Consider the following 230,686-nt stretch of genomic DNA (forward strand, 5'->3'; position numbering starts at 1 on the left):
GTCACGCTCGAACGCCTTCGGGCGGCAGATCAGGACCGCCAGCAGTCTCGCCGCGGTGTCATCCGTATCCCAGAGCCGGCACGCGAGCTCCTGCTGCGTCTTCAGCCGCTTCGCGAGCGCGCGCAGCTTGCTGAGGTTCACACCGTGATCGTCACCGTGTCTCTCGTTCACCGCGCGCGTCTTCGGGTCCTCGAGCTCGGCCAGCTCGGCCATCACCTCGGCCAACGCCGTCTCGGCCACCTCAGCCTCCTGTCCCTCGCGTGCGAAATTCAGCCTACGACGGGAGTCGTCCCCCTGTCGTAGCGAGATCCGCTGCACGGGCGGCACCCTGCCCCGTCCCGCGACGGAGGGCGTCACAGCCGGGCGGGGCTCTCGTCTGCGTACTCTGGCCGCATGACTGCCTTTGATGCGACGCCCGCCCCGGCAAATTCCGTAAGAGTCATGCTCGTCGACGACCAGGTGCTGCTGCGCACCGGTTTCCGGATGGTGCTCGCCGCCCAGCCGGACATGGAGGTCGTCGCCGAGGCCGGCGACGGCCTGGAGGCACTGGAGGTGCTGCGGGCCACGAAGGTGGACGTGGTGCTGATGGACGTCCGCATGCCCAGGCTGGACGGGGTCGAGGCGACCCGGCGCATCTGTGAGCCGGAGGAGCACCCGAAGGTAATCATCCTGACCACCTTCGACCTGGACGAGTACGCCTTCTCGGGCCTGAAGGCCGGCGCGAGCGGCTTCATGCTGAAGGACGTCCCGCCGGCCGAGCTGCTGGCCGCGATCCGCTCGGTGCACAGCGGCGACGCGGTGGTCGCCCCCTCCACGACCCGGCGGCTGCTGGACCGGTTCGCCCCGATGCTGCCGACGACCACGGCGGAGCCTCGTAACAAGGAGATCGAGCGGCTGACGGAGCGCGAGCGCGAGGTCATGCTGCTCGTCGCCCAGGGCCTCTCGAACGGCGAGATCGCGGCCCGGCTGGTCCTGTCGGAGGCCACCGTGAAGACCCACGTGGGCCGCATCCTGACGAAGCTGGCCCTGCGCGACCGCGTCCAGGTCGTGGTCCTGGCCTACGAGACGGGCCTGGTCCGCGCGGGCGGCGGAGCCGGCTGAGCCAGCTAGGCGACGGCTAAGCAGTTTTCGCGGGTCTCGCGCCACGTCGCCAGCACGCCCTCGACGTCGAACTCGACGAGGCCCAGAAGCGGTCCGGGCGGCGGCATGCGCAGTGCCGCCCGGATCTTCTCGTTGATCGCGAAGAGGATGTCGCGCGCCGCGCGCTCGGAGCGTGCCGTGCGGGCCGCCTCCAGCGCGTCCTCGGCCTCCTTGCGCAGCGCGAGCGTGGGCGGCAGCACCGCGAACCCCTCGCGGCGCATCTTCTCCTTGATCCACCACATCTCTTCGTACGGGGCGTCGAGCGAGGCCAGCGGCTTTCCCCAGCCCGGCAGGTTATCGAAGGCGCCGTGCTCGTAGGCCTCCCTGATCTGCCGGTCCACCCAGGACTCCACGCTGACGCCGGGCGGTTTGCGCTCGGTCACGGTGCCTCCTCGGTCACGGTGCCTGGTAGGTCACGGTGTCCTGCTCGGCCATCGCCTCGATCCCGTACGTTCGAGCGTAGCCCCGGGGCCTACGATTCCGGCCGGGCCGAGTGGCGCAGGTGGGTCAGGAGGGTGTCCAGGACCTCCCAGGTGCCGGGGTCCGTACCGTCGCCCAGCGGGTAGTGCAGCCCCGGGCGCTTCGACGGGCCGACCGGGACCGGCCGTACGGCCACCGAAAATCGCCCCCCGAGCCAAGACGGCGTCCTCGTCCACGAGTTGGGACGGGACGTCGAAGTAGTAGAAGTAGTCGAAGTGCCGGGCGGCCTCAGGTCATCCAGCGGTCCGGGCGGGCCGAGGCTCGGGATGTGCGGGATCGGGCCGCCTGGGCGTGCAGCAGTTCGGCGGCCTCGGCGGCCGGCCTGAGGCGGGCCGTGACCGTGCCGTTCGCGCCGGTGTCCACGCATACGTCGGCCACCCCGCGCGCCCGTTCCCAGGGGCCCTGGGTGAGGCGGACGCTCTGCATTTTTGCGTGCGGGACGATCTCCGTACGCCGGCACAGGCGGCCGTGCCGGGCGGCGAACACGTCCTCCGAGACGGCCAGGGCGTAGCCCTTCCACCACACCGGGACCACCCAGCGCGATCCGGCCCGGGGCGAGGGGCTGAAGTCCAGCGCTGTCAGGTCCACCCCCGGCAGCACCCGGGCGATCACGGCCCCGGCCGCCGCGCGCGGGGCCACCGGGACCAGGACCCCGTTCTTCGAGCCCGCCACCGCGAGCTCCACCCGCACCCAGCCGCGGCGCCGCCACAGCAGCGGCTCCACGAGCTTCACGCTCTGCACGCGCCCCGGCGGCACCGTCTCGTGCGCCCGGTCCAGCAGCCCGTGGTCCAGCCGGAGCCCGTCCGGGGAATCGGCGACGGTCCAGTCGTACTCGGTGAGGAACCGGCCGGCCGTGCCGGTCCAGACCCCGCCCACGAAGGGCAGCAGGGTGGCGATCGTCGCCCAGAGGTTTTCGCTGAACCACCACACCGCGACCGGGACGATCAGCCCGGCGGCCAGCGCGGCCCACGCGCCGAGGGTGAGCACCAGCGACATCGCCAGGTCCCGGGGGCCGACGCGGAGCAGCTCCCGCTCCGGGGCCTCGCCGACCGCGACCGCCTGCGCCGGGGCGAAGCCCGCCGCCCGGGCCAGCAGCTCGGCGCGCAGCGCCACGGCCTCCCGCTCGTCGAGGAAGGCCAGCTCGTCCTTGGCCTCCGTGCCGATCACGTCGAGCCGCAGTTTGGCGACCCCGGCCAGCCGGGCCAGCAGCGGCCGGGTCACGTCCACCGCCTGGATCCGGTCTAGCCGGATGTGCGCGGTGCGGCGGAACAGCAGCCCGGTGCGGATGCGCAGCTCGGTGTCGGTCACGGAGTAGTGCGTGAACCACCAGCTCAGGAACCCGTACAGGCCGAACACGACGACCAGGCCGGCCACGGTCAGCGCCCGCAGGCCACCGGGCAGCCCTCCCACCCATCGCGCGACCCTCTCGCCCTGCTGGGCGACGACGCCGACGGTCGCGGCGATCGGCACCCACGCCCGGCGCAGCGGGGTGAGGACGTGCAACCGTCGCTCGGCCGCCGCCGCCCCCGGGCCGGCACCGGTACGCACAGCCCCGTCGGCCCCGTCGCCGCTCACAGCCCCGCCGACCTTGCCTCGCCGAGCTCCGTCAGCCGGTCGCGCAGCCGCTCCGCCTCGGCCGGCACCAGCCCCGGAATCCTCGCGTCCGTGGCCGCGGCCGCCGTGTGCAGCTGTACGGAGGCCAGCCCGAACCGCCGCTCCAGCGGCCCCGAGGTCACCTCGACCAGCTGCATCCGCCCGTACGGGACCACGGTCTGCTCCCGCCACAGCACACCCCGGCTGATCAGCAGGTCGTCGGCGCGCTCGGCGTACCGCCAGGACCTCCAGTTCCGGCCGAGCAGCACCCAGCCCCAGGCCAGGACCACCAGCCAGAACGCCCCGAGGGCCGCCCACCCGGGGCCGGCCGTCAGACCCAGCACGAGGCCGGTCACCACCGTGAACAGCGTCATCCAGATCACCAGCAGCAGCCGCCGCAGCGTGAGCAGCCCGCCCGGCAGACCCACCCACCCCGCCCGGTCCGTCTCACCGTTCGTCCCCGTTTCCATCCCCCCACCCTAGGGCTGAGACAATGCCCACATGACGGAGAAGACGGTCGGCATCGGCGGAGCGGCGGAGAGCACCGACATGGTGCTCAACATCGGCCCCCAGCACCCTTCCACGCACGGCGTGCTGCGCCTGCGGCTCGTCCTGGACGGCGAGCGGATCGCCAGCGCCGAGCCGGTGGTGGGCTACATGCACCGCGGGGCCGAGAAGCTCTTCGAGGCCCGCGACTACCGCCAGATCGTGATGCTGGCGAACCGCCACGACTGGCTGTCCGCGTTCTCCAACGAACTCGGCGTGGTCATGGCGGTCGAGCGGATGCTCGGCATGGAGGTCCCCGAGCGGGCCGTGTGGATGCGGACCCTGCTCGCCGAGCTGAACCGGGTGCTGAACCACCTGATGTTCCTCGGTTCGTACCCCCTGGAGCTGGGCGGAATCACGCCGATCTTCCACGCGTTCCGCGAGCGCGAGGAGCTCCAGGCCGTCATGGAGGAGATCTCCGGCGGCCGGATGCACTACATGTTCAACCGCGTCGGCGGCCTCAAGGAGGACCTCCCGGCCGGCTGGCTCGGCCGGGCCCGCGCCGCGATCGCCGACGTCAACACCCGCATGGACGTCTACGACAAGCTGGTCCACGGGAACGAGATCTTCCGCGGCCGCACGCGCGGCGTGGGCGTGCTGTCCGCCGAGGCGGTGCACGCGTACGGGGTCTCCGGCCCGATCGCCCGCGCCTCCGGCGTCGACTTCGACCTGCGCCGCGACGAGCCGTACCTGGCCTACGGCGAGCTCCAGGACGTACTCAAGGTGGTCACCCGCACCGAGGGCGACTGCCTGGCCCGCTTCGAGTGCCTGCTGGACCAGACGCACAACGCCCTCGACCTGGCCGTGGCCTGCCTGGACCGGATGGCCGAGCTGCCGCCCGGCCCGATCAACCAGCGCCTGCCCAAGGTGCTGAAGGCGCCCGAGGGGGCCACGTACGCCTGGACCGAGAACCCCCTCGGCATCAACGGCTACTACCTGGTCTCGAAGGGCGAGAAGACCCCGTACCGGCTGAAGCTGCGCTCGGCCTCGTACAACAACATCCAGGCGCTGGCGGTGCTGCTGCCCGGGCAGCTGGTGGCGGACATGGTGGCCATCCTGGGCTCGCTGTTCTTCGTCGTCGGCGACATCGACAAGTAGCCGACATCGGGAGGTAGCCGACATCGGCGAGGGGCGCTGTCGGTGCGGCCGGGCAGACTGGGGGCATGTCCCACTCCCCCAGACGGGCCTGCCCCTCCTGCGGCCGCGACTGCGCCGTGACCGCCGGCCGGATCGCCCGCCACGACCCTCCCGCCGGCCGGGGGCGCGGCGACCTGGTCTCCTGTCCCGGATCACGGGCCCGGGTGATGCTCGGCGCCTCGGCGCCGACCTTGGACGGCTTCGTCCTGCCCGCGCTTCCCGGGCAGTTGCCGCTGTTCTGAGACGACACAGCCTGAGGCCGTAGCCGTATGAGTTGAGTACGTGGGGCAGGCGCGGCTGAGTACCCGCGCGGATCCCCGTGAGCCCGTGGCGGGCGAGGATGGCCGCATGTCCGTCAAGTACCCCGTGATCGCCGCCGTGCTGCTCCTGCCCGCCCTGGTCCTCGCGAAGATCGCGACCCTGGCCACTTATACGGGCTCCCGGTGCCTGACCTACGGGGGCTGCACACCCTTCCCGGGGGCCGCCTTCGGGGTGCTGCTCGGCGCCGCGCTGGTGTTCATGATCGCGGCGATCGCCGCCCCGGAGACGGTACGCAAGCCCGCGCTGGCCGTGCAGGTGCTGCTGGAGGTCGTGGCGACCGGCCTCGTGCTGGCCTACCCCTGAGCCCCGGAAGGGGCGCTACGAGATCGCGGTGCGGAGCCGGCCCACGTCGATCGGCTCGGTCTCGTCATGGGCCGTCAGGTCGATGACCTGGCCCACCGCGCGGTGTTCCGCCGTGGCCTGCTTGAACTTCGGCTCGGCCGGGCGCTGCGCGGACTCCGCCTTGTGGACGGCGAGGGCCTCCGCGCCCACCACGTCGGCCAGGTCCTCGTTCTGGACGGCCTCGATCACCGCGCGGGCCTGCGCCGCCGTCTTGGTACCGAAGAAGTCGAAGCCGCCCTCGACGCGCGAGGCCGTCCGGCGCTGGGCCGAGTAGGCCGAGTAGGGGGCCACCGCCGCCGCGGGCCGGCGCGCCGGAAGCGCCGCCGGAACCGCCGCAGCCGGAACCGCCGCGGCGGGGGTCGCCGCAGCCGGAACCGCCGCTGCCGGGCTCGCCGCAGCCGGGCTCGCGGGCGGCGCCGGGAGCTCCGCGCGGGCGTGCGCCTGCTCCGCCTTGCTGACCAGCGCCGCCATGGCCGCGCTGGCCCGGGCGTAGCCGACGGCGGTCGGCGCGCCGGCCGAGGTGCGCTCCTCGGTGACCGGCGGGAGTTCCTTGGGCGCGGCAGCGGCGGCGGCCGGGGCCGCGGAGGCCTCGATGGCCAGCAGCCGGCGGCCCTCCAGGGCGCTCGCGCGCTCCGTCTCGGCGGTCGCGTACCGGCGCAGCAGCGCGGCGTGTTCCCCGCGCAGCCCCGCCAGTTCGACCCGCTTGGCGCGCAGCTTGGCGTCGAGCTTGGCGCGCAGCACCCGGGCCTCTTCGAGGTCGGATTCGAGCTCGGCTATGCGCTCGTCGGTCTTCCACTCGTCCTTGACGCGCTCGCGGTCCAGCTCCGCCACCCGGCGGCCGGCCGCGCGGTCCCAGGACCGCATGACGACGGCACCGGCCACGCCCGCGGCCGCCGCGAGGGCCGCGAGCAGGCGCAGAGGCAGCGGTTCCGCCAGCAGCCAGGCCGCGCCGGCACTGGTGACGGAGACACCGGCGACGCTCGTCGGCGTGAGCAGCCGGTGCAGGGGTTCGGGATTGCGGTGGCGTCCACGGGGCATGGCCTGAAATTTACAGGGCCTGGCCCCGGAGTGGGGTAGCCGCCCGACAATCTGTTCCCAGGCAGTTACCGCTCATTTCTCCACCAAACGCATCACTGCTCCTTGGTCAGCAGCCCCTTGGACTCCAGAAACGCCTTCGCGACGTCCGCCGGCTTCGCGCGTTCCGCGTCGACCTTGCGGTTGAGGGCGATCAGATCGGCTGTCGTGAGCGTCTTGGTCAGCTTGTCGAGCGCGGCCGCGACCTCCGGGGCGCCCGCGTCCTTGGCGTTGACCACCGGCAGCACGTTGTCGGCGTTCTGGAGCTTCTTGTCGTCCTCCAGCAGGACCAGGCCGAAGCTGTCGAGGGTGGCGTCGGTGGTCGTGGTCAGCACCAGCTGGTCCACGCCGTCCTTGACCGCCTGCTTCGCCTGCGGGGTGCCGACTCCCTTGGGGTCAATACCGGAAACATCGATTCCGTATGTTGTCTTCAAACCCGGGGCGCAGAACGGCCGGACGGCGCATTCGTCGCCCGCCGCGATCTTCACTTTCAGCCCCGACTTACCAAGATCGGAAAGTGTCTTCAGGTTGTTCTTCCCGGCGAATTCCTTGGTCACCGCGAAGGCGTTCTGGTCGACCGCCGAACCCGCCGGTAGCGCCTTCAGGCCGAGCGGGGCCGCGAGCTTCTCCAGCGCCGCCACCGTCGCCGCCGCGTCGCTCGACGCCACCGGCTTCTCCTCCGGCGCCTTCGGGCCGTTCACCTTGGCGTTGAGGAACTCCGCGAGGGTGGCCGCGTACTCCGGGACGACATCGATCTCGCCCTTCTCCAGGGAGGGCTCGTACAGCTCGCGGTTGTTCACCGTGGTGATCGAGGTGCTGTAGCCGGCGTCCCGCAGCAGCTGCGCGTACAGCTCCGCCAGCACGTTGGACTCGGTGAAGCCGGCGGCACCGATCACGAGCTTGCCCTTGCCCCCGCCGGAGGAGGACCCCGAGGAAGCGGAGGACCCGCCCCCGTCCTTGGACTTCTCCAGGCTGTCGCCGCCGCACGCGGTGAGCGAGGCCGCGAGGGCCACCGCACCCAGTGCCGCGCCGAGGACGCGCGTGGACTTGCTCATGGTTACTCCATTCAAGCGACGAACAGGACGAATAGTTATGAATAGTTACGAATTCAGAGGCGGGCCGCCGCCGGGCGTCGCGGCAGCAGGCGGTCCGCCGCCACCAGCGCGCCCTCCACCACCAGGGCCAGCACCGCCACCAGCAGCGCGCCCGCGAAGACCTGCGCGGTGTTGTACGTGTTGAAACCGGCGGTGATGATCCGGCCCAGGCCGCCCTGGCCGACCATCGCCGCGATCGTGGCCGTGGCGATGACCTGGACGGCCCCCGAACGCAGGCCCGTCATCACCAGCCCCCGCGCGAGCGGCAGTTCCACCCGCAGGAACAGCTGGCCGCCGGACATGCCCATGCCCCGGGCCGCCTCGACCACCGAGCGGTCCACCTCCCGCACGCCCACGTACGCGTTGGTCAGCAGCGGCGGTACGGCGAACAGCACCAGCGCGGCGATGGTCGGCACACTGCCCGCGCCGCGCAGCGGCGAGACCATGAACAGCGCCAGCACCGCGAAGACGGGGACCGCCCGGCCGGCGTTGGAGACGTTCACCGCGAGGGCGCCGCCCTTGCCCAGGTGCCCGAGCCACAGTCCGACCGGCAGGGCCACCGCGCAGGCGATGGCCAGGGCCACCCCGCTCACGTAGACGTGCTCGGCGAGCCGGTGCCAGACACCGTTCTCCCCCGCCCAGTTGGCGCCGTCGGCCAGCCAGTCCCAGGCCCCGCCCAGTACGCCCACGGCTTCAGGCCCCCTTCGCCGACGTCAGGGCCGAGGCCGGGGCCGAGAGCGGACCCGCAGCCGCCCGCGTCGCCCGCCTCGTCCGGGTCGCCCGCGTCCACGGTGTGAGCAGCCGCTCCAGGCCGAGCAGGAGCAGGTCCGCCACCAGCGCGAGGAGGACGCACAGCACCGAGGCGGTGAGCACCTGGGCCTTGAAGGAGCTGTTGACGGCCGGGGCGATGAGGTTTCCCAGGCCGCCCTTGCCGACGATGGAGCCGACGGTGGTCAGCGCGACCGTGGAGACGGTCGCGATCCGGACCCCGGCGAGCACCGCGGGCAGGGCCAGCGGCAGTTCGACCTGCCACAGCAGCCGCCGGGGCCCGTATCCCATCCCGTGCGCGGCCTCCCGTACGTCCTCGGGGACCGCTTCCAGGCCGGCCAGCACGTTGCGGACGAGGATGGTCAGCGAGTAGAGCACCAGCCCGGTCACCACCAGCGCCGCCGACAGGCCGAAAACCGGCAGGAGCAGGGAGAACATGGCGAGCGAGGGGATCGTGTAGAGCAGGGTGGTGAGGCCCAGCACGGGGGCCGCCCAGTGGCGGCCGCGGCGGGCCAGCAGCGCGAGCGGGACGGCCACGGCGAGGCCGATCAGCACCGAGACGCCGGTGATCCAGACGTGTTCGACCGTCGCGTCGGTGAGCTCCTGGGAGCGGGAGGTGACGTACTCCCAGCAGATCCAGTCGTTCGCCACCAGGCAGTTCTGCCCGGCCATCGCCCTCACCCCCCCCTGTCACCGTGCCTGTCACCGTGCGTACGTCTTTGCGGAAAGACCCGCTCCAGGCCGACCCTAACCCGCGCCACCCTCCATGGCCGGAACCTTTCGGAGGGGGCAACGTTCCCTTCACAGAAGGGGCCTGGTGGTGGGTAAACAACAGTTCCCATTTCTTTCAGTGGATATCAGGTGTTCTCAGTGAATATCCTGATGTTGTGAAGCTTTCCGAGTGGGCAGCGCGTAACGGCGTGCACTACCAGACCGCGTGGACCTGGGCGAAAGAGGGCCGTATGCCGGTCCCGGTCGTCCAGACGCCGTCGGGTACGTGGCTCGTGACCGAGCCCGCTCCGCGGGCTGCCGGGCGGGTCGTGGTGTACTGCCGGGTCTCGTCCGGTGACCAGAAAGCGGACCTGGAGCGCCAGGTCGCCCGGACCGTGCAGGGCGCAACGGCCCAGGGTCTCGCGGTCGCTGAGGTGGTGACGGAGGTTGGCTCCGGCTTGAACGGGCGCCGCCGCAAGCTGCACCGCCTGCTCGCCGACCCGGGTGTGGGGACGATCGTGGTCGAGCACCGCGACCGCCTCGCCCGGTTCGGCGTCGAGCACCTCGAAGCCGCCTTCTCGGCCTCCGGACGGCGTCTGGTCGTCCTTGACCGGGCAGAGACCGCCGACGACCTCGTACGGGACATCACCGAGGTCCTCACCTCGATGTGCGCACGCCTGTACGGCCGCAGCTCCGCGAAGAATCGTGCCGCCCGGGCCGTCGCCGTCGCCACCGGCCCGGAGGTGGCCGGATGAAGAAGTTCACGCCGCAGCCCGGCTTCACCGTCCTGGCGCACAAGCTCGCGCTGGACCCGAACGCCACAGCCAACCGTCACCTGCACTCGCACGGAGGCGCCGCGCGTGCCGCGTACAACTGGGCGGTCGCATACATCACCGCCGCGTGGTGGCAGCGCAGGGCCGAGCAGTCGTACGGCATCCCCGAGGACCAGCTCACCCAGTGGCGGTCGTGGTCGCTGCCCTCGCTGCGGAAGGCGTTCAACGAGGACAAGCGCACCAACCCCCGTTTCGCCGGCTGGTGGGACGAGAACTCCAAGGAGGCATACAACACCGGCCTGGCCAACGCGTCGGCGGCGTTCGACAACTACGCGAAGTCGAAGAGCGGCAAGCGCAAAGGCCGCAAGATGGGCGTCCCCCGCTTCAAGTCGAAGCGGAAAGCAGGCCTGACCTGCCGGTTCACCACCGGCACGATCCGTATTGAGCCTGACGGACACCATGTCACCCTGCCCAGGATCGGCACGGTCCGCCTCCACGAGGACGCCTCCCGCCTAAGAGCCCTCTTCGACGCCGGGGACATGCGGATCCTGTCCGCGACCGCACGGCTGGACCGGGGCCGCTGGTTCGTGTCGTTCCAGGTTGAGGAGAAGCATCAGCTGGTGAGAGTTGCCCGCCCGGACGTGGTGGTCGGCATCGACCTCGGCATCAAGACGCTGGCCGTCCTCGCCGACAGCGACGGTGTGCTTGGTGAGGAACCCAACCCACGCCACCTCGACCGCGCGCAGAAGCAGCTGCGCCGCGCCAGCCGTGTCGTCTCCCGCCGTCAGGGCCCCGACCGGCGCACCGGGCAGCAGGCGTCGAAACGCTGGGAGAAGGCCAGCCAGGCGCGGAACAAGATCTATCACCGGGTGGCGAACCTCCGCGAGGACACCCTCCACAAGATGACGACCCGCCTCGCCCGCGAGTACGGCACGATCGTCGTCGAAGACCTCAACGTCGCCGGAATGGGCCGCAATCGGCGCCTGTCCCGCCGCGTCGCGGATGCCGCGTTCGGTGAGATCCGACGCCAGCTCGCCTACAAGGCCCGCCGGCACGGCACGCGACTTGTCGTCGCCGATCGCTGGTACCCCTCCTCGAAGACCTGCTCCCGCTGCGGTGTGGCGAAAGCCAAGCTGCCCCTCAGCATGCGCGTCTTCGCGTGCGAAAACTGCGGCCTCGTCCTGGACCGGGACGCCAACGCCGGACACAACCTGGTCGCCCTCGCGGCCCGCACCACAGGTACCGGAGTGGCCGGAGACCTGGACCCCGCCAAGGCGGAGTCGAAGCCCCGTGGAGCCGACCGGAAGACCCGCACCACCCGCCCGCGCCGCAAGGCCGGGCCGGGGCGGGCAGGTGGCGCAATCCCCAGCCCCCGGGCCGGGAAGGAAACGGGAGACCGTCAACAGGACACCGGCGCGCAACTCGCGCTCTGGTGAGACCGTTACGGACCATTCCGATGGAAACACCGGGATTACTGAGATCACTTGATGATCAAAGCAACGGAAAGATGGCCCCTGTGATCCGATTCGAGCATGTGACCAAGCGCTACGCCGACGGGACGACGGCCGTCGAGGACCTGTCCTTCGAGGTGGCGGAGGGTGAGCTGGTCACGCTCGTGGGCCCCTCCGGCTGCGGCAAGACCACCACGATGAAGATGGTCAACCGGCTGATCGAGCCGACCTCCGGCCGGATCCTGCTCGGCGGCGAGGACATCGCGGCCGCCGATCCGGTCGAACTGCGCCGCCGGATCGGGTACGTCATCCAGCAGGTCGGGCTGTTCCCCCACAAGACGGTGCTGGAGAACACGGCGACCGTGCCGCTGCTGACCGGCACGCCCAAGGCCAAGGCCCGCGCCCGGGCGGGCGAGCTGCTCGAACTCGTCGGGCTGGACCCGGCGGTGTACGGCGGCAGGTACCCGGAACAGCTGTCCGGCGGGCAGCGCCAGCGCGTCGGCGTGGCCCGCGCGCTCGCGGCGGACCCGCCGGTCCTGCTGATGGACGAGCCGTTCGGCGCGGTGGACCCCGTGGTGCGCGAACGCCTGCAGAACGAGTTCCTGACGCTGCAGAAGACGGTCCGCAAGACCATCCTGCTGGTCACGCACGATCTGGAGGAGGCCGTCCGGCTCGGCGACCGGATCGCGGTCTACGGAGCGGGCACCATCGAGCAGTTCGCCCGCCCGGCGGAGGTGCTGGCCGCGCCGGCCACGGAGTACGTCGCGGGATTCGTCGGCGCGGACCGGGGGCTCAAGCGGCTCGCGGTCACCCCGGTCGGAACGGCCGACCTGGAGGCCGCCGACGGAAAAGCCCCCACCGCCGCGGTGGCGTTGGGGGCGACGTTGCGCGAGGCGCTGGCGCTGCTGCTGCAGGGGGACTCCGGCCGGATCGGGGTCACGGATCCGGAGACCGGCGCGCTGGTCGGCGTACTCACCCCGGAGGGGGTGCACCGGGCGCTGCGCCGGGCCCGGCTGCACAAGGCGTAGAAGACGTAGACGGCGTAGAAGGCGTACGAGGCGTAGCCGCGGAGACCGCGGCCGCGCGGGGTGGTCCGTCCGGGCTCAGCCCTGGATGCGGCCGCTCATCCACACCAGCATCGGCGGGATCTCACGGCGCCAGGTGTTGAAGTTGTGGCCGCCGCTGGGAAGGATGATCGAGGAGACCCGGTCCGGGGTCTTCACCTTCTTGATGAACTTCTTGGTGTCGCCGAAGTTCGGCTCGCCCTTCTTGCTGCTGGTGACGAGGAACGACGTACCGGCCGGCTTCTTGTGCTCCATGGTGTGCAGGACGTTCGCGCGCTTCTTCAGCTTCTCGTCCCCCTGGAACAGATTGCCGGTCGTCGGGTCGTTCGGGGCGTCGTAGTACGCGGACAGCGCGGCGGCGGCACCGAAGTTCTGCGGGTAGTGCGCGGCGATCTTCAGGGCGCAGTAGCCGCCCGTGGAGTTGCCGATGAAGCCCATGTTCTGGGGCTTCTTGCCGACCCGGAAGGTCTCGGTGATGGCGCGCGGCAGGTCCTCGCCGAAGAACGTCTCGGTCTGCGGGCCATCGGGTATGTCCACGCACTCGGTGTCACGCGGCGGCGCGACCGTCGGCCGCAGCATGACCAGGATCATCGGCTTCATCTTGCCCGTCTTGGCCTGCTTGAAGGCCGTCATCGGGTAGTTCAGCCCTTTGATCAGGTTCTCGGCGGTGCCCGGATAGCCCGTCAGCACGATGGCGGCCGGGAAGTTCTTGTCCTTGTGCTGCGGCTGGAAGTACTCCGGCGGCAGCCACACGTACCCGGGGCTCGTTATCTTCGACTTCTGCCCGGTTATGGCAACCTTCAGGATCTGCCCGCCGACCTGCGGCTTGCCGCCGCCGGGCACGTCCAGCTTCTGCTTGTCGACGACCTTGATGTCCTTGCTGCTCATCGAGTGGTCGACGACCTTGCCGATCGACGTCTCCTGACCGAACAGGTCGGCCCAGGAGCCGTAGAAGAGGAACGACTTGTTCGCCGCCAGACCGACGGCCGAGAAGAGCGCCAGCTGGGTCGCCAGCAGGAGGCCGATCCGGCCGGTGAAGGCACCCCAGGTGCGGCCGGAGAGCTTCGGCCAGAACCAGACCGTCGCCGCGAAGAGCAGCACACCGGCGATGATGGCCAGCGCCAGAACCGTATTACTGGTGAGACCCATGAGCAGTCAGTCGACTTTCTGATGGCAGGACGAGTTTTTCTCGACGGAAGAGTGAACCGCCTCCTCCTCGATGTCGTCCTAGTGGACGCACCACACTCCGGAGGCTGTCGCGGCCTTCGGCCACATGATCTCTCGCGGAGCAACGGGAAGCGATGTCTAGCAGGATAGATGGCGATAAGTCGGGACAGGTTCCGAGTGGGGTCCGGCGAATCTTCCGCGGACCGCGACCGGAGACCGTACCCGGCCTGGTAGGTACGGCCGTCACGATCGTCGGCCTTCTGGACGTCGCGGCCGGCGTGTTCCCCCGGTTCCGTCACAGCAGGATCCACGCGGTCACCGAGGTGCTGCCCGGCTCCCTCGGCCCCTTCGCCGCGGCCCTCGCGATCAGCGCGGGCGTCCTGCTGCTGCTGCTCGCCCACGGGCTCAAGCGCCGCAAGCGCCGCGCGTGGCGGGCCGCCGTGGTGCTGCTGCCGGCCGGGGCGGTGGCGCAGTTCACGTACCGGCACTCGGTCCTCGGTGTGATCATCGCGGCGGCGCTGCTGGCCCTGCTGCTGCGCCATCAGGGTGAGTTCAAGGCCCTGCCCGACCCGCGCAGCCGCTGGAAGGCGCTCGCGAACTTCGTCCTGATGAGCGCCGGTTCCATCGGCCTGGGCCTGGTCATCGTCAACTCCCACCCGGGCAGGGTCGTCGGCGACCCCGGCGTCTACGAGCAGATCAGCCACGTCGTCTACGGCCTGTTCGGCTTCGAGGGGCCCGTCGACTACGCGGGCCGGATCTCCTGGACCGTCGGTTACTCCCTCGGCGCCCTCGGCATGCTGACCGCGCTCACCACGATCTACCTGGCCTTCCGACCCGAGCACCCGGCCGCCCGGCTCACCTCCGACGACGAGCTCAAGCTGCGCGAGCTGCTCGCCAAGCACGGCGGCCGCGACTCGCTCGGCCACTTCGCGCTCCGCCGCGACAAGGCCGTCGTCTTCTCCCCCAGCGGCAAGGCCGCCGTCACCTACCGCGTCGTCTCCGGCGTGATGCTCGCCTCCGGCGACCCGATCGGCGACGTCGAGGCCTGGCCCGGCGCCATCGAGCGGTTCATGGAGGAGGCCAAGGCCCACTCCTGGACGCCGGCCGTCATGGGCTGCAGCGAGACCGGCGGCGAGGTCTGGACCCGCGAGACCGGTCTCGACGCCCTGGAGCTGGGTGACGAGGCGATTGTCGATGTCAAAGACTTCTCCCTCTCCGGCCGGGCCATGCGCAATGTCCGCCAAATGGTGAAGCGCATCGAGCGCAACGGCTACACCACCAAGGTCCGGCGGGTCAGCGAGCTGACCGAGGCCGAGCTGGAGCAGGTGCGCGGCGCCGCCGAGGCCTGGCGCGGCACCGACACCGAGCGCGGCTTCTCGATGGCCCTGGGCCGGGTCGGCGACCCGGGCGACGGCGACTGCTTCATCGCCACCGCGCACCGCGTGGAGGAGGGCGACACCTCCCCGTTCGGCGACCTCAAGGCCGTCCTGCACTTCGTCCCGTGGGGTGGGGACGGCATGTCGCTGGAGCTGATGCGCCGTGACCGGGCCGCCGACCCCGGCATGAACGAGCTGCTGATCGTCGCCTCCCTGGAGGCGTCCCCCTCGCTCGGCATCGAGAAGGTCTCCCTCAACTTCGCGATGTTCCGCTCGGCCCTCGCCCGCGGCGAGAAGATCGGCGCCGGCCCGGTGCTGCGGATGTGGCGCAGCCTGCTGGTCTTCCTGTCCCGCTGGTTCCAGATCGAGTCCCTGTACAAGTTCAACGCGAAGTTCCGGCCCCGCTGGGAGCCCCGCTTCGTGGTCTTCCGCACCACCCGCGACCTGCCGCGCATCGGCTTCGCCGCGATGCAGGCCGAGGGCTTCGTGACGCTGGCCCTGCCGCGCCTGTTCGCCGGCCGCCGCCGCCCCAAGCCGGTCCGTACCTGCGCCCACAGCCACGTCACCGCGGTCCCGCCCCAGCCCGACCGCGAGCCCGCCGCCGCCTGACCCCTGGCCGGGGCGGAACCCGGACCCCGGTATCCGCCGGCCCCGGAAACCCCGGCCCGGGCCCCCGGGAAGCCCCGGGCGGCCCCACCCAGCCTCGCCGGCGGTTGGGGCGGGGGGTGTTGGGGGGGGCCCCGGGGGGTGCCACCCAGCGGGCGCGGGGGGAGGGAACCCGCGCCGGCCGGCCCCGGGGGGCCCGCCGCCCCCCCCCCTCTCCCCCCCCCCCCCCCCCCGCCCGCGGGGGGCGGCGGCGGCCGCGGGGGCGCCGGGCCCCCCCCCCCCCGAAACCCGGCTCCCCCGGGCACCGGGCTCCGCCCGGACCCGCGCCTCAAACGCCGGCGAGGCTGGAAGTACGGGTGATCCAGGGCAGCCGCCCCGCGCGGTGCCCGTCGAGGCTGGGCCACCGGCCCGAGGCCCCGCCCAAAAGGCCGGCGCCCCGGCAGGGCCCGCGAAGTGCGGAACAACCGATGCCCCGGCCCCGTATGCCCGGCCAAGGCACCAACCCAGAGCGCCCGGCCCGAGCACCGGCGGCCCAGCGGGCCACGGGCGGCCGGAACGGCCGATGCCCCGGCCCCCGTACCGCCCGGCCAGGGCAGGGGCCGGGGACGATCGGGGTTCCCGTATCGCCCGGCCAGGGCAGGGGCAACGGACCCTGACATATCCAGGGCAGCTCTACCCTTGACCTATGAACACGAACCGCAGGGCCGCCGACAGGGGCCGGGTCACAGGTCTGCCGGAGTGGGATCGCTGCGGGGTCATGGGCGTCGTCAACGTCACCCCCGACTCCTTCTCCGACGGCGGCCGCTGGTTCGACACCACGGCGGCCGTCAAGCGCGGTCTCGACCTCGTCGTCCAGGGAGCCGACCTCGTCGACGTCGGCGGGGAGTCCACCCGGCCCGGCGCCCCCCGCGTCGACGAGGAGGAAGAGCTGCGCCGGGTCGTCCCCGTGGTGCGCGGCCTGGCCTCCGAAGGCGTGGTCGTCTCCGTCGACACCATGCGCGCGTCCGTCGCCGCGCGGGCCGTCGCCGCCGGCGCGGCCCTGGTCAACGACGTCAGCGGCGGACTCGCCGACCCCGGCATGATCCCGGCCGTCGCGGCCGCCGAGGTGCCGTTCGTGGTCATGCACTGGCGCGGCTTCAGCGACACCATGAACCGCCTCGCCGTCTACGAGGACGTGCTCGCCGAGGTCACCGCCGAGCTGCGCACCCGTATCGACGCCGTCGTCGCCGGCGGAATCGCCCCCGAGCGGCTCCTCGTCGACCCGGGCCTCGGCTTCGCCAAGAAGGCCGAGCACGACCTGGCCCTGGTCGCCCACCTCGCCGACCTGCGCGCGCTCGGCTTCCCGCTGCTGGTCGCCGCCTCGCGGAAGCGTTTCCTCGGCCGCATCCTGGCCGGGGCCGCCGACGCCGCCCCGCCGCCGGCCCGTGAGCGGGACGCCGCCACGGCCGCCGTCTCGGCCATCGCCGCCCACCAGGGCGCCTGGGCCGTACGGGTGCACGAGGTACGGGCCACCGCCGACGCGGTTCGCGTGGCTCGCGCCGTGGAAGGGGCTCTTTGATCCGGACACCCGTCCGGACATCGACCCACGGCAGCGGCCCGCGGCAGCGACCCGCAGCAGCGGCCCCGCGGCAGCACCCGTACAGGCAGGACAGGAAAGGGGCACGGTGAGCCGTACCGACATCGAAGCCGTCGAAGAGGCCAACACGGCCTTCTACGAGGCCATGGAGCGGGGGGACTTCGACGCGTTGTCGGCGCTCTGGCTGGAGGACGAGATCTCCTGCGTGCACCCGGGCTGGCCGGTGCTCTCGGGCCGCGGCGAGGTGCTGCGCTCCTACGCGCTGATCATGTCCCACACCGAGTACATCCAGTTCTTCCTCACCGACACCAAGGTGGCGGTCATAGCGGACACCGCCCTGGTCACGTGCACGGAGAACATCCTCAGCGGCGGCCCCGCCGAGGACGGCGGGGAGCTCGGCCCGCTGGTCGGCCAGCTGGTCGTCGCCACGAATGTGTTCCGACGCACACCGGAGGGCTGGAGACTCTGGTCCCACCACGGTTCACCCGTCCTTACGGACTCCGAAGATGAGGACGAAGAGGACACCGACTGACCCCTCGGGCGGGGTTCGAGGTTTATCGCAGGTAAATTCGAAGGTGGACGACGCCGACCGCACTCGGCGTAGGCCCATGGCCCCGGGGAGTCCCGGGACCGGAAGAACCTACGAAACAGGAGTGATTCGCGTGGATCGTGTCGCGCTGCGCGGCCTCAAGGCTCGCGGGCACCACGGCGTCTTCCCCCGGGAACGCGAGGAAGGCCAGACCTTCATCGTCGACCTGGTGCTGCACATCGACACCCGCCCCGCGGCGGCCGACGACGACCTGGCCAAGACCGTTCACTACGGGGTCGTCGCCGAGGAGGTCGTCGACGTGGTCCAGGGCGAGCCCGTCGACCTGATCGAAACCCTCGCCGAGCGGATCGCCCAGCAGTGCCTCAAGCACGACGCCGTGGCACAGGTGGAGGTCGTCGTCCACAAACCGGACGCGCCCATCACCGTCCCCTTCGACGACGTGACCATCACGATCACCCGGAGCCGCGCGTGAACAACGGACTGAACGCACAGAGCGACCCCACCGTCCAGCCGGTACCGGCGTCCGTCGTCGAGACGGTCGACGCGGCGGACGTCACCCTCTCCAACCCGAAATGGGCCGTGCTCGCGCTCGGCGCGAACCTCGGCAACCGCCTGGAGACCCTCCAGGGCGCCGTCGACGCCCTCGGCGACACGCCGGGCCTGCGGGTCAAGGCCGTGTCCCCCGTCTACGAGACCGAGCCGTGGGGCGTCGAGCCCGGCTCGCAGCCCTCGTACCTCAACGCGGTCGTGGCGCTGAAGACCACCCTGCCGCCGTCGTCCCTGCTGGAGCGCGGCCACGCCATCGAGGAGGCGTTCGACCGCGTCCGCGACGAGCGCTGGGGCCCCCGCACGATCGACGTGGACATCGTGACGTACGCCGACGTGGTCTCCGACGACCCCGTCCTCACCCTTCCGCACCCGCGGGCCCACGAGCGGGCCTTCGTACTGGCCCCGTGGCGGGACATCGACCCGGAGGCCACGATCCCCGGCCGCGGCCCGGTCTCCGCGCTCCTGGCCGAAGTCGGCCTGGCGGGCGTCACCCCCCGCCCCGACCTGGAACTCCACCTCCCCGAGTAGTCGTTACCCTGTGGACGGCTGACGGAATGGCGCGGGAACGGGGAACGGGCACGTGAAGCAACTGAGGCCGGCGGTCCTGGCGGGCATCTTCGTGGTCGCCGGCGTGCTGTCCTGGGCCGGCGCGCGCCTGTGGAACGCCTACGGGACCCTGCCGGGCGTCCCGCTGGCCGCGCCGATCGTGCTGGCCGTCATCGCGGTGGTGCTCTTCGCCACGGCCCTGTCCTTGCGGGGCCGCCTCAGGGCGCAGCGGGAGCGGCGTCCGGGAGCCAAGGGCGTGGAGCCGCTGATGGCGGCCCGCGCGGTGGTCTTCGGCCAGGCCAGCGCCCTGGTCGCGGCCCTCGTGGCGGGCATGTACGGCGGTGTGGGCGTCTTCCTGTTCACCGACGCCCTCGATGTCCCGGCCCGCCGCGACCAGACCTGGTACGCCGGTTTCTCGGTCCTCACGGGCGCGGCGGTCATCGCCGCCGCCCTCTTCCTGGAGCACGTCCTGAAGCTCCCCGAGGACGACGACGAAACCCCGGAATCCCCGGCGCGCGCGTAGTCAGGCGCGCACGCCGATGGCCGGCTAGCGCGCCATGATCAGGCTCATCGCCTCGGCGCGCGTGGCCGTGGCGCGGAGCTGGCCGCGTACCGCGGACGTGGTGGTCTTGGCGCCCGGCTTGCGGATGCCGCGGACCGACATGCACATGTGCTCGGCCTCGATCACGACGATGGCGCCGCGCGCGTCCAGGATCTCCATCAGGGAGTCGGCTATCTGCGTCGTGAGACGTTCCTGCACCTGCGGGCGGCGGGCGAACACGTCCACGAGGCGGGCCAGCTTCGACAGGCCGGTGATCTTGCCGCTCTCCGCCGGGATGTAGCCGACGTGGGCGACGCCGTGGAACGGCAGCAGGTGGTGCTCACACAAAGACACGATTTCGATGTCCTTCACCAGGACCAGCTCGTCGTGCCCCAGGTCGAACACCGTCGTCAGGACGTCCTCGGGCTGCTGCCGCAGGCCGGCCAGTATCTCCTTGTACGCCCGTGCCACGCGCGCGGGGGTCTCCAGGAGGCCCTCGCGGTCCGGGTCCTCGCCGACCGCGATCAGGAGTTCTCGGACGGCCGCCTCGGCGCGCTTCACGTCGAACTCGCCGATCGTGCCCTCGTCACCGGTCAAGGTCACTGGGTCGGTCATCTTTTCCTCGTTCCTGTGTGGTGCACTGAGCGCTCGCGCGCACGTGAAAGTGCCGCGCCCCCCAGGCTAGAACCCGGGGGGCGCGGCATCCATTCCGGAGGGGTCCGGGCCGACGACTACTCGGCGCGGTCCTCGGGGGAGGGCTCCGGGGCCTTCTCCACCGACTTCTCCACCGACACGATCGACGAGCTCGCCGCCGAGGTGCCGTTCGCCGAGTTCGTCAGCTGGAGCTCCTTGGGAGAGAGCACCGGCGGACGGGTCGACGGGGTGCGGCGGGCGGAGCCGGTCCACGCGGGGCGGGCCGGACGCTTCACGATCGTCGAGAAGATCTCGGCGATCTGCTCCTTGTTCAGCGTCTCCTTCTCCAGCAGCGCGAGGACCAGGTTGTCGAGGACGTCACGGTTCTCGACCAGGATCTCCCAGGCCTCGTTGTGCGCGGTCTCGATGAGCTTCTTGACCTCTTCGTCGACCAGCGCCGCGACCTCTTCCGAGTAGTCCCGCGGGTGCGACATCTCGCGGCCCAGGAACGGCTCGGTATTGTCGCCGCCGAACTTGATCGCACCGAGGCGCTCGGTCATGCCGTACTGCGTGACCATGGCCCGCGCCGTGGCGGTGGCCTTCTCGATGTCGTTCGCCGCGCCCGTCGTCGGGTCGTGGAAGACCAGCTCCTCGGCCGCGCGCCCGCCCAGCATGTACGCCAGCTGGTCGAGCATCTCGTTGCGCGTCGTGGAGTACTTGTCCTCGTCGGGCAGGACCATGGTGTAGCCCAGGGCCCGGCCGCGGGACAAGATCGTGATCTTGTGGACCGGGTCGGAGTTCGGGGAAGCCGCCGCGACCAGGGCGTGTCCGCCCTCGTGGTACGCGGTGATCTTCTTTTCCTTTTCCGACATGATCCGGGTCCGCTTCTGCGGGCCCGCCACGACGCGGTCGATCGCCTCGTCCAGGGCGTGGTTGTCGACCAGCTTCTTGTCCGAGCGGGCCGTGAGCAGCGCGGCCTCGTTCAGGACGTTGGAGAGATCGGCACCGGTGAAGCCGGGCGTACGGCGGGCGACAGCGCCCAGGTCGACGTCCGGGGCGACCGGCTTGCCCTTCTGGTGAACCTTGAGGATCTCCAGACGGCCCTGCATGTCGGGACGGTCGACCGCGATCTGCCGGTCGAAGCGGCCCGGGCGCAGGAGCGCCGGGTCGAGGATGTCCGGACGGTTCGTGGCGGCGATCAGGATGACGCCGCCCTTCACGTCGAAGCCGTCCATCTCGACCAGCAGCTGGTTGAGGGTCTGCTCGCGCTCGTCGTGACCGCCGCCGAGACCCGCACCGCGGTGCCGGCCGACGGCGTCGATCTCGTCGACGAAGACGATCGCCGGCGCGTTGGCCTTGGCCTGCTCGAACAGGTCACGGACACGCGAGGCACCGACACCGACGAACATCTCGACGAAGTCTGAACCGGAGATCGAGTAGAAGGGCACACCGGCCTCGCCCGCGACGGCACGCGCGAGCAGGGTCTTTCCGGTGCCGGGCGGGCCGTAGAGCAGCACACCCTTGGGGATCTTGGCGCCGACGGCCTGGAACTTCGCCGGCTCCTGGAGGAACTCCTTGATCTCGTGGAGCTCCTCGACGGCCTCGTCCGCGCCCGCGACGTCGGCGAACGTCGTCTTCGGGGTGTCCTTGGTGATGAGCTTGGCCTTGGACTTCCCGAAGTTCATGACCCGGGAGCCGCCGCCCTGCATCTGGTTCATCAGGAACAGGAAGACCACGACGATGAGGACGAAGGGCAGGAGCGAGAGCAGCACGCTGAGGAACGGGCTGGTCTTGTCCGGCGAGACGGTGTAGCCGTCCGGGATCTGACCCGCTTCGTACTTGGTCTGGAGGTCCCTGGCGAGGCCGACGCCCTGGTCCCCGATGTAGTTGGCCTGGAACTTCGTGCCGTCGTTGTCGCCGAGCTTCTGGCCCTTCTTCAGCTCGATCTTGATCATCTGGCTGTCACCGGTGGTCAGCTTGGCGCTTTCCACCTGGCCACTGTTGATCGCCTTGATGACCTCGCTGGTCTCCACCGACTTGTAGCCGCCGCCGGAGCCGACGACGTTCATCAACACGACCACGGCGAGGACGGCCAGCACGATCCACATGACCGGCCCACGGAAGTATCGCTTCACGTCCATCCATACGGGGCGCTGAGCACCCCGTCCCTCCTGCCCGTAGGTAAATGCTGCTGTGAGTAAAGACTGTTCTTCGGAATGTACCCCTGAATTGTCACCCGCGGCCGCGTGGGACGGCTGACAAACCCGCCTTCGCAAGCTCCAACGGCGGGCGACGCCCCCAGGTTCCCCACCGGGGACCCGAGGGCGCGGGAGTTTCTCAGCCGCCGTAGACGTGCGGAGCGAGCGTGCCGACGAACGGCAGGTTGCGGTACTTCTCCGCGTAGTCGAGGCCGTAGCCCACGACGAACTCGTTCGGGATGTCGAAGCCGACCCACTTCACGTCGATCGCGACCTTCGCGGCCTCGGGCTTGCGCAGCAGCGTGACGACCTCCAGGGAGGCCGGCTGGCGGGAGCCGAGGTTCGACAGCAGCCAGGACAGTGTCAGCCCGGAGTCGATGATGTCCTCGACGATCAGGACGTGCTTGTCCTTGATGTCGGTGTCCAGGTCCTTCAGGATCCGGACCACGCCCGAGGACTGGGTCCCGGCGCCGTACGAGGACACCGCCATCCAGTCCATCGTGAGGGGGGTGGACAAGGCGCGCGCCAGGTCCGCCATCACCATCACCGCGCCCTTGAGCACACCGACGATGAGCAGGTCCTTGCCCGCGTACTCCGCATCGATCTTCGCGGCCAGCTCGGCCAGCTTCGCGTCGATCTCTTCCTTGGTGATGAGCACCGACTGGAGGTCGTCGCCCATGTCCTTCTCGTCCACCCGCATCACTTTCGTCGACGGCCGGGGCTCCGGGGATGCCCCCGGAGGACTCAGCCGTGTTTCAGCACCAATCAGCCCTGCCGAATGACAAGTCTGCCACCCTGCCGCTGGGCCTCGACCCGGCCGGGCAGGTTGATGGCGCCCTGACCGCGCCATCCGGTGATGAGGCGGTCGACTTCTTCGATGTGGCGGGCGAAGAGGGAACCCGCGGGGGAACCGGCCGCGACGACGGCCCTGCGCAGCACGCGGCGCCGGACGGCCGGGGGCAGGGCGTAGAGCTTGGCGCATTCCAGCCGGCCGTCCTCGTCCCGTACGCCGGCCTCGGCCTCGGCGGCCCAGGAGTCCAGGGCGTCGGCGTCGTCGCGGGAGAGCTGGGCGGTACGGGCCAGCGCCTCGACGACCCCCTTGCCGAGGGCCTTCTCCAGGGCGGGCAGCCCCTCGTGGCGCAGCCGGGAGCGGGTGTAGGCGGGGTCGATGTTGTGCGGGTCGTCCCAGACGGGGAGGGACTGGACCATGCAGGCCTTGCGGGCGGTCTGCCGGTCGATCTGGAGGAAGGGCCGCCGGTAGCGGTGCGTACGGCCGGGACCGCCCGAGACTTCGGCCATGCCGGACAGCGAGCGGATGCCGGAGCCGCGGGCGAGTCCCAGCAGGACGGTTTCGGCTTGATCGTCCCGGGTGTGTCCGAGCAGCACGGCGGCGGCCCCGAGCCGGTCGGCGGCCTCGTCGAGGGCGCCGTAGCGGGCGTCGCGCGCGGCGGCCTCGGGTCCGCCGTCGCGGCCGACGCGCACGGCGACGGACTCCACCGGGTCGAGGCGGAGTGCGGTCATGCGGGTGACGACCTCGGCGGCGCGCAGGTCCGAGCCGGGCTGGAGGCCGTGGTCGACGGTGACGCCACCGGCCCGGATGCCGAGCTTGGGGGCCTCGAAGGCGAGGGCGGAGGCGAGCGCCATGGAGTCGGCGCCGCCGGAGCACGCGACGAGGACGAGTGGCGGGGGGCCGCCGGCGGTGCGACTGTCGGTGAGGTCGGTGAGGACGTCGTGGAGTACGCGGCGGACCGCCAGGCGTATCGCCGCGACCGCAGGATGGGGACCCATGTCCGGTGCCCTTCGGTGGAGTTCGGATGCCTCGGGGGCTTCCCCGGCTGCCGCCGGGAGGTGCCCCCATGGGGTGTGGTGCGTGCTGGCTGCCGGGCTGCCGCTGTGTGCCGCCCGGACGTCCCTGCGGGGAGTGCCCGCGGGGAGTGTGCGTTGTCACTCAGAGTGCGTCGATGGTGACAGAGCCGAGCCGTTCCCCGAGCATCGCACGCCCTTCCACGCCTCACGGTCCCTCGGAAGGGTGACGCTTCTTCCCCCAGTGAGACACGTTTACGCGTCCTGAGTCATCCTCGGTCGCCTGACTCGGTCGCCTGAGACGCCTCTACAGGGTGTCGTGGCCGCCCTGGCCCGCATCGCCGCCCTCGACGCCTCCCTGGCCCGCCTCGCCGCCCTGGCCGCCCTCGCCGCCGCTCTCGCCGCCCAGCCCGCCCTGCCCGCCCCGCTCGCCGCCCTTGCCGTGCACGCGGGTCACCCACTCCGCCGGGCTGGCGATCTCCGCCTTCGTCGGCAGCGTGTTGGGAGAGGTCCACACCCGGTTGAAGCCGTCCATCCCCACCTGGTCGACGACGGCCCGTACGAACCGCTCCCCGTCCCGGTACTGGCGCAGCTTCGCGTCGAGGCCCAGCAGCTTGCGCAGGGCCGCGTCGAGCCGGCCGGCCCCGCTGGCCCGGCGCTGCTGGAACTTCTCCCGGATCTCGGCGACCGAGGGCACCACGTCGGGTCCGACCCCGTCCATCACGAAGTCCGCGTGCCCCTCCAGCAGGGACATCACGGCCGTGAGCCGGGCGAGCACCTCCCGCTGCTCGGGCGTTTGCACGATCTCCACCAGGGAGTGGCCCTCGTCGCCCCGCTCGTCGGCGGGGCGGGCACCCGCGAAGGACTGGGCGGCCTCGCGGAGCCGCTCCAGCACGTTCATCGGGTCCATCTCGGTGGCTTCGAGGAACGTCTGGATTTCGCCCTCAAGGTGGTCGCGGAGCCACGGCACGGCCGTGAACTGCGTCCGGTGCGTCTCCTCGTGCAGGCACACCCACAGCCGGAAGTCGTGCGGGTTCACCGCCAGCTCCCGCTCCACGTGCACGATGTTCGGGGCCACGAGCAGCAGCCGGCCGCCGGTGGCCGAGGACGGCAGGTCCAGCGCCGCCGGCGCGAAGGTCTCGTACTGGCCGAGCACCCGGGAGGCCAGGAAGCTGAGCAGCATGCCCAGCTCGACGCCGGTGACCTTGCCTCCGACCGCGCCGAGCACGGCTCCGCCGGGGGCGTTGCCGCGGCGGTCCTGCATCTTGGCGAGCAGCGGGCCCAGCAGCTCCCGGAAACCGGCCACGTTGGCCTTGACCCAGCCGGCCCGGTCCACGACGAGGACGGGGGTGTCCGAGGCCGCCGCGCCCTCGGGGATCATCCGCGTGTACTCACGCACGTGCCGTTCCGAGGTTTTGGCATGCCTGCGCAGCTCCGCCACCACGGCCCGGGCCTCGTCGCGGCTGACCTCCGGACCCGGCCGGACCAGCCGGATCGCCGTCGCCACCGCGAGGTTCCAGTCGACCATCTCCGCACCACCGATGCTCGTCATGCGTCAACCGTACGTGGACCAGCGCCGCGGCGGACCCCCTCAGCGCGTGCTCGCGACGGCGGCCGCCAGCTTGTCGAGGGCCCTCTCGGCGCCTTCGGGGCCCGGGCTGTTGGCCGTGAGGAACGCGAAGGCGAGGAGCCGGCCGGAGGGGTCCACGACGGTCCCCGCGAGGGAGTTCACACCCGAGAGGGTGCCCGTCTTGGCGCGGATCAGGCCGGCGGCCGGGGAATCGCCGGCGTTGCGGCCCCGCAGGGTGCCGGTGAATCCGGCGACGGGCAGTCCGGTGAGGACGGGCCGCAGCTCGGGCCGCTGCGGGTCGGCGGCCTTCGCGAGGAGCTCGGTCAGCAGCGCCGCGCTGAGCTTGTCGGCGCGGTTCAGGCCGCTGCCGTCGGCGAACCGGGAGCCGGCGGTGTCGAGGCCGAGCCCGGCGAGCTTCGCGGCGACGGCCTTCTCGGCGCCCTCGAAGCTGCCGGGCTGCCCGGAGGCGAGGGCGGTCTGGCGGGCGAGGGACTCGGCGATGTCGTTGTCGCTGTTGGTCAGCATCCGCTCGACGAGACCGCCGAGCGGGGTGGAGAGGGTGGTGGCCAGCGGCTCGGCGTCGACGGCGGCCTTGGCCTTGGCGGGCGGGCCGGTGACCTCGATGCCGCGCTCCTTGAGCAGCGCGGCGAACGCCCGGGCGGTCTCCCCGGAGGGGTCCTTGACGCGCTCGACGGGGCCCGAGACGGACAGGTCGGGCCGGGCCTCGTCGGCCGTCAGGGCGGTGATCAGCGCGAGGTTGGGGTTGTCGCCGATCGGGTGGCGGGCGGGGCCGGTGTACAGGGAGTCGTCGTAGCCGAGGGTCACGCTCTCGGTCCCGGCCGCCTTGAGGGCCTGGGCGGTGTCGGCGGCGAGGGCGACGAGGCTGCCGCCGGAGCCGGCCGGGGGCTTCTTCTTCGCGGTGAGGGAGGGGTCGCCGCCGCCGACCAGGATGATCTGCCCGGGTCCGGCGCCGGGGGTCACGGTGGTGCGGAAGCGGTGCTCGGGGCCGAGGGCGGTCAGCACCGCCGCGGCGGTGGCGATCTTGACGGTGGAGGCGGGGGTCATCGCCTCCCGCGGCTTCGCCTCGTACAGCACCCGCCCGGTGGCGGCGTCCACGACCGAGGCGGTACGGAGGTTCCCGAGCGCGGGGTCGGCGAGCAGCGGCCGCAGCGCCTCGGCGAGGCCGTCGGAGCCCGCTCCGGCCTGCTTCCCGGCGCCGCCCGGCCCGGTCGCGGAGAGCCCGGAGAGCACTCCGGGGGCGCTGGGCGCGGGCTGCGGCAGTGGCCCGGCACCGTGATCTACGCCACCCATCCGGCTCCAGGAGGCGACCCTGTCCCGCTCGGCCTTACGCTGGCCGGAGTCCCAAGGGCCGGCGGCTGACACCGTCGCCCCCGACAGGACGAGGCCGGCGACGGCCGATGCCGTGATGAGCTGCCACGTCTTGACCCAGGGCACCTCGGACCAGCCCCTTTCGCGATCACCGATATGCGTGAGGGACACTTAACCACTGCGTCTTGCCCCGAGCACGGCACCCCACCCGGCTGGGGGCACCTCCCAGCGGTAGCTGGGGGAGGCTGGGCCGGACGCGCACGCATTTGAGTCAACATGGAGGAGCAGGACGTGGAGTTCGACGTCACCATCGAGATCCCCAAGGGTTCGCGGAACAAGTACGAGGTGGACCACGAGACCGGCCGGATCCGTCTGGACCGTCGCCTGTTCACCTCCACCAGCTACCCGGCGGACTACGGCTTCGTCGAGAACACCCTCGGCGAGGACGGCGACCCGCTGGACGCGCTGGTCATCCTGGACGAGCCGACCTTCCCGGGCTGCCTGATCAAGTGCCGCGCGATCGGCATGTTCCGCATGACGGACGAGGCGGGCGGCGACGACAAGCTGCTGTGCGTGCCGGCCTCCGACCCGCGTGTCGAGCACCTGCGCGACATCCACCACGTGTCCGAGTTCGACCGCCTGGAGATCCAGCACTTCTTCGAGGTCTACAAGGACCTGGAGCCGGGCAAGTCGGTCGAGGGCGCGAACTGGGTCGGCCGCGCCGAGGCCGAGGCCGAGATCGAGGCCTCGTACAAGCGCCTTGAGGCCTCCGGCGGCCACCACTAGGCTCCGCCGGTGGACGGGGCGGGCGGTGTTCCCCCCGGCCCCCTCTGACGCGGCAGCGGGCGGTACCCCTTGCGGGGTGCCGCCCGCTTTCGCGTTCCGGGCCGAGCCGGGCTGCGCCCGGACCTGGGGCTCCGCCCCAGACCCCGCGCCTCAAACGCCGGCGGGGCTGGATCTTTCAGCCCGTCCGGCGTTTGAGGACCGGGGTCTGGGGCGGAGCCCCAGGGAACGGTGGAAGGGTGGGTAGGGGACCAGCCCCGCAGGGCCTGCCTGCGTGTGCGCGGGGAGGAAACGGTTCCGCATACTGATACTCCGGTGATCACGGAGTGGAGGACGCGTGGCGGAGGCCGACGGGGCAGAGGACGGCAAGCCCACGTCCGACGAGGCGCACAGCGCCTTCACGCCGCCGCCCGGGATGGAGCCGGAGGCGGCGGCCGAGGAGGACCAGCCGACCTCGGAGTTCGCCCTTCCGCCGGGCGCCGAGCCGGCGCGGCCCGAGCCGGAGGGTTCCGCTTTCGCCGCCCCGCACACGTACGGCCCCCCGCACTCCCCCCACACCCCCGGGGAGTCCCCCTGGCAGGACCGCATGCGGACGATGCTCCGGATGCCGGTGGACGTCCGCCCCGTACCCGAGCCCGCGCACCGGCTCAGCGAGGCCGGTCCCGCGGTGGGCCGCGTACTCGACCTCACCCTCCGCATCGGCGAGCTGCTGCTCGCGGGCGGCGAGGGCGCCGAGGACGTCGAGGCGGCCATGTTCGCGGTGGCCCGCAGCTACGGCCTGGACCGCTGCGAGCCCACCGTCACCTTCACCATGCTGTCCATCACCCACCAGCCCTCGCTCGTCGACGACCCGATCTCGGCGAACCGGACCGTGCGCCGCCGCGGCACCGACTACAACCGGCTCGCGGCCGTGTACCGCCTGGTGGACGACATCAGCCACCCCGAGATCGCCATCTCGCTGGAGGAGGCCTACCGGCGCCTCGCCGAGATCCGCCGCAACCGGCACCCGTATCCCGGCTGGATGCTCACCGCCGCCGCCGGGCTGCTCGCCGGGGCGGCCTCCACCCTCGTCGGCGGTGGCGTCGTCGTCTTCCTCGCCGCCGCGCTCGGGGCGGTCCTCGGCGACCGCCTCGCCTGGCTGTGCGCCGGCCGCGGGCTGCCGGAGTTCTACCAGTTCGTGGTCGCCGCGATGCCGCCCGCCGCGATCGGCGTGGCCCTGACGCTGGCGGAGATCGACGTCCGGGCCTCCGCCGTGATCACCGGCGGGCTCTTCGCCCTGCTGCCGGGACGCGCCCTGGTCGCGGCCGTCCAGGACGGTCTGACCGGCTTCTACATCACCGCGTCCGCCCGGCTGCTGGAGGTCATGTACCTCTTCATCGGCATCATCATGGGCGTGCTCGTCGTGCTCTACCTCGGGGTCCAGCTGGGCGCCTCGCTCAATCCGGAGGAGGCCCTCCTGATCACGGAGCGCCCGCTGATCCAGATCGCGGCGTCGATGGTGCTGGTCTTCACCTTCGCGATCCTGCTCCAGCAGGAACGTTCCACCGTGTGGATCGTGACCCTGAACGGCGGGGTCGCCTGGGTGACGTACGGCGCCCTGCACTTCGCGGGCGGGATCGCGCCGGTCGCCTCCACGGCCATCGCGGCCGGCCTGGTCGGCCTCTTCGGGCAGCTCTTCTCCCGCTACCGGTACGCCTCCGCGCTCCCCTACGTGACGGCCGCCATCGGCCCGCTGCTGCCCGGCTCGGCGACGTACTACGGGCTGCTGCTGATCGCCGAGGACAAGCTGAACGAGGGTCTCGGCTCCCTGACGAACGCCGCGGCCATCGCCCTGGCCATCGCGATCGGGGTCAACCTCGGGTCGGAGACCTCCCGCCTGTTCATGAGGATCCCGGGGGCCGCGAGCGCCGCCAAGCGCCGCGCGGCAAAGCGGACCCGCGGGTTCTAAGGGCCGGTCCGGCGTCGAGCCGTCGCACACGTACACGTACGCCCCGGAGACTCTGGTGGGTCTCCGGGGCGTGCGGACGCGTACGGCGGGCGGTCAGCGCTTGGCGTGGCGCCCGCGCGGGCCCGGGGCCTGCGGTTCGGCCACGGCCCCGGCCAGGGCCGCGTCACCGGCCGCCCTGGCCTCCTTGCGGGCCTTGAGCACCTCGAAGGCCACCGGGATGAGCGAGAGGGCCACGATCAGGACGAGGATCGCCTCGATGTTGTTCTTGATGAGGTCGATCTGGCCGAGCCAGTAACCCGCGATCGTGATCCCCGCGCCCCAGCCGATGCCGCCGATGATGTTGTACGTCAGGAAGGTGCGGTACTTCATCGAGCCGGCGCCCGCGACCATCGGGGCGAACGTGCGGATGATCGGCACGAACCGGGCGAGCACGATGGCCTTCGGGCCGTGCTTGTCCATGAACTCGTGCGCCTTGTCCAGATTCTCCCGTTTGAAGACCTTGGACTTCGGGCGGTTGAAGAGCTTCGGGCCGAAGAACTTGCCGATCAGGTAGCCGACCTGGTCACCCACGATCGCGGCGGCCACGATCAGCGTGCAGACCAGCCACAGGGGCTGCTTGATGTACTCCCCGTTCGCGACCAGCAGGCCCGCCGTGAACAGCAGGGAGTCGCCGGGCAGGAAGGCGAAGAGCCCCGATTCGGCGAAGACGATGACCAGGATGCCGATCAGGCCGTAATGCGAGATCAGATAGTCCGGGGACAGCCACTCAGGGCCGAGCGCAAGCGTGTACACGAGTTCCGGGCTCTCCTGGATCGGGGGGTGTCTGCGGGTGTCGGCGGGTGTCGGCGGTGCGGCGAACGGTCTCAATTATCAACGCACACGGCCCCCGCCCGGTTCCAGGTACCGGATGGGGGCCGTCGAGCGAAGATTCGACTACACCGCGCGGGCGGCGTTGGCCAGGATCGCGTCCCGCAGGAACACCGCCAGGCCGGGCCGGACGGCGTCGTAGAAGGCCGTGAAGCGCTCGTCCGCGACGTACATCTCCCCGAGGCAGGTGTGCATCTCGTAACCGCACTCGTAGTGGTTGCGGCTCATCCAGCCGCGGTGTTCCTCGGCGAGGTCCATGGCCGGCGCCGAGTCCGGGGCCGCGCCGGAGTCCATCAGGGCGGTGAGCCGCCCGTGGATGTCGTCCGCCTCGGCCTGGATCCGCTGCCAGTCGTCCTTCCCGTAGGAGGCCGCCCGGCGGGCGGACTCCTTGTACGCGTCGGTGTCGCCCCAGCGCGCCTCCGCCTCGTCCGCGTACTGCTCGGGGTCGAAGTCCCCGAAGACCTCGAACTTCTCCTCGGGTGTGAGGTTGATGCCCATTCTCTTCGCCTCCATGGCGTGCTCAACGGCCTTGGCCATCTGCTGGAGCCGGGCGATCCGGTCGGACAGGAGGGCATGCTGCCGGCGCAGATGCTCCTTCGGGTCCGCGTCCGGGTCGTTCAGCAGGACCGCGACCTCGTCGAGCGGGAAGCCGAGCTCCCGGTAGAACAGGATCCGCTGCAACCGGTCCAAGTCGGCGTCGTCGTACCGCCGATGGCCCGCGTGACTGCGGCCGCTCGGGGAGAGCAGCCCGATCTCGTCGTAGTGGTGCAGGGTGCGCACCGTAACTCCGGCGAATCTCGCGACCTGGCCCACGGAGTAGCTCATGGCCTTCCGCTCCTCTGGTTGGGTACGCCCTTCACCCTGCTGCCTCACGCCACGTGAGGTGCAAGCGTAGCCAGCCGGCCGGGCCGCTACCCCATGGCCTTGGTGCCGTCCAGGGACTCCCGGACGATGTCGGCGTGGCCCGCGTGCCGGGCGAACTCCTCCACCAGGTGCAGCAGCATCCAGCGCATCGAGACCTTGGCGTCCTTCGGGAACCACGGGGCCTCGGGCAGCGGGAACGTCTCGTCCAGGCTCGGGAGGGCGGTGACGAAGGCCGTCAGCTCCGCCGTGACCCCGTCCCAGAAGGCCTGGACGGCCGGGACGGTCTCGTCGCCGACGAGGCTGAACATCTCGTTCCAGGTCTCCTGCGTGCGCTGCCGCTCGTTGCGCGTCTGCTGGGCCATCCGCAGCCAGGTGAGCTCGACCTCGGCCACGTGCTTGAGCAGCCCGGACAGGGACAGCTCGCTGGCGCTGGGGCGGCTCGCGGCCTGCTCCTCGGTCAGTCCGTCCAGCGCTTCACGGATCGCCGTGCGCTGGGCCTCCACGAAGAGCAGGAGCGTGCCGCGCTCGTCGCCCGGGACCTCTTCGGAGATGTGAGCCATGACCAACCGCCTTGTCCGTGTGGGTGTTTCCTGCTGACAAGAACCACGGTACGGAGGCTTGCGGTCAGCTTCTGTCCTCAATGAGGGGTGGCTGGTTTCAGAACGGGAAGTGGCTCCGGCCGTGCTGGACCGAGATCCACTTCTGGGTGGTGAAGGCCTCCACGGTCGCCTCGCCGTTCAGCCGGCCCAGCCCCGAGGCCTTCTCCCCGCCGAACGCGGCCAGCGGCTCGTCCCCGATGGTGGAGTCGTTGACGTGGATCATCCCGGTCTCGATGCGCTGCGCGAACCGGACCCCGCGTTCCACGTCCCGCGTGTGCACGGCCCCGCTCAGCCCGTACGGGGTGGCGTTGGTCAGCCGAACGGCCTCGTCCTCGCCGTCGAAGACCACGAGCAGCGCCACCGGGCCGAAGATCTCCTGGCCGAGCAGCGGGGAATCCTCGGGGAGTCCGGCCAGGACGGTCGGCTCCACGAGGTTGCCGCGCGTAGATCCCCGTACGAGCGCCTGGGCGCCCGCCTCCACCGCGCGGTCCACCAGCGCGGTCAGGGCGTCGGCCTGGAAGGAGTTGATCAGCGGGCCGATCTGGGTGTCGGCCTCGTGCGGGTCGCCGGTCTTCAGGCCCCGCACCCGCGCGATGAACTTCTCGGTGAACTCCTCGGCGATCGAGGCGTCCACCAGGATCCGGTTGGCGGCCATGCAGACCTGGCCCTGGTACACGAACCGGCTGAAGACGGCCGCGTCCACCGCGTAGTCGAGGTCGGCGTCGTCGAGGACGACCAGGGCGCTGTTGCCGCTGAGTTCCAGGACCGTCCGCTTGAAGTGCCGGGCGGCGACCTCGCCGACGTGCCGGCCGACCCGGTCGGATCCGGCGAAGGAGATGACCTTCGGGACGGGGTGCGTCAGGAGGGCGTCGCCGATCTCGGCGATGTCGGTGACCAGGACGTTGAGCAGCCCGGCCGGCAGCCCGGCGTCCTCGAAGATCTTGGCGATGAGCCCGCCGCCGACGACCGGCGCGTTCTGGTTCGGTTTGATCACGACCGCGTTGCCCAGCGCCAGCGCCGGGGCGACCGACTTCAGGGTGACCAGGAACGGGAAGTTGAAGGGGCTGATCACGGTGACGACGCCGACCGGGAGGCGCTGGACCCGGTTCTCCTTGCCCGCGACGGGCGAGGAGAGGATCCGTCCCTCGGGGCGGACGGCCAGCTGGATCGACTCGCGGATGAACTCCTTGGCGAGGTAGACCTCGTACTCGGCCTTGGGACGGGTCCCGCCGAGCTCGTCGATCATCGCCTCGACGATTTCCTTCTCGCGCTCCTCGGTGATCCGCAGGGCGCGTTCGAGGATCTCGCGTCTCGCGTACGGGCTGGTGGCGGCCCATTCTCTCTGGGCCCGCTCGGAGGCGCGGTAGGCCTGGTCCACCTGCTCGACGGTGGCCACGGTGATGGCCGCGAGTTTCTCCCCGTTGTACGGGTTGACGTCGATGATGTCCCACGACCCGGTGCCGGCCAGCCATTCGCCGTCTATGTACTGGTGAGCCACGTCGGTGAATATGGACATGCCATCCCTTACTGCGAGCGCGCACCCGTGCGCTGCACCGGAGACCGATCGGTCGTCATGCACTGATCAGACGTCATACTACGTGTGATTCAAGACAGTTGGAGCAGACCACGCAGGAGATCCCGGGTCCTGTCGGGGTCCGGGCAGTCGGCCTGGAGGCGCTCCATCGCCCTTCCGTACTGCGTCACTTCCTCTTCTTTGTCCAGGTAGAGGGCGCTGGTGAGCTGTTCCAGATAGACGATGTCCTGGAGGTCCGACTCGGGGAAGCGGAGCAGGGTGAAGGCTCCGCTCTCGCCCGCGTGGCCGCCGAAGGAGAACGGCATCACCTGGAGCTGGACGTTGGGGCGCTGGGAGACCTCGATGAGGTGCTCCAGCTGGCCCCGCATGACGTCCCGGTCGCCGTACGGGCGGCGCAGCGCGGCCTCGTCGAGGACGGCGTGGAAGACCGGGGCGTTCTCGGAGACGAGGACCTTCTGCCGCTCCAGGCGCAGCGCGACGCGCCGGTCGATCTCGGCGGCGGAGGCGCCGGGCATGCCGCGCTTGACGACGGCCTGGGCGTAGGCCTCCGTCTGCAACAGGCCGTGGATGAACTGGACTTCGTAGATGCGGATGAGCGAGGCCGCGCCTTCGAGACCGACGTACGTCTGGAACCAGCCGGGCAGCACGTCGCCGTAACTGTGCCACCAGCCCGCCGCGTTGGCCTCGCGGACCAGCCCCAGGAGGGACTCCCGCTCCGCGCCGTCCGTGACCCCGTAGAGCGTGAGGAGGTCCTCGACGTCCCTGGCCTTGAAGCTCACCCTTCCCAACTCCAAGCGGCTGATCTTCGATTCGGATGCGCGGATCGAGTAGCCGGCCGCCTCACGGGTGATGCCGCGGGATTCTCGGAGTCGCCTGAGTTGTGAGCCCAGGAGGATGCGGCGCACCACGGAACCGCTGGCTTCTGCGGTCACTAGTCCTGCCCTCCCCATCGCGATGGTTGCGCGTGGTCTGCGCATGAATGCGTCGCGGGGCCCCCGTACCCCTGGGGCCGCAGTCTGCCACCAAAACGCATCTGCCCGTACTCGTTCTGTAACGGAATCCGGCGTCCCGGAAAAGAAGTCCGTAAGTATGCGTAGGAAGAAATGAGCAAGAACCGTCACGGGAGTGGACAGGTCCGGCGCGTGCACGTGCATCTGCCCTTGCATCTGACTTCCGCATTCGGAACGATGGTCCCCGCGCACCTGCGTGCTCTTCGCGCCGGCGCCGGACCCACCCCGCAGTTCTTTTTGGACAGAGCCGCCCGCTCGGTCCGCGAATCCCGGGAGTGCCTCGCATGGGGACGAATGGATCGACCATGCTCGAGCCGTTACGGCAGGGGCTTCCCCCGGTTGACCCCACGGCCGTGTCCGGGTCCGCCTCCTGCGCTCTGCCCGCCCGTTACGAGGCCGTGCGGGGCGCGCGTACGTTCACCCGGTCCACGCTGTCCCAGTGGGGCCTGGACGACCGCTTCGACGACGTGGCCCTCGTCGTCTCCGAACTCGTCACCAACGCGCTGCGCCATGCCCTGCCCGACGACGCGCGCCCCGGTGCGGGCGGCGAACCCGAGGCGCCGGTGCGGCTGCACCTGATGCGGTGGAGCACCCGGCTGGTGTGCGCGGTGCGGGATCCCAGCGAGGACCGGCCGGGGGGCTCGTTCGTGCCCGAACGGACGGACGAGAACTGCGACCTGGAGTCCGGGCGCGGGCTGTTCCTGGTGGACTCGTACAGCGACAGCTGGGGCTGGCACCCGCTCGCGGGGCGGCTGACCGGCAAGGTGGTCTGGGCGCTGTTCATGATCCAGGACTGATCCGGGGGCAGGACAGGCAACTGGCCGGGGTTGATCTTTCGATCAGTCCCGGCCAGTGCACGTGCATGGCGCGATCAGAGCACCGTTCCTCGCGGCGGCGACCCGTCAGTCGTCGGACGCCAGACGTCAGGCGATCAGATGGTCGAACTCGCCGTCCTTGACGCCCAGCAGCAGCGCCTCGATCTCGGCCGGCGTGTACACGAGCGCCGGACCGTCCGGAAAGCGTGAATTGCGCACGGCGACGGCGCCGCCCGGCAGCTTGGCGAACTCCACGCAGGATCCCTGCGAGTTGCTGTGTCTGCTCTTCTGCCAGGTCACGCCGTCGAGTTCTGCAGCTGCCATCCCGTTGTACGCGTGGTCCACAGGAAGCCCCCGATAGTGCAGATGTCAACTCCACCGGATCATAGCTGTGTTCATAAGTGGATGCATGGGCAGATGCACGTGCACGCGCAGTGGTCCCTTGATCACAGTTCAGGGGCGCAGCGCCTCGGAGACCTCCTCCAGCGACTCCAGCAGTTGCTCGGCGGCTCCCCTCAGGACCCCCGACTCGGGGGCGTCCCAGCAGGTCAGAAGGGTGCGGACGCCGTCCCACTCCGGGACGCGGCGCTCCCGTACCGCCTTCGCCCCCGCCTCGGTCGCGGTCCGCAGGGCCTCCGCGAGGGCGGCCGCGCCCGGCACCGGGGTGTGGGCGCGGTCCGGGAGATGCGCCTCCAGCAGCATGGCGTTGCGGCCCATAGCGGCCAGGGCGTCGGCCGCGTCGTCGGCGGCCGCGCGGGACAGGCCCCGGTGACGCACCGGCTCCCCGGCGGCCCGGGCCAGGGCCTCCTGCCACGCGATCCGGGCGTCGCGCGCGGCCAGCAGCGCCTCCCGCACATCGGCGCGCCGGGCCCCGGCCGGGTCGGCGTACTGGCTGAGCACGGCGGCCGCGTACCGCCCGCCGGCGGCGAGCCAGTCGGCCAGCCTGGTCCGTAGCCGCGGGGTCTCCCAGGCCGGGTAGAGGGCGTACGCGATCATCGCGAGCAGTCCGCCGACCAGGGTGAGGGCGACCCGGTCGGGCACGGTCTGGTCCCAGCGCACCCCGCCCATGCCGAGCAGGAACACCACGTACGCGGAGACGAAGGCCTGGGCGACGGCGTACCCGGTGCGCAGCAGCACGTACATCAGGCCCGCGCTGACCACCGCGAGGAACCCCGACAGGTACATCCCGGGCCGGGCGAGCTGCACGATGCCGGTGGCGACCGCGACCCCGACGAGGGTGCCGCCGAAACGGGCGACGGCCCGCGCGTAGGTCTGGGTGAAGTCGGGCCGCATCACCATCACGGAGGCCATCGGCGCCCAGTACCCGTACCCGTGCCCGAACGGCAGCGCCTGGCCGATCGCGTAGCCCGCGCAGACGGCGGCGGTGACGCGCAGGGCGTGCCGCAGGATCGGTGACCCGGGGCGCAGTTCCGCCCGTATCGCCTTCAGGACCACGGGCGCCAGGGCGAGCAGGGTGGGCCGCAGCATCGAGGCGGCGGGATCCGCGGTGCGGCCGGACCCGGGCTCGGCCGTCTCCAGTACGTCGTCCAGCAGGGCGGCGAGCCGACGCGCGGCCCGCAGGGGCGGGCCGGTGAGGACGTCCGCCAGATCCGGGGACTTCAGCACGGCCAGCGCCGGCGCGGGGAGCCGTACCGGTTCCCCGTGCCGGATCGCCCGCGCGGCGGCGTCCAGGACCTCCGCCGCCGCGGCGAGCAGTGCGCGCACCCGGTCGCGGGCCGGGCCCTCGGCGGGCGCCCCGACCGCCGGATCGGCGAGGGAGGCCAGCACCGGACGGATTCGTTCCGCGAGCCCCCGCGCCCCGTGCAGCTCGGCGGGCCGCCGGCGGGCCTGACGCACGGTCACGGTGGCGGCGTCCCGCGCCTTCATCAGCGGCTCGGGATCGAAGTGCGCGAGGGGATCCCGGCGCAGCCGGCGGGCGTAGTCGGCCTCGTCGGCGAGCGCGTCGGCGAGGGCGTCGCGCTGGGCGCCCCAGCGGCGGATCGGGAACAGCACGATCAGCAGGGCCTGGACCACCCCGCCGGCGGCGATCATCGCGGTGTGCCCGGCCGCCTGGGCCACGGAGGTGGGCAGGGTGACGGTCACCAGCATGACCGCGACGTTGCCGGAGGCGATGATCCCGGCGGTGGGCCCGGCGGCCCACATCAGGCCGGTCAGGAAGGTCCAGACGGCGAGCAGCGCGAGGAACAGCCCGGTGTGCGAGGCCCCGACGAGGTAGCCGACGAAGGTGGAGACGGCCAGGGTCAGCCCGGAGGCGAGGGCGAGCACGGGGCGCGGGCGCCAGCTCTGCTGGAAGGTCGCGATGGCGGCCATGAACGCGCCGAAGGCGGAGCTGGCGGCGGAGCCGGGACCGAAGAGGGCCAGCCCGGCCCCGATGACGAGGGCGAGCCCGGCCGTTGCGCGCAGCGCGACGAGGGGTTCCAGTCGGATCCGCTCGACCGTCATGCCCGACCGGGCGGTGTCCTTCAGTGCCCGGAGCCAGCCCATGGCGCCGAGCGTATCCGTTTCGCCCCGGAATCCGGCCCGGTGCGGCGCCGTTGCGGGGCTCCGCCCCCGAACCCGGCCCGGTGCGGCGCCGCCGCGCGAGCGACCCCGGGCTGCGCCCGGGCTTCCTGGGGCTCCGCCCCAGACCCCGCGCCTCAAACGCCGGCGGGGCTGGATTCGGCGGAGCCCCGGTTACCGCGGTAGCGGTTTGGTTCGGGCGGACACGTGGGCGGCGTCGGCGGCGGCTGTGCCGTGTTCCCAGCCCGCGTGGTCGGTGGCGCCGCGCAGGCGGGTGGTGGTGGTTCGGGGGAACATCTCGTCCGCCCGGGAGGTGACGGCGACATCGCGGGCGATCAGGGCGGGCAGGTAGTCCGGGGCCTCGGCCGCCGTGTGCTCGGCGGTCTCGGCGAGCCGCTGGCCGAGCCGGCTGGCGTAGGCGAGCAGGAAGGACTGCCTGAAGGTCTTCGTCCGCTTGCGCCCGCCCGAGCGCTGGGCGGCCTCGGCCCGGGTCATGGCGGCCGTCCCCTGTACGAGCAGCGAGGTGTAGAGGAGCTCGACGGCCTCCAGGTCGCTCTCGAAGCCGACCACCGTGGAGAACTCGAACCCGCTGTTCCACACCGCCCGGCAGCGGTTGGCCGTGGCCACCGCGTCGAGCAGTACCGCCTTGGCCTCCTCGTACGGCGGCTCGACCCCGATCCGGCAGGCCGCGGGGACCTGGGCCGGTCCCTTGCCGCTCGCCGCGAGCAGGGCCTCGTCGACGGTGTGCCGCGCCATCAGCTCCTGGGCCTTGGCGCTGAGCGCCTCCGCCTCCTCCGGGAACGTGGTCGCCTCGGCCTTCGCGAGCAGGGCCCGGATCCGGCCCAGCATGCGCGGCTCGATGTGCGCATGCTCGGCGAGGGCGTCGACCGGGTCGCCGGGAAGCGGACCGACCGGTTCGATCGAGGGCAGCCGGATCAGCAGTCGCAGCACCTCCAGGAAGGTGGTGGCCAGGGTGAACCGGTCCGCCTTCTCGCGCCGCGCGAGCTGTTCGGCGTACGTGTCGTCGCTCGTCCACCAGACCTCGGCGTCGGTCCACCGCTCGGGCAGCCGGGCGTAGCGCCGCGCCTCGCCGGCGATCAGGTCGCCGGTGATCCGTATGTGCCGCTGGTCGAGGTCCCGCCGCACCAGCCGCAGCACGTCGGCCGGCCGCCACCCCCGCTCCCAGGCCTGCCGTACGTACGCCTCCCCGCGCGCCAGCAGCTCCCGCCCGACCCCGCCCCACCGGCCCGGCTCGGCGGCGAGCATCGAGGCTCCGATGTCCAGCCCGGTGTCGTCCTGGGCGTAGAGGGCAGCGGCGAAGGCGCGGTCGACGGTGTCTTTCACACCCCTCAGCTTGGCACGCCACCTCCGAACCCAGCCCGGCGGCAATCCAGCCCCGCCGGCGTTTGAGGCGCGGGGTCCGGGGCAGAGCCCCGCAACGGCGCCGCGCCCGGCAACACCGGCGAGGCCGGGTCACTGTCAGACCCCGGTGGGACACTCGCGCCCATGAGCGACCGCACGCCCCGCTGGGCCCTGGCCGAGGACGGCGACGGCCACTGGCACGCCGCCCCGGTGGGCCCCGCACCGGTGGGTCCCACCCCCGGCGTCCGCGACCCCGCGGAGGCGGTCCGGGCCGCGCCGCCCGGCACCCGCTGGATCTGGCGGTCCACCTCCGCCGTCTACCCCCGCCTCCTCGCCGCCGGCGTCACCGTGGACCGCTGCTACGACATCGAGAACGCGGAGCTCCTCCTGCTCCGCCACGAGGGCCGGTTCGGCGAACCCCGCTCCGCCGCCGCCGCGTGGGCCCGGCTGAGCGGCGCACCCGTACCGCCCGACCCCCCGCAGCGCGCCGCCGAGCCCGGCGCCCAGGACTCCCTGTTCGAGCCGCGGCCCACGCCCGTACCCCTCGACGCCCTGCTCGCCGTCTACGAGGACCAGGCCGCCCGGCACGACCGCACCGCCCACCCCGACCGCATGCGCCTGCTGACCGCCTCCGAGTCGGCCGCCTTCCTGGTGGCCGCCGAAATGCACCGCGCGGGCCTCCCCTGGCGGGCCGACGTCCACCGCGCGCTGCTCACCGAACTGCTCGGCGAGCGGTACGCCGGCGGCGGCGAGCCCCGCCGGCTCGCCGAGCTCGCCGACCGGGTCTCCGAGGCGTTCGGCCGCCGCGTACGCCCCGATCTGCCCGCAGACCTCATCAAGGCCTTCGCCGAAGCCGGCATCAAGCTCAAGTCCACCCGCCGCTGGGAGATCCAGGAGCTGGACCACCCGGCCGTGGAGCCCCTCGTCGAGTTCAAGAAGCTGTACCGGATCTACACCGCCCACGGCTGGTCCTGGCTCGCCGACTGGGTCCACGACGGCCGGTTCCGCCCCGAGTTCCTCCCCGGCGGCACCTTCACCGGCCGCTGGGTCACCAACGGCGGCGGGGCCCTGCAGATCCCCAAGGTGATCCGGCGGGCGGTGGTCGCCGACCCCGGCTGGCGGCTCGTCGTCGCCGACGCCGACCAGATGGAGCCCCGCGTACTGGCCGCGATTTCCCGCGACCCCGCCTTCATGGAGGTGGCCGGCCGCCCCGAGGACCTCTACACCTCCCTCTCCCGCCAGGGCTTCGCCGGCGACCGGGCCTCGGCCAAGCTCGCGGTCCTCGGCGCCGTCTACGGGCAGACCTCCGGGGACGGCCTGAAGAACCTGGCCGCGCTGCGCCGCCGCTTCCCCCGGGCCGTGGCCTACGTGGACGACGCCGCCAAGGCGGGCGAGGAGGGCCGGCTCGTACGGACCTGGCTGGGCCGCACCTGCCCACCGCCGGCCGGCGACCCCGAGGAGGGGGAGGCCGGGATCCCGCAGGACCGGGAGGACGGCGGCCGGACCCCGGGCCACTCCTCCGCCAGTACCCGGGCGCGCGGCCGGTTCACCCGTAACTTCGTCGTCCAGGGCAGCGCCGCCGACTGGGCGCTGCTTCTGCTCGCCGCCCTGCGCCAGTCGATCGCCGCCGCCGGGATGCGGGCCGAGCTGGTGTTCTTCCAGCACGACGAGGTGATCGTGCACTGCCCCGCCGAGGAGGCCGAGGCGGTCGCCGAGGCCATCCGCGCCGCGGGCGACCGGGCCGGCCGCATCGCCTTCGGCGACACCCCGGTCCGGTTCCCCTTCAGCACGGCGATCGTGGAGTGCTACGCCGACGCCAAGTAGCCGCGTCCGAGCCCCTCGGCCGCGCCCCCTCGGCCGCGCTCCCTCAGCCGCGCCCCCTCAGCCCAGCCACTTCGGGTCGAGTGCGATCGTCTTGAGCTGCTCCGTCGTCAGGATGGGCTCGGGTCGCGTCGCCGGCTTGTTCTGGTTGGCGGTGTTGAAGGCAGAGACCACCACCCGCCTGCCGTCCGGCCGGAGCGTGTCGGCGGTCCACCAGACCACGCCCGCGCCGCCCTTCTCGCCGGGCCTCTCCTCCAGCTTCACGAGGGTGCCGTCGGGCAGGGTGGTGGCGCCGGCGCCGGTGAAGTAGTCCTTGAGCGCCTCGCCCATGTGCTCCTGGACGTTGACCTGGACGAGCGACTTCCCCTTGCCGTCGTCGAGCACGCGGTAGCCGTAGTCCCCCGCGTCGCTCTTGGCGACGACCGTGATCCCGCTCTTCGGCAGCAGGGATTCCAGTACCGCCCCGGCGTCCGGCACCACGGGCCGCGGGACGGAGCCCGGCGGCAGCGGCTTGGCCGACGGCAGGTCGTTCAAGGCGGGATGCCACAGCGGCGACGCGGCGAACTCCTTCAACTGCGCGGGAGTCAGCGGCGGGTTGGGCCGGGAGACCTTCGCACCCTTCTCCGCCGGGGCGTTCCACTCCGATACGTCGATGTGGAAGCCCTGCGGGGTCACCAGGGTGGCCCGCCACATCTTGGTGGGCTCGCGGCGGTCGGGGTACTCGTAGCCCTGGTACAGCGAGAGCTTCGAGCCGTCGGCCAGCGTCTCTACCGCGCAGGCGTCGTAGTCCACCAGGTTCTTGTCCGGGCACTTCAGCATGTCCGCCGCGCCCGCGCCGTTCGGGTCGGTGCGCGAGAGGCCGACTCCGATCGCCGCCTTGCCCTTCCCGTCGTCGTAGACGCCGTGCACCATCGGGCCCGGCTCGTCGCCGGTGCCCCGCGCCTCGGTCCCGGACACCGTTCCGCCGGGCAGCAACTGCTTGAGTACGGCGATCAGCTGCTCCGCGGAGACCGCCCCGGTCCCGAGCCCCGGCCGCTTGCCCCGCCCGCTCCCCGATCCGTTCCCCGGCGCGGCGGTCGGCAGGGCCGGCGGTGCCTCGGCGACGTTCGCCGGCCCCGAGCCGCCCGAGCCCCCCGAGCCGCCGGAGCCGTCGAACAGGCCGCCCGTGTAGGCGCCCCCCGTGGCGATCACGGCCAGGGCCAGCACCGACCCGCCGACCACCGCGGCCCGGCGGCGGGCCACCAGCTGCCGTCCGCGCCGCTCACCGGCCTCCACGAGCGCGTGCCGGTCGGTGACGAATCCGTCCCCCGTGCGCCGGAGGGCATCGCCGAGCTCATCTTCAAAGGGCATGGGGAACCAGGCCTTCCAAGTAATCGGGTGAGTCGATGGTGAGAGAGGTGAGAGCCCGGGGCTCAGTGACCGGCGAACTCCGCCAGGCTGCCGCCCAGTTGCTCGCGCAGCCGGGCGAGGGCCCGGGTGCTGCGGGTCCGTACGGCCGCCGAGCTGACGTCCATGGCGCCGGCGGTCTCCTCGACGCTGCGGTCCTCCCAGTACCGCAGCACCAGCACCGCCCGGTCCTTGGGCGCCAGCCGCCCCAGGGCCGTGAGCAGGGTGATCCGCAGCGCGGGATCGGCGCCGCCGGGCAGCGCGCCCGCGTCGGGGAAGTCCCCGACCGGGCGCTCCCCCGTCGAGCGGCGGCGCTGGTGCGTGAGGAACACCCGTACCAGCACCGTCTGGGCGTAGGCCGCCGGATTGTCGATACGGGAGACCCGCCCCCAGAGCAGGTACATCCGCCCCAGGGTCTCCTGTACGAGGTCCTCCGCGAGATGGGTGTCACCGCTCGCCAGCAGGCAGGCCGACCGGTACAGAGGCCCCGACCGGCCCGCCGCGAACTCCCGGAACCCGTCTCTGCGACCCTGCCGCATGCTCTCCCCCTCGCGTCCGTCCCACCCCACTGACGCGGTGGCGGCGCGAGAATGTTTCATCCCTGCCGGGAGTGATCAGCCCAGGTCGTGGAAGTAGGCGTGGAACTCTTCGCGGACGAAGCCCTCGGCCTCGTACAGCCCCTGCGCGACCGTGTTGTCGTACGCGGTCTCCAGCTGCACCCCGGCCACCCCGGCCTCGCGGGCCCGGCGCAGCACTTCGCGCAGCAGCGCGCGGCCCGCGCCGGTGCGGCGGCCGCCCGGGGCGACGTACAGGTCGTTCAGCACCCAGGCCGGCTTCATGGTGAGCGACGAGAAGGTCCGGTAGACCTGCGCGAAACCGACCGTCCCGGCCCCCGGCACGTCGGCGAGCAGGACCAGCGACTCGTCCTTCGCGATCCGCTCCGCGAGGAACGCGCGCGGGCGGTCCGGATCCTCCACGTCCGTCTCGTAGAAGTCGAGGTAGCCGCGGAACAGCTCCGCCGCCGTGTCGATGTCCGCCTCGCCCGCGACGCGCAGCGCGATCCTCGAACCGTGCTGCGTGGTCTGCCCGTTCACAATCCGTCTCCTTCGTCCGTTCCCGCGCGCCGGACCCATTGTGCGGGCAGGGACGGACGACTGGGCAGGGAGGGACGACTGGGCAGTCCTTATTTGGCGGTGGTGTGGGCGGGCAGTGAGTAGACGTGGTCCGGTGTCACGATCTCCGTGATCGCCTCGCCGAACAGCGTGCTCGGCTCCTCGCCCTCGGCCATGATGTCGGTGTTGAGCAGGACGACCAGCGTGGCCTGCGCCTCGGGCAGGTACATGACCAGGGACTCGTATCCCGGCAGCGAGCCGTTGTGCCCGAGCCAGCCCTGGATGTTGAAGATGCCGAGGCCGTACCCGGCGCCCGGCAGGACGGGGATGACCTTCAGCCGCTCGGCCTGGGTGGCCGGCGTCAGCAGCGTCCCGGTGGCCAGGGTCTTCGCCCAGGACCGCAGATCGTCGAGGTCGGAGATCATCGCCCCGGCGGCCCAGGCCCAGGACGGATCCCAGTCGGTCGCGTCCTCGACCTTCCCGGATTCCGTCTGGTTCGTGTAGCCGTGGGCGTGCGGCTCGGGGAACTCCCCGCCCTTGGGGAAGAGCGTGTTCGTCAGCTTGGCCGGCTCGACGACCTTGTGGTTGATGTAGTCGGCGATGTTCTCCCCGCTGATCTTCTCCACCACCAGCCCGAGCAGGATGAGGTTGGTGTTGGAGTAGAAGAACTTCGCGCCGGGCTCGAACATCACCGGGTGTTTGAAGGAGTACGCGAGCAGTTCCTCCGGGGTGAACACCCGGTCCGGATCGGCGAACAGCGCCTGGTCGAACCCTGCGTCCTCGGAGTAGTTGAACAGGCCGCTGCGCATTTCGGCGAGCTGGCGCAGGGTGATCCGGTCGCCGTTCGGGACTCCGTCGATGTACTTCCCGATGGGGTCGTCCAAGCCGACCTTGCCCTCGTCCACGAGCTGGAGCAGCGCGGTCACGGTGAAGGTCTTGGTCGCGCTCCCGATCCTCATGTGCATGTCGGTTTCCATCGGCGCGCGCGTCGCCTTGTCGGCCACGCCGAAGGTACGGACGTACTCGCCCTTGCCGGGGGCCGACAGGGAGACCATCACCCCGGGCACCTTCGCCTGGGTCATGACCTTCTGGACGGCCTCGTCCAGCCGCGCCGCCACCGCGGGCGTGAGCCGCGGGAACGCGTCGTCGGTCGCGGGCGCCGAGGTGATCGAGGCCCCTGGTGTCGGCGCGTCCCCCGCGTAGCCCGATCCGGCCGCGAGCGGCACCACCACCAGCCCCACCGCGGCCACTCCCGCTGCCGCACCGCGCCACCGTGTCGCCATGCCCGGCCTCCTGTCACACGACGCCCGGGCCCCCGGTCCCTCCAACGTATCCCCGCCCCACCACCCCGGCGACCGCTGGCCTGCCGCGCCCCCGTGCCGCGACGCGGGCGGGAGGGGGGAGGGGGGAGGGAGGGGGGAATGCCGCGGGCGGCGGCGGCCCTCACGCGTACGCGCGAGGGCGGGCCGCCGCATCAGCGGCCTGCACCGGGGACGGGCGGGGCAGGCGGACAGCCGTGGCCGGGGCTTACAGCTCCCTGGCCATGCTCAGGACCGAATCCATGGCGCGGCTGTACAGGGTGCCGCCGAAGGTGACCCGGGCGGCTCCCAGGGTGCCCAGCACCTTCGGTTCCGTGCCGCCCGGCAGGTAGAGGGCGTTGACCGGTCGTGAGACGCACTCCGCGATGTCGGGCAGGAGTCCCACCGGAGCCAGGATCGGGAAGATCACGTCCGCACCCGCCTCGATGTAGAGGCGGGCCCTGCGAACCGCCGACTCCACCGACTTGTCCCCGTACAGGAACGTGTCGACGCGGGCGTTGAGAACGATCCGGTCGCCCGCGGCCACGCTGACCTCGGCGAGCCAGTTCGCGTGCTCCTCGGCGTCCTTGACCTCTCCGGTCAGAGGCTCGGAGTCCTCCAGGTTGCAGCCGACGGCGCCCGTTTCCAGCAGCCGCTCCACGATCTCCTGCGGGGCCAGCCCGTAGCCGGCCTCGATGTCGGCGGTCACCGGGACGTCGACCGACCGCACGATCCGTGCGATCGCGGCGAACATCTCGTCGGCGGGGGTGCCACCGCCGTCCTCGTACCCCAGCGACGCCGAGATCGCGGCGCTGGACGTGGCGAGGGCGGGAAACCCCGCCTCCGCGTAGGCGCGTGCGCTGCCCGCGTCCCACACATTGGGGATGACCAGCGGGCCATCGCGGTTCGTACGGTCGTGCATGGCCAGAAATGACTCGGCCGCCTTGAGCTGGGCCATGGGGTTACCTCCTGCTGGGTGGATGGTGGGCATACAGATCTGCCAGCGCCCGTGCCAGGTCGAGAGCCTGACGGCGGTTCAACCGCGGGTCGCAAGCGGTTTCGTACCGGCTGGGCAGATCTTCCGGGGTGACCGGCTTCGTACCACCCAAGCACTCGGTGACGGGCTCGCCCGTCAGTTCCGCGTGAATTCCTCCCGGATGCGTGCCGAGGTCGGCGTGCACCTCGAAGAACCCCCGGACCTCGTCCATGATCCGGTCGAAGTCCCGCGTCTTGTGGCCACTCGGCGCGACGAAGGTGTTGCCGTGCATCGGGTCGCACATCCACACCACTTGGGCGCCCGACGCCTCGACCTTCGACACCAGTTCGGGCAGCGCGTCCCGCACGGCATCCGCGCCCATCCGGGAGATGAACGTCAGCCGGCCCGGCGTGCGGTCCGGATCGAGCTGGTCGACGATCGCCAGGGCGTCGTCCGCGGTGGTGGTGGGACCGAGCTTGACCGCGACCGGATTGCGGATGCCGGCCACGAAGTCGAGGTGTGCGCCGTTCAGTTGACGGGTGCGCTCGCCGACCCACACCAGATGGGCGGACAGGTCGTAGACGCCCGACGGGGTGTCGCGGGTCAGCGCCCTCTCGTACTCCAGGACCAGCGCCTCGTGGCTGGTCCAGAACTCGGTGGTCCGCCGCGCCGCGAGGGCGCGCAGCAGATTGAGCGTGGTCGCCGAGATCCGGTAACCGCGCTGGAGCCGCCCGGGATCCGGCATGCGGGCCTCCGGGGTGAAGGCGAGGCCGTTGACCAGGTCGCCCCGGTAGGCGGGCAGGGTCTGCCCGTCCCGGGTCTCCAGCGGGCTGGAGCGCGGCTTGGCGTACTGGCCGGCGATCCGGCCCAGCTGCACCACGGGCAGCCCCGCGCCTTCGGCGATCAGGGCACTCATCTCGCCCAGCGTGCCGAAGGTGCCGCGCACGTGCTCCTCGGTCACCCCGTCGAAGGTCTCGGCGCAGTCGCCGCCCTGGAGCAGCACGGCCTCGCCGCGCGCCACGGCGGCCAGCCGGTCGCTCAGCCGGTCGCACTCCTCGGCGAGCACCAGGCCGGGAAGGGTGGCGAGTTCGTCGGCGACGGCGCGCAGCGCGGCGCGGTCGGGCCAGTCGGGCTGCTGCGCGGCCGGCGGAGCGTCGGGCGGAGCGGCTGGCCCGGGCTGCCCGGGCCCGTCGGCTCCGGTGCCGACGGTGCTGACGGTGTTCGTCACGCGGTCCTGCCTCTCCGCAGCGACCGGTCGACGAGCGGGCCCGCCGCTCCGGTGTATTGGGTGGGGTCGAGCAGTTCGGCCAGCTCCGGCGCGGTGAACACTCCGTTCAGCTCGGGCAGTCCGGCCAGTACGTCGCCCAGGGCGAGGCCGTCCCGGTCAGCGCGGGCGGAGGCCCGGGTGAGCAGCTGCTTGGCGGCCACCTTGCCCAGACGCGGCGCGAGGACCGCGGCGATCCGCTCGGAGACGATCCGGCTGCCGGTGAGGGCGAGGTTGGCCCGCATCCGCTCCGGGCTGATCTTCAGGCCTTCCGCCAGCTCGACCGCGGTATGGGCCGCTCCGCCGGTCAGCCGCAGGCATTCGCGCAGCGGAAGCCATTCGGCGTGCCACGCCCCGGCGGAGCGCTCGTCCTCGGTGGTCAGACTCTGGGTCAGCACGGTGGCCAGCAACGGCACCTGGAGTGCGGCGGACCGGATCAGGGTGGCCAGGACGGGGTTGCGCTTGTGCGGCATCGCGGACGAAGCGCCGCGCCCGGCGGGGCCCGGCTCGGCGGCCTCGGCGATCTCGGTGCGGGAGAGCACCTGCACGTCGAGGGCGATCTTGCCGAGCGCCGCGGCGGTGTGCGCGAGCGCGGCACCGAGGTCGGCGACCGGGGTACGCAGGGAGTGCCAGGGCAGTACGGGTGCGGCGAGCCCGGTCTCGCGGGCGTAGGCGGCGGTGAGCCGGTCCACGTAGTGATCGGACGCCGCGTTGCCGGACGCCGCGTTGTCGGACGCGGCGTTGTCGGACGCCGCGTTCGCGGATGCCGCGTTGTCGGATGCCGCGTTGTCCGGCGCCGCGTTCGCGGATGCCGCGTCTGCGGGCGCCGCCGGGGCCGTGCCGAGGGCGGCGTACTCCAGGTAGCCCGCGAGGGTGCCGGCCGCGCCGCCCAGTGAGACGGGCAGCCCGTCCCGGACCCGGGCCAGCCGGTCCGCGGAGTCGAGGACGAGGTGCCGCCAGCCGGCGGCCTTGAGCCCGAACGTGGTGGGCACGGCGTGCAGCGCGAGGGTGCGCCCGGTCTGCGGGGTGTCCCGGTGCTCCGCGGCGAGGCGCGCGAGGGCGTCGGCGGTGCGGTGCAGGTCGGCGATGATGCCTGTCAGGGTGCGGGAGGCCACCAGCATCGAACCGGTGTCGAGGATGTCCTGGCTGGTGGAGCCGCGGTGGACGTACTCGGCCGCCCCGGGGTCCGTGGCCGCGACCACCTCGGTGAACGCCGCGACCAGCCCCACGACGGGGTTGGCCGTCTCGCGGGAGGCCACGGCGAGGGCACGGATGTCGAGCCGGTCGGCCCGCGCCGCGGCGGTGATCGCGGCGGCGGCCTCGGCGGGCAGGGTGCCGAGCCCGGCCTGGGCGCGGGCGAGCGCCGCCTCGGCGTCGAGCATGGCCTGGAGCCAGGCCTGGTCACTGGTCGAGGCTTCGGCGGGGGTGCCGGCCCGGACGGGCGAGAGGATGCCGGAGTCGACCGGCGCTATGCCCCACTTCGCGGCGCCCTCCCGGCCCTCGCGCCCCTCGCGTGCCGGCGGCAGCGAAAGGGCGGCCGCCGCGATGGCATCGGAGTCCTCCAGCGTCACCGAGCCGACGCCCGGCCGGATCCCGGCAGCGGTGACCCAGTGCACGGACTCGGTGGGCACCCCGTAGGCGAAGCGCCTGGGGTGCGGGCGGCCCTCGGCGTCCAGCAGCCGGTAGGGCCGCTCGGTCACCGCGAGTCCCCCGGTCTCGTACCGCGTACCGCACTCACCGGATATCCGGTACGGGGCCGCCTGCCCGGTGTCGAGCAGGCGGCGCAGGAGCGGGTCCGCGGTGCGGCTCAGATCGGGCTCGGGCAGCCGTGCCTCGATGAGCGCCGTGGCCCGCGACCGGACCTCGGGGAACGCGGCGGACCCGACGACGAAGCCGGCCCCGTCCGCGTCCTCCACGGTCTCGACGCGCATCCCGGGCCCGGTCGGCTCGACGATCCCCGCCTCGATGAGCGCGATCAGCTCCTCGATGCGGGAGGCGGGCGGGCCGATGGACAGGAAGGCGTTGAGCGGTGTGTACCAGCCTTCGAGTTCGTCGCGGTGCGAGTTGCCTTCGAGCCCGCCGTGGTCCACGGCGAGCCGGATCTCGTTGCGGAGGTCCCGCAGCACGTCGAGCGCGGCCTTGACCGGTCCGGAGACGTTGCCGAGGCGCGCGTGGACCACGTCGGCGCGCAAGTACTCCAGGAGCCAGCCGCGATAGTCGGAGTGGTCGGTGAACTCCCGCTGCGCGTACGGTCGTTCCACCAGCTCCCAGGTCCACCGGTCGGCGGGGCCGACGCCGGCCTCAGCCAGGATCCGCTCCTCTTCCGGACCCGGCGCGACGTGCAGGTAGCGGTCGGCGAAGCCGGCCCCGTCCGCACCGCGCGCGGTGAGCAGCGCCGCGTAGTAGACGCTCTCCACTTCCTTGGTGATCAGCGGCCACAGGTCGGTGCCGAAGAACACCCGGTCGCCGGCGCGGACACGGTCGCGCAGCGCGCGCGCCCGTTCGGCGGTCAGCAGCCGCGGGAAGTAACGGCCGTGCGCGCCCTTCTCGTTCTCGCCGCGGGCGTGGTACGGGATACCGCGGCGCGAACCGGCGTACAGCCGTGGCTCTTTGCCGGAGGCCCGGTACACCAGGCGGCCCCCCTCGCGTACGAAGGAGCCGCCGCGGCCGAGCGTGAACAGCGCCATGTAGTCGAAGAAGTTGAGCCCCATGCCCCGCATCACGACGCCCTGGCCGGGCCGGATGGCCTCCAGATCGACGTCCGCCGGGTTGGCGGGCGGCAGGTAGGTCAGCCCGTGCCCGGCCGCGAAGCGGGCCAGTTCGGCCTCGGTACGGGTCGGCACGGCCGCTACGTGGCCCTGCGCGAGCACCACCGCGTCCAGCCCGGTCAGCCGGGTACCGTCGGCCAGCAGAACCTCCTGGGCTCCGCGCTGTCCGGCGCCGCGGCCGTCCGGCTCGTCCGGCTCCTCCAGTTCGTTCAGTTCGTCCTGGAGGGCGACGGCGCGCGAAGCGTGCACCCGGACGGTGATGTGCGCGGGCGCGGTGGCGACCAGACGCTGGAAGACCCATTCCAGATAGCGGCCGTAGAAGGCCCGGGTCGGGTACGAGTCGGGGCCCAGGGCGCGGGCTTCGGCCAGGGCGGTGTCGTCCGGCCCGCCGGTCAGGGCCTCGCTCCCCGAAAGCAGGCGCTGGGCCCACTCGTACAGGCTCGGCCCCTCCTCGATCGGGCCCGCCATGCTCACGCTGGCGTCGGTGAAGACGGTGACCTGGGAGGCCACCGTGTTCATCAGCAGGTGCCGGGACTGGCCGGTGCGCCAGACCGCGCCCGCGCCGGGCGCCGCGGGGTCGACGACGTGAACGGTCAGCCGTTCGCATGACGGTGACTTCCGCTCCTGGGCGCACAGCCGCTCCAGTACGGACACACCGCGGGGCCCGGCCCCGATGATGGAGAGTTCCGAATGTCTGCTGTTCACGTAGCGATCTCCGGGTGGCGTGGGACGGGTGTACGGATGCGTGCTAGACCTGGATCCCGTTCCACCCGATGTCATTGGTGGTTGACGCCTGAACCGAATTCCACCCGATGTCGTCGGCACCGGCCGTGACGGCGATGGAGCCGCCGACGGCAAGGGTGAGAGCGGCACCGAGTGCACCGTGCACCAAACGCGCACAGATCGACCGTATGAACATAGAAGCCCCCCAAGGCATAGGTTTACATTCCGTTCCGTTCACTCAGCCGCCCGCCGCAACGGGCGGAGAGTAAACGCGACGTGAATTACCAAAAGCGGAATTTGCAGTCCCGCTTTGCGGCAAGGCCAGGGCGACCAGTGGCAGAACAGGAAGAACCCGGGGGCAGCCCCCGTGAAGTCCCTTTCCAGCCACGCCGCCGCGGCCGTACGATCCCGCTGTCGACCCTGTCACCGTTGGAGCGTTCAGGAATGATCACGGATACTTCGGGTCAGTGCAATGCCACGAAACGGGGGATTCAAATGGGACCAAAAAGCCACACAAGAGCCCTGCCGACCGATGTCTCCGATGCCGCGGACTATCCGGTTCATGTATCCCCGAGCGAGCCCGGCGACACCCCGGCGTCCAGCCACGGGGAGACCATGCTCCGCCTGGCCGAGACGCTCACCGAGCTGTCCCGCACCCTCACCGCCGAGGCCATGTCCCGTCCCGAGTCGGCCTGGCAGCCCTCACCGTCCGGGGAGCGTCCCGACCCCGGATTCGCATACGTTCACGGGCTGCCGGAGATCGGCGAGGCCATCCAGCGCGTCGTGGACGGGGCCAAGAAGGAGATCCTGACGGCCCAGCCGGACGGGCCGCGCCCCAGCGCCGTCCTGGACAAGGCGCTGGCCGGGGTGCGCGAGCAGATCAACGCGGGGGTGTTCATGCGCACCCTCTACCAGCACAGCACCCGGTTCGACGAGCCGACCAAGGACTACGTACGGACCGTCGCCGGGTACGGCGGGCAGGTCCGGACGCTGGCGGAGTTCTTCGACCGCCTGATCATCGTCGATCGGCACACGGCCTTCATTCCGGCCAACGCCGACCGCACCGTGGTGGTGCTCGTCACCGAGCCGGCCGTCGTGAAGTTCCTGACCGACATGTTCGAGCGGGCCTGGGACCGGGCCGAGCCCTACCCCTTCCTCCCCGTGCGGGCCGCCGACGCCGCCGCGGAAGTGATCCCGGACATGCGGGACGCGATATGCAAATTGCTCATCGAGGGTCGTTCCGACCGGGAGATCGCCCGTCGGCTCGGGCTCAGCCTGCGCTCGCTGCAGTCGCATATCGCTCGGCTCAAGGACGAGTACTCCGCGCAGCACCGGCTCCAGCTCGGCTACCTGATGGGGCGTGCCGAAGCGACCGGGAGCACCGGGAACGCCCCCGGCCCGAGCCGTCAGCCCTGAATCCCGCCCGCCAGAGCTCGCGCCGCCCGACACCGGGCGCGGCGCTTCGACGGAAGGCGGAGGCGAAGGCGAAGGCGGAAGGATCTTGCGGGCCGCGGACGCACCTCGTAGGGTTGACGCAGCGACGCCCCCGAGCCGTCAATTCCTCGGATGCAGGCGCGCATTCCTCATACCCCCGCATGCGCCGCAGCGCGCGTCACCGGATTCCGGTTCCGCGCCCTTCGGTGTCGGAAGGTGCCGCATGCCGCCCTTTTCCCTCTCCGCCAATGAGAACCCTTATCCGCCGCTGCCCTCGGTCCGGGAACTGATCCGGAATGAAAGCGGCCGGATCAACCGTTACCCCGACCGGTTCGTCACGGAACTGACCGGTGCGCTTTCCGAGCGCTTCTCGGTGCCTGCCGAGCACCTCGCCATCGGCGCCGGCTCGGTGGGCGTCACCGCGCACCTCCTGCATGCCGTCCTGGGCGAGGCGGGGGGTGAAGTGGTCTACGCGTGGCCCTCGTTCGAGGCGTACCCGCACCTCACGCACCTCTACGGCGGCACCGCCGTGGAGGTGCCGCTGCGAGCGGACCACAGCCACGACCTGGACGCGATGGCCGGGGCGGTGACCGACCGGACCAGGCTGGTGATCGTCTGCAACCCCAACAACCCCACCAGTACCGTCGTCGATCACGCGGAACTGGAACGCTTCCTGGACCGGCTCCCCGGGCACGTGCTCGTCGTCCTGGACGAGGCGTACCGGGAGTTCGTCCGCGACGCACGGGCCGTCCCGGACGGCATCTCGCTCTACCGGGACCGCCCCCAGGTGATCGTGCTGCGCACCTTCTCCAAGGCGTACGGTCTGGCCGGCCTGCGGGTCGGCTTCGCGGTCTGCCACGAGGCGGTCGCGGCCCGCATACGGAAGTCGTCCGTCCCGTTCGGCGTCAGCTCCGTGGCGCAGAGCGCGGCCGTGGCCTCCCTGGAGGCGGAGGCCGAACTGCTGGAACGGGTCGAGGAACTGGTCAAGGAGCGCGAGCGCGTACAGGACGGGCTGCGCGGGGCCGGGCTCGGTGTCCCGTCCTCCCAGGCCAACTTCGTGTGGCTGCCGCTGGGCGCGGACACCGAGGACTTCGCGGCGGCCTGCGAGATCGCGGGAGTACGCGTCCGGGCCTTCCCCGGCGAGGGCGCCCGCGTCACCATAGGCGAGCCCGAGGCCAATGACATCGTGCTGCGCGTCGCCGCCCGCTTCGGCGGCGACGGGGCCTGACGCCGTTCCCGCTGAACCTCTCGGATTCTGGCCCCGGCTCGATGGAGCCGGGGCCAGTCCGTTGTCACACAGCCGGTCCGTGTCACACCGTGGGCTTCATGGCCATCAGAAGGTACTCGTGCGAGCGGTTCGACAGCATCGGGTCGTCGCCGCTCGCCGGCCGCTCGTAGAGGTGGATGCGCTCGTCGCCCAGCGTCAGATGACGGCCGAGCACGCGCGAGGCGTCCCAGGCGAGCGGCACGAAGGAATCCGCCACCCGGCGGTTCTGGACGGCGATCACCGCGTACGCGCCCGGCCGCATCACGTCGGCGATGGCCGCGAAGGTCTCGTCGAGAGCGGTCAGGTAGTCGTCGTAGTCGCGCAGCGCGTACATCTGGCCCGTCCCCGCGGCCTCGACGTCCAGATTGGTGCCGAAGTAGGGGAGGTCGCACAGGACCAGGTCCACCGAGCCGGGATCCAGCGGCGGCTTGCGGGCGTCCCCGCACAGCATCCGCTGCCCGGGGTAGGACTCGACCCGCTGACGGGCCTCCTCCGCGCGGGACTCGTTGATCTCCAGCCCGACCCCCCGCCGGCCCTCGGCCGCGCACGCCACCAGGGTCGTTCCCCATCCGGCGAAGGGGTCGAACACCAGGTCACCGGGCTTGCTCAGCTCGGCGATCAGCGGCCGCAACTGACTGACCAGACCGCTCTGCCCGGCCGCCTCGGCGAGGGCGTACTCCGGGTCCTCGTCCCCCAGCACCAGCCAACTGGAAACCCCCATCGGGATCACGCAACCTTTCTGCGATGCGCCGCCGCCGGCACGGTGCCGGGGCGGCCTTCGAACGGGACACATCTCAAGGGCCGTCGTCCGTTCAGGATCGGCATGTTTCAGGAACCGGCCCGTTCGGGCACCTCGGCCGGCTCGGCCTTCGGCCGCGGATGCACCGCCGCCTCCGGAAGGCGCTGCTCCAGGCGGAGCACGCCCAGCGCGGAACCGGCCACGCCGACCGCGAGCAGCAGCCACATGCCGATCGCGGACACGGACAGCAGGGCGGTCAGCACCGCCGGAGCGAGTGCGATCGGGACCGCCCAGGAGAGCTGGTAGACCGCCAGATGACGGCCGCGGGTCTCCTCCGGTGCCGCGTGCGCCACCAGGGCCGACGCCGTGGCTCCGTGGAGCAGCTCCCCCACGGTGAAGGCCAGCGTGGCGGCGAAGACTCCGACGATCACGGCGGTTCCGCCCGGGAAGGCGCCCAGCACCGCGAACGAGCCGAAGGAGGCGGCGAAGACCGCCGTGCCCAGCGCCATGGCCCGCGTCCTGCGGTACGCGGCGAGTTTCCGGGTGACCGGAATCTGCAGGAGCGCGATGCCCACCGTGTTCACCGCGTACAGGACACCCACCAGGGAGTTCGACGCGCCCAGTTCCTGGGTGAGGTACACCGGGAGGCTCACCGAAAGCACCATGTACCCGAAGGCGGTCGGCACGTTCAGCAGTGACAGGGTCAGGAACGGGCGGTTGCGCGCCACCAGCCGGTAGCCGCCCTTGCGGGAGACCCGGCCGCCGGCCGGCGGGGCCGCCCGGTCGGTGGGAATCGTCCGGATGAGCGCGGCGGCCACCACGTACCCGACGGCCACGGAGACCACGATCAGGTGGTAGGCGGAGTCGCTGCCCAGCGCCAGCGCCGCACCCGCGAGCAGTCCGCCCACGCCCATGCCGGCGTTGCGCAGGCTGCGCTGCGCGGCGAGCAGCTTGTCCCGGTCGGTGCCGTGCACGATCTCGGCCACGAAGGACTGGATGGCCGGCGGGAAGGACATGTCCCCCAGCGCGACGGGCAGCACCACGAGGAACATGATCACCCCGTTGTCCACGAACGGGTAGGCGCAGAACCCGGCGGCGCGCAGCACGTACCCCCCGACGACGACGGTGCGGGCGCCGAACCGGTCGATGAGCACCCCGGCGACCGGGTTGCTCACCAGGCCGACCACCGCGGCGGAGGTCATGATGACGCCGATCTGGGTGATCGGCAGCCCGGTGACGTAGTGGAAGTACAGCAGGGACAGCGGGAGGTACATGCCGCTGCCGGTGGCGTCGACCACCATCCCGGCCATGTACCTGACCTGGCTCGACGGCTTCTTCACGGTGCCCCCACGATCTCCGTCTGGGCCTGTACGCGCGCGCCGAGTTCGCGCAGCCTGCGCTCGCACTCGACCCGGGTGGGGGCCGAGGCCACCGCCGCGGTCAGGAAGTCCGACGATCCCGAGGCGGGGGCGATCACCTGGCCCGGCTCGGCGAAGACCCAGAAGCCCTCCACCCAGGAGTCCTCCGGCACCGCGGGCACCGCGCGCACCAGCCCCGGCCGCTTCATCGTCAGCACCTGGCCGGACATGCAGCGCGGCCGCAGCGGAGCCCCGTCGCCCGGAGCCCCGTCGCCCGCGCCGTCCTCGAATTCGGGAAGCGGCAGACCCGCTTGCACGCGGGTCGCGTACTCCCCGAGGTTGGTGCCGAACAGCGTCCCGAACACCTCGCGGATCTTCGCACCGCCCGGTCGGCAGGCGATCTCGCACAGGACGAGCCGCCCGTCCGGGGTGTGGAAGACCTCCGCGTGGAACGCGTGGTCGCGAAGCCGGGAGCCCTGCGGCTTCAGCGCCGCCAGCACCTGGTCGGCCAGCTCCAGCAGCCGAGGGGTCAGCGGGTCGTCCGTATCCAGCGTCAGGTCCACGCGCGGTCCCGGATCGGCCGCGAACGAGGACAGCTCGTACTGGTACTGGGAGGGCCAGGCCGCCACGGTCCGGCCGTCGACCACCAGCCCGTCGACGTGGCACATCCGGCCGGGAACGAACGCCTCCAGCAGTACGTCGTCACGCGGCGGTCCCGCGAACTCGCTCTCTACGCAGCGCTCCAGTTCGCCCTCGTCCCGGAGAATGCGCAGTCCGACGGAGTTGAACCCGGCCCGCTCCTTGAACACCAGCGGGAACCCGTGCCGGCCGGCGAACTCGCGCGCTTCGTCGGCGGTCCGCACCACGATGCCCGGGGCGACCTCGATGCCGGCCCGCCGCGCGAGCTCCTTCATCAGGGCCTTGTCCCGGAACGGCTGGACGTCCGCGGTCCATGCCCCGTCGAGGCCGAGGCGTTCACGGAGCTCGGCGGCCCGGGCCACGTCCGCCTCGTGATGGGCGACGACGTGGGTGGTGCCGAACTCCTTCGCCAGCTCCAGCGCCCGGGTGATGACCGCCTCGTCGTCGAAGTCGTCGAATATCTCCAGACGGGTGAACCCGAGCGCGCCCTCGCCGCCCTCGGGCACTTCCTCGCCGAACAGTTCGAGCTTGTCGCGGGCCGCGAGGACGACCACCTCGTCGCAGCCGCTCAGCCACTCCAGATAGGGGAACGGCTCGAACGGGTTGCGGTGCAGGATGAGGACGCTCATGCGGACTCCACCGTGTGCTCCGTCACCTGGGCGACGTCGGCCAGGCCGGCCCGGCCGTCGGCGCCCAGCACCCGCACCCTGATCGAGTCGCGGATGACCTCCGCCCCCCGCCGGACGGCCGCCGTGGTGTCGGGGCCGGCCACGGCCACCAGGCCGAGCCGGTCCCAGTTGTCCCGGACGGGGCGGACGGCGTCACCGGGCTTGGCGCTGATCCGTACGTCGATCACACCCTCCTGGCGCAGCGCCTCCGCCACGCCCTCGACCGACTCCACGGTTCCGGGCTCCCCCACCAGGACCCGCACACTGGCACCGGCGTGCGCCACCGGCCGGTCGGGCAGTTCCTCGACCAGCCGGAACGGCCACCCGAGGGCGAGGGTCATCATGTCGATGCCGTACGCGCTCCGGACGAGCTCCGGAATGGCGTCACCGGCGACCCGGTTGTGGCTCTCGATCACCTTCGGGCCTTCCTTGCCGATCCGGATCTCGGTGTGGGAGACGCCGTCCCGGTAGCCGATCTGATCGAGGAAGCGGGCCACGCTCTCCCGTACCTGCTCCTCCGCACCGGACGGCAGCCGGGCGGGCACCGCGTGACCCAGTTCGGCGCAGTGGGCGGGGTCGGTGAACTTCTCGGTGATCGCCGCGACGACATGGCGGCCCGCGAAGCTGAAGGACTCCACGCTGTACTCCGGGCCGTCCAGGTACTCCTCCATGAGGAAGTCCCGGAGGATGAAGAGCGTCGAGACCCGGTCGGTCCGCGTGCCGGACAGCCGCCGCACCTCGTCCCACACCCCCTCGATGTCCGAAGGGCCGTCGACCCGGCGCACCCCGATGCTCGCGGTGGCGTCGGTCGGCTTGACGATGAACGGGTAGCCGTGGCGGCTGCCGAACGCGTCCAGGTCCTCCCGGTCGCGCAGCGGCGCGGACCGGACCGCGTCGGGATCCAGCGCGGCGAAGTGACGGCGCATCACCCCCTTGTCGCGGAACCTGAGGGCGACCTCGTGGCCGGTGCCGCCGAGACCGAACAGGTCGTTGATGGACGCGGCCCCCTCCAGTCCCGGCTCGGTCAGCGAGAGCGCGGCGGCGAACCCGGGCGCTTCGTGCAGTTCGCGGGCGATGGGCTCCACCAGGTCCCACCGCGTGAAGTCCACGACCCGGACGAGATCGACGAGGCTCTCCTGCTCCGGGGTGATCTTGGTGGGGTGCTGGAGCAGCAGGACGTGCAGGCCAAGCGCCTTGGCCTTGATGAGGGTTTCGTCGGTGGCGCCGACGAGCAACAGTGTGCGCTCGGGGTTCATCGGTCCGTTCCATTCTCGGGGGAGGGTGTCGGGGGGTGCGTGACGGTGCCGGTCCGGGCCCCCGATACCCGTACGTGCGCGCCCTTGGGTACGTCGTCCAGGACGAGGGACATCGCACCGATCAGGGCGTCGTCGCCGACCGTGATCGGGCCCAGCAGGGTGGCTCCGGCGCCCACCGTCACACCGTTGCCGAGCCGCGGGTGACGCCTGCCGCCGCCCGCCGGGTCCCGCTCGCGGTCCTGCCACCAGCCGGTGGAGCCGAGCGTGACCTGGTGGAACAGGGATACGTCGTCGCCGATGACGGCGGTCTCCCCGATCACGACGCCACAGCCGTGATCGATGAAGAAGCGCCGCCCGATCTGCGCGCCCGGGTGGATCTCGATACCGCCGGTGAGCGCCTTGGTCACCATGCAGATCAGCCGTGCGGAACGGTAATGGCGGTGTCGGTAGAGGTAGTTGCCCGTACGGTGTCCGGCCAGCGACATCAGGGTGGGATGCAGCAGCGCCTCGCTCCGGGAGCGGATCGAGGGATCGCGGGCGACGACGACGTCCAGCGTCTCCCGCACCCGCCGGCGCAGTCCTCGCCGGCCGCTCATCCGGCCGGCTCGGCCTCGGTGGGCCACCAGCTGAGGTAGCGCTCGCCGGTGTCGGGGAAGACGGTCACGACGGTGGCGCCCGACAGGTCGTGGCGGCGGGCCAGTTCGACGCAGCCGTGTGCCGCGGCGCCCGAGGAGACGCCGACGAGCAGGCCGCTGGTGGCGGCGATGGCGCGGGTGGCGGCCGCGGCGTCCTTGTCGGAGACCGCGATCACCTCGTTGATCAGGGTGGTGTCGGTGACCGGGCTGATGAAGCCGCCGTTGAGGCCGGGGATGCGGTGCGGACCGGGCGGGCCGCCCGACAGCAGCGCGGAACCCTCCGGCTCGACGGCGACGACGTTGAGGTCCGGATTGCGCTCGCGCAGGAAGCGGGCGATGCCGGTGAGGGTGCCGCCGGTGCCCACGGTGCACACCAGGTGGTCGACGCGGCCGCCGGTGTCCCGCCAGATCTCGGGTCCGGTGGACTCGTAGTGGGCCCGCACGTTGTCGGGGTTCTCGTGCTGGCGTGCGTACCAGGATCCCGGCGTCTGCGCGTGCAGCTGCTCGGCCCGCTCCACACATCCGGCGAAGCCCAGGGTGTGGTCGGTGAACTCGACCTCGGCCCCCAGCATCCGCAGGGTCAGGACACGTTCGTGGGAGGCGTTGTCGGGCAGCACGATCCGGCACGGGTAGCCGCGCACGGTGGCCAGCGAGGCGAGCGCGATCCCGGTGTTGCCCGACGTCGACTCGATGACGGTCGCCCCGGGCCGCAGCGCGCCGGACTCCTCGGCGGCCCGCATCATGAAGAGGGCGGCCCGGTCCTTGATGCTGGAGAGCGGGTTGGCCGCCTCCAGCTTGGCCAGTACGTGGGTGTCGGCGGGCAGCCCGTCGAGGCGGAGCTTCAGCAGCGGGGTGTCGCCGATGAGATCCTCGGACGAGTGGGCGACGCTGACGGCGAATGAGTTCGCCACGGGATCCTCCGGATCAGTTCTGCGCGACGTGGATCAGCAGGGTGTCGTGTACGTGTGCCAGAGCGTCCTCACGCTCGTCCGGCGAGGAGGCGTTGATCAGGACGTGGCCCATCCGCTGGGACGAGGAGGTCAGCGGGCGCACGGTGTCGCCGACCCCCTTGCGCAGCCGGACCCGTACGACGGCCGGATGCGCGAGCACCTCCGGCACCCCGGAGATCTCGCTGATCGTGCCGGGCCCGGCCGTCGGGAAGACGGTGGCGGCCCAGGACACCGGCCGGCTGTTCACCAGGCCGTCCAGGGGCAGCCCCAGGGAGAGCCGGAGCACGGCTTCGTACAGGTCGAAGCCGTACGCCAGACCGATCGCGTCCGGCAGGTAGTCACCGGGGGTGCGCACCGCGATCTCGATCAGCACCGGCCCCCGCGCGCCCACCTTGAACTCCAGGTGGACCAGGCCCGTCCGCATGCCGATCGCGTCGAGCACGGACCGGGTGAGGGCGGTCACCCGCTGCGCGAGCTCCGGCTCGAAGACATGGCCGACGCGGTGGCACAGCTCCACGAAGTACGGCGGCGCGGTGGTCTCCTTCGCGGTGACGTTCTCGAAGAGCACCTCGCCGTCCCGGACCAGCGCCTCCCAGCTGTACTCCGGGCCCTCGACGGCCTCTTCGACGAGCACCGCGCCCTCGCCCGAGCGGCGCGCGATGACGTCCTCCACCGCCGCCTCGGTACGGACCAGCTCCACGCCCTCGCTGCCGGCGAGCGTCAGCGGCTTCACGACGACGGGCAGCCGCTCCAGCATCCACTCGCGCGCCTTCGCGACGGAGGGGACCTGGAGGTACTCCGGCTGCGGCACTCCGTACGCGCCGAAAGTCGCCCGCTGCAACGCCTTGTTGCGGGAGATCACCGCCGCGTGGAGGGAGGGGCCGCGCAGGCCCAGGCGGTCCTGGGCGAGCGCGGCGGAGATCACGTGGGGCTCGGCGAAGGCGACCAGGCCGTCCGGCCGGGACTCGGCGACCGCCTCGGACACGCCCAGGGCCCAGGATTCGTCCTGGCCGCCCTCGACCCGGTAGAAGCGCTCGGCGAGATCCACCGGGCGGTTCTCCCAGACGGCGGCCGACTCGACGGCGCGCACCCGCAGGCCGAGCCGGGCGGCGGCGTCGAGGTAGGGGCGGCCCATCGTGCCGATGCCGACGAGCAGCAGTTCCCTGGAGTCGTTCATCAGCTGAGCCCTTCCACAGGTACAGGGGTGGTGACCCGCAGCATGCGGGTCACGGGGGTGACCAGGACGGCGGCCAGGCCGAACAGGACCGCGAGGCCCAGCCAGCCCGCCGGGCCCGCCGCGATCACCACGGAGGTGACGAGGGCGGGCCCGACGATGCGCTGGCCGGTGCCGCCCAGGCTGAAGACCGAGAGGTAGACGCCCTTGCGGTCCTCGGGGGCAAAGGCGTAGGAGAGTTCCCAGCCGCCCGTGGCCTGCCACATCTCACCGAACGTCAGCAGCACACAAGCGGCGATCAGGACCGCTGCCGCCGCCCACGCGGAGGCGGGTCCGGCGGCGGCCGCGAGCGCGGCACAGCACAGGACCATCGCGAAGCCGCCCAGGCGCAGCGCGCGGGCCGCGCCGCCCTCGCGCTCGGCCGCCCGGGAGACGGGGACCTGGAGCACGATCGACATCAGGGTGTTGATCAGCACCAGGGCCGGCAGCAGACCCGCGGGCATCGAGGTCGACTCGATGACCCACAGCGGGATGCCCACCGCCAGGATCGTCACGTGCAGGTTGAGCACGCCGTTCAGCGCGGTCAGCAGCAGGTACCGCCAGTCCCGGAAGTCCTTGAGCGCCGCCAGCGGACCGACCTTGCGCTGGACCGCGTCGGCCCCGTCGACGCGCAGCCGGGTGAGCATCAGCGCGGAGACGACGAAGGCGGCGGCCGTGCCGAGGACGATGCCCCGGTACGCCCAGAGGCTGTCGGCCGCCAGCAGCGGCGCCGCGAGCAGCGCGCCCAGGGAGAAGCCGGCGTTGCGCACCGTACGGATGATCGCCATGGTGCGCGTGCGGTCGGTGCCGGCCACCGTCGCGGAGGCCACGGCCTGCGTCATCGGCTGGGTCGCGGCCTCCGCCGCGGCCAGGCAGGACGAGACGATCGTGAAGCCGACCGGACCGTGCACCAGGCACAGCGCGGCGAAGCCGCAGGCCCGCCACAGCTGGAGCGCGATCAGGGTGCGCCGGGCGCCGACACGGTCGGCGGCGGCGCCGATCGGCACCGTCGTCAGGAAGCCGACGATGCCGGAGACGGCCAGACCGGCGCCCACCTCGGTGGGCGTCAGGCCCACCGAGCGGACGAAGAACACCGCGGAGGCGGCGAGGAAGAGACCGGTGCCGACCGCGTTGATCAGGGAGATGACGGCGAAGGTGCGGCCCGCCGCGGTGGCGGGCACGTAGTCCCGCCAGGACACCCGCTTCACCGGGACTCCCCGTCCCCCGGCTCGGTCCGTACGGCGATCAGCGCGGCCGCCCGCTCCGCGTGCCGCCCGGCCGCCGCGCCGTCCGCGCCGGTGGCGATGACGAACCCGGCCCGCTCCCAGGAGCTGGTGGTGGGCAGGACGGTCGCACCGGGCGCCACCGCGAGGTGGACCATGTGCACGCCCTCGGCGGCGCCGGCCTCCGCCGCGCCGGTGACCTCCCGGACCTCGCCCGGAGCCGCGGCCAGGAACCGTACGGCCGCGCCCTGACGTGCGGGCAGCGCCCCTATCCGGCCCTCGCCCTCCAGGACGTACAGCAGGTTGTCCAGGATGTCGGTGTCGTAGGCGAGGTCGATCAGCACGGTGATGCCGCCGCCCGGGAGCCGGCCCGCGCACTCGACCAGGTGCGGGCGGCCTTCGTGGAGGATCCACTCGGAGTGCAGCACCCCGGAGCGGAAGTCCACGGCCCCGGCCAGGGAGACGAGCGCCTCGCGCAGCGCGTCCGCGGTCTCCTCGGGCAGGTCGGCGGGCACGGTGTGGCCCGTCTCGACCGGGTAGCGGGAGTCCTGGACGTTCTTGGCGGTGATGTTGGTGAAGCCGACGACGCCCTCGTGCACCACGGCCTCGACGCTGACCTCCGGCCCGGTCAGCAGCTGCTCCACCAGGAAGCGGTCGGTGTCCTGCCCCTTCGGGGCGCGCAGCGTCGGCTCGTCGGCGGTGGTGGTGTGCGCCCACGCCGCGCTCACGTCGTCGTCCGGACCGAGCAGTTGGACGCCCAGGCTGGCCTGCCGGTTGGCGGGCTTCAGCACGCACCGCCCGCCCCGGGCGGCCCGGAACGCGGCGACGTCCTCGGCGCTTTCGGCGATCTCCCAGACGGGCTGGGCGATCGAGGTGCCGGTCAGCGCGGCGCGCAGCAGGCCCTTGTCGCGCAGGACCCGGGCGGCCTTCGGGCCGGCTCCGGGCAGCCCCCACGCCTCGGCGAGCGCGGCGGCGACCACCACCGCGTACTCGACGACGGGGACGACGACGCGCACCCGCGGCGGCCGCGGGACGCTCGCGGCGATCCGGTCGGGGTGCTGCTCGTCCTGGCTCGGCGCGGGCAGCAGCGCGCCGACGCAGGCGTGCCGGTCGGCGAGGTCCGCGAGGTCCCGGGCGGCGATCACGGCCGGTTCCTCCAGGACGAGCACGGAGCCGGCGGGCAGCCGCTCGTCGAGCTTGCCGAGCATCACCGGGCTGTAGCCGACCAGGACGTGGGTGACGGTGTCCGGCACCGAAGGGGAGGTGCTGGAGGTGCTGGAGGTGCTGATGGTCAGCGCCGCGCGCACCCGCTCCTCCAGCGCGTCGAGGCCCTCGACGGTCGGCGCGTCGATGAAGAACGAGACCGCCCGATCCTCGGAGCTGTTCAGCGGGCCGAGCCGGGCGCCGCGGTCCTTGTGGACGAACACGGCGCGCAGCGTGGGCGCGTCGTCGTGCGCGCCCGGCTCGATGCGCGGCCACAGCCCGCCGTCGCCGACCCAGGCGGGCACGACGTCGAAGCCGTCCAGTGTGACGTCCTGAAGGACACCGGGGTCGTGCTCCAGGTACACCTGGCGGGCCACGCGCCGCGGGGCCGGATAGGCGGCCGGCTCACCGAGGGCGATCTTGACGATCTCGGGTTCGAGCGGGGCGCCGGTGGCCAGTTCGTACAGGACGCACAGGCCGTCTCCCGGCGTGCGGGCGGCGACCTCCATGAGGTAGGCGCGCCCGGTCGCGTCGATGCGCCATTCGGAGTGCGCGATGCCGTCCCGGAACCCCAGGCCCCGCAGCATCCGCGCGTTCGCGTCCAGGAGCGCCTCGTCGGCGTCCGGGCGGTCGCTGGGCACGGTGTGCGACAGCTCGACGAAGGTGTGCGCGTGCGAGTCGGTGGTGTCCTTGCGGGTGGCCGAGGCGAAGATGACGCGGCCGTCCTGGACCAGGCTCTCCACCGAGTACTCCTGGCCCGCGATCTTCTCCTCGACCAGCACGGTCTCGTACGGCGGGTACGTGGCGAGCATGGCCCGCAGCGCGTCGGGACCCTCGACGGTCGCCACGCCGGAGCTGGAGTGGCGGCCGGCGGGCTTGACGACGGCCGGGTACGTCACGGCCTCCGCGTCAACACCGTCGCGTTCCTCGCCCGCGAGGACCAGCGAGGCCGGGCTGAAGTCCGGGAGGTACCAGCGCTGGAGGTACTTGCTCCGGCAGGCGCGGGTGGCGCGCAGGCCGGGGCTGGGCAGGTCGAGTGCGTCGGCGAGCAGCCCGGTCGGCTCGACCTGGGTCTCGCCCACCGCGTAGGCGCCGACGATGTGGTACGCCTCGCGCCAGCGGCGGCCCGCCGATACGACGCCGGGCAGGTAGGAGTTCTCCCGGGCGACGTCGCCGTCGACGAAGGCGACCTCGTGGATGGCGGAGGCCGGATGGGACGGGTCCTTCATCGCGAGGTGTGCCTCGTCGCGCCACGCGGACGGCGTGATCAGCAGGATCTTCAGGCCCCGGCGGGACAGCTCCGACAGGTACTGGGGCGCCCGGCACACCACGAGGAACGAGCCGGTGAGCACGAATGCGTCCGGTCGTTCCGGGGAGGAGGCGGCCGCCGCGGCGGGAGGCGTTGTGTTCATGTCTTCCTTGGTCCCTCGTTGACGTCGGCGGGTAGCTTGTCCGGCCGTCTCCAGCCGTCCGTCCGGTGGCTGTGTGCGGCTGAGGCGTGGTGGCCGCTCCGGACCGCTCGCGCGGTCCGGAGCGGCCACCACGCCGTGGGGCTCAGCCGAAGTTGAGCTTCCCGGTCCGGGTCCTCTTCAGCTCGAAGAAATCGGGGTAGTTCGCGAGGACACGCGCACTGTCGAAGAGGCGCGCGGCCTCCTCACCCCGGGGAATCGAGTTGAGTACCGGCCCGAAGAAGGCGACTCCGTCGATGTGGATCGTGGGCGTGCCCACGTCCTCGCCGACCGGGTCCATGCCCTCGTGGTGGCTGCGGCGCAGCTGCTCGTCGTACTCCTCCGAGTCGGCCGCGGCCAGCAGCGCGGCCGGCAGGCCCACCGCGTCGAGCGCCTCGGCGGCGACGGCGAGGTAGTCCTTGTTCCCGCCGTTGTGGATCCTGCTGCCGAGTTCGGTGTAAAGGCCGCCCAGGATCTCCTCGCCGTGCTGCTGCGCGGCGGCGGTGCAGATCCGGTTCAGGGCCAGCGAGTTGTCCACCAGCGTGCGGTACCAGTCCGGCAGCTCGCGGTTCTCGTTGAGGACGTACAGGCTCATCAGGCGGAAGCGCAGGTCGAGTTCGCGGAGCTGCTGGACCTCCAGGATCCACCGCGAGGTGATCCAGGCGAACGGGCAGGTCGGGTCGAAGTAGAACTCGACCCGCGCGGGCCCGGCGAGCCCGTCCGTGGTGGCGCTGGTGGTGGCGGTGGTGCCGGTGGTGGTGGCGGCGGTGCTCATGCGCCGACCTCCGCCGTGGCGGCCAGGAACGCGGCGTCGGCCTGCTGGACGTAGGCGGGCAGGTCCACGTACTTCTCGCGCAGTTCGCGCTTGAGGACCTTGCCGGTGACGCCCACCGGGAAGTCCGCCTCGGTGCGGGCGATCTCCAGGACGGCGAGCTTCGGGTGACCGGCCGCCGCCAGCGCCTCGTTGGCACGCAGCAGCAGCTTCGCCGGGTCGCCCGCGCCTTCCGCGACGGTGACCACCGCGACCGGCAGCACGGACTCGCCGCGGCGGCCGGCTATCACGGCGACGTCGCCGACCTCGGGCACGTCGTTGAGGATGACCTCCTCCATGAACACCGTGTAGCCGGTGCCCGTCTCGGTCACGATGGCGTCCGCGGCCCGGTCGACCAGGTAGTGGTCGCCCTCCGAGTCCCGGTAGGCCATGTCGCCCGGCAGCCAGTAGCCGGCCAGCTTGTAGCGGTAGGTGGTGTCGGAGTCCGCCCAGTAGCCGGGGGTGATGGCCGGGCCCTTCGCGGCGAGGAAGCCCACCTCGTTGTCGTCGGCGAGGCTGCCGTCCTTGCGCAGGATGGCGACCTCGGCGACGCCGACCGGCTTGCCCGCGCAGCGGTCGTTGCGCTCGGTCTCCAGCGTGCGGACCTTGAGCAGCACGCCCCAGCCCAGCTCGGTGGTGCCGAGACGGTCGAAGAAGGCGGAGGGCTTCAGGTCCTTGCTGCGCAGGGCGAGGACCTTGGTGATGTGCGACTGGTGGACGGCGTCGCCGATGGAGGTCCACACCTGGACCGAGTCGAGCGAGCCGACCGGCAGGTCGAGGTTGGCGAGCTCGGCGTAGCCGTGCGCGAAGGACATCACCGCGGTCGGCTGGAACTTCTTGACGGCGGCGGCCAGCGCGGTGCCGCTGCTGTCGCTCAGGGCGACGACCGGAGTGCCGCCGAGGACCGCGTACACGGTGTACGCGACGCAGCCGAGGTGGGACTGCGGCAGCGCGGTCATCATCAGCGCGCCGGGCTGCTCGGTGTGGTCCACCAGCCGGAACTTCGGGCCGGCCACGATCGACTTGTGGGTGTGCAGGGTCGGCTTCGGGCGGCCGGTGGTGCCGGAGGAGTGCAGGATCACGACCGGGTCTTCGTCGTGGTGGTTCCAGTACGAGGACTCGGGCAGCGTGGCGGCGGGCGGGGCGGGCAGCTCCTCCAGGGACTGGACCCACTGCAGGCTCAGTTCGCCGGTGTCGCCCAGGATGTCCAGCCGCGCCTGGTCGGCGTAGAGGCCGACCGGGGTGGTCTGCTCCAGCAGGGACGTGGCGATCGCCTGCGGGGCGTTGGAGTTGATCAGCACCGCGACGGCGCCGATCTGGGCGAGCGCGTAGAAGTGCAGGGAGTAGGCGATCGAGTCCTCGAACCAGACCGCGACCCGGTCGCGGGTCTGCACGCCCTGCGCCAGGTACCAGGCCGACCACGCCTGGGCGAGCTCGTCGAACTCCATCAGGCTGAAGTCCTGGCGGGGCTCACCGGTGGCGGTGGCGATGGGGCGGGAGGAGTGGATGAACCGCTCGTCGGGAGCCGGGCTGGCGGCGATCGCGGAGCGGAGCAGGTTGCCGCCGCCCACGGTGGAGTCGGCGGCGAGAGCGGCCCGCTGCTGCGGCGTCAGGACGCTGGGGGCGAAACTGTTCACGGATACACCTTCCAAAGCACGCATGAGTAATGAAGCTGGTTCAAACGGAGGTGAAGAGCCGGGCGCAGGTGTCCCGGTGGTGGGCGAGGTCCTCGCCCAGGTAGTCGCGCAGCTCGGTCAGGACGGCGGCGAAGTCGGCCTCGGAGCCGGCCTCGACGACTCCGGCGAGCCGGTGGAGGCTGTCGGCGAGCGCCTTGCGCACCCCCGACGCCTCGGGGTTGGCGGCCTGTACGTCCCAGTAGACCTCCGGGGTTCCGGACGCGATCCGGGCGAGCAGGGCCAACAGGGTGTTCGCGGGCGGCGGGGCCACCTCGCGCAGGTCGGCGGCGGAGACGCCGAGCCCCGCGAGGGTGAGCCCGAAGCCGAGGACGGCGGCATGGGGCAGCACCTGTGCGGCGCCGGCCAGCCGGTCGTGCTCGGCCGCGCCGACGCGTACGACATGGGCGCCCCAGCCCTCGACGAGCGCGAGGAACTCCTCGGTGCGCGGTCCCTCGTTGACCGTGACGGCCGCGACCGGCCGGCCCGGGAAGCCGAGCGAGGGCGCGAACATGGGGTTCACGCCGACGGCCTGAACGCCCGGCGCGTGGGCGCGGATCGCGTCCGTGATGGGCTGTTTGACGGACAAGGTGTCCACCAGCAGGGCGTCGGGCCGCAGTGCGCCCGCGATCTGGGGGACCGCCGCGAGGGCCACCGCGTCGGGCAGCGCGAGGACGACGAGGTCCGCCCGGCCCAGCTCGGCGGCCAGGCCCGCGTCCACGGCCGTGACGTCCCCGCGGATCCGGCGGACCCGCTCGTCGGACGGCGCGGAGGCGGCGGAATCCACGACGGTGACCGCCGCACCCGTCTCCAGGAGCCGTTCGGTGAACAGGGCGCCGACCGCGCCCGCCCCGCCGACGACGACGGCGTGCCGGATCACCGGTCACCGCCCGGCCCGGCCGAGGCCGTGTCGGCCTGGACCGTGTCGGAGTCCAGCGCCGTCGCGAGGACCGCGGTGACCACCGCCCGGGACTTCACGACCGTCTCCTCGAACTCCTCCTCGGGGTCCGACAGGGCGATGATCGCGCCGCCGACGCCGAAGCTGACCCGGTCCTCGGTGGCGACCAGGGTGCGGATGACGATGCTCAGGTCCGCCGCACCACTGAGCGAGAACCAGCCGATCGATCCGGAGTAGACCCCGCGCGGCCCCTCTTCGAGCCGGTCGATGATCTCCGTGGTGCGCAGCTTCGGGGCACCGGTCATGGAGCCGCCGGGGAACGCCGCGCGGACGCAGGAGACTGCCGACTCGTCGGAGCGCAGCGTGCCGCGGATCGTGGAGACCAGCTGGTGCACGGGCGCGTACGTCTCGACGTGGAAGAGCCGCGGCACGTGCACCGAGCCGACCTCGCAGACCATGTTGAGGTCGTTGCGGATCAGGTCCACGATCATCAGGTTCTCGGCGCGGTCCTTCTCGTGGCCGAGGAGGTCCTGGCGCAGCGCCTCGTCCTCGGCGGGCGTCGCGCCGCGCGGCCGGGTGCCCTTGATCGGCTTGGACTCGGCGACCCCGTCCGTACCCACCGTGAGGAACCGCTCGGGCGAAGCGCTGAGTACCGCCACCCCCGGGTAGTCGAGCAGCGCACCGTAGGGGACGGGGCTGACGCGGCGCAGCTGGGCGTAGGTGCGCAGCGGGTTGATCCGGGCCTTGAGCGTGACCGTGTTGGTCAGGCACACCTCGTACGTCTCGCCCTGCCGGATCTCCTCCAGGCTCTCGGCGATCCGGGCCAGGTAGGCGTCCTTGCCGTGGCGCAGCACCGCGGTGCCCTCGGCGGCGGGGTCGGTCATGCCCACGCCCTCGAACGGCAGCCGCTCGGCTTCGGCGGCCGGCGGCAGGCGCAGCAGCCGGGCCTGGGTCTCCGTCAGCCAGCGCAGGGCCTCGGTGTCGTCACCCTTGGAGAGCGCGAGGAGGTAGCTGACGCCCTCGGCGTGGTCGACCGCGAGCATCCGGTCCGCGAACAGGAAGGCGGCGTCGGGGGTTTCGGACTTGTGCACGGCGCCGCCGCCGGTCTCGGCCTTCATCTCGTAGCCGAGGTAGCCGACGTAACCGAGGTTGAACTCGAAGGGCAGGCCCTCGGGGACGGGCACCTCGCGCGCCCTCAGCTGCTCGTCGAGGTAGTCGAAGAAGCCCTGCTCGATGATCTCCTCGCCCCGGCCGGCGAGGCCCGGGGTGCTGACGGTGACGACGCCGTCGCTGATCCGGTACGTGGCGTACTCGGCGAGCGGTCCGGAGCCGTCGCCGAGGAAGGAGAACCGGGACAGGCCCTCGATGACGTTGCCGCTGTCCAGCCAGAAGCTGTGGTCGTTGCCGGCGAAGAGCTCCCGGTAGGCGGCCTCGGTGTCGGGCTGCGACCAGACCTTGCGCACGTGCACGGTGTACCCGGGCTTCTGCTCACGGGTCTGCCCGTGGGCGAGCGCCAGGTCCCGGAAGTTGGCGAGCAGTTCGCGGCCGTACTCGCTGCTGATGGACTCGGGGTGGAACTGCACGCCCCAGATGGGACGGGACCTGTGCCGCACGCCCATGACCACACCGTCCTCGGTGCGGGCGGTGACCTCCAGGTCCTCGGGGACCTCGGTGGCGGTCAGCGAGTGGTAGCGCACGACGTCAAAGGGCGACGGCAGGCCCGCGAAGACGCCGGTGCCCGTGTGGTGCACCTGCGAGACCCTGCCGTGCATCGGCTCGGGGGCGAGACCGACCTGGCCCCCGAAGAGGTGGGTGATGCCCTGGTGGCCGAGGCACACGCCGAGCACCGGCAGCCCGCTGTCCAGGATCGCCCGCGCGCTGATGCCGAAGTCGCGCTCCCGGTCGGGCCGGCCGGGGCCGGGTGAGATGACGACCGCGTCGAATTCGTCGAGGCGGAGGTCCGACCAGTCGGTACCGTTGCGGACGACCACCGGCGGGCGGCCGTTCACCTCACCGAGAAGCTGGTAGAGGTTGTAGGTGAAGGAATCGTAGTTGTCGATCAGCAGGGTTCTCATACGGTTTCCCCTACGGCTTCCCCGATGACGAGATCCTCGACCCGGCAGGTCTCCTCGATGATCAGCTCGTACAGCCGGCGGAGGAATTCCTGATTGATTCCATGCTGCTCGCCGAACAGAGCTGCGCGTTCCTGGACAATGCCAATGCGATGCGGCTGCATCATGGGCACATCGTGCTTTCGCTTGAAGTGACCGATTTCCACACACTTTTCGATTCGAGCACGCAACTCTTGAAGGAAACGCTCATCGATCGCGTCGAGTTGTGCCCGCAGATCTTCAATGGTCAGTTCTGGTGCCGGGTCTTTTTCCAGCATGGATCGGCCCTCCCCCGGATATTCCACTCCCCGGATTCTGCCGGGCGCCCCGTGGGTCCGCCATGACTTCCATGGCTCGGGTCACCGCACTGCACATAATCCAGGGGTTGACATAGGACGACAAACCGGCATATACGGGCGTAGAGATCAGGCCGCGAAGGCCGAATGCGCGGCCTGTCGCAGGGGTCGGCCAAACACCGCCCACCACTGGAGTGCCCCGATCCGTCCGTACCTACCCACTTGCCAAGCACAGTGGCCTGATCGCATACTCTCCAGGATTCCGGCGACGGGAAGACGCATTACAATGGGGGGATACGATGGGAAATCCGGGTGTCGTCGATAAATGCCTGACAGACCTTCTGATCGAACAGGCGGAGACGCGTCCCGACGACATCGCCGTCCGGCACGGGGGCGACACCCTCACCTTCCGCGAACTGGTCGCCGACAGCCTTGACCTGGCCCATCACCTGCGGCACCTCGGGGTGTCGAGGGACAGTCCGGTAGGCGTCCTGGTCGATCCCTCGCTCGATCTCATGGTCGGCACATGGGGTGTGCTTTTCGCCGGCGGTGCCTATCTCCCGCTGTCACCCGATTATCCGGACGAGCGTCTCCGGTACATGCTGGAGGACGCCCGGGCCACGGTCGCCTTCTGTCAGGAATCATTGCGGAGCCGACTTGAGGAAATCGCCCCGCCACATATGGTGATCACGACGCTGGAAGACGCGGCGGAATACCGGAAGTCGAGCTCCGGCGAATCACAGAACGCCCCTGCCAAGAATCCCGATCCACAGAGCCTCGCGTACATCATCTACACCTCGGGAAGCACCGGAAAACCCAAGGGTGTGATGATCGAGCACCGCAGCATCGTGCATCAGATGAACTGGCTCCGGCAGGCGTACCAGCTCGACTCCACGAGGGTCGTGCTCCAGAAGACCCCGATGAGTTTCGACGCCGCACAGTGGGAGATCCTGGCCCCCGCCTGTGGCAGCGCGGTCGTCGTCGGAACACCTGGAATTCACCGTGACCCGAACCTGCTCGTCCAGACGGTAATCCGCGAGGACATCACCACACTCCAGTGCGTTCCCACGTTGCTGCAAGCGCTCGTCGACACCGATGAACTGCACCGGTGCACCTCGCTGACCCACATCTTCAGCGGCGGCGAAGCCCTTTCCCGTAATCTCGCACGGCAGTGCACGGAAATCCTGCCGAACTGTACCGTCGTCAATATCTACGGACCGACCGAGTGCACCATCAACACCTCGGCCCACACCGTCGACCCGGCAGCCCTCGGCGACGGTCCGCAGTCCGTCCCGATCGGCACCCCCGTGGACGGGCTGCGCTACTACGTCCTGGACGCCGGCAGCCGGCTGCTGGGACCCGGCGAGACGGGCGAGCTGCACATCAGCGGAATCCAGCTGGCCCGCGGATACCTGCACCGCCCGGAACTCACGGCCGAGCGCTTCGTGGAGAATCCCTTCGGGGCCCCCGCCCCCCACGACCGGCTCTACCGCACGGGTGACCTGGCGTACTGGAACCCGGACGGAACCCTGCAGTTCGCGGGCCGGGCGGACAACCAGGTCAAGCTGCGCGGCTTCCGCATCGAGCTGGACGAGATACGCCTGGCCATCGAGGCCCACGACTGGGTGAAGAACGCGGCGGTGCTGGTGCGCGACGACCCGCACACCGGTTTCCAGAACCTCATCGCCTGCATCGAACTCAGCGCCCGCGAGGCCGCGTTGATGGACCAGGGCAACCACGACGGGCACCACCTGTCGAAGGAGTCCAAGCTCCAGGTCAAGGCCCAGCTGTCGAGCCCCGGCGTCCGGGACGCCGAGGACCTGGCCCCCCGTACGACGGTCGGCCTGCCCGGTGCCACGGCGAGCCCGCGGCAGCGCCGCCGCGCCTTCGCGCGCAAGACGTACCGCTTCTACGACGGCGGGCGCGTCGACTCCCAGGACGTGGTGGCGGCCCTGGGACGACGGGTGGAGGGGGCCGCGCCGCGCTCCCCCGAAGAGATCACGCTCGCCGAACTCGGCGAACTGCTCCGCAACTTCGGCCAGTTCCAGAGCCAGGAGCGGCTGCTGCCGAAATACGCCTACGCCTCACCCGGATCGCTGTACGCGGCGCAGCTCTACCTGGAGGTGGCCGGGATCGGCAGCCTGCGTCCGGGGTGCTACTACTACCACCCGCTCCGCCATGAGCTGTACCTGATCCAGGAGGCCGAGGCCGGGTCCGGGTCCGGGATCCAGCTGCACTTCATCGGCCACAAGCGCGCCATCGAGCCCGTCTACAAGAACAACATCCGTGAAGTCCTGGAGATCGAGGCCGGCCACATGGTCGGCCTGTTCGACGAGCTCCTGCCGGCCTACGGATTCGCCATCGGCGACGCGCCGTACAAGCCCGGCATACAAGAGCGGCTGGAATGCGCGCCGGAGGACTACTACCTCGGCAGCTTCGCCCTGACCCCCTGGGACCCGGAGCCCGGACCGCAGGAGAGGGACGCGGCCGACGTCTACGTCCAGTTCCACCCGGGCAGCGGCTCCGACCTCCCCACCGGCCAGTACCTGTACCGGGACGGACGGCTGGAGAGGTTTTCCGACGAGTTGGTCCTCAAGCGCCACGTCATCGCCATCAACCAGGCGGTGTACGAGCGGGCCGGGTTCGGCATCACGATCGTCAGCCGGGCCGACCAGGAGCGGCGCGGCTATCTGGACCTGGGCCGCAGACTCCAGCACCTGATGCTGAACACGGGCAACCTCGGCTTCATGTCGGCCGGTTACAGCTCACGCACCGGCAACGACCTGCCCTCCGCCCGTCGGATGACCGGCATCCTCCGGGACGCCGGACGGGCCACCGGCCCGTCGTACTTCTTCGTCGGCGGCAAGGTGACCGACGAACAGCTCGCCCACGAGGGCATGAACGAGGACACCGTCCACATGAAGGGCCCGGCAGAGCTGATCAAGGAAGACCTGGTCGCCCTGCTGCCCGAATTCATGCTGCCCAACAGGATCCTGGTCATGGACCGCCTGCCGCATACGCCCAACGGCAAGATCGACTCCAAGGCCCTGGAGTCGCACGCCGACAGGACCGCGGCCTTCGGCGACCGCCCCGTCGTCCCGCCGCGCACGAAGACCGAATCAAGGATCTGCGACCTGTGGAAGGCGGCGATGAAGCGCGATGTCGTCTCCGTCCAGGACGACTTCTTCGAGTGCGGCGGCAACTCCCTCATCGCGGTCACCCTGGTCAACCGGATCAACCGCGAGTTCCCGTGCTCGCTCCCGCTCCAGGTGATCTTCGAGGCCCCGACGGTGGAGCAGCTGGCCGAACGCGTCGACGCCCCGGACACCACGACCTCGTCCCGGCTGATCCCGCTGAGCACCGGCGGCGCCGCCCTGCCGGTCTTCTGCTGGCCGGGCCTGGGCGGCTACACGATGAACCTCCGCCTGCTGGCGGCCCGTACCGCCGGGGACCGCCCGTTCTACGGCATCCAGTCCTACGGCATCAACGGCGGCGAGACTGCGTTCCCCAGCATCGAGGAGATGGCCCGGGCCGACATCGAGGCACTGCGCCGCGTCCAGCCGGACGGCCCCTACACCCTGTGGGGCTACTCCTTCGGCGCCCGCGTCGCCTTCGAGGCGGCCCGGCAGCTGGAGCGGTCGGGCGCCCGGGTGGACCACCTGTTCCTGCTGGCACCGGGCGCGCCGCACATACCCGGCAGGAACGCGCCGACCCGGGCCGCCGCGGACTTCACCGACCCGGCCTTCGTCACCATCCTCTTCTCCGTCTTCGGCGCCACGACCAGCGGCCCGCTCCTGGAGGCCTGCCTGAAGGCCACGCACGACGAGCAGAGCTTCACGGAGTTCGTGATCCGCCGCTTCCCGCAACTCGACGCGGAGCTCATCCGCCGGGTGATCGCGGTGGTGTGCCTCACCTACCGGTTCACGTACGACCTAACCGACCCGGACCGACGCCCCGTACAGGCACCGGTGACGATCTTCAAGGCCCGCGGCGACGCACTCTCCTTCATCGAACGCACCCCCGCCCTCGCGTCCACCACCCCCGAACTCGTCCGCCTGGACGCGGACCACTACGGGGTGCTCCGGGACCCGGGCATCGACGAACTCGCCAAGGCCATCCACCGCGAGACCACCCGCCAGACAAGGAATCGGACATGCCTCACCTGACCATCAAGCACTTCCCGAAGTCCCTCACACCCGACGAGCAGACCCAGCTGGTCGCCAAACTGACGGCAGCGGTCCAGGAAGCATTCGCCTGCGACGAGGGCGCCATCTCCATCGCCCTCCACCCCATCGACCCCGCCCTCTGGGACGCCCAGGTCTACCGCCCCGACATCACGGCCCGCCAAGACACCCTGATCAAGAAGCCGAACTACTGAAGCCGACCCGGCGGTTCCCCTCACACGCCCAGGGCGAGGTTGCCCATCCGCGCGACGGCCTGCGCCCCAAGGGCCCAGGCCGTCGCGCGGAGATGGGTTGCGCCAACAGGGCCCTGGGGAGTTCTGAGGGGAGTCAGACAGGGTCGCGCTGCTCGATCGGCCGACGCCACCACTCCGTCGATTTGAAGCACCCCATGAGCCAGTGTGCTTCCGCGATGTCGAGGACGACGTTGCCGATGAACGGGATCGGCTCGAAGCAGAGCATCCGCTCCTGGACGGGCACGGGTTCCCAATCCAGATCGTGGTGGAGCAGAACCGCGAACGGCTCCCCACGGCGCTGCCAGAAGACCATGGGCTCGGCGACCTCATTCTCGAAGGGCTTGACGATGTCGGTCGGGGCGAACTCGACGTCCGCCATGTCCGCCCATCTGCCAACGCCCTGGCGCTCCCGAGCCAGGTAGTGCCGCATGCCCCGTACGAACGCGTCGAGGTTCGCGTCGTCCAGCACAGACTCCCGCGAGACGACGATGGACTTCGCCGTCTTGCGCAGCGCGCCGGCCCGGCGGAGCTGCCGGGTCGCGTTGGCCCAGAAGAGGCCACCCCGCTCGGCATCGTGGACCACACAGAGCACGGGAAGGCTGCCATCGCGCCAATTGCCCCCGTGATCGCCGACCGGGACGCGGTGCCCCTTCCTAGTCCGCGTCGAGACACCGCCCTTTACCTGCATGGCGAGGGAATCTTCTGTCCGCTGCCCGTTCTGGACGAAGGTGACGTGCAGGTCCTCGCCGTGGTCGTTACCGCCGTCAATCTCCTGCACGATGTGGCCGTGTCGCTCCAGCAGCGCACGCACCTCATTCACCGCTATGCGTCCGATACGCCGACTTTCGGGCACCTTTGGCATCCATCCCCCTCATGACGTGCGGCGCCCCAGGCTATGCCAGGCACTGAACCGCAGCCTGATCAAGAAACCGCGTCCCGACGCCGTCGAGCAGTGGTGGTTACGGGTGGTCAGCATGCCAGTCTGCTGATCACTCTTCGTAGTGGACTGCCTCTCGGGGCAGCACCCCGAGCAGGCGAGCAGGAGTTCCGATCGGCAGACACGCTCCGCCAGAAGGGGGACAGGGGACACCGATGCGCAAGATCTTCGCGGCCCGGATCATCACCGCTCTCGCCATGACGGCCACGCTGGCCGTCTTACCAACCTCGCGGGCACTACATCATCCGTGGCGACGGCAAGAACATCACCTACCAGAACGCGGGCGTCGACTGCGGCTTCGTCGGAGCCCTCAACGCCGGCTTCTGCAACTGGCGCATCGACTTCACCTACGCGGACACCGGCAACAAGACCTACCGCACCTCCCGCGGCAAGACCCACACCGAGTGCGAGATCAACCCGATGCGCGACAACGCGCCCCAGAAACTCCCCCGCTACGGAAAAGCGTGCGCGTACATCAACGTCAACGGCGTTCGCCGGGCGGGCCAGTGCCACCACATCACGAAGTGAGCCGCACATGACCACCCAGCCCACTCCCGAAGACCCCGCCTGGGAAGCCAAACGCCGCCGGGCCGGCATCGCCGCCTTCCTCACCGGCGCCGCCGCGTCCTTCGCCTTCTTCGCCTTCTTCCCCGACCTCCCCCACGTCATCGACTGGGGCGCCATCATCGTCTCCCTCGCCGTCGGCGGACTCACCCACTGGGCATGGCAGTCCCACATGACCAGGAAGCACACCGCTCTCAGATAGGGCCCCGATCCACCGCTTGGGTTCTAGGAGTTGCTGCAACACTCCAGTTCAAGGGGGGCATGGACTTCGAGATCCGCGAGGACCGGCAGCCGCAGGGACGTATGAAGCTCACTCGTGAGCGGGCGGCACACTCCCGGCTCATGGAGCAGGGCGTAAGCAACACGGAAGCGTGCCGGATCGTCGGGATCAACCGGCAGACGGGAAACGCCGGCGACGGTACTCAGCCACATGGCGGCTGGCGGCGCCGTCTCGATCGTCCCCGAGCACGCGGAGCTGACCACGCAGCAGGCCGCTGACAGGCTGAACGTGTCCCGGCCGTTCCTGATCGGACTGCTGGAGGCAGGGGAGATCGACTACCGAAAGGCCGGCACGCACCGCCGGATCTACTGATCCGCGCGCCGTCCGGGAGTGCCTCGTCAAGGATTACGAGCCGCTGGAGGCGGCACTGGAACGATCTCGATCGCCAACGCGTATTCGTCGCCGCCGCAGCCCTCCGCCGCTCACGCGTCACCAGTCGAGCCGGACGACGTCAGAGCAGGAGAAGCGGGCAGCGTGGCAGGCATCGCAGTGTGTGTACCAGGGGGCGCAGGGTTCGCCACAGGAGGCGCAGCTGCCGTGCGTGGCCAGTGGTCTGGAGTCGGCCACCAGTTGGTTGATCCTTTCGGCGGCCACCTGCTCACCAGCCGCCACTTCCTCAGCGCTCAGGCCGCCACATTCACGGCCGAAGGCCAGGACGGCGGTACCCAGGTCCCGCATGGTCGCGGCGTACTCCTCGGCTTGGGGCAAAGTCATCCGCTCGATGCTTGTGTCAGGACGGATCAGGTGGTGCAGGGCCGCGCCACGCAGGACCGCCCGGCAAACGGCCGAGTAGGCCGGGCGGTCAGCGTCGATGGGCAGGGTGATCAGCCGCCAGACGGTGCGGCCGTCGCGTGGCCAGCGCCCGCCGACGTCCGGTGGTGCCCCGACGGCCTGGCGTGCCGCCAGCAGCTTGGTGTGAACCTCGTCCACGGACATCGGCCGCAGCCATGAGCGCTCCTGCGCAGCTGTACGAGCGGCAGCGGTCCAGCCGGCCAGAGCGTGCGGGATCTCTCCGGGCTCCTCCGGTTGTCCGAGGTCGGTCCAGGTGGGGCGCAGCTGGGCCGTCGTGACGCGCAGGTCACCGGGCCGCGCACCATTAGCGGCCTGAACGGCCTGGTCCAGAAGCCGCGCCCTGGCGGTGAGGCCGGGCAGTCGGCTGCGATAGGCACCCACCAGCCCTTCCCCCGCGTCAAGGCCCCGCCGGCCGGCCCGGCCGGCGATCTGGGCGGCCTCCCAGATCAGTAACTCCCGGCGGGATCCGGCGTCGTACTTGCCCGTCTCCGCGAACGCCACGGCACGCAGCGGAAGGTTGACACCGTGACCGATCACATCCGTGGTGACGATCACTTCGACCTCGCCCTCGGACAGGCGCCGGATCTGCTCGCGGCGGGCCGCTGGCGGCATCGCGCCGTAGAGGACCGTCGCCGACCGGCCCGCCTCGATCAGTTCGCGGTGCAGAGCGAGAACGGCTTTGCGGGAGAAGGCCACCACCGCGCTTGCCGGCGGAAGGGTCGCAGCCCGGAACTCCTCCGTCCGGCTCAGTGTGCCGTGCCGGGTGTGGCGAACCACCGTGATCTCCGTGCCGGGGGCGAAAAGCCTGCGCAGCAGGTCTTCGGCCTCCGGTACGGCACAGACGTGCACGTCGGTGTGGGCTCCGCTCAGCAGCAGCCGGGTCCAGGCATGGCCGCGGTCTTCGTCAGCCAGCCAGTGCGCTTCGTCGACGACCAGGAAATCGCCGGCGGTGGGCGCCGATTCTGCCGTGCAGCACAGCACCGGCGCATCCGGGTTGAGGTACTCCTCACCCGTGCGCAGACCAACCCGCTCCGCACCGAGCCGGGTGCGCAGCCGTTCGTAGATCTCGAAGGCAAGCATGCGCAGCGGCGCCGCGTACACCCCCGTCCCTCCGGCCTCGGCGCGGGCGACCAGCAGAGCGATGGCGTCGTGTGTCTTACCGGAGTTGGTGGGGCCCAGGTGGAGGGTCACTCTGGGGTCGGCCGCCCTCTCCGGAATATGGGCGCGGGCACGCGCGGCGGCTGTGCGCTCGCGCCGCTCGCGCAGCAGCTTCGCGGCCTGTTCAGCCTCCCGGGCCGCCTGCCGCTCGTCCTTCCGACGCTGCGCGGCCCGGCGTGCACGCCCCGCCACGACTCGCGCGGGGGTGGGCACCGTGGTCAAACCATCGGCCACGCTCTGCTCGAGTAGATCCGCGGGGACGCCTCGGTCGCGGTACTCGTCCGGGATCCGCTCCACGGCGCAGCCCAGCCGTGAGGCCGCGTCGGAAGGGGCGACCAGCTCGGGCGCCGGGCGGCTGCGCCGGGCCCTGCGCAGCGCGGCCGTGAACTCGCGGGCGGCTTCTCCCTGCTCCTCGTGGGTGACAGGGCTCGTGTGCGAGCCCAGCACGTCCGTCAGTCTCTCCTCGGCAGAGCGCCTCGCGAGACGGGCGGCCTCGGCCTGGCTGATCTTCGTCCGGTCGACGGACGGCTGCGCAGAACGCAACCAGTGTGACCACGCGGCAGCTCTCGTCCATGGGTCACGCAGCAGAGCAACGACTGGGCACGGAGACGGGAGCGGTGGCTCTCGGCCCGGCGGTCGACGCCGGAGGCCAGTCCGGCCAGGAAAGGGCCGGGCAGCCGGGTACCGACCAGCTCGGGACGGTGCTCAGGCAACTGACGGGCGTCGGCGGCCGAGTACTGCCAGACCTCGGCGTGATAGCGGTTGGTGTACGACCGGACCGGGCGGATGACCCCGGCGCGCGCCAACTGGTCGAAGCGGTGCCTGCTGATCCCCGCGAGCTCGGCGGCCTCTGCCGCGTGCACCATGCGCGTGAGCTCGGCGAGTTCACCGGGGCTCGCACGCCACCGGGCCACCTCGCCCGCTCTGACGCACAGCTCATCTCCGCTCCAGCACGTACGGATCAGGCCCTGTTCGATCCCCAGAGTGAACTCGTCCCTCCACAGCGCGAGTTCTCGGCGTGCCGCTTCAAGCGTGAGGTGTTTCGCTTTCGTACCGGCCATGATGCCCCTCCCCCGTGATCACCGTGCTTCACACTGTGACAGGAGGGTCTGACAATCAGTAACCACCCCGTCACAGGGACGGGCCGCCCCATACGGAGAACCGACACCTCAGCCCCCGGGCCGCCGCCGAGGCCACCGCCAAGCTGGCCCCCTCCGGCGCAAGTCCGAGGAGGACAAGGCCCGCAAGGGCTGACGGCCCCTCCGCTCACGCAACGGATCTCGGCCCCCGGCCGCGTCACGCGCCAGCCGACCCCGGAAATAGCAAAAGCCCCAGGTCACGGCGAGTGAGTCCTGGGCTTCTACAGAGCCGCCTTCGGGATTCGAACCCGAGACCTACGCATTACGAGGCCCCCACCAGATCATCCTGGCTGGTGCCGGGCCGTGCCACGGAATCCTGTTTCCCCAGGTCAGCGAGGTGCGGCCCGGTCCCCGCGTGCCGCCCAATCCACCCTGTGCCACCCCGTCCGCTCACGCACCGCTCACGGAGAGGCCCGGCCAACTCCCGCCGAACCCGCGCTACTCGCCTTCGGGGTACAGGGACAGGCGGATGCGGAAGGACGCACGCCCAGCTCCCCGTACGTGTCGGTCGGCAGGCCCCCCTCAACGACGAGCCGTGTACCGCGCACGCCACCGGTCGCGCCGGGGCGCCGCATTTCTACGATGTCACCGTCGACGACGCCCGGACCTGAATCCGAAAGCTCGAAACGCACATGCCCGCCATCAACTCAAGCAGAAATCAGGACCACCCGAAAACCCAAACAGCCGCCAGCCCCCCGCCAACGACCCACTCATTACATCCACAGCAACATTCCGACAGTCACGCCACGTCGAAATCGAACCGTCGACCGGAATTGAACCGGACCGAATATTCTTCCTTAAAGGGAAATTCGCCGCCTCTGGCTGGTGCGCACTCCGCCCGGCGCACCCCCGATCACCTCATTGAGATGAAGAACATCGACCCGGAACTTGCACACCCGGCACACTCCCTGGCCACGTTTTCCGCGCGACGACAAACCCATCAGAAATCCACCGCCCTCGCCATCAGCCTCGGCAGCCTCTAGCGTGACGCCGCAACAGCGCGGGGTCCGATGACTACGGGCCCCGGCACGCTCGGTGAACCGTCGAAACTCACGAGCCCGCCACACGTCGCAGACCTCGGAAAGACCGGCAGTCTACGCCTCGCCTCTGAGCTAGCATTCGAACGCGCGAACTAACGAGTTTCAGCCTGTGCGGCAAACTTATCGACCCAGAGACTGCGAGTCAACGAGTCGGACTTAGCGCCCATACAGACACCCCTGTACGTCATCTGCGGCATTTCTCGATAAACCACGCGGAATGTCAATGAATCGAACTTTCACTTGCGCTCAGCCGATCTTTCGCCCTAGCGTTTCTTTCACTGGATCTAAGGAGCGGGAAGCGGTATCGCTCGGGGTCCAGGCAACTCTTCTTTCGATCCAGGGGAGGCGTCTTCAGAATGGAAGACGTGATCGAGGCCTGCGTCGAGGCGCTGGTGGAGGACAGCGAGCGCCTGGGCCGGCTTGAGCGCGCCCACATCGTTCAAGTGGCGAGCCGTCGGGGCATCGACCCGCAGCAGCTGGGACGCGTCTTCGCCGTACTGCGCGAGTACGGGGTGCTGGGCGAGGAACCGGGCAGCAAGGGTGCGGCCCCGGGCGAGGCTGGGGATGCCAAACCGACAGCGCGCAATAGCCGCGACCAGTCCGAGGCTTATCCAGGTCGGATAGGCCGCCACCGCATCCTGACCGCCGAGGAGGAGGTGGCGCTGGGGCGACGCATCCAGATGGGGCTACAGGCGGCGGAGTCCGTAGCGGGCGGCGAGGTGTCGGGGGAACTGGCCGAGTTGGTGCGTGATGGTGAGGCGGCCCGCAGGTCGCTCGTCCGGCACAACGTCCGCCTGGCTATCGATATCGCGAGACGGTACCTGCCGAGCGCGGGCGACCTGGAGCTTGACGACTTGATCCAGGACGGGGTTCTGGGGATCAACCGCGCGGCGGAGAAGTTCAACCCGACGTTGGGCTACAAGTTCTCAACGTATGCAAGTTGGTGGGTCCGGCAATCGGTAACCCGGGCCATCGCAAACACCAGCTCCGCAGTGCGCCTGCCGGTGCACATCCGCGACGACCTGCGGCGCGTGGAGCAGTACGCACGCCGTTTCGAGGAGCGCAACGGGTGCTCGGCCACGGTGGCGGAGTTGGCCGAGGGGCTGGGCGAGAAGCCCGAGGAAATTCGGGCGCTGTTGGACTACTCCGCCCCCGTCATCCACCTGGACGTCCCCGTGAGCGAGGAGGGCGGTGCCACTCTCGGTGATCTGGTACTCGCCTCCAAGGCAGAACGGCCGGAGGACGAAACCATCCGACAGCTCCTGAGGGAGCAGATCCTCGGCACGATCAGCACCCTGCTCGCTGGCACTGATCCGCGTCTGGCGCGTCTGCTGGAGGGCCGCTTCGGCCTGGACGGCGAAGAGCCCATGACGCTGGACGCGCTGGGCAAGGAGTTCGGCTGTACCCGCGAGCGGGTGCGGCAACTGGAGAAGAGGCTGTTCGAGCGGCTGCGGGAAAACCGCGGTCTCAGGCAGTTGACCGTGGAGTTCCTCGCGATGGAGGCAGCGTGACGCAGGACGTGGTGGAGGCTCAGAGCCGGTTCGTCTCCTGGCTCGACGGCCAAGTGGCCGCTGAGGGACGAGGCGACGGGGAGAGCGTTCTGGACGCGGATCCATCCGGGGTGTACTGGCTGGGGCGCCTGGCCCCCGAAAGCGAAGTGGCTGCGGTGCGCCGGGAGCGACGTATGGACCCGTGCGCCGTCGGCCTGCGAGTGCGACCCGAGCACTCGGGGCCCTGGACGCTGCGTGTTCGGGTGCGGGCACTGGCCTGGAATCGTGCGCGCGGGTCGGAGGAACGGGGCGAGAAATGGGAGAAGACCGCTCCCATCGACACCGTGGTGTGCGTCGACGTCCCGGTTGGCGCTGCGGGGGCGGTGGCCTTCGGCGGACAGCAGATCGCCGACGCTCTGGACGCGGCGGGGGCAACGGGCTCGCGTGCGGAGGTGCGGGTGACCGACGAGTCCTGGCGCGGCGCCCCGGAGCTGGTGGTTGAGCTTGTCAACACCACACCTGAGGGCCCGCGCCAGCGCGGCGAGCGGCACCTGTTCGAGGTAGAACTACGGGTTCTTGACCTACAGACCGTGCCCTTCCTCCTGGAGTCTCTGCCCGACAGCTTCCGCTACGACCGTCGTATGCCGGCCATCGGCATCAACTGTGGTGTGGCGGTGCTGGGTCCATATGAGCTGGCTACCACCGACCGGGTGGTAGTCGACCGATGCCGGCCCGAATACGCCTTTGGGCTTACCGATGCGGCGGTGTTGCCCCTAACCTTCGAGCGCCTGGCCGAGGAGCCGGTGGTCACCTTGGCGCTGCTAGTGGAGGCTTACGAGGCTTGGGGGCGCGACCACTGGTCCTCGGAATCCTTGCGGCGTCGCTCCGTGGAGGGGCAGTGGAAGCCTGAGATGCTCAATCAGGCTCAAGAGGCCGCTGCGGAGCACACCGCCGAACTGCAACGGTTGCGCGCCGGGGTGGCGGCCTTGGAGAAGGACGCCGATCTGTGCACGGCTTTCCAGCTGATGAACCGGGCCATGCGCAGCACGGCCCGTGGGCGCTACGAAGGTTGGCGGCCCTTCCAGATCGGCTTCGTGCTCTCGGTTCTGCCCTCGCTGGGGCGCGAAGGCGCGGACTGGCGCACGGTGGAGACCGTCTGGTTCGCCACCGGCGGTGGCAAGACCGAGACGTACCTGGGTCTGCTTGTGCTGGCCGCGTTCTACGACCGGCTGCGCGGCAAGCTGGCAGGCATCACCGCCTGGAGCCGATTCCCACTGCGGATGCTGTCCTTGCAGCAGACCCAGCGCTTCGCCGATGCCCTGGCTGCCGCCGAGCTGGTGCGCCGCGAGCACGCGATCGCAGGAGAGCCGATCTCCCTGGGATACTTCATCGGAGCCGGCGCCACCCCCAACGAGATCCCCACTGCGCCGACCGACCACAACCCGATCGACGTGGATGAACCCGGCATGGCGGAGCGGTTCCAGGTGCTCACAGTCTGCCCGTTTTGCGGGTCGGAAGAGATCCGGATGAAGTTCCACCGCGGCGATTGGACCCTGCGTCACCTGTGCGCGGCACCCCAGTGCCCCAGTGATGGGAAGCCGCTACCGGTGTACGTCGTCGACCAGGAGATCTACCGGTTCCTGCCCACTGTTGTTATCGGCACCCTGGACAAGGCCGCGCTGATCGCCATGCAGGGCGGCATGCGCGGCTTCGTCGAGGGGCCGGCGGGATGCTGCTCGCGCCCCGGTCATGGCTTCACTTACGCTAAGCGCGCCAAGCGACCCACCGGCTGTCTGGTCCCGGATTGCCCTGGTGAGACGACCCCGTTGGCGGTCAAGGACCGTGCCCGTTTCGCCCCCTCCTTCCGGCTGCAAGATGAGCTACACCTTCTGCGTGACTCCCTGGGGGCGGTGGACTCCCACTACGAGTCGCTGCTCGATGCCCTGCAGCTAGAACTCACCGGCACCACGCCGAAGATCATCGCTTCGTCGGCGACCTTGACCGGCTTCGAACGTCAGGTGGACGTTCTGTACAACCGGCCCGGCAGGGTCTTCCCGGTCCCTGGCCCCTCCGCTCGCGAGTCCTTTTGGACCCGTGAGACCGACTGCCTCCTACGCAGGTTCGTCGCGGTGTGGCCGCGCGGGGTCACCCTGGAGTGGGTCTCGGACCGCACTACCACCATCCTGCAGCAGTCCGTACGCCGCCTGCTCGCGGAACCTGCAGTCGTGTGTACCCAGGCCGGCGTCGACCCCACCCACGTACCCATGCTGCTGGACCTGTACGGCACCCACGTCGTCTACGGCAACACTGTGCGCGATGTCGAGGCCGCACGGCGCTCCCTCGGTACCCAGGTACCTGTTACCCCGCTCAACGCCGCCCAGCTCACCGGGCAGACCCCATTCGATGAGGTACGGGAGACCCTCCGGCGCCTCCTGCGGCCAGAGACAGACTTCCTCGACCGGCTGCACGTCATCACCGCCTCATCGATGATCTCCCACGGTGTCGACGTCGATCGACTGAACGTCATGACCGTCCTCGGTGTACCGCTGACCACCGCCGAATTCATTCAGGCCACCGCTCGCGTCGGACGCGCCCACCCTGGCTTGGTCTACGTCATCCACAAGATCGGCCGTGAGCGGGATGCCGCCGTCTTCGCCCACTTCACGCCCTTCATCGAGCAGGGCGATCGTTTCGTGGAACCCATCCCCGTCACCCGATCAAGCCGGCGCGTGCTGGAGCTAACCACCAGTGCGGCAATCGAAGCCCGCCGCCTGTTCGTCCACGAGCCGCGCTCCGCTGGGGGACGACTGACCACCGTGGACCTGCTGCGCAAGTACGCCTCACAGACCGGTTTGTCCGCCGTAGAGGAAGCGAGCGCCTGCGCGGCGGCCCTGGGCGTGGACGAACAACACCACTTGGCCTTCGCTGACGTGACCAGGCAGCTCGAAACCTATTTCATGCGTCTGGAGAACCCCGGCGACGGCGCCAAGTGGCCCAACCAGCTGCTCGCGCGCGCTCCCATGCGCTCCCTACGCGATGTCGAAGCCCAGATCCCCGTCAGCGATGACTGACCGAACAGGGAGAGAGCACAACAATGAAGGACCAGCGCAGCGGATCCCAGATCCTCTACGGCTTCCTCCCCCAGCAGACCGCTGACCTCAAGGGCGGCATCTGGCGCACCACGGAGTGGAAAGACCCGCGCCCAGTCGATGTCGAAGACGCAATCATTCGTAGCCGTCTTATCGCCGAGCTTAAGGGCTGGGTCGACCGCGGCCTGGATGCCACTGCCGTGAACTTCCTACGCTCAGGCGGCCCCATTGAGGTCGTAGCGGTCAACCCCGAACGCGGCGTGCGCGTCGAGCGCTTCCCCCTGGTATGGGTATGCCGCACCTGCCGGCGCGTGGAGACCGGTGCAGCCAAGACCTGTCCATGCGGAAGCAGCCGCTGGCAACAGTTGCACTTCGTCGGCTTTCATGACTGCGGGCTACTCGAACAGCCCGTCATCCCCATGTGTCGCGAACACCATCAAGTCCGTATGCCTCACCAGTCGAGCATGGACGCCTCGCGCATCCGCTTCGAGTGCCCGGTGTGCCAGAAAGAGATCCAGAAGGGCTTCGGATGGCGCAAGTGCCCCTGCGGGCGCCGTTACTCCGACGCCAAGAATGGCGAATACCTGCGCTACAACGTCCACCGCTCAGCTAGCGTCTACACCCCCCAGACCTTCACCCAGATCAACCCCGCCAGCCGCGCGGCGATGCGCCGTATTACCGAGTCCGGCGGCCCACGTCGCGCCCTGACCTGGGCCCTCGGCGGCTTCGAGGACTCCGAACCTGGCACCGGCCGTCAGACAGAGACATCCCTGGTAGACCAGCTCGTCGCTTCCGGCCTGACTCGCTCGGTAGCCGAGAAGATGGCCGCTGTGGCTGGCGACGCGGGGGAACTGGGCACCGAGGAAGACCTTGGCGCGCTCGCCAATGCCGCCGACCCCCAGATCGAGGCCGCCGAACGTGAAGCCGTCGACGTCGCCTTGGCTGCCACCGAGAAGGGCTCTCGCCAGCGTGTGGCTGACCTCATCACACCCACCTCCCCACCTGCGGCCCTGACCCGCTACGAGGTCGACTATCCCGCCGCCCTACGGCGAGCAGGACTGGCTGGAGTCGATCTATTCACTGACTTCCCCGTCCTCAAGGCCGTCTATGGGTACACCCGAGGCGGCGGCGAACCCGGCAACTCCCGCCTTAGCCTGTTCACCGGCAAGATCGGACGCCGTGTCTACGCCGACCTGCGCTCCACCGAGGCTCTCTTCTTCCGCCTCGACCCCTTGCTGGTCCTCGCCGCCCTGCGCCAGCGCGGCCACGTGCTACCGCCCGCCGCCGACGCGCGGGCCGCCCGCGCCATCCTCGCCGCCCACGTCACCCCGCCCTCCCGCTTCAGCGACCCGGAGGACGCGGCGCCCCCCGGCCGCGATCTGCTCACTCTCATCCACTCCTACGCCCACCGTGCCGTCCGTCAACTCGCTGTCTTCGCCGGCGTCGACCGCGAAGGCCTGGGCGAATACCTCATCCCCCGGCACAGCGGCTTCTTCATCTTCGCCGCCAGCCGCGGCGACTTCGTCCTCGGCGGCTTGCAAGCCGTCTTCGAGAACGACCTCCACATCCTGCTCAACACCATCGCTGGCGCCGAGTCCCGGTGCGCCATGGACCCCGCCTGCGCGCGTAACGGGGGCGCCTGCCCCGCCTGTCTGCACTTGGGCGAACCCGCCTGCGATCACTTCAACCGCTACCTGGACCGCACTGCCCTTTTCGGTCCCGACGGCTTCCTCGCCGCCTCCGCCTGTCACGCGCCGTAAACCCGAACACCTACACCCGGCACGCTGCCGACGAGGCGCCACCGGATCACCCCGGCCGGTGCCGGGCCGTGCCAGCAAATCCTGCTTTCCAAGGTCAGCCAGGTACAGCCCGGCCCCGCATGCCACCCAATCCACCCTGTGCCACCCCGTCCGCTCACGCAAGACAGGCCAGCCAGCTGCCCACACCCCCGTCCCGGCCTTCTTGGCGCGACCACCTGTACGAGTCATTGCACCTGACCCGGTCCCGAGGTGAGCTGTTTTCATGCACCGCTGGTCTCCCTTGAACGAACGACAGCTCGCCCTGCTCGGCCGACTGGCCATCAGCGAGGAATCCAACGCCCGCCTGGGACTCAAGCGAGTGGCGCTCCGCCTTTGCGCTGCGGGACCGCGGGTTGGCCACCATCAAGCGAAGCGGTGGTGAGGTGCATGCGCAGGTCACCACGGCGGGGACCTTCTACATCCAAAACGGCCACCACCCGGACAACCCCGCGCACGCCGGGGAGAAGAAGATCGCCAAAGAAGGGGGAACGGGCGGCAGCCGATCCGTGTCCTACGGCGACAGGCCACTCGCCCGCGCCCGACGAGTGAAGGCGACCGACCTCGCCGAACGACTCGTTACCGAGAGGCGCGTCACCATCACCCAGCCCGACGAGCCCACAGTGACGGAATGGCGGCGTGTGATCGACTACGCAAAGCGTCACAGCCTCGTCCCGGAGGGCAAACGCATCGAGAGAGTCCGCATGTGGAATCGCGACCTACAGATTTCCCTGGTCGAGGGTCCACACCCCAACTCCCTGAGACAGGAACCGAATGGCGCGCCACCCGTCCCTGTCCCTGCTCAGTTGCGCTCTCCGCATCCGGCCGTGGCCACACTGAGGGATGACGAGGGCCGGCTCGTCATGCCTGCCGCACTCCGCCGTCGATCGCTGCTGTTGCTTCAGGGTCTGGCCGCCTAGGCGGTGAGTCGCGGCCACGAGGTGAAGGAACAGCGTGTCGCCGACCGCCACCGCGGCCGTGCCTACACCTACCTGGGCCGGCACTATCCCTCGGGCTATTCGCGCCGGGAGGGCGAACTACTCGTGGGGGTTGGCGGCTTCGACTACACCATCACAATCCAGCAGGAGTCCCCGCAGTCCACCGATCCAGAGCACTCCGGAAGACTCGTGATCGAACTCGGCTACAGCCGGTCCAAACGGCAGTCCCGCTGGGCCGACCGCAAACGCTGGGTGCTGGAGGACACGCTGGGTGCCGTCCTCCGAGAGATCGAGACGCGCGCTGTGGAGGACGCTCAACGGAAGGTAGACGAACAGCGGGTAAAGGATGATCGCGAGATCCGGTGGCGATCGGCTACGGAGGGGGCGAAGGAACACGCTGCCCAAGGCCAATTCGCCGAAATCCTCCGCGCGCAGGCCAGCCAATGGCAGGAGGCGACGGCGCTGAGCGCATACTGCGAAGCTTTGGAGCGCCGACTAGCGGCCGCTGATGGCGCGGACGAGATTGGAGGCAGCCGTCCGATGCGTACGAGGGTGAACCGCCTCCGCGAAGATCCAGGCTCCGCAAGATCATTCTAGGCGGCGTTAGCCAGCCCCCGCAGGACCCTGTTTCACCAGGTCAGACAACTACGCCTGTCAATCTACGTACACCTAGTCCGCCACCACTGCCCGGTAGCTCACGCACCGCCCACCACCGGACCAGGGCGACTCATAGCGTTCCGCGCTCCAGAAGGTCGCGAATCGCATCATCTCGACGGCGGACAACCATGCGTCCGTCCCCGTCGCTGTAGACGACAACGGCGGCCCCCGGAGATAGTCCAGCCTCTGCGAGTACCCCCAAGGGGATCTCCACGGCGCCGACTTCGGTCACGACCGTCTCGGCGGGTTCTCTGATCACGCTGCCAGTGTGCCATCCCTGACGAGACCACCACTCAGCTGCAGATCGAACAGCGCATCCATCACCACGGGAGAGCGTTCCCGTCACGGCTGGACGTCAGTGCCGGGCGAAGCGCCGCATGACCCCGTCGATCAGTCGTCCGCTCCAGGTTCATCCGCCTCGATATCCCCTGCTGGCTCCGCTTCCGGCATCGCGTCGATTGGCTGACCGTCTCGGTAGTAGCGCCAGGCGCTCCTGTAAGTCATCGGACTGTCGTCGTACATGATCACGTAGCCCATGAGCGCCGCGACCTGCCACTTGTCCGGTATCCCGGCGGAGATCAGCCGGAAGACCTGGTCAGCCGTTACCTCCCCTTCGGGGACGTAGACGCGATGGGTCTTGAACGCGGCCGACTTCCCGTACCGGAAGTTGTATGGGAGACCGGCCTTGGCCTTCTCCAGGAGGTCATGCAGCGTGATCTCACCCGACGTTAGGCCCTCGACCGGACGGTCAAGGTCGATGGGGAACTCGACGTCGAAGTGGTTCTGCTTGAGGACCGTGCTGTCCCGCTGACGCCCGGGATCCTTGTTACCGAAGCCGTTGTTGTTCCAAGGGATGTTGCCCATCTCCTTGTGGTGGCTGATGAGCAACCGCTCCGGGGCGAGAGCGGAGAAGTCTTCCGCTACGTACAGGCAAGAGAAGGTCACTTCGTCCAGTGAGATCCTTTGGCGCCCCGAGATCTTACCGAGGTGGTTGCGAAGGCGCGTTGGCAACGACTTGTCGGCCTTCCCGACGTAAACGAACTCGTCGTTCAGGTAGAGCTGGTAGACCCCGGGCTTCTCCTTGAGCCGCGCGATGCTCTCCTCGCGGAGAGGGGCCCTGCCCATCCCGTCGAGCGCGTCCGCCAGCTGGTCACCCAGCGCTTTGGTGATGCTCAGAGTGAAGTCCTTGTGGTACTGCGTCCCATCGTCGGACCCCACTACCGGCGTCATTCGCCCACTCCCTTGGTCACATGATCTCGGAAACCCTATCGGCGGCCTGTCCACGCGGACGAACCTTCGTCTCAAAATGGCTTGAAGATCGCCAGCTCCGCGGTATGCTTTTGGAATGGCTGAGCTGCAAGAAGGATCCAAGAAAGATCGCACGGGTGTCGAACTGTTCGCCGGCGCCGGCGGCCTAGCCATGGCCGTCCATCGCGCGGGTTTCCGCCCTCTGCTCTTCAACGAGGTCGCCAAGCGAGCCTGCGAGACCCTTGAGGCCAACGGGGCCAAGCGGCTCCCGGACGGCCAGAAGCCGACCCAAGCACCCGGACCCGACGAGAAGGTCCCCCTCGTCGCCGGGGATGTCCAAGAGCTCGACATGGACTACCTCGCTGGCAAGGTTGACGTGCTCGCTGGCGGCCCCCCGTGCCAGCCCTTCAGCCTCGGCGGTGTCGCCAAGGGCGACGAGGACAAGCGGAACATGTTTCCGCAGCTGTTCAAAGCCGTTCGTCAGATCCAGCCGAAGGCCGTGATCTGCGAAAACGTCCGCGGCTTGCTGAGGCCCTCCTTCAAGCCCTACTTCGAGTACATCCAGCGTGAGCTGGAGTTGCCCTTCGAGGAACGAGTCGAAGGCACCGACTGGCAACAGCACGACGCGTACCTGCTGGAGCGGCGAGAGCAGGAGCCAGACGACCCGACGAAGCGGTACAAGGTCGTCATGACGCCGGTGAACGCGGCGGACTACGGCGTGCCTCAGATCCGTAACCGTGTGATCGTCGTCGCCTTCCGCGGCGACCTGAACGTGGACATCGAGCTGTTCAAGAAGCTTGTGAAGCCGACACACTCTGAGACCGCACTCATCCGGTCCATGAAGGAAGAAAACGGCTACTGGAAGCGGCACTCGGACGTCCCCGAACATGTACGCGAGGGAGTCATGGATCGCCTCCCGAAAGCCATGCCGAAGGACGACGGGCTCCAGCCCTGGTACACCCTGCGTGACGCGATCACGGGCATCGGCGACAACAAGCCTCTGCCAGACGTGCCAGATGAGTGGCTGGACCGCACCGAGCATTTCCTGGGTGGGTTCACAGAGCACATTGGCTGGCCCGGTGCTCGCATCTACGACGGTCACACCCCCAATGAGCTCGACCGCCCGGCCAAAACCGTCAAGGCCGGAGTGCACGGCGTGCCCGGTGGCGAGTCGGTCATGTTGCTTGACGAGTTGGTCGCGGACGAGACTGCCCCGGGTGGCCTCAGGTACAAGCACCGATACATGACGGTGCGGGAGACCGCGCGTGTCATGACGTTCCCCGACACCTGGGACCTCAGGGGCCCGCGTGGAGAGAAGATGCGCCAGTTGGGCAACGCTGTGCCCGTTGTTCTCGGTGAGGTCTTCGCCAAGGCTGTCGCCGCGGTCCTAGACGAGGCGGAGGAGCGTCAGAAGTGACCGAGCCCGCCAGCAAGGCTCAGAGCGGCTGGAAGCATGACTGCCCGCCTGACCGGGCGTGGAGAGGGCGTCCCGGCAGAAGCCGGGAAGTGCTTGCGGCTGAGCAGGACCGTGCTGCTGGCGGTCGACACCGGCGCTCCGTCGATCTCGGCGATGGCCGATTCGCCAGAGCCTCGGTCGAACTGAAGGTTCTTCCGGCCACTCGGCGCATCCGCGCCTACCTACGATGGTCCGACGGTGGCAAATCCCCGGCGCGGTACCTCGGGCAGGTCGAGCATGGCACTCGGGGCGCGAACCTCGCTGCAGCGTGGAAGATGGCGTGGGAAAAGGGTCTCCTCGCTGAGGAACCGCTCGCGGCCGACTCCTGGGCTTCCTCTCCGGCTGTGCGGGCCGCTATGCGGGGCAATCGGAACAAGGACACGAAACCGGAGCTGCGGCTGCGATCGCTGCTGCACAAGCAAGGGCTCCGGTACCGCGTGGCGTCGAGGCCGGTTCCCGAGCTGCGGCGCACCGCTGATGTCGTCTTCACGAAGCCCAAGGTCGCCGTGTTCGTTGATGGCTGCTTCTGGCACGGCTGCCCGGAACACCTGCGTGCCTCCAGCAGGAACGCCGAGTTCTGGCGAACGAAGATCGAGGGCAACCAAGCCCGGGACGCGGACACGGACCGTCTCTTGCGAGAGGCCGGCTGGACAGTCGTACGCGTCTGGGAGCATGAAGACCCAACTGCAGCCGCGGCGCGAGTGATGCGTGTGGTGCGGGGCTCATCAACACAGCAAGCCGAGTCGGGGGACATGTCGCTCTAGCGGGCCACGCGAGGTGCCGCCACGCCCAGCACCGGTCCTGTTTGGATATCAGGGGCTCCCCTCCGGGCTTGGGATCACTCCGGGCAGCTCGTCAGCCGGGCTGAGTAAGATCCGCACATGGTCCCCAGCTCTGATGGCTCCACCGCGCCTTCGAACTTCAACCCCTTGAGCATCCACCTGCTCAGCAGCAATCTGCGTGCGCAACTCGACGGGTGCGAACGAGTTCCCCTTGACACGGTGAAGAAATTTCCCGGAGCAGGGTTGTACGCACTCTATTACAAGGGCGACCTTCCGCTCTATGGGCAGTTGAAGGGTAAGGATGCTCCGATCTACGTAGGCAAAGCCGAGGCCGGAAACAGCAGCTACGGCGAGCAACCGGACGAGACCGAGCCGAAACTGTTCAATCGAATAACCGACCACCGCAAGAGCATCAGTGAAGCCACTAATCTTGAGGCCTCACATTTCGATGTGCGATATCTCGTTCTCGACGACATTTGGATTGTCCTGGGGGAGCGGGCTCTACTCCGCGCCCACAGTCCCGTCCTGTGGAATACCCTGATGACAGGGTTCGGATCGAACCCCTCAGGCGGGGCACGGAAGAATGGCCGTTCGATCTGGGACTCGATCCACCCCGGCCGGAAACGCGCGCAGAGCCTGCTCTGTAACCGCAAGTACAGCCTGTCCGAGATGGAGAAACTCATCTCGGACGGGATTAATATCTCACTCCAACAGCCTGGACCCCAGCGCGACAAGGAACTGACGGATCTCAAGAATCGACCCGCGAAAATAATCTGGGAAGAACACGAATCCAAAGACAAGCGTTGCCGCGTCTTCCGGAAGGATATATTCCTGGAAGAAAACAACCGCCTTGGAGTCGAGATTGATCCAGATGATTGGGTCCTGAATGACGGCGCCGCCGGCGGATACGAAACCACAGAGACGGCCACGCTAGATACTTCCGCAAACATAACCGAGAGTGAATGACTTACCCATAGAGGTCATAGAGTTTACTGTCTTGCGGAGTATTCCTTCACGCGCCACTTCAGCTCACATCGGCGAGCCTGGCCATGTGGACTGTGAAGGCTTAGCGACCGTGGGCCCGACCTCGCAGCCCGCGTCGACAAAGCCGTCTTGTGGCAGTTCTGGGGCGGCGTGGAGAAGGACGGACCCTCGATCTCGCTAGCATGCATGTCAGCGTGGCGGTCGGAAACGAGGCCCGTGGTTGCGCCGCCGAGGCCACCGCCAAGCTGGTCCCCCACCAGCGGAAGGCCGAGCAGGAAGAGCAGGCCCGCAAGGCCGCCAAGAAGGCCAAGCAAGCCGCGAAGGCGAAGGCCAAGGGGAAGAAGAAGGCCATCCAGAAGGGCTGACGGCCCCTCCGCTCACGCATCGCTCACGCACAGGGTTTCGAGCCCCAGCCGCCACACGCGCCAGCCGACCCCGGAAATAGCAAAAGCCCCAGGTCACGGCGAGTGAGTCCTGGGGCTTCTACAGAGCCGCCTTCGGGATTCGAACCCGAGACCTACGCATTACGAGTGCGTTGCTCTGGCCAACTGAGCTAAGGCGGCGCCGCTGCGGAGACACGTCTTCCGGGCGAGGGAGGCGCTCATCAGCAGCGGCGCCAAGTCTACAGGGTGAATCCGGGTGCCCCGAACCGGGTTGCGCGGGCCCTGGGAAATCGTCGCATGTGTCGTATATGGGGATGGGTGTGTTATATCCGGCACATCCACCCGTCAGGCGGTGTCCGGGGTCAGCACTTCTTGCCGGCCGCCGGGGGGTTGCCCTCCAGTAGGTAGCGGTTGATCGCGCTGTCGACGCATTCGCTGCCGCGGCCGTACGCCGTGTGCCCGTCGCCGTCGTACGTGAGCAGGGTGCCCGAGTCGAGCTGGCCCGCGAGTGCCTGTGCCCACTTGTACGGGGTCGCCGGGTCGCGCAAGGTGCCGACGACCACGATCGGCGCAGCGCCCTTCGCGGTCAGCGGGTGTGCCGCGCCCGTGGCCTTCACCGGCCAGTACGTGCAGTTCAGCGAGGCCCAGGCAAGCCCCGCGCCGAACACCGGAGAGGCCTTCTCGAAGGAGGGCAGCGCCGCGTCGACGGCCTCCGGCCCGCTGAAGGCCGGCGGCTGGTCGAGGCAGTTCACGGCGGCATTGGCGAACATCAGGTTCGCGTACTTGCCGTCCGCCTCCCGCTCGTAATAGCTGTCGGCGAGGCCCAGCAGCCCGGATCCGTCGCCGTTCATCGCGCCTGCGAGCGCCTCGCGCAGCTGCGGCCACGCGCTCTCGTCGTACAGCGCCGCGATCACCCCGGTGGTCGCGAGGGACTCGCCCAGCGGGCGGTCCGGCTCGCCGGTGGGCACCGGCTGGGCGTCGACCTTGCGGAAGAACTCCTTCAGCTGCTTCGCCACCTGGTCCGGGCCGCCCTGCCCGAGCGGGCAGTCGGGCTGTTGGGCGCAGTCCTTGGCGAAGGAGGCGAAGGCCGTCTCGAAGCCCTCCGTCTGGTCCCGGTTGAGCTCCAGGGCGGGGCGGGAGGGGTCCATGGCGCCGTCCAGGACGAGGCGTCCGACCCGGCTCGGGAAGAGCTCCGCGTACGTCGCCCCGAGGAAGGTGCCGTACGAGGCGCCGACGTACGTCAGCTTCTCGTCGCCCAGCACCGCCCGCAGGATGTCCATGTCATGGGCGGCATCGACGGTGGAGACGTGCGGCAGGACCTTCCGCGAGTGCGCCGTGCAGCCCGCCGCGAACTTCTTGAACGCCGCCACCAGCTGGGCCCGCTCCGCCGGGCTGTCCGGGGTCTGGTCCACCTGCGTGTACGCGTCCATCTCCGGGCCGGTCAGGCAGGTGACGGGGCTGCTGCGGTCCACCCCGCGCGGGTCGAAGGAGACCATGTCGTAGCGGGCGCGGACGGGCGCCGGATAGCCGATGCCCGCGTACGCCTGGAGGTAGCCGATGCCGGAGCCGCCCGGTCCGCCCGGGTTGACCACGAGGGAGCCGAGCCGCTTGCCGGGTCCGGTGGCCTGGCGGCGGGCCACCGCGAGCTCGATGTCCTCGCCGGAACCGGGCTTCGCGTAGTCCAGCGGGGCCTTCATGGTGGCGCACTGGAAGCCGGGGACACCGCAGTCGCGCCAGCTCAGCTTCTGGTCGTAGTACGGGCGCAGCCCCGCCGGGTCCCCGCCGGGTCCGGCGGAGGCCGCGGGCCCGGAGGCCGCGGCGGACTCGGCGGCACGGGGTGCTCCCGAACCGCCGGAGGTGCACCCGGCGAGCAGCAGCCCGGCGGCTGCGATCACGGTTCCGGTGGTACGCAGCAGGCGACTGGTCTCCATGCCGCGAGACTACGTCCTGACCGGGTTCCCCGCCGAAGGCCCCGCTCCGGGCGGCAGCACCCCGGCCGGGGCGGGCTGCCCACCGGAGGCCCCGCTCCAGGCCGCAGGGCCCCGGCCGGGGCGGGCTGCCTCAGCGCCCCGACGGCAGCGGCCCGCCCGACCTCGGCGGATCACTCGTACGGGTGCCCCCGTCAACGGAGGTTGAAGCGTGGCGCGGAGCCGCCGTCAGCCCGCCCGGAGGGACATCGTCATGGCCTCGACCGCGAGGAGCGGGGCCACGTTCCGGTCGAGGGCGTCCCGGCACGCGATGATGGCCTCGATACGCCGCAAGGTGCGCTCGGGACCCGACGCGCGGGCGATCCGGTCGAGGTCCGGCCGTATCTCCTCATTGGCGATGGCCACGGCCGAGCCGAGCTGTAGGGCCAGCACATCCCGGTAGAACCCGGTCAGGTCGGTCAGCGCCAGGTCGAGGGTGTCGCGCTGGGTCCTCGTCCGGCGGCGCTTCTGCCGGTCCTCAAGCTCCTTCATCACGCCCGCCGTGCCGCGCGGCATCCGGCCACCGGTACCGGCCGCGGCGCCGAGGGCGGCCCGCAGCTCCTCGGTCTCCTTGGTATCGACCTCCTCCGCGACCTGCTTGGCGTCCTCGGCGGCGGCGTCGATCAGCTCCTGCGCGGCCTTGAGGCAGCCGCCCACGTCGTCGACCCGGAGCGGGAGCTTCAGCACGGCGGCCCGGCGGGTACGCGCCGCCTCGTCGGTGGCGAGCCGGCGGGCCCGGCCGATGTGCCCCTGGGTCGCGCGGGCGGCCGCCTCCGCGACGGCGGGCTCGATGCCGTCGCGCCGCACCAGCACATCGGCGACGGCGGAGACGGGCGGGGTGCGCAGGGTCAGGTGCCGGCAGCGGGAGCGGATGGTGGGCAGCACATCCTCCAGCGAGGGCGCGCACAGCAGCCACACCGTCCGCGGAGCGGGCTCCTCCACGGCCTTGAGCAGCACGTTGCCGGCGCCCTCGGTGAGCCGGTCGGCGTCCTCCAGGACGATGACCTGCCAGCGCCCGACGGCCGGCGAGAGCTGGGCGCGGCGCACCAGGTCGCGGGTCTCCTTCACACCGATGGACAGCAGGTCGGTGCGGACGATCTCCACATCGGCATGCGTACCGATCAGGGTGGTGTGGCAGCCGTCGCAGAACCCGCAGCCCGGTTCACCGCCCAGGGCGCGGTCGGGGCTGGTGCACTGGAGGGCCGCCGCGAAGGCGCGGGCGGCGGTGGACCGCCCGGAGCCGGGCGGTCCGGTGAACAGCCAGGCGTGGGTCATCTTGGACGCGGCGGGCGGCGCGGTCCCGTCCGTGACGGCCGTGACCAGGGCGTCGGCATCACGGGCGGCGGCGGCCAGCTGCGTCTGCACGCGCTCCTGACCCACCAGGTCGTCCCATACGGGCATCCCGCCCACCGCCTTTCGCTGTTCCGTTCGCGCCGCCGGTCCCGTACCCCGTACAGGGACGGAACCGGTGGCACATGCCTGCTCACAGTGTGGCGCGCGCCACTGACAATCCCCGTCAGCGGCGGCGGGACCGGCCTTCGCCGTCCTCGTCGTCGTCGCGCAGCGGGCCCAGCAGCTCGTCCGCCAGGGACGGGAGATCGTCCATCGGGGTCTCCTCGGCCCAGGCCGGGCGCGCCCGGCGCGGGCGGCCGTCGTCGCCGACAACCGGCAGCTCGCGGGTCGCGTCGTTGCCGGAGTCCCGGAAGATGCCCGGCGGCACCCGGTCGGCCGGGTTCTCCTCCGGGCGCCGGCTGGTCGGCCGCGAGGCGGAGGGACGCCGTCCCGCCGGAGCGGCGGGAGCTTCCGACTCCGCACGGGCCCCAGAACCGGCGGCCGCGTCCCCACCGGCCGGACGCACGGGCGGCAGCACCGCCGTCTCGTCCGCCGCACCCGCCGCACCCGCCGGACGCACCGGCGGCAGCACGGTGGTCTCGTCCGCCGCACCCGCCGGGCGCACCGGCGGCAGCACCGCGGTCTCCTCGACGGCCGCCGGGTCGGTCTTCGGCACCGGGACGGTCTGGGTCTCGTCGTCCGGCCGGACGACCCGCTTGACCATCGGGGTCTCGACCGTGACGGCGTCGTCCGGGAGCGGATCCTTCCGCATGGCGACCTTGGGAGCCGGAGCCACAGCCGGAGCCACACCGGGAGCCGGAGCCGGCGCTGCCGCCGCAGCCGCAGCCGCCGCATCGGCAGCGGCCTGCGCGGCCGCCGCAGCCGCCGCGGCCTCCGCCAACCGGCGCGCCTCCTCGGCCCGCAGCAGAGCCTGCTCGGCCCGCCGCTGCTTCTCCAGCCGGCGTTCCTCGGCCTCCGCCCGCAGCCGGGCCTCATCCTCCGCCTGCTTCCGCAGCCGCTCCGCCTCCGCCGCGCGGGCCTTCTCCTCGGCCTCCGCGCGCAGCCGCTCGGCCTCGGCCCGGGCCCGGGCCTCCTCCTCGGCGCGCCGCCGCTCCTCCTCCGCCTTACGGGCGGCCTCGGCCTCGGCGACCCGGCGCGCCTCGGCGGCCTCCGCCTCTGCCCTGATCCGGGCTTCCTCGGCCTCGCGGGCCTTGCGGGCTTCCTCCTCGGCCCGGAGCCGCTCCGCCTCCGCCTTGCGGGCCGCCGCTTCCTCGGCCTTGCGCTTCGCCTCCTCCTCGGCGAGCCGCCGGGCCTCGATCTGCGCGGCCACCTCGGCCTCCGAGAGCGGAAGCATCCGGTCCAGGCGGTGCCGTACGACCGTGGTCACCGATTCCGGCTCCTGGCCCGCGTCGACCACCAGGTAGCGCCCGGGGTCGGCCGCGGCCAGTGTCAGGAAACCGGCCCGTACCCGCTGGTGGAACTCCGCCGGCTCCGACTCCAGCCGGTCCGGCGCCTCCGTGAAGCGCTCCCGCGCCGCCTCCGGCGATACGTCGAGCAGCACCGTCAGGTTCGGCACGAGCCCACCGGTGGCCCAGCGCGAGATACGGGCGATCTCGGTCGGGGACAGATCGCGCCCGGCGCCCTGGTAGGCCACCGAGGAGTCGATGTACCGGTCGGTGATGACGACCGCGCCGCGCTCCAAGGCCGGCCGGACCACCGTGTCCACGTGCTCCGCACGGTCGGCGGCGTACAGCAGCGCCTCGGCGCGGTTCGACAGCCCGGCCGAGGAGACGTCGAGCAGGATCGAGCGGAGCCGCTTGCCGACCGGGGTCGCGCCCGGCTCGCGCGTCACCACGACCTCGTGGCCCTTGCCCCGTATCCACTCGGCCAGCGCTTGGACCTGGGTGGACTTCCCGGCGCCGTCGCCGCCCTCCAGCGCGATGAAGAACCCGGTGTCGGACGCGGCCTGTACCGGCTCCCCGCCGCGCAGCGCCTCGCGCAGGTCGCGCCGCAGGGGTACGCCGCGGCGGTCGTCGGCCTGGGTCAGGACCACCACGGCCACGGGCAGCAGCAGGGCGCCGACCAGCATCAGCGTGAAGGCCGCGCCGCCGTGTTCGAAGACGACCTCGCCGCCGCCCAGCCGGTGCGGGCCGATCGCCGCCGCGACGACCGGGGCGAGGACGGCCCCCACGCCGACGGCCACGCGGACGACCGCCTGGAGGTGTTCGGTGACCCGGGCCCGGCGGAACTCCTCGGTCTCCTGGTCCAGCAGGGTGTGCCCGGTGCTGGCCGCGATACCCGCGGCGGTGCCGGCGAGCAGCGACAGGAACAGCACGGTTGCCGTGTCCGGCACCAGGCCGGTCAGCAGCAGCGCCAGCCCGGTCACCGCTGTGGCGAGGGCCAGCAGCCGGCGCCGGGACAGCCCGGGCAGTACCTTGCCGGCCTGGGTGGCGCGGATGCCGACGGCGGTGCCGCCGACCAGGGCGAGCACCAGCAGGGCGAACGTGGCAGGTCCGCCGCCCAGGTCGAAGGCGTGCAGGACGGCCACGGCGGCGGCGGAGGCCACCGCTCCGGCGACCGCCGCGCAGGTCAGGACGAGGAGCGGGATGGCTCCCGTACGGCCCTTCTCGGGCCGGTCGCCCGCCTTGGGGGCGCGCAGGCCCTCCAGCGGGGAACGGGGGCGCGGGGTCTTCACCCCGGGCAGCACCAGCGGAAGCAGCAGCGAGACGGACGCGGCGAACAGGCCGGCGGCCACGTACGAGCCGAGGGCGGCCTGGTTCGCGGCGAACCAGGCCACGCCGAGGCCGAGGGCCTTGCCGACCAGGGTCGCGGCGAGCAGTGCGGCGGCCGCGACGGGCAGCGCCGCGAAGGCGGTACGCAGCGTCAGGCGCCGCAGCGCGTCCAGGTGGTCCGGCAGCGGGCGTACGGTCGCCCCCTCCGGCGGGGGCGCGGGCAGCAGGGCGGGGGCCGCGCTCTCCTTGGCCAGGGTCCACAGCCGCTCGGCGGCGCCGGAGACGAAGACGGTGGCCAGCAGCGCGGTGAGCGCGTGGGCCGGGATCCAGTCGAGCCAGAGCGGGGCGACGACGAACAGCGCTATGCGGAGGCCGTCGGCTCCGATCATCGTCCAGCGGCGGTCGAGCCCGCCGCCGGACTCCTTCGGGGCGAGGAGCTTCGCGAAGGGCCCGAGCAGGACGGCCCCGAAGGTCAGCGTGGCCAGCACGCGCACTCCGAAGACGGCCGCGACGGCGAGCGCCCAGCCCTGGTAGCCGTCGCCGAAGGTGCCCTCGGAGACGGCCGCCTGGAGGGCGAGCAGCACGAGGACCAGCAGGGCGAGGGCATCACCGATGCCGCTCACCAGCTGGGCGCTCCACAGCCGGCGCAGCCTGGGTGTGCGCAGCAGGGCGCGCACCGCTCGCTCGCGGGAGTCCGCGGCCAGGGCATCGTCGTAGGTGGGGTTCTCGGAGGCGGTCACGACCGTTGGCTGCTCGGCTCGCGTCATCCGCCCAGCCTATCCGCTGCGCTTGGCAGGTGCGGGGGCCTGTGGACAAGGCCGGGTGTGACCCCGGACCCACCTCCCGAGGCTCCGCCGAAGAGCACCCGGGCCCCCGTGCGGTTGCACGGGGGCCCGGGGCAGGAAGAACCGGAGACGACTACTCGTCCGCCGGAACGGCCGCCGCCTTCTTCGCAGCAGCCGTGGTCTTCTTGGCCGCCGTCGTCTTGGTGGCCGTCGCCTTCTTCGCGGCAGTCGTCTTCTTCGCGGCAGCGGTCTTCGTCGCCGTCGCCTTCGTGGCCGTCGCCTTCTTGGCGGGTGCCTTCTTCGCGGGAGCCTTCTTGGCCGTCTTCTTCGCCGGCGCCTTCGCCCGCTTCTCCGCCAGCAGCTCGTAACCCCGCTCCGGCGTGATCGTCTCGACGTCGTCGTCCCGCCGCAGCGTCGCGTTCGTCTCGCCGTCCGTCACGTACGGCCCGAAGCGCCCGTCCTTGACGACGACCGGCTTCTCGCTCACCGGGTCCGTGCCCAGCTCCTTCAGCGGCGGCTTGGCGGCAGCCCGCCCGCGCTGCTTCGGCTGTGCGTAGATGGCCAGGGCCTCGTCCAGCGTGATCGAGAACAGCTGGTCCTCGGTCTCCAGCGACCGCGAGTCCGTGCCCTTCTTCAGGTACGGGCCGTACCGGCCGTTCTGGGCCGTGATCTCGACGCCCTCGGCGTCCACGCCCACCACCCGCGGCAGGGACATCAGCTTCAGCGCGTCGTCCAGCGTCACCGTGTCCAGGCTCATCGACTTGAACAGCGAGGCCGTCCGCGGCTTCACCGCGTTCTTGCCCGTCTTCGGCGTGCCCTCGGGCAGGATCTCCGTCACGTACGGCCCGTAGCGACCGTCCTTCGCGACGATCTCGTTCCCGCTGACCGGGTCCTTGCCCAGCTCGAACTCGCCGCTCGGTTTGGCGAACAGCTCCTCCGCGTACTCCACCGTCAGCTCGTCCGGAGCCAGGTCGTCCGGAACGTCCGCCCGCTGGTGGCCTTCCGCGTCCTTCTCGCCCCGCTCCACGTACGGCCCGTAGCGGCCGACGCGCAGCACGATGCCTTCGCCGACCGGGAAGGAGGAGATCTCCCGGGCGTCGATCGCGCCCAGGTCCGTGACCAGCTCCTTCAGGCCGCCGAGGGCGTCACCGTCGGCCGGTACGACCTCCGAGGCGTCCTCCGCGCCGAAGTAGAAGCGCTTGAGCCACGGCACGGACTTGGCCTCGCCCCGCGCGATGCGGTCGAGGTCGTCCTCCATCTTCGCGGTGAAGTCGTAGTCGACGAGCCGCCCGAAGTGCGTCTCCAGCAGGTTGACCACGGCGAACGACAGGAAGGACGGCACGAGCGCCGTGCCCTTCTTGAAGACGTACCCGCGGTCCAGGATCGTGCCGATGATCGACGCGTACGTCGACGGGCGGCCGATCTCCCGCTCTTCCAGCTCCTTGACCAACGAGGCCTCGGTGTAGCGGGCCGGCGGCTTGGTCGAGTGACCGTCCGCCGTGATCCCCTCGGCCGACAGCGCGTCGCCCTCGGCGACCTGCGGCAGCCGCTTCTCGCGGTCGTCGAGCTCGGCGTTCGGGTCGTCCGCCCCCTCGACGTACGCCTTCATGAAGCCGTGGAAGGTGATCGTCTTGCCGGAGGCGGAGAATTCGGCGTCCCGGCCGTCGGAAGCCGTCCCGCCGATCTTCACGGTCACCGAGTTGCCGACCGCGTCCTTCATCTGGGAGGCGACGGTCCGCTTCCAGATCAGCTCGTACAGGCGGAACTGGTCGCCGCTCAGGCCCGCCTCGGCCGGCGTGCGGAAACGATCACCCGAAGGGCGAATCGCCTCGTGCGCCTCCTGCGCGTTCTTGACCTTGGCGGCGTAGACGCGCGGCTTCTCCGGCAGGTACTCGGCCCCGTAGAGCTGCGTGACCTGCGCCCGCGCCGCCGACACAGCGGTGTCGGACAGCGTCGTGGAGTCCGTACGCATATAGGTGATGAAGCCGTTCTCGTACAGCTTCTGGGCCACCTGCATCGTCGCCTTCGCGCCGAAGCCCAGCTTGCGCGAGGCCTCCTGCTGGAGCGTCGTCGTACGGAACGGGGCGTACGGGGAGCGGCGGTACGGCTTGGACTCGACTGACCGGACGGCGAACGAGGTGTCCGCCAGCGCGGCGGCCAGCGCCCGCGCGTTCGCCTCGTCGAGGTGCAGGACCTCGCTCTTGAGCCGCCCGTTCGAGCCGAAGTCGCGGCCCTGAGCGATCCGCTTGCCGTCCACCGCGTTCAGGCGGGCGACCAGCGTGGACGGGTCGGAGAGGTCCCCGGCGCGCCCGGTGGAGAAGGTTCCGGTCAGGTCCCAGTACTCGGCGGAGCGGAAGGCGATGCGCTCGCGCTCCCGCTCGACGACGAGGCGGGTGGCCACCGACTGCACGCGGCCCGCCGACAGCTTCGGCATGACCTTCTTCCACAGGACCGGCGAGACCTCGTAGCCGTAGAGGCGGTCGAGGATGCGGCGGGTCTCCTGGGCGTCGACCATGCGCTGGTTCAGCTCGCGCGGGTTGGCGACGGCGTCGCGGATCGCGTCCTTGGTGATCTCGTGGAAGACCATCCGGTGGACGGGGACCTTGGGCTTGAGGACTTCCTGGAGGTGCCACGCGATGGCTTCGCCCTCGCGGTCCTCATCGGTGGCGAGGAAGAGTTCGTCGGACTCGGCCAGCAGCTCCTTGAGCTTCCTGACCTGGGCCTTCTTATCGGCGTTGACGACGTAGATCGGCTGGAAGTCGTGCTCGACGTCCACACCGAGGCGTCGGACCTCGCCCGTGTACTTGTCGGGGACCTCGGCCGCGCCGTTGGGGAGGTCGCGAATGTGCCCGACGCTCGCCTCGACGACGTATCCCGGGCCGAGGTAGCCCTTGATCGTCTTCGCCTTGGCAGGGGACTCGACGATAACGAGTCGGCGGCCGCCCTTTGCGGTCTCGCTAGTCGGGGACAACTTGGCTCTTCTCTCCGGTCGGCACTTCGGTCGCAGTACGGCGACGCTGCGGAGTGTGACGGTACAACCCGCCCCCGTGTCAAACGGCACAAGCCCGCAACGGCCACTCGAACGGTAACCCGACAAGTGCCTTTTCTGCCGCCCGGATGCCGTGCCGGGCCCGTCCCGATCACCGGGCCGAGTGGCCGAAGGGCCGTCTGGCCCCGCTGCCGCACCCTGTCTGACGTCGTCTGATGTCTCCTGACGTCGTCTGACGTCCTGATCCACGTCGTGATGTACGTCGCCCAGTGCCACGGCGTCACCGCCGTGCGGGGCACCAGACCCCGAGGGCCAGGGCGGTCCCGCCGGCCAGTACGGCCAGCGGGAAGGCCACGACGGGGCGCACGCCCTCAGCCACCGGCTCGCGGTGCAGGACGCGCGCCCCCGTCGAGGCGAGCAGAGCGGGCTCCGAACAGCGGGAACTCGGCCGCCGCGAAGATCGCCGGGCCGGTTTCCACGCTGATCCCCTTGTCCCCGGGCCGCTCTCGGGATCCCCCCGGATCCCCCTGCACGGGAGCCTGCCAGCCCACGGGTAACGGTGGGCAAACCGTGGGTTACATCACGGGGCCGACCGGCGCGCCGATCCCGTCACGGGCTCCAGGAAGCCCTGCTCCACCAGCATCCGGATCGCCTCCGGGGTCCTGTCGCGCAGGACGACCGGATCCTCCTGCACCAGCTGCGCGATCGCGTCCAGAATCCGACCCGCGCTGAGTGAGCCGTCGCACACTCCAGCGAATCCCGCCCCGACCGTGTCGACCTTGGTGGCACGCCGCATTCCGCGGTTCTGCCGGAGCACCACGTGCTCCGGGTCCTCCGCGCCGGGCGCGCCGACCTGCTCCTGGACCACCTCGTCGGCGAGCAGGAAGTGGCCGGCCAGCAGGGCGGCGTCGTCGTGGTCGCGGAGATAGTCCTGCCGGGCGAAGTGGCCCAGCACGGTCTCGCCGAGCGGCTGCTCCACCGAGTGCGGCCACTCCTCGACCACGATCGAGGGCTCGGCGGCGTCACTGCGGCGCAGCGTGATCCAGCCGAAACCGATGGCCTTGGTCTTGCGGGCCTCGAACTCGTCCAGCCAGTCCTCGTAGCGCCGCTCGTACTCCGCGGGGTCCGTGCGGTGGTCTCCCGCGTCGCGCAGCCACAGCTCCGCGTACTGCGTCACGTCCTGCACGTCACGCTGCACGATCCACGCGTCACAGCCGCGCGGGACCCAGGAGCGGACCCGGTCGTGCCAGTCCTCGCCCTCCACGTGCTGCCAGTTGCCGAGGAACTGCGCGTACCCGCCGGGGTTGAGGTGCGCTCCCGCCTCCTGGACCAGGGTCCGGCACAGGTCGTCGCCGCCCATGCCGCCGTCGCGGTAGGTGAGCCGGGCGCCGGGAGAGATCACGAAGGGCGGGTTCGACACGATCAGGTCGTACGTCGCCTCGCCCACGGGCTCGAAGAGCGAACCGGTGAGCAGCTCGGCCTCCGGCGCCCCGGACAGCGCGAGCGTCAACCGGGTGAACTCCAGGGCCCGGGGGTTGACGTCGGTGGCGGTGACCCGCGTCGCTTGCCGGGCGGCGTGCAGTGCCTGGATCCCGGACCCGGTGCCCAGGTCGAGGGCGCTGTCGACCGGGATGCGGACGGTGATCCCGGCCAGCGTGGTGGAGGCGCCGCCGACGCCGAGGACCACGCCCTCCTCGCGGCTGCCGATCCCGCCGGCCCCGCCGACGGCGCAGCCGAGGTCCGAGACGATGAACCAGTCCTCGCCGTCCGGGCCGCCGTACGGGCGTACGTCCACGGTGGCGCGCACCTCGTCGCCGTCACGCCGGAGCCAGCCGTCGCCGAGCGCGGTCTCGACGGGCAGCGCGCCCGCGGCCCGCTCGTACGGAGCGGGCTGCTGGAGCAGGAACAGCCGGACCAGCGTCGCGAGCGGGCCGTCGCCGCCGCCGCGCGTGGCGCGCAGGGCGGGGACCGTCTCGCTGCGGGCCAGGGCGGCATAGGCGGGGGCGCCGAGCAGGTCGAGCAGCCCGTCGGCGGTGAAGCCGGCGGCGAGCAGGGCGCCGCGGAGTTCGGCGGCGTGGGCGGGCGAGGGAAGGCTGGTGGTACTCACCCGTCCATTGTGTCGGCTGCCCCCGACAAACGGTGCGCCCTCCACGCCGCCCGCATCGCGCCGGGCACGCGCCGGGGCGCTCCGCGCGGCCCGAGGCGTTACGGCCGAGGTGTTACGGCCATGGCGTTACGGCCATGGCGTTACGGCCGAAGCGTTACTTCGGGGGCGAGGGCACGGTGACCTGGCAGCCCTTCTGGCTGTTCATCACCTTGTCCAGACCGCCCGCCTTGAGCTTGGCGAGTGCTTCCTCGCCGCCCTTGGTGGCCTCGGCGAGGCCGTTGGCCACGTCCTTGAGGCCCTCGGCGAACTTGTTCTGGTCCTTGGCGTCGAGGGCGTCCACCTTGACCTTGAGTTCGGCATAGCCCTTGGACGTGTCCTCGAAGCCCTTCACGGCGGCGTCCTGGGTCGCCTGGCCGTCCTCGACCGGCGGGACCCCCGCCGCGGACAGCGCGCCGCCCATCGACTTGTAGGAGTCGGACATGGTCTGGAAGGCCTCGGAGTCCGTCTTCTGGACCTCCTCGGGCTTGTTGTTCTCCGACGACACGCGCTTGATGTCGGCGTTCGCCGCCTCGATCTTCTTCAGCTCGGGCTGCCAGGCGTCGCAGACCTTCTTGGCCCAGGCGTCGGCCTTCTTGTCGCCGTCGTCCCCGCCGCATCCGGACAGGGCGAGGATCAGTACCGCACCGCCGGACACCGCGGCCGCAAACTTCTTGTTCACCGGATTGGTCCCTTCGAAGGCTCTCGGCCGGAAGATACACGCCCTCCATCCGGCCACGCGGAAAGGCGGACAGACGGCGCGTCAGTCCGCGCCGCCTGTCCGCCGTTCGGGCGTGTCTTCGAGCCGGTGGGCCCTACGGTCAGGAGACCACCGCCGGGTCGGCCGACTGGGCCACCCGCCCGGCGGTCGCGGCCTCGTCCTCGCCGCTCTCGCCGTCCTCGCCGACCGCGATGCCGCGGCGCTTGGAGACGTACACCGCGCCGATGATGACGCCGATCGCGAGGACCGCGACGATCGCCCGCACGGTCGCGCTGGTGTCCGGGCCGTAGCTGAACTGCACGACGGCCGGGGCGATCAGCAGCGCCACCAGGTTCATGACCTTGAGCAGCGGGTTGATCGCGGGACCGGCGGTGTCCTTGAACGGGTCGCCGACCGTGTCGCCGATGACGGTCGCGGCGTGGGCCTCGCTGCCCTTGCCGCCGTGGTGGCCGTCCTCGACGAGCTTCTTCGCGTTGTCCCACGCGCCGCCGGAGTTGGCGAGGAAGACCGCCATCAGGGTGCCGGTGCCGATGGCGCCCGCGAGGAAGGAGCCGAGCGCGCCGACGCCGAGGCTGAAGCCCACCGCGATCGGGGTGAGGACGGCGAGCAGGCCGGGCGTGGCGAGCTCGCGCAGCGCGTCCTTGGTGCAGATGTCCACGACGCGGCCGTACTCGGGCTTCTCCGAGTAGTCCATGATCCCGGGGTGCTCGCGGAACTGGCGGCGCACCTCGTAGACGACGGCGCCCGCGGAGCGGGAGACGGCGTTGATGGCGAGGCCGGAGAACAGGAACACGACGGCCGCGCCCAGGATCAGCCCGACCAGGTTGTTCGGCTGGGCGATGTCCAGACTGAGGTTCATCTCCCCGGCCTTGGCGCCGACCTCCTTGATCGCGCCCGCGATGGCGTCGTTGTACGAGCCGAAGAGCGCGGCCGCGGCGAGCACGGCGGTGGCGATGGCGATGCCCTTGGTGATGGCCTTGGTGGTGTTGCCGACGGCGTCGAGGTCGGTCAGGACCTGCGCGCCGGCGCCCTGGACGTCGCCGGACATCTCGGCGATGCCCTGGGCGTTGTCGGAGACGGGGCCGAAGGTGTCCATGGCGACGATGACGCCGACGGTGGTGAGCAGGCCGGTGCCGGCCAGGGCCACCGCGAAGAGGGCGAGCATGATCGACGTGCCGCCGAGCAGGAACGCCCCGTAGACGCCGAGGCCGATGAGCAGCGCGGTGTAGACGGCGGACTCCAGGCCGACCGAGATGCCGGCGAGGATGACGGTGGCCGCGCCGGTCAGGGAGGACTTTCCGATGTCCCGGACGGGACGGCGGTTGGTCTCGGTGAAGTAGCCGGTCAGTTGCTGGATCAGGGCCGCGAGCACGATGCCGATGGCCACGGCGATGAGGGCCAGGACGCGCGGGTCGCCGGCATGGTTCAAGATCGCGGCGTCCTCGACGCCGACGAGCTCCTTGTAGGTCGCGGGCAGGTACGCGTAGACGGCGATCGCGACGAGCCCCAGGGAGATCACGGCGGAGATGAAGAAGCCGCGGTTGATGGCGGTCATTCCGCTGCGGTCGCTGCGGCGCGGGGAGACCGCGAAGATGCCGATCATCGCGGTGACGACGCCGATGGCGGGGACGATCAGCGGGAACGCGAGGCCGAGGTCGCCGAAGGCGGCCTTGCCGAGGATGAGCGCGGCAACGAGCGTGACGGCGTACGACTCGAAGAGGTCGGCCGCCATTCCGGCGCAGTCGCCGACGTTGTCGCCCACATTGTCGGCGATGGTCGCGGCATTGCGCGGATCGTCCTCCGGAATGCCCTGCTCGACCTTGCCGACCAGGTCGGCGCCGACGTCGGCGGCCTTGGTGAAGATGCCGCCGCCGACGCGCATGAACATCGCGATCAGCGCGGCGCCGAGGCCGAAGCCCTCCAGGACCTTGGGGGCATCGGCGGCGTAGACCAGGACGACGCAGGAGGCGCCGAGCAGGCCGAGGCCGACGGTGAACATGCCGACCACGCCGCCCGTACGGAAGGCGATCTTCATCGCCTTGTGGGAAACCTCGGTCAGGTCCTTGGCGGGCTCGCCCTCGGCGGGGGTGGCCTCGCGGGCCGCGGCGGCGACGCGGACGTTGGCCCGGACCGCCAGCCGCATGCCGATGTAGCCGGTGGCGGCGGAGAAGAGGGCGCCGACGAGGAAGAAAGCGGACCGGCCGGACCGCTGCGTCCAGTCGTCGGCGGGGAGCAGGAAGAGCAGGAAGAAGACCACGACGGCGAAGATGCCGAGAGTGCGCAGCTGCCGGCCGAGGTAGGCGTTGGCGCCTTCCTGGACGGCCGCGGCGATCTTTCTCATGCCGTCGGTTCCCTCGTCGGCGGCGAGGACCTGGCGGACCAGGATCTGCGCGACGACGAGTGCGGCGATGGCCACGGCCGCAATGACGATCACGATGAGCCGATTGTCATCAGTGAGTACTGCGGATGCCAGATCAGAGGTGCGATCGGGCGCGAAAGGGGTGAAGAGCCCCGTCATTCGTCCTCCTTGACGTGATGAGCTCAAGATGTGGACGGATTGTAGGGAGCGCGCCCCGATCAAAACAGTACGCGTGAAACGGAATTGGCCGTCTCTTGCCCCTCACCAATAGATCGCGTCACTCCAGTACCCTCGAAATGAGTAATGGGGCAAAAGCATTGACGCTTGATCAATTACCTGAGCGGCGATCGCGGGGGCATGAAGCGGGCATGAAAAAGGCCCTGCTCGACAGGGCCCCGAATAAGATCAAACGATATGAGGTCGTAGGAGAAGCGTACGAGAGAGGGCGAGCGGGGAAGGAGATGGGCGTACGAGAGTTACGCGCGGGCGCTGCGAAACGCCCGGCTCCGATCCCCTCGGCGCGGAGGCGCTACGCCACCTCGGTCGCGCCGGACACGGGCCAGCTCATCCTGATGGTTCCGCCCGACGCCCCGGTGGTCACCTCGACATCGTCGACGAGCCCGCTGATCACCGCGAGGCCCATCTCGTCCTCCCCGTCGGCGTCCGGGTCCAGGGCGGCGGTGATGCCGGACACGGCCTCGGCGGGGCCCGGCACCTCGTCTCCGACCTCGATGGAGAAGGTCTTCTCCTCCTCGGTCAGCACCACCCGGACGGGCGCGGTCAGCGCGTTGACGCGATGCAGCCCGACAGCCCGGGAGCAGGCCTCGCCCACGGCGAGGCGGACCTCGTCGAGCAGGGCTTCCTCAACACCGGCCCGGCGCGCCACGGCGGCCGCGACCAGGCGGGCCGTCCGGACGTGTTCGGGCTGGGCGCTGAAGCGCAGTTCAACGGTGGCCATGCGCGTCCCCCTCGGACTACGGGCGTGCCTTGACAGGGGCCCGGACCGACGGACGGTCCGGTACCCCCGCTCCTTCGTACAAGGAGCCGTCAGTCGGTGGCGTTGACGGCGTCTTCCACCGTGGTGTGGATCGGGAACACCTTGGTCAGACCGGTGATGCGGAAGATCTTCAGGATGCGCTCCTGGTTGCAGACCAGCCGCAGCGAGCCCTCGTGCGCGCGAACGCGCTTGAGGCCTCCCACGAGCACACCGAGCCCGGTGGAGTCGAGGAAGTCCACTCGCTCCATATCGACAACCAGGTGGTAGCTGCCGTCGTTCACCAACTCGACCAACTGCTCGCGCAGCTTGGGCGCGGTATACACATCAATCTCGCCACCGACCTCCACGACCGTACGGTCGCCGACAGTGCGAGTCGACAGGGACAGGTCCACGGATCCTCCAGCACCTTGCTATCGAGCGGCGCCCCCCAGGGGCCTCCCCACCCGAAGGTAGGCGAGGGATTGGCTGCCGCGATGGCATTCAATCACTTACCGGCAGGCGCGCACGACGCCTTCGGACCATTGTCCCGCACGCCAGTGACACACTCGGTTCCAATGGCCAATACTCACCGCCCCGGTCCGCCCACGGCACCAACGGACCCTGGACCCGCCCCCGGCACGGTCCTGGACCGGCTGTCACGGGGGCCTTCCCGGGCTGCGCGCATCACCCATACGGAGCACTTGCCCCCTCGGGCGGGTCGTCATGCAGTCTGGCCCGACCGCATCCGAACGGATGTAGTAGCCGCCATTCAGGCCGCGGGGATCGAACATCCGTGGGAACACCAGGCCGCGGCCGCCGAGCACGCCCTGGACGGCGAGTCCGTGGTCGTCGCCACCGGCACCGCCTCGGGCAAGTCGCTGGCCTACCTGGCCCCCGTGCTCTCGGCCCTCGCGGACGGCGCCGAGGCCCCCACCGGGCGCGGCGCGACCGCCCTCTACCTGGCCCCCACCAAGGCCCTCGCGGCCGACCAGCGGCGCGCCGTACGCGCGCTCGCGGCCCCGCTGGGCAACGCGGTCCGGCCCGCCGTCTACGACGGGGACACGCCCGTCGAGGAACGCGAATGGGTGCGCCAGTACGCCAACTACGTGCTGACCAACCCCGACATGCTGCACCGGGGGATCCTGCCGGCCCATCCGCGCTGGTCCTCGTTCCTCAAGGCCCTGCGCTACGTGGTCATCGACGAGTGCCACACCTACCGCGGCGTCTTCGGCTCCCATGTCGCACAGGTGCTGCGCCGCTTGCGGCGCCTGTGCGCCCGCTACGGCTCCGACCCCGTCTTCCTGCTGGCCTCCGCCACCGCGAGCGACCCGGCGGCCGCCGCGTCCCGGCTGACCGGCGTACCGGTCACCGAGGTCGCCGACGACGCCTCGCCGCGCGGGGAGGTGGTCTTCGCCCTGTGGGAGCCGCCGCTGCTGAGCGAGCTGCGCGGCGAGAAGGGCGCGCCGGTGCGGCGCACCGCCACCGCCGAGACCGCCGACCTGCTGACCGACCTGGTCGTCCAGGGCGTCCGTACGGTGGCCTTCGTCCGCTCCCGGCGCGGCGCCGAGCTGATCGCCGTGATCGCCCAGGAGCGGCTGGCCGAGGTGGACCGCTCGCTGCCCCGGCGGGTCGCCGCCTACCGGGGCGGCTACCTGCCGGAGGAGCGCCGGGCCCTGGAGCGGGCCCTGCACTCCGGCGAGCTGCTCGGGCTGGCCGCGACCACCGCCCTGGAGCTGGGCGTGGACGTCTCCGGCCTGGACGCCGTCCTGATCACCGGGTACCCGGGGACCCGGGCCTCCCTGTGGCAGCAGGCGGGCCGCGCGGGGCGCTCCGGGCGGGGCGCCCTGGCCGTCCTGATCGCCCGGGACGACCCGCTGGACACCTACCTGGTCCACCACCCCGAGGCGCTCTTCCGGCAGCCCGTGGAGGCCACCGTCCTGGACCCCGACAACCCGTACGTGCTGGCCCCGCACCTGTGCGCGGCCGCCGCCGAGCTGCCGCTGACGGAGGCGGACCTGACGCTGTTCGGCCCCGCCGCACGGGACCTCCTGCCGCAGCTGGAGGCGGCGAAACTGCTCCGCCGCCGGGCCACGGCCTGGCACTGGACCCGGCGCGAGCGGGCCTCGGACCTGACCGACATCCGGGGCGGCGGGGGCCGCCCGGTACAGATCGTCGAGGCCGGTACGGGCCGGCTGCTGGGCACGGTCGACGAATCCGCCGCCCACACCGCCGTCCACGACGGGGCCGTCCACCTCCACCAGGGCCGCACCTACCTGGTGAAACACCTCGACCTGGAGGATTCGGTGGCCCTGGTCGAGGAGTCCAGCCCGCCCTTCTCCACCACGGCCCGCGACACCACCGCGATCTCCGTCCTGGAGACCGACACCGAGATCCCCTGGGGGCAGGGGCGGCTCTGCTTCGGCTCCGTCGAGGTCACCAACCAGGTCGTGTCGTACCTGCGCCGCAAGCTGATCACCGGCGAGGTGCTCGGCGAGGCCAAGCTGGACCTGCCGCCGCGCACCCTGCGCACCCGGGCCGTGTGGTGGACGGTGACCGAGGACCAGCTCGACGAGGCCCGGATCAACCCGGAGATCCTCGGCGGGGCCCTGCACGCCGCCGAGCACGCCTCCATCGGCCTGCTGCCCCTGTTCGCCACCTGCGACCGCTGGGACATCGGCGGCGTCTCCGTCCCGCTGCACCCCGACACCCTCCTGCCGACCGTGTTCGTCTACGACGGCCACCCCGGCGGCGCCGGCTTCGCGGAGCGGGGCTTCCACACGGCGCACGCCTGGCTGGCGGCGACCCGCGACGCCATCGCCGCCTGCGAGTGCGAGGCCGGCTGCCCGTCCTGCATCCAGTCCCCCAAGTGCGGCAACGGCAACGAGCCCCTCCACAAACGCGGCGCCATCCGCCTCCTCACCCGCCTCCTCTCCGAGGCCCCGCCCCACCCTGCCCCACCACCCTGAGCTCCTGGCCCCACCGCCCCGCGGAGCGGGCGCGTGCGGGTCGGGGCGACCTGCGGGGCGGGCGCTTGCGGGACGGGGCGACCTGCGGGGCGGGCGCTTGCGGGACGGGGCGGCCTGCGGGGCGGGCGCGTGCGGGACGGAGCAGCCTGCGGCGGGCGCGTGCGGCACGCGGCATGCGCCCACCGACCTGAGCCCCCGGCCCCACCACCCTGCGGGGTGGGCGCGTGCGGGGACGGGGCGACCTGCGGCGGGCTCGCGAGGCACGCGGCGTGTGGCACGGCATGGCTCCCGACCGCTATCGGCGGCCCGCGGGCGGGGCATCCGGGCCCGCGGGGCCGGGACCGGCCTGCGGCATGCGGGACCCGTGCGGCCCCGCAGGGCGGGCGCGCGCGGGACGGGGCGGCCCGCGGGGCGGGCGGGTGCGGGACGGGGCGGCCTGCGGCGGGCGCGTGCGGCACGCGGCGTGTGGCACGCGTGGCTCCCGACCGCTATCGGCTGCCCGCAGGCGGGGCATCCGGCCCGCGGGCGGGGCGTCCTGTTTGGAGCAACGTTCGCTGGTACCAGGTCCGAGTTCTTTTGGCTCCGACGCCCGTTCGACCGCCGGGCCGGTAATGGGCTGATGCACAGGCGTGACCTGCGAGAAGAGGCCGTCAGTGCCTCGGGTGAGTCGTCGGCTGTCGGTTCGAGGGTGGTACCAAAACACCCTGGAACCGTGGTCCCGACGGAAGTGCTTGCAGATAGCGTCCGGCCCGCGGGGCCGGGACCGGGCTGCGGCCTGCGGGACACGTGCGGCCCCGCGGGGGGCGTCCGGCCCGGGCGGACCAGGTGGTGGCCCTGTGTGCGGGGCGGTGGGCGAACCACGGGCCGGAGCGCAGCCCGGGCAGGCACTAATGGCGGCCATACGGCGGACGGTGTCGGGTCCCGGCGGGCCGGGCGGCGCGGAGGCGGGGGTGCTGGCCGCAGCGGTGTTCGGGGCGGGGCGTGCGGCCCGCGAGGCGGGGCCGGCCTGCGGCGTGCGGGACGGGGTGGCCTGCCGGGGGGGCCGGCTTGCGGGATGGGCGACGTGCGGGATGGGGCGGCGTGCGGGGTTGTCGGTGACTGCGGGCGGGGCTGTCGGCGGGCCGCCGCAGCCCGGGGCGCCGCCGCCCGCCCGCCCACCGAAGACCGCCGGAGAATCCCCATGCCCGTGACCGCACGCCTCGTGACCACGCTGGCCGCCCCGCCGGCGCCGGTCGAGACCCATGCCTCGGAGGTGCTGAGCCAGTCAGGGACGACGGTCCTGACGGGGCGGGGCGACACCGAGCTCGTCTCCGCACTCGTCCGCGTCGATCCGACGGCGCCCGCCGCCGCTGATCCGGCGGTCAGGTTTCCCGCTCCCTGGCCACGCCGCGTCGGTACCTGCACGGTGTCGCCCGGGCAGGACCTCGCCGTCTTCGCCGGAATCCACGCGCTGCGGGCGGTGGACCTCAGCGGGGCGGTCCGGTGGGAGGTCCGGCGCGGCTGCTGGGAGGGCTCCTGCGGGGCCGCACACGGCTCTTACGGGGAGTACGTGGACCGCGGGGACCATCTCTACCCGGACAGCGGCTCCGCGGCCTTCTCCGCCGACGGAGCGCTCGTCTGGGCCCATGTCCGCGGCCCCCTGGCCGGGAGCGCGGAGCTGCCGGAGTCGCCCGACGAGTGGCTGGTGATCGACGCCGTCGACGGGCAGGTCCTCGGCCGTGCGGACGGCGGCGGGCGGCTCGGGGCATGTCCCGCATCCGGATCCCCGGCAGATGGGCCTGTTCGTACGGGGAGGACCAGAACGGCGTGCCGCTGCGATGGGGCGCTCGGACGGCGAAACGCTAACCGTCGGCGGTGTCGGCAACGACGGCCAGGTCCTGGTCGCGGTGAGCCCGTCCGGCGACAGTCTCCTGACCGTGGCCCACTACCAGGAAGCCCTCGCCCTGCTCCGCCTGGCGGACGGCTCGGTCGCGGCCGAGCTGCACGCCGAGTCCGCCGTGCCCCCGGCACCCCCAGGCCGACTCCGAGAACGCCCGGGCGCGGGTGCGCTGGGACTCCGCGTGCGGTTTCCTCGACGAGGACACCCTCATTGCGGGGACGGCAGGGTGGGACGAGGAGTTCGGCGAAGGCCGCCACTGGCTCCTCGACGCCCACCACCTCACGGTGAGCGGCCAGATCACCTACTCGTCCCCGCCCTCCGGCGCCCCGACGGCACTGGGCGACGCCACCTGGGCCACGCTCTCGGAGGACCGCACCACCGTGCGCATCTGGACCCTGGACTGACCCCCAGGAGCCCGTCGCCCCTCGACGAGTGACCCGGGCAGACCCGCGCGAGCCCTAACCGCCTGACCGAAGGCCCCCAGCGCCTAGCAGAGCCGGACCCACCCGAGCACCGACCACCGAGCCGAAGACCCCATCACCCGACGCCCGACGAAGACGGACCCCCGCGAGCACCGACCTCCAGGCCGAAGGCCCCACCACCGACCACCGGGCCGAAGCCAGTCATCCGACGGCCGGCAGAGGCGGCCCCGCACGAGCACTGACGGCCGGATCGAAGGGGCCAGTGGGGGCGCGGGCGGAGACCTCGGACACCTCACCCCGTAGGACACAGCTGGTCACTGTCGCACCCTGGGCCCGGGCGACCCGTATCGCCGTGGCACACGCGGCCTCTGGGCCGTGCGCCCAACTCGCCGCCGCCGCGAGCGCCGCCATATCGGCGGCCGCCGCCGCCCGATGCCGGGCGACCACGGCCTGACCGAGCACCAGCACACCCCCGAACACCGCCGCCAACACGGTGGCCACCAACGTGGCCCACACAGTGGCCGACCCCTCGTCCCGCCCCCGGGCACGTGCCCGGTCCTGGTCCGTGCCCTGACCTCGGGCCGGGGCCGGGGCGCGAGCCTGGTCCCTGTCCTGGTCCCCGGCCGGGGCCGGGGCCGGGGCCGGGGCCGGGGCCGGGGCCGGGGCCGGGGCCGGGGCCGGGGCCGGGGCCGGGGCCGGGGCGCGAGCCTGGTCCCCGGCCTGGGCGCGGGCCGGGGCCGGGGCCCGGACATGGCCCGTCTCCTGGGCTTGGGCTAGGGCTTGGGCAATGTCCTGGGCCGGGACTTGGGCCTGGGCCGTGTCCTGGCCTCGGGTCTGGACCTTGGCCTGGGCCGTGTCCTGGGCCTGGGCCTGGGCCTGGGCCTGGGCCTGGGCCTGGGTCGTGTCCTGGGCCTGGGCCGTGTCCTGGGCCTGGCCGGCGGCCCGGTCACGGGCCCGGAACCAGGCCTGGGCCCGGGCCGGGGCCTGGTTTCGAGCGCGGGCCCGGTTTCGGGTGCGGGCGCGGGGTGGGGTCATGGGGGTGGTCCTACGGTGTCTTCGGCCAGGGCTACCGCCAGCGCGCCCAGGCGTACGGGTAGGCCGCTCGGGCCCGGTGGGGGTGCCGCCACCCGGACCTGCCACAGGTCGCCCGACCGCTCCAGTTCCACCTCCGCCCCCGGCGGGGCGGCGGCCCGGGCCGCCGCCACCGCGACGTCCATCGGCTCCGAGCGGGCCGCCGCCCGGGCGCCGGCCCGGGCCGCGTCCACACACCGGATCTGCGCGGCCGCCGCCATCAGCGCCCACACCAGCAGCGCCGCGAACAGCACCAGCGCCGGGATCACCAGAGCCGCCTCCGCCGTCACATAACCCCGGTCGCCCATTCGCCGAGGATTTTCCTCAGAACGGCACATCGAGCGCCTTCCCGATGGTCGACTGGAGCGCCGTGGAGACCACCTCACTCGTCACCACCTTGTACAGAACCGCCGCGAATGCACACGCCGCGATCGTGCCCATGGCGTATTCCGAAGTGGACATCCCCTCATCACTCCGGTGACCGCTCAGGACCGCCCGCACACGAAACCAGATGATCCTCATGCCAACCTCCAGTTGATTTACGTTCTTGATGTGATTTCAGGTGTTCGAGAGGAGACCGGATGCCATACCGATCACCACCGGCGCCACCCCCACCGCGAGGAATGCGGGGAGGAAACACAGCCCCACCGGGGCGGTGACGAGCACCGCGGCCCGCTGCGCCCGGGCGCCCGCCTGCCGGGTCCGGTCGTCACGGAGGGCCGCCGCCATCCGCGAGACCGGCTCCGCGGCCGGCGCCCCGGTGCGCGCCGCCCGTTCCAGACACTCCGCGAGCGCCCGCGCACCCGGTATCTCCGCCAACCTTCCCCACGCCGCCCCCGGTTCGCCGCCGAGCCTGAGCTCCGCCCCGGCCAGGGCCAGCCGCTCGCCCACCGGGCCGCCCAACGACTCCCCCACCACTTCCGCCGCCTCCACCGGGCCCGCCCCGGCCGCCAGGCACGCGGCCAAGAGGTCTGCGGCGAACGGCAGCTGACGCTCCGCCTCCCTCGGATCCCCCTCGGCCGGCGGCCGCGCCCGGGCCAGCCGGCACCACACCCCGAGCGCCGCCCCGCAGCCGATCAGCACACCCACCGCTCCGCCGACCAGCACCCAGCTCGCCAGCAGCGCCCCGGCCGGCGCGGCCCAGGCCCGCACCACACTCCGTATCCGCGCACCGAGCACCGGCCCGCGCCTTACCGATCGCGCCGTCAGCAGGACCGCGATCCGGCGCCGGGCCGCCCGCTCCCGCACGCGCGCCGCCACCGCCGACACCGCGCAGAGCACGGCTGCCGCCAGGCACAGCGTCATCCCCAGCCTGTGGACCACCGAGTCGCCCATCACCACTCCCCCGCCCGTACGATGCGCCGGCACCACAGCAGCCCCAGCGCCTCCAGCACCCCGCCCGTCAGCAGGCAGCCCCACCCCACCGGGGTGTGCAGCAGTACCCGCAGCGGATCCGCCCCCAGTCCGGTGCCGATCAGCAGCCCCACCAGCGGGAGCAGGGCCAGCACCACCGCCGTCGAGCGGGCGCCCGCCAGCTGGGACCGCAGCGACTCCCGCCGGTCCCGCTCGGCCCGCAACGCCCCCTCCAGCCTGTCCAGCCCGGCCGCCAGCCCCGCGCCGCCGTCCACAGAGACCCGCCAGCAGGCCGCCATCCCGGCCAGCCCTTCCGCGCCCGGCTCCCGGGCCGCCAGACGCAGCGCTTCGGGCACATCCCCGCCGAACGCCGCCGCGGCCAGCACCCCGGCCTCCGCGCCGCCCGGCCCGCCGGGACCCGACACCGTCCGCCGTATGGCCGCGGTCAGCGCCTGCCCGGGCTGCGCGCCGGCCCGTAGTTCGCCCACCGCCGCCCCGCACAGGGCCACCACCTCGGCCGCCCGGGCCGTGCGGGCCCGCTCGCGCTCCCGGGCCCGCAGCCAGCGCCGGACCAGCGGTACCGCGGCCGCGCCGAGCACCACCGGGATCACCGACCCGCCCAGCAGCGCGACCAGCAGCCCGACGCCCAGGCAGCCCCACTCACGCCGGGCCGCCGCCCGCACCCGCGCGCCGATCACCAGCCGCTCCCAGGGCCCCGGCCCGTGCGACACCACCGGGCCTCCCCCGGCCAGCACCACCCGGGCCCGCCGGGACGTCCCGTCACCCCCGGCCAGCACCCAGGCCGCCGCCCCGGCACACAGCACCCCGGCGAACACCGGCACCGGCATCAGCACCGCCGGCCCGCCCCCGCTCATCGCGCACCCCCCATCAGCGGCTCAAGCCGCTCCCAGCCCCGCTCCCGTACGAACCCGCGCGCCGCCCATCGCAGCGCCGGCACCGTGACCACCAGCCCCGCCGGATCCCGCTCCAGCACATGCACCTCCGCGACCCGGCGCCGCCCGTCGCGGTCCCGGACCAGATGGACGACCAGGTTCAGCGCGGCCGCCAATTGGCTGTGCAGGGAGGCCCGGTCGAGCCCCGCGGCCGTCCCGAGCGCCTCCAGCCGGGCCGGGACATGTGTGGCCGCGTTCGCGTGCACGGTGCCGCAGCCGCCCTCGTGCCCGGTGTTCAGCGCGGCCAGCAAAGTGGCCACCTCGGCGCCCCGGACCTCGCCGACGACGAGCCGGTCGGGCCGCATCCGCAGCGCCTGCCGGACCAGATCGGCCAGGGTGACCAGCCCCGCGCCCTCCTGGTTGGCCGGCCGGGTCTCCAGCCGCACCACGTGCGGATGGTCGGGGCGCAGTTCGGCCGAATCCTCGGCCAGCACGATCCGCTCCCCCGGGCCGACCAGCCCCAGCAGGGCGCTGAGCAGGGTCGTTTTGCCCGTCCCGGTCCCGCCGGAGACGAGGAACGACAGCCGGGCCTCCACCATCTTCCGGAGCAGCTTCTGACCGCCCGGCGGCAGAGTCCCCGCCGCGACCAGTTCCTCCAGCGTGAACGCCCGGGGCCGCACCACCCGCAGTGACAGGCAGGCGGACCCGACCGCCACCGGCGGCAGGACCGCGTGGAGCCGGGTCCCGTCCGGCATCCGGGCGTCCACCCACGGCCGGGCGTCGTCCAGGCGTCGTCCCGCGACGGCTGCCAGCCGCTGGGCGAGTCTGCGGACGGCCTCGGCGTCGGCGAAGGTCACCCCGGTCAGCTCCAGCCCGCCACCACGGTCCACCCACACCCGGTCCGGAGCCGCGACCAGCACATCGGTGACCTCCGGATCGGCGAGCAGCGCCTCCAGCGGGCCCGCGCCGACCAGCTCGGACCGTAATTCGGCGGCGACGCCCAGCACTTCCGCATCGCCCAGCAGCCGGCCCTGGGCCCGCAAGGCGGCCGCGACCCTGGCCGGGGTCGGCTCCGCCCCGCTCTCGGCGAGCCGCTGCCGCACCGCGTCCAGCAGCACCGCGCTCATGCCGGCACCCCCTGGACGGAGCCGAGGGCCCGCTGCCAGAAGCCGTCGCAGAAGCGGGCGAGCGTGCCCCGCCGCTGCGCCCCCGGCGGTTCCCCCTCGGCCACCCGGCCTGGCAGTCCCACCTCGACCGGCACCTCGCCGGCCAGCGGCACCCCCAGCAGCCCGGCCACCGCCTCGGCGTCGAGCCCGCCCGGGCAGCGGCCGCGGACGACGACGCGGACATCCCGGGCCACCATCCGCACCCCGGCCGCCACCCGGCCCGCCGCGGCCACCGCCCGCAACTCGCCCGGCACGACCATCAGCACCAGGTCCAGCTGGGCCAGCACCTCGGCCACGGCCTCATCCACCCGGCGCGGCAGGTCGACCACCACGACCCCGCCCCGGCGGCGGGCGGCGGCCACCACCGACCGCATCGCGGCGGGCGGCACCACCACCCGCTCTCCCCGGTCCCAGCTGAGCACCCGCAGCGCGTGCAGCTCGGGCAGGGACTCCTCCAGCGCTCCGGCGCCGACCCGGCCCCGCGAGCCGGCGAAGTCAGGCCAGCGCAGCCCCTCGGCGCCTTCGCCACCGAGCAGTACGTCCATCCCTCCGCCCAGCGGGTCGCCGTCGATGAGGATGGTCCGCTCCCCGGCCCGGGCGGCGCGGATGGCGAGCGCACAGGCGAGGGTGGAGGCCCCGGCCCCGCCGCTGCCGCCGATCACCCCGACGGCGAGGGCCGGCTTCCCGGCCCCTTCCACCACGTCGGCGATGCGGTCGACGAGCCGGCTCTCGGCGTCGGGGAGCCGCAGCACCTCCTCGGCCCCGATCTCCACCGCCCGCTGCCACACCAGGGGGTCGTCCAGCTCCCGGCCGACGAGGAACACCCCGTCCCGGCGCGGCGCCCCGCGCACTCGCAGGGCGGCATCATCCCCGACGAGCACGAGCGGCGCGGACTCCCATCCGACGCTCCCGCGCGCCTCGCCGGCTCCTCCCTCACCCCCGGCACCGCCGCTCCCGATTTGCTCGGGCACCGCGTGGTGCACATGCGGCTCGGCGCCCGCGGCGGCGCACAGCCGCAGCAGATCGTCGAGCAGCAGGGGATCCTCGGTGATGATCAGCGGCCGTCCGCCGCCGGCCCCGGCCCCGCCCGCACGGGCCGCCGGCCCGCCCCCACCACCACGTACGCGCTCCGGTACTTCACACGACTTCGATCCAGCCACGATCTCCGCCCCCTTCTCGCCGCAAATCCCAAGGCCGCGGACTTCGCGGCTGGAATCACCGTGCAGCGATCCGGAAAAAGAAGTGGATCTTGCTCAAAAACGGTGGACGCCGAGGCCGTTGTGAATAACTTCGCCACCCCATCAGGTGAGTTCCAGAGCGCACCGGAACAACTACGGAGCGTCACACGTCTGACGGGTGAGAGGCCTGCGGCACGCGGGCCCACAGAAGAGGGAGGGCCGGGAAGATGGTCACCAAGGGCCGAAGGCAAGGGACGCAAACCGCGTCCGGACATGCGACGACCCCCGCCGGGGGGGAGAGCGGGGGTCGTCCCCACGGTCCGACTCGGGGGGGGAGGAGCCAGACCGGGTTAGCACGGTCGCGAACGATCCGTGACTTCCATGGTGTACCCGAGAGCCTTCTCAGGCAAACCCACGCGCCACACCTTACGCCGAATGGTGGGCGCATATGCTCGGGGCGTGGAAAATCAGCCCTTGCCGCACTCCTTGCCTCGTACCGCAGCCTTCTTCGACCTGGACAAGACGGTCATTGCGAAGTCGAGCACTCTGACGTTCAGCAAGTCCTTCTACCAAGGCGGCCTGATCAACCGCCGGGCCGTGCTGCGCACCGCGTACACCCAGTTCATCTTCCTGGCCGGCGGTGCCGACCACGATCAGATGGAACGCATGCGGGAGTACCTGTCCGCCCTGTGCAAGGGGTGGAACGTGCAGCAGGTGCGCGAGATCGTCGCCGAGGCCCTGCACGATCTCATCGACCCGATCATCTACGACGAGGCCGCGTCCCTGATCGAGGCCCACCACACCGCCGGCCGTGACGTGGTCATCGTCTCCACCTCCGGCGCGGAAGTGGTCGAGCCGATCGGCGAGATGCTCGGCGCGGACCGGGTCGTGGCCACGCGGATGGTGGTCGGCGAGGACGGCTGCTTCACCGGGGAGATCGACTACTACGCCTACGGTCCGACGAAGGCGGAGGCCGTCCGCGAGCTCGCGGAGTCCGAGGGGTACGACCTCGCGCGGTGCTACGCGTACAGCGACTCGATCACCGATGTCCCGATGCTGGAGGCCGTGGGGCGCCCGCACGCGGTCAACCCCGACCGGGCGCTGCGGCGGGAGGCCGTGGCCCGGGAGTGGCCGGTGCTGGTGTTCAACCGGCCGGTGCGGTTGAAGCAGCGGCTGCCCGGGCTGTCGATGGCCGCGCGGCCGGCGCTGGTCGCCGCCGCGGCCGTGGGCGCGGCCGCGGCTACCGCCGGGCTGGTCTGGTACGCCAGTCGGCGCCGCGCCGGCGCCCTGGCCGCCGCCTCGGCCTGACTCCGCTCAACCCCGGACCAGCCCCGTGGACGAAGGGTGGACGTAGGTCCGACCTGCGCGGATTTGGCGTGTCCGGTTCGGTACGGAACGTACGGGAAAGTAAAGAAGTCTTGGCAGGGGTTTCACATACGCCGGAAGCGGAGTACAAAGTAGTTAACGGCCCGCGAGACCAAAGAACATCCGAGAGGATCATCTTTAAAACGCAGTAAGGCCCACGGACCGAAGCAGGAGCGCCGAGCACCCACGCGACGTCGACCCGTCGATTACGGGCCAGCCGCACCAGGTAACGGGCAAAGTCCCCGACCTGATGGGCAACTATCGAGGACGCTTGGTAACTCGGCGCGAATGCCAGCGGCGACACCAAAGCTTGACGGTGTCGCCGCAACCCATGTCGGGGCAAAAAGGTCAGGCCGCGAGGGTCAGGCCGCGCCGCGCTGGAGCGCCTCGCAGACCGCCGTCGATTCACGGACCCCGAGTTCGATCGCGCGGCCGCAGTGGGCGATCCAGGCCGCCATCCCCTCCGGAGTGCCGGAGACGTAGCCCTCGAAGGCCGCCAGATACGCGTCCACGCCCTGCTCCGCGTGGCCGACCTCCGCCGGGCAGATCGCCTTCGGGTCGAGACCGCTGTTGATCAGCGCGATGCGCTCCGCCGCCCGCGCGACCAGGCCGTTGTACGAGCCGAACGGCCGCAGCGCCAGCAGCTCGCCGTGCACCACCGCCGCCGTGATCAGCGCCGGGGCGGAACCCCCCGCGATGATGAGCCGGGACAGCCCGTCCAGCCGGCCCGCCACCTCCTCCGCGCTCGGCAGGGGCTGGGTGATCAGCGGCTCGTCCACCGGTTCGCCCGCCAGACGGGGGCGGCCCACGGTGTCCCCGTCGGCCGTCGAGCCCGAGGCCACCAGGTGGAGCCGCGCGAGTACCCGTAGCGGCGACTGACGCCAGATGCTCAGCAGCTGCCCGGCCTCCGCCGTCAACCGCAGGGCGGCGCCCACCGTGCGCGCCTCCGCCTCGGATCCGAAGTCGGTCCGGCGGCGCACCTCTTCCAGCGCCCAGTCCGCGCCCGACAGCGCCGCGCTCCCCCGGGCCCCGCGCAGCGCGGCCTCCGAGGTGATCGCCCCACTGCGACGGCGCATGACCCGGTGGCCGTAGACCCGGTCCACTGCCTTGCGTACGGAATCCACGGACTCGGCCACACCGGGGAGCGAACCCAGCGGGGCCAGCGGGTCAGAAGCGCTACTCATAAGTAGGGAGCCTACGCACTGACCGCCCATAGCACCGACCCCTCCTTGGAGTGGTCTTCTTCACTCACCTGGGCCACCCAAAGCAACCGAGCCACTACGCTTGGTGAACATGAAGATCGCTTTCGTGGGAAAGGGCGGCAGCGGGAAGACCACGCTGTCCTCCCTCTTCATCCGCCACCTCGCCGCCAATGAAGCCCCCGTCGTCGCGGTGGACGCCGACATCAACCAGCACCTCGGCGCCGCCCTCGGGCTCGGCGAGGACGAGGCCGCCGCGCTCCCGGCCATGGGCGCGCACCTGCCCCTGATCAAGGAATACCTGCGCGGCTCCAACCCGCGCATCGCGTCCGCCGACGCAATGATCAAGACCACGCCGCCGGGGACCGGCTCGCGCCTGCTGCGCGTCTCCGAGGACAACCCGGTGTACGAGGCATGCGCGCGCACGGTCCTGCTCGACGGCGAGCCCGTGCGGCTGATGGCCACCGGCCCGTTCACCGAGTCCGATCTGGGCGTGGCCTGCTACCACTCGAAGATCGGGGCGGTCGAGCTCTGTCTCAACCACCTGGTCGACGGCCGGGACGAGTACGTGGTCGTCGACATGACGGCCGGCTCCGACTCCTTCGCCTCGGGCATGTTCACCCGCTTCGACGTGACCTTCCTGGTCGCCGAGCCGACCCGTAAGGGAGTCTCCGTCTACCGCCAGTACAAGGAGTACGCGCGGGACTTCGGGATCGCGCTGAAGGTGATCGGCAACAAGGTGCAGGGCCCGGAGGACATCGAGTTCCTCCAGGACGAGGTGGGCGAGGACCTGCTGGTCACCGTCGGGCACTCCGACTGGGTGCGGGCGATGGAGAAGGGCCGCCCGGCCGCCTTCGAGCTGCTGGAGGCCACCAACCGGTTCGCCCTCCAGGCGCTCCAGGACGCGGCGGACGACTCGTACGCGCACCGCGACTGGGCCCGGTACACCGAGCAGATGGTGCACTTCCACCTGCGCAACGCGGAGAGCTGGGGCAACGCCAAGACCGGGGTCGACCTGGCGGCCCAGGTCGACCCCGAGTTCGTCCTCCGCGAAGGGCCGGCCACGGAGTCCCAGGAACCGCGGGAGCGGGAGACCGACCTCGTCAGCAGTCCCCGTTAGCGCCCCGGAGTCCCTTGTGCGGAGGCCAGGACCCGGAAGCCAGGACCTGGAAGCCGGTGCTCAGTAGTCCTCCTCCGACTCCGAACCCGACTCCGAACCCGAATCCGGCTCCGGCTCCGTGGCGGCCGAGCCGGTGGCCGACGTGACCTCGGCGGGAGCGGCTGGCCGAGCCGGCGGCCCCGCCGTCAGGAACTTGGCCCAGCCCTCTTTCGGCGCCTCGCCGACGTCGAGGGTGCGCATCCACTCCAGGGCCTTCGGGTCCTGCGCGTCCAGCCAGTCGGCCAGCTCGCGGAACGGCACGCAGCGGACCTCCTTCTGGGTGCACATGCTCTTGATGGACTCCTCGACGGCCCGCATGTAGGTGCCGCCGTTCCAGGACTCGAAGTGGTTGCCGATGATCAGCGGCGCGCGGTTGCCCTGGTAGACCCGCTCGAAGGCCTGGAGCAGTCCGTCGCGCATCTGCTCGCCCCAGTACACGTGCTGCGAGGGGTCGCCCTGCGTGGTCGTGCCGGACTGGTTGACCATGTAGTTGTAGTCCATGCTCAGCGTGTCGAAGGCACGTCCGGGCATGGGTACCAGCTGCAGCGGGAGGTCCCAGAGCCCGTCCGTCTTCTTGGGCCAGATCTGCTTGGCGATACCGCTGGAGTCGTAGCGGAACCCGAGGTCCTTGGCCGCCAGCATGAAGTTCTTCTGGCCTTCGAGGCAGGGGGTGCGGGCGCCGATGAGCTCCTTGTCGTAGTCGAAGGGGAGCGGCTCCATGCTCTTCAGCCCCGCGTTGGTCTTCCAGTTCTTGACGAACGACTTGGCCTGGCTGATCTCGCTCTTCCACTCGTCCACCGACCAGGTGCCGACGCCGCCTTCGGGACCGCAGAAGTGGCCGTTGAAGTGGGTGCCGATCTCATTGCCCTCCAGCCAGGCCGCGCGGATCTGGGTGGCGGTGTCCTTGATGCCCTGGAGGTCGCCGAAGCCGATCTCGGAGAGGCCCGGGGAGTGCTGCGGGGCGGTGTAGAGGGAACGTTTCTCCTCCGGGAGCATGTACACGCCGCTGAGGAAGTACGTCATGCGGGCGTTGTACCTCTTGCCGACGTCCCGGAAGTGGGAGAAGAGCTTCTGGCTGTCCTCGCCGGCCCCGTCCCACGAGAACACCACGAACTGCGGCGGCTTTTCACCGGGCTTCAGCTTCTGCGTCTTCTGTACGTTCGGCTGCGAGCCGGTGTACGCGGTCGAGCCGTCGCCGATGAGCCGCAGGACACTGCCGGGGCCCTCCGGCGCGCCGGCGCCCTCGGGGCCGTTGCGGCCTCCGCCGGACGGGGACTTGGCGGGCTCCGAGGTGCTGCACCCGGCAGCGCACAGGACCAGCGCCGCGGCGACCAGGCCGCCGGCGATCTTCTTCGTGGCGGCGATCATCCGCCCCACCTCTCCCTCGCAGTTCCATCGCAGGACTTCCGCGCCGCAACGTCCCATGCGGTCCGCCGTGAAGGCGGTATGACAAGCCGGACAAAATGCTTAATCACTCGCGAGCGCTAATTCGTGGGCCATTTGCCCGTATTGCGCCCCACCCTCCTTTACTCTCCATTACTATTCGTTTACTGAGTGTTGAGACTCCCGCCGCTTCACCCCTCCCCGAGGAGACGGGACCTTATGACAGCCACCTCCCCCGCACCCCCTGCCAAGAGCCTCCCCTCGCAACGTCCCTCACGACTCCCCCCGGGCCTCCCGGCCGACCTGTCCGCCTCCATCGCCGTCTTCCTGGTCGCCCTGCCGCTCTCCCTCGGCATCGCCCTCGCCACCGGTGCCCCGCTCCAGGCGGGGCTCGTGGCCGCCGCCGCGGGCGGGATCGTGGCCGGGTGGCTCGGCGGCTCTCCGCTCCAGGTGAGCGGCCCCGCCGCCGGACTCACCGTCATCACCGCCGAGTTGATCCAGCGCTACGGGTGGCGTACCACGTGCGCCATCACCGTGCTCGCCGGCTGCTGCCAGCTCGGACTCGCCCTGCTGCGCACCGCCCGGTCGGCGCTCATGGTCAGCCCCGCCATCGTGCACGGCATGCTCGCGGGCATCGGCGTGACCATCGCGGTGGCCCAGCTGCACATCGTGCTCGGCGGCACCCCGCAGAGCTCCGTCGTGGCCAACGTCCGCGGGCTGCCCGCCCAGTTGGCCCATGTGCATCCCGTCGCGCTCGGCATCAGCGCGCTGACCATGGCCCTGTTGCTCAGCTGGCCCCGGCTGCCCGGGCGGGCCGGGCGCGCCCTGCGGAAGGTGCCGGCCGCGCTCGCCGCCGTCGCGACGGCCACGGCCTTCGCGGCCCTGGCCGGGCTCAGCCTGCCCCGGGTGGACCTGCCGTCCTGGCGCAGCCACGCCCTGCCCGAGCTACCCGAGGGCCCGGTTCTCGGGATCATCGCCGCCGTGCTGACGATCACGCTGGTCGGCAGCGTGGAGTCCCTGCTGTCCGCGGTCGCGACCGACAAGCTGATCGCCTCCGAGCGGGGGACGGGCAACCGTCCGCCGCGGGCCGATCTCAACCGCGAGCTGCGCGGCCAGGGCGCGGCCAACATCGTCTCCGGGGCGCTGGGCGGGCTGCCCGTCACGGGCGTGGCCGTCCGTAGCGTGGCGAACGTCAAGTCCGGTGCGGTCAGCAGGAAATCGGCCATGCTGCACGGGCTGTGGGTGGTGACCGCGGCCGGGCTGCTCTTTCCGGTCCTCGGCCTGATTCCGCTGGCCGCGCTGGCCGCCCTGGTGATGGCGGTGGGCGTGCAGATGGTCAGCATCACGCACCTGCGCAGTGTCACCCGGCACCGGGAGATCCTCGTCTACGCCATGACGATCGCGGCCGTGGTGCTCGGCGGGGTACTGGAGGGCGTCGCGGTCGGCATCGCCGTGGCCGTCGCCGTGGCTCTGCACCGGCTGACCCGGACGCGGATCACGGTGGAGGTGCGCGACGGTGTCCACCGGATCTGGGCGCGCGGGCAGTTGACCTTCCTCGCGGTGCCCCGGCTCAGCCGGGTGCTGAACCAGATTCCGCACGACGGGCACGCCGTCGTCGAGCTGGACGGCTCGTTCATGGACCACGCGGCCTACGAGACGCTCCACGACTGGCGAAACTCCCATCTGGCGCACGGGGGCTCGGCCGAGGTCACCGGCCGGTCCGGTGCGCGGATCTCCGAGACCGGCAGGGAGCAGCGCGGCGGGCACCACTGCTGCCGCCCCTGGACCCCGTGGCAGAACCACTGCGCCCACCGCTCCGCCGTCGGCGGTCCGGCGCCCGGTGCGGCGGAAGCGGCGGGCACCCCAGGCACCCCCGGTGCCCCCGGTGCCCCCGGCTCCCCAGGCACCGCAGGCTCCACAGGCCCGGCAAGCTCGGCAGGCACCCCTGGCACCACAGGCTCGGCAGGCACCGCGAGCCCAGCCGGCTCGGCCGTGGAGACCCGTCGGCGCGGAGCCGGCCAGTTGGCCAGCGGGATCGGTGCGTTCCAGCGGGACACGGCTCCGCACGTCCGGGAAGAGCTGGCCCGGCTGGCGCGCGAGGGGCAGCGGCCCTCGCAGCTGTTCCTCACCTGCGCCGATTCCCGCCTGGTGACCAGCATGATCACGGCCAGCGGCCCGGGCGACCTGTTCACCGTCCGCAATGTCGGCAATCTCGTCCCGCTGCCGGGGGCCGAGGCCACCGACGACTCGGTCGCGGCGGCCATCGAGTACGCCGTGGACGTCCTCAAGGTGGACAGCATCACCGTGTGCGGGCACTCGGGCTGTGGGGCCATGCAGGCACTGCTGAACTCGGCTCCCGAGGTCCCGATGACCCCCCTGCGGCGCTGGCTGCGGCACGGGCTGCCCAGTCTGGAGCGGATGGCCAGCCGGCACCACGCCTGGGCACGGATCGCGGGCCGGCTCCCGGCGGATGCCGTGGAGCAGCTGTGCCTGACCAATGTGGTGCAGCAGCTCGACCATCTGCGGGCCCACGAGTCGGTGGCCCGGCGGCTCGCCGAGGGCACGCTGGAGCTGCACGGGATGTACTTCCACGTGGGCGAGGCCCAGGCGTACCTGCTCTCCACGGGCGAGGACTTCTTCGACTGCCGGGTCTTCGACAGCGTCCACCCGGACTCGCGCGGTCAGTCGCCGTCCGGCGACTCCGCCCACGACGTGGCGCCCACACGGGCGTGAACCGCTACCCTCCGGAATCCGTGCAACGCAGTGGCCCCTTTCCGCACCCTGTAGCGGGAAGGGGCCACTCGCCCGTGTGGCCCGTACGTGATACAGGTCTAAACCAATTTCTGGCTAGGCCTTGTCACCTGGACGTCTGACTGATGAGCTATGCCCCGGGGACACATCGGACACCCTGGGGAAAGGGAGATGTCGTGAGGAATGACAGCTTGGCCAATCTGCTCAAGGAGGAGCGGCGGTTCGCGCCGCCCGCCGATCTGGCCGCCGCCGCCAACGTGACTCAGGCTGCGTACGAACAGGCCGACGCGGACAGGCTGGGCTTCTGGGCCGAGCAGGCACGGCGGCTCACCTGGGCCACCGAGCCGACGGAGACGCTCAACTGGTCGAACCCGCCCTTCGCGAAGTGGTTCGAGGACGGCGAGCTGAACGTCGCGTACAACTGCGTGGACCGGCACGTCGAGGCCGGCAACGGCGACCGCGTCGCCATCCACTTCGAGGGTGAGCCCGGCGACAGCCGCTCGATCACCTACGCCGAGCTCAAGGACGAGGTCTCCAAGGCCGCCAACGCCCTGACCGAGCTGGGTGTCCGGACCGGCGACCGCGTCGCCGTCTACCTGCCGATGATCCCCGAGGCCGTCGTCGCGATGCTCGCGTGCGCCCGCGTCGGCGCCGCGCACTCGGTGGTCTTCGGCGGCTTCTCCGCCGACGCCGTCGCCTCCCGCATCCAGGACGCCGACGCCAAGCTGGTGATCACTGCCGACGGCGGCTACCGCCGCGGCAAGCCCAGCGCCCTGAAGCCCGCCATCGACGAGGCCGTCGACAAGTGCCCGCAGGTCAAGCACGTGCTCGTCGTACGGCGCACCGGCCAGGACACCGCCTTCACCGAGGGCCGCGACGTCTGGTGGCACGACGTGGTCGGCCGCCAGTCCGCCGAGCACACCCCGCGGGCCTTCCCCGCCGAGCACCCGCTGTTCATCCTGTACACCTCGGGAACCACGGGTAAGCCGAAGGGCATCCTGCACACCTCCGGCGGTTACCTCACGCAGGCCGCGTACACCCACCACGCGGTGTTCGACCTGAAGCCGGAGAGCGATGTCTACTGGTGCACCGCCGACATCGGCTGGGTGACCGGGCACTCGTACATCGTCTACGGGCCGCTCGCCAACGGCGCCACCCAGGTGATGTACGAGGGCACGCCGGACACCCCGCACCAGGGCCGGTTCTGGGAGGTCGTGCAGAAGTACGGCGTCACCATCCTCTACACCGCGCCGACGGCCATCCGTACGTTCATGAAGTGGGGCGACGACATCCCCGCGAAGTTCGACCTGTCGAGCCTGCGCGTGCTGGGCTCGGTCGGCGAGCCGATCAACCCCGAGGCCTGGATCTGGTACCGCAAGCACATCGGCGGCGACCGCTGTCCGATCGTGGACACCTGGTGGCAGACCGAGACCGGCGCGATGATGATCTCGCCGCTCCCGGGTGCCACCGAGACCAAGCCGGGCTCGGCGCAGCGCGCGCTGCCCGGAATCTCCGCCACCGTCGTGGACGACGAGGCGAACGAGGTCCCGGACGGCGGAGGCGGCTACCTGGTCCTCACCGAGCCGTGGCCGTCGATGCTGCGCACCATCTGGGGCGACGACCAGCGGTTCATCGACACCTACTGGTCGCGCTTCGAGGGCAAGTACTTCGCGGGCGACGGCGCCAAGAAGGACGAGGACGGCGACATCTGGCTGCTCGGCCGGGTGGACGACGTGATGCTGGTCTCCGGCCACAACATCTCGACCACCGAGGTCGAGTCGGCGCTCGTCTCGCACCCCTCGGTCGCCGAGGCGGCCGTGGTCGGCGCGACCGACGAGACCACCGGCCAGGCCATCGTGGCCTTCGTCATCCTGCGCGGCACCGCCTCCGAGACCGACGGCCTGGTCGCGGACCTGCGCAACCACGTGGGCGCCACCCTCGGCCCGATCGCGAAGCCGAAGCGGATCCTCCCGGTCCAGGAGCTGCCGAAGACCCGCTCCGGCAAGATCATGCGCCGCCTGCTGCGCGATGTCGCCGAGAACCGGGCGGTCGGCGATGTCACCACACTGGCCGACTCCTCGGTCATGGACCTCATCCAGAGCAAGCTGCCCGACGCGGGCAGCGAGGACTGACCCCAGAGGACTAACCCAGAGGACTGACAGCAGCAGGCAACAGCAGGCCACAGGCCATGAAGGGGCATCCGGCGCGACGCGCCGGATGCCCCTTTCGCGCATAAAGTAACGATCGCCGGATATTGCCTTGCGTACACCCTGTAAAATATTGAACGCATAAAGAAAGTTCACAAGGGTGCGCCGGGAAGTCTGGTCGGCAACTGCATTTGTCATGCCGCGACCGACCGGAGGTGCCCCCACCGTGGCCACGCCCACCCGCACGCCCACCCCCAACCCCAAGTTCCTCGGCAGGCTCTCACTGCCCGAGCGGACCTTCGTCGCCGACGCCCTGCGCGCCGAGACGGTCGGCGGTGTCCTGCTGCTCGTGGCCGCCATCGGTGCCCTGATCTGGGCGAACACCCCCGGCCTGACGGACAGCTACGCGACCGTGCGGGACTTCCACATCGGCCCCGCCGCGCTCGGCCTGAACCTCTCGCTCCAGCACTGGGCGGCCGACGGCCTGCTCGCGATCTTCTTCTTCGTCGCCGGCATCGAACTCAAGCGCGAGCTGGTGGCGGGCGACCTCCGCGACCCGAAGGCGGCCGCCCTCCCCGTCATCGCCGCCCTGTGCGGCATGGCGGTCCCCGCGGGCGTCTACGCCCTCGTCAACATCCTCGGCGACGGTTCGATGAACGGCTGGGCGGTCCCCACCGCCACCGACATCGCCTTCGCGCTCGCCGTCCTCGCGGTCATCGGCACCTCACTGCCCTCCGCGCTGCGCGCGTTCCTGCTGACCCTCGCCGTCGTCGACGACCTTTTCGCGATCATCATCATCGCGGTGTTCTTCACCGACGAACTCGACTTCCTGGCCCTCGGCGGCGCGGTCGTGGGCCTGGCCCTGTTCTGGTTCCTGCTCCACAAGAACGTCCGCGGCTGGTACGTGTACATACCCCTGGCCCTGGTGATCTGGGGCCTGATGTACAACAGCGGCGTCCACGCCACCATCGCCGGCGTCGCCATGGGCCTGATGCTGCGCTGCTCCCGCAGGGAGGGCGAGCGGCACTCCCCCGGTGAGCGCATCGAGCACCTGGTCCGGCCGGTCTCCGCCGGGCTCGCCGTCCCCCTCTTCGCGCTCTTCTCCGCCGGAGTCTCGCTCTCCGACGAGGCCATCGCGCAGGTCTTCACCCGGCCCGAGACCCTCGGCGTGGTCCTCGGCCTGGTCGTCGGCAAGACCGTGGGCATCTTCGGCGGCACCTGGCTGGCCGCCCGCTTCACAAAAGCGGAGCTCAACGGGGATCTCGCCTGGGCCGATGTGCTGGCCGTGGCCTCGCTCGCCGGCATCGGGTTCACCGTCTCGCTCCTGATCGGCGAACTCGCCTTCACCGACGACCCGGTCCTCACCGACGAGATCAAGGCCGCCGTCCTCATCGGATCGCTCATCGCGGCGGTCTGCTCCTGCGTCCTGCTCAAGCTCCGCGACCGCAAGTACCGGGTGCTCACCGAGGCCGAGGAGCGCGACGAGGACCGCGACGGCATCCCGGACATCTACGAGGAGCACAACCCGGCGTACCACCTGCGGATGGCGAAGATCTACGAGGAGAAGGCGGCGGAGCACCGCCGCAAGGCCGAAGAGGCCGAAGTGGCCGCGGCGTCCGCCGCGCGAACCACGGCCGGGTCCAGCGCCGAGGGCGACCGTCCGGCATGATCTGACTGACGACGGAGGACAGCCGCCGGCAGCCCGACAGGCGACGGCAGCCCGACAGACGACAGCAGACGACAGAGGGAGAGAGCGATGAGTGCAGTGGACCAAGGGGAGCAAGGCGCCGAGCGCACACTCGGCCAGCTGGTCGCCTCGGCCACCGCCGAGATGTCCGCCCTGGTGCACGACGAGATCGCCCTCGCCAAGGCCGAGATCCGCGAGGACGTCAGGCGCGCGGCGGTCGGTGGTACCGCCATCGGCATCGCAGGAGTGTTCGCACTCTTCTCGCTGCCGGTGCTGAGCTTCGCCGCCGCGTACGGGATCCACAACACCGGACTCGGGCTCGCCTGGTCCTTCCTCGTCGTCGGTGTGGCGTTCCTGCTGCTCGCGGGCCTGCTCGCACTGCTGGCCGTGTCGAAGTTCAAGAAGGTCAAGCCGCCGGAGAAGTCGATCGCCTCGGTCAAGGAGACCGCCGCGCTGGTCGGGACCGTCAAGCCGCATCCTCGGCCGGTGAGTGACAAGGCCGTGGGTGTGGCACGCTCGTCTTCATGACAGCGTCCTCGTCGGATCCCGGCAGCACCCCGCCCACGGCTGCCTCGGCGGTACGGCTCGACCTCCCGGGCGGCAGAGCGGTGACACACCGGGACGTCGCGGCCAACGGGGCCCGCTTTCATGTCGCCGAGCTGGGTGACGGGCCGCTCGTCCTGCTGCTGCACGGGTTCCCGCAGTTCTGGTGGACCTGGCGGCACCAGCTGGTCGCGCTCGCCGACGCCGGATACCGCGCGGTCGCCATGGACCTGCGCGGGGTGGGCGGCAGCGACCGGACACCGCGGGGCTACGACCCCGCCAACCTGGCGCTCGACATCACCGGCGTCGTACGGTCCCTCGGCGAGCCGGACGCCGCGCTCGTCGGGCACGACCTCGGCGGCTACCTCGCCTGGACGGCGGCCGTGATGCGGCCCAAGCTGGTGCGCCGGCTGGTGGTCTCGTCGATGCCGCATCCGAGGCGCTGGCGCTCGGCGATGCTCGCGGACTTCGGGCAGACCCGGGCGAGTTCGCACATCTGGGGCTTCCAGCGGCCGTTCATCCCCGAACGGCAGCTCGTCGCCGATGACGGGGCGCTCGTCGGGCAGCTGATCCGGGACTGGTCCGGGCCGCTGCTGCGGGACGGCAGGGCCGCCGAAGACAATGAGGACAACGAGGACAACGAGCGCGTCGCCGTCTACCGGCGGGCGATGTGCATCCCCTCCACCGCGCACTGCTCGATCGAGCCGTACCGCTGGATGATGCGGTCGATGGCCCGGCCGGACGGCCTCCAGTTCAACCGCCGGATGAAGCGGCCGGTACGGGTGCCGACGCTGCATCTGCACGGGTCGCTCGACCCGGTGATGCGCACGCGGAGCGCGGCCGGTTCCGGGCAGTACGTCGAAGCCCCGTACCGGTGGCGGCTGTTCGACGGGCTCGGGCACTTCCCGCACGAGGAGGATCCGACGGCCTTCTCCGCGGAGTTGGTGAACTGGCTCAAGGACCCTGAGCCGGACCGCTGATGGAGTGACCGGGGGCCCAACCCTCCACTCGTAGGCTCGTCTTAGAAGCATTCAATTGCCCGGCGCATAGGCCAATTGGCCGCCCGGGACGGGGTTACCGACCTTGGGCCACGGGCACAGCTCGATGTATGGGCTGGACGCACGACTACGGTGACACCGCACACGAACGCCGCACGGCAGCGACGCCGGGCACCCACGAGAGGGCCGGCCGAGACGGCCACGACCCCCGCCTCGGGATCCCTCGCATCCTGCGCCGCCGGGCCCGCTGGGTCTCGGCGCGCCTGCGTCATCCGCGGATGTAGAGAGACGCACGACTCACGACGCGCGCGCCCCGCGCCCCGATCCTCCGGCCCCGCAGCGGTTGCGGCTCCGGAGGGCGGGGACCGGGTTCGGAGGGCGTCAGAGGGCGCAGCCCTGGCTGTCGACGCGCCGGTTCGCCGTCTTCCCCTGGAGGATGTCGTCGCGGACCTCGTCCGCCGTCAGGGCGTACCCGGTGTTCGGGTCGTCGAGGGACTTGGCGAAGACGACCCCGTACACCTTGCCGTCGGACGTCAGCAGCGGGCCTCCGGAGTTGCCCTGGCGGACCGTCGCGAACAGGGAGTAGACGTCGCGCCGGACGGTGCCCCGGTGGTAGATGTCCGGGCCGTTGGCGTTGATCCGGGCGCGGACGCGGGCGGCGCGGACGTCGTACCCGCCGTTCTCCGGGAACCCGGCGACGATCGAGTCGACGCCGGTCACCGCGTCCTTTTCGGTGAACTCCAGCGCCGGCGCCTTCAGCTGGGGCACATCCAGGACGGCGATGTCGCGCTGCCAGTCGTAGAGCACGACCTTGCCGTCGTACAGCCTGCCCTCGCCGCCGATCTGTACGGTCGGCTCGCCGACCCCGCCGACGACATGGGCGTTGGTCATCACCTTGCCCGGCGCGAAGACGAAGCCGGTGCCCTCCAGCACCTTGCTGCAACTGGGCGCGGTGCCGACGACCTTCACGATCGAGCGTTTGGCCAGCTCGGCGACGGGTCCGCTCGCGAGGTCCGGGTCGGGCGCCTGCACCTCGGTGATCGGCTCGTTGGAGAACGGGGTGAAGACCTGCGGGAAGCCGTTACGGGCCAGGGTGGAACTGAAGTCCGAGAACCAGGTGTTGGCCTGGTCGGGCAGCACCCGCGACACGCCGAGGAGCACCTTGGAGTTACGGACCTCCTTGCCCACCGTGGGAAGCGAGGTCCCGGCGAGCGCCGAGCCGATCAGCCAGGCCACCAGCAGCATCGCGACGACGTTGACCAGCGCCCCGCCGGTCGCGTCGAGGACACGGGCCGGCGACCACGTGATGTGTCGGCGCAGCTTGTTGCCCAGATGGGTGGTGAAGGCCTGCCCGATCGAGGCGCAGATGATGATCACGACCACGGCGATCACCACGACCGTGGTGGTCACCTGCTTGCCGTTGTCCGTCACCCTGTCCCAGATCAGCGGGAGCAGGGACACGGCGACGAGGCCACCGCCGAGGAAGCCGATCACCGACAGGATGCCGACGACGAACCCCTGGCGGTAGCCGACGATCGCGAACCATACGGCGGCGAGCAGCAACAGGATGTCCAGCACGTTCACGAGGGTCACCGTCTCATGCGCGCCAGTCGAGCGGGACCTCGCGCGCGCGGTCCCAGGGCTGCTCCCAGCCCGCGAAGTGCAGGATCCGGTCGATCACGCCGGCGGTGAAACCCCAGACGAGAGCCGATTCGACGGTGAACGCCGGGCCCTGGAAGCCGCCGGGGTGGACCACGGTGACCCGATGATCGGGATCCGTGAGATCCGCCACCGGGACGGTGAAGACCCGGGCCGTCTCCGCCGGGTCCACGACGCCGACCGGGCTCGGGGCCCGCCACCAGCCGAGCACCGGGGTCACGACGAACCCGCTGACGGGGATGTAGAGGCGGGGCAGCACCCCGAAGAGCTGGACACCGGCCGGGTCCAGGCCGGTCTCCTCCTCGGCCTCGCGCAGGGCGGCGCGCAGCGGGCCGGTGGTGAGCGGATCGCCGTCCTCCGGATCGAGGGCGCCGCCGGGGAAGGACGGCTGGCCGGCGTGTGAGCGCAGGCTGCCGGCGCGCTCCTGGAGCAGCAGCTCGGGGCCGCGGGGGCCCTCGCCGAAGAGGATCAGCACGGCGGACTGGCGGCCCCGGCCGTCCTCGGGGGGCAGGAAGCGGCTGAGCTGGGTCGGCCGGACCGTGCGGGCGGCCTCGACGACGGGATCGAGCCAGTCGGGCAGCCCGTCGGTGGAGAGACGGAGATCGCCGATGCCGATGCCGCTGCCGTGGCGGGGGTCGCGGCCGCTGCCGTGGCCGTGGCCGTGGCGGGGGTCGTCGCACTGCTGCCGGCCCTGCGGAGGTGGTGGCGTGGCCGCCCGCGCCACGCTGTCGTCCCGCGTCCCGCTCCCGCTGGCGCTACCGCGCGTCATAGGCACCCCTGCTCCCTGTCGTTCCCGGCACCCGCACAACGCGAGCCGCGGCCGGATTCGTTCCTCGGTGTGTGCTGCCTGTGTCCTGGCTGCGTCCTGGCTGTGTGCCGCCCCCTCAGGCAGGGGCGCCGCCCAGGGGCGGGGCCGGCAGCCCCGGGTAGTCCGGCGGCGGGCTCAGCCGCTGGCCCGGCTGGCCGCCCTTCTCGTACTTGAGCAGCTTGCGCGCCTTCTCCGGGTCGGTCTCGCCCTCCCCGTAGGCCGGGCAGAGCGGGGCGATCGGGCAGGCGCCGCAGGCGGGGTTGCGGGCGTGACAGATCCGGCGGCCGTGGAAGACGACGCGGTGCGAGAGCATCGTCCACTCGCTCTTCGGGAAGATCGCGCAGATCTCCTCCTCCACCTTCTCCGGGTCCACCTGCTCGGTCCACTTCCAGCGGCGCACGAGGCGGCCGAAGTGGGTGTCCACAGTGATCCCGGGGACGCCGAAGGCATTGCCGAGGACCACGTTGGCCGTCTTCCGGCCGACTCCGGGGAGGGTCACCAGGTCTTCCATCCGGCCGGGCACCTCGCCTCCGAAGTTGTCGCGGATGGCCTGGGAGAGACCGAGGAGGGCCTTGGCCTTCGCCCGGAAGAACCCGGTCGGCCGGATGATCTCCTCCAGATCCTCCGGGGCGGCGGCCGCCATGTCCTCCGGGGTCGGGTAGGCGGCGAAGAGGGCCGGGGTCGTCTGATTCACGCGCAGGTCGGTGGTCTGGGCGGAGAGGACGGTCGCGACCAGGAGCTCGAAGGGATTCCGGAAATCCAGCTCCGGATGGGCGTACGGGTACACCTCGGCCAGTTCCCGGTTGATCCGGCGGGCCCTGCGGATCATGGCGAGGCGAGATTCCGCCTTGGGCACCTTGGGGGCCCGCCGGGCCTGTTTCTTGGCCGAAGCTTTGCCGTCAGGGGTCGCTGGGATCTTCGTGGACGCCTCCGCGGGGGCATGTTCGCCCACAGCTGAACTACGGGCCCCCGACACTGCCTCGGACCCCATGGCCTGTGCTCTCACCGGCTTATTGGACACCCGGCCAGCCTAAGCCCGGGCTCTGACACCCGTCCGGACCTCAGGTAACACCACTCCGAATGACCTCTGGCAGCACAGCACACCCGTACGTCCGGCATCCTTGTGATTGATCGCACTGTTTGAGCCGTCCGGCAAAATGGGGAGCACGGTCCCCTGGAGTTGGTCGACATAGGAGAGAGACTCGTGGACGACGTTCTGCGGCGCGCCCCGCTCTTCGCGGCGCTCGATGACGAGCAGGCCGCGGAGCTCCGCGCCTCCATGGGCGAGGTGACCCTCGCACGCGGTGACGCCCTGTTCCATGAGGGCGACCCCGGCGACCGGCTGTATGTCGTGACCGAGGGCAAGGTGAAGCTGCACCGCACCTCCCCCGACGGCCGCGAGAACATGCTGGCCGTCCTCGGCCCCGGCGAGCTGATCGGCGAGCTGTCGCTGTTCGACCCGGGCCCGCGTACCGCCACGGCGACGGCGCTGACCGAGGTCAAGCTGCTCGGCCTGGGCCACGGCGACCTTCAGCCCTGGCTGAACGCCCGGCCGGAGGTGGCCACGGCCCTGCTGCGCGCGGTGGCCCGCCGCCTGCGCAAGACCAACGACCAGATGTCCGACCTGGTCTTCTCCGACGTTCCGGGCCGCGTCGCCCGCGCGCTCCTCGACCTGTCGCGCCGGTTCGGTGTGCAGTCGGAGGAGGGCATCCACGTCGTGCACGACCTCACACAGGAGGAGCTGGCCCAGCTCGTGGGCGCGTCGCGCGAGACGGTGAACAAGGCGCTGGCCGACTTCGCCGGGCGCGGGTGGCTCCGCCTGGAGGCCCGTGCGGTGATTCTGCTGGACGTGGAACGACTGGCGAAGCGCTCGCGCTGACGCCGACTCGGCTTGTACGTGGGGGGTCCCGCCAATGGCGGGACCCCCCACGCGTTTCCCGCGAACGGGGCGTTGCCCGCCCCGGCCGGCGCGGGGTGGCACCAGCCCGATGCCCGGCCCCGGCAGGGGCGGCCGGTACGGGGCGGGCACGGGCGCCGCTGGTGGCACCCCGCTGCCCGGGCCGTGCGAAGGGAAGGCCGCCCTACGGGGGAAACACCGGCCGGGCGGGCGAAAACCCCGTGAACCCCCGGCCAGGGGAAGGGCAGAGTGGCGGCATGGAGCACAGAGGGCTGGACGCGTACGGGTACTTCGAGCGCGAGGGGTCCCTCGGCCGGGTGCGGGCCGAGTTCGCGGAGGTCGTCGCCGCCGCGCGCGGGCGGATCGGCGAGGCGTACGGGCAGCGGCTGCACAGCGCCTACCTCTACGGGTCCGTCCCGCGCGGCACGGCCCGGCCCGGGCGGTCCGACCTGGACCTGCTGCTCGCCCTGCACCACGAGCCCGCCGACGAGGACCGCGACACCGCCGAGGTGCTCGCGCGCGGGCTCGACGAGGACTTCCCGCAGATCGACGGCGTCGGGATCCTGCTGTACGGCAAGGACACCCTGCTGAGCGAGCAGGAACGTTTCGACCTCGGTTGGTTCCTCGCCTGCCTCTGCACCCCGCTGCTCGGAGCGGACCTGGCCGAGCATCTGCCCCGGTACCGTCCGGACAGCCTGCTCGCCCGTGAGACCAACGGCGGGCTGGCCGACGTACTCCCCACCTGGCGGGCCCGCGCCGAGGCGGCCCGGACGCCCGCCGAGTACCGGAAGCTGAGCCGGCACTTCGCGCGGCACCTGGTGCGCACCGGGTTCACGCTGGTCATGCCCCGCTGGGGCGGCTGGACCAGCGATCTCGCCGAGTCGGCGGAGATCTTCAGCAGGTACTACCCCGAGCGCGCCGCGCAGATGCGGGCGGCTGCCGCCGTGGCGCTGGATCCCGTGGCGGACCCGGCCGTGCTGCGCGGGTTCACCGAGGACCTCGGACCGTGGCTCGCGAACGAGTACACGGCCCGGCACGGGGCCAAGGGCCTGCGGCGCGCGGCTCAGGGGGACGGTGCCTAGACGGCGGTGGTGACGGACATGGCCTCGACCGCCTGCTTGGCCTCCCGGAGGTCCGCGCCCGTGACCCGGCGGTAGACGCGCATGGCCTCCACGGTGCGGCCGTCGCGCACCAGGGTCCGCACCTCGTCCAGCCCGGCCGGCTCCGGCTCCTCGATGCCGAAGTGGTCCAGGACCAGGCCCAGCCGGTGTTCCAGGCGGTCCGCCCTGCGCTCCAGGGCCTTCATCCGCAGGGTCACCGTCGAGGTGATCCACGAGGCCGTGGCGATCAGGGCGAGCAGCAGGAACAGCGTGGTCATTCAGGTCCCCCCGGGATCAGTCCGTGATCTTCAAGGTACTCCAGCTGCGCCCGGACGGACCATTCCGCGGCGGGCCACAGGGAGCGGTCCACATCCGCGTAGACCTGGGCGACGACCGCCTCCGGGGTGGTGAATCCGTTCTCCACGGCCGTCTCGACCTGGGCGAGGCGGTGGGCGCGGTGGGCCAGGTAGTACTCGACGACGCCCTGGGCGTCGTCGAGGACCGGCCCGTGGCCGGGGAGGACGGTGTGCACGCCGTCGTCGACCGTGAGCGAGCGCAGCCGGCGCAGGGAGTCCAGGTAGTCGCCGAGGCGGCCGTCGGGGTGGGCGACGACCGTGGTCCCGCGGCCCAGGACGGTGTCCCCGGTCAGCACGGCGCGGTCGGCGGGCAGATGGAAGCAGAGCGAGTCGGAGGTGTGCCCGGGGGTCGGTACCACCCGCAGCTCCAGGCCGCCCGTCCGGATCACGTCCCCGGCGGCCAGCCCCTCGCCCCCGAGCCGCAGGGCCGGGTCCAGGGCGCGGACGTTGGTGCCGGTGAGCTCGGCGAAGCGGCCGGCGCCCTCGGCGTGGTCGGGGTGGCCGTGCGTGAGGAGGGTGAGGGCGATCCGCTTGCCCGCCCGCTCAGCGGTGGCGATGACCGCGCGCAGGTGTACGTCGTCCAGCGGGCCGGGGTCGATGACGACGGCGAGGTCGGAGTCCGGCTCGGAGACGAGCCACGTGTTGGTGCCGTCCAGGGTCATGGCGGAGGCGTTGGGGGCCAGGATGTTGACCGCGCGGGCGGTCGCGGGCCCTGAGGTGACGATTCCGCGGGGCTGGCCGGGGAGGGCGGCGGCGTCGGTCATGCGGGGGCACCTCCGGGACGTCCGAGGCGGACGCGCTTGGTGAACTCGTCGTGGCCCGGCCAGCTGAGTACCACCTCGCCGCCCTCCAGGGCGGCCTGGGCGAGGACGGCGGTAAGGTCCTGGCCAACAGCTGCGGCGAGGGCGTCGGCGGCGCTCTCGTAGGGCTCCAGGGACCGCAGGGTGGAGATGGTGGGCGGCATCATCAGCAGCTCGCCCTTGTCGTAGCCGTCGGCCGCGTCCGCCGGGCGGATCCAGACGGTCCGGTCGGCCTCGGTCGAGGCGTTGCGGGTGCGCTGGCCCTCGGGGAGGGCGGCGACGAAGAACCAGGTGTCGTAGCGGCGCGGCTCGAACTCGGGGGTGATCCAGCGGGCCCAGGCGCCGAGCAGGTCGGAGCGCAGCAGGAGGCCGCGGCGGTCGAGGAACTCGGCGAACGACAGCTCGCGGGCCACGAGGGCCTGGCGGTCGGCCTCCCAGTCGTCGGCGGTGGTGTCGTCGACGACGGTGTCGGGGGTCTCCCCCGCGAGGAGTACGCCGGCCTCCTCGAAGGTCTCGCGGACGGCTCCGCAGACGATGGCCTGGGCGGTGCGGGGGTCGGTGCCGAGCCGGTCGGCCCAGTCCTGGAGGCTCGGGCCGGCCCAGCCGATGCGGTGGTCCTCGTCGCGGGGGTCCACCCCGCCGCCGGGATAGGCGTACGCGCCGCCGGCGAAGGCCATGGAGGCCCGGCGGCGGAGCATGTGCACGGCGGGGCCGTCGGGGGTGTCGCGGAGCAGCATCACCGTGGCGGCGCGTTTGGGCTCCACCGGGGTGAGGGAGCCGTCCGCGAGCGCGCGGATGCGGTCGGGCCACTCCGGGGGGTACCACTGGCCTCCGGCGGGGGGCTGGACCTGGGGCTGCTGCTGACCATTCGGCATGGCCGGATGCTACGGCCATGCGGCCCGATGTTCGAGAGCACCCGGGCCCGACTCTGCCGCGGGCCGGACTCCACCCGGCCTCCTGGGGCTCCGCCCCGGACCCTCCCCCAGACTCCGTCCGGGGGTACCCCCACGCCTCAATCGCCGGCGGGGCTGGATTTTGGCCGATGCCGTCCGGAAGGCACAACCTCGGGGCTCCGGGGCAGAACCCGGCAGCGGGCGCCGCACCCGGGGCCCGTTCGGCCCCCGGCGGAGGAGTCTCCCCCAGCTACCTGCCCCAGACTCCGTCCAGGGGGGACCCCCAGGCCGAGCGCTGCGAGGGGCGCCGCAGCGGCGCCGGCGGGTCGACGGACGGAGTCCGGCGCAGCGCGCCGAAGCCCGGGAGGCCCGCCAGGGCCGAGCGGTGCGAGGTGCGTCAGGAAGAGGAGACCAGTTCGACCTGGATCTCGATCTCGACCGGGGCGTCCAGCGGGAGGACCGCCACGCCGACGGCGCTGCGGGCGTGGACGCCCTTGTCGCCGAGGACCGCGCCCAGCAGCTCGCTCGCACCGTTCAGCACGCCGGGCTGGCCGGTGAAGTCGGGCGCCGAGGCGACGAAACCGACGACCTTCACGACACGCTGGATCTTGTCCAGGTCGCCCACGACCGACTTCACGGCGGCCAGCGCGTTCAGCGCGCAGATCGCCGCCAGCTCCTTGGCCTGCTCCGCCGAGACCTCCGCGCCCACCTTGCCGGTGACCGGCATGCTGCCCTTGACCATCGGCAGCTGGCCCGCGGTGAACACGTACGAGCCCGACCGCACGGCCGGCTGGTACGCGGCGAGCGGAGGAACAACCTCCGGCAGCTTCTTGCCGAGTTCGGCCAGCTTCGCCTCTACGGCGCTCATACCTTCTCCCGCTTGAAGTAGGCGACGAGCTGCTCCGGGTTCGGGCCGGGCACGACCTGGACGAGCTCCCAGCCCTGATCGCCCCAGGTGTTCAGGATCTGCTGGGTGGCGTGGATCAGCAGCGGGGCCGTCGCGTATTCGAACTTCTTAGACATGGGAGCGAGGGTAGCCGCCGCGAGCCCGCGCAATGCCACCCGGCACCATCGGTGTCGTGACGAAGGAATTAGGCTCGGGCGCTGTGAGCAGGCTCCAGGTGGTCAGCGGCAAGGGCGGCACCGGCAAGACCACGGTCGCCGCGGCACTCGCGCTCGCCCTCGCGCGCGAGGGCGGGCGGACTCTTCTCGTGGAGGTCGAGGGCAGGCAGGGGATCGCGCAGCTGTTCGGCGCGGAGACGCTCCCGTACGAGGAGCGCAAGATCGCCGTCGCGCCCGGCGGCACGAACGGCTCCGGGGGCGGCTCCGGCGGCGAGGTGTACGCACTCGCCATCGACGCCGAACGGGCGCTCCTCGACTACCTCCAGATGTTCTACAAACTCGGCTCGGCGGGCCGCGCGCTCAAGAAGCTCGGCGCGATCGACTTCGCGACGACCATCGCGCCCGGGCTGCGGGACGTCCTGCTGACGGGCAAGGCCTGCGAGGCGGTCCGGCGCAAGGACAAGGCCGGCAAGTTCGTCTACGACCACGTGATCATGGACGCTCCGCCGACCGGGCGGATCACCCGCTTCCTGAACGTGAACGACGAGGTGGCCGGGCTGGCCCGGTTCGGGCCCATCCACAACCAGGCGCAGGCCGTCATGAAGGTGCTCAAGTCCCCGGAGACGGCCGTCCACCTGGTCACGCTGCTGGAGGAGATGCCCGTACAGGAAACCGCCGACGGGATCGACGAGCTGCGCCGGGCCGGGCTTCCGGTCGGCCAGGTGATCGTCAACATGGTCCGCCCGCACCACCTGGACGAGGGAGCCCTGCGCGCGGCGGCCGGCGAGCGCCGCGCCGACGTCGCCAAGGCGCTCTCCCGGGCGGGGCTCGGCGGCGCCCGGCGCGGGGGGCTGGCGCAGCGGCTGGTGGACCCGCTGATCGCGCAGGCCGCCGAGCACGCGAGCAGGGTGGAGCTGGAGCGCGCGCAGCGCACCGTACTGGAGGGGCTGGACGTGCCGACGTACGAACTCCCGCTGCTCGGCGCGGGGATGGATCTGGCCGGGCTGTACGAGCTGGCGACGGAACTCCGGAAGCAGGCGGGGGACGCATGACGGAGCGGCGGATGACGGCGGGCGACACGGCCGGCGGCGGGTTGGACACTCCGCCCCGGCTGGAGGTCGATGGGCTGCTGGACGACCCGGAGACCCGGATCATCGTGTGCTGCGGCGCGGGCGGGGTCGGCAAGACCACCACCGCCGCGGCCCTGGGCGTACGGGCGGCGGAGCGCGGGCGCAAGGCGGTGGTGCTCACCATCGACCCGGCGCGCAGGCTGGCCCAGTCGATGGGGATCGACTCGCTGGACAACACGCCCCGCAAGGTCACCGGCGTCGGCGTCGGAGAGGGCGACGGGGTCGGCCGGGTCGGCGAGGGCGGCGAACTGCACGCCATGATGCTGGACATGAAACGGACCTTCGACGAGATCGTCGAGGGCCACACGGACGGCGAGCGGGCCGCGGCGATCCTGGCCAACCCCTTCTACCAGTCCCTGTCCGCCGGCTTCGCCGGTACGCAGGAGTACATGGCGATGGAGAAGCTCGGGCAGTTGCGGGCCCGGGACGACTGGGACCTGATCATCGTGGACACCCCGCCGAGCCGGTCCGCGCTGGACTTCCTGGACGCGCCGAAGCGCCTCGGGTCCTTCCTGGACGGGAAGTTCATCAGGGTGCTGATGGCCCCGGCGAAGGTGGGCGGCCGGGCGGGAATGAAGTTCCTCAACGTCGGCATGTCGTTGATGACCGGGACCCTGAGCAAGCTGATGGGCGCCTCGCTGCTGAAGGACGTACAGACCTTCGTGGCCGCGATGGACACCATGTTCGGCGGATTCCGCACGCGCGCGGACGCGACCTTCCGACTGCTCCAGGCCCCCGGTACGGCCTTCCTCGTGGTGGCGGCGCCCGAGCCGGACGCCCTGCGCGAGGCGGCGTACTTCGTCGAGCGGCTGGCCGCGGAGCGGATGCCGCTGGCCGGGCTCGTACTGAACCGCGTACACGGCAGCGATGCCCACCAGCTGTCCGCGGAACGGGCGTTGGCGGCCGCGGAGAATCTTGAGGAACGCGGCATTGTCGATCAGGAGTCCGGGAAAGCTGGACTTCGTGACTCGGCCGCGAAAGCCACGCACGAGTACACGGAGACTCCCGACACGGACGCCGAGACCGACACCGTTGACAGCGACCCCGACACCGACACCGATGCCGACGTGGACGAGATCACGGCAGGACTGCTGCGCCTGCACGCCGAACGGATGCAGGTGATCGCACGCGAACAGCGCACACGCGATCGTTTCACCTCGCTGCACCCCGAGGTGGCGGTGGCCGAGGTGGCCGCCCTGCCCGGCGATGTGCACGACCTCGCCGGGCTGCGGGCCATCGGAGAGCGACTCGCGGCCGGGGTTCCGGCCGGAGCGTAGGCGTTCGTACCCACGCCCCACGCCCCACGAAGCGGGGGCGGGCGTCCGTACGCGGGACGGCGCGGGTGTGGTCTACCCGGCTGCCGCGTACGTCTCGTACGGAACGTCAACCTCCGCATCGACATCCACGGTGAGGATGCCTGTACTGCGCTCGTATTCCGTGCGTGCGGTTTCGAGCAGCCGTCGCCACGAGGTGACGGTGGGACGCCGGCGCAGCAGCGCCCGTCGTTCCCGCTCGGTCATACCACCCCACACGCCGAACTCGACACGATTGTCGAGCGCGTCGGCCAGGCACTCGGTCCGCACCGGACATCCGGTACACACCGCCTTGGCCCTGTTCTGTGCCGCTCCTTGAACGAACAGTTCATCCGGATCGGTAGTGCGGCAGGCTGCCTGCGCACTCCAGTCGGTAACCCAGCCCATCCCGGCGCCGTCCTCTCCCGAATCGAGGCTCCCCCACGGCGGTAGCGGCATATTCACCGCTGCCAGTTGAGGACGTTACGGAAGGCGGGCACAGTGCAACACCCCCGACGGGCCCAATCTTGAATGGTCCGAACGGACTATGGGTAAGCGGCAGATCACCCGACGGAGTGATCGGACGACATGCCCGACCATTCCGGCAATTCGGGTGGAATCGGCGGCGGACCATCAGAGTGAGGGGCGTGATTCGGACATCAGTCCACCCCATTCGGGAAGGGTGAAAATCAAGCCGAAGGGTTGATGTCGCACCACACTGCTGTGACAGTTGGGGTCAGCTTAGGCCAAGGCATTCTCGTGTGTCCGGCGAATGAGAACGTAGGCTGCCCCCTATGGGAAAGAAGCGCTCGGGCGGCGGGCTCACCGGGCCACAGCAGGCCGCCAAGTTCCTCGGGGTGTCCGTCCTCTCCGGAGTTGTCCTCGCCGGCATCGCGATCCCGGGCGCAGGCGCCCTGGGCCTCGCCGCCAAGGGCACCGTCGAAGGATTCGATGAGATCCCGGCCAATCTCAAGACACCTCCACTGAGCCAGCGCACCACGATTCTGGACGCCGAGGGTGGCCTGATCGCCACGGTCTATTCACGAGACCGTCAGGTGGTCCCGCTGACGGCCATCTCCCCGTACATGCAGAAGGCGATCGTCGCGATCGAGGACTCGCGTTTCTACGAGCACGGCGCGGTCGACCTCAAGGGCATCCTGCGCGCGGTCAACCGCAACGCGCAGGAAGGCGGTGCCGCCCAGGGCGCGTCCACGCTCACCCAGCAGTACGTGAAGAACGTCTTCGTCGAGGAGGCCGGCGACGACGAGACGAAGGTGCGCGAGGCACAGGAGAAGAGCCTCGGGCGCAAGATCCGCGAGCTGAAGTACTCGATCCAGGTCGAGGAGGAACTCGGGAAGAAGAAGATCCTCGAGAACTACCTCAACATCACGTACTTCGGCCAGCAGGCGTACGGAATCGAGTCCGCCGCGCAGCGCTACTTCAGCAAGCCGGCCAAGGACCTGACCCTGGACGAGTCGGCGCTGCTCGCCGGCCTCGTACAGTCGCCGAGCCGGTACGACCCGGTGAACGACGCCCAGGAGGCGATGAAGCGCCGGAACATCGTCCTCCAGCGGATGGCCGACGTGAAGGACATCTCGCAGGCGGAGGCGGACGCCGCGAAGGCCCAGCCGGTCCAGCTGAAGGTGACCAGGCCGAAGAACGGCTGCATCACCGCGGTCAAGGGCGCGGGCTTCTTCTGCGACTACGTCCGCAACTCCTTCCTGACCGACGCGGTGTTCGGCAAGACGCGCGAGGAGCGGGCGAAGCTCTGGAACCAGGGCGGTCTGACGATCCGTACGACCCTGGACCCGCAGTCGCAGGAGGCCACCAACGCCTCGATCAAGGACCACGTCTACCAGGAAGACTCGATCGCGACGGCCATGACCATGGTCCAGCCGGGCACCGGCCGGGTGCTGGCGATGGGCCAGTCGAAGCCGTACGGCTTCGGGAAGAACGAGACCCAGATCAACTACTCCGTCGACAAGCGGATGGGCGGCTCCAACTTCGGCTTCCAGGTCGGCTCGACGTTCAAGCCGTTCATCGCGGCCGCCGCCCTGGAGCAGGGCACGCCGGCGACCAAGGTGTACTCGGCGCCGAACAAGATGGAGTACCCGTCCCCGATCGCCCGCTGCGACGGTACGCAGTACCAAAACAGCAAGCGCAAGCCCGAGACGGCGGAGAACGAGACCGAGGACGAGTTCGGCCCCTACGCGCTGAGGACCGCGATGGAGAAGTCGATCAACACCTACTTCGTGCAGATGATCCACGATGTGGGGCTCTGCCCGGTCACCGAGATGACGCAGAAGCTGGGCGTGATCCCGGCGAGCGGCGTGAAGCTGCCCGAGTCGCCGTCCATCGCGCTCGGTTCGGCCGAGTTGTCGCCGCTGACGATGGCCAACGCGTACGCCACGTTCGCCAACCGGGGCGTCTACTGCACCCCGGTGGCCATCGAATCGATCACCGATGGGCACGGCAAGGCGCTGTCGGTGCCGAAGTCCAAGTGCGAGCGGGCGATGTCGGAGACGACGGCCGACACCATCAACACGCTGCTGCGCGGTGTGGTCGACTCCGGTACCGGTGAGCGGGCCGGGCTGACCGACCGCGACAGCGCGGGCAAGACGGGTACGACGGACTCCCGGCACAACGCCTGGTTCGTCGGCTACACCCCGAACCTGTCGGGCGCGGTGTGGGTCGGCTCGGGCGGTGCGAAGAAGATCTCGATGGAGCGCATCACCATCGGCGGGCAGTACTACCCCAAGGTCTTCGGTGGTGGCCTGCCCGGCCCCATCTGGAAGGACGCGGTCACGGACGCCCTGTCCGGGCGGGAGGCGCCGAGCTTCAGCTCGGTGCACATCGCCGAGCCGGCGACGCCGAGCGGGGGCGGCAGGCCCACGAACCCGAGCCCGAACAAGCCCGTCAAGCCCGGGAAGCCGGGCGGTGACGTCAAGCCCGGCGGCCGGCCGGGAGGCGCGACCAACGCCGGGACCACGAGCGGCACCACGGGCGGCGTGACCGGCGGCGCGACCGGCGGAACGGGCGGGAACCCCTTCCCCGGATTCACGGTCGAGCCCGGCCTGATCGGCGGGCGCGACACCCAGTAGGGGACATGAGAAAAGAGGGAAGGGAGGGACCCGGGCCGCGCCCGGGTCCCTCCCTTCCCTCTTTCGCGTACTAGGACAGCAGCTGCTTGACGACGGCGGCGACGCGGCCGCCCTCCGCCAGCCCGGCCACCTTCGGGTTCACGATCTTCATGACGGCGCCCATGGCCCGCGGCCCCTCGGCACCCGCCGCCTTGGCCTCCTCGACCGCCTGCGCCACGATCGCGCGGAGCTCGTCGTCGGTGAGCTGCTTGGGGAGGTACGTGTCGAGGAACTCGCCCTCCGCGGTCTCCCGCGCGGCCTGCTCGGGACGGCCTCCCTGGGCGAAGGCCTCCGCGGCCTCGCGGCGCTTCTTCGCCTCCTTGGCGATCACCTTGAGGACTTCCTCGTCGGAGAGCACGCGTGCCTGCTTGCCCGCGACCTCCTCCTTGGTGATGGCGGCGAGGGTCAGTCGGAGCGTGGACGAGTGCAGCTCGTCACGCGCCTTGATGGCGGTGGTGAGGTCTTCCTGGAGCTTGGCCTTGAGCGTGGTCATGGACCTGAGTCTGCCAGGTACGGGGCGGGTGGCGCCCGCCGGTTTCCCCGGTCTGCGACGATGGGGCCATGCGCGCGCGTTACGGAGTACCCCTGAAGGTCACCGCCGGAATCGCGGCGGTGGGGGCCGCAGGTCTGGCCTATGCCGCCGGTTTCGAGGCGAGGTCGTTCCGCCTGCGCCGGGTGACGGTGCCGGTGCTGCCCCAGGGGATGCGCCCGCTGCGCATACTCCAGGTCTCGGACATCCACATGGTCAGCGGCCAGCGCAAGAAGCGGGCCTGGCTGCAGTCGCTCGCCGGGCTGCGCCCGGACTTCGTCGTGAACACCGGCGACAACCTCTCCGACACGGAGGGCGTGCCCGAGGTGCTCGACGCCCTCGGTCCGCTGATGGAGTTCCCGGGCGCGTACGTGTTCGGGTCGAACGACTATTACGGGCCGCGGCTGCGCAACCCCGGGCGCTACCTCATCGAGAGGGCCCAGGGCCGGCACGGTCTGAACGGCAACAAGCCGGTCGTCGGCGCCGTCCACAACCCGTGGGAGGAGATCCGGGACGCCTTCGACACGGCGGGCTGGCTGAACCTCACCAACACGCGGGCGCGGATGAAGCTGGAAGGGCTGGAGCTGGCCTTCACCGGCCTGGACGACCCGCACATCAAGCGCGACCGGTACGAGAAGGTCGCGGGCGGCCCCGAGGCGGACGCGGACTTCTCGATCGCCGTCGTGCACGCCCCGTACCTGCGCACGCTGGAGTCCTTCACGGCGGACGGCTACCCGCTCATCCTGGCCGGGCACACGCACGGCGGGCAGCTGTGCGTCCCCTTCTACGGGGCGCTCGTCACCAACTGCGACCTGGACACCGACCGGGTGAAGGGCCTCTCGACGCACGAGGCCGCCGGGAACCGCGCGTACCTCCACGTCTCGGCGGGCTGCGGGACCAACCGGTTCACCCCGGTCCGCTTCGCCTGCCCGCCGGAGGCGACCCTTCTGACCCTGACGCCGAAGGCGTAACCCCCGGCGCGGGGGCCTCCGCGAAAACCGGATTTCGTCTCCGGCCGAGGGTCCGCTAAAGTAATCGATGTCGCCAGGACAGCGGAAGCTGCCAGGGCGGCGATCGGGGTGTAGCGCAGCTTGGCAGCGCGCTTCGTTCGGGACGAAGAGGTCGTGGGTTCAAATCCCGCCACCCCGACGCTGTAGTACGAGGTCAGGGCCGGTTTCCTTCAATGGAAACCGGCCCTGCTTCGTTGTGCGTGACTAACTGCGTGACTACGACTTCGGGTCGATCTTGAAGATGCCGTCCATCGCGGTCGCCCCGGTCTGGATCACCGGCCGGATCTGCTTCCGGTAGACCTCCTCCGTGACCGCCGTTCCGGAGTGTCCGACGAGTCGCGAGATCTCTTCGAGCGGGACCCCGCTGTCGGAGAGCAGCGAGACGAAGCTGTGCCGCAGCTCCCTCGGCGTCCACTCCTTCGCGTCGACACCCTCGGCGCCGGCGATGGCCTGCCGGAAGGCTCGCCGGACGTTGGTGGAGTCCAGCTCCGTGCCGACCGCCGAGGAGAAGACGAGTCCGTTCTCCATCCAGTCATCTCCAGCCGCGAGCCGGTCCCAGCCCTGGTCCTCGTACTGCTGCCACAGCGCTTCGATGCAGCGGGCGGGGAGGGCGATCGTGCGCCGGGACTTCTTCGTCTTGGTGTCCCCGCCCGTCCGGACCGACCGCCACACCGCGATGTGCGGCGGCACGGGCGGGCTCGCACTCGGGTCACCCTTCAGGAAGACGTGGTCCCAGGTGAGGGCCCGCAGCTCTTCCGTCCGGGCACCGGTGAGCAGGGCCAACACGATGTACGCGTGCACGGACGTACCGGCGGCGGCCTTGAGTACAGCCTCGGCCTGGGCGAGGGTGAGCGCCTTCGACGGCCGGCCGGACTGCCCTGTGGGGATGGCGCACAGCTCCACGATGTTCCGCTTCACCTTGTCCCGGACCATGGCCCGCTTAACCGCACGGTTCAGGCAGGAGTGGACAGCCTGGAGCGTCCGGGTGCTGAGCAACTGGGCCTTCTGCGTGAGCCACCTGTCCACGTCCTCACCGCTCAGCTCCCGAAGCTTGCGGGCCCCGAGGGCGGGGATGACGTGGTTGCGGCTGAGCGAGGTGCAGGTGTCCAGGGTGCCCTTGTCCTGCCCGGCCAGCCCGTACATGAGCCAGTCGTTCACGGCGTGCTCCACCGTGTAGTTGGTGGGAGCGACGGCAAGGCCGTCCTCGTGGTCCCGGAGTACCTCCTTCAGCTTGGCTTTGGCCTCGGTCTTGGTCCTGCCGCTTCCGCGCTTTACGAGGCGCTTCCCGCTCGGGTCGTAACCGAGGTGAGCAGTGGCGATCCATCGCTGCCGCCTCTCGTCCCAGTGCAGACCGCCGTCTCCCCTGCTGCGGCGCTTGGTCACTTACCGGCTCCTGCCTCGCGCTCCAGCAGCGCGACGTACTCGTTGATGGCGGACACGGGGATGAGGCGGGCACGGCCCTCGTTGACGGCACGGAGACGACCCGCGCGGATCAGGTCATAGATGACGGTGCGGCTCAGGCTCAGCACGCGCATGGCCTCCGGCACTTTCAGGAGGACCGGGGTGGCGGTCGCGCTGCGCTCGGGGACGGCGAGGGTCACGGGGTCCTCCTGAGGTCGTGCGTCGGACTGCCGGACAGCCCGGACAGGTCCGATCCGGGCTGTCCGGGCCGTTCGGGCTGGTCAGAGGAGGTAACCGGACAGTCGGACAGCTGGGACACCTCAGGGGTGGTCTGTGTCCGGGTGGCGGTGTCCGGGTAGTAGCTACCGCCGGCGTCCTTGGTGAGCTGGCCGTCAGCGGCCATGCGGGAGCAGGTGCGGCGGACGGTGTCCGCGTCGAGGTGTGGCAGGGCTTCCGCGATGTCCTTGGGGCGGACGCCGGGGTTGGCGCGGACGTGGCGGAGGATGACGGCTCGGGTATCGCCGACGAGGTGATCGGAGGCCGGGCCATCCAAGAGATGCCAGGCACCGGAAGCAGCCTGGAACTGGAGGGCGTACTCGGCTTCGTCCACGTCTCGGCCGGTGACGTGCAGGATGCCGTCAGCCTGTCCGCGGGCCCGCTTGAGGACCAGGGTGGCGTCTGCTGCTCCGGCGATGCCATTGGTGCCGGAGACCTCGGTGAGGAAGTCCTCAGAGCCTGCCTTGCGGACGTGGTGGACCAGGACGACGGCGATGCCGTAGTGGTCTGCGATCCGCTTGGCGTAGCCAACGGCGTGGTAGTCCGCGTCGTACGCGGAGATCCCCTGTGGGGCCTGGCCGCGCATCTTGGCGAACACGTCGATGACGACCATGCGGGCATCGGGGTTGCGGTCGAGCCATTGGGCGATGGCCGCGTCTCCTCCCTGGGGGAAGGGCGGGCACTCGGTGACCAGCGTCAGCCCCGCGGGTGCGGGCTGGCCCCCGAGGAGCTTGCCCATGCGGGACTGAAGGCGGCGCGGGGTGTCCTCCAGAGCGAGATAGAGCACGGGGCCGCCGAGGACAGGCACGGAGTCGAAGGCCTGCCCACCGGCCGCGACGGAGAGGGCGAGGCCGAGGGAGAGCCAGGACTTGCCAACCTTGGGCGGTCCGGCAAGAAGGCTGACACCTTCGGCGAGGATCCCGGGCACGGCCCACTTCGGCTCGGGGAACTCTGTGGCCATGAGCTGGTCGGCGGTCCACGCCGTCCGGGGGCGTTCCCGCTTGGGCGGTGCGGTGGTCTCGGGCTGCGGATCGCTGGGGACTGAGTACAGGTGCAGGGGCGGGATCGGGTTGCCGGTCATGACGCGACCGTCCGGGGCCGGCGGGCGCCGGCGCGGAGGCCGGAGACGATCGTGGCGCGCGCCTCCCGGTCGCCCTGGCCCACCTTGTGTGCCGCGTCAGTGAGCCACGCGGTCACGTCGGCTTCGGTGAGTTCGCCTCCGGCGACGAGCTGGCCGAGCGCGACGGACGCGACGTACAGGGCGTTGTTGTGCTCGTGGTCCGCGGACTCAGCCACGCGCTTGAGTTCGCCATTGATTGCGGCCTGGAGCCACCGGGCGTGCCGGTCCCCGCCGAGCACGACCTTGACGGGGGCCTGCGGCGGCAGCGGGGCCGGGAGGAGCAGGCCGAGGAGCCATGCGGGGAGCGGCTGGGGCGCGACGGGGATGACAGTGTCGTACGGGGCCGCCTTGCCGGTGATGGTGCTGCCCGCACCGACGACATAGCCGCCGTTGGCGCGGGTGTCGATCTTCCATCCGAGCTTGCCCGCCGTGTTCCGTAGCTCGATGTCGGCGGGGGCGGTGAAGTAGAGGTGATGGCCGCCGCTGGTGGTGGTCACTGTGTGGGTGTCCGGGGCGAGTTCGGCACGGCCGGTGTGCTGGTGACAGAGGGCGAGGAAGACGTCTCGGCCGTGTCGGATGCCGGGGTGGGCCCAGTCGGCTGGCGGAAGGTCGTCCGGCGTCTTGGCGGTGTCGAGGTCAACGACGACCAGCTTGGACGGGCCGGTGGCGATGCCGATGTTGTAGGGAGCATGGGCCCAGCAGCGGGCGATCCGCGTGGCGTCGGTCGTGGCGCGCTCGGTCCAGTTCCGGATGGCGGGCCGCTTGTCGCCAGGGATGAGGGGGAAGACGTGCCAGCCGCGTGCGGCGGCGGCCTGTGCGGCCACGGGCAGACTTCGGGGGTCGAGTTGGTGCATTCTGGTGGTCTCCTGTTTCTGTCGAAGGGACGGAGAACCGGGGCGGTCGCGGTCTTTGGTGAGAGGCGACCGCCCCGGGCACAGCTACTGGTGCCGGACCCAGAGGGCGTACTCCTGGCGGACGTAGCCGCGGGGCTGGCGAACGCTGTCCAGGTGGTCCGGGGTGTAGGGGTCGTCGGCGTAGCCGCTGAGGCCGAGTCCGGCGGCATGGTCGATATCCATCAGGCGCCGGGCGGCTTCGACGGCGAGGGTGGCGGCGTCACCGCTGACGGGGTCGTCGTCGGTGAGGGCGATGCGGTCCAGGAGTGCGGCCTTGCGGAGCCAGAACTCGCGTACCTGGATGCCGTGCAGACAGTCCCGCACTCCGCGGGCGGTCCACCCGATCTCGCTGATGATGCTCGGCGCGGTGGCGTAGGCGGTCTCGGGCGCCGGCCAGTGGCTCACCGGCTGCTCGGCGGTGATGTAGAGGCGGACACGGTCCCCGTCGCGGGTGGGCTGCTGGCGTACCGAGCCGGTCGTGAACGTGGCGGACAGGGCTTTGGTGATCTCGTCGGCTTCCGTCGGGGCGCAGATGACACGGATCTCGAACATGCGGGTTCCTCTCAAGCAGCGGGGAGTTCGAGGGTCTGGATGTCGGGGACGGGCAGGCTCACCACGTTCGTGGCCTTGTTCGGGGTCGAGGGTCCGTCGTTGTGGAAGCGCCAGGTCCCGATGTCCCGCTGCTGCTTGTCCTTGTCAGGCAGGGTGTGGCGGCGGGACTCGGCGGGGTGGGTGTGGTTCCACTCCTCGGCGCACACCTTGTGGACCGGCTCACCGGCGTGGGAGCGGAGCGGGGTGGGCCTGCCGCACAGCACGCAGGGCAGGTCGCGCGTTCGGTCGTAGTGGCTGGCGTCGCCCCAGTCGAGGTACTGGTACGCGGCCATGCCAGCTACCGGTGGTGGATGCTGCCGCGGGCCCGGCCGAACAGGCCGGTTGAGGTGATGTGCTGCGTGATGTGCGTCGTGGCCGGCGCCCGGCGGGTGCGGGCCAGGAGCAGGGCGGCGCCGCCAGCGGCGATGAGGGCGACGGCGGCCCAGAGGGCTTCGGTCAGGGCAATCAGTCCCGGGGCGGCGTAGGCCAAGCCGATCGAGGCGGCCGCGATGCCTCCGCCGACGGTCGGGGCGAGCAGGGCCGTGGTCTTGGCCCACACCGGGATCCGCTGGACCGGGACCGGCTCCAGGGGGGCGGTCGGGGTGTAGGCGAGGGTGCGGGCGCCGCTGGCGAGGATGACGTACTGGATGCCGGGCGGTATCTCGGCGGGCAGCATCCGCGGTTCGGGGACGGTCGGCGGGTAGAGGATCGCGTCCCCGTATCGGAGCGGGTCCGGGGTGGTCGGGTGGAGCGGTTCGTAGGTCATGGCGGACTCCGGGGAAGACCAACAGGGCCCGTGCCGGGGTGGCTTGGGGCCTGTCAGGGCGGGGTGTCTGGGGTGTCTGGGGTGTCAGACTGGGTGTCTGGTGGGGTGTCAGACGCGTCAGACACCCGTCTGACACCCCTCGCGCGCACGTATGACCTGTGGATTGGGGCTGTTCGCCTGTCAGGGGTGTCAGACGCGTCTGACGCGTCAGGCCGCTACCTGGTACGGCATGATCCGGTAGCGGCCGACCTCGTTGGTCTCGGCGAGACGGCCCGCGAGAACGAACTGGGCGACCTGTCCGGAGACCCAGGAACGGCCCCGTCCGTAGCGGTCGCAGTACTCCATGAAGTCCGCCGGGCCGACTACGTCGCGGCCCTCGTCCTCGAAGTCCGCGAGGACTTCCTCCATCGCTGCTCGGGCTTCGGCGGTGCTGATCTTCGGACGAGGTCCGTCGGCGGGCGGCCGGGCCGCGAACTGCACGACCTCCTCGATCTCCGGGAGTTCCTGCTCCGCGTCGATGAACTCCCCCTCCTCGTAGTCGTCCTCCTCGTCGGTCCCGTTCGACGGGCGCCTGTCGTAGTCGCCCTCGCCGGGGTAGTAGCCGTCCGCGTCGTAGTCCTCATCGGGGCCGTGGGCGGCGGGCATGGTGGTCTCCGGCTGGTCGGTGGTGCCGGGCATCGGGTAGTGGGTGCGGGCGGTGAACGCCCGGTCGGCGGCGCGGGCGGCCGCGCCGGCGGTGACCGGGTCGATCTGGGCGCGGATGTCGGCGAAGGTGACGACGACCCAGTTCAGGTAGTCGACGCTGCACAGGTAGTCGCGCAGCGGGGTCGGCCAGTTGTCGTCGGGGACGCCGTTGGCCACCAGGTAGGAGTAGCCGGGCTTCTTGTCCTTCCACACGTGTGGGGCGGCGCCCGCGTCGAGGACTTCGTCGTCGAGGGCGAAGCGGGCGTCCTGCTCGGTGCGGACGCCGTGGCACCAGGAGGAGCCGAGGGAGGCGCGGGTGTCGGTGGAGACCTGGTTCCCGGAGGCGCGCTGCATGGACAGGACGATGGAGACTCCGGAGGAGCGGGCTTCCTGTGCGAGGCCGGTGAAGACGTCGTCGTCGATCTCGCGGATCGTCTTGGCGGCCTCTTCGAACCACGCGAGCAGGTAGGGCATACCTGGGGCGCCGTCGGCTTGGGTCTCGGCGCAGGCCGGGACCCACTGCTTGTAGCCGTACTTCGCCATCCACGCCGTGCGGGCCGGGATGACCGCCTTGAGGGCTTCGATCATGGCCTTGGTGGAGGGCATGTCGAGGGCGGCCCAGTCGATCGCCGGGAGGAGCGGGCCGAGGGTCTGCTCCTTCTTGGCCGGGTCGGACGCCCACACGATGACGTCCTTGCGGGTGAGGACTTCGGCGAGGGCGGTCAGGCCGCCCTCGGACTTGCCTGACCCGGTCATGCCCATGAGCAGGAGCATCATCGCGTTGCGGGCAGCGTCCGGGTCCCCGGGGAACCACATGGTGACCGGGGTGCCGTCCTCGTAGATCCCCACGACCACGGGGAAGCTGATCGACTCCCCCGGCGCGCTGGGACCGGGGCAGGGGACGGTGTTCTTGAGCAGGTCGAGCGGGACCACGGTGAGCATGACCCGAGACGCCGAGTCCGGATTCTCCTGGATCCGGATCGCGTTCTTCGGGACGTCCAACGCCCCTGCGATGCGGGTGATGTTCTTGCTGACGTCGTCCGGGGTCAGCTCGCCGCGCGGGAGCTGCAAGTCGAAGGACGCCTTGTTCGGGCCGACCTCCGACCGGATGACCTGCGTTTTCGCCAGGCCGACCTTTTCCAGGAACCCGCCATCCGCCGAGCCGGTGGGGCCGTCGACGTTCCTGCGGAGGATCTGGCGGATGTTCCACGACAGGGCGAGCGCGGGAGCACCGATGAAGTACAGCTCCCCGAGCGGCCCCGCAGTGGGTCCGGCGATTGCGGCGGCGGTGAACCAGGTCGAGGCTGCGGCCACCGTGACCGCGCTGTGGAGTCGGCGCTGCTGGGTGGTGGAGCGGCCCGCCCACCAGGTCAGGCCGGTGAGGGCGACGGAGGCGAGGGTGAGGCCGGCGGTCACGCCGGGCTCGCCGGACCAGAAGTAGTGGGCGGGCAGGGAGGCCAGCCCAGTCCCGGCCCCGGCCAACCACGGCGGCAGGTGGGGCTTGGCTCGGTGGAGCAGGTACTCGCCGACCCCGCCGCCCTCGCCGTGGGCGTCGTGCCGCTGCTCGTCGGTCTGTGCTGTGCTGTGCATGCTGACCTCCCTACGGTCGGATCCGGGTTAGCCGTTGAAGTCGAAGCGGCGGCCCTGGCGCGGGCGGGCGTGCGGGGCGAGCTGCGGGTCGAACTCCCGCTGGAACGCCGCGTAGGTCGCGGCGAGGTTCTTCGCGGTGCCGAGCGCGTCCTCAGCAGCCTTCTTCATCCGCCGCGACACCCGCCGCGCCCGCGCCCGGGAGCCGAACGGGCGCCCCTCGGGGTCGGGGATCTCCTTGAGGACCGCGTTGAGCATCTCGGCGGCGTTGGCCAGTTCGAAGGACATTTGCAGGAACAGGCTGCGGCCGGACTCGCAGTAGTTGCGGATGTCCACGTTCGAGAAGAACTCCGGGTCACCCAGCGGGGAGTGCATCCGGGAGCCCGCGCCCCGACCGCGCCCGCCGCCCTGCTGGCTGAAGCCGCCCTGCTGCGGGCCACCGGCGCCGCCCCGGGGGCCGGAGTCGTTGATGTGGAAGTGGTACTCACGCGACCGGTTCGAAGTCCGCGACCGGGACGTGCCGCCCTGACCGGGCCCAGCGGGGCCCGGCTGCTGCCACCCGCCGCTGCCCTGCTGCTGCTGCCAGCCACCATGCTGGGCGGACTGCTGGTCGTTCGGGGCGCGGCGGGGACGGGGCGTTCCGGTGTTGTTGTTCGGCATCCAGTCGGACATCAGAGGGTCCCCTCGGGAGCGGTGGCGGTGGTGGACGGGGTGGAGGTGGAGCGGCGGCGGCCGATCAGCCACATGACCTGGGCGGCGAGCGTGGTGAGCGTCCACAGGCCCATCAGCGCGGGGCTCGCGGGCCCCGACCACAGGGCCAGGCAGAACCAGGCCAGAGCGGCCAAGGCCAGGACGGTCAGGGCGGTGCGCCACGCGGACGCCATGCCGGTCTTGGTCCTGCTGGTCTTGGCCTTCCAGCCCAGGAACGCCAGGGGGGCGAGTCCGGCCGGGGCGGCGATGAACGCGGCCCACGGCGCGAAGAGGTGCACGACCCCGGTGAGGGCCAGCAGCAGAGCGCCGATGCCGGTGGGGGCCCAGGCGCGGCGGTGGCGCCACAGCCACCGGCCGGTCGCGGCGGTCGCGCGGGCTGTCAGGGTCGGCTCCTCGGAGACGACCACGATCACCTGCGGCGCCTGCCTGCCCCGCTGACGCGGGATACGGACAGTGCGCGGTGCGGCCGACGGTGCGGCCGTCGTACGTATACGGCGAGACACGGGCGAACTCCTTCAGCAGTAGGGAGGGTTCAGACGGCGCACTGTTCATCGGGGTACGCGCAGGGCACGCACATGCCGAGCGAGGCCGGAATCACGTACCCCGCATCGCGCTGGCAGACGGGACAGGTCCGGCGGGCCGTGTTCGCCTTGGCGAGCGCGGCGGCCTTGGCCGCGGTCATGGGTCGGACGGGCAGCGCCAGCTCGATCCGGTAGAGGAAGGCGATCAGCGGGCCACGCCGGTAGCGTGGCCGCTCCAGCTGGGCAACGACGTCCTGCCCGCCAGGACGAAGGCCGACGGCACGAAGCTGCCGACGGGTGGCCAGTCCCTCCGGGGCTAGTCGCCACGGATAGACGGGCAGGGTGCCCATCAGCCGGTTCCGGCCGGGACAGCTGTCAGGTGGGGGCGGTCGGCATCGTCGCGGGCCGCGAGGATCTGCTTGCGGCCCCAGGACTCGCTCATGCCGTATGCCTCGCCGAGCGCGCGGGCGGACAGGGGGCGTGTGGCCTGTACGGACTCGCCGTACGTACGCCGTGCGTCCTGCCGCATCCGCTCCAGCTCGGCCTCCTCGTACGCGGCCTGGCGTGCCTCCTCCTCATCCGTGGACGGGGACTGTGCGGGGACGGCGTGCGGGGTGTGCGAACCGTCCGCCCGCTCACCATCCACACGGGCGGTGAGCTGCGGCTGATCCTCCAGAACGGAGAGGACGGGAACGGCGGGAGCAGGGGTGTGCGAGCGGTCGAACTCGACCGCATCCCGGGTGTGCGGGTGCTGTGCGGGGTGCCCCGCACGCTCGCCGTACGGCACCGCGTCGTGGTCGTCCGGGCGGTGGTGGAGCACCTTGGCCACCAGGTCCGAACCGAAGTAGATGGACCCGACCGGCAGGGATGTGGCCAGCAGTACGAGGGCCCAGTTCGCCGGGTCCCAGTCGGCCAGCCTGCTCCAGTCCACCGACTTCGAGTGCAGTGCCGGAACCAGCCCGTGCACGTAGTTCAGGACCAGCGAGGCGATCGTGTACCCAGCCAGTACCCGCAGGGCGAACTTGCGGGCATCGTCGGTGAGGACGAGCGTGGCGACCAGGGCCAGAGCCATCAGCCCGTCCACGACGAACGGGTACAGCGTCGCGGCCGTAGTGTCGGCGCCGATGGAGCGTGCCACATCTCGCAGCGCGTTCCACGACACCCTGAACGCCATCCCGACGACGCCGACCAAAGCGGCGACCAACAGGGTCTTTGCGGTGCGGTTCATGCTGCCGCCTCCGTTCCGTTCGCCGTTCCGCGGCGGCCGGCGCGGCGACCGTTGACCGTGGCGTGTTCCGGGGTGAGGTTCAGGGCGTTCATCCAGGGGGCGCCGCCGCGCTTGGCCCGGTACATCTGCTCATCCGCCAGCCGCAGCAGCGCCGACACGTCGGCGGTGTCCGTGGCCGGGTTGTAGGCAACTGCGCCGATGGAAGCGCCCACCGTGAGCGCGTGGCCGTCGGCGTGGACGGGTTCTTCGAGCGAGCGGGTCAGCTCGGTCAGCGTCCAGAGCAGGTCCTCGCGGCTGAACACGGGGGCCACAGCGGCGAACTCGTCCCCGCCGAGGCGGACGACCGTGCCCGCATTCTCGGCGGCCCAGCGGCTCAGCCGCTGCCCCGTGGTCCGGAGTACGGCGTCCCCGGCGGCGTGGCCGTGGGTGTCGTTGACCTCCTTGAACCGGTCGAGGTCGATGACGTAGACCGCGCTCCACCCCCGGGCCAGCATCCGCGCGGCCCGGTCGGCGAACGCGTCGCGGGTCAGCAGGCCGGTCAGCGGATCGTGGCGGGCGGCCTCGATCCGGCGCCGCAGGCGCACGCTGTGCAGGGACCAACCGGCCGCGAGCGGAAGCGCTGCGGATAAGGCGGTGAGGGTGTGACTCATGCCGCGGCCCCCTTGCCACCCGAGCGCGCCGGGCGACGGCCGGTGGGCCGCCTCATCAGCGGAACGACGTTGAACAACTCCGGCGCGTTCGCCTCGATCACCTGCGCGGCGACCCGACTCACCTCGTCGGGCAGGTCCGGGTTCTCGGCGAGGATGTCTCGGGCCGCGTCCAGGCGGGCCGCGCGCTCCTCCTCGCTCTCGCCCTCCACCCCGAGCCACAGCTCAACGGGGGTTCCCAGGGCCAGTTCGATGAACTCATTGACGCTGACGGCCTCTTGGCCGCCGATGTACGTACGCATCGTCGTTCTCCTGAAGTCGAAGGGATACCGAGGCGGTCGCGGTCTTTGGTGAGAGGCGACCAGCCCCGGGGTGAAGCCCGAACATCGCGGCTCCCCTCCACCCCGCCGGTACAGCGCCAAGGCGCCGGACGGGCGGAGGAGGCAACCGGCCACAGCGCTGTGAGCACTGCGGAGGGTGAGAGAGCCGTGCGAGCGGTACCGGGCGGAAAGCCCGGGGGCGCCTCGCACGGCGATTGAGCGGTGACGCGCAGGGCGTGCTGGCTGTACCGGTCCAGTACGGTCAGCGCCCACAGATGTCGAAGAAACACGGCAGCCTCCAAGCGGGAGGGGCGAGGCTTCACCGGCGCACCGTTGCCACGGCGCTCCGGTCCCGAGCCTGAGAATCGGGTGCGTCATCGTCACTGCTCTGACGCCAGCAGGGCGGCACGTACCGGGTGGCACCCCCGAGGAGGGGCGTTCTCAGAGCCGGTACGCGGAAGAAGTGGCCGCCGGCGACAACCTGTCGCCATGGGGACGGGGATCACGCCCCGTCTCGTCTCACTTGGCACGCTGTTCAGTTCTCAACAGACAGACGCTTCCTTCAGACCCCTTTCGAGGGCCCTCCGGGCGCAGACATACGGTGCAGCCGCATCATCGATGCGATACACGCTTGAACATGTACCTCACATTGGCGCGCTCGGTCCGGGCTGTCAAGTCCTTCGCGATTTCGGGTGCCTCTGTGGCGTGACATCAGATTGCCGCCCAGGGGTGGGACGAAGTCACCACGTCCCTGGACGACTTGGGACGTCCTCGCTACGGTTCGATGGGGCGAGTACGTCCCTGGACGTCCCTGGGGGTGAGGATGGCTAACGAGCGGCTGCGGTCCGCCATGCTGTCGAACGGCGTGACGGTTGAGGCCATGGCAGCGCACGTCGGGGTGGATCCGAAGACCGTCGAACGATGGATCACGCAGGGGCGTGCGCCGTATCGCCGACACCGCCTCACCATCTCGGCCCATCTGCGCGAGGACGAGGCGTACCTGTGGCCCGACGGACTACCTGACGGGCAGCGGAAGGACGCCGCTGATGCCGAGGTTCTGAAGGTGTACCCACACCGCTCTTACGTGCCAGCGGATCTCTGGCTACAGCTCTTCGGCAGGGCCGAGCGAGAGATCGGCATCCTGGTGCATGCCGGCGTCTTCCTCGCAGAGAACCCGCGATGGACGCAGCTGCTCAGACTGAAGGCGTCCTCCGGCGTCCGTGCCCGCATCCTCCTCGGCGACCCGGAGAGCCCGGAGATCCAGCGCCGCGGCGAAGAGGAAGAGATCGGTGAAGGCGTCGCGTACAAGGTGCGCGAAGTGATGAAGCTCTACCGTCCGCTCTACTCGGTGCCCGGCATCGAATTCCGCCTGCACCGGTCGACGCTTCACAACTCGCTGTACCGGTCAGACGACGAGTGGCTGATCAATACCCAGGTCTACGGAGTCAGCGCCCCCATGGCACCGGTCCTGCACCTCAGGAAAGTGACAGGCGCCGAGCTGGTTTCGACATATCAGCAGAGCTTCGAGAAGGTCTGGAGCGAAGCTGTCTCCATCGAAGGGCAAGCATGAGCCGCACCGACTACTTCAATGACCCCTCCGCACCTTCGGCCAACAGCATCGTGCCGGCGGTGACCGCGTTCGTCCTCAACGACGCCGACGAAGTCCTCATGGAGCGACGCTCGGACAACGGGCGCTGGGGCATGCCCGGCGGGGTCCAGGAGATCGGGGAGAACATCGCCGGGACGGTCGTACGGGAGGTCTTGGAAGAGACGGGGATCTCTGTTGAGGTCGTCGGCCTGGTCGGTATCTTCACCGACCCCGGGCACGTCATCGCGTTCTCGGATGGCGAGGTCCGCCAGGAGTTCTCCCTCTGCTTCAGGGCCCGACCTCTGAGCGGCGAAATCAAGGTCAGCTCGGAATCGTTCGAAGTCCGGTGGGTTCCTCGCGCCGAGGTCGACTCACTCGACATGTCGCCTACCACCAGACTCCGTCTCGAAGAGGGGTTCCGCGGTTCACCCCTTCCACGGATCAGCTGACACTCTCCTGCGCAGCCTCGGCGCTGCGCTGCCGTACGCGGTCAACGCGGGCCAGCAGCTCAGGGCGGGCAGCCGAAACCGCGCGGTAGACGACGTGCTCGGGCCCGTACCTCTCCAGCACCTCCACCAGCCGCGCGGCAGGGTCAACGAGGTGTCCTGTCGGGCTGCTGGTCAGGTCGCAGTAGGTGATCGCGTCCACCAGACGTTGTTCTGCGGGCCCGAACTCGGCGAGGGCCGCGGACAGGCCCAGCTCCGCGGCCTCCCATGGGGATGAGGTGTGAAAGGCCACGATGCTGCACAGACGAGGGTCGGCTCCGGCTACATCGCGGAGGTAACGGGCACCATCGATCATGTGCTGTCCCGTGTCCACGGCTTCCCTGGCATAGCCGACGTCGTGCGCGATGGCTGACGCTGCCAGCAGTTCCGCATCCGCCCCCAGCCCTGGCGCCAAGGCCAGGGCCTGGGAGTACACCCGTAGCGAGTGGGCCCACCGCTGCGGGTGACTTTCGGCAAGCAGTGACTCTGCAAGGTCGTGCGCCCACTTGGCCAGCTTCACAGTCCAGTCCCTCCGAGGCTGTCGCGATTCAGTGGGTCGAGCTGACGAACCGCCCGACCCCGTGCTGTGCTCTGACGTACCCAGCGGTTTCCAGTTCACGTACAGCGCGGCGCACAGTACCCCTGGCCACGCCGTAGGTCTGTGCCAGCTCGGCCTCACTGGGGAGCCGCGCGCCGGCAGGAAGAACGCCCTCGCGGATGCGCTTCTGGAGGTCCTTCATGATCTGCTCGTACGGTGCCAGCCGAGCGACCGCCGCGACCTGTCGCCCGACCCCCGCGACGGTCGCAATATCCCCAGACTCCTCCAGGGCGCGCAGGGCCCGCCGGACCGTCGTGCGCGCCACGCCAAACTCGCGCCCAATCTCAGCTTCCGATGGCAGACCTTCGGTGTAAGCGCCCTCAGCGATCCTCGTACGCAGAGTCTCCGAGATCACGAGATAGGTCCCGCGGGGACTGGGTTCGGACACTCGTTGCTCCTTCGACAGCCGGACACACACGATTCCTCAAGCTTCGCATGTGCTCCAGGTCGAGAAAGGCGGGTGTCCAAGCTGTCCGGCTGTCCGGTTAGGCGCTGACCTGCGCACTCGCCCCGGACAGTCCAAAGCGCGACTGTCCGGGGTCTCAAGGCGTACGGACGGGCTGAAACACCCGGGGGGGGCAGCGCCGTCAGCGAAACCCACCTCATAGGGCGCCTGCCCAAGAGGTTGAACCTTCGATTGTCACGGTTTGGACATTGCCGCACCCGCGCGCACATGTCCCCATACGGTGACCAGATTCGCACCCGTCCCTGTGGGGGTTTCCATGTCTCAGCAGTTCCCGCCGCCCGGCCAGCCGCAGCCCGGGTATGGCTACCCGCCCCCGCCACAGCCGAAGAAGTCCAACGCGGGGAAGATCGTCGGCTTCTCGTGTCTGGGCATCGTGGGATTCGTCGTGCTCCTCGGCATCATCGGGGCGGTCCTCGGCGGTGAGAGCGGCGACAAGACGGCGAAGGAGTCCACGCCGCCGGCTGTTGCAACGTCCGCGCCGGCGAAGGCCCCCGAGTCCAAGCCGTCCTCTGCCGCGCCAGAGAAGAAGGCTGCGGTCGACGTTGTTGCGAAGAAGGCGGAGTTCAAGAAGAGCATCATCGCGCAGGGCGACGACTACACGAGCGTGTCCGTCACGATCACGAACAACAGCAGTAAGCCGATCAACGTGAACCCGCTCTACTTTGCGATCACCGACACGAACGGCACCAAGCACGCGGCTGAACTCGGGGCCGACGAGAACCAGATCGACACGGTGGAGCTGGCCCCAGGCGAAAACGTGACCGGTGCGATCACCGGCAAGGGTGCGTTCACTGCGAAGACGGTGACGTACACAGACGGTTTGATCGGCAAGGCGGTTCGCGCCAACGTGTCCTGACCCGCAGGTTGATGCCCCACCTCCCACGTCTGGGGGGATGGGGCGTTTTGCTACTCAGGCCGCGATGATCCCGCACTCAGTCCGCAGTCCCCGCAGCCAGTGCAGCGGGCGCACGGGGTGGCACCGGCTCCGCCGTCATGTGTCCCAGCTGTCCGACTGTCCGGATCGCCTCCTGACCTGCGCTCTCTCACCGGACAGCCAGCTAACTCTGTCCGGGGTGTCCGGTCACAGACGGCTGCAACACCGGGGGATGTTCCAGCCCTCGTCTGATGGCCTCAAGAGGTTGGAGTAGGAGGCGCCCTCCCCGGGGAAGCTCTGCCTCTATCAAGCTCTGGGAGGGGCAGCGTGAGGATTGAACCTGAGGACATCAGGCACGAAGAGGAGATCGTGTGGACCGAGAACGTCGACTCGTTCGACTATGTCCGCGAGACCCTGGTGGACGGCGCGGGCACTCGGCGCCGGCCTGTCTCTTGGCGTGGGCAGGTGGGACGCCGAGTCGGCTATGCCGTCCTGAAGAAGGACGCGCCCAGCAACCGCGACGCACCTGGCATGTTCTCGCGCCGTCTCTTCTGGGTGAAGGAACACGATCGGTCTGAGCAGCCGGACGGCGTCTACAGCTCTGGCGCACCTACCGAGGCCGTCGACCCTCGAACGGTAGCCCCCGGCGTTCCTGGCGAGCTGACGGAGCGGGCTTGGGGTGGAAAGCTCTCTTGAGCCCCCAGGAGCAGTGATGCCTGGCTCGCAGGCATCTTCGGCTGAGTGTCTAACTGCGTGACAACCGAGGGGCACGAGCGCGGACGTCCACGGACGATCACGGACCTCCGTCGCAGGTCAGCACCGTAGAATGGGCAGATCGCCCGTCGACCCGGATTGCTTCGGGACGAAGAGGTCGTGGGTTCAAATCCCGCCACCCCGACTTCGTAAGACCAGGTAGAGGGCCTGATCCACTCAGTGGATCAGGCCCTTCCTGCGTCTCCGCCGAGCCCGAGGTCTGTGCCCCGTGTCTTCTTCCCCTGAATCCATATCCGCGCGGCTGCCCGGCTTTCGTCGTCCGACGCGGCCGGTCTGGCTCTCGCCGAAGGTCTTCCGGACCGAGGTCCTCGCGGGTCTGGTGGTCGCGCTGGCGCTGATTCCCGAGGCGATCTCGTTCTCGATCATCGCCGGGGTGGATCCGGCGATCGGGCTGTTCGCCTCGTTCACGATGGCCGTCGTGATCGCGTTCACCGGCGGGCGGCCGGCGATGATCTCCGCCGCGACGGGCGCCGTGGCTCTCGTGATCGCCCCGCTGAACCGGGAGCACGGGCTGGGCTACCTGGTCGCGGCGGTGATCCTGGCCGGCGTCTTCCAGATCGTGCTCGGCGCGCTCGGCGTGGCGAAGCTGATGCGGTTCATCCCGCGCTCGGTGATGGTCGGCTTCGTCAACTCGCTGGCCATCCTGGTCTTCATGGCCCAGGTCCCCGAGCTGCTGGGCGTGCCCTGGGCCGTCTTCCCGCTGCTGTCGGCCGGGCTGGCGCTGATGGTGTTCTTCCCGAAGGTCACGAAGGCGGTCCCGGCCCCGCTGGTGTCGATCGTCATCCTCACCGTGATCACCGTGGCCGCGGGCATCGCGGTCCCGACCGTCGGCGACAAGGGCGCGCTGCCGTCCGCGCTGCCGGTGCCGGGCCTGCCGGACGTGCCGCTCACCCTGGACACGCTGACCCTCATCGCGCCGTACGCGCTGGCCATGGCGCTCGTCGGGCTGATGGAGTCGCTGATGACGGCGAAGCTGGTCGACGAGATCACCGACACGCGGTCCTCGAAGACGCGGGAGTCCATAGGGCAGGGCATCGCGAACATCGTTACGGGGTTCTTCGGCGGCATGGGCGGCTGCGCGATGATCGGCCAGACGATGATCAACGTGAAGGTGTCCGGCGCCCGCACCCGGCTGTCTACCTTCCTCGCCGGCGTCTTCCTGATGGTGCTGTGCATCGCCTTCGGGCCGGTGGTCTCCGACATTCCGATGGCGGCCCTCGTCGCCGTCATGGTCATGGTCTGCTTCGCGACCTTCGACTGGCACTCCATCGCGCCGAAGACGCTGAGGCGGATGCCGGCCGGCGAGATCGCCGTCATGGTCGTCACCGTCGTGTGCGTGGTCGTCAGCCACAACCTGGCCGTGGGCGTCGTCGTGGGCTCCGTCACCGCGATGGTCATCTTCGCGAAGCGGGTCGCGCATCTGGCGAACGTCACCTCCGTCCTCGATCCGGACGGCGGCCAGGTCGTCTACTGCGTGACCGGCGAGCTGTTCTTCGCCTCCTCCAACGACCTGGTCGAGCAGTTCGACTACGCCGGCGACCCGGACAAGGTGGTCATCGACCTCTCCGCCGCCCACATCTGGGACGCCTCCTCCGTCGCCGCCCTCGACGCCATCGAGCACCGGTACGCCCAGCGCGGCAAGAGCGTCGAGATCACCGGCCTGAACGGACCCAGCGCCCGCCTGCACGGGACGCTCAGCGGCGAACTCACCGGCGGAAGCTGAGGAGCGGGCCTCAAGGCGGTGGTCCGGTGCCGCCAACCGGTGGTGTGGACCTTCCAGTTGGGCACGGCCAAGTTCCTGCCATTCCGTGACCCACGTCACATGCGGTTCCTGTCAGGAATCGGGGCGCTGTTCCGCTCAAGTCACCGAGAGCCCAGCGAACCGACAGGAGCAGCTCATGAAGCACCGCATCGTCGTCCTCGGTGCCGGCTATGCCGGGGCCTACGTGGCCGGGAACCTGGCCCGTCGGCTGTCCCCGGCGGACACCGAGATCACCGTGGTCAACGCCGTGCCGGACTTCGTCGAGCGGATGCGGCTGCACCAGGTCGCGGCCGGCCAGGAGATCGAAACCCAGAAGCTCGCCGACATCTTCGCGGGCACGGGGATACGTCTGCACCTGGCCCGCGTCACCGCCGTCGACCCCGAGCGCCAGGTCGTCGCCGTGGCCGACGCCGACACCGACGGCGATGGGGAACTCGGCTACGACACCCTTCTCTACGCGCTCGGCAGCCACGGTGACGACCGCGGTGTCCCCGGCGTGGCCGAGCACGCCTTCGACGTCGCCGCCCGGCCCTCGGCGCTGCGCCTGCGCGAGCGCCTGGACGGCCTGCGGGAAGGCGGGAACGTGGTGGTCGTCGGCGACGGGCTGACCGGCATCGAGACCGCCACCGAGATCGCCGAATCCCGGCCCGGCCTGTCGGTGGCCCTGGTCGCCCGCGGAGAGCTCGGCGCCCAGCTCTCCACCGGAGCCCGCGGCCACCTGCGCCAGGCCTGCGACCGGCTGGGCATCACCGTCCTGGAGCACACCAGCGTCGAAGCCGTCGAAGCGCCGCGGGTGCTGTGCGCCGACGGCACCACCCTGGCGTCCGACGCAACCGTGTGGACCGCCGGGTTCGCGGCCAACCCCATCGCCGCCGCCGCCGGGCTGGAGGTCACCGAGAACGGTCGGATCGTCGTCGACCGAACCATGCGGTCGCTCTCGCACCCCAACGTCTACGCAGCCGGCGACAGCGTCTACGCCATCGGCGACAACGGCCGACCGCTGCCGATGTCCTGCGCTACGGCCGGCTACACCGGCATGCAGGCCATGAAGGCCATCGTGGGACGCCTGACCGCCAGCAGGATCGGACACGTCAAGCTGGACTACCCGGGCAACCACATCAGCCTCGGGCGGCAGGACGGGATCCTGCAGATGGTCGACCACGAAGCGCGGGCAAAGCCGAAGTACATGGGCGGCCGGAAGGCCGCGCGGATCAAGGCGGGCATCCTCAAGATGTCGCTGTGGACCAACTCGCACCCGACCTTCTGCCTGCCCAAGCGCCAGCGCCACCTGGCCGCCGCACCGGACGCGTCCACCGAGAACGCGGTCCCGTACGCGCCGGACGCCTCCGCCGAGAAGGCGGTCGCGTAGCCGCCTAGGGTGGCCCGCATGGACAGCATTGCCGTGGATCGCTTCGACACCAGTCGGTTCGAGGCCAGCCGGAACCGGCTGGCCTCGCTGGCGTACCGCATGCTGGGCTCCGCCGCCGACGCCCAAGACGCCGTGCAGGACGCGTTCTTGCACTGGCAGGCCGCCGACCGGCAGCAGATCAAGGTGCCGGAAGCGTGGCTGACCAAGGTCGTCACCAACCTGTGCCTCGACCGGCTCCGCTCGGCACAGGCCCGCCGCGAACGCACCGCCGGTGCCTGGTTCCCCGAACTGCTCCTCGACGGCGACCCGATGCTCGGCCCGGCCGACACCTTCGAGCAGCGCGAATCGGTCTCCCTGGCCATGCTGACCCTCATGGAGCGCCTGTCACCCATCGAGCGGGCCGTCTACATACTGCGCGAAGCGTTCTCATACGGCCACGCCGAGATCGCCGAGATCCTCGGCATCACCGAGTCCGCGAGCCAGCAGCACCTCCACCGCGCCCGGACCCGCATCACCGCCACGCGCCGCCGAGGCGGCCGCGAAGTCGACCCCGCGTCCGCCCGCAGGATCGTCGAGGAATTCCTGACCGCTGCCACCTCGGGCCGCACCGAACGGCTGGTGGCGCTGCTCACCGACGACGTGATCGCGATCTCCGACGGCGCCGGCCTGGCCGAGAAGCTGCTGCGGTACGACACTCCGCAGCGCGTCGCCGCGGTCATGAGGGGCGGCTTCAAGCCCACGCCCGCGAAGCGGCGGCTCGCCGGCGGCGCGCCCGCCATCCACTACGCGGTCGTCAACGGCGCCCCCGCCGTCCTCTTCGTCCTCGGCGACCAGGTCATGGGCGCCGTGACGTTCGACGTCACCGAAGACAAGATCGCAGCCGTGCGCGGCATCGCCGCCCCCGCCCGCCTCGTCCGCCTCACCGAAGCCTGGCGACAGCACGAACCGGACACTGCGCTCATCAGCCAGTGGTGACCCGACGCCGACCACGGCCAGACGCAATAAAGGACCTCGCGGCGCTCAAGGCCCTGCTGGAGAGCTGAGGACGGCCCTCACGTCACCATCTGGTGCGACCGCTTCGACGTCTCCTTCGGCGCGGCCGCCCTCAAGGCCGCCTCACACGCGTATCCGTCACCGACCCGGACGCCGCCGCCGCTTCCGCGGTTCGGCATCCGGGCGGTGTCACGCGACCGCATCACCGGCACCCGCCCGAACAGACCACGCCATCCGCCGTGCCATTTCCGGCTGTTGGCGTGGTCTGTTCGGGTGGAATCGGAGGACGGTACCGTGCCGGACGCCTCTGCGCGGCAAGGCATGAAGGGTGACCGCCCAGGAGACCGAGGACTGGAACAGCGGCGCGTACGCGGGGGCGATCCACGCACGACGAGGCGATCTCTCGCTGCGTGGCGCTGACGGCTGGCGCCTTCCCCTGGACGTGAGCCGGTGGTGTGCCCGGGCCGACGCCGCCGACCGGGCGGTGCTGCGGCGCTGCAGGGGCCGCGTACTGGACATCGGCTGCGGCGCGGGCCGGATGGTGGAGGCACTGTCCCGGCGCGGGTACTCGGCGCTGGGGATCGATGTGTGCCCCTCGGCCGTCCGCACGACGGTGGGCCGTGGCGGTGTCGCGCTGCGCCGTTCGGTCTTCGACCCTCTTCCCGACGAGGGCGGATGGGGTACCGCCCTGCTCATCGACGGGAACATCGGCATCGGCGGCGACCCTCGCAGGCTCCTGCGCCGGATCAGGGATCTGGTGCAGGGCAGGGGGTTGCTCCTGGTGGAGACCGCTGCCGGCGATGTGGACGAGCGGCGCCGCGTACGGATCCACCAGGGGCAGCGGCCGGTGAGTGCCACCTTCGCCTGGGCGGCCGTCGGGACAGCGGCACTGGACCGGCATGCCCAGGCATCGGGATGGCACGCCGTCGAGCGCTGGTCGGCCGCCGAAGGCCGTCACTTCGTGGCCTTGCGAGCCGCCGCTTCCTGAGCGCGCCGGGCCCGCCGCGCAGCCCGCGATCCGCGCCACATCCGTACGAGAAGGACCGCGGTCGAGGCGGCGAACAGGCCGGCGCTGATCAGCAGCCAGCGGCCGAGGAAGACGTCCGCGGGGAGGCCGGTGCCAGCGGTGCAGTGACCGACCTGGCGGAACACGAGCGGCCACCGGACCAGCAGCAGGGCGCCGGAGACGAAGGCCGGCTCGACGAGTACCGGCAGCGCCTCCTGGACCACGTGGACGGGGATTGGAGTCCGGAGCTGCTCCAGCGCCCCGGCAGGTGATCATCGCCGCCGGCCTCGGCCTGTGGCAGGAGCTGGTACAGGGGACCACCGACACGGAGGGCTCGGTGCGCCTGATCCCCGGTTGATTGTCCGGCCCCCGTCCGGGCTTCCGGACAACCCGTGCGTCCCGTCCAATGAGGACCGTCCGGACGTACAGCAATGGGGTGTGCCATGCGGGTGACCGTGGTGGGTGGTGGAGTGGTCGCGCTGATCACCGCCGTGGAGTGCGTGCTCTCGGGGCACCAGGTGGCCGTCGTCGACCGCGGTCCCCTTCCGGCCCGCCCGGCCACAGCCTTCGGGCAGCACCGCATCATGGCGGCCCTCAACCCGGCGGATTTCGCGGGTACCGCTGCCGGGCTGCGCGCGCAGCACCGGTGGGGCGAGCTCGAAGAGCTGTTCAGCGCTCGTCTCTACGAGCGGGTCGGCGCCCTGAGCCTCATGCCTCCCCCGGCGGCAACCGAGGGCGCGGCCCTGCTCGCCGAGGCCGGCGGCCGGGCCCGGGCCCTCACGGCCGACGGGCTCGCCGGCCGGTACCCCCACCTGAACCTGGGCGGAGGACGCGGTGCGGTGCTGGAGGAGGGAGCCGGGGTGCTGCTCACGGACCGGGTGCTCGCCGCCGCCGTCGGCTGGCTGCGCTGGCAGCCCGGCGTCGAACTGCACCCGTACCGGCCGGTGGCGTCGGTGGACGGCGAGAGCGGTGCCGTACGGCTGGTCAACGGTGACGTGCTGCGCGGCGACGTGGCCCTGGTCGCGGCCGGGGCCCGGTCCAGGGGGCTGTTGCCGCCGGTCATCACCGAGCAGTTGACCTTGCACCGCACGTCCCTGCTGCACTGCCGGGTCCCGCGCCGCCAGGCCGCCGCGTGGGCGAGCACCCCGCCCGTGGCGGGCCTGGGCGCCACCGGCGGTGCCTGGCTCGTCCCGCCGGTGGCCGGCGGCGCGCTCACGCTGGGCTCCACGACGCCCCGCCACCCGGCCGGTGAGCTCACCGGCGTCGCGGCCGAGGCGGGCCGGCAGCGCCGCCTGGAGAGCGGGTTCGGAGATCTGCTGCCCGGCTTCGGGCCGGACTGGATCACCAGGGCCGAGCATCACATCACCCTGTCGTTCGCCGAGCCCGGCGGACCGGGGCCGGCGGCGCTGGGCGGTGCCGGATACGCCTACGCGGTCTGCGGCAGCACCTCGTTGACGTACGCGCCGCTCATCGCCCGCTCACTGGCGGACCGACTCACGGACGCGGCCCCGTCACCGACCGGGCTCTCGGCCCTCGACCGGCCATAGCCCGACGGCCTCCCGCGTACGCGCAGCTCCCCGCGCCCCCGCTCGTGCCCTCACCCGTGCCCCCGCTCGTGCTCGGCCTCGTCGGATCGGCCAGGGCCAGCGCGAATTCCCGGACCAGCGCCAGCATGCCGTACTGCCCGGCCAGCTGGGAGCGCTCCAGCAGGCCGGTCTCCACCAGTTCGTCGAGCAGCTCCTCGACCGGCGCCACGGGCCGCTCCAAGGACCGGGCCAAGCTGTCCACGACCTCGTGCACGCCGGTGTCCGCGGACAGCCGGGCTGCCGAGCCCGCGAATTGCCGCAGCACCAGCCGGGCCCACGGCCCCAGCCCCCGATAGGCCGTCTCGATCCGCTGGTACACGCTCTCGTCACCAGCCCGGAGCCGTCCCAGGAAACCGCCGGGCTCGGTCAGCTCCGTCACGGCCTCGTCGAGCAGCCATTCGGGGCGGGCGGCGATCCGCCGGCCGGCCAGATTGAGCGCGAGCGGCAGATCTCCGCAGGCCTCCGCGAGGCGCAGCACAGCGCGGGCCGCGGCCCCGGTCCGGTCGCCGCCGATCAGTCCGGCCAGCAGCTCCACCGACTCGTCCCGGTCGAGCACCCCGAGCCGCAGGCCACGGGTCCCGTCCAGGCCGAGCAGCCGGGAGCGGCTGGTGATGACGATCCGGCTCTCGGGTCCGATGTCGATCAGTTGCCGTACCTGGTGCTCGTGGCGCACGTCGTCCAGCAGGATCAGCACCCTCCGCCGGGCCAGCACCGAGCGGTAGAGGCCGAGCCGCTGACCGGCGTCCTGCGGGATCCGGTCCGCCGGAATGCCGAGCGCGCCGAGGAAGCCGGCCGCGATGTCCGAGGCGTCCCGCCCCTCCTCCTCGGCCCGGCCCAGGTCCGCGTACAGCTGCCCGTCCGGCAGGCCGGCGGCCAGCTCGTGGGCGAGGCGCAGCGCGAAGGCGGACTTGCCCACGCCCAGCTGTCCGCTGATCACCAGCGGTGCCGCCGTGTCCGGGCAGCCGGGCTGGGTGAGCGCCCTGGCCTGCTGGAGCTGTCGGGTCCGGCCGGTCAGCGTGCGCATTTCCCGGGGAAGTTGAGCGGGCGCCGGCAGCAGTGCCCGCAGGGCGGCCGCGTGCAGCTCGGTCTCCTGCCGCTGTGCCGCCGCCTTGGCAGCCGGACCGGCCTGGGACGGCTGGGACTCGCCGCCGGCGGCGCGGGCCGCCTCGCGCCAGCGGCGCTCCCAGATGGAGCGGTCGCCTCCGCACGTCTCCACGAAGGCGAGGGCGACCTGAAGCGTCGGTAGGCGATATCCGGCCGCCGCGTCGGACAGGACGGTCGAGGAGAACAGTGCGCTTCTGGCCATCTCGCGATAGCTGGGACTGCCCGCGGCGGCCCGGAGCCGGCGCAGCTCGCGGGCGAAGGCGGTGGCCGGTCCGGCATCCGGGGCGAGGGGCTTCTCCGGTCTGCCCACGCTGTCCTCCTTGCTGTGCCGAGGGAAGTTCACGTACCCCTGCACCGTGTCGCGCGCCCTTCCCGATCCCGTCCCGTGTCAGTACCACCCCGCACGGGAACGGCCTATGATCGTTCTGGGCAAGGCCTAGACCTGGGGTTTTGCGTGGGGGCGCCGTACGTGCCGGGAGTTAGGGGTGCAATGGGCGAAAGCATCGGAAATCATCCGCGGTTCAATATCCTCGGTCCGCTGGAGGGTTGGGCCGACGGAACGAGACTCCGGCTCGGGGGGGCCATCCAGGAACGGATCCTGGTCACATTGCTGCTGGAACCCGGAAAAGTACTGCCCGTATCGCGGCTCGTGGAGGCCGCCTGGGACGAAGACCCGCCAGCCACCGCCACGCACCAGGTGCGCAAGGCCGTGGCCGATCTGCGCCGTCGCATTCCGGACGGCGCCGGGGTGATCGTCACCGATGGGCCCGGCTACCGCACGGCCGTCTCGGACAGCCAGCTGGACCTGACCGATTTCGGCATCCGGGTCCGCGAGGCCAAGGCCGCCACCGTGGAGGGCAGCCCGGCCGAAGCCGCGGAGCTGCTGCGCTCCGCCCTCGCCCTGTGGCGCGGGCCGGTCCTGGGCGGCACGGGCGGTTCGGTGATAGAGGCCGCGGCAGCAGCACTGGAGGAGCGCCGCCTGGCGGCCGCCGAGCAGTTGTGCGAGCTCCGCCTCGGCCTGGGCGAGAGCGCCGAACTGGTCGTCGACCTGCGCGAACTGGTCTCCCAGTACCCGCTGCGGGAGACGCTGCGCTGCCAGCTGATGCTCGCGCTGTACCGCTCGGGACGGCAGGCCGAGGCCCTGGAGGAGTACGGGAAGGTCCGTGAGCTGCTCGTCGAGGAGCTCGGCATCGATCCGGGTCCCCAGCTGACCAAGATGTACGCGGCCATCCTGCAGGAGAGCCCCGAGCTGGCCGGTCCTGAGCCGGCCGCCCCTGCCTCAGCCGCCCACGCCCCAGCCCCCGCCCCGGCAGCACCGGCGCCGGCCTCATATCCCCCGGCCCCCGTACCGGCCGAGGCCCCCTGCACCCTGCCGTACGACCTCGCGGACTTCACCGGCCGCGACAAGGAGCTCGCCGAGCTGCTCGCCTGCACGGCCGAGGCGACCGGGCAGCGCACCCGGATCGTGGCGATCGACGGCATGGGCGGCAGCGGCAAGACCGCCCTCGCTGTACAGGCCGCGCACCGACTGGCCGCCGAGTATCCGGACGGGCAACTCCACATCGACCTGCGCGGGTTCACCTCGGGCGAGGAGCCCGTGACGGCGGGCACGGCGCTCGACAGCCTGCTCCGGGCGCTGGGCATACCCGGCGACCGGATCCCCGACGGCGTCGAGGGCCGTAGCGCGCTGTGGCGGGCGACGCTCGCCAACAAGCGGCTGCTGCTGCTCCTCGACAACGCCGTCGAGCCCGCGGAGATCACACCCTTGCTGCCGGCGTCCCCCGGCTGCCTCGTGCTGATCACGAGCCGGGCCCGGCTGCTGGACCTGGACGGGGCCGACTGGATCTCCATCGGTGTGATGCCGCCCGGGGACAGCGCACGGCTGGTGGCGGAGACCCTCGGCGAGCAGCGGGTGGCGGCAGAGCCCGAGGCGGCGGCCGAGCTGGCCCAGCTGTGCGGCCATCTGCCGCTCGCGCTGCGCATCGCCACCGCCCGGCTGCGCAACCGGCCGCGCTGGACCGTGCGGTATCTGGTCGCCCGCCTCCAGGACGAGACCCGCCGGCTCGACGAGCTGAGCGCGGGTGAGCGGAGCGTGGCGGCGACGCTGCGCCTCTCGTACCAGGTGCTGGAAGAGGACCACCGCGGCGCGTTCCGGATCCTGGCGTTGCATCCCGGCACCGCTCTCGACATCCACTCGGCGGCGGCCCTGATCGGGACGGACACCAGGGAGGCCGAGGACATCCTGGAATTCCTGCTGGACATGCACCTGCTCCAGCAGCCCGAAATCGGCCTGTACGGTTTCCACGACCTGGTACGGAGCTTCGCGCACAGCCTGGGCAACCCCGTCACGGCAATCATCGACGCGGCGGCCTGCGAGCGGCTGCTCGACTACTACCTGCTGGCGACCGCCGCGGCGTGCGCGGTGCTGTTCCCCGGCCGACGCCAGCACGACACCGGGTTAGTGCCTTCACCGGCCGAACTGCCGCCGCTCGACGAGGCCCGGCTCGCCCGCGGGTGGTTCACCCGCGAACACACCGGCCTCCTGGCGGCCGTCTCCCTGGCCGACAGGATGGGGCTCGACCGGCACGTCGTCCACCTGACCCGGAATCTCGTCTTCGCGCTGTACGAAAGCGGACGTTTCGCGGACTTCAGGGCGGTGGGGCGGGTTTCCGTCGGCGCCGCCCGGCGCCTGGGTGACCCGGTCCTGCTGGGGGTGGCGCTGTCCAACCTGGGGATCGCGTGCACGAAGCTCGGCAGTTTCGCCGAGGGCATCGAGGTCGCCGAAGAGGGCCTGGAACTCGCGGTCCGCCGCGGCGACCGGCACACCGAGGCCCACAGTGAGGGCACGCTGGGCCTGCTCAAGCTCATGCTGGGGCGGCTGCCCGAAGCCGTGGTCCGCCTGGAGAGGGCGATCGCCCTCGAACGGGAGCTGGGAGCGACGCGGCAGGAGGCCGAGAGCCAGAGCGTTCTGAGCACCCTGTTCACGGAGTGGGGCCGCTATCCGGAGGCCGCCGAGGCGGGGCGCAGGGCGCTCGCGCTCAACCGCGAGGTCGGCAACCGTCACCACGAGTCGGGGGCCCTGGTCGATCTGGCCTTCGCCCACGCGGGTCTGGGCGAGGGAGAACTCGCCCTGCGGCTGCTGACCCAGGCCCGCGAGCTGTACGACCCCGCGGCCGGTGCGGAGGAACTCGCCCTGCTGATGGCCCTGTCCGCCGACGTCACGTACCGGCTCGGCCAGGAGGAGCGGTCCGCGCGGGACGCCGAGCAGGCCCTGGAGCTGGTTCGCTCGACTGCCGTACCGATCCGGCAGTCGAAGATCGAGAACATCCTCGGCGCCCTCCAGCGGCGCAGGCGCGCGTACGGGGAGGCCATGGAGCTGCACGCGAACGCGCACCGGATCGCCTCGGCGATCAACTACCGCGCCGAAGAGGCCCATGCCCTGTACGGGATGGCCGAGGCCGCACAGGGCCTGGGTGACGCGGAAGCGGCGGCCCGGTACCGTGCCGCCGCGGTCGAGCTGTTCGATGACATGGACCTGCCCGCCCACCGCCGCGTCCGCTGAGCGCAACGCCCCGTACCGGATGCCGGTACGGGGCGGATGCTGCGTGCGGAGCCGGGACCGCCGGGACGGTTCAGGGGGCGATGATCGCCGGACCCTTCGAGTCCGCCAGCACGTGGTGACCGTAGGTCAGGTCCGCAGCGCCGTTGTCCGTTCCGACCGTCGCGCCCAGGACCAGAGCCAGTGCCATCACGAAGATCCCACCCAGTGCAATCGGCTTGCCGCGCATGTTCCCGCCCCTTGGTACGTCGCCGTCGTCTTGACATCACCGATGCTGTCCGCGGCCGTTCCCGAACGGTTCCCCCTTCAATACCGACCTGACGGTATCGAGGGAACGAGCATGGCTAACATGCGTCCACTGGCCAATGGGGGTCTACTTCAAGCCCTCAAACGACAGGGGCCGTACGGCAGGCAGTGATCCGGTAGCCGTGCTTGGTCAGGACCACCCGGGTACGCGCGCTGCCCGACTCGTAGCCGGCCAGATCGAGCAGGGCTCGCACGACCGACCGCAGCAGTACCCGCTCCGCCTCGCTGGGCGGCCGGTCCTCGGCGGTGATGGCGACCACGGTGTGCATACCGGCCACCGACCGGGTCTCGACCTCGAACCCGGGCCCGTCGAGTGGCTCCGCCGCGTCGTCCGGCCCCGGGCCGCCCTCACCCGCCCGACGCCCGGCCCCCGGCTCGACGGCGGACAGCTCCCGCAGCAGCCGGGGCAGGTCCGGCAGGTCCGGTTCATGGTTCACGGGTCACTCCTCATTTCGGTCAACTGCGGTGATACTCCGCTCGCTTCCTCCCGATCCCGTCCCGGCGTGTTCCCGGGGCGGGAGCGCGGCGCCGGACCGTAGTCCGTCAACGCTCGCCCGGCATGCCATCCAGCACCTCGGTGACCATCGACTCCGGTACACCGGGGACCAGTTCGGCCCCGCGCGGTCCGTCCAGGACGAAGGCCAGACCGTCCGTCGCCTTCTTGTCGAGCCGCATCAGCGCGACCAGTTCCCGTGTCACCATCCCCGCGGGAAGCAGGTACGGCAGCCCGTACGACTGGACGACGTCCAGGTGCTCGGCGACGCGCTCCGCGGAGATCCGGCCCAGCGCCCCGGCCAGCCGCCCCGCGAACACCGTTCCGATGGCCACTCCCTCACCGTGGCGCAGCGCGAAGTCGGTGGCCCGCTCCAGCGCGTGCCCGAGGGTGTGGCCGTAGTTGAGCAGGTGGCGCAACCCGGTGTCGCGCTCGTCCGCCGCGACGATCTCGGCCTTGCGGGCCACGCTCGCCGCGATCTGCTCTTCCAGGGGCAGCCCGCGCAGGTCGCCGGCGCCGATGAAGTTGGCCCGGGCCAGCTCGCCGTACCCATTGGTCCACTCCCGCTGCGGAAGGGTTTCCAGGTAGTCGGTGTCGCAGAGCACCGCCGAGGGCTGCCAGTACTGTCCGACCAGGTTCTTGCCCTGGGGCAGATTGACGGCCGTCTTCCCGCCGACGCTCGCGTCCACCTGCGCCAGCAGGGTCGTGGGCAGGTGGATCACCGGCAGGCCCCGGTGGTAGAGCGCGGCGGCGAGCCCCACCGAGTCCGTGGTCGTGCCGCCTCCCACGGACACGATGGCGTCCGCCCGGCTCAGGCCGAACTCGGCGAAGTGCCGGCACATCCGGTCCACGGTGGCGAGGTTCTTGTCCTCCTCGCCGTCGCGCGCCTCCAGGTAAAGGGTGGGCACTCCCGTCTCCGGGAGGGTGTCACGCGGTCTGGCCGAGACCACGGCCACCCGCCGCGCCCCGATCCCGGCTATCTTCTCGGCGAGCAGGTGCCGGACGCCGGAACCGATGTGCACCGGGTACGCGCGTTCGCCGAGTTCCACGTCGATCCGTCTGTGGATCCCGCTGTGGACCCGCGTGTCCGTGGCTGTCACGGTGATTCCCTTTCCGATGGTCAGTTCCGATGGTCAGTTCCCATGGCCAGTGCGGTCAGACCGACTGGAGGACGAGCGTCCTGGCCTCGGCCGTGAAGGCGGGGAGGGTGGCCCCTGCCGCCAGCACGCCGCGCAGCGCCCGGGCACCCAGCGCGGCGGTCGCCGTCGGGATGCCGAGCCGGTCGTGGGTGAGCTGGGCGTGGTCGTACAGCAGGTAGTTGACGGGTACGCCGGTGTCCTGCCGGCCCCCGATGACGGAGCGCACGGCGGGTACGTACCGCTCCCACACCTGCCCGTCCACCTCCGGCGGGCTGCTGAGGAGGGTGGCGGCGTATCCGTCGGCCTCGGCCGCCAGCTGGACCCGGCCCGCCGGACCGAGGTCATCGGTCCCGAACTGCCAGAAGTGGAACAGGAACGCGGCCCGGTCGGCCGGCGCCATCAGTGCGCACAGATGCCACAGGTGCAGGGTCGCCAGCGGCAGCCGCTCCTCCGGACGCGGGCCGCCGTCCTGGAGCAGGCGCAGGGCGAACTCGCTGGACTCCGTGGCGAGCCGGTCGGCCAGCCGGATGGTCTGGCTGGTCCGGTACTTGGCGGTCGGCGGGTCGTACCGGTCGGTGATGACCGGCCAGTTGTGGGCAGCGGTGTGGGCCCGCAGCCGCCGCTCCAGCTCCTCCAGGACCTCGTGGGTGGAGTGGAACCACAGTCCCAGGTTCGATCCGGCGCTCCGGTCGGGCCGCCGGAACTGCCAGTTGCCCTCGGGGTCGGCAAGGCGCAGATGGCCGGCGAGATCGGCCACCGCGGTCGAGAGGACCCGCGACGAGTGGTCCTCGTTCTGGTTGTTTCTCAGCGGATTCGGTATGCGAACGAAGAGCCAGTCACGACTCACTTCAGATCACCTCGCGGATGGAGAGGTCGAGTATGCGTGGATCCGCCGAGAGTAGTGCGCACACATCGCATCATCCGGTGATCGGGGAAAAGAATCCCGGCCGGACGGAAAAACAGGGATGAATTAGGGGGAGGATAGGGCGTTCGCATTCGGATTCCCAGGTGATGGCTGGAGAATGACCGGAGCATTGCCGGACCTGGGTAAATCTCGCGGAATGACGCGACACCTCGGAATGGACGTGGGCGGCACCAAGGTCGCCCTGCGGGTGGAAAGCGGAGAAGGCGACGCGGCGACGCCGTACGAGACCTCGTTCCGGTGGGCCGTGGGCGCCGACGTACGGGAGGACATGACGGCCCTCGCCGCCTGCCTTGACCGCGTCCGGCAGAGTTCGGCCGCTCCGATCACGGCGGCCGGCATCGCCATGCCCGCCACCCTGGACCCCTCGGGGACCGTGCTGACGTGGCCGAACCGGCCCGGCTGGACGGGACTGGACCTGCGGGCCGAACTGCGGCGGATGCTGCCCGGCACCGTCATCAGCTGCGCTGACGACGGAGATCTGGCCGCCCTGGCCGAGGCCCGTGCCATTGGCTGCGACGACATCGTCTACCTGGGGGTCGGCACCGGGATCGGCGGCGGGGTGGTCCTCGGCGGCCGGCTCTGCCCCGGGCCCGCCCGCGGCTCCTGCGAGCTCGGCCACCTCGTGGTCGACCGCACCGGAGCCGTGTGCGACTGCGGCCGCCGCGGCTGTGTCCAGGCGGCTGCCTCCGGCCCCGCGATCCTGCGCAGGGCGGAGGGGCTACGCGGCTCGGCGGTGGAGTTCACCGAGCTCCAGGAGGCCTGGGCCGCGGGCATCCCCTGGGGCGTGGCCGCGATCGACGAGGGCTGCGCCGTCCTGGCGGCGGCCGTGGTCGGCGCCGGAGAGCTCTTCCACCAGGAGGTCACCGTGATCGGTGGCGGCTTCGCGGGCGGTCTGCCCGGCTTCGTGGACCTCGTCGAGCAGCACGCCCGTCGGCTCACCCGCGCGGGAGTGCCGCAGCCCCGGATCGCGTCCGCGCGCCTCGGCGGACTCTCGTCCCTCGACGGAGCCGTCCTGCTAGCCCGGGACGCCTCGGAGCGGGCCGGCCGCCCGACAGCGCTTCAGGAATCGAAATGGCTGTGACAACGATTGGCTGTGACAACGATTGGCTGTGACAACGAAATGGCTGTGATATCAAAATGGCTGTGATATCAAAAAACATGCTGCGGACCCTGCTGGACGGTGACGTTCCCCTGGTCGCCGTCAGCTTCGGCGACAGCGACAACGAGCGGCTCGCCCAGGAGGCGAAGGACGCCGGGGTCGACATCGCCGAGCTTCGCATCGACGGATTCTCGCGCACCGACCAGGACCACGTCCTCGCCCAGGTGCGCGCGTTCGCGTCCATGCCCGTGCTGGCCACGGTGCGCTCCGCGTACGAGGGCGGCGACTGGAAGGGCACCGAGCAGGAGCGCCTCGCGCTCTTCCGCGCGATCGCCCCGCACGTCCACGCCGTGGACATCGAGCTGTCGTCCCGGGAGATCCTGGCCGAGGTCGTCGCCGCGGCCCATGAGCACGACACCGTGGCGCTCATCTCGTACCACAACTTCGATCTCACTCCGAGTTCCGAGGAGCTCGAAGCGGTCATCGCCGACGCGAAGGAGGCCGGCGCCGACATCGTCAAGCTGTCCACGATGGCGACGTCCGCCGACGACGTGAAGCGGCTCGCCGCGCTGCTCCTGGCGGCGGGAGATGACGTCCCGCTCATCGTCATCGCGATGGGCGCGGAGGGCTGCGCCTCGCGCGTCTTCTTCCCCGTGCTCGGGTCGCGGATCACCTACTCGTTCTTCGGGACCAGTTTCGCCCCGGGACAGCTCGCCTTCGCCGAGACCTCCGGCCTGCTGCGTACCTTCCACCCCGGCTTCGACCGGCGCATGACCGCTCGCCGCCGCACGGCCTAGCCGACAACGAAAGGAGCGGGGCACATCGGCCAGGATCTGGCCGGTATGCCCCGCTCCTTTCGTTGCCCCCCGCCCGCCAGGTGCGGCCGTCAGGCGGCCTGGCGCAGGATGGTGCGTACGACGGCGTCGAAGTCCTCGGCCTTCACCAGGACGCGGAACTTCTCGTGGCCGTCCTCGACGGTCAGGCAGCGGCGGCCGACCAGCATGACCGAGCCGTTCTCCACAGCGCGGGCGCGGATGACGGTGCGGTTGGAGACCAGCTCGCCCGCCCAGTTCCACTCGGGGCTCACCGGTACCGGCTGGGAGGGGTCGCGGTCCCACTCCGAGAGGCTGCGGGCGGTCGGCTTGAAGCGGTAGACGTGATGCCAGTCCGTCTCGCGGGTCTTGCGCTGGAGGACCTGGTAGCCGTTCTCCTCGACGACCCGGTAGGCGCAGCCGTACTGCTCCTGCACCTCGGGGCTGACCTTGACCGGGTCGATGAACGACGGGCCGGCGAAACCGGTGTCGGCCAGCCAGACCTCGCCGTCGATCCGCACGCCGATGAAGAGGTGCTCCAGGTCCGGTCCGAACCCGCCGTCCGGGCCCCGCACGCCGGCCGCCAGGATGTCGACGTCGTAGCCCAGGTCGGTGAGGAGCTTGCGGAACAGGCCGCTGAGCTCGAAGCAGGTACCGCCGGCGCCGCCGATGACGATGTCGTCGAAGGCCTGGTCCACGTCGATCTCGACGTAGTCCCAGATGTAGTCGCCACGTTCGGCGTTCACGGAGTTGTCGAACGGGACCGTGCGCAGGTGCGCGCTGTGCAGGCTACGGAGGGTTTCCACGGTGGGCTCAAGCGACCCGGTGTGGCCGAGGTGCGCCAGGTAGGCCTCGACGTTGTACATGTTCGGCGTCCTTCACTCGTCGATTGATTCCGTTCGCCCTGCCGGGGGACCCGGCAGGGCGAATCGCAGGTCAGCGGAGCTCCGCTGCGGGACGTACGCGGATCAGGCCGCGGGGACCTTCTCCTTGTCGGCTGCCTTCTCGGCGACCGGCTCGGCGGCTTCCGCCGGCGCGGCCTGCGCCTTGAGGAAGAAGGCCAGGAACGAACCGGCGATCGCGGCGAGACCGCCCACCAGCGCCGAGTTCTGCAGGCCGTCCAGGACGTCGCCGGCCGCGTTCGTGGCGCCCTCGCCGAGGTCCAGGCCCGCGTTCGCGACGGCGATCAGCGCGGCCATGCCCATGCCGCCGCCCAGCTGGGCGATCGTCTGGGTCAGGCCCGAGGCGACACCCTGCTCCTGCGGGGCGGCGTTCGAGCCCGCGGCCATGAAGATCGCCGGGTAGAGCATGCCGGCGAACAGACCCCAGAGCAGGACGCCCGGGACCAGCGGCCAGAAGCTGGTGCTCTCCGACATCGTGAAGGCCAGCACGATCATGGAGACGCCGAGGCCGGAGAGCCCGCCGAACAGGGCGTAGCGCACGCCCCACTTCTGGACGACGAACGGCAGCAGCTTGCCCGAGCCGATCATCGCGACGGCGCTCATCGGCAGGAAGGCGAGACCGGCCTGGAGCGGGGAGTAGCCGATGACGTTCTGCAGGTGCACGAAGAAGAGGTAGTTCAGCGTGTTGATGACGCCCTGGAAGACGAAGACGACCAGGATCGCGGTCACCAGGGCGCGGTAGCTCCACATGTGCGCGGGAGCCAGCGGGTCCTTGGTCTTGGCCTCGACGAAGAAGAACAGGACGCCGAGCGCGGCACCGACGGCGAGGGTGGTGATCGTGCTGACGGAGGTCCAGCCGTTCTCGGGACCGCTGATGAGACCGTAGACGAGCAGGGTCGAGGCGCCGGTCGCGACGAGCGCGCCGGGGATGTCGAACTTGCCGGTGTCGCCGGAGCGGACGTCCGGGGCGATGCAGGTGAAGATGCCGACGATCGCGAGGACGCAGAGCGGGATGTTCACGAAGAACACCGAGCCCCAGCCCAGGTAGTCGGTGAGCACACCGCCGGCGAGCGAGCCGATGATCGAGCCGGAGGCGCCGGCCGAACCCCACAGGGCGTAGGCCTTGTTGCGCTGGGGGCCTTCGTCGAAGGAGCTGTTGATCAGCGACAGGGTGGCCGGGAAGAGCAGCGCGCCGCCCAGGCCCTGGACCACACGCATCGCCACGAGCAGGCCCGGGCTGCCGGCGAAGCCGCCGACCGCCGACGCGACGCCGTACAGGCTGAGTGCGACCACGAGCATCATGCGGGCGCCGAGCCGGTCAACGGCACGGCCACCGAACAGGATCGCGCCGCCGAGGCCGACCGCGTAGGCGCTGACGACCCACTGGAGCGACTGCGCCGTGAAGCCTAGGTCCTTGCCGATCTCGGGCAGGGCCACATAGACGATGTTGTAATCGATGGAGAAGATGAGCATGCAGAACGCGATGAGGGCCATCGCGATCCCAGGCCGTCCGGCGGACGCCTGGGGAGAGGTGGAAGTCACTTCCATACCCTTTTCTGTGAAGCTGGATGATGTCGCGGCGCGTGGCTGAACCGTCGTCCGGCCGTTTACTGGCCGAGGCTGCCGATGCTGCGGGGGTGCCGGAAGAAGTTGTTCGGGTCGTAGGCGTTCTTCACCTTCTTGAGGCGCAGGTAGTTGTCGCCGTAGTACTGCGTCGCCCAGTCCGGCAGGCTGGAGCCGGGGAAGTTGACGTAGGCGCCGTCGCTGATCGGGTTGAGGACGTTCGCACCGGTCTGGACGAAGGCCGAGGCCGCGGACTCGGCGGTCGGCGTCGGCGTGTCGAGCTGGGCGACGTAGCCGATGAGGAAGTTCGCGTCGCGGTGGGGGTAGGCCGTCGCCGTCGGGGAGACGTAGTTGCTGTTGCCGCCCACGGCCATGCAGTGCAGAACTCGGCGCTGACCGGCCACCCGGTCGCCGTCCAGGGTGGCGATCAGGCCGCTCACCTGGGTGGGCGTGAAGGGCTGGTTGAACATCCGGTACGCGTCGCGCTGCCAGGCCGTGCGGTGCAGGTTCGCGTCCGGGTTGGCGCCCTGGCGGTGGCACTGGTCCTGGGTGAGGTCGCCGCAGCCGTACGCGGTCTGCATCGCCTCGTGGAACGGCAGGTCGGAGACGAAGTTGCTCACCGGCTGCGCGCCGATCAGCGAGGTCAGCTGCGCGAGGGCGGCCTGGGCCTCGGACTCGGGACCGTGGTAGCCACCGGTGATGATGACCATCGGTACGGCCCCGGGCGCGGCGTCGGGCAGGTTGAAGATCAGGGCGGAGCCGAGGTTGACGGAGGCGTTCAGCTGCCAGGTCTGCCAGGCCGCGAAGATCTGCTCCGCCTTGTCCCAGGCCCACATGGTGCTGAAGAAGACCATGCGGGGCGCGGCGATCGGGGCGACCTCGAACTCGGTGACGACGCCGAAGTTGCCGCCGCCGCCGCCCCGCAGGCCCCAGAACAGGTCGGAGTACTGCGTCGCCGAGGCCCGGATCAGGCGGCCGTCCGCGAGCACGATCTGGGCGGATTTGAGTCGGTCGCTGCCCAGGCCGAACTTTCTCGTCTGGTAGCCGATGCCGCCGCCGGAGATGAAGCCGCCGGGGGCGACCGTCGGGCAGGTGCCCGCGATGATCTGCTTGTTGTACGGCGCCAGGGCGTGCAGTGCGTCGATGGACTGCAGGCCCGGCCCGATCCTGACGGTCGAGGAGCCGACCGTGGCGTGGTTGAGGCGGGAGGTGTCGATGACCAGGCCCTCGCCGGTGGACCAGCCGTTGAAGTTGTGGCCACCGCTGCGGACCCGGACGGATATGCCGTTCACACGCGCGTAGTTCACGATGGCCTGCACGTCCTGAGGAGTCTCAGGGAAGGCGATGGCCTGCGGGTGCACCGCGTCGTACTCCACGATCTGCAGCTCCTTGGCTGCGTCGTAGCCCGGATCGGCGGGCAGTACGATGTCGCCCTGGATCCGCAGTGCGAGGTCGGCCCACCCGGTCGCGGTGGCTTCTGCGAAGACCGGCATCGCGCCGGCGCCCACGGCCGCCGCCGTGAGAGCCAGTCCTGCGCCGGCACGGAGGATGGTTCGCCTGCTCTGCATGTGGGCACTCCCAAGTAGCCATCGGACAGCGGATGTCGCGCACCCGATTAATGCAGACGCCGGGAACTAGCCGCCCATTGCGCGGTATGCGGGGCCGGCGGACACGGATGCGGCCGATTCCCTCGCGACCGTCCGGCGGATGACGTCCAGGACCTCGGCCTGGTGCCGGGTCAGGTAGAAATGGCCGCCCTCGAAGGTATGGAGGGCGAAACCGCCCGAGCTGTGCGCGGACCAGGACTGCGCCTCGTCCGCCGTCACCTGGGGATCGGTGTCGCCGGTGAGGGCCACGATCGGAGTGCTCAGCGGCGGCCGCGGGTGGTGGCGGTAGGTCTCGATGGCCTCGTAGTCACTGCGCAGCGCCGGCAGGATCATCCGGAGCAGTTCATCGTCCAGGAGCAGCCCGGAATCGGTACCGTCCAGCAGCTTCAGTTCGTCGATCACCCCCGCGTCCGAGCGCAGGTGGACGGATTCCACCCGGCGGCGGGAGGGCGCCCGGCGGGCGGAGGCGAACAGGGCGACCGGCGCATGGCCCGCGTCCTCCAGCCGGCTCGCGATCTCGTAGCCGAGCAGGCCGCCCATGCTGTGGCCGAAGAGGGCGAGCGGACGGTCGGTCCAGGGGGCCAGCGCGTCGGCGATCCGGTCGGCGAGCTCCGTGAGCCGGGTGACGCCCGGTTCGTGCCGCCGGTCCTGGCGGCCGGGGTACTGGACTGCCAGCACGTCCATCGCGGGCGCGAGCGCCCGGGCCATGGGGAAGTAGAAGCTCGCCGAACCGCCGGCGTGCGGGAGGCAGACCAGCCGCACGGGTGCGTCGGGGGCGGGATGGAAACGCCGGAGCCAGGGGTCTTCGTACGTCATCGGCGGGCCTCGGTCCACTCTCGGGTCATTGCGCGGGAATCCTCTCCGACGGTTTTTTCCACAACGGCAGCCACATTCATGGGGAAAGTCATAACACTCTTTCAACGGCTGTACGGACAGGCGGTTTTGGCATTTTTCACAAGGGCCATTTAGGGGGATGGGTAGGGGGATGACGGCCTCACCGCGACCCAGTAAATTCCCGCTTCAGCATTTGACTCAGAGGAGTAGAGAAAAATGAGCCAGCTTTCCCGGCAGACTCCGGACTTCCCCGTTTGGCCCCAATTCGGGGACGAGGAGCGCACCGGACTGATCCGCGCCCTTGAGCAGGGTCAGTGGTGGCGTATGGGCGGCAGCGAGGTCACCACTTTCGAGCGCGAGTTCGGTGACTACCACGGCTCCGAGTACGCACTGGCGGTGACGAACGGCACCCACGCCCTGGAGCTCGCCCTCCAGGTACTCGGCGTCGGCCCCGGCACCGAGGTCGTCGTGCCCGCGTTCACCTTCATCTCCTCGTCCCAGGCGGCGCAGCGGCTCGGTGCCGTGGCCGTCCCGGTGGACGTGGACCCGCACACGTACAACATCGACCCGGCCGCCGCCGCGGCCGCGATCACCCCGCGCACCGCGGCGATCATGCCGGTGCACATGGCCGGGCAGATCGCGGACATGGACGCGCTCGGCAAGCTGTCCGCGGACAGCGGGGTCCCGCTGATCCAGGACGCGGCGCACGGGCACGGCGCCGAGTGGGACGGCAAGAAGGTCGGCGAGCTGGGCGCCGTGGCCGCGTTCAGCTTCCAGAACGGCAAGCTGATGACCGCGGGCGAGGGCGGCCTCGTCACCTTCAACGACGCGGAGCAGTTCGAGACCGCGTTCCTGCGCCACAGCTGCGGACGCCCGCACAGTGACCGGTACTACTACCACAAGACCTCGGGCTCCAACTTCCGGATGAACGAGTTCTCGGCCAGCGTGCTCCGTGCCCAGCTCGCCCGCCTCGGCGGTCAGATCGACACCCGTGAGCGCAACTGGCCCGTACTCTCCCGGCTGCTGTCCGAGATTCCGGGCGTGGTGCCGCAGCACATCGACGCGCGCATCACCCGCAACCCGCACTACATGGCCATGTTCCGTCTCCCGGGCTTCACCGCGGAGCGCCGCAACGCGCTCGTCGACGCGCTGATCGCCCGCGGTCTGCCGGCCTTCGCCGCCTTCCGCGCGATCTACCGCTCGGACGGCTTCTGGGAGACCGGCGCCCCCGGCGAGACGGTCGACCAGATCGCTGCCCGCTGCCCCAACACCGAGGCCATCTACGCGGACGCCATCTGGCTGCACCACCGCACCCTGCTCGGCACCGAGGAGCAGATGCACGAGATCGCGAACATCCTCTCCGACACCCTGGCCGCCCAGTGAGTTCCCCGGTCCGGGTGGCCGTGGTGGGCCTCGGCTGGGCGGGACGGTCGATCTGGCTGTCCCGCCTGGTGGCCCACCCGGCTTTCGAGGTGACCGCGGTGGTGGACCCCTCCCCCATCGCGCAGGAGATCGCCGCCGAGACCGGGGCGGGCGTGCTCGCCCTCGCCGACATCGACGAACTGACCCCCGGCCTCGCGGATCTCGCCATCGTCGCCGTGCCCAACCACCTGCACAGCAAGGTCGCCTGCCGGCTGCTGAGCCGGGGCATACCGGTCTTCCTGGAGAAGCCGGTATGCCTGAACTCGGCCGAGGCGGACGAGCTCGCCGCCGCCGAGCGGGACGGCGGCGCCGTCCTGCTCGCCGGCAGCGCCGCACGCTACCGCGCCGACGTGATGGCGCTGCGTGAGGCCGCCGGGGGCCTGGGCCCGATCCGGCACATCGACGTCTCCTGGGTCCGCGCCCGGGGTGTCCCGGACGCCGGCGGCTGGTTCACCCAGAGCCGGCTGTCGGGCGGCGGCGCACTCGTCGACCTCGGCTGGCACCTGATGGACACGGTCTCACCCCTGCTGGGCCGGGCCGAGTACGAGGAGGTCGTCGGCTCCGTCTCCGGTGACTTCATCGCGGCCGCTTCGCACGGCGCCTCCTGGCGCCACGAGGACGCGCCGCCGTCGTCGTCGGGCGGTGACGTGGAGGACACCGCGCGCGGCTTCCTGGTCACGGGCGACGGCGTCTCCGTCTCGCTGCGCGCCAGCTGGGCCTCGCACGAGGCGCTGGACAGCACGGTGCTCAAGGTCGAGGGCGGTTCGGGAACCGCCACCCTCCGCTGCACCTTCGGCTTCAGCCCCAACCGCGCGGTCGGTGCGGAGCTGTCCCTGACGAGGGCGGGAGAGACCGTGCCGATCCCGTTCGACGAGGAACCGATCGGTGCGGAGTACGACCGCCAGCTCGACGCACTGCCCGCCCTGCTCGCCGATCCCGAGGCCCGGGGCAGGGCGGTCGAGGACACCCGGCGGACCATCGCCGTGATCGAACGCATCTACACCTCGGCGCGCCGGGGGCAGCGGGTGCTGTCGTCCGCCCGCTGAGGGACGTCCTCGCAACCACACGCACCCACCGTCTTCTGGGAGATCCCCGTGAACACTGGTACAGCCCTGACCACCGCCCCCCGCACCCCCGCGTTCGAACACCCCAAGAGCGTGATCGTCTTCGATCTCGACGGAGTGATCGTGGACAGCTTCCCGGTCATGCGTGAAGCCTTCACCATCGCCTACGCCGAGGTCGTCGGTGACGGAGAGGCCCCGTTCGAGGAGTACGAGCGCCACCTCGGCCGATATTTTCCCGACATCATGAACATCATGGGCCTGCCGCTGGAGATGGAAGGGCCGTTCGTCCGGGAGAGCTATCGCCTCGCCGGCCGGGTACCCCTCTTCCCCGGCGTCCGTCAGGTCCTGGAGGAGCTGCGCGAGCGCGGCTTCAGGACCGCGATCGCCACCGGCAAGGCCGGTGACCGCGCCCGGCACCTGCTCACACAGCTCGACGTCATCCACCTGTTCGACCACGTCATCGGCTCGGACGAGGTGGCCCGGGCCAAGCCTGCGCCGGACATCGTCCTGCACGCCCTCGACCTGCTCGGGGCGCGTGCCGAGGAAGCCCTGATGCTCGGTGACGCGGTCACCGACATCGCCGCCGCCCGCGGCGCCGGGGTGACCGCGGTGGCCGCACTGTGGGGAGAGTCGGACTCGGCCGACCTGCTCGCCGTCTTCCCGGACGCGGCCCTCGACGAGCCGGCCGAGCTGCTCGCCCTGCTGCCGGCCGTGGTGACCAGCTGACCCTTCCCTCCCCCCACTTCCCCCACTCCCGCCGGAGGCGGCTGTTCGGCGCCCGGCACCCGGCACCCGGTCCGGTCCACGGCACCCCCGTGGACCGGACCAGCGCGTTGCCGCGGTGGGTGCACGGTTCCCGTCCAGTGACGTGCCCTCCCCGATAGTGGCGCCGCGGCCGGTGGACGGTCATCACCATTGGGGGAGCAATGCTTGTCGAACGTGCCGAACATCTGGACCGCCTGCGGCTGATCCAGGAAGAGTCCCGGGCCGGCAAGGGCCGGATGGTGCTGCTCGAAGGCCCGTCCGCGGCGGGCAAGACAGAACTCCTGCACGTGTTCGCCGACCAGGCCGAGGCGGCCGGATTCCAATTGCTGCACGCCGTCTGCTCCCGGTCGGACCAGGACCTCCCGTTCGGCGTCGCCAAGCAGCTCCTGCGTGCCGCGGGCCTGTCCACCGAGCGCCTCTCGCCCGCCGCCGAGGCCGCCGAAGACGGCGCGGGCACCGATCTCACCCACTCCGTGGACGAGTTGTGCACCGCACTGCTCGAACATTCCGACCGCGAGCCGCTGCTGCTCGCCGTCGATGACGCCCAGTACGCCGACGCCCCCTCGCTGCGCGTCCTGCTGCACCTCTCCCGCCGGCTCCGCTCGGCCCGGATCACCGTCCTGCTCGTCGAGAACACCGACATCGCCTCACCCCACCGGCTGCTCAAGGCCGAGCTGCTGCGCAACCCCCGGCTGTCCCGGATCCGGGTCGCACCGCTCACCGAGGAGGGCTCCACCGAGTTCCTCGTACGCCGTCTCGGGCCCCGTTCCGCCGAGCGGCACGCCGCTGAGCTGCACGCGGTCAGCGGCGGCAACCCGCTGCTGCTCGGTGCCCTCGCCGACGACCGGGACAGCGGCCACGATGACGCCCGCGGCTACGGCCTCGCCCTGCTCAGCTGCCTACACCGCGGGGAGGCGACCTTCCTGGCCGTCGCCCGCGCCGTGGCCGTGCTGGACACCGACGCCACCCCCGACGGCGTGGCCGCCCTCGCGGCCATGGAACGGGAGACCGTGGAGGCGACCCGGCGCACCATGGCCGTCGCCGGACTGCTCACCGACGAGGGCGAGCTGCGGCACCCCCGCGCCCGGGCCGCCGTACTGGAGGACATCGCGCCGCGCGAGCGCTCCACACTGCACCAGCGGGCCGCGCGGCTGCTGTACGAGGGCGGCGCGGAGGCGAACCGGGTCGCCCGTCACCTGTTGGAGGCCGGCCGGGCCGACCAGCCGTGGGCCGTCCAGGTGCTGCTCGACGCCGCCGACCACGAGCGCTTCGCCGACCGCCCGGACACCGCGACGGCCTGCCTTGAACTGGCCCACCGCTCAAGCGGCGACAAGCAGGAGCGGGCCACGGTGCTGGCCCGGCTCACCCACACCGCCTTCCAGCGCGATCCCTCGGCGGCCCTGCGCCATCTGGCCTCGCTGCTCGCCGCGGAGCAGGCCGGCCACCTCGCCTTCCACGAATCCACCCTGCTGCTGCGCCAGCTCCTGTGGCACGGCCGCACCCAGGAGGCGGCCACGCTGCTCGACCGGATGCGGTCCGGCGCCGCCGACCGGTCCACCGGACCCGGCTCCGAACTGGCCGACCTGGAACAGTGGCTGTCGTGGGCCCACCCCTCGCTGGCCCGGCCGGTCGGCACGAGCAACGCCGCCGCACAGCGGGGCGGAACCGTCGTGACGCTGCGCAGCGACCCGTGGCTCGGCCGCGCCGCGGCCCTCGCCGACCAGCTGGCCCGCAACCGCCCCGGTGCGGCCGAGCGGGCCGAGCAGGTGCTGTGGGACCTCCGGCTGAGCCGGGGCGCGAGCTGGGCCGACGACACCGCCATGCTCGCGCTGCTGGCCCTGCTGCAGTACGGCAGCGCCGACCACGCGGCGGACTGGTGCGAGCGGCTGATCACCGATGCCCAGGAGCGCTCCGCGACGACCTGGCAGGCCGTGTTCACGGGCATCCGGGCAGAGATCGCGGTGCGCCAGGGCGATCTGACCGCAGCCGTGGACTGTGCCCAGGAGGCGTTGGCCGTGCTGCCCCTCAAGTCCTGGGGCGTGATGGCCGGACTGCCGCTCAGCAGCCTGATCGTCGCCACCACCCGGCTCGGCCAGTACGAGGAGGCGTCCCGCCACCTCGCCCAGTCGGTGCCGGACGCCCTGTACGAGAGCTGGTTCGGCCTGTCGTACCTGGAGGCCCGCGGCGTCCTGCACCTGGCGACGAATCACCACCACGCCGCCCTCGCCGACTTCCTGTCCTGCGGTGAACTCCAGCGCGGCTGGGGCGTCGACACGACGGGACCGGTTCCCTGGCGGGTGGGGGCAGCCGAGGCCTGCGTCCGGCTGGGCAACACGGACCGCGCCCGCCAGCTGGTCCACGAGCAGCTCGCGCGCCCCGGCGCCGGGAACGCGCGTACTCGCGGTCTGGCCCTGCGGCTCTACGCGGCGACCAGCCAGCCTGGACGCGGCCTCCAGCAGCTCACCGAGTCCCTGGAGCTCCTGGAGTCCGCCGGTGACCGGTACGAACAGGCCCGGGTACTGGGTGACATGAGCCGTACGTACTACGCGCTCGGCGAGCACCGCAGGGCGCGGACGCTGTTCCGCCAAGGCCTGCACGTGGCCCATGCCTGCAAGGCCCACCCGCTGGCCCAAGAGCTTCTGTCGGGCTCCGCCGAACAGCCCGCGGTGGTGTCCACAACCGCGACGGACCCGCTCACCGACGTCCTCGAACTCAGCGGGTCCGAGAAGCGGGTGGCCTCCCTCGCGGTCATGGGTTACACCAACCGGGAGATCGCCGCGAAGCTCTACATCACCGCGAGCACCGTGGAGCAACACCTCACCCGCGTCTACCGCAAGCTCCGGGTGAAGCGGCGCCAGGACTTGCCCGCCGACCTCTGGATGAACGCCACCCGGGCCGGCTGATCCCCCACCCGGCCCGACCGGCCCCGGACCCCCGCAGGGGTCCGGGGCCCTCCGTCGTCAACACGGGAGGGTCTACGCTCCGGCCGGAACCCGGGTCCCGGCGAGGACATCGCGGACGGCGCCGATCAGGGCGGCGGTGTCCGCACGGCCGGCGGCGGCCCCGTAGACGTAGAAGTCGGGCCTGATCAGCACCGACGTCGCGGCGGTCTCGGCCAGGAACGGCAGGTACACGTCGTCCACGTCCACCACCGCGTGCTCGCCCGCCTCCTCGGCCGGGGTGCCGGCCGGCAGGACCTGGGCCACGTGCGCGCCGAGCTCGTCCAGGTAGGCCCGGTCGGCGGCGTCGAGCAGCTGGTCCGGGGCCTCGGTCGTCAGCAGGACGAAGCCCAGGCCGACCACACTGTCGAACAGCCCCGTCTCCCCGGCCCGCGCCACCCGCGCCTGCGGCGAGAGGGCGCCTGCCGGGCGGGCCGGCCGGCCCTTGCCGCCCAGCTTCAGGAAGCCGCGGGCCAGCGGCTGCAACGGAGAACGCTGCTGGGAGGGCACGCCTGTTGCGGCCGCCCGCTGCGCGGAGGCGAGCATCACCGTGTCCCGGTCGGCGGCCGCCTTGGGATCCGTCTGGCAGATGATCTTGCCGAGGTTCACGGACATCCCGATGGCGTGCTTGACGTGGGTCCGGCGCTCCTCCTGGTAGTCGTCCAGCAGTTCCGTGCCGGCCCGGCCGTCCAGGAGCGCGTCCAGCCGCCAGGCCAGCGCGTTCGCGTCACGGAAACCGGACGACATGCCCTGGCCCGCGAACGGGGGCATGACGTGCGCGGCGTCTCCGGCCAGCACCAGGCGACCCGCGTGCCACTTCTCGGCGGCGCCCGCCCGGAAGCTGTAGACGTGGTGCCGGCGCAGCGTGGCGTTGTCCTGGTTGATGTCGAACAGTTCCAGCAGCCGCCACGCGCTCTCCGGCGTGTTGAGCCCCTCGACGGTCTCCCCGGCCACGCGCATGAACTCGTAGCGCCGGTTTCCGGGGCCGGCCGACACCGAGGTGCGCGGCCGGGCCGGGTCGCAGATCTGCAGGTTGTTCGGCTTGAACTCCCGCCCGTCGTGATGGACCACGTCGCACACCAGCCAGTCGTGGGAGAACCCGACGTCCGAGAAGCCGGCATCCATCTGGCTGCGCACGAAGCTGTTCGCCCCATCACAGCCGACCACCCAGCCGGCCGAGAAGGATCGCTCCGTACCGTCCTGCGCCACCGCGGTCACCTCGACCCCGTCGGCCCGTTCGGTCAGCCCCACGACCTGCTGCCCCCGGTGCACCGTGATGCCCGGCAGCGTGGCGGCCCGGGCCTGCATCTCCTCCTCCAGCGCCGGCTGGTACATGGAGGTGGACTCGGGCCACCCGCACAGCCGGCGCTCAGAACCGTCGATGTGGAGCAGCACCTGGTCGTCCGCGTTCTTCCACTGGTATTCACCCGAAGGCTCACCGATGCGGCCGATGAGCCCGCCGATGCCCGCGGCGGTGAGGGTGCGCGCACCCTCACCGTCGAAGGCGACCGCGCGCGGCATGGGGTAGGCCTGCGGCCACCGCTCGACGACCGTCACGCTCTTGCCTCGGTCGGCGAGGAGCAGGGCGAGCAGCTGGCCCACGGGGCCGTATCCGACGATCAGGACATCGGCCTCGGTCGGTGCGTCGAACATCAGGATGCCTTTCTCAGGTCTCAGGTGTGGTGGTGGTCGCGGGCCGGTACGGGTCAGACTGCCTCGGCCGCCAGGAGCTCCAGCAGGTGCTCGGCGATGAAGGACGGCGTCGGGTAGTCGAAGAGGAGCATCGGGCTCAGCGACATGCCGGTGGCCTCGACGAGGCGGTTGCGCAGTTCGACGGCGCTGAGGGAGTTGAAGCCCACCTCGAAGAACGGGCTGTCGCCGTCGAGTTCGTCCTCGAACGGCTCATCGGTCGCCAGCTCCTCGCGGGCCGTCTCGGACTCGCCGACGATCAGGCCGACGAGGAACTCCGTCTGCTCCTCCTCGGAAAGGCCGGCCAGCCGGGCCATGAGGGCCTGCTTGGTGGCCTCGGCCGGGTCGAGGGCCTGGGCGGCCCCGGTGGTCCCGGTGGCTTCGATGGCTTCGGTGTTGTCGGTCACGGTCGTCGTCATGGGGGTTCCGGCCTCCAGCCAGTAGTTGCGGCGCTGGAAGGCGTACGTCGGGAGTGCTACCCGGCGTCCGCCCTCGAACAGGGCCGTCCAGTCGATGGTGATGCCCCGGGTGAAGAGCGCGCCGAGCGCGGTCACGGCGCTCTGCGCCTCGGGGGCGTCGTTGCGCAGAGCGGGGATGAAGGCGACATTGCCGGTGTCGCCGGTCAGGCAGGCCGGGCCCATCGAGGTGAGGACCCCGCCGGGACCGAGTTCCAGGAAGGTGACCGCGCCCCGCTCCTGGAGGGTGCGGATGCCGTCGGCGAAGCGGACGGCTTCGCGGACGTGGCGGACCCAGTACTCGGGGCTCGCCAGCTCGGCGGCCTTCGCGACCTTGCCGGTGACGTTGGAGACCACCGGGATACGCGGGGAGCTGTAGGTGAGACCCTGGGCGACCTGCCGGAACTCCTCCAGCATCGGATCCATCAGCACGGAGTGGAACGCGTGGCTCACCGTCAGCCGCTTCACCCGCCGGCCGAGCCCGGAGAAGTGGGCGCTCACCGCTTCGACGTCGCTCTCGTGGCCGGAGATGACGACCGAGTTCGGGCCGTTGACCGCCGCGATCCCGACACCCTCGCCCAGGTACGGAAGCACTTCCGCCTCCGTCGCCTGGACGGCGACCATCGCACCACCCACGGGCAGCGCCTGCATCAAACGGCCACGAGCCGCCACAAGACGCGCCGCATCCGCCAGATCCCACACACCGGCGACATGAGCGGCAGCCAACTCACCGATCGAATGACCCGCAACGAAATCAGGGCGCACACCCCACGACTCGGCCAGCCGGAACAACGCCACCTCGATCGCGAACAGGGCCGGCTGAGTGAACTCCGTACGGTTCACGGCAGCTTCGTCACCGTCCTCGAACAGCACCTCCTTCAGCGACCGCGGAAGGTACTGGTCCAGCTCGGCCGCCACCGCGTCGAAAGCCTCCGCGAACACCGGGTACGTCCCGTACAACTCACGGCCCATACCCAACCGCTGCGCACCCTGACCCGTGAACAGCACCGCCAGACGGCCCCGGGTCCGGCTGCCCCGTACGACGCCGGCCGAGGTCGCGGCGGTCGCGCCCTCGGCGACGGCCCGCAGCCGCTGCCGCAGCGTGTCGTGGTCGTCGCCGACCAGTACGGCGCGCTTCTCGAAGGCGCTGCGGGTCAGCGCGAGCGAGTAGCCGATGTCGTACGCGTCCACGTCCGCCTCCGCGCCGGCCTGCTCGCCGTCGGAGAAGTCGTCGAGGAAGTCGTCGAGCCGCTCCGCCTGGGCGCGCAGCGCCTGCTCGCTCTTCGCGGAGAGCACCCAGGGCAGCGGGCCGCGCGCGGTGGCGCCCGCCGGGGTCTCGCGCACCGTCGGCTGCGCGACGGGCGCGGCCTCCTCGACGATCACGTGCGCGTTGGTGCCGCTGATCCCGAAGGAGGAGACGGCCGCACGGCGTGTCCGGCCTTCCTCGCGGGGCCAGGCCCTGGCCTCCGTGAGCAGTTCCACGGAGCCCGAGGTCCACTCGACCTTCGTCGTGGGCTCGTCCACGTGCAGCGTCTTCGGCAGCACCTCGTTCTGGAGGGCCATGACCATCTTGATGACGCCGGCGACACCGGCGGCGGCCTGCGCGTGCCCGATGTTCGACTTCAGGGACCCCAGCCAGAGCGGCCGGTCCTCGGAGCGGCCCTGGCCGTAGGTGGCCAGGATGGCCTGCGCCTCGATCGGGTCACCGAGCACGGTGCCCGTACCGTGCGCCTCCACCGTGTCCACGTCGGCCGTGGTCAGCCGGGCGTTCGCCAGCGCGGCCTTGATCACCCGTTCCTGGGCGGGTCCGTTGGGGGCGGTCAGGCCGTTCGACGCACCGTCCTGGTTGACCGCCGTACCGCGGACCACCGCGAGCACCGGGTGCCCGTTGCGCCGGGCGTCGGAAAGCCGCTCCAGCAGCAGGAAACCGGCTCCCTCGGCCCAGTTCGTACCGTCCGAGGAGGAGGAGAACGCCTTGATCCGGCCGTCCGGCGCGAGGGCTCGCTGGCTGGAGAAGCCGACGAACGCGTCCGGCGTCGCCATGACGGCCACCCCGCCCGCGAGCGCCATCGAGCACTCACCGCCGCGCAGCGCCTGCACGGCCATGTGCAGGGTGACCAGTGAGGAGGAGCAGGCGGTGTCCACCGTCACCGAGGGACCGGTGAGGTCGTACAGGTAGGAGACGCGCCCGGAGAGCACGCTGCCGGACTTCCCGAGGCCCAGGAATCCGCCCACCCCTTCGGGCAGCTCCCGCGCGCCATTGGCGTAGTCGTGGTACATGTGGCCGGCGAAGACGCCGGTGTCGCTGCCGCGCACCGAGTGCGGGTCGATGCCGGCCCGCTCGAAGGCCTCCCAGGCCAGCTCCAGCATGAGCCGCTGCTGCGGGTCGGTGCCGAGTGCCTCACGGTCGGACATCCCGAAGAAGGAGGCGTCGAACTCGCCCGCGCCGTGCAGGAGTCCGGCTTCCTTCACGTACGTGGTGCCCTGGTGGTCGATGTCCGGGTGGTACACGGAGTCCAGGTCCCAGCCGCGGTCCTTGGGGAAGTCCGAGACCCCGTCGGTACCGGTGGCCACCAGCCGCCAGAGCTCCTCGGGCGAGCTGACCTCGCCCGGCAGCCGGCAGGACATGCCCACGATCGCGATGGGCTCCGTGGCCGCCCCGGTGATGCGGGTGTTCTCCTGCTTCAGCCGCTCGTTCTCGGTGAGGGACGCGCGCAGGGCAGCGACAAGCTTTTCGTCGGAAACTGTCATGATCTTCTCTCCCGGTTCCAGACCGAATCAATTGCTCGTGCTGGCGAGTGCGCGTGCCACGAGGCTTTCCACATCCATGTCGGCGATCAGCTCGCCTTCCTGCTGCTGCTCTTGATCCGGCGCCCGCTCCGGCTCGGCCTCGGGTACGGCGCTCTCCGCGAGCAGTTCGCTCTGGATGCGCCGGGCGAGGGCCAGCGGCGTCGGGAAGTCGAATACCAGCGTGACCGGCAGCCTGATACCGGTGACCAGGGCCAGCTGGTTGCGCAGTTCGACCGCCGTGAGCGAGTCGAAGCCGAGCTCCTTGAAGGCCTGGTCCGGCCCGATACCGTTCGCATCGGCCATCCCCAGCGCTGCCGCCGCCTGCTCGCTGACCAGGTCCAGGACGGCCTGCTCGCGCTCCCGCCCGGAGAGGGCGGACAGCCGCTGTACGAGGGAGTCGCCCGCGGGGGCGGCGGCCTGCGTGGCCCGGCGGGCCGGACGCACCAGCCCGCGCAGGACGGACGGCACCGGCGCGCCCGCAGAACGGCTGCCGAGGGCGGCGAGGTCGAGCTTCACCGGTGCGAGGACGGCGTGCTCCGAGCGCAGTCCGGCGTCGAAGAGGGCCATTCCGGTCTCGGCGGACAGCGGCCTCATGCCACTGCGTGCCATGCGCTCCACGTCGCTCTGCGCCAGCGCGTCCTGCATGCCGCCGGCCTGCTCCCAGACACCCCAGGCGAGCGAGGTCGCGGGCAGTCCGGCCGCCGCGCGGTGCTGGGCGAGGGCGTCCAAGTAGGCGTTGGCGGCCGCGTAGTTGCCCTGGCCCGCACTGCCCACCGTGCCGGCGATCGAGGAGTAGAGGACGAAGGCGGCGAGGTCGAGGTCCTGGGTGAGCTCGTGCAGGTTCCAGGCCGCGTCCACCTTCGGCCGCAGCACCCCGTCGAGGCGCTCCGGGGTCAGTGCGGAGATCACGCCGTCGTCCAGGACCCCCGCCGTGTGGACCACGGCGGTCAGCGGGTGCTCTGCCGGGATGCTTGCCAGCAGCGCGGCCAGTGCGCCGCGGTCGGCCGCGTCACACGCCTCGATACGGACATCCGCACCCAGGGCCGACAGCTCCTCCCGCAGCTCCACCGCACCCTCGGCCGCCGCACCACGACGGCTCGTCACGATCAGGTTCCGTACGCCGTGCTCCACCACCAGATGCCGCGCCGCCAGCTTGCCCAGCGTCCCGGTACCACCCGTGACCAGAGCCGTCCCCACCGGATCGAGAGCCCGGCCGTGGCCGGCCGCCGACGGGATCTCCCGTACGAGGCGGGGCGCCGCCGCCACGCCGGCCCGGATCGCCAGCTGCGGTTCTCCCGACGCCAGGACGGCCCATACGGCGTCCCGCGGCTCGGTGTCCTCATCGAGGTCGAGGAGGACGAACTGCTCCGGGTTCTCCGACTGCGCCGAGCGCACCAGGCCCCACACCGCCGCGGCGGCGGGGTCGGTCACGCCGCGGACCGCGCCCTGGGTCAGGACGACGAGGCGCGAGGACTCCAGCTCGGGCGCGGCGCTCCAGGCCTGCATCAGCTCCAGGGCACGTGCGGTGAGCTCGCGGGTCCGGTCCGGACCGCGGTCCGAGGGCGCCCGGGTGAAGTCGGCCAGTACGGCCGGCGGTACCGGGGTACCCGCCCGGACGGCCGCGACGAGGGCCTTGAGGTCGGCGTGGTCGGTGCCGAGGAGGACCGGGGCCACGGGGGCGTCGACGGTCGCGGTCTCGACGGCCGCCCTGACGGGCACCCAGTCGGGCCGGAACAGCGCGTCGGCGAGGGCGGCCCGCCCGGCGTCGAAGGACTCGGGCGAGAAGGGCCGGGTGACGAGCGAGCCGATGGTGGCGACCGGGACCCCGGCCTGGTCGGCGAGGCGCAGGGCCAGCTCGTCCGTACCGGCACCTGCCCCGGTTACGTGCACGCGCAGCGCGGTGGCGCCGGAGGCGTGCAGGGTGACCTGGTTCCAGGCGAACGGCAGCCGCAGCGGCTCGGCCTCCGCGCCGGAGCCGGCCGGGGCCGCGAACGCGCTCGCCTGCAAGGCGGCATCGAGCAGCGCCGGGTGCAGCCCGAAGCCCTCCGGTGCCTCACCCTCGGGCAGCGCCACCTCGGCGTAGACCTCGCCGTCCTTGGTCCACACGGACCGCAGCCCCTGGAAGAGCGGGCCGTACTCCAGACCGGCCGCGGCGCGGCCGGTGTAGTGGCCGGCCAGGTCGGCCTGCTCGGCGCCGGCGGGCGGCCAGCTGCCGAAGCCGAAGTCGAAGCCACCGGCCGGCTCTTCCTTGAGGAGGAAGCCGCTGACGTGCCGGATCCAGGGTGCCTCGGAGCTCGCGTCCAGAGCAGTCGAGTGAACCGACACCGGGCGCCGGCCCAGCTCGTCGAGCGTGCCGACCGTGACCTGGACGCGGACGCCACTGCCCTCGGGCAGGACCAGCGGGGCCTCGATGACGAGCTCGTCGATCGTCCCGGTACCGGCTTCGTCGCCGGCCCGGATCACCAGGTCCACGAGGGCCGCGCCGGGCACCAGGACGGTGCCGGAGACGGTGTGGTCGGCGAGCCAGGGGTGGGTACGGACCGAGAGCACCCCGGTGCCCAGCACCCCGCCGTCCGCCTGCGGAAGGAAGGCGCCGAGCAGGGCGTGCCCGGCGGGGGTCAGCCCCAGCGAGGCCGCGTCCGCGCCGGAGTCGAGCGGCTGGAGCCAGTACCAGTCGCGCTGGAAGGCGTACGTCGGCAGGTCCACGCGCCGGCCGCCCGCAGCCAGGGCCGCGAGGTCGGCGGGCAGACCGGCCGTGTGCAGCCGGCCCAGCGCGGTGACCGCCGTGCGCACCTCCGAGGCATTGGCGCGCAGGAAGGGGACGAACAGCGTGTCGGTGTCCTCCGTGACGCAGTCCTGACCCATCCCGGTGAGGACTCCGCCGGGACCGAGCTCCAGGAAGACGTTGACGGCCTGGTCCTGGAGGGTGCGGATGCCGTCGGTGAAGCGGACGGCTTCGCGGACGTGACGCACCCAGTAGTCGGGGTCGGTCAGCTCGTCGGCGCCCGCGACCTTGCCGGTGACGTTGGAGACCACCGGGATGCGCGGGGCGCTGTAGGTGAGACCCTGCGCGACCTGCCGGAACTCCTCCAGCATCGGGTCCATCAGCATCGAGTGGAACGCGTGGCTGACCGTCAGCCGCTTGGTCTTGCGGCCGAGTTCAGTGAGCTTCACCTGGACCGCGAGGCAGGCGTCCTCGCGGCCGGAGACGACGACCGAGTTCGGGCCGTTGACCGCCGCGATCCCGACACCCTCGCCCAGATACGGAAGCACTTCCGCCTCCGTCGCCTGAACGGCGACCATCGCACCACCCACGGGCAACGCCTGCATCAAACGGCCACGAGCCGCCACAAGACGCGCCGCATCCGCCAGATCCCACACACCGGCGACATGAGCGGCAGCCAACTCACCGATCGAATGACCCGCAACGAAATCAGGACGCACACCCCACGACTCGGCCAGCCGGAACAACGCCACCTCGATCGCGAACAGAGCCGGCTGAGTGAACTCCGTACGGTTCACGGCAGCTTCGTCACCGTCCTCGAACAGCACCTCCTTCAGCGACCGCGGAAGGTGCCGGTCCAGCTCGGCCGCCACCGCGTCGAACGCCTCCGCGAACACCGGGTACGTCCCGTACAACTCACGGCCCATCCCCAACCGCTGCGCACCCTGACCCGTGAACAGCACCGCCAGACGGCCACCCGTCACCACACCCGGCGCGCCCCCGGGGACCGGTCGGCCGGCGGCCAGGGCCCGCAGGCCCTCGACCGCACCCGTCCGGTCACCGGCGACCACCACCGCGCGGTGCTCCAGCGCCGCACGCGAGGTCAGCAGCGAGTACGCGACGTCCAGCACCGACGGCGAGTCATCCGCCTCCAGCAGGTCGGCCAGTCGCCCGGCCTGGGCCTTCAGGCCCTGCGCGGACTTCGCCGACACCGTGAAGGGCAGGTCACCACTGAATTCCGCCGCATCCTCCCGGTTGTCGGCCGCGCCCTCCTCGGCCGGCGCCTCCTCGACGATCACGTGGGCGTTCGTCCCGCTCACACCGAAGGAAGAGACACCGGCTCGGCGCGCACGCTCACCGCGCGGCCAAGCACGCGCCTCGGTCAGCAGCTCGACAGCGCCCGCCGACCAGTCCACCTTCGGGGTGGGCTCGTCCACGTGCAGCGTCTTCGGCAGCACCTCGTGGCGCATCGCCTCGACCATCTTGATGACGCCGGCGACACCGGCGGCCGACTGCGCGTGGCCGATGTTCGACTTCAGCGAGCCGAGCCACAGCGGCTCCCGCTCGCCCCGGTCCTGACCGTAGGTGGCCAGGATGGCCTGCGCCTCGATCGGGTCACCGAGGGCGGTACCCGTGCCGTGCGCCTCCACCGTGTCCACGTCGGCCGGCGTCAGCCGAGCGTTCGCCAGCGCGGCCTTGATGACGCGCTGCTGGGCGGGCCCGTTGGGGGCGGTGAGCCCGTTCGACGCACCGTCCTGGTTGACGGCCGTTCCCCGGATCACCGCGACCACCGGGTGTCCGTTGCGCCGCGCGTCGGAGAGCCGCTCCAGCAGCAGCAGGCCGGCGCCCTCGGACCAGTTGGTTCCGTCGGCCGCGGCCGAGAAGGCCTTGGCCCGGCCGTTCTCGGCCAGACCGCGCTGGCGGGAGAACTCCACGAATCCGTCCGGGGTGGCCATCACGGCGACCCCGCCGGCCAGGGCCATCGAGCACTCGCCCTGCCGCAGCGACTGCGTGGCCAGGTGGATGGCGACCAGGGAGGACGAGCAGGCCGTCTCGATGGTCACCGCGGGGCCTTCGAGGCCGAGCGTGTACGAGACCCGGCCCGAGGTGGCGCTGCCCGAATTGCCGATGCCGAGCATGCCCTCGACGGCGGGCGGGATGCGCTGCCCCATCGGGGCGTAGTCGTGGTGCATGACGCCGGCGAAGATGCCGACGCTGCTGCCCTGGAGACTGGTCGGGTCGATGCCGCCCCGCTCGAAGGTCTCCCACGAGGTCTCCAGCAGCAGCCGCTGCTGCGGGTTCATCGCGAGGGCCTCGCGTGGTGAGATCCCGAAGAACGCGGCGTCGAACTCACCCGCGTCGTGCAGGAATCCGCCGTGCCGGGTGTACGAGGTGCCCGTGTGGTCCGGGTCCGGGTGGTACAGCCCCTCCAGGTCCCAGCCGCGGTTGTCCGGGAACTCCGTGATCGCGTCCGTACCCGACTCCACCAGCCGCCACAGCTCCTCGGGCGAGGACACACCGCCCGGCAGCTTGCAGCCCATCGCCACGATCGCGATCGGCTCGGACTTCTCGGCCTCCACCTCGCGGAGCCGGCCGTTGGCCTTCTTCAGATCGGTCAGCGCGCGCTTGAGGTAGTCGCGCAGCTTCGCCTCGTTGCCGACGGCGCCGGCGCTGTTCTCGTTGCTCATCTGTATGTCCGTCCCTTCGAGTTCTGCGGTGCACCGGCCGGTCAGGAGAGACCGAGTTCGCTGTCCATGAGGGCGAAGACCTCGTCGTCCGTCGCCGCGTCCAGGTCGAAGCCGTCGATTCCGTCGAGCCCGCCGAACCCGCCGTGGAGGCTCTCCCACTGCCCGGTGAGGTCCTGGAGCCGCTGGGCGACCTGCGCCTTGGTGTCCTGGTCCATGGCCGGGCCGGTCAGGGCCCGCTCAAGGCGGTCCAGCTCATCGAGTACGGAGAGGGTCTGCGCCGGAGCTTCCGCCGACTTCAGCTCCTCCTGGAGGAGCCGGACGAGGGCGGTCGGCGTCGGGTAGTCGAAGACGAGGGTCGCGGGCAGCCGGACCCCGGTCGCCTCGGTGAGCCTGTTGCGGAACTCGACCGCCGTGAGGGAGTCGAAGCCCGCGTCCTTGAAGGCCCGGTTCGCATCGACGGTGGCGGGGTTGGAGACCCCGAGGACGGTGGCCACGTTTCCGCGTACGAGGTCGAGCAGCAGCTGCCCCCGCTCCTCCGGGGACCGGCCGACGAGCCGCTGGGCCAGCGTCTCGCCCTTGGGCGCGGTGGCGGCCTTGGCGGTCCGGCGGGCCGGGCGGATCAGCCCGTGCAGGATGGGCTGGAGGGATCCGCTCGCCGCCTGGGCGCGCAGTTCGGCGAGGTCGAGCCTGGCCGGCATGAGCGTCGCCTCCGGCGACCCCAGCCCGGCGTCGAAGAGGGCCAGGCCCTCGTCGTTCGGCAGACCCAGCATGCCGCCCCGCTTGCCCCGCTGGAGATCGGCGTCTGCGAGGTGGGCGGTCATTCCGGTCGCCTCGGCCCACAGGCCCCAGGCGAGGGAGACCGCGCTCAGGCCGCGCTCGCGCCGGAACTGGGCGAGACCGTCCAGGTAGGCGTTGGCAGCCGCGTAGTTGCCCTGGCCCGGTGTACCGAACACACCGGCTGCCGAGGAGTAGAGGACGAAGGCGGCGAGGTCGAGGTCCTGGGTGAGCTCGTGCAGGTTCCAGGCCGCGTCCACCTTCGGCCGCAGCACCGTGTCGAGGCGCTCCGGGGTCAGCGCGGAGATCACACCGTCGTCCAGGACCCCCGCTGTGTGCACGACGGCGGTCAGCGGGCGGTCGGCCGGGATGCTTGCCAGCAACGCCGCCAGTGCGTCGCGGTCGGCCGCGTCACACGCCTCGATACGGACATCCGCACCCAGGGCCGACAGCTCCTCCCGCAGTTCCACCGCGCCCTCGGCCGCCGCACCGCGACGGCTCGTCACGATCAGGTTCCGTACGCCGTGCTCCACCACCAGATGCCGGGCCACGAGCTTGCCCAGCGTCCCCGTACCACCCGTGACCAGAGCCGTCCCGGCCGGGTCGAGCGAGATGACGTCCTCGTCCGCCGCACGGGGTTCACGGGCCAGTCGCGGCGCCGTGGCCACGCCCTCGCGGATCGCCAGCTGCGGTTCGCCGGAGGCGGCGGCCGAGGCGATCAGTTCCCGGGTGCGGGCGTCGCCCATATTGGTGTCCAGGTCGACCAGGACGATCCGGTCCGGGTGCTCCGCCTGTGCCGAGCGCACCAGGCCCCAGACCGCGGTGCCGGCCGGGTCACTGACCCCGGCGACGGCGCCGCTGGTCACGACGACCAGCTGCGTGCCGTCGAGGGCGGGCTCGGCGGCCCAGGCCTGGAGTGCCCCGAGCACCCGGGCCGTGACGGCGTGGGCGCGGTGCGCACCCGCCGGTTCGGCCGCTCCGGTGGCGTCGAGCAGGAGGATCCCCGGCACGGTGGTGCCGGCGGCCGCGTCCCGGACGGTCGTGGCGTCCGTGACCGTGGTCAGCTGCGCCCCCTCCGTACGAGGCAGGGAGACCTGCGCCCACTCGATCCGGTACAGCGCGTCGTGGACCGGAGCGGAAGCCGCGCCGAGCTCGGCGGTGGACACCGCCCGCATGACGAGGGCGCCGATGGCGGCGACCGGTACGCCGGTCTGGTCCGCGATGCTCAGCGACAGCCCGTCCCCGGCGGCCCGGACCGCCCGTACCCGCAGTGCGGTGGCGCCGGAGGCGTACAGGGCGACCTGGTTCCAGGCGAAGGGGAGCCGGGTGGTGCCCGCTTCGGTGTCGGCCGCGCCCAGGAAGCTGGTGGTCTGGAGGGCGGCGTCGAGCAGGGCCGGGTGCAGCCCGTACCGCTCGGGCGCCTGGCCCTCGGGCAGGGCCACCTCGGCGTACACCTCGTCGCCCTTGGTCCATACGGCCTGGACGCCCTGGAAGACGGGGCCGTACGCGTAGCCGGCGTCGAGCTGGCGGTCGTAGAAGTCGCTGACGTCGACGCTCTCGGCACCGGCCGGCGGCCAGACTCCGAAGTCGAAGCCGGCGGGCTCGTGGGCGGCGGTGAGGAAGCCGCTGACGTGCCGGGTCCAGGTGGCCTCCGGGCCTTCGTCCGGGGCTGCCGAGTGCACGGCGACCGGACGGCGGCCGAGGTCGTCGAGACCGGCCACGGAGACCTGGATGCGGACGCCGCCCTTCTCGGGCAGGACCAGCGGGGCCTCGATGACCAGTTCGTCGACCGTGCCCGCACCGGCTTCGTCGCCGGCCCGGACGGCCAGCTCGACCAGGGCCGCGCCGGGCACCAGGACGGTGCCGGATACGACGTGATCGGCCAGCCAGGGCTGGGTACGGGCCGACAGCATCCCGGTACCGAGGACACCGCCCGTCTCGGGCAGGTGGACCCAGGCGCCGATCAGCGGGTGGTCGGCGCCGACGAGGCCGAGCGAGGTGGCGTCGCCCGCCGTTACCGCGTTCTCGGGCCAGTAGCGCTCGCGCTGGAAGGCGTACGTCGGCAGGTCGACCCGGCGGGCACCGGTGCCGGCGAAGACGGCTTCCCAGTCGGGGATACGGCCGGTCGTGAACAGCACACCGAGCGCGGCCAGAGCCGTCTCGGCCTCCGCCCGACCACGGCGCACCAGCGCCGCCGATCGCAGGCCCTCGGTGCCGTCGACGCCGTCGAGGATTTCCTGTGCCAGGGCCGTCAGGATTCCGTCCGGGCCTGCTTCGAGGAAGGCCGTGACGCCCATCCGGTGGAGGGTGCGGATGCCGTCGGTGAAGCGGACGGCTTCGCGGACGTGACGCACCCAGTAGTCGGGGTCGGTCAGCTCGTCCGCACCGGCGACGTTGCCGGTGAGGTTGGAGACCACCGGGATGCGCGGGGCGCTGTAGGTCAGGCCCTGGGCGACCTGCCGGAACTCCTCCAGCATCGGATCCATCAGCACCGAATGGAAGGCGTGGCTGACCGTCAGACGCTTCGTCTTGCGGCCCAGTTCGACCAACATGTCCTGGACCGCGAGGCAGGCGTCCTCGCGGCCGGAGATGACGACCGAGTTCGGGCCGTTGACCGCCGCGATCCCGACACCCTCGCCCAGATACGGAAGCACTTCCGCCTCCGTGGCCTGGACGGCGACCATCGCACCACCCGTGGGCAGCGCCTGCATCAGACGGCCACGAGCCGCCACAAGGCGCGCCGCATCCGCCAGATCCCACACACCGGCGACATGAGCGGCAGCCAGCTCACCGATCGAATGACCCGCAACGAAATCGGCCTGGACGCCCCACGACTCGGCCAGCCGGAACAACGCCACCTCGATCGCGAACAGGGCCGGCTGGGTGAACTCCGTACGGTTCACCGCCTCCGCGTCATCCCCGAACACCACCTCCTTCAGCGACCGCTCAAGATGCCGATCCAGCTCGGCCGCCACCGCGTCGAACGCCTCCGCGAACACCGGGTACGTCCCGTACAGCTCACGGCCCATCCCCAACCGCTGCGCACCCTGACCCGTGAACAGCACCGCCAAGCGGCCTCCGGTCACGGGCTGGCCGGTCGTAGTACCGCCGGCCACGGCGCGCAGTGCCTCGACTGCGGCAGCCCGGTCACCGGCGACGACCACCGCGCGGTGCTCCAGCACCGCACGCGACGTGGCCAGCGAGTACGCGACGTCCACCGCAGACAGCGACGCATCCGTCTCCACCCGGTCCGCGATACGGCCCGCCTGCGCCCTCAGCGCCTCAGCCGACTTCGCCGACACCACGAACGGAACCAAACGGTCAGCAGGCGCTCCGGCCTCGGCCGCGCCCTCCTCGGCCGGCGCCTCCTCGACGATCACGTGGGCGTTCGTCCCGCTCACACCGAAGGAAGAGACACCGGCTCGGCGCGCACGCTCACCGCGCGGCCAGGCGCGCGCCTCGGTCAGCAGCTCGACAGCGCCCGCCGACCAGTCCACCTTCGGGGTGGGCTCGTCCACGTGCAGCGTCTTCGGCAGCACCTCGTGCTGGAGGGCCATGACCATCTTGATGACACTCGCGACACCGGCGGCGCCCTGGGCGTGGCCGATGTTCGACTTCAGCGAGCCCAGCCACAGCGGGTCCAGGTCACCACGGTTCTGGCCGTAGGTGGCCAGGAGCGCCTGCGCCTCGATCGGGTCTCCGAGCGCGGTGCCCGTACCGTGCGCCTCCACCGCGTCGACGTCCTGCGGCGTGATTCCGCCATTGGCGAGGGCCTGCTGGATGACGCGCTGCTGGGCGGGCCCGTTGGGGGCGGTGAGGCCGTTCGACGCACCGTCCTGGTTGACGGCCGTACCGCGGACCACCGCGAGCACCGGGTGCCCCTTGCGCCGCGCGTCGGAGAGCCGCTCGACCAGGAGCACGCCGACCCCCTCGGCCCAGGCCGTACCGTCCGCGGCGGCCGAGAAGGCCTTCACCAGGCCGTCCGCGGCCAGGCCGCGCTGGCGGGAGAACTCCACGAAGGTCTCCGGGGTGGACATCACCATCGCGCCGCCGGCCAGGGCCATCGAGCACTCGCCGGAACGCAGCGCCTGGACGGCCATGTGCAGGGCCACCAGGGACGAGGAGCAGGCGGTGTCGACGGAGAGGGACGGGCCCTCGAAACCGAGTGCGTACGAGACGCGGCCCGAGGCGACACTGCCGGCCGTACCGGTCAGGCGCATGCCTTCCAGCTCGGCCTGCGAGGTCTGGAGCTTGACGGTGTAGTCGTGGCTGATCAGGCCGGTGAAGACGCCGGTGTCGCTGCCGCGCAGCTCGGCCGGGTCGATGCCGGCCCGCTCGATGGCCTCCCACGAGGTCTCCAGCAGCAGCCGCTGCTGCGGGTCCATCGCGGTGGCCTCGCGCGGCGAGATCCCGAAGAACGCGGCGTCGAACTCGGCGACGTCGTGCAGGAACGCACCCCGGTCCACGTACGACTTGCCGAGCGCCTCCGGGTCCGGGTCGAAGAGGCCGTCGAGGTCCCAGCCGCGGTTCTCGGGGAAGTCCCCCATGGCGTCGACACCGTCGGCGACCAGCTGCCACAGGGCCTCGGGGGTGTGGGCGCCCGCCGGGAAGCGGCAGCCCATGGAGACGATGGCGATCGGGTCGTCCTCGTCCGCGCCGCTGCCGGACACGGCCTTGGCGGCCGGGGCGGCCTTGGCGGCGGCCGACTCGTCACCGACACCCAGCTCGGTGAGCAGGTGGCGGGCGAGGGCGACCGGGGTCGGGTAGTCGAAGACGACGGTTGCGGCGAGCCGGACTCCCGTGGCGGAGCTGAGCCTGTTGCGCAGTTCCACGGAGGTCAGCGAGTCGAAGCCGGCGTCCTTGAAGGCACGCTCGCCGTCCACGGTGTGCGCGGCGGAATGGCCGAGCACACTCGCGGCCTGCTCGCGGACCAGCTCCAGCAGCACCCGCTGCTGCTCTTCCCGCGGTAGCCCGGCCACTTCCTGGGCCAGCGAACCGGCGCTGACAGAAGCGGCCTTGGCCGCCTGACGGCCCTGTCGTACGAGGCCGCGGAGCAGCACCGGTACGGGCTCGCCGGCAGAGCGGGAGCGCAGGCCGGGGATGTCGAGCCGGGCCGGGACGAGGGAGCCTTCGGCCGAGCGCAGCCCGGCGTCGAAGAGGGCCATGCCGATCTCGGCGGTGATGCCGAGCATGCCGTCGCGCTTGTTGCGCTGCAGTGCGGCGCCGTCGAGACCCTCGGTCATGGCGCTGCTCTCGGACCAGAAGCCCCAGGCCATCGAGACGGCGGGCAGTCCGAGGGTCCGGCGGTGGCGGGCGAGGCCGTCGAGGTAGCCGTTGGCAGCCGCGTAGTTGGCCTGGCCCGGGTTGCCGAAGACGTTCGACGCCGAGGAGTAGAGGACGAAGGCGGCGAGGTCGAGGTCCTGGGTGAGCTCGTGCAGGTTCCAGGCCGCATCGACCTTCGGCCGCAGCACCGTGTCGAGGCGCTCCGGGGTCAGCGCGGAGATCACACCGTCGTCCAGGACCCCCGCTGTGTGCACGACGGCGGTCAGCGGGCGGTCGGCCGGGATGCTTGCCAGCAACGCCGCCAGTGCGTCGCGGTCGGCCGCGTCACACGCCTCGATACGGACATCCGCACCCAGGGCCGACAGCTCCTCCCGCAGTTCCACCGCTCCCTCGGCCGCCGCACCGCGACGGCTCGTCACGATCAGGTTCCGTACGCCGTGCTCCACCACCAGATGCCGCGCCGCCAGCTTGCCCAGCGTCCCCGTACCACCCGTGATCAGAGCCGTCCCCACCGGATCGAGCTCGCGCGGCACGCTCAGGGCGACCTTGCCGATGTGCCGGGCCTGGCTCAGGAAGCGGAAGGCCTCGGGGGCCTTGCGGACGTCCCAGACCTTGACCGGCAGGGGCTGGAGGGAGCCCTGCTCGAAGAGGTCGACCAGCTCGCGCAGGATCTCCTGGACCCGGTCCGGTCCCGCCTCGACCAGGTCGAACGCCTGGTAGGCGACGCCCGGGTAGGCGGCGGCGACCTCTTCGGGCTCGCGGATGTCGGTCTTGCCCATCTCCAGGAACCGGCCGCCGCGCGGCAGAAGTTCGAGGGAGGCGTCGACGAACTCGTGTGCCAGGGCGTCGAGTACGACGTCCACGCCGCGCCCGCCGGTGGCGCCGAGGAAGTTCTCCTTGAACTCCAGGGTGCGGGAGTTGCCGATGTGCGCCGCGTCCAGGCCGTTGGCCAGCAGGGTGTCCCACTTGCCGGGGCTGGCGGTGCCGAACACCTCGGCACCGAAGTGGCGGGCGAGCTGTACGGCGGCCATGCCCACGCCACCGGCGGCGGCGTGGATCAGCACCGACTCGCCCGCGGTCAGGCCGGCCCGGTCCTTCAGGCCGTAGTAGGCGGTGGTGAAGACGATCGGGACGGTGGCGGCCTGCTCGTACGTCCAGCCGGCCGGCATGCGCACCAGGTTGCGGTGGTCCGCGAGCGCCTGCGGCCCGAAGCCGTCGCGCAGCAGACCCATCACCCGGTCGCCCGGGGCGAGCGTGGTGACCCCGGGGCCGACCTCGATGACCACACCGGCGCCCTCACCGCCGAACGAGGCACGGCCCGGGTACATCCCCAGGGCGATCAGCACGTCGCGGAAGTTCAGGCCGGCGGCGCGGACGCCGACCCGGACCTGGCCCTCGGCCAGGGGCTCCAGCACCTCGGGGCTCGGCAGCAGCGCCAGGTTCTCCAGCGTGCCGGTGGCGGTGACGTCCAGGTGCCAGGCGTCGGTGCCGTCCGGGACCTCAAGGGTCTCGGAGGACGCGTGGTGGGCGAGGCGGGGGGCGGTGGTGCGGCCCTCGCGGATCGCGAGCTGCGGTTCGCCGGTGGCGACGGCCCCGGCCAGGGCCTCGCGGGACTTCGGGTCCCCGTCGAGGGCGACGAGGACGATGCGGTCGGGGTTCTCGTTCTGCGCGGAGCGCACCAGGCCCCAGACCGCCGAGGCTGCCATGTCGCGCTGCGGGTCCCGGGTGACGACGACGAGCCGCTCGTCCTGCGCCGAAGCGTCGGCGGACCAGGTCTGGAGCTTGCCGAGCACCTGCGCGAGCAGGCTGCGGACGCCCTCCGGACCCTCGTGCGGCGCGGCCTCGCTGAAGTCGGCGAAGACGGCCGTACCGTCCTGCCCGGTGTCCGCGGCCGTCTCGACCGCAGCCGTCTCGACCGGGGTCCACGCGACGTGGAACAGCGCGTCGTGCAGCGGGGTGCGGGCGGCACCCAGCTGTTCGGCGGAGACCGTGCGCAGCACCATGGACCCGATGCTGGCGACGGGCGCGCCGGTCTGGTCGGCGAGCTCCAGGGCGACGCCGTCGGCGCCTTCCGCCACGGCGCGCACGCGCAGTGCGGTGGCGCCGGAGGCGTGCAGGGCGACCTGGTTCCATGCGAAGGGGAGCCGCGTCCGGGAGGCGTCGGCCTCCTGGCCGGCGCAGAAGGTGCTGGACTGGAGGGCGGCGTCGAGCAGCGCCGGGTGCAGACCGAACCGGTCCGGGTCCGCGCCCTGCGGGAGCTGGATCTCGGCGAAGATCTCCGCGCCCCGACGCCAGACCCGGTGGAGGCCTTGGAAGACCGGGCCGTAGACCAGGCCGACCGCGGCCCGGTCCTCGTAGAAGCCGTCGGTGTCGATCTTCTCCACCCCGGCCGGCGGCCAGGCGGTGAAGTCGAACCCGGCGGCGGACGAGCGGGGGTGCTCGGCCAGGAAGCCGCTGACGTGCCGGGTCCAGACGGCGTCCGGGCCGTCCTCCGGGGCCGCCGAGTAGACGCTCACCGCGCGCAGCCCGTCCTCGGGCCCCCCGACGACGACCTGGACGCGGACGCCGCCCTTCTCGGGCAGGACCAGCGGGGCCTCGATGACCATCTCGTCGACGACGCCGGCGCCGACCTCGTCGCCGGCCCGGATCACCAGGTCCACGAGGGCCGCGCCGGGCACCAGGACGGTGCCGGAGACGCTGTGGTCGGCGAGCCAGGGGTGGGTACGGACCGAGAGCAGACCGGTGGCCAGGACGCCGCCGGATCCCGGGAGGTGGGTGACGGCGCCGAGCAGCGGGTGCTCCGCGCCGGCCAGGCCCGCGCCGGTCACGTCACCGGCACCGGCGGTGCCTTCGAGCCAGTAGCGCTCGCGCTGGAAGGCGTACGTCGGCAGGTCGACCCGGCGGGCACCGGTGCCTGCGAAGACGGCTTCCCAGTCGACGGAGCGACCGGTCGCGAAGAGCACACCGAGCGCGGCCAGGGCCGTCTCGGTCTCCCCCCGCCCGCGCCGCACCAGCGCCGCCATCCGCAGACCCTCGGCGCTCTCGACACCGTCGAGGACCTCCTGGGCCAGAGCCGTGAGCACCCCGTCCGGACCCGCCTCGAGGAATGCCGTCACACCCATCTGGTGCAGCGTGCGCACCCCGTCGGCGAAGCGGACGGCTTCGCGGACGTGACGCACCCAGTAGTCGGGGTCGGTCAGCTCGTCCGCACCGGCGACGTTGCCGGTGAGGTTGGAGACCACCGGGATGCGCGGGGCGCTGTAGGTCAGGCCCTGGGCGACCTGCCGGAACTCCTCCAGCATCGGATCCATCAGCACCGAATGGAAGGCGTGGCTGACCGTCAGACGCTTCGTCTTGCGGCCCAGTTCGACCAACATGTCCTGGACCGCGAGGCAGGCGTCCTCGCGGCCGGAGATGACGACCGAGTTCGGGCCGTTGACCGCCGCGATCCCGACACCCTCGCCCAGATACGGAAGCACTTCCGCCTCCGTGGCCTGGACGGCGACCATCGCACCACCCGTGGGCAGCGCCTGCATCAGACGGCCACGAGCCGCCACAAGGCGCGCCGCATCCGCCAGATCCCACACACCGGCGACATGAGCGGCAGCCAGCTCACCGATCGAATGACCCGCAACGAAATCGGCCTGGACGCCCCACGACTCGGCCAGCCGGAACAACGCCACCTCGATCGCGAACAGAGCCGGCTGAGTGAACTCCGTACGGTTCACGGCAGCTTCGTCACCGTCCTCGAACACCACCTCCTTCAGCGACCGCGGAAGGTGCCGGTCCAGCTCGGCCGCCACCGCGTCGAACGCCTCCGCGAACACCGGGTACGTCCCGTACAGCTCACGGCCCATCCCCAACCGCTGCGCACCCTGACCCGTGAACAGCACCGCCAAGCGGCCTCCGGTCACGGGCTGGCCGGTCGTAGTACCGCCGGCCACGGCGCGCAGTGCCTCGACTGCGGCAGCCCGGTCACCGGCGACGACCACCGCGCGGTGCTCCAGCACCGCACGCGACGTGGCCAGCGAGTACGCGACGTCCACCGCCGACAGCGAACCATCGGCCTCCACCCGGTCCGCGATACGGCCCGCCTGCGCCCTCAGCGCCTCAGCCGACTTCGCCGACACCACGAACGGAACCAAACGGTCAGCAGGCGCTCCGGCCTCGGCCGCACCCTCCTCGGCCGGCGCCTCCTCGATGATCACGTGAGCGTTCGTCCCGCTCACACCGAAGGAGGAAACAGCCGAACGACGCGGCCGTTCGTCCGTACGGGTCCACTCGCGGGCCTCGGTCAGCAGCTCGACAGCGCCCGCCGACCAGTCCACCTTCGGGGTGGGCTCGTCCACGTGCAGCGTCTTCGGCAGCACGCCGTGGCGCATCGCCTCGACCATCTTGATGACGCCGGCGACACCGGCGGCGGCCTGCGCGTGGCCGATGTTCGACTTCAGCGAGCCGAGCCACAGCGGCTGCCGCTCGCCACGGTTCTGGCCGTAGGTGGCCAGGATGGCCTGCGCCTCGATCGGGTCGCCGAGGGAGGTGCCGGTGCCGTGCGCCTCCACGGTGTCCACGTCGGCCGTCGTCAGCCGGGCGTTGGCCAGGGCCTGGCGGATGACCCTCTCCTGCGCCGGACCGCTGGGGGCGGTGAGGCCGTTCGAGGCGCCGTCCTGATTGACCGCGGAGCCGCGGACCACCGCGAGCACCGGGTGCCCGTTGCGCCGCGCGTCGGAGAGCCGCTCCAGAAGGACCACGGAAACACCCTCGGCCCAGGCCGTGCCGTCCGCGGAGCCGGAGAAGGCCTTGGCCCGGCCGTCCTCGGCCAGACCCCGCTGCCGGGAGAACTCCACGAAGACCCCGGGGGTCGGCATCAGGGCGGCTCCGCCCGCGAGGGCCATCGAGCACTCGCCGCCGCGCAGCGACTGCGCGGCGAGGTGCAGGGCCACCAGGGACGAGGAGCAGGCGGTGTCCACCGTGACGGCCGGACCCTCCAGGCCGAGCGTGTACGAGACGCGGCCCGAGGCGACGCTGCCCGCGTTGCCGATGCCGAGGTAGCCCTCGGTGCCCTCGGGGGCCTGCTGGAGGTTGCTGCCGTAGTCGTGGTGCATGACGCCGCTGAACACGCCGATGCGGGAACCGCCCAGGGAGGTGGGGTCGATGCCGGCCCGCTCGATGGTCTCCCACGAGGTCTCCAGCAGCAGCCGCTGCTGCGGGTCCATCGTGGTGGCCTCGCGCGGTGAGATCCCGAAGAACGCGGCGTCGAACTCAGCCGCGTCGCACAGGAATCCGCCGTGCCGGGTGTACGAGGTGCCCGTGTGGTCCGGGTCCGGGTGGTACAGCCCCTCCAGGTCCCAGCCGCGGTTGTCCGGGAACTCCGTGATCGCGTCCGTACCCGACTCCACCAGCCGCCACAGCTCCTCGGGCGAGGACACACCGCCCGGCAGCTTGCAGCCCATCGCCACGATCGCGATCGGCTCGTCGGAGACCGTCGGCTCCGGGAAGTCCACGACGGGCTCGCCGGCCGGGGCGCCGAACATGCGCTTGCGCAGGTAGACGGCGACGGCGGTCGGGGACGGGTGGTCGAAGGCGAGGGTGACGGGCAGGCGCAGGCCCGACTCCTCGGTGAGGCGGTTGCGCAGCTCGACCGAGGTGGCAGAGGTGAAGCCGAGCGACTTGAAGCTGAGGCCGGTGTCGAGGGTGGTGAGGCCGGTGATGGTGCGGATCTGCTCCACGACCACGTCCAGCAGCAGGCGGTCCTGTTCGCTCTCCGCGAGGTCTGCGAAACGTGCGCGGAACGCCTCGGCCTGGCTCTCGTCGGGCGACGCGGCCTTGCCGGCCGGGCGCTCGAAGAGGTCGGTCAGCAGCGGCGGAACCTCGCCCGCGGGGAGGGCGGAGACGTCCGGGCGGACGGCGACCAGGTGCGGCTGCGCCACGGTGTGCGCGGCGTCGAACACGGCCAGGGTCTCCTGCGTGGAGAGCACACCGGCGCCCAAGGGCCACGCGCGGCTCCCGGACGTGGCCGCGGCGGCGCCGTCCCAGGGGCCGAGGGAGAGGGTGAGCGCGGGCAGTCCGGCCGCGTGGCGGTGTCCGCCCAGGGCGTCGAGGAACGCGGCGGCGCCGGCCGCGGTCCCGTTGCCGGGGCTGCCGAGCACTCCGTCGGCGGTGGCGACGACGAGGAAGGACGCGAGCGTGGTGTCCTTGGTGAGGCAGTGGAGATTGAGCGCTCCCTGAACGGCGAGGCTGCGGCCCTGGAGGTCGGCGAGAGCCTCGCGGCCCGCGGTGTGCACGATCGCGGTGAGCGGCTGGGCGATCTTGCCGAGGAGCTTGGCGACGGCCTTGCGGTCGGCGACGTCGCAGGCTTCGAGCCGGATCTCGGCGCCGCCCCGGGCCAGTTCGCGCTGGAGGTCGGCGGCGACGGCGTCGGCCTTGCCGTCTTTGCTGACCAGCACCATGCGGCGGGCGCCGTAGACGCTGACCAGGTGGTGGGCGACGGCTTCGGCCGCGACGCCGTCGGCGCCGGTCAGCAGCACGGTGCCCGTGGTGTCGGGGGCGGTGGACGTGCCGGAGGACGCGGTCGCCCGTACCAGCCGGGGGCGCAGGACCACTCCGTCGCGGACGGCGGACTGCGGCTCCTGGGAGGCGAAGGCGAGGGCGACGGCGCGGGCGGCGTTCTCGTCCGGCCACTCCTCGGGGCCCAGGTCGACCAGGGCGAAGCGGTCCGGGTACGCGGCCTGGTACGAGCGCAGCAGACCCCAGACGGAAGCGTGTTCCAGGCCGGTCAGGTCGTCGTCGGGGCCGGTGGCGACGGCGTCGCGGGTGGCGATGATCAGCGGCACCATGGCGGTGCGCTCTTCGGCCAGCCAGGCGTCGAGCCCGAGGGAGACGCGGGCCAGGAGGGCTTCGACGGCCTCGGCACGGCGGGCGGCTGTGGGCCGGTCGGCCTCGCCGAGCATCAGCAGGGCCACGTCCGGGAAGGAGACGCCGGCGGCCAGGTCCTCGACGAGGGCGTCGAGGGCGTCGAGGTCGGCCAGTCCGTCCACGTCGGCCAGGCCTGCGAGCCCGCCGAGGGGCAGGTAGGTCTGCACCTCGTTGCCGAGGGCCTCCAGCCCCGGGGCGAAGTCGGTGCCGGCGATGTCGCCCGCGACGGCCCAGTGACCGGCGACGATCTGCGGCGCGGGCACGGACGGCAGCGGCAGCCAGTCGACGCGGAAGAGCGATTCGTAGCGACCGCCGCAGGCGGCGAGCAGCCGGGCCGGGAGCTCCAGCAGGGCGTGGCGCATGGTCTTGCCCGAGGCGGTGCGCGGGATCCGGTCGATCTCGTACAGCTCTTCGGGGATCTTGAAGTAGGAGAGGCTCTCGCGGCAGACCTCGAACAGCCGCTCGTGGTCGATGCCTTCGGGGCCCGGGACGATGAACGCGACCGGGACCTCGCCGAGCACCTCGTGTGCCTTGCCCGCGACGGCGACGTCCATCACGCCGGGCACGCCGCGGAGCACCTCCTCGACCTCGCCGGGGTGGATGTTCTCGCCACCTCGGATGACGAGTTCCTTGATGCGGCCGGTGACGGTGAAGTAGCCCTCCTCGTCGCGACGGGCCAGGTCTCCGGTGCGGAACCAGCCGTCGCGCAGGGCGGCGGCGGTGGCGTCGGGCAGGTTGTGGTAGCCGACCATCACGCTGGAGCCCTTGACCCAGACCTCGCCCTCCTCGCCGGTGGCCACGTCCACCCCGGTCTCGGGACTGACCAGGCGCACGCCGAGGCCGGGGACCGGGAGGCCGCAGGAGCCCTCGACCCGGGCACCGGTGGGCCAGTTGATGGTGATGGAACCGCAGGTCTCGGTGGAGCCGTAGGCATCGAGCAGCGGGGCGCTGAAGACCTCTTCGAAGGACCGGCGCAGCGCGGCCGTGGTGATCGCACCGCCGACCAGGCACATGCGCAGCTCGGGGGCGGTGAAGCCCTGCTCGCGGGCGGCCTGGACGAGGTAGTGGTACATGGTCGGGACGCCGGCGAGGAAGGTGGCCGACTCCTCACGGACCGCGTCGAGGATCTCGTCGGCGGAGAAGCCGTCCACGATGCGCGCGGTGGCGCCGACGGCCGTGACGGCGAGGACGCACACGATGTGCGAGAGGCTGTGGAAGAGCGGCAGGGGCCAGACGACCCGGTCGTCCTCGGAGAGGCCGGGGATGGGCGCGTAGCAAGCGGCCACCGACCAGAGGCAGTTGCGCTGCGTGGAGAGCACGCCCTTCGGCTTGCCCGTGGTGCCGGAGGTGTAGAGCATCCAGGCGACGTCGTCGAGGCCGAGGTCGTCGCGGGCGGGCTCGGCCGGCTCGGTGGTGGCGAGGGTCTCGAAGGAGACGGTGCCGGCCGGGGCGTTGGCCTGGACGCCCTCGTCACCGGTGACGATCACGCGGAGGTACGGACGGTCCTGGACCAGCCGGGCGACGAGTTCGATGCGCGAGGGTTCGGTGATGACGACGCGGGCGCCGCTGTCGTCGAGCAGATAGGCGAGCTCGGACTCGGTGACGCGCGGGTTGAGCGGGACTCCGACGCCGGCCGCCCGAGTGATCGCGAGGTAGCTCTCGACGACGTCGACGCTGTTGCCGTGCAGGATCGCCGCCCGGTCCCCGGGCTGGAGCCTCATACCGGCGAGATGTCCTGCCAGCCTGCGAGTGCGCGCCTCCAGTTCGGCGTGGCTCACGCTCCGCCGGGCATCACGGTAGGCGGCCTTGGTCCCGAAACGATCGGCGTTCGCCCTCAGCAGCTGGGGCAGCGGCCGGATCAATTCGGTTCGCAGCATGGCTCTATACCTCTCGTCGAAAGAAAACTCGATGCAGACATCTCGGTACGGGAGGCATCAGCGTCACACCGAATCACTTTCGCCGATCCACTAACGGTCCCCTATGACCCCCCTATGTTGACGAATAGAACAGACTCGGGGTAGGGGTAAGAGGTTCAATGCAACGGTAATTACCCAGCCTCTCCCGCACCGTAAGGAATAGCGATGACCAATTCAGTCGCGACGTCTATTCGAATTACCGGGAAGACCAGACTGTTCGCAGTGCTCGGAGACCCCGTGGCCCAGGTGCGCGCCCCGGAAATGCTGAATCCGGTCTTCTCCGCGCTCGGTATCGACGCGGTACTCGTCCCCGTGCAGGCGCCGGTGGGCAGCCTGGGTGAAGTGGTGCGCGGGCTTCAGCGCTCGGGGAACGTGGACGGACTGTTCATCACCGTCCCGCACAAGGACGCCGTCCGCCGGTTCGCCGACGTGTGCAGCCCGGCCGTGGAACTGGCGGGCAGCGCGAACGTGATGCGCCGCGGCCACGACGGCCGCTGGTACGCGGAGAACTTCGACGGAGCCGGCTTCGTGTCCGGGCTGGTGGCGTCCGGGTACTCGCCCGCCGCACGCAGGGTCGTCCTCGTCGGCGCGGGCGGTGCGGGCAGCGCCATCGCGGCGGCCCTCATGACCGCGGGGGTCGCACGGCTGGACGTCTGCGATCTCGACGCCGGACGGGTCAAGGCGGTCGTGGACCGGCTCCGGCGGCACTGGCCGGACCGGATCGGCGGCGGTCCCACCGCCGACCTCGGCGCGGCCGACATCGTGGTGAACGCGACCCCGCTGGGGCTGCGGCCCGGTGACCCGCTGCCCTTCGGCCCCCAGGAGCTGACGCCGGGGACCCTGGTCGCCGACATCATCATGACCCCGCGCGAGACGGAACTGCTGCGGGTCGCCGCCGGGCTGGGGCTGCCGGTGCACCACGGCCACCACATGCTGGAGCACCAGCTCCACCTGTACCGCGGCTTCTTCGGGCTCGACCGGGCCCCGTCGCGGGCGGGTACTCCGGACCCCTCGCAGGCGGGTACTGCGGACCCGTCGCAGGCGGGTACTGCGGACCCCTCGCAGGCGGGTGATGGGGATCGGATTGCCGGATGATTCCCGGTGCCTTCATACCGTGCCCGTATGAATCCGACCGTCGACGCACGGGTGGAGGCGCCGTCATCCGCCCTCCGGCTTCCCGAACCCATTGATGCCAAAGTCGCTGCGGCGGTGGCCCGGCCGGCCGCACAGCAGCCGGAGTGGCCCGACGCGCGGGCGGCCGCGGCGGCCCGGGACACCCTGACCACCCTGCCGCCCCTCGTCGTACCCGGCGAGGTCGACCGGCTCCAGGGGCTGCTCACCGAAGTGGCTCGCGGCCGGGCGTTCCTGCTCCAGGCCGGAGACTGCGCGGAGACGTTCGCGGGGAACACCGAGTCCCACGTGACCGCGAACATCCGCACGCTGCTGCAGATGGCGGTCGTCCTCACCTACGCGGCCAGCATGCCGGTCGTCAAGGTCGGCCGGATCGCCGGGCAGTACGCCAAGCCCCGCTCCAACGCCACGGACGCCCTGGACCTGCCCGTCTACCGCGGCGACATCGTCAACTCGCTGGAGCCCACCCCCGGCGCCCGGGTCCCCGACCCGGGCCGCATGCTGCGCGCCTACGCCAACTCCGCGGCCTCCCTGAACCTGGTGCGCGCCATGGCCGGCTCCGGCCTCGCGGACCTGGACCTCGTGCACGACTGGAACCGCGACTTCGTCCACAGCTCGCCCGCGGGCGAGCGCTACGAAGCGCTGGCCTCGGAGATCGACCGCGGCCTGAGGTTCATCTCGGCCTCCGGCGCCGACCACGGCGCGCTGCACACCACGGAGATCTACGCCAGCCACGAGGCGCTGCTGCTCGAATACGAGCAGGGCCTGCTGCGCTACGCCGCCTCGCCCCTCGGCGAGCCCAGGCTGTACGGGCTGTCCTCGCACTTCCTGTGGATCGGTGAGCGCACCCGCCAGCTGGACGGCGCGCACGTCGCGCTCGCCTCCATGCTCGCGAACCCGATCGGCCTGAAGCTCGGCCCGGGCACCACCCCCGAGCAGGCCGTCGAGTACGTCGAGCGGCTCGACCCCGACAACGTCCCCGGCCGGCTCACGCTCATCTCCCGGATGGGCAACGGCAAGGTCCGCGACGTCCTGCCGGCGATCGTGGAGAAGGTCGAGGCCTCCGGCCACCATGTGGTCTGGCAGTGCGACCCGATGCACGGAAACACCCATGAGGCCGCCAGCGGCTACAAGACCCGCCACTTCGACCGCATCATCGACGAGGTCAAGGGCTTCTTCGAGGTGCACAAGGCCCTGGGCAGTCACCCGGGCGGCCTGCACATCGAGCTCACCGGCGACGACGTCACCGAATGCCTGGGCGGAGCCCAGGAGATCTCCGAGGAATCCCTCGCAGAGCGTTACGAGACCAGCTGCGACCCGCGACTGAACCCTCAGCAGTCCGTGGAGCTGGCTTTCCTCGTGGCCGAGATGCTCCAGGCCTGATCCTGCAATCCCCCGGCAGGGGGGCGGGAGCATGCCCGGCCACACGCAGGGGACGTCCGGTACTCCGGACGTCCCCCGCGTCATGTGCGTCACGCCCCTTGCCGGCCGACGGGAACGACGAAGGGCCGGCCATCGCCTGTCAGACGATGGCCGGCCCTTCGCACGCGACCCGTCAGTCGGCCGGAACGGTGATCGCGGTCAGCAGCAGCCCGCCGGTCGCGCTCCAGCTCCCTTCGAGGCTGTCGTACCACTTGCCGCCGAAGACCAGCCCGGGCACCAGGAGCCGGGCCCGGAGCGTCCCGTTGAACGGGTCGATCGTGATCGCCGCGTCCGTGAACTCCAGCCTGACCCCGGTGGCCGGGAACGTCGCCTTGTAGACCGACTCCTTGGCGCTGAACAGCAGCCGGTCCCAGGCGATCTGCGGGCGGGCCCGCAGCAGCCTTCGTACGTGAGCCTGTTCGCCCGGCAGCGCGATGGTCTCCAGCAGGCCGGCCGCGAGCGGCTCGGCGGGCTCGGCGTCGATGCCGATCGCCGTGATGTGCCGACGCAGGCCGAGCACCCCGGCGCGGTAGCCCACGCAGTGGGTCATGCTGCCCACCACGCCCTCCGGCCACTGCGGAGCACCGCGCGCTCCCGGCAGCACGGGGACCGGTTCGATGCCCAGCTCCGCCATGGCCCGGCGCGCGCACATCCGTACCGTCGTGAACTCGCGCCGCCGCACGGGCAGCGCGTTCGCGATCCGGGCCGCCTCCTCGGCGAACAGGAACCCGCCGGGCGGGTCCCCGAACTCCTCCGCGTAGGCGACGGTGTCGGGAAGCAACGCGGCGATCACGGGGCGCCCCCCGGTGCCGGCAGGATCTGTACCGGCCACGACCGCTCGAAACCGTAAGCGCGTCGCTCCCTGGGGTACCCCAGGGACGCCTCGACGAAGCGCACGCCGTCGTGCCAGGTGGTCCGCGGGATGTGCAGGTGGCCGTACACCACCGTGCTCGCGCGGTACTTCACGTGCCAGTCGGCGGTCCGCTCGGTGCCGCACCACTGCGCGAACTCCGGGTGGCGCAGCACAGCGGTCTCGTCCCGCCGCAGCGGGAAGTGGTTGACCAGCACCGTCGGTACACCGGAGTCGAGCCCGGCCAGCCGCTCCCGCGTGTACGCCAGCCGCGCACGGCACCAGGCGTCCCGGCTCGGATAGGGATCGGGATGCAGCAGGTACTCGTCGCTGCACACCACCCCCGCCTCGTGGGCGCGCGCCAGGGACTCCTCCTTGGTGGAGGTGCCCGGGGCGCGGAAGCTGTAGTCGTACAGCAGGAAGAGCGGAGCGATGACGGCCGGGCCGCCCGCACCCGGCCACACCGGATAGGGGTCCTCGGGCGTCAGCACACCGATGGACCGGCAGAAGTCGACGAGGTGGCGGTAGCGCTGCTCACCCCGCAAGGTGTTCTGATCCTTGGGATGCGTCCACAGCTCATGGTTGCCCGGTGCCCAGACGACCTGCGCGAAGCGGCGGGCCAGCAGGGCCAGCCCCCATTCCACGTCGGAGGTGAGCTCCCCGACGTCACCGGCGACGATCAGCCAGTCGGCATCGGACGTGGGGCGCACGTCCTCCACGACCGCCCGATTTTCGCTGTATGCCACATGCAGATCGCTGACCGCCAGGAGCTTCGCACTCATTCGGCGAATCGGGCAGGGGTGAACCAGGCCCGGACCGACGCCGGTACCGGTACGGCACCCGCACCGACTCTCCGCCGGGGCGGCCTGACATACGCACGAAGATTGCCCGTGAATATGTCGACAGCCGCGTCGCGCGCCGCGCTGAGGTCACTCGTGGACGCGGCTGCCGAATCTCCCGACGGAACGCCACCAGAGTACGGAGCCACTGTGTCGGATTGTCGAGCGTGCATGAATACCGCCTTACTGGCAGGCCGCGAACTAGAACTATGGAAAAGGTAGAAGCGGCGACTGCCGGCAGGATCCCCTAGCTCCCCCCTCGATTTCCCGGCGGACAGGAACCGAGCGAGTACTCTCGACCCATTCAGATTTCTTCAGACGTTCAGACCAGCTGCGGCTGGCGGCCCAGCAGGCGCGGCTCCTGGTTCAAAATGGCCCGCTCCAAATCCCGGAGTTCCCGCGAGGGGTCGAGTCCGTGCACTTCGACGAGTTCCTGGCGGGTGCGCCGGTAGACGGCGAGCGCCTCGGACTGGCGACCACAGCGGTAGAGCGCGAGCATCAGGTGCCGGCAGAGCCGTTCCCGGGTGGGCAATGCGGCGGCGGCCCGGTCCAGTTCACCGGCGACCTCGTAGTGCCGGCCGAGCTCCAGCTCGGCCGTCGCCCAGTCCTCGTACACCGCCATCCGCTCCCGCTCCAGCTGGGCGAAGGCGGGCCACCGGATACCGGCCTCGGCGAGGTCCGCGAGCACCGAGTCCCGCCACAGGCCCAGGCATTCGGACAGGGTGGCCGACGCCGCTTCCGGAAGCCTCGCGGTGAGCTCGGCCCGGCCCCGGGCGGCGAGCGTGCGGAACCGTACGGCGTCCACGGACTCCGGGTCGATGTGCAGGAGGTAGCCGGGGTTCGCGGTGGCGAGCCGCGGACGCCCGTCGGCGCCCTCGTGCTCCGCGAGCATCCTGCGAATGCCCGAGATGGCGTTCTGGACCATCTTGCGCGAGGTCACCGGAGGCTCGTCACCCCACAGCGCGCCGACGAGCCGGCTCGTGGCGACGACCTTGTTCGGGTGGAGCAGCAGGTAGCCGAGGGTGCCCCGCTGGATGAGTCCGCCCAACGCCACAGTTCCCTCGGTACCCACCACTTCGAGTGGTCCCAGAAGACTGAATCGCATGATGGCCCCTCACTTCCCCTCGCCGTTGATCACAACACGATGGAAACGGAGCCCCGGGTTGTCCGGAAGCCCTCACCGAACCGGCCAATCAACCGGGGCGCCCGGACGCGGCTGTCGACCTTCCTCGCCGGCGTCTTCCTGATGGTGCTGTGCATCGCCTTCGGGCCGGTGGTCTCCGACATTCCGATGGCGGCCCTCGTCGCCGTCATGGTCATGGTCTGCCCTCGGTGCGACGATGGGGAGATGAAGGCGTCCCTCAGCGATGTCAGCACCCCCGGACGCGTCGCCGCGGTCGGTGAGGGCCTCAGCCGGGAGGAGCTCGCGCTCGCGGCCCGCAACCACGGGCTGCCGCTGGAGGCACTGCGCTACGAGGTCACCCCGCCCGGGCTGCACTACGTACTGGTCCACTACGACATCCCCTACGCGGACCACGCGGACGCCGACCGCTGGACCCTCTCCGTCGGCGGGCGGGTCCGGACTCCACTGGCCCTCGGCCTGTCCGAGCTGCGGGCCCTGCCCGCCGTCACCCGCCGGGTCACGATGGAGTGCGCCGGCAACGGCCGGGCGCGGCTGTCCCCGCGCCCCGTCAGCCAGCCCTGGCTGGTCGAGGCGGTCGGCACCGCCGACTGGACGGGCGTACCGCTGCGGACCGTGCTCGACGCGGCGGACGTCGGGCCCGATGCCGTCGAGGCCGTGTTCACCGGCGCCGACCACGGGGTGGAGCGCGGGGTCGAGCAGGACTACCAGCGCAGCCTGCCACTGCCGGTCGATCCGGACGTGCTGATCGCCTACGTCATGAACGGCCTGCCCCTGCCGCCGCAGCACGGGTATCCGCTGCGGCTGATCGTCCCCGGCTGGTACGGCATGGCCCAGGTGAAGTGGCTGCGCGAGATCACCCTCGTCGATACCCCGTTCACCGGATTCCAGCAGGCCGTGGCCTACCGCTACCGGCAGGACCCCGACGATCCGGGCACACCGGTCACCAGGATGGCGCCGCGCGCCCTGATGATCCCGCCGGGCTTCCCCGACTTCATGTCCCGCACCCGGATCGTGGCCCCGGGGCCCGTCCGGCTGGAGGGGCGCGCCTGGTCGGGGTACGGGCCGCTCACGCGGGTGGAGTTCAGCGGCGACGACGGGCTCACCTGGAGCGGTGCCGAGCTCGCCGCGCCGGGCCCGGACCGGGGCGTCTGGCAGGCCTGGAGCGCCGTATGGACGGCTGCCCCGGGCCGCCACACCCTGGCGGTCCGGGCCACGGACGCCGGGGGCCGCGCCCAGCCCCTCGACCCGCCGTGGAACCGGGGCGGGTTCGGGAACAACGCGGTGCAGCGCGTGCCCGTGCTGTGCCGCTGAGCGGCTGAGCGGCCTTACGGGGTGCCGTCGCCGTTGCTGTTGCCGTTGGCCGACTTGGCCAGGGCGGCGAGTTCGGTGCGGGTCAGCGCCAGCAGCGAGGACGACGCGCGGAATTCCACGCCACGTTCCTCCGCCACCGCGCGGAGGTGGTCGAGGACCGCGCCGACGGTGGGGAGGTTGCCGACCGGGCGCAGCAGCCAGATGCGGCCGGGCGGGCGGGGTGGCAGGCCGAGCTCGGCGAGGATCTCGTCGGTCTCGCAGTCGAGGTCGCGCAGGTCGGCCTCCGGGAGCGGGGCGGCCTCCACCCCGGTGACGTGGCCGTGGCCGTCGAGCCGGGTCTCCACCGCCCAGTGGGTGGAGCGGTCCGGGATCCAGGTGCGGTCGGCCGGGGGCCAGACGTAGGGGAGGAACACCCAGGCCAGGTCCTCGGGCGCGGGCTCCCAGCCCAGTACCTCCAGCTCCCGGATCTCCGGAAGCCGGTCCGGCTCCTGTTCGCTGCGGCCGGTCCGGCGCCGGGCGAGCGGGTGCGGTGTCCCGTCCTCGTCCCACGAGCCCGCTCCGTCCCACGAGCCCGCTCCGTCCCACGAGCCCGTCACGTCACGCGAGTCCCTCGGCATGCGCGCAGGCTACCGTCGGGCCGGCTCCGGCCGGGGCCCGACGCGGTAGCGGATGCGGCCGATCAGATGTGGACGGCGTCCACATATCATCCGTAGGCTATACCTGTAAGTAGACGCTGTCCACATAAGAATCGACGTCCGATGACACCAGGCACCGAACCGCCCGACGCACCTGAAGCGCCCGAAGCGCCCCGCAAGCGCACCACCTACCGGCACGGCAACCTCCGCAACGCCCTGCTCGACGCGGCCCTGGAGCTGGCCCGTGAGGGCGGGCCCGACGCCGTATCCCTTCGCGAGGTCACCCGGCGCGCCGGGGTCTCGCCCAATGCCGCGTACCGGCACTTCGCCGACCGGGGGGCCCTGGTGCACGAGGTCTCGCAGACCGCCATGGGCCAGTGCGCGCGGGCCATGGAGGCCGAGATCGGCAGCAGGCCGGCCACCGGGGACGCGGCCGCCGACGCGAAGGCCCGCTTCAGGGCCGTCGGGACCGGCTACCTCCGGTTCGCGGTGACCGAGCCGGGGCTCTTCCGTACCGCCTTCCATGTCCCGGCCGACATGGAGTACGCCAACGACTCCACCGCCGCGGGGGCGGGCGGGCTCACGCCGTTCGAGCTGCTCGGCGCCGCCCTGGACGCCCTCGTCGACACCGGGCTGCTGCCCGCCGACCGCCGGCCGGGCGCGGAGTTCCTCGCCTGGTCGGCGGTCCACGGGCTGGCCGTGCTGATGATCGACGGACCGCTGCGCGGAGTCACCCCGGAACAGGCCCACGACGCGGGCCAGGACCTGATCGGGATGATCGAGCGGGGGCTCTAGACACCGCTCTTCTGAAAAAGTGCCGCCCGGCCCTACGGCGCGTCGAGCGGGTTCGCCCCGATGCGGGCCGCCGCGCCGCCCGCGACGTAGGCCGCCGCCGCGCAGTCCGGCTTGCGGGCGGCCTGGTCCTCGACCAGCGCGAGGAAGGCCGCGCCGAAGCCCAGCCGGGGGTGGGCGCCGAGGAGTTCGGCCCGGAACGCGGGATCGAATTCGGCCACGCGCAGACCGGAGACGTCCGCGCTGGTGCCGACCTGGAGGAGGTGGCTCTCCACGTCCTGGGCCGCGCTGACATCGTCCCGCATGTGCAGGACGATCACCTCCTCCGCACGGGCCCGCCGGGCCGCCGGCCAGCCCAGGCCCGCCGTCAGCACCCGGGCGACATGACCGCCCGCCTCCTCGAAGGGGAGGGTGTGGCTGTCGAACGGGGCGGTCAGGCCCAGGTCGTGCAACAGGGCGCTGACGTAGAGGAGTTCCTCGTCGTACGAGAGCCCGTGCGCGGCGGCGTACGCGGCGCCGAAGGCGTAGGAGCGCACGGAGTGGTTCAGCAGGGCCGCGTCCGTGTACTCCGACGCGATCTCCAGGGCGGCGCGGCCCGCAGCGGTGTCAAGTGTCCATGTCATGGCGCCCCACCCTACGGGCGGCTGAAATCCACCTCCGTCGGACCCGACCCCCAGCCCTCCGGCGGCCAGTTCAGCCAGGTCGGGGCGGGCGGGGTCTCGGCGAGGACGCTGCCGCGCGAGACGACGTACCGGGGCCGGACCTGGCGGCGGATCGCCTCGGTGGGGGTCTCCGCCGGGAGCAGGACGAAGGAGGCCGGCGAGCCCTCGGCGATGCCGTACTCGGACGCGTCCAGGCCCAGGACGTGCGCCGCACGGTCCGTCACCATCGAGAAGGCCTCCGGGATTTCGTCCGCCCCGGTGAGCTGGGCCGCGTACAGCCCGACGAGGGCGGTCTGCAGCGGGTTGGCGGTCCCCAGGGCGTTCCACGGGTCCATCACGTCGTCGTGGCCGAAGGCCACGTTCACGCCCGCCGCCAGCATCTCCTTGACCTGGGTGAGGCCGCGGCGCTTGGGGTAGGCGTCGAACCGGCCTTGGAGGTTGAGGTTGGCGAAGGGGTTGGAGACCAGGTTGATCCCCGAACGCGCCAGCAGCCGCTGGAGTTTGAAACTGTACGCGCCGCCGTAGGAGCCCATCGCGGTCGTGTGCGAGGCGGTCACCCGCTCGCGCAGGCCCGAGCGCAGGGCGAGCGTGGCCAGCACCTCCACGAAGCGGGACTGGTCGTCGTCGATCTCGTCGCAGTGGGCGTCCACGCGCAGCCCGTGCTCCTCGGCCAGCGCCAGGGCGATCCCCAGGGACGCGACCCCGTCCTCGCGGGTGTCCTCGAAGTGCGGGATCGCCCCGACGACGTCCGCCCCGCGCCGGACGGCCTCGCGCAGCAGCGCCTCGCCGTCCGGGAAGGAGACGATGCCCTCCTGCGGGAACGCGACGATCTGCAGGGTCATGAAATCCCGCACCCGGTCGCGGAGTTCGAGCAGCGCGTCGAGCGCGGTCAGCGACGGGTCGGTGGTGTCGCAGTGGGTACGCACGTGCAGCACGCCCTGCGCCGCCTGCCAGCGCAGCACCTCGGTGGCCCGGGCGATGACGTCCTCGCGCGTCAGGGTCCGCTTGCGCTCGCTCCAGCGGGCGATGCCCTCCCACAGCGTGCCGGAGGCGTTCGGGCGCGGCTCCCCGGCGGTCAGGGCGGTGTCGAGGTGGATGTGCGGTTCGACGAAGGGGGCGCTGAGCAGCGCGCCGTGCGCCTCGATCAGGGTGCCGGTGGCGGGCGGTTCCTTCTGGTCGTCGAACGGGACCACCCGCGCGATCCGCCCGTCCTCGCCGACCTCCACGTCGAAGCGGCCTCCGGTACGGCCTGCGGTACGCCCTTCGGTACGCCCTTCGCCCCGCAGCAGCCGGGCACCCCGGACGATCATCCGCATACGGGGCACCCTAGGCCCGCGCAACACGAGATCCCCGCCCCCTCGCGCGGAGGGGAACGGGGATCACCTGAACGTGGCTACGCCTTCTCGAACGGCGAGCGGACCGGGAAGTACGCGTTCAGGAACGCGCGCAGCACGCGGTCCTGCTCGTCGACCGGCACCGCCGCGTCCGCCGACTCGCCGATGCAGAACACGCTGTGGCTGCGGGTGGCCAGCAGCCGGCTGAGCCGCGTGTGGTGCTCGTAGTTGCCCGCGTTGATGAATGAGCACGAGATCGACGACGGCATCGACCGCCCGGTCATGTAGCCGTAGTGGTGGTGCAGCGAGGAGGTGACGGACAGGTCCGTCCGCGCCCTGAACTTGCTCGCCGCCGTGGCCCCGATCTCCTCGGGGCACTCCTCGGCGATCTCCTTGAGCACACTGCGCCGCAGCGGGTGCGGTGCGTGCAGGAAGCCGTGGGTGGCGGTGCGGCCGAACTTCCGCTGGAGCAGCGCGCGGTTGTTCTTGGCCGCGGCGAAGTAGCCCTCGTCGTCATCGGTCAGCTCGACGGGCGGAACGGCGGTGGGCGACCGGAAGAAGTGCGCCATGCCGTTGCTGCCGAAGAACGAGGACGGGCTCAGCGGGCGGCCCATGAACACGTCGTCGTTGAGGTAGAGGAAGTGCTCCGAGAGGCCCTCGATGCGGTGCAGCTGGCTCTCGATGGCGTGCGAGTTGAAGGTCGGCAGCCAGTTCTCGTCAGCGAAGATCTCGCGGTGACTGACGACCTTGATGCCCGGCTGGGTGGTGTCCAGCCAGTCCGGCGTCTGGTCGTCTGTGACGATGTAGACGTTGCGCACCCAGGGGGCGTACATGGCCAGCGACCGCAGGGAGTACCGCAGTTCGTCGCGGTTGCGGAACCGCACGTCTCCGCTGTCCGCGCCGCCGTCGGTGGCGATCCCCGCGGCGCGCTTGGCGGCGTCGCGGCGCTCGCGCCAGTCGGGGTCGCTGTCGTCCACCCAGGTGTAGACGACGTCGATCGGGAAGTCGACCTCCCACATGAGGTGGTCGGTGAAGGCCGCCGCCGTCGGGTACTCGCGCCCGGCGACGCTCAGCGTGGCGGACGCCTCCAGCGAGGGCAGCCGCGGCCCGACGAGGGTCGATCCGCGCGGGGCTGCGCGCCAGCCGGGCAGCTCGGCGCTCTCGGGCTCCACGGTCCAGAACTCCACCGCGCAGGCGAACGCGGGACCGTAGCGCAGGGTCCGGCTCTCGGTGACGACCGGCTTGAAGACGCGCAGGCCGGCCACATCGCCGACCGCCTTCAGCCGCTCGGCGAGCACCGCGCCGGGAGCCGCGCCGCGCGGGGTCACCAGCTCCGCGTAGACGGGCTTGCCGTGCAGCTCGGCGGCGAGCGCGGCGAGTACCGCCTCGCGGCGCTCGACCTCCACCGCGATGCGGTACGAGGTGCCGCCGTCGCGCAGGAGGACGTACGGAACGCCGTGCGCCTTCAGCGCGGAGGTGGTGAGCTCCAGGTTCCACTCGGCCATCCGCGGCGCCAGGATGTCGTCGCGCACCTCGGCCAGCCGGCCCGCGGAGCGCACCAGGGCGCCGGAGCGGTCCTGGGCCTGGATCATGACCTCGCGGGCCTTCTGCTCGTCGGCCGAGCCGGCCAGCACGCTGATGGGCGCGGCCACGTTGAAGCTGCGGGTGCCGCCGGCGGCGATGCGCAGCGCCGTGCGGTCGGCGCGCTCGGCGAGCCGGGCGGGCGAGTCGCGGCGGGCGACGAGGCGCTCGAAGAGCTCCTCCCACTGCTTGGTGATGCGCTCGGCGGAGAACCGCTGGTGGACGCCCTCGCGGGCGGCCTTGCCGTACGCGCGGCGGGTCTCGTCGTCGCCCATCAGCTTGGACATGGCGACGGCCAGCGAATCCTTGTCGCCCGCGGGGACGAGCAGGCCGTCCACGCCGTGCCGGATGATCTCGGCCGGGCCGGTGACGATGTCGTAGGCGATGACCGGGACACCGGCGGCGAAGACCTCCAGGAGCACGAGGGGGAACGCCTCGTTGCGGGAGGGCAGCATGGCCAGGCCCGCCTTGGCCCACTCCTGCTCCATCTCGGAGGAGCGCCCGAGCAGCAGCACGCGGTCGTGCAGGGCGAGGCCGTCGATGATCCGCCGCAGGCGGACCTCCTGGGGCCCGTCGCCGAAGATCCGCATCGTCCACTCGGGGTGCTCGTCGGCTATGGAGGCGAAGGCCTCGATGGCGTGGTCGAGCTGCTTCTCGGGCGTCATCCGGGCGGCCAGCACGATGGTCTTGCTGTCCAGGTCGGAGCGGGGCCGGAAGCCGTCGGGGACGGCGTTGGGGATGGCCACGAGCTCGGGGGCGGTGGCGCCCAGCGAGTCGGCGAACCAGTCGTTGGTGCGCTCGGTGAGCGAGGCCAGCGCGTCGATCCGGGGCGCGTAGACGAGCAGCGGCTCGCCGCTGACGCCGCGCAGCTGGGACGCTCGGTGTTCCTGGTGCACGGTGATCACGCGGGCGGGCACGAGCTCGGCGACGGCGGCCATGAGCGCGGGCGTGGTGGTGATCAGCACATCGGTGTCGATCGAACCGAGGGCGTTGGTCATCTCGATGTCGGAGAGCCGGTCGAAGGTGGCTTCCCAGGCCGGCCGGATGATCTCGCTGGGCAGCGAGGTCAGCGTGCGGCAGGCCTGCTCGTTCAGACCGCTCTCGCGCACCGGGCGCCCGTACGGGCCGGTGCGGTCCACCAGGTAGCGGCGCGGGATGGCGTGGCCGGCGGAGAAGAAGGGCTCGGGCCTGGTCTTGAAGACACTGATCACCTCGACCTCGTGGCGCGGGGCCAGATGTGCCGCCTGGGTGTAGGTGGCCATCTCGGTGCCACCCATCTCGTCGCCCCAGGTGAGCAGGAAGGTGATCTTCATCAGACGGTTTCCTTGGTGGAGATGACAGTGCTGCTTACAGCGAGATTCCCGGCGGCCGTGAGGTGCGCGTGCACGCGCAGGAGCGCGCCGCCCTCGGTGGCGATGGTCCGGAAAGGAGTACGGAAGACCTTCTTGGGGTGGCGTACGTCGCTAAGACGACGGCCGATCTTGATCCGGTTCCGTCCGGACCGCATCTGAATGTCCCACACACCCTTGGCCCGGCCCTTCGCCATGGCGTCGAGCGGTACGTCGAAGGCGA

Annotated in this window: 181 protein-coding genes, 2 tRNA genes and 4 pseudogenes (2 of these 187 cut by a window edge); 68 read left to right on the plus strand and 119 right to left on the minus strand. The window is 71.3% G+C overall.

The window, feature by feature from the left end; translation table 11 throughout:
• A protein-coding gene (locus MTF65_RS12630; RefSeq protein WP_243629056.1) for a DNA alkylation repair protein crosses the window boundary here: on the minus strand, nt 1-213 show its 5' end (the start). Its footprint begins 441 nt before the window's first position; 213 of the gene's 654 nt are visible here — the first part of the coding sequence; the start codon lies at nt 211-213; its stop codon lies beyond the left edge, outside the window.
• Between the two features lie 180 nt (nt 214-393).
• Here MTF65_RS12630 and MTF65_RS12635 point away from each other — a divergent pair, with 180 nt between their 5' ends.
• Nucleotides 394-1,101 carry a response regulator transcription factor gene (locus MTF65_RS12635; RefSeq protein WP_243628746.1) on the plus strand — a complete coding sequence of 236 codons (708 nt, stop codon included), beginning with the start codon at nt 394-396 and terminating at the stop codon, nt 1,099-1,101.
• Between the two features lie 5 nt (nt 1,102-1,106).
• Here MTF65_RS12635 and MTF65_RS12640 read toward each other — a convergent pair whose 3' ends face one another.
• The 4 genes from MTF65_RS12640 to MTF65_RS12655 all read right to left on the minus strand — a co-directional run bounded on the left by MTF65_RS12640 (nt 1,107) and on the right by MTF65_RS12655 (nt 3,683).
• A complete protein-coding gene (locus tag MTF65_RS12640; protein ID WP_243628747.1) occupies nt 1,107-1,523 on the minus strand; it encodes a DUF1992 domain-containing protein in 417 nt (138 codons plus the stop codon).
• Between the two features lie 89 nt (nt 1,524-1,612).
• Complete coding sequence (locus tag MTF65_RS12645; protein WP_243628748.1) at nt 1,613-1,756, minus strand: DUF6177 family protein; 144 nt, start codon at nt 1,754-1,756, stop codon at nt 1,613-1,615.
• 92 nt (nt 1,757-1,848) lie between these two features.
• Entirely contained in the window at nt 1,849-3,195 is a 1,347-nt protein-coding gene (locus MTF65_RS12650) for a PH domain-containing protein (RefSeq protein ID WP_374207220.1), read from the minus strand.
• Entirely contained in the window at nt 3,192-3,683 is a 492-nt protein-coding gene (locus MTF65_RS12655) for a PH domain-containing protein (RefSeq protein WP_243628749.1), read from the minus strand. Before MTF65_RS12655 ends, MTF65_RS12650 begins: the two co-directional genes overlap by 4 nt.
• Nucleotides 3,684-3,714: 31 nt before the next feature.
• On the opposite strand from MTF65_RS12655, the gene MTF65_RS12660 reads away from it, so the two are divergent.
• From MTF65_RS12660 to MTF65_RS12670, 3 genes are all read left to right on the plus strand, one after another.
• Nucleotides 3,715-4,857, plus strand: a complete 1,143-nt coding sequence (locus MTF65_RS12660; protein WP_243628750.1) for an NADH-quinone oxidoreductase subunit D — start codon at nt 3,715-3,717, stop codon at nt 4,855-4,857.
• Nucleotides 4,858-4,922: 65 nt separating this feature from the next.
• Nucleotides 4,923-5,138 (plus strand): hypothetical protein, encoded by a 216-nt coding sequence (locus MTF65_RS12665; protein ID WP_243628751.1) that lies wholly within the window; start codon nt 4,923-4,925, stop codon nt 5,136-5,138.
• A 106-nt stretch (nt 5,139-5,244) separates the two neighbouring features.
• Entirely contained in the window at nt 5,245-5,520 is a 276-nt protein-coding gene (locus MTF65_RS12670; RefSeq protein ID WP_243628752.1) for a hypothetical protein, read from the plus strand.
• 15 nt (nt 5,521-5,535) lie between these two features.
• Here the strand turns inward: MTF65_RS12670 and MTF65_RS12675 are convergent, their stop codons facing one another.
• The 4 genes from MTF65_RS12675 to MTF65_RS12690 all read right to left on the minus strand — a co-directional run bounded on the left by MTF65_RS12675 (nt 5,536) and on the right by MTF65_RS12690 (nt 9,167).
• Nucleotides 5,536-6,597 (minus strand): hypothetical protein, encoded by a 1,062-nt coding sequence (locus MTF65_RS12675; RefSeq protein ID WP_243628753.1) that lies wholly within the window; start codon nt 6,595-6,597, stop codon nt 5,536-5,538.
• Between the two features lie 92 nt (nt 6,598-6,689).
• Nucleotides 6,690-7,688 (minus strand): ABC transporter substrate-binding protein, encoded by a 999-nt coding sequence (locus MTF65_RS12680; protein ID WP_243628754.1) that lies wholly within the window; start codon nt 7,686-7,688, stop codon nt 6,690-6,692.
• 53 nt (nt 7,689-7,741) lie between these two features.
• Nucleotides 7,742-8,416, minus strand: a complete 675-nt coding sequence (locus MTF65_RS12685) for an ABC transporter permease (RefSeq protein WP_243628755.1) — start codon at nt 8,414-8,416, stop codon at nt 7,742-7,744.
• A 4-nt stretch (nt 8,417-8,420) separates the two neighbouring features.
• Complete coding sequence (locus MTF65_RS12690; RefSeq protein ID WP_243628756.1) at nt 8,421-9,167, minus strand: ABC transporter permease; 747 nt, start codon at nt 9,165-9,167, stop codon at nt 8,421-8,423.
• Nucleotides 9,168-9,382: 215 nt separating this feature from the next.
• On the opposite strand from MTF65_RS12690, the gene MTF65_RS12695 reads away from it, so the two are divergent.
• The 3 genes from MTF65_RS12695 (at nt 9,383) to MTF65_RS12705 (ending at nt 12,458) form a co-directional block, all read left to right on the plus strand.
• Entirely contained in the window at nt 9,383-9,961 is a 579-nt protein-coding gene (locus MTF65_RS12695) for an IS607 family transposase (protein ID WP_243628757.1), read from the plus strand.
• Nucleotides 9,958-11,415 carry an IS607 family element RNA-guided endonuclease TnpB gene (gene tnpB / locus MTF65_RS12700; RefSeq protein WP_243628758.1) on the plus strand — a complete coding sequence of 486 codons (1,458 nt, stop codon included), beginning with the start codon at nt 9,958-9,960 and terminating at the stop codon, nt 11,413-11,415. Before MTF65_RS12695 ends, tnpB begins: the two co-directional genes overlap by 4 nt.
• An 80-nt stretch (nt 11,416-11,495) precedes the next feature.
• Nucleotides 11,496-12,458: an ABC transporter ATP-binding protein gene (locus tag MTF65_RS12705; RefSeq protein WP_243628759.1), complete on the plus strand. Its 963-nt coding sequence runs from the start codon at nt 11,496-11,498 to the stop codon at nt 12,456-12,458.
• A gap of 75 nt (nt 12,459-12,533) precedes the next feature.
• On the opposite strand, the gene MTF65_RS12710 is transcribed toward MTF65_RS12705, so the two are convergent.
• A complete protein-coding gene (locus MTF65_RS12710; protein WP_243628760.1) occupies nt 12,534-13,643 on the minus strand; it encodes an esterase family protein in 1,110 nt (369 codons plus the stop codon).
• A gap of 152 nt (nt 13,644-13,795) precedes the next feature.
• Here MTF65_RS12710 and MTF65_RS12715 point away from each other — a divergent pair, with 152 nt between their 5' ends.
• From MTF65_RS12715 to MTF65_RS12740, 6 genes are all read left to right on the plus strand, one after another.
• Nucleotides 13,796-15,646 carry a phosphatidylglycerol lysyltransferase domain-containing protein gene (locus MTF65_RS12715; protein WP_243628761.1) on the plus strand — a complete coding sequence of 617 codons (1,851 nt, stop codon included), beginning with the start codon at nt 13,796-13,798 and terminating at the stop codon, nt 15,644-15,646.
• Between the two features lie 682 nt (nt 15,647-16,328).
• Nucleotides 16,329-17,201 carry a dihydropteroate synthase gene (folP, locus tag MTF65_RS12720; RefSeq protein ID WP_243628762.1) on the plus strand — a complete coding sequence of 291 codons (873 nt, stop codon included), beginning with the start codon at nt 16,329-16,331 and terminating at the stop codon, nt 17,199-17,201.
• A 163-nt stretch (nt 17,202-17,364) separates the two neighbouring features.
• Nucleotides 17,365-17,751, plus strand: coding sequence for a nuclear transport factor 2 family protein (locus MTF65_RS12725; RefSeq protein ID WP_243629058.1), 387 nt, complete (start codon nt 17,365-17,367; stop codon nt 17,749-17,751).
• A gap of 130 nt (nt 17,752-17,881) precedes the next feature.
• Nucleotides 17,882-18,241, plus strand: a complete 360-nt coding sequence (gene folB, locus MTF65_RS12730) for a dihydroneopterin aldolase (RefSeq protein ID WP_214930424.1) — start codon at nt 17,882-17,884, stop codon at nt 18,239-18,241.
• The gene (gene folK / locus MTF65_RS12735) at nt 18,238-18,846 is read left to right on the plus strand and encodes a 2-amino-4-hydroxy-6-hydroxymethyldihydropteridine diphosphokinase (RefSeq protein ID WP_243628763.1); all 609 of its coding nucleotides are present in this window, start codon (nt 18,238-18,240) and stop codon (nt 18,844-18,846) included. The genes folB and folK overlap by 4 nt, the downstream gene beginning before the upstream one ends.
• A gap of 52 nt (nt 18,847-18,898) precedes the next feature.
• The gene (locus MTF65_RS12740; protein ID WP_243628764.1) at nt 18,899-19,387 is read left to right on the plus strand and encodes a DUF3180 domain-containing protein; all 489 of its coding nucleotides are present in this window, start codon (nt 18,899-18,901) and stop codon (nt 19,385-19,387) included.
• Nucleotides 19,388-19,411: 24 nt separating this feature from the next.
• On the opposite strand, the gene folE is transcribed toward MTF65_RS12740, so the two are convergent.
• The 6 genes from folE to dacB form a co-directional block, all read right to left on the minus strand.
• Complete coding sequence (gene folE / locus MTF65_RS12745; RefSeq protein WP_243628765.1) at nt 19,412-20,020, minus strand: GTP cyclohydrolase I FolE; 609 nt, start codon at nt 20,018-20,020, stop codon at nt 19,412-19,414.
• 116 nt (nt 20,021-20,136) lie between these two features.
• The gene (gene ftsH / locus MTF65_RS12750) at nt 20,137-22,179 is read right to left on the minus strand and encodes an ATP-dependent zinc metalloprotease FtsH (protein ID WP_243628766.1); all 2,043 of its coding nucleotides are present in this window, start codon (nt 22,177-22,179) and stop codon (nt 20,137-20,139) included.
• Between the two features lie 196 nt (nt 22,180-22,375).
• Nucleotides 22,376-22,936 (minus strand): hypoxanthine phosphoribosyltransferase, encoded by a 561-nt coding sequence (hpt, locus tag MTF65_RS12755; RefSeq protein ID WP_243628767.1) that lies wholly within the window; start codon nt 22,934-22,936, stop codon nt 22,376-22,378.
• A gap of 65 nt (nt 22,937-23,001) precedes the next feature.
• A complete protein-coding gene (gene tilS / locus MTF65_RS12760; RefSeq protein ID WP_243628768.1) occupies nt 23,002-24,024 on the minus strand; it encodes a tRNA lysidine(34) synthetase TilS in 1,023 nt (340 codons plus the stop codon).
• 322 nt (nt 24,025-24,346) lie between these two features.
• Nucleotides 24,347-25,591, minus strand: coding sequence for a zinc-dependent metalloprotease (locus tag MTF65_RS12765; RefSeq protein ID WP_243628769.1), 1,245 nt, complete (start codon nt 25,589-25,591; stop codon nt 24,347-24,349).
• A gap of 39 nt (nt 25,592-25,630) precedes the next feature.
• A complete protein-coding gene (gene dacB / locus MTF65_RS12770) occupies nt 25,631-27,109 on the minus strand; it encodes a D-alanyl-D-alanine carboxypeptidase/D-alanyl-D-alanine-endopeptidase (RefSeq protein ID WP_243628770.1) in 1,479 nt (492 codons plus the stop codon).
• A 120-nt stretch (nt 27,110-27,229) separates the two neighbouring features.
• Between dacB and MTF65_RS12775 the strand changes: the two genes are divergently transcribed.
• Nucleotides 27,230-27,724 carry an inorganic diphosphatase gene (locus MTF65_RS12775; RefSeq protein ID WP_243629059.1) on the plus strand — a complete coding sequence of 165 codons (495 nt, stop codon included), beginning with the start codon at nt 27,230-27,232 and terminating at the stop codon, nt 27,722-27,724.
• A gap of 334 nt (nt 27,725-28,058) precedes the next feature.
• Nucleotides 28,059-29,669, plus strand: coding sequence for a threonine/serine exporter ThrE family protein (locus MTF65_RS12780; RefSeq protein ID WP_243628771.1), 1,611 nt, complete (start codon nt 28,059-28,061; stop codon nt 29,667-29,669).
• Nucleotides 29,670-29,786: 117 nt separating this feature from the next.
• On the opposite strand, the pseudogene MTF65_RS12785 reads toward MTF65_RS12780, so the two are convergent.
• From MTF65_RS12785 to MTF65_RS12805, 5 genes and pseudogenes are all read right to left on the minus strand, one after another.
• Nucleotides 29,787-30,461, minus strand: a pseudogene (locus MTF65_RS12785) (DedA family protein); the annotation flags it as partial.
• A 141-nt stretch (nt 30,462-30,602) separates the two neighbouring features.
• Nucleotides 30,603-31,361 (minus strand): MerR family transcriptional regulator, encoded by a 759-nt coding sequence (locus tag MTF65_RS12790; RefSeq protein ID WP_243628773.1) that lies wholly within the window; start codon nt 31,359-31,361, stop codon nt 30,603-30,605.
• Nucleotides 31,362-31,447: 86 nt separating this feature from the next.
• Entirely contained in the window at nt 31,448-31,960 is a 513-nt protein-coding gene (locus MTF65_RS12795; protein ID WP_243628774.1) for a DinB family protein, read from the minus strand.
• 97 nt (nt 31,961-32,057) lie between these two features.
• The gene (locus tag MTF65_RS12800; protein ID WP_243628775.1) at nt 32,058-33,515 is read right to left on the minus strand and encodes an aldehyde dehydrogenase family protein; all 1,458 of its coding nucleotides are present in this window, start codon (nt 33,513-33,515) and stop codon (nt 32,058-32,060) included.
• Between the two features lie 89 nt (nt 33,516-33,604).
• Nucleotides 33,605-34,483 carry a helix-turn-helix transcriptional regulator gene (locus MTF65_RS12805; protein ID WP_243628776.1) on the minus strand — a complete coding sequence of 293 codons (879 nt, stop codon included), beginning with the start codon at nt 34,481-34,483 and terminating at the stop codon, nt 33,605-33,607.
• Between the two features lie 344 nt (nt 34,484-34,827).
• Between MTF65_RS12805 and MTF65_RS12810 the strand changes: the two genes are divergently transcribed.
• The gene (locus tag MTF65_RS12810; protein WP_243628777.1) at nt 34,828-35,340 is read left to right on the plus strand and encodes an ATP-binding protein; all 513 of its coding nucleotides are present in this window, start codon (nt 34,828-34,830) and stop codon (nt 35,338-35,340) included.
• Between the two features lie 126 nt (nt 35,341-35,466).
• On the opposite strand, the gene MTF65_RS12815 is transcribed toward MTF65_RS12810, so the two are convergent.
• The 3 genes from MTF65_RS12815 to MTF65_RS12825 all read right to left on the minus strand — a co-directional run bounded on the left by MTF65_RS12815 (nt 35,467) and on the right by MTF65_RS12825 (nt 39,222).
• Nucleotides 35,467-35,682, minus strand: a complete 216-nt coding sequence (locus MTF65_RS12815; RefSeq protein ID WP_051696354.1) for a DUF397 domain-containing protein — start codon at nt 35,680-35,682, stop codon at nt 35,467-35,469.
• A 129-nt stretch (nt 35,683-35,811) separates the two neighbouring features.
• Nucleotides 35,812-37,863 carry an FUSC family protein gene (locus MTF65_RS12820; protein WP_243628778.1) on the minus strand — a complete coding sequence of 684 codons (2,052 nt, stop codon included), beginning with the start codon at nt 37,861-37,863 and terminating at the stop codon, nt 35,812-35,814.
• 189 nt (nt 37,864-38,052) lie between these two features.
• Nucleotides 38,053-39,222 carry a DUF2786 domain-containing protein gene (locus MTF65_RS12825; protein WP_243628779.1) on the minus strand — a complete coding sequence of 390 codons (1,170 nt, stop codon included), beginning with the start codon at nt 39,220-39,222 and terminating at the stop codon, nt 38,053-38,055.
• Nucleotides 39,223-39,384: 162 nt separating this feature from the next.
• Here MTF65_RS12825 and MTF65_RS12830 point away from each other — a divergent pair, with 162 nt between their 5' ends.
• The gene (locus MTF65_RS12830; RefSeq protein ID WP_243628780.1) at nt 39,385-41,064 is read left to right on the plus strand and encodes a bifunctional 3'-5' exonuclease/DNA polymerase; all 1,680 of its coding nucleotides are present in this window, start codon (nt 39,385-39,387) and stop codon (nt 41,062-41,064) included.
• A 57-nt stretch (nt 41,065-41,121) separates the two neighbouring features.
• Here the strand turns inward: MTF65_RS12830 and MTF65_RS12835 are convergent, their stop codons facing one another.
• The 8 genes and pseudogenes from MTF65_RS12835 to MTF65_RS30710 all read right to left on the minus strand — a co-directional run.
• On the minus strand, nt 41,122-42,411 hold the full coding sequence (locus tag MTF65_RS12835; protein ID WP_243628781.1) for a hypothetical protein: 1,290 nt from the start codon (nt 42,409-42,411) through the stop codon (nt 41,122-41,124).
• Between the two features lie 62 nt (nt 42,412-42,473).
• On the minus strand, nt 42,474-42,986 hold the full coding sequence (locus MTF65_RS12840; protein ID WP_243628782.1) for a SigE family RNA polymerase sigma factor: 513 nt from the start codon (nt 42,984-42,986) through the stop codon (nt 42,474-42,476).
• 75 nt (nt 42,987-43,061) lie between these two features.
• Nucleotides 43,062-43,541, minus strand: coding sequence for a GNAT family N-acetyltransferase (locus tag MTF65_RS12845; protein WP_243628783.1), 480 nt, complete (start codon nt 43,539-43,541; stop codon nt 43,062-43,064).
• Nucleotides 43,542-43,630: 89 nt separating this feature from the next.
• On the minus strand, nt 43,631-44,842 hold the full coding sequence (locus MTF65_RS12850) for a serine hydrolase (RefSeq protein ID WP_243628784.1): 1,212 nt from the start codon (nt 44,840-44,842) through the stop codon (nt 43,631-43,633).
• 244 nt (nt 44,843-45,086) lie between these two features.
• A complete protein-coding gene (locus tag MTF65_RS12855) occupies nt 45,087-45,815 on the minus strand; it encodes an isocitrate lyase/phosphoenolpyruvate mutase family protein (RefSeq protein ID WP_243628785.1) in 729 nt (242 codons plus the stop codon).
• 4 nt (nt 45,816-45,819) lie between these two features.
• On the minus strand, nt 45,820-47,061 hold the full coding sequence (locus MTF65_RS12860) for a 3-deoxy-7-phosphoheptulonate synthase class II (RefSeq protein WP_308407161.1): 1,242 nt from the start codon (nt 47,059-47,061) through the stop codon (nt 45,820-45,822).
• Nucleotides 47,058-48,479 carry a lyase family protein gene (locus MTF65_RS30705; protein WP_374207227.1) on the minus strand — a complete coding sequence of 474 codons (1,422 nt, stop codon included), beginning with the start codon at nt 48,477-48,479 and terminating at the stop codon, nt 47,058-47,060. Before MTF65_RS30705 ends, MTF65_RS12860 begins: the two co-directional genes overlap by 4 nt.
• 135 nt (nt 48,480-48,614) lie before the next feature.
• Nucleotides 48,615-50,570, minus strand: a pseudogene (locus tag MTF65_RS30710) (FAD/NAD(P)-binding protein); the annotation flags it as partial.
• Nucleotides 50,571-51,203: 633 nt separating this feature from the next.
• On the opposite strand from MTF65_RS30710, the gene MTF65_RS12870 reads away from it, so the two are divergent.
• Both MTF65_RS12870 and MTF65_RS12875 read left to right on the plus strand, forming a co-directional pair.
• Nucleotides 51,204-52,004 (plus strand): LuxR family transcriptional regulator, encoded by an 801-nt coding sequence (locus tag MTF65_RS12870; protein ID WP_243628787.1) that lies wholly within the window; start codon nt 51,204-51,206, stop codon nt 52,002-52,004.
• A gap of 241 nt (nt 52,005-52,245) precedes the next feature.
• The gene (locus tag MTF65_RS12875) at nt 52,246-53,250 is read left to right on the plus strand and encodes a histidinol-phosphate transaminase (RefSeq protein ID WP_243628788.1); all 1,005 of its coding nucleotides are present in this window, start codon (nt 52,246-52,248) and stop codon (nt 53,248-53,250) included.
• A gap of 82 nt (nt 53,251-53,332) precedes the next feature.
• Here MTF65_RS12875 and MTF65_RS12880 read toward each other — a convergent pair whose 3' ends face one another.
• The 14 genes from MTF65_RS12880 to MTF65_RS12945 form a co-directional block, all read right to left on the minus strand.
• A complete protein-coding gene (locus tag MTF65_RS12880) occupies nt 53,333-54,010 on the minus strand; it encodes a TRM11 family methyltransferase (protein WP_243628789.1) in 678 nt (225 codons plus the stop codon).
• Nucleotides 54,011-54,117: 107 nt separating this feature from the next.
• Nucleotides 54,118-55,368, minus strand: coding sequence for an MFS transporter (locus MTF65_RS12885; RefSeq protein WP_243628790.1), 1,251 nt, complete (start codon nt 55,366-55,368; stop codon nt 54,118-54,120).
• On the minus strand, nt 55,365-56,654 hold the full coding sequence (locus MTF65_RS12890; RefSeq protein WP_243628791.1) for a hypothetical protein: 1,290 nt from the start codon (nt 56,652-56,654) through the stop codon (nt 55,365-55,367). The genes MTF65_RS12885 and MTF65_RS12890 overlap by 4 nt, the downstream gene beginning before the upstream one ends.
• Nucleotides 56,651-57,949 carry an ATP-grasp domain-containing protein gene (locus MTF65_RS12895; RefSeq protein ID WP_243628792.1) on the minus strand — a complete coding sequence of 433 codons (1,299 nt, stop codon included), beginning with the start codon at nt 57,947-57,949 and terminating at the stop codon, nt 56,651-56,653. The genes MTF65_RS12890 and MTF65_RS12895 overlap by 4 nt, the downstream gene beginning before the upstream one ends.
• Nucleotides 57,946-58,545, minus strand: coding sequence for a serine O-acetyltransferase EpsC (epsC, locus tag MTF65_RS12900; protein ID WP_243628793.1), 600 nt, complete (start codon nt 58,543-58,545; stop codon nt 57,946-57,948). Before epsC ends, MTF65_RS12895 begins: the two co-directional genes overlap by 4 nt.
• Entirely contained in the window at nt 58,542-59,495 is a 954-nt protein-coding gene (locus MTF65_RS12905; protein ID WP_243628794.1) for a PLP-dependent cysteine synthase family protein, read from the minus strand. The genes epsC and MTF65_RS12905 overlap by 4 nt, the downstream gene beginning before the upstream one ends.
• Nucleotides 59,496-59,508: 13 nt before the next feature.
• The gene (locus MTF65_RS12910) at nt 59,509-60,711 is read right to left on the minus strand and encodes an ATP-grasp domain-containing protein (protein WP_243628795.1); all 1,203 of its coding nucleotides are present in this window, start codon (nt 60,709-60,711) and stop codon (nt 59,509-59,511) included.
• On the minus strand, nt 60,711-61,955 hold the full coding sequence (locus MTF65_RS12915) for an MFS transporter (protein WP_243628796.1): 1,245 nt from the start codon (nt 61,953-61,955) through the stop codon (nt 60,711-60,713). The genes MTF65_RS12910 and MTF65_RS12915 overlap by 1 nt, the downstream gene beginning before the upstream one ends.
• On the minus strand, nt 61,952-64,585 hold the full coding sequence (locus tag MTF65_RS12920) for an ATP-grasp domain-containing protein (protein ID WP_243628797.1): 2,634 nt from the start codon (nt 64,583-64,585) through the stop codon (nt 61,952-61,954). The genes MTF65_RS12915 and MTF65_RS12920 overlap by 4 nt, the downstream gene beginning before the upstream one ends.
• Before the next feature lie 142 nt (nt 64,586-64,727).
• Complete coding sequence (locus tag MTF65_RS12925; RefSeq protein WP_243628798.1) at nt 64,728-65,396, minus strand: DsbA family protein; 669 nt, start codon at nt 65,394-65,396, stop codon at nt 64,728-64,730.
• A complete protein-coding gene (locus MTF65_RS12930; protein WP_243628799.1) occupies nt 65,393-67,069 on the minus strand; it encodes a class I adenylate-forming enzyme family protein in 1,677 nt (558 codons plus the stop codon). Before MTF65_RS12930 ends, MTF65_RS12925 begins: the two co-directional genes overlap by 4 nt.
• Nucleotides 67,070-67,109: 40 nt before the next feature.
• Nucleotides 67,110-67,985, minus strand: coding sequence for a prephenate dehydrogenase (locus MTF65_RS12935; protein WP_243628800.1), 876 nt, complete (start codon nt 67,983-67,985; stop codon nt 67,110-67,112).
• Complete coding sequence (gene pabB / locus MTF65_RS12940; RefSeq protein ID WP_243628801.1) at nt 67,982-70,078, minus strand: aminodeoxychorismate synthase component I; 2,097 nt, start codon at nt 70,076-70,078, stop codon at nt 67,982-67,984. The genes MTF65_RS12935 and pabB overlap by 4 nt, the downstream gene beginning before the upstream one ends.
• Nucleotides 70,075-70,392, minus strand: coding sequence for a chorismate mutase family protein (locus MTF65_RS12945; protein WP_243628802.1), 318 nt, complete (start codon nt 70,390-70,392; stop codon nt 70,075-70,077). The genes pabB and MTF65_RS12945 overlap by 4 nt, the downstream gene beginning before the upstream one ends.
• Nucleotides 70,393-70,709: 317 nt before the next feature.
• Here MTF65_RS12945 and MTF65_RS12950 point away from each other — a divergent pair, with 317 nt between their 5' ends.
• A complete protein-coding gene (locus MTF65_RS12950; RefSeq protein WP_243628803.1) occupies nt 70,710-74,576 on the plus strand; it encodes an amino acid adenylation domain-containing protein in 3,867 nt (1,288 codons plus the stop codon).
• Nucleotides 74,564-74,788, plus strand: a complete 225-nt coding sequence (locus tag MTF65_RS12955) for a tautomerase family protein (protein WP_243628804.1) — start codon at nt 74,564-74,566, stop codon at nt 74,786-74,788. The genes MTF65_RS12950 and MTF65_RS12955 overlap by 13 nt, the downstream gene beginning before the upstream one ends.
• 133 nt (nt 74,789-74,921) lie before the next feature.
• On the opposite strand, the gene MTF65_RS12960 is transcribed toward MTF65_RS12955, so the two are convergent.
• The gene (locus MTF65_RS12960) at nt 74,922-75,647 is read right to left on the minus strand and encodes a DUF4365 domain-containing protein (RefSeq protein ID WP_243628805.1); all 726 of its coding nucleotides are present in this window, start codon (nt 75,645-75,647) and stop codon (nt 74,922-74,924) included.
• Nucleotides 75,648-76,299: 652 nt separating this feature from the next.
• Here MTF65_RS12960 and MTF65_RS12965 point away from each other — a divergent pair.
• Complete coding sequence (locus tag MTF65_RS12965; protein WP_243628806.1) at nt 76,300-76,530, plus strand: hypothetical protein; 231 nt, start codon at nt 76,300-76,302, stop codon at nt 76,528-76,530.
• Between the two features lie 225 nt (nt 76,531-76,755).
• Nucleotides 76,756-76,914: pseudogene (locus MTF65_RS12970) on the plus strand (excisionase family DNA-binding protein); the annotation flags it as partial.
• Nucleotides 76,915-77,037: 123 nt separating this feature from the next.
• Here the strand turns inward: MTF65_RS12970 and MTF65_RS12975 are convergent.
• Nucleotides 77,038-79,005: a helicase-related protein gene (locus MTF65_RS12975; RefSeq protein WP_243628808.1), complete on the minus strand. Its 1,968-nt coding sequence runs from the start codon at nt 79,003-79,005 to the stop codon at nt 77,038-77,040.
• Between the two features lie 5 nt (nt 79,006-79,010).
• A complete protein-coding gene (locus tag MTF65_RS12980) occupies nt 79,011-79,619 on the minus strand; it encodes a DUF6397 family protein (RefSeq protein WP_243628809.1) in 609 nt (202 codons plus the stop codon).
• Between the two features lie 1,474 nt (nt 79,620-81,093).
• Here MTF65_RS12980 and MTF65_RS12985 point away from each other — a divergent pair.
• From MTF65_RS12985 to MTF65_RS13005, 5 genes are all read left to right on the plus strand, one after another.
• Complete coding sequence (locus tag MTF65_RS12985; RefSeq protein WP_243628810.1) at nt 81,094-82,248, plus strand: RNA polymerase sigma factor RpoD/SigA; 1,155 nt, start codon at nt 81,094-81,096, stop codon at nt 82,246-82,248.
• The gene (locus MTF65_RS30515; protein ID WP_243628811.1) at nt 82,245-85,298 is read left to right on the plus strand and encodes a DEAD/DEAH box helicase; all 3,054 of its coding nucleotides are present in this window, start codon (nt 82,245-82,247) and stop codon (nt 85,296-85,298) included. The genes MTF65_RS12985 and MTF65_RS30515 overlap by 4 nt, the downstream gene beginning before the upstream one ends.
• Before the next feature lie 23 nt (nt 85,299-85,321).
• Nucleotides 85,322-87,076, plus strand: coding sequence for a hypothetical protein (locus MTF65_RS12995; RefSeq protein WP_243628812.1), 1,755 nt, complete (start codon nt 85,322-85,324; stop codon nt 87,074-87,076).
• Nucleotides 87,077-87,468: 392 nt separating this feature from the next.
• Nucleotides 87,469-88,032, plus strand: a complete 564-nt coding sequence (locus MTF65_RS13000) for a hypothetical protein (RefSeq protein WP_243628813.1) — start codon at nt 87,469-87,471, stop codon at nt 88,030-88,032.
• Nucleotides 88,033-88,053: 21 nt separating this feature from the next.
• Nucleotides 88,054-88,647: a hypothetical protein gene (locus MTF65_RS13005; protein ID WP_243628814.1), complete on the plus strand. Its 594-nt coding sequence runs from the start codon at nt 88,054-88,056 to the stop codon at nt 88,645-88,647.
• Between the two features lie 130 nt (nt 88,648-88,777).
• Here the strand turns inward: MTF65_RS13005 and MTF65_RS13010 are convergent, their stop codons facing one another.
• Both MTF65_RS13010 and MTF65_RS13015 read right to left on the minus strand, forming a co-directional pair.
• Nucleotides 88,778-88,966 (minus strand): hypothetical protein, encoded by a 189-nt coding sequence (locus tag MTF65_RS13010; protein ID WP_243628815.1) that lies wholly within the window; start codon nt 88,964-88,966, stop codon nt 88,778-88,780.
• A 131-nt stretch (nt 88,967-89,097) separates the two neighbouring features.
• Nucleotides 89,098-89,937: a GIY-YIG nuclease family protein gene (locus tag MTF65_RS13015; RefSeq protein WP_243628816.1), complete on the minus strand. Its 840-nt coding sequence runs from the start codon at nt 89,935-89,937 to the stop codon at nt 89,098-89,100.
• Nucleotides 89,938-90,052: 115 nt separating this feature from the next.
• On the opposite strand from MTF65_RS13015, the gene MTF65_RS13020 reads away from it, so the two are divergent.
• The 4 genes from MTF65_RS13020 to MTF65_RS13035 all read left to right on the plus strand — a co-directional run bounded on the left by MTF65_RS13020 (nt 90,053) and on the right by MTF65_RS13035 (nt 93,542).
• A complete protein-coding gene (locus MTF65_RS13020) occupies nt 90,053-91,372 on the plus strand; it encodes a DNA cytosine methyltransferase (protein WP_243628817.1) in 1,320 nt (439 codons plus the stop codon).
• Complete coding sequence (locus tag MTF65_RS30520) at nt 91,369-92,175, plus strand: very short patch repair endonuclease (RefSeq protein ID WP_308407162.1); 807 nt, start codon at nt 91,369-91,371, stop codon at nt 92,173-92,175. The genes MTF65_RS13020 and MTF65_RS30520 overlap by 4 nt, the downstream gene beginning before the upstream one ends.
• A 117-nt stretch (nt 92,176-92,292) precedes the next feature.
• Nucleotides 92,293-93,159, plus strand: a complete 867-nt coding sequence (locus tag MTF65_RS13030) for an Eco29kI family restriction endonuclease (RefSeq protein WP_243628818.1) — start codon at nt 92,293-92,295, stop codon at nt 93,157-93,159.
• A 212-nt stretch (nt 93,160-93,371) separates the two neighbouring features.
• The gene (locus MTF65_RS13035) at nt 93,372-93,542 is read left to right on the plus strand and encodes a hypothetical protein (protein WP_243628819.1); all 171 of its coding nucleotides are present in this window, start codon (nt 93,372-93,374) and stop codon (nt 93,540-93,542) included.
• Between the two features lie 124 nt (nt 93,543-93,666).
• Here MTF65_RS13035 and MTF65_RS13040 read toward each other — a convergent pair.
• The 10 genes from MTF65_RS13040 to bldG form a co-directional block, all read right to left on the minus strand.
• Nucleotides 93,667-93,740 (minus strand) — tRNA-Thr (locus MTF65_RS13040).
• A gap of 182 nt (nt 93,741-93,922) precedes the next feature.
• A complete protein-coding gene (locus MTF65_RS13045) occupies nt 93,923-95,491 on the minus strand; it encodes an alpha/beta hydrolase (RefSeq protein ID WP_243628820.1) in 1,569 nt (522 codons plus the stop codon).
• A 225-nt stretch (nt 95,492-95,716) separates the two neighbouring features.
• Nucleotides 95,717-96,928: a DNA polymerase III subunit delta' gene (locus MTF65_RS13050; protein ID WP_243628821.1), complete on the minus strand. Its 1,212-nt coding sequence runs from the start codon at nt 96,926-96,928 to the stop codon at nt 95,717-95,719.
• A gap of 115 nt (nt 96,929-97,043) precedes the next feature.
• The gene (gene tmk / locus MTF65_RS13055) at nt 97,044-100,358 is read right to left on the minus strand and encodes a dTMP kinase (RefSeq protein ID WP_243628822.1); all 3,315 of its coding nucleotides are present in this window, start codon (nt 100,356-100,358) and stop codon (nt 97,044-97,046) included.
• Between the two features lie 151 nt (nt 100,359-100,509).
• Complete coding sequence (gene topA, locus MTF65_RS13060; protein WP_243628823.1) at nt 100,510-103,347, minus strand: type I DNA topoisomerase; 2,838 nt, start codon at nt 103,345-103,347, stop codon at nt 100,510-100,512.
• A 598-nt stretch (nt 103,348-103,945) separates the two neighbouring features.
• Nucleotides 103,946-105,472, minus strand: a complete 1,527-nt coding sequence (locus tag MTF65_RS13070; RefSeq protein WP_243628824.1) for a methyltransferase — start codon at nt 105,470-105,472, stop codon at nt 103,946-103,948.
• A gap of 154 nt (nt 105,473-105,626) precedes the next feature.
• Nucleotides 105,627-106,190: a small secreted protein gene (locus MTF65_RS13075; protein WP_243628825.1), complete on the minus strand. Its 564-nt coding sequence runs from the start codon at nt 106,188-106,190 to the stop codon at nt 105,627-105,629.
• A 139-nt stretch (nt 106,191-106,329) separates the two neighbouring features.
• Nucleotides 106,330-108,747 (minus strand): sodium-translocating pyrophosphatase, encoded by a 2,418-nt coding sequence (locus MTF65_RS13080; protein WP_243628826.1) that lies wholly within the window; start codon nt 108,745-108,747, stop codon nt 106,330-106,332.
• Nucleotides 108,748-109,117: 370 nt separating this feature from the next.
• Nucleotides 109,118-109,546 carry an ATP-binding protein gene (locus MTF65_RS13085; protein WP_243628827.1) on the minus strand — a complete coding sequence of 143 codons (429 nt, stop codon included), beginning with the start codon at nt 109,544-109,546 and terminating at the stop codon, nt 109,118-109,120.
• 89 nt (nt 109,547-109,635) lie between these two features.
• Entirely contained in the window at nt 109,636-109,977 is a 342-nt protein-coding gene (bldG, locus tag MTF65_RS13090) for an anti-sigma factor antagonist BldG (protein WP_008743037.1), read from the minus strand.
• A gap of 81 nt (nt 109,978-110,058) precedes the next feature.
• Between bldG and MTF65_RS13095 the strand changes: the two genes are divergently transcribed.
• Entirely contained in the window at nt 110,059-112,530 is a 2,472-nt protein-coding gene (locus MTF65_RS13095) for a DEAD/DEAH box helicase (protein ID WP_243628828.1), read from the plus strand.
• A 1,841-nt stretch (nt 112,531-114,371) separates the two neighbouring features.
• Here the strand turns inward: MTF65_RS13095 and MTF65_RS13100 are convergent.
• The gene (locus MTF65_RS13100) at nt 114,372-114,515 is read right to left on the minus strand and encodes a hypothetical protein (protein ID WP_243628829.1); all 144 of its coding nucleotides are present in this window, start codon (nt 114,513-114,515) and stop codon (nt 114,372-114,374) included.
• Nucleotides 114,516-114,573: 58 nt separating this feature from the next.
• On the opposite strand from MTF65_RS13100, the gene MTF65_RS13105 reads away from it, so the two are divergent.
• Nucleotides 114,574-114,813 carry a hypothetical protein gene (locus MTF65_RS13105; RefSeq protein WP_243628830.1) on the plus strand — a complete coding sequence of 80 codons (240 nt, stop codon included), beginning with the start codon at nt 114,574-114,576 and terminating at the stop codon, nt 114,811-114,813.
• Between the two features lie 219 nt (nt 114,814-115,032).
• Here MTF65_RS13105 and MTF65_RS30525 read toward each other — a convergent pair whose 3' ends face one another.
• Genes MTF65_RS30525 through ssd form a run of 7 tightly spaced genes read right to left on the minus strand, consistent with a single transcriptional unit; the run spans nt 115,033 to nt 120,372 of the window.
• Nucleotides 115,033-115,866 carry an Rv3654c family TadE-like protein gene (locus MTF65_RS30525; protein WP_308407163.1) on the minus strand — a complete coding sequence of 278 codons (834 nt, stop codon included), beginning with the start codon at nt 115,864-115,866 and terminating at the stop codon, nt 115,033-115,035.
• The gene (locus MTF65_RS13115) at nt 115,863-116,240 is read right to left on the minus strand and encodes a TadE family type IV pilus minor pilin (RefSeq protein WP_243628831.1); all 378 of its coding nucleotides are present in this window, start codon (nt 116,238-116,240) and stop codon (nt 115,863-115,865) included. Before MTF65_RS13115 ends, MTF65_RS30525 begins: the two co-directional genes overlap by 4 nt.
• Nucleotides 116,227-116,424, minus strand: coding sequence for a DUF4244 domain-containing protein (locus tag MTF65_RS13120; protein ID WP_243628832.1), 198 nt, complete (start codon nt 116,422-116,424; stop codon nt 116,227-116,229). The genes MTF65_RS13115 and MTF65_RS13120 overlap by 14 nt, the downstream gene beginning before the upstream one ends.
• A gap of 36 nt (nt 116,425-116,460) precedes the next feature.
• A complete protein-coding gene (locus tag MTF65_RS13125) occupies nt 116,461-117,237 on the minus strand; it encodes a type II secretion system F family protein (protein ID WP_243628833.1) in 777 nt (258 codons plus the stop codon).
• Nucleotides 117,237-118,130: a type II secretion system F family protein gene (locus tag MTF65_RS13130; RefSeq protein ID WP_243628834.1), complete on the minus strand. Its 894-nt coding sequence runs from the start codon at nt 118,128-118,130 to the stop codon at nt 117,237-117,239. Before MTF65_RS13130 ends, MTF65_RS13125 begins: the two co-directional genes overlap by 1 nt.
• Nucleotides 118,127-119,275: a TadA family conjugal transfer-associated ATPase gene (locus tag MTF65_RS13135; RefSeq protein WP_243628835.1), complete on the minus strand. Its 1,149-nt coding sequence runs from the start codon at nt 119,273-119,275 to the stop codon at nt 118,127-118,129. Before MTF65_RS13135 ends, MTF65_RS13130 begins: the two co-directional genes overlap by 4 nt.
• Nucleotides 119,272-120,372 carry a septum site-determining protein Ssd gene (ssd, locus tag MTF65_RS13140; protein ID WP_243629063.1) on the minus strand — a complete coding sequence of 367 codons (1,101 nt, stop codon included), beginning with the start codon at nt 120,370-120,372 and terminating at the stop codon, nt 119,272-119,274. The genes MTF65_RS13135 and ssd overlap by 4 nt, the downstream gene beginning before the upstream one ends.
• 555 nt (nt 120,373-120,927) lie before the next feature.
• On the opposite strand from ssd, the gene MTF65_RS13145 reads away from it, so the two are divergent.
• A complete protein-coding gene (locus MTF65_RS13145; protein WP_243628836.1) occupies nt 120,928-121,800 on the plus strand; it encodes an HAD family phosphatase in 873 nt (290 codons plus the stop codon).
• 419 nt (nt 121,801-122,219) lie between these two features.
• Here the strand turns inward: MTF65_RS13145 and MTF65_RS13150 are convergent, their stop codons facing one another.
• Nucleotides 122,220-123,041, minus strand: coding sequence for an oxidoreductase (locus MTF65_RS13150; protein WP_243628837.1), 822 nt, complete (start codon nt 123,039-123,041; stop codon nt 122,220-122,222).
• A gap of 109 nt (nt 123,042-123,150) precedes the next feature.
• On the opposite strand from MTF65_RS13150, the gene MTF65_RS13155 reads away from it, so the two are divergent.
• Nucleotides 123,151-124,176 (plus strand): ATP-binding protein, encoded by a 1,026-nt coding sequence (locus MTF65_RS13155; RefSeq protein ID WP_243628838.1) that lies wholly within the window; start codon nt 123,151-123,153, stop codon nt 124,174-124,176.
• A gap of 60 nt (nt 124,177-124,236) precedes the next feature.
• Here MTF65_RS13155 and MTF65_RS13160 read toward each other — a convergent pair whose 3' ends face one another.
• Nucleotides 124,237-125,583, minus strand: coding sequence for a hypothetical protein (locus MTF65_RS13160; RefSeq protein WP_243628839.1), 1,347 nt, complete (start codon nt 125,581-125,583; stop codon nt 124,237-124,239).
• Between the two features lie 234 nt (nt 125,584-125,817).
• On the opposite strand from MTF65_RS13160, the gene MTF65_RS13165 reads away from it, so the two are divergent.
• The 5 genes from MTF65_RS13165 to MTF65_RS13185 all read left to right on the plus strand — a co-directional run bounded on the left by MTF65_RS13165 (nt 125,818) and on the right by MTF65_RS13185 (nt 133,706).
• Complete coding sequence (locus MTF65_RS13165; RefSeq protein ID WP_243628840.1) at nt 125,818-128,331, plus strand: SulP family inorganic anion transporter; 2,514 nt, start codon at nt 125,818-125,820, stop codon at nt 128,329-128,331.
• A gap of 194 nt (nt 128,332-128,525) precedes the next feature.
• The gene (acs, locus tag MTF65_RS13170) at nt 128,526-130,481 is read left to right on the plus strand and encodes an acetate--CoA ligase (RefSeq protein WP_243628841.1); all 1,956 of its coding nucleotides are present in this window, start codon (nt 128,526-128,528) and stop codon (nt 130,479-130,481) included.
• A gap of 241 nt (nt 130,482-130,722) precedes the next feature.
• Nucleotides 130,723-132,165: a Na+/H+ antiporter NhaA gene (gene nhaA, locus MTF65_RS13175; protein WP_374207222.1), complete on the plus strand. Its 1,443-nt coding sequence runs from the start codon at nt 130,723-130,725 to the stop codon at nt 132,163-132,165.
• Between the two features lie 87 nt (nt 132,166-132,252).
• Entirely contained in the window at nt 132,253-132,711 is a 459-nt protein-coding gene (locus tag MTF65_RS13180) for a phage holin family protein (RefSeq protein ID WP_243628843.1), read from the plus strand.
• Nucleotides 132,708-133,706, plus strand: coding sequence for an alpha/beta fold hydrolase (locus MTF65_RS13185; RefSeq protein WP_243628844.1), 999 nt, complete (start codon nt 132,708-132,710; stop codon nt 133,704-133,706). The genes MTF65_RS13180 and MTF65_RS13185 overlap by 4 nt, the downstream gene beginning before the upstream one ends.
• Nucleotides 133,707-134,105: 399 nt before the next feature.
• Here MTF65_RS13185 and MTF65_RS13190 read toward each other — a convergent pair whose 3' ends face one another.
• From MTF65_RS13190 to nth, 3 genes are all read right to left on the minus strand, one after another.
• On the minus strand, nt 134,106-135,308 hold the full coding sequence (locus MTF65_RS13190) for a MarP family serine protease (RefSeq protein WP_243628845.1): 1,203 nt from the start codon (nt 135,306-135,308) through the stop codon (nt 134,106-134,108).
• Nucleotides 135,309-135,321: 13 nt separating this feature from the next.
• Entirely contained in the window at nt 135,322-135,999 is a 678-nt protein-coding gene (locus tag MTF65_RS13195) for a CoA pyrophosphatase (RefSeq protein WP_374207228.1), read from the minus strand.
• Between the two features lie 268 nt (nt 136,000-136,267).
• Nucleotides 136,268-137,143, minus strand: a complete 876-nt coding sequence (gene nth / locus MTF65_RS13200; protein WP_374207223.1) for an endonuclease III — start codon at nt 137,141-137,143, stop codon at nt 136,268-136,270.
• A gap of 252 nt (nt 137,144-137,395) precedes the next feature.
• Between nth and MTF65_RS13205 the strand changes: the two genes are divergently transcribed.
• Nucleotides 137,396-138,070, plus strand: a complete 675-nt coding sequence (locus MTF65_RS13205) for a Crp/Fnr family transcriptional regulator (RefSeq protein WP_003981529.1) — start codon at nt 137,396-137,398, stop codon at nt 138,068-138,070.
• A 275-nt stretch (nt 138,071-138,345) separates the two neighbouring features.
• On the plus strand, nt 138,346-139,170 hold the full coding sequence (locus tag MTF65_RS13210; RefSeq protein ID WP_243628847.1) for a nucleotidyltransferase domain-containing protein: 825 nt from the start codon (nt 138,346-138,348) through the stop codon (nt 139,168-139,170).
• Here MTF65_RS13210 and MTF65_RS13215 read toward each other — a convergent pair.
• The 5 genes from MTF65_RS13215 to MTF65_RS13235 form a co-directional block, all read right to left on the minus strand.
• Nucleotides 139,167-139,466: a hypothetical protein gene (locus tag MTF65_RS13215; RefSeq protein ID WP_243628848.1), complete on the minus strand. Its 300-nt coding sequence runs from the start codon at nt 139,464-139,466 to the stop codon at nt 139,167-139,169. The genes MTF65_RS13210 and MTF65_RS13215 overlap by 4 nt on opposite strands.
• A complete protein-coding gene (locus MTF65_RS13220) occupies nt 139,463-140,308 on the minus strand; it encodes an MBL fold metallo-hydrolase (protein ID WP_243628849.1) in 846 nt (281 codons plus the stop codon). Before MTF65_RS13220 ends, MTF65_RS13215 begins: the two co-directional genes overlap by 4 nt.
• The gene (locus tag MTF65_RS13225; protein ID WP_243628850.1) at nt 140,305-141,219 is read right to left on the minus strand and encodes an NUDIX hydrolase; all 915 of its coding nucleotides are present in this window, start codon (nt 141,217-141,219) and stop codon (nt 140,305-140,307) included. The genes MTF65_RS13220 and MTF65_RS13225 overlap by 4 nt, the downstream gene beginning before the upstream one ends.
• A gap of 415 nt (nt 141,220-141,634) precedes the next feature.
• The gene (locus MTF65_RS13230; protein WP_243628851.1) at nt 141,635-142,105 is read right to left on the minus strand and encodes a RidA family protein; all 471 of its coding nucleotides are present in this window, start codon (nt 142,103-142,105) and stop codon (nt 141,635-141,637) included.
• A complete protein-coding gene (locus MTF65_RS13235; protein WP_243628852.1) occupies nt 142,102-142,260 on the minus strand; it encodes a DUF4177 domain-containing protein in 159 nt (52 codons plus the stop codon). Before MTF65_RS13235 ends, MTF65_RS13230 begins: the two co-directional genes overlap by 4 nt.
• 83 nt (nt 142,261-142,343) lie before the next feature.
• On the opposite strand from MTF65_RS13235, the gene MTF65_RS13240 reads away from it, so the two are divergent.
• Nucleotides 142,344-143,351 carry an ArsA-related P-loop ATPase gene (locus tag MTF65_RS13240; RefSeq protein WP_243629065.1) on the plus strand — a complete coding sequence of 336 codons (1,008 nt, stop codon included), beginning with the start codon at nt 142,344-142,346 and terminating at the stop codon, nt 143,349-143,351.
• A gap of 11 nt (nt 143,352-143,362) precedes the next feature.
• A complete protein-coding gene (locus MTF65_RS13245) occupies nt 143,363-144,706 on the plus strand; it encodes an ArsA-related P-loop ATPase (RefSeq protein WP_243629066.1) in 1,344 nt (447 codons plus the stop codon).
• 72 nt (nt 144,707-144,778) lie between these two features.
• Here the strand turns inward: MTF65_RS13245 and MTF65_RS13250 are convergent, their stop codons facing one another.
• Nucleotides 144,779-145,129, minus strand: coding sequence for a WhiB family transcriptional regulator (locus MTF65_RS13250; RefSeq protein ID WP_214934658.1), 351 nt, complete (start codon nt 145,127-145,129; stop codon nt 144,779-144,781).
• A 386-nt stretch (nt 145,130-145,515) separates the two neighbouring features.
• Here MTF65_RS13250 and MTF65_RS13255 point away from each other — a divergent pair, with 386 nt between their 5' ends.
• A complete protein-coding gene (locus tag MTF65_RS13255; RefSeq protein WP_243628853.1) occupies nt 145,516-147,822 on the plus strand; it encodes a transglycosylase domain-containing protein in 2,307 nt (768 codons plus the stop codon).
• Between the two features lie 70 nt (nt 147,823-147,892).
• Here the strand turns inward: MTF65_RS13255 and MTF65_RS13260 are convergent, their stop codons facing one another.
• Nucleotides 147,893-148,354: a GatB/YqeY domain-containing protein gene (locus MTF65_RS13260; RefSeq protein WP_243628854.1), complete on the minus strand. Its 462-nt coding sequence runs from the start codon at nt 148,352-148,354 to the stop codon at nt 147,893-147,895.
• Nucleotides 148,355-148,422: 68 nt separating this feature from the next.
• On the opposite strand from MTF65_RS13260, the gene MTF65_RS13265 reads away from it, so the two are divergent.
• The gene (locus MTF65_RS13265) at nt 148,423-149,361 is read left to right on the plus strand and encodes a metallophosphoesterase (protein ID WP_243628855.1); all 939 of its coding nucleotides are present in this window, start codon (nt 148,423-148,425) and stop codon (nt 149,359-149,361) included.
• 104 nt (nt 149,362-149,465) lie between these two features.
• Nucleotides 149,466-149,539 (plus strand) — tRNA-Pro (locus MTF65_RS13270).
• 77 nt (nt 149,540-149,616) lie between these two features.
• Here the strand turns inward: MTF65_RS13270 and xerC are convergent.
• The 14 genes from xerC to MTF65_RS13340 all read right to left on the minus strand — a co-directional run bounded on the left by xerC (nt 149,617) and on the right by MTF65_RS13340 (nt 160,127).
• Nucleotides 149,617-150,783 (minus strand): tyrosine recombinase XerC, encoded by a 1,167-nt coding sequence (xerC, locus tag MTF65_RS13275; RefSeq protein WP_243628856.1) that lies wholly within the window; start codon nt 150,781-150,783, stop codon nt 149,617-149,619.
• Nucleotides 150,780-151,001, minus strand: coding sequence for a helix-turn-helix domain-containing protein (locus tag MTF65_RS13280; RefSeq protein ID WP_243628857.1), 222 nt, complete (start codon nt 150,999-151,001; stop codon nt 150,780-150,782). The genes xerC and MTF65_RS13280 overlap by 4 nt, the downstream gene beginning before the upstream one ends.
• Nucleotides 150,998-152,158 (minus strand): AAA family ATPase, encoded by a 1,161-nt coding sequence (locus tag MTF65_RS13285; RefSeq protein WP_243628858.1) that lies wholly within the window; start codon nt 152,156-152,158, stop codon nt 150,998-151,000. Before MTF65_RS13285 ends, MTF65_RS13280 begins: the two co-directional genes overlap by 4 nt.
• A complete protein-coding gene (locus MTF65_RS13290; protein WP_243628859.1) occupies nt 152,155-153,051 on the minus strand; it encodes a bifunctional DNA primase/polymerase in 897 nt (298 codons plus the stop codon). Before MTF65_RS13290 ends, MTF65_RS13285 begins: the two co-directional genes overlap by 4 nt.
• A gap of 84 nt (nt 153,052-153,135) precedes the next feature.
• On the minus strand, nt 153,136-153,642 hold the full coding sequence (locus tag MTF65_RS13295) for a hypothetical protein (protein ID WP_243628860.1): 507 nt from the start codon (nt 153,640-153,642) through the stop codon (nt 153,136-153,138).
• Between the two features lie 11 nt (nt 153,643-153,653).
• The gene (locus MTF65_RS13300) at nt 153,654-153,974 is read right to left on the minus strand and encodes a hypothetical protein (RefSeq protein ID WP_243628861.1); all 321 of its coding nucleotides are present in this window, start codon (nt 153,972-153,974) and stop codon (nt 153,654-153,656) included.
• Between the two features lie 5 nt (nt 153,975-153,979).
• Nucleotides 153,980-154,447: a hypothetical protein gene (locus tag MTF65_RS13305; RefSeq protein WP_374207224.1), complete on the minus strand. Its 468-nt coding sequence runs from the start codon at nt 154,445-154,447 to the stop codon at nt 153,980-153,982.
• A gap of 207 nt (nt 154,448-154,654) precedes the next feature.
• Nucleotides 154,655-156,721 carry a plasmid transfer protein TraB gene (gene traB, locus MTF65_RS13310; protein WP_243628862.1) on the minus strand — a complete coding sequence of 689 codons (2,067 nt, stop codon included), beginning with the start codon at nt 156,719-156,721 and terminating at the stop codon, nt 154,655-154,657.
• 27 nt (nt 156,722-156,748) lie between these two features.
• On the minus strand, nt 156,749-157,390 hold the full coding sequence (gene traA, locus MTF65_RS13315; RefSeq protein WP_243628863.1) for a plasmid transfer protein TraA: 642 nt from the start codon (nt 157,388-157,390) through the stop codon (nt 156,749-156,751).
• Nucleotides 157,390-157,932, minus strand: a complete 543-nt coding sequence (locus MTF65_RS13320; protein WP_243628864.1) for a hypothetical protein — start codon at nt 157,930-157,932, stop codon at nt 157,390-157,392. The genes traA and MTF65_RS13320 overlap by 1 nt, the downstream gene beginning before the upstream one ends.
• Before the next feature lie 29 nt (nt 157,933-157,961).
• A complete protein-coding gene (locus MTF65_RS13325; protein WP_243628865.1) occupies nt 157,962-158,300 on the minus strand; it encodes an RRQRL motif-containing zinc-binding protein in 339 nt (112 codons plus the stop codon).
• The gene (locus tag MTF65_RS13330; protein WP_243628866.1) at nt 158,300-159,178 is read right to left on the minus strand and encodes a DUF2637 domain-containing protein; all 879 of its coding nucleotides are present in this window, start codon (nt 159,176-159,178) and stop codon (nt 158,300-158,302) included. The genes MTF65_RS13325 and MTF65_RS13330 overlap by 1 nt, the downstream gene beginning before the upstream one ends.
• A complete protein-coding gene (locus MTF65_RS13335; RefSeq protein WP_243628867.1) occupies nt 159,175-159,828 on the minus strand; it encodes a GGDEF domain-containing protein in 654 nt (217 codons plus the stop codon). Before MTF65_RS13335 ends, MTF65_RS13330 begins: the two co-directional genes overlap by 4 nt.
• Nucleotides 159,825-160,127 carry a hypothetical protein gene (locus tag MTF65_RS13340; RefSeq protein ID WP_243628868.1) on the minus strand — a complete coding sequence of 101 codons (303 nt, stop codon included), beginning with the start codon at nt 160,125-160,127 and terminating at the stop codon, nt 159,825-159,827. Before MTF65_RS13340 ends, MTF65_RS13335 begins: the two co-directional genes overlap by 4 nt.
• A gap of 841 nt (nt 160,128-160,968) precedes the next feature.
• On the opposite strand from MTF65_RS13340, the gene MTF65_RS13345 reads away from it, so the two are divergent.
• Complete coding sequence (locus MTF65_RS13345) at nt 160,969-161,715, plus strand: XRE family transcriptional regulator (protein WP_243628869.1); 747 nt, start codon at nt 160,969-160,971, stop codon at nt 161,713-161,715.
• The gene (locus MTF65_RS13350; protein ID WP_243628870.1) at nt 161,712-162,182 is read left to right on the plus strand and encodes an NUDIX domain-containing protein; all 471 of its coding nucleotides are present in this window, start codon (nt 161,712-161,714) and stop codon (nt 162,180-162,182) included. Before MTF65_RS13345 ends, MTF65_RS13350 begins: the two co-directional genes overlap by 4 nt.
• Here MTF65_RS13350 and MTF65_RS13355 read toward each other — a convergent pair.
• Both MTF65_RS13355 and MTF65_RS13360 read right to left on the minus strand, forming a co-directional pair.
• A complete protein-coding gene (locus MTF65_RS13355) occupies nt 162,175-162,738 on the minus strand; it encodes an HD domain-containing protein (RefSeq protein WP_243628871.1) in 564 nt (187 codons plus the stop codon). The genes MTF65_RS13350 and MTF65_RS13355 overlap by 8 nt on opposite strands.
• A 28-nt stretch (nt 162,739-162,766) precedes the next feature.
• The gene (locus tag MTF65_RS13360) at nt 162,767-163,204 is read right to left on the minus strand and encodes a GntR family transcriptional regulator (RefSeq protein ID WP_243628872.1); all 438 of its coding nucleotides are present in this window, start codon (nt 163,202-163,204) and stop codon (nt 162,767-162,769) included.
• Nucleotides 163,205-163,538: 334 nt separating this feature from the next.
• Here MTF65_RS13360 and MTF65_RS13365 point away from each other — a divergent pair, with 334 nt between their 5' ends.
• From MTF65_RS13365 to MTF65_RS13390, 6 genes are all read left to right on the plus strand, one after another.
• A complete protein-coding gene (locus MTF65_RS13365) occupies nt 163,539-164,138 on the plus strand; it encodes a DUF4352 domain-containing protein (RefSeq protein WP_243628873.1) in 600 nt (199 codons plus the stop codon).
• A 345-nt stretch (nt 164,139-164,483) separates the two neighbouring features.
• Nucleotides 164,484-164,852: a DUF6009 family protein gene (locus MTF65_RS13370; protein ID WP_243628874.1), complete on the plus strand. Its 369-nt coding sequence runs from the start codon at nt 164,484-164,486 to the stop codon at nt 164,850-164,852.
• Between the two features lie 286 nt (nt 164,853-165,138).
• Nucleotides 165,139-166,653 carry a SulP family inorganic anion transporter gene (locus MTF65_RS13375; RefSeq protein ID WP_243628875.1) on the plus strand — a complete coding sequence of 505 codons (1,515 nt, stop codon included), beginning with the start codon at nt 165,139-165,141 and terminating at the stop codon, nt 166,651-166,653.
• 175 nt (nt 166,654-166,828) lie between these two features.
• Nucleotides 166,829-168,061 carry an NAD(P)/FAD-dependent oxidoreductase gene (locus tag MTF65_RS13380; RefSeq protein WP_243628876.1) on the plus strand — a complete coding sequence of 411 codons (1,233 nt, stop codon included), beginning with the start codon at nt 166,829-166,831 and terminating at the stop codon, nt 168,059-168,061.
• An 18-nt stretch (nt 168,062-168,079) separates the two neighbouring features.
• Nucleotides 168,080-169,036: a sigma-70 family RNA polymerase sigma factor gene (locus MTF65_RS13385; RefSeq protein ID WP_243628877.1), complete on the plus strand. Its 957-nt coding sequence runs from the start codon at nt 168,080-168,082 to the stop codon at nt 169,034-169,036.
• Between the two features lie 346 nt (nt 169,037-169,382).
• Nucleotides 169,383-170,042 (plus strand): methyltransferase domain-containing protein, encoded by a 660-nt coding sequence (locus tag MTF65_RS13390; protein WP_243628878.1) that lies wholly within the window; start codon nt 169,383-169,385, stop codon nt 170,040-170,042.
• Here the strand turns inward: MTF65_RS13390 and MTF65_RS13395 are convergent.
• The gene (locus tag MTF65_RS13395; protein ID WP_243628879.1) at nt 170,009-170,284 is read right to left on the minus strand and encodes a hypothetical protein; all 276 of its coding nucleotides are present in this window, start codon (nt 170,282-170,284) and stop codon (nt 170,009-170,011) included. The two genes, MTF65_RS13390 and MTF65_RS13395, sit on opposite strands and share 34 nt — an antisense overlap.
• 219 nt (nt 170,285-170,503) lie before the next feature.
• On the opposite strand from MTF65_RS13395, the gene MTF65_RS13400 reads away from it, so the two are divergent.
• On the plus strand, nt 170,504-171,607 hold the full coding sequence (locus MTF65_RS13400; protein WP_243628880.1) for an FAD-binding oxidoreductase: 1,104 nt from the start codon (nt 170,504-170,506) through the stop codon (nt 171,605-171,607).
• Here MTF65_RS13400 and MTF65_RS13405 read toward each other — a convergent pair.
• Nucleotides 171,555-173,060: an NB-ARC domain-containing protein gene (locus MTF65_RS13405; protein WP_243628881.1), complete on the minus strand. Its 1,506-nt coding sequence runs from the start codon at nt 173,058-173,060 to the stop codon at nt 171,555-171,557. The two genes, MTF65_RS13400 and MTF65_RS13405, sit on opposite strands and share 53 nt — an antisense overlap.
• Nucleotides 173,061-173,240: 180 nt before the next feature.
• Here MTF65_RS13405 and MTF65_RS13410 point away from each other — a divergent pair, with 180 nt between their 5' ends.
• Complete coding sequence (locus MTF65_RS13410; RefSeq protein ID WP_243628882.1) at nt 173,241-176,312, plus strand: BTAD domain-containing putative transcriptional regulator; 3,072 nt, start codon at nt 173,241-173,243, stop codon at nt 176,310-176,312.
• Nucleotides 176,313-176,382: 70 nt separating this feature from the next.
• On the opposite strand, the gene MTF65_RS13415 is transcribed toward MTF65_RS13410, so the two are convergent.
• The 4 genes from MTF65_RS13415 to MTF65_RS13430 form a co-directional block, all read right to left on the minus strand.
• Nucleotides 176,383-176,538: a hypothetical protein gene (locus tag MTF65_RS13415; protein ID WP_243628883.1), complete on the minus strand. Its 156-nt coding sequence runs from the start codon at nt 176,536-176,538 to the stop codon at nt 176,383-176,385.
• Nucleotides 176,539-176,695: 157 nt separating this feature from the next.
• Nucleotides 176,696-177,052, minus strand: coding sequence for a hypothetical protein (locus tag MTF65_RS13420; protein ID WP_243628884.1), 357 nt, complete (start codon nt 177,050-177,052; stop codon nt 176,696-176,698).
• Nucleotides 177,053-177,158: 106 nt separating this feature from the next.
• Nucleotides 177,159-178,208 carry a 3-dehydroquinate synthase gene (locus MTF65_RS13425; RefSeq protein ID WP_243628885.1) on the minus strand — a complete coding sequence of 350 codons (1,050 nt, stop codon included), beginning with the start codon at nt 178,206-178,208 and terminating at the stop codon, nt 177,159-177,161.
• Nucleotides 178,209-178,263: 55 nt separating this feature from the next.
• The gene (locus tag MTF65_RS13430; RefSeq protein WP_243628886.1) at nt 178,264-179,094 is read right to left on the minus strand and encodes a lantibiotic dehydratase C-terminal domain-containing protein; all 831 of its coding nucleotides are present in this window, start codon (nt 179,092-179,094) and stop codon (nt 178,264-178,266) included.
• 214 nt (nt 179,095-179,308) lie between these two features.
• Between MTF65_RS13430 and MTF65_RS13435 the strand changes: the two genes are divergently transcribed.
• Both MTF65_RS13435 and aroD read left to right on the plus strand, forming a co-directional pair.
• Nucleotides 179,309-180,253 carry an ROK family protein gene (locus MTF65_RS13435; RefSeq protein ID WP_243628887.1) on the plus strand — a complete coding sequence of 315 codons (945 nt, stop codon included), beginning with the start codon at nt 179,309-179,311 and terminating at the stop codon, nt 180,251-180,253.
• A 56-nt stretch (nt 180,254-180,309) separates the two neighbouring features.
• The gene (gene aroD / locus MTF65_RS13440) at nt 180,310-181,068 is read left to right on the plus strand and encodes a type I 3-dehydroquinate dehydratase (RefSeq protein WP_243628888.1); all 759 of its coding nucleotides are present in this window, start codon (nt 180,310-180,312) and stop codon (nt 181,066-181,068) included.
• Between the two features lie 89 nt (nt 181,069-181,157).
• Here the strand turns inward: aroD and MTF65_RS13445 are convergent, their stop codons facing one another.
• From MTF65_RS13445 to MTF65_RS13460, 4 genes are all read right to left on the minus strand, one after another.
• A complete protein-coding gene (locus MTF65_RS13445) occupies nt 181,158-181,949 on the minus strand; it encodes an arylamine N-acetyltransferase (protein ID WP_243628889.1) in 792 nt (263 codons plus the stop codon).
• Between the two features lie 102 nt (nt 181,950-182,051).
• A complete protein-coding gene (locus MTF65_RS13450; RefSeq protein WP_243628890.1) occupies nt 182,052-183,527 on the minus strand; it encodes an MFS transporter in 1,476 nt (491 codons plus the stop codon).
• A gap of 65 nt (nt 183,528-183,592) precedes the next feature.
• A complete protein-coding gene (locus MTF65_RS13455) occupies nt 183,593-185,116 on the minus strand; it encodes an FAD-binding oxidoreductase (protein ID WP_243628891.1) in 1,524 nt (507 codons plus the stop codon).
• A gap of 66 nt (nt 185,117-185,182) precedes the next feature.
• On the minus strand, nt 185,183-185,971 hold the full coding sequence (locus MTF65_RS13460; protein ID WP_243628892.1) for a thioesterase II family protein: 789 nt from the start codon (nt 185,969-185,971) through the stop codon (nt 185,183-185,185).
• Nucleotides 185,972-186,205: 234 nt separating this feature from the next.
• Here MTF65_RS13460 and MTF65_RS13465 point away from each other — a divergent pair, with 234 nt between their 5' ends.
• From MTF65_RS13465 to MTF65_RS13480, 4 genes are all read left to right on the plus strand, one after another.
• Nucleotides 186,206-187,372: a DegT/DnrJ/EryC1/StrS family aminotransferase gene (locus tag MTF65_RS13465; RefSeq protein ID WP_243628893.1), complete on the plus strand. Its 1,167-nt coding sequence runs from the start codon at nt 186,206-186,208 to the stop codon at nt 187,370-187,372.
• Complete coding sequence (locus tag MTF65_RS13470) at nt 187,369-188,457, plus strand: Gfo/Idh/MocA family protein (RefSeq protein WP_243628894.1); 1,089 nt, start codon at nt 187,369-187,371, stop codon at nt 188,455-188,457. Before MTF65_RS13465 ends, MTF65_RS13470 begins: the two co-directional genes overlap by 4 nt.
• Before the next feature lie 66 nt (nt 188,458-188,523).
• Complete coding sequence (locus MTF65_RS13475; RefSeq protein ID WP_243629068.1) at nt 188,524-189,201, plus strand: HAD-IA family hydrolase; 678 nt, start codon at nt 188,524-188,526, stop codon at nt 189,199-189,201.
• Nucleotides 189,202-189,401: 200 nt separating this feature from the next.
• Nucleotides 189,402-192,143 carry a LuxR family transcriptional regulator gene (locus MTF65_RS13480; protein WP_243628895.1) on the plus strand — a complete coding sequence of 914 codons (2,742 nt, stop codon included), beginning with the start codon at nt 189,402-189,404 and terminating at the stop codon, nt 192,141-192,143.
• Between the two features lie 72 nt (nt 192,144-192,215).
• On the opposite strand, the gene MTF65_RS13485 is transcribed toward MTF65_RS13480, so the two are convergent.
• From MTF65_RS13485 to MTF65_RS13500, 4 genes and pseudogenes are all read right to left on the minus strand, one after another.
• Complete coding sequence (locus tag MTF65_RS13485; RefSeq protein WP_243628896.1) at nt 192,216-193,832, minus strand: bifunctional 3-(3-hydroxy-phenyl)propionate/3-hydroxycinnamic acid hydroxylase; 1,617 nt, start codon at nt 193,830-193,832, stop codon at nt 192,216-192,218.
• Between the two features lie 53 nt (nt 193,833-193,885).
• Nucleotides 193,886-197,053: pseudogene (locus MTF65_RS13490) on the minus strand (type I polyketide synthase); the annotation flags it as partial.
• Between the two features lie 48 nt (nt 197,054-197,101).
• The gene (locus MTF65_RS13495) at nt 197,102-202,531 is read right to left on the minus strand and encodes a type I polyketide synthase (RefSeq protein ID WP_407077170.1); all 5,430 of its coding nucleotides are present in this window, start codon (nt 202,529-202,531) and stop codon (nt 197,102-197,104) included.
• Nucleotides 202,532-202,566: 35 nt separating this feature from the next.
• Nucleotides 202,567-217,374, minus strand: a complete 14,808-nt coding sequence (locus MTF65_RS13500; protein ID WP_243628899.1) for a type I polyketide synthase — start codon at nt 217,372-217,374, stop codon at nt 202,567-202,569.
• Between the two features lie 204 nt (nt 217,375-217,578).
• Here MTF65_RS13500 and MTF65_RS13505 point away from each other — a divergent pair, with 204 nt between their 5' ends.
• Nucleotides 217,579-218,508: a shikimate dehydrogenase gene (locus tag MTF65_RS13505; protein WP_243628900.1), complete on the plus strand. Its 930-nt coding sequence runs from the start codon at nt 217,579-217,581 to the stop codon at nt 218,506-218,508.
• A gap of 27 nt (nt 218,509-218,535) precedes the next feature.
• The gene (locus MTF65_RS13510) at nt 218,536-219,927 is read left to right on the plus strand and encodes a class II 3-deoxy-7-phosphoheptulonate synthase (RefSeq protein ID WP_243628901.1); all 1,392 of its coding nucleotides are present in this window, start codon (nt 218,536-218,538) and stop codon (nt 219,925-219,927) included.
• Nucleotides 219,928-220,099: 172 nt separating this feature from the next.
• Here MTF65_RS13510 and MTF65_RS13515 read toward each other — a convergent pair whose 3' ends face one another.
• The 3 genes from MTF65_RS13515 to MTF65_RS13525 form a co-directional block, all read right to left on the minus strand.
• Nucleotides 220,100-220,759 carry a 4'-phosphopantetheinyl transferase superfamily protein gene (locus MTF65_RS13515; protein WP_243628902.1) on the minus strand — a complete coding sequence of 220 codons (660 nt, stop codon included), beginning with the start codon at nt 220,757-220,759 and terminating at the stop codon, nt 220,100-220,102.
• Nucleotides 220,756-221,598 (minus strand): metallophosphoesterase, encoded by an 843-nt coding sequence (locus tag MTF65_RS13520; RefSeq protein ID WP_243628903.1) that lies wholly within the window; start codon nt 221,596-221,598, stop codon nt 220,756-220,758. The genes MTF65_RS13515 and MTF65_RS13520 overlap by 4 nt, the downstream gene beginning before the upstream one ends.
• 379 nt (nt 221,599-221,977) lie before the next feature.
• On the minus strand, nt 221,978-222,760 hold the full coding sequence (locus MTF65_RS13525; protein WP_243628904.1) for an AfsR/SARP family transcriptional regulator: 783 nt from the start codon (nt 222,758-222,760) through the stop codon (nt 221,978-221,980).
• A 243-nt stretch (nt 222,761-223,003) separates the two neighbouring features.
• Here MTF65_RS13525 and MTF65_RS13530 point away from each other — a divergent pair, with 243 nt between their 5' ends.
• Nucleotides 223,004-224,110, plus strand: a complete 1,107-nt coding sequence (locus tag MTF65_RS13530) for a sulfite oxidase (protein WP_243629069.1) — start codon at nt 223,004-223,006, stop codon at nt 224,108-224,110.
• Between the two features lie 14 nt (nt 224,111-224,124).
• On the opposite strand, the gene MTF65_RS13535 is transcribed toward MTF65_RS13530, so the two are convergent.
• The gene (locus MTF65_RS13535; protein ID WP_243628905.1) at nt 224,125-224,727 is read right to left on the minus strand and encodes a DUF5956 family protein; all 603 of its coding nucleotides are present in this window, start codon (nt 224,725-224,727) and stop codon (nt 224,125-224,127) included.
• Nucleotides 224,728-224,868: 141 nt separating this feature from the next.
• On the opposite strand from MTF65_RS13535, the gene MTF65_RS13540 reads away from it, so the two are divergent.
• Nucleotides 224,869-225,540, plus strand: a complete 672-nt coding sequence (locus tag MTF65_RS13540) for a TetR/AcrR family transcriptional regulator (protein ID WP_243628906.1) — start codon at nt 224,869-224,871, stop codon at nt 225,538-225,540.
• A 32-nt stretch (nt 225,541-225,572) separates the two neighbouring features.
• Here MTF65_RS13540 and MTF65_RS13545 read toward each other — a convergent pair whose 3' ends face one another.
• From MTF65_RS13545 to MTF65_RS13560, 4 genes are all read right to left on the minus strand, one after another.
• On the minus strand, nt 225,573-226,160 hold the full coding sequence (locus tag MTF65_RS13545; RefSeq protein WP_243628907.1) for an HD domain-containing protein: 588 nt from the start codon (nt 226,158-226,160) through the stop codon (nt 225,573-225,575).
• Between the two features lie 11 nt (nt 226,161-226,171).
• Entirely contained in the window at nt 226,172-227,515 is a 1,344-nt protein-coding gene (gene codA, locus MTF65_RS13550) for a cytosine deaminase (protein ID WP_243628908.1), read from the minus strand.
• 77 nt (nt 227,516-227,592) lie between these two features.
• Nucleotides 227,593-230,427: a stealth conserved region 3 domain-containing protein gene (locus MTF65_RS13555; protein WP_243628909.1), complete on the minus strand. Its 2,835-nt coding sequence runs from the start codon at nt 230,425-230,427 to the stop codon at nt 227,593-227,595.
• On the minus strand, nt 230,427-230,686 hold the end of the coding sequence (locus MTF65_RS13560) for a hypothetical protein (protein WP_243628910.1). 727 nt of this gene lie beyond the right edge of the window; only the last 260 of its 987 coding nucleotides appear in the window; its start codon lies beyond the right edge, outside the window; its stop codon occupies nt 230,427-230,429. Before MTF65_RS13560 ends, MTF65_RS13555 begins: the two co-directional genes overlap by 1 nt.

The organism is Streptomyces sp. APSN-46.1 (assembly GCF_022815725.1).
In the GTDB taxonomy this organism is placed as follows: Bacteria; Actinomycetota; Actinomycetes; order Streptomycetales; family Streptomycetaceae; genus Streptomyces.

Excerpts from the sequence above, each read along its gene's own strand:
- tnpB (WP_243628758.1), top strand. The coding sequence starts at position 9,958 with ATGAAGAAGTTCACGCCGCAGCCCGGCTTCACCGTCCTGGCGCACAAG.
- folE (WP_243628765.1), bottom strand. The coding sequence starts at position 20,020 with ATGACCGACCCAGTGACCTTGACCGGTGACGAGGGCACGATCGGCGAG.
- MTF65_RS12800 (WP_243628775.1), bottom strand. The coding sequence starts at position 33,515 with ATGTCCATATTCACCGACGTGGCTCACCAGTACATAGACGGCGAATGG.
- epsC (WP_243628793.1), bottom strand. The coding sequence starts at position 58,545 with ATGAGCGGCCGGCGAGGACTGCGCCGGCGGGTGCGGGAGACGCTGGAC.
- MTF65_RS13225 (WP_243628850.1), bottom strand. The coding sequence starts at position 141,219 with ATGCCGAATGGTCAGCAGCAGCCCCAGGTCCAGCCCCCCGCCGGAGGC.
- MTF65_RS13285 (WP_243628858.1), bottom strand. The coding sequence starts at position 152,158 with ATGACCGGCAACCCGATCCCGCCCCTGCACCTGTACTCAGTCCCCAGC.
- MTF65_RS12985 (WP_243628810.1), top strand. The coding sequence starts at position 81,094 with ATGGAAGACGTGATCGAGGCCTGCGTCGAGGCGCTGGTGGAGGACAGC.
- MTF65_RS13245 (WP_243629066.1), top strand. The coding sequence starts at position 143,363 with ATGACGGCGGGCGACACGGCCGGCGGCGGGTTGGACACTCCGCCCCGG.
- MTF65_RS30705 (WP_374207227.1), bottom strand. The coding sequence starts at position 48,479 with ATGCTCGACGCCGAGGCGGCGCTCGCCCGCGCCCAGGCCGGGCTCGGC.
- MTF65_RS13130 (WP_243628834.1), bottom strand. The coding sequence starts at position 118,130 with ATGAGCGGGGGCGGGCCGGCGGTGCTGATGCCGGTGCCGGTGTTCGCC.
- MTF65_RS12855 (WP_243628785.1), bottom strand. The coding sequence starts at position 45,815 with ATGGCCCAGCTCAAGGCGGCCGAGTCATTTCTGGCCATGCACGACCGT.
- MTF65_RS13115 (WP_243628831.1), bottom strand. The coding sequence starts at position 116,240 with ATGTGCCGTTCTGAGGAAAATCCTCGGCGAATGGGCGACCGGGGTTAT.
- MTF65_RS12680 (WP_243628754.1), bottom strand. The coding sequence starts at position 7,688 with ATGAGCAAGTCCACGCGCGTCCTCGGCGCGGCACTGGGTGCGGTGGCC.
- MTF65_RS13505 (WP_243628900.1), top strand. The coding sequence starts at position 217,579 with ATGACCAATTCAGTCGCGACGTCTATTCGAATTACCGGGAAGACCAGA.
- MTF65_RS13305 (WP_374207224.1), bottom strand. The coding sequence starts at position 154,447 with ATGACCTACGAACCGCTCCACCCGACCACCCCGGACCCGCTCCGATAC.
- aroD (WP_243628888.1), top strand. The coding sequence starts at position 180,310 with ATGGCTGTGATATCAAAAAACATGCTGCGGACCCTGCTGGACGGTGAC.
- MTF65_RS12840 (WP_243628782.1), bottom strand. The coding sequence starts at position 42,986 with ATGCGGCAGGGTCGCAGAGACGGGTTCCGGGAGTTCGCGGCGGGCCGG.
- MTF65_RS12830 (WP_243628780.1), top strand. The coding sequence starts at position 39,385 with ATGAGCGACCGCACGCCCCGCTGGGCCCTGGCCGAGGACGGCGACGGC.
- MTF65_RS13125 (WP_243628833.1), bottom strand. The coding sequence starts at position 117,237 with ATGGGCGACTCGGTGGTCCACAGGCTGGGGATGACGCTGTGCCTGGCG.
- MTF65_RS12955 (WP_243628804.1), top strand. The coding sequence starts at position 74,564 with ATGCCTCACCTGACCATCAAGCACTTCCCGAAGTCCCTCACACCCGAC.
- MTF65_RS13295 (WP_243628860.1), bottom strand. The coding sequence starts at position 153,642 with ATGTTCGAGATCCGTGTCATCTGCGCCCCGACGGAAGCCGACGAGATC.
- MTF65_RS12675 (WP_243628753.1), bottom strand. The coding sequence starts at position 6,597 with ATGCCCCGTGGACGCCACCGCAATCCCGAACCCCTGCACCGGCTGCTC.
- MTF65_RS13050 (WP_243628821.1), bottom strand. The coding sequence starts at position 96,928 with ATGCCCGTATGGGACGACCTGGTGGGTCAGGAGCGCGTGCAGACGCAG.
- MTF65_RS13350 (WP_243628870.1), top strand. The coding sequence starts at position 161,712 with ATGAGCCGCACCGACTACTTCAATGACCCCTCCGCACCTTCGGCCAAC.
- MTF65_RS13260 (WP_243628854.1), bottom strand. The coding sequence starts at position 148,354 with ATGACCACGCTCAAGGCCAAGCTCCAGGAAGACCTCACCACCGCCATC.
- MTF65_RS13510 (WP_243628901.1), top strand. The coding sequence starts at position 218,536 with ATGAATCCGACCGTCGACGCACGGGTGGAGGCGCCGTCATCCGCCCTC.
- MTF65_RS13095 (WP_243628828.1), top strand. The coding sequence starts at position 110,059 with ATGGCATTCAATCACTTACCGGCAGGCGCGCACGACGCCTTCGGACCA.
- MTF65_RS13085 (WP_243628827.1), bottom strand. The coding sequence starts at position 109,546 with ATGGCCACCGTTGAACTGCGCTTCAGCGCCCAGCCCGAACACGTCCGG.
- MTF65_RS13020 (WP_243628817.1), top strand. The coding sequence starts at position 90,053 with ATGGCTGAGCTGCAAGAAGGATCCAAGAAAGATCGCACGGGTGTCGAA.
- MTF65_RS12665 (WP_243628751.1), top strand. The coding sequence starts at position 4,923 with ATGTCCCACTCCCCCAGACGGGCCTGCCCCTCCTGCGGCCGCGACTGC.
- hpt (WP_243628767.1), bottom strand. The coding sequence starts at position 22,936 with ATGCGGGTGGACGAGAAGGACATGGGCGACGACCTCCAGTCGGTGCTC.
- MTF65_RS12815 (WP_051696354.1), bottom strand. The coding sequence starts at position 35,682 with ATGGCAGCTGCAGAACTCGACGGCGTGACCTGGCAGAAGAGCAGACAC.
- MTF65_RS13545 (WP_243628907.1), bottom strand. The coding sequence starts at position 226,160 with ATGACATGGACACTTGACACCGCTGCGGGCCGCGCCGCCCTGGAGATC.
- MTF65_RS13480 (WP_243628895.1), top strand. The coding sequence starts at position 189,402 with ATGCTTGTCGAACGTGCCGAACATCTGGACCGCCTGCGGCTGATCCAG.
- MTF65_RS13455 (WP_243628891.1), bottom strand. The coding sequence starts at position 185,116 with ATGCAGAGCAGGCGAACCATCCTCCGTGCCGGCGCAGGACTGGCTCTC.
- MTF65_RS13445 (WP_243628889.1), bottom strand. The coding sequence starts at position 181,949 with ATGTACAACGTCGAGGCCTACCTGGCGCACCTCGGCCACACCGGGTCG.
- MTF65_RS13500 (WP_243628899.1), bottom strand. The coding sequence starts at position 217,374 with ATGCTGCGAACCGAATTGATCCGGCCGCTGCCCCAGCTGCTGAGGGCG.
- MTF65_RS30525 (WP_308407163.1), bottom strand. The coding sequence starts at position 115,866 with ATGACCCCACCCCGCGCCCGCACCCGAAACCGGGCCCGCGCTCGAAAC.
- MTF65_RS12965 (WP_243628806.1), top strand. The coding sequence starts at position 76,300 with ATGACCACCCAGCCCACTCCCGAAGACCCCGCCTGGGAAGCCAAACGC.
- MTF65_RS13540 (WP_243628906.1), top strand. The coding sequence starts at position 224,869 with ATGACACCAGGCACCGAACCGCCCGACGCACCTGAAGCGCCCGAAGCG.
- MTF65_RS13365 (WP_243628873.1), top strand. The coding sequence starts at position 163,539 with ATGTCTCAGCAGTTCCCGCCGCCCGGCCAGCCGCAGCCCGGGTATGGC.
- MTF65_RS13165 (WP_243628840.1), top strand. The coding sequence starts at position 125,818 with ATGACAGCCACCTCCCCCGCACCCCCTGCCAAGAGCCTCCCCTCGCAA.
- MTF65_RS13145 (WP_243628836.1), top strand. The coding sequence starts at position 120,928 with ATGGTGGGCGCATATGCTCGGGGCGTGGAAAATCAGCCCTTGCCGCAC.
- MTF65_RS13185 (WP_243628844.1), top strand. The coding sequence starts at position 132,708 with ATGACAGCGTCCTCGTCGGATCCCGGCAGCACCCCGCCCACGGCTGCC.
- MTF65_RS13150 (WP_243628837.1), bottom strand. The coding sequence starts at position 123,041 with ATGAGTAGCGCTTCTGACCCGCTGGCCCCGCTGGGTTCGCTCCCCGGT.
- MTF65_RS12670 (WP_243628752.1), top strand. The coding sequence starts at position 5,245 with ATGTCCGTCAAGTACCCCGTGATCGCCGCCGTGCTGCTCCTGCCCGCC.
- folP (WP_243628762.1), top strand. The coding sequence starts at position 16,329 with ATGAACACGAACCGCAGGGCCGCCGACAGGGGCCGGGTCACAGGTCTG.
- MTF65_RS13555 (WP_243628909.1), bottom strand. The coding sequence starts at position 230,427 with ATGAAGATCACCTTCCTGCTCACCTGGGGCGACGAGATGGGTGGCACC.
- MTF65_RS13045 (WP_243628820.1), bottom strand. The coding sequence starts at position 95,491 with ATGGAGACCAGTCGCCTGCTGCGTACCACCGGAACCGTGATCGCAGCC.
- MTF65_RS12715 (WP_243628761.1), top strand. The coding sequence starts at position 13,796 with ATGTCTAGCAGGATAGATGGCGATAAGTCGGGACAGGTTCCGAGTGGG.
- MTF65_RS13380 (WP_243628876.1), top strand. The coding sequence starts at position 166,829 with ATGAAGCACCGCATCGTCGTCCTCGGTGCCGGCTATGCCGGGGCCTAC.
- MTF65_RS13120 (WP_243628832.1), bottom strand. The coding sequence starts at position 116,424 with ATGAGGATCATCTGGTTTCGTGTGCGGGCGGTCCTGAGCGGTCACCGG.
- MTF65_RS13155 (WP_243628838.1), top strand. The coding sequence starts at position 123,151 with ATGAAGATCGCTTTCGTGGGAAAGGGCGGCAGCGGGAAGACCACGCTG.
- MTF65_RS13030 (WP_243628818.1), top strand. The coding sequence starts at position 92,293 with ATGGTCCCCAGCTCTGATGGCTCCACCGCGCCTTCGAACTTCAACCCC.
- MTF65_RS12910 (WP_243628795.1), bottom strand. The coding sequence starts at position 60,711 with ATGAACGACTCCAGGGAACTGCTGCTCGTCGGCATCGGCACGATGGGC.
- MTF65_RS12950 (WP_243628803.1), top strand. The coding sequence starts at position 70,710 with ATGGGAAATCCGGGTGTCGTCGATAAATGCCTGACAGACCTTCTGATC.
- ftsH (WP_243628766.1), bottom strand. The coding sequence starts at position 22,179 with ATGGACGTGAAGCGATACTTCCGTGGGCCGGTCATGTGGATCGTGCTG.
- MTF65_RS13215 (WP_243628848.1), bottom strand. The coding sequence starts at position 139,466 with ATGACCACGCTGTTCCTGCTGCTCGCCCTGATCGCCACGGCCTCGTGG.
- MTF65_RS12765 (WP_243628769.1), bottom strand. The coding sequence starts at position 25,591 with ATGACGAGCATCGGTGGTGCGGAGATGGTCGACTGGAACCTCGCGGTG.
- MTF65_RS13535 (WP_243628905.1), bottom strand. The coding sequence starts at position 224,727 with ATGCCGAGGGACTCGCGTGACGTGACGGGCTCGTGGGACGGAGCGGGC.
- MTF65_RS12635 (WP_243628746.1), top strand. The coding sequence starts at position 394 with ATGACTGCCTTTGATGCGACGCCCGCCCCGGCAAATTCCGTAAGAGTC.
- MTF65_RS12725 (WP_243629058.1), top strand. The coding sequence starts at position 17,365 with ATGGAGCGGGGGGACTTCGACGCGTTGTCGGCGCTCTGGCTGGAGGAC.
- MTF65_RS13435 (WP_243628887.1), top strand. The coding sequence starts at position 179,309 with ATGACGCGACACCTCGGAATGGACGTGGGCGGCACCAAGGTCGCCCTG.
- MTF65_RS13460 (WP_243628892.1), bottom strand. The coding sequence starts at position 185,971 with ATGACGTACGAAGACCCCTGGCTCCGGCGTTTCCATCCCGCCCCCGAC.
- MTF65_RS13290 (WP_243628859.1), bottom strand. The coding sequence starts at position 153,051 with ATGCACCAACTCGACCCCCGAAGTCTGCCCGTGGCCGCACAGGCCGCC.
- pabB (WP_243628801.1), bottom strand. The coding sequence starts at position 70,078 with ATGAGAACCCTGCTGATCGACAACTACGATTCCTTCACCTACAACCTC.
- MTF65_RS12690 (WP_243628756.1), bottom strand. The coding sequence starts at position 9,167 with ATGGCCGGGCAGAACTGCCTGGTGGCGAACGACTGGATCTGCTGGGAG.
- MTF65_RS12660 (WP_243628750.1), top strand. The coding sequence starts at position 3,715 with ATGACGGAGAAGACGGTCGGCATCGGCGGAGCGGCGGAGAGCACCGAC.
- tmk (WP_243628822.1), bottom strand. The coding sequence starts at position 100,358 with ATGACGCGAGCCGAGCAGCCAACGGTCGTGACCGCCTCCGAGAACCCC.
- MTF65_RS13180 (WP_243628843.1), top strand. The coding sequence starts at position 132,253 with ATGAGTGCAGTGGACCAAGGGGAGCAAGGCGCCGAGCGCACACTCGGC.
- MTF65_RS12995 (WP_243628812.1), top strand. The coding sequence starts at position 85,322 with ATGAAGGACCAGCGCAGCGGATCCCAGATCCTCTACGGCTTCCTCCCC.
- MTF65_RS13230 (WP_243628851.1), bottom strand. The coding sequence starts at position 142,105 with ATGAGCGCCGTAGAGGCGAAGCTGGCCGAACTCGGCAAGAAGCTGCCG.
- MTF65_RS13210 (WP_243628847.1), top strand. The coding sequence starts at position 138,346 with ATGGAGCACAGAGGGCTGGACGCGTACGGGTACTTCGAGCGCGAGGGG.
- MTF65_RS13220 (WP_243628849.1), bottom strand. The coding sequence starts at position 140,308 with ATGACCGACGCCGCCGCCCTCCCCGGCCAGCCCCGCGGAATCGTCACC.
- MTF65_RS12920 (WP_243628797.1), bottom strand. The coding sequence starts at position 64,585 with ATGAACACAACGCCTCCCGCCGCGGCGGCCGCCTCCTCCCCGGAACGA.
- MTF65_RS13465 (WP_243628893.1), top strand. The coding sequence starts at position 186,206 with ATGAGCCAGCTTTCCCGGCAGACTCCGGACTTCCCCGTTTGGCCCCAA.
- MTF65_RS12925 (WP_243628798.1), bottom strand. The coding sequence starts at position 65,396 with ATGAGCACCGCCGCCACCACCACCGGCACCACCGCCACCACCAGCGCC.
- MTF65_RS12870 (WP_243628787.1), top strand. The coding sequence starts at position 51,204 with ATGCTCCGCCTGGCCGAGACGCTCACCGAGCTGTCCCGCACCCTCACC.
- MTF65_RS12805 (WP_243628776.1), bottom strand. The coding sequence starts at position 34,483 with ATGGGGAGGGCAGGACTAGTGACCGCAGAAGCCAGCGGTTCCGTGGTG.
- MTF65_RS12890 (WP_243628791.1), bottom strand. The coding sequence starts at position 56,654 with ATGAGCGTCCTCATCCTGCACCGCAACCCGTTCGAGCCGTTCCCCTAT.
- MTF65_RS13415 (WP_243628883.1), bottom strand. The coding sequence starts at position 176,538 with ATGCGCGGCAAGCCGATTGCACTGGGTGGGATCTTCGTGATGGCACTG.
- MTF65_RS12655 (WP_243628749.1), bottom strand. The coding sequence starts at position 3,683 with ATGGAAACGGGGACGAACGGTGAGACGGACCGGGCGGGGTGGGTGGGT.
- MTF65_RS13300 (WP_243628861.1), bottom strand. The coding sequence starts at position 153,974 with ATGGCCGCGTACCAGTACCTCGACTGGGGCGACGCCAGCCACTACGAC.
- MTF65_RS13340 (WP_243628868.1), bottom strand. The coding sequence starts at position 160,127 with ATGCGTACGTACATCGGCGGCCAAGAGGCCGTCAGCGTCAATGAGTTC.
- MTF65_RS13345 (WP_243628869.1), top strand. The coding sequence starts at position 160,969 with ATGGCTAACGAGCGGCTGCGGTCCGCCATGCTGTCGAACGGCGTGACG.
- MTF65_RS12835 (WP_243628781.1), bottom strand. The coding sequence starts at position 42,411 with ATGCCCTTTGAAGATGAGCTCGGCGATGCCCTCCGGCGCACGGGGGAC.
- MTF65_RS13135 (WP_243628835.1), bottom strand. The coding sequence starts at position 119,275 with ATGAGCGCGGTGCTGCTGGACGCGGTGCGGCAGCGGCTCGCCGAGAGC.
- MTF65_RS12820 (WP_243628778.1), bottom strand. The coding sequence starts at position 37,863 with ATGGGCTGGCTCCGGGCACTGAAGGACACCGCCCGGTCGGGCATGACG.
- MTF65_RS12810 (WP_243628777.1), top strand. The coding sequence starts at position 34,828 with ATGGGGACGAATGGATCGACCATGCTCGAGCCGTTACGGCAGGGGCTT.
- MTF65_RS12790 (WP_243628773.1), bottom strand. The coding sequence starts at position 31,361 with ATGAGCTACTCCGTGGGCCAGGTCGCGAGATTCGCCGGAGTTACGGTG.
- MTF65_RS13525 (WP_243628904.1), bottom strand. The coding sequence starts at position 222,760 with ATGCGATTCAGTCTTCTGGGACCACTCGAAGTGGTGGGTACCGAGGGA.
- MTF65_RS13080 (WP_243628826.1), bottom strand. The coding sequence starts at position 108,747 with ATGACGGGGCTCTTCACCCCTTTCGCGCCCGATCGCACCTCTGATCTG.
- MTF65_RS13330 (WP_243628866.1), bottom strand. The coding sequence starts at position 159,178 with ATGAACCGCACCGCAAAGACCCTGTTGGTCGCCGCTTTGGTCGGCGTC.
- MTF65_RS13015 (WP_243628816.1), bottom strand. The coding sequence starts at position 89,937 with ATGACGCCGGTAGTGGGGTCCGACGATGGGACGCAGTACCACAAGGAC.
- MTF65_RS12795 (WP_243628774.1), bottom strand. The coding sequence starts at position 31,960 with ATGGCTCACATCTCCGAAGAGGTCCCGGGCGACGAGCGCGGCACGCTC.
- MTF65_RS12880 (WP_243628789.1), bottom strand. The coding sequence starts at position 54,010 with ATGGGGGTTTCCAGTTGGCTGGTGCTGGGGGACGAGGACCCGGAGTAC.
- traB (WP_243628862.1), bottom strand. The coding sequence starts at position 156,721 with ATGCACAGCACAGCACAGACCGACGAGCAGCGGCACGACGCCCACGGC.
- MTF65_RS12945 (WP_243628802.1), bottom strand. The coding sequence starts at position 70,392 with ATGCTGGAAAAAGACCCGGCACCAGAACTGACCATTGAAGATCTGCGG.
- MTF65_RS12850 (WP_243628784.1), bottom strand. The coding sequence starts at position 44,842 with ATGGCGACACGGTGGCGCGGTGCGGCAGCGGGAGTGGCCGCGGTGGGG.
- codA (WP_243628908.1), bottom strand. The coding sequence starts at position 227,515 with ATGCGGATGATCGTCCGGGGTGCCCGGCTGCTGCGGGGCGAAGGGCGT.
- MTF65_RS13410 (WP_243628882.1), top strand. The coding sequence starts at position 173,241 with ATGGGCGAAAGCATCGGAAATCATCCGCGGTTCAATATCCTCGGTCCG.
- MTF65_RS12980 (WP_243628809.1), bottom strand. The coding sequence starts at position 79,619 with ATGGCCGGTACGAAAGCGAAACACCTCACGCTTGAAGCGGCACGCCGA.
- MTF65_RS13160 (WP_243628839.1), bottom strand. The coding sequence starts at position 125,583 with ATGATCGCCGCCACGAAGAAGATCGCCGGCGGCCTGGTCGCCGCGGCG.
- MTF65_RS13400 (WP_243628880.1), top strand. The coding sequence starts at position 170,504 with ATGCGGGTGACCGTGGTGGGTGGTGGAGTGGTCGCGCTGATCACCGCC.
- traA (WP_243628863.1), bottom strand. The coding sequence starts at position 157,390 with ATGTCCGACTGGATGCCGAACAACAACACCGGAACGCCCCGTCCCCGC.
- MTF65_RS12895 (WP_243628792.1), bottom strand. The coding sequence starts at position 57,949 with ATGAACCCCGAGCGCACACTGTTGCTCGTCGGCGCCACCGACGAAACC.
- MTF65_RS13520 (WP_243628903.1), bottom strand. The coding sequence starts at position 221,598 with ATGAGTGCGAAGCTCCTGGCGGTCAGCGATCTGCATGTGGCATACAGC.
- MTF65_RS13250 (WP_214934658.1), bottom strand. The coding sequence starts at position 145,129 with ATGGGCTGGGTTACCGACTGGAGTGCGCAGGCAGCCTGCCGCACTACC.
- MTF65_RS13485 (WP_243628896.1), bottom strand. The coding sequence starts at position 193,832 with ATGTTCGACGCACCGACCGAGGCCGATGTCCTGATCGTCGGATACGGC.
- MTF65_RS13530 (WP_243629069.1), top strand. The coding sequence starts at position 223,004 with ATGAAGGCGTCCCTCAGCGATGTCAGCACCCCCGGACGCGTCGCCGCG.
- MTF65_RS13255 (WP_243628853.1), top strand. The coding sequence starts at position 145,516 with ATGGGAAAGAAGCGCTCGGGCGGCGGGCTCACCGGGCCACAGCAGGCC.
- MTF65_RS13335 (WP_243628867.1), bottom strand. The coding sequence starts at position 159,828 with ATGAGTCACACCCTCACCGCCTTATCCGCAGCGCTTCCGCTCGCGGCC.
- MTF65_RS13235 (WP_243628852.1), bottom strand. The coding sequence starts at position 142,260 with ATGTCTAAGAAGTTCGAATACGCGACGGCCCCGCTGCTGATCCACGCC.
- tilS (WP_243628768.1), bottom strand. The coding sequence starts at position 24,024 with ATGGGTCCCCATCCTGCGGTCGCGGCGATACGCCTGGCGGTCCGCCGC.
- MTF65_RS13265 (WP_243628855.1), top strand. The coding sequence starts at position 148,423 with ATGCGCGCGCGTTACGGAGTACCCCTGAAGGTCACCGCCGGAATCGCG.
- MTF65_RS12710 (WP_243628760.1), bottom strand. The coding sequence starts at position 13,643 with ATGGGTCTCACCAGTAATACGGTTCTGGCGCTGGCCATCATCGCCGGT.
- MTF65_RS13325 (WP_243628865.1), bottom strand. The coding sequence starts at position 158,300 with ATGGGCACCCTGCCCGTCTATCCGTGGCGACTAGCCCCGGAGGGACTG.
- MTF65_RS13385 (WP_243628877.1), top strand. The coding sequence starts at position 168,080 with ATGGACAGCATTGCCGTGGATCGCTTCGACACCAGTCGGTTCGAGGCC.
- MTF65_RS12875 (WP_243628788.1), top strand. The coding sequence starts at position 52,246 with ATGCCGCCCTTTTCCCTCTCCGCCAATGAGAACCCTTATCCGCCGCTG.